Source organism: Streptomyces sp. NPDC000404 (assembly GCF_040300365.1).
Taxonomy (GTDB): Bacteria; Actinomycetota; Actinomycetes; order Streptomycetales; family Streptomycetaceae; genus Streptomyces; species Streptomyces ramulosus.
Window position 1 is genome coordinate 148,894 of the sequence record NZ_JBEPDN010000011.1, and the last position, 176,494, is coordinate 325,387.

At 72.9% G+C, this 176,494-nt stretch carries 145 protein-coding genes, 6 tRNA genes and 3 pseudogenes; 86 read left to right on the plus strand and 68 right to left on the minus strand.

Features of this window, described 5'->3' with window-relative positions:
* Positions 1-188: 188 nt before the first annotated feature.
* Complete coding sequence (locus ABT345_RS22120; RefSeq protein WP_345084678.1) at positions 189-911, plus strand: hypothetical protein; 723 nt, start codon at positions 189-191, stop codon at positions 909-911.
* Here ABT345_RS22120 and ABT345_RS22125 read toward each other — a convergent pair.
* From ABT345_RS22125 to ABT345_RS22150, 6 genes are all read right to left on the minus strand, one after another.
* Complete coding sequence (locus ABT345_RS22125; protein WP_345084675.1) at positions 845-1,375, minus strand: hypothetical protein; 531 nt, start codon at positions 1,373-1,375, stop codon at positions 845-847. The genes ABT345_RS22120 and ABT345_RS22125 overlap by 67 nt on opposite strands.
* A gap of 76 nt (positions 1,376-1,451) precedes the next feature.
* A complete protein-coding gene (locus ABT345_RS22130) occupies positions 1,452-1,682 on the minus strand; it encodes a DUF397 domain-containing protein (protein ID WP_345084672.1) in 231 nt (76 codons plus the stop codon).
* 256 nt (positions 1,683-1,938) lie between these two features.
* Positions 1,939-2,772 (minus strand): helix-turn-helix domain-containing protein, encoded by an 834-nt coding sequence (locus tag ABT345_RS22135; RefSeq protein ID WP_345084669.1) that lies wholly within the window; start codon positions 2,770-2,772, stop codon positions 1,939-1,941.
* Positions 2,762-3,286, minus strand: coding sequence for a DUF6879 family protein (locus tag ABT345_RS22140; protein ID WP_345084666.1), 525 nt, complete (start codon positions 3,284-3,286; stop codon positions 2,762-2,764). Before ABT345_RS22140 ends, ABT345_RS22135 begins: the two co-directional genes overlap by 11 nt.
* The gene (locus ABT345_RS22145; RefSeq protein ID WP_345084662.1) at positions 3,270-3,479 is read right to left on the minus strand and encodes a hypothetical protein; all 210 of its coding nucleotides are present in this window, start codon (positions 3,477-3,479) and stop codon (positions 3,270-3,272) included. Before ABT345_RS22145 ends, ABT345_RS22140 begins: the two co-directional genes overlap by 17 nt.
* A gap of 339 nt (positions 3,480-3,818) precedes the next feature.
* Positions 3,819-5,132 (minus strand): SGNH/GDSL hydrolase family protein, encoded by a 1,314-nt coding sequence (locus tag ABT345_RS22150; protein ID WP_345084660.1) that lies wholly within the window; start codon positions 5,130-5,132, stop codon positions 3,819-3,821.
* Between the two features lie 344 nt (positions 5,133-5,476).
* On the opposite strand from ABT345_RS22150, the gene ABT345_RS22155 reads away from it, so the two are divergent.
* The 8 genes from ABT345_RS22155 (at position 5,477) to ABT345_RS22190 (ending at position 14,289) form a co-directional block, all read left to right on the plus strand.
* Positions 5,477-6,790, plus strand: a complete 1,314-nt coding sequence (locus tag ABT345_RS22155) for a DUF445 domain-containing protein (protein ID WP_345084656.1) — start codon at positions 5,477-5,479, stop codon at positions 6,788-6,790.
* A 161-nt stretch (positions 6,791-6,951) separates the two neighbouring features.
* Positions 6,952-7,728 carry a class E sortase gene (locus tag ABT345_RS22160; RefSeq protein WP_345084653.1) on the plus strand — a complete coding sequence of 259 codons (777 nt, stop codon included), beginning with the start codon at positions 6,952-6,954 and terminating at the stop codon, positions 7,726-7,728.
* Positions 7,729-7,772: 44 nt separating this feature from the next.
* Positions 7,773-8,006, plus strand: a complete 234-nt coding sequence (locus tag ABT345_RS22165; RefSeq protein WP_345084650.1) for a DUF3311 domain-containing protein — start codon at positions 7,773-7,775, stop codon at positions 8,004-8,006.
* The gene (locus ABT345_RS22170) at positions 8,003-9,577 is read left to right on the plus strand and encodes a sodium:solute symporter family protein (protein WP_345084647.1); all 1,575 of its coding nucleotides are present in this window, start codon (positions 8,003-8,005) and stop codon (positions 9,575-9,577) included. The genes ABT345_RS22165 and ABT345_RS22170 overlap by 4 nt, the downstream gene beginning before the upstream one ends.
* Before the next feature lie 272 nt (positions 9,578-9,849).
* Complete coding sequence (locus tag ABT345_RS22175) at positions 9,850-10,164, plus strand: DUF6412 domain-containing protein (protein WP_345084644.1); 315 nt, start codon at positions 9,850-9,852, stop codon at positions 10,162-10,164.
* A gap of 290 nt (positions 10,165-10,454) precedes the next feature.
* Entirely contained in the window at positions 10,455-11,225 is a 771-nt protein-coding gene (locus tag ABT345_RS22180) for a YidC/Oxa1 family membrane protein insertase (RefSeq protein ID WP_345084641.1), read from the plus strand.
* 193 nt (positions 11,226-11,418) lie between these two features.
* Positions 11,419-12,276, plus strand: a complete 858-nt coding sequence (locus ABT345_RS22185; RefSeq protein ID WP_345084638.1) for a fumarylacetoacetate hydrolase family protein — start codon at positions 11,419-11,421, stop codon at positions 12,274-12,276.
* A 186-nt stretch (positions 12,277-12,462) separates the two neighbouring features.
* On the plus strand, positions 12,463-14,289 hold the full coding sequence (locus ABT345_RS22190) for a choice-of-anchor A family protein (protein WP_345084635.1): 1,827 nt from the start codon (positions 12,463-12,465) through the stop codon (positions 14,287-14,289).
* A 146-nt stretch (positions 14,290-14,435) separates the two neighbouring features.
* On the opposite strand, the gene ABT345_RS22195 is transcribed toward ABT345_RS22190, so the two are convergent.
* Positions 14,436-15,563: a Gfo/Idh/MocA family oxidoreductase gene (locus ABT345_RS22195; protein WP_345084632.1), complete on the minus strand. Its 1,128-nt coding sequence runs from the start codon at positions 15,561-15,563 to the stop codon at positions 14,436-14,438.
* A 479-nt stretch (positions 15,564-16,042) separates the two neighbouring features.
* On the opposite strand from ABT345_RS22195, the gene ABT345_RS22200 reads away from it, so the two are divergent.
* The 11 genes from ABT345_RS22200 (at position 16,043) to ABT345_RS22250 (ending at position 25,291) form a co-directional block, all read left to right on the plus strand.
* Positions 16,043-16,867 carry a hypothetical protein gene (locus ABT345_RS22200; RefSeq protein ID WP_345084629.1) on the plus strand — a complete coding sequence of 275 codons (825 nt, stop codon included), beginning with the start codon at positions 16,043-16,045 and terminating at the stop codon, positions 16,865-16,867.
* Between the two features lie 165 nt (positions 16,868-17,032).
* Positions 17,033-17,821, plus strand: coding sequence for a GntR family transcriptional regulator (locus ABT345_RS22205; protein WP_345084626.1), 789 nt, complete (start codon positions 17,033-17,035; stop codon positions 17,819-17,821).
* 139 nt (positions 17,822-17,960) lie between these two features.
* Entirely contained in the window at positions 17,961-19,082 is a 1,122-nt protein-coding gene (locus ABT345_RS22210) for a TIGR03364 family FAD-dependent oxidoreductase (protein ID WP_345084623.1), read from the plus strand.
* 5 nt (positions 19,083-19,087) lie between these two features.
* The gene (locus ABT345_RS22215; RefSeq protein ID WP_345084620.1) at positions 19,088-19,786 is read left to right on the plus strand and encodes a phosphonatase-like hydrolase; all 699 of its coding nucleotides are present in this window, start codon (positions 19,088-19,090) and stop codon (positions 19,784-19,786) included.
* Position 19,787: 1 nt separating this feature from the next.
* On the plus strand, positions 19,788-20,885 hold the full coding sequence (locus ABT345_RS22220) for an ABC transporter ATP-binding protein (RefSeq protein ID WP_345084617.1): 1,098 nt from the start codon (positions 19,788-19,790) through the stop codon (positions 20,883-20,885).
* Positions 20,878-21,807: a 2-aminoethylphosphonate ABC transporter permease subunit gene (locus ABT345_RS22225; RefSeq protein ID WP_345084614.1), complete on the plus strand. Its 930-nt coding sequence runs from the start codon at positions 20,878-20,880 to the stop codon at positions 21,805-21,807. Before ABT345_RS22220 ends, ABT345_RS22225 begins: the two co-directional genes overlap by 8 nt.
* Positions 21,794-22,591 carry an ABC transporter permease gene (locus ABT345_RS22230; RefSeq protein ID WP_345084611.1) on the plus strand — a complete coding sequence of 266 codons (798 nt, stop codon included), beginning with the start codon at positions 21,794-21,796 and terminating at the stop codon, positions 22,589-22,591. Before ABT345_RS22225 ends, ABT345_RS22230 begins: the two co-directional genes overlap by 14 nt.
* 36 nt (positions 22,592-22,627) lie before the next feature.
* Complete coding sequence (locus tag ABT345_RS22235; protein WP_345084608.1) at positions 22,628-23,692, plus strand: 2-aminoethylphosphonate ABC transporter substrate-binding protein; 1,065 nt, start codon at positions 22,628-22,630, stop codon at positions 23,690-23,692.
* A 116-nt stretch (positions 23,693-23,808) separates the two neighbouring features.
* Positions 23,809-24,588 (plus strand): HAD-IIA family hydrolase, encoded by a 780-nt coding sequence (locus tag ABT345_RS22240; RefSeq protein WP_345084605.1) that lies wholly within the window; start codon positions 23,809-23,811, stop codon positions 24,586-24,588.
* A 105-nt stretch (positions 24,589-24,693) separates the two neighbouring features.
* Positions 24,694-24,945, plus strand: coding sequence for a hypothetical protein (locus ABT345_RS22245; RefSeq protein ID WP_345084602.1), 252 nt, complete (start codon positions 24,694-24,696; stop codon positions 24,943-24,945).
* Complete coding sequence (locus ABT345_RS22250; RefSeq protein WP_345084599.1) at positions 24,935-25,291, plus strand: hypothetical protein; 357 nt, start codon at positions 24,935-24,937, stop codon at positions 25,289-25,291. Before ABT345_RS22245 ends, ABT345_RS22250 begins: the two co-directional genes overlap by 11 nt.
* Positions 25,292-25,352: 61 nt before the next feature.
* Here ABT345_RS22250 and ABT345_RS22255 read toward each other — a convergent pair.
* Positions 25,353-25,426 (minus strand) — tRNA-Lys (locus tag ABT345_RS22255).
* Between the two features lie 576 nt (positions 25,427-26,002).
* Here ABT345_RS22255 and ABT345_RS22260 point away from each other — a divergent pair.
* From ABT345_RS22260 to ABT345_RS22270, 3 genes are all read left to right on the plus strand, one after another.
* Positions 26,003-26,422 (plus strand): SsgA family sporulation/cell division regulator, encoded by a 420-nt coding sequence (locus ABT345_RS22260; RefSeq protein WP_345084596.1) that lies wholly within the window; start codon positions 26,003-26,005, stop codon positions 26,420-26,422.
* Between the two features lie 34 nt (positions 26,423-26,456).
* Positions 26,457-27,680 carry a hypothetical protein gene (locus tag ABT345_RS22265; protein ID WP_345084593.1) on the plus strand — a complete coding sequence of 408 codons (1,224 nt, stop codon included), beginning with the start codon at positions 26,457-26,459 and terminating at the stop codon, positions 27,678-27,680.
* 456 nt (positions 27,681-28,136) lie between these two features.
* Positions 28,137-28,730, plus strand: coding sequence for a lytic polysaccharide monooxygenase auxiliary activity family 9 protein (locus tag ABT345_RS22270; protein WP_345084590.1), 594 nt, complete (start codon positions 28,137-28,139; stop codon positions 28,728-28,730).
* Between the two features lie 341 nt (positions 28,731-29,071).
* On the opposite strand, the gene ABT345_RS22275 is transcribed toward ABT345_RS22270, so the two are convergent.
* From ABT345_RS22275 to ehuB, 6 genes are all read right to left on the minus strand, one after another.
* Positions 29,072-29,145 (minus strand) — tRNA-Lys (locus tag ABT345_RS22275).
* 84 nt (positions 29,146-29,229) lie between these two features.
* Positions 29,230-29,988 (minus strand): IclR family transcriptional regulator, encoded by a 759-nt coding sequence (locus tag ABT345_RS22280; protein WP_345084587.1) that lies wholly within the window; start codon positions 29,986-29,988, stop codon positions 29,230-29,232.
* Positions 29,989-30,272: 284 nt separating this feature from the next.
* Positions 30,273-31,085 (minus strand): ectoine/hydroxyectoine ABC transporter ATP-binding protein EhuA, encoded by an 813-nt coding sequence (gene ehuA / locus ABT345_RS22285; protein ID WP_345084584.1) that lies wholly within the window; start codon positions 31,083-31,085, stop codon positions 30,273-30,275.
* On the minus strand, positions 31,075-31,728 hold the full coding sequence (gene ehuD, locus ABT345_RS22290; RefSeq protein ID WP_345084581.1) for an ectoine/hydroxyectoine ABC transporter permease subunit EhuD: 654 nt from the start codon (positions 31,726-31,728) through the stop codon (positions 31,075-31,077). Before ehuD ends, ehuA begins: the two co-directional genes overlap by 11 nt.
* On the minus strand, positions 31,725-32,453 hold the full coding sequence (ehuC, locus tag ABT345_RS22295) for an ectoine/hydroxyectoine ABC transporter permease subunit EhuC (RefSeq protein WP_345084578.1): 729 nt from the start codon (positions 32,451-32,453) through the stop codon (positions 31,725-31,727). Before ehuC ends, ehuD begins: the two co-directional genes overlap by 4 nt.
* Complete coding sequence (gene ehuB / locus ABT345_RS22300; protein WP_345084575.1) at positions 32,450-33,334, minus strand: ectoine/hydroxyectoine ABC transporter substrate-binding protein EhuB; 885 nt, start codon at positions 33,332-33,334, stop codon at positions 32,450-32,452. The genes ehuC and ehuB overlap by 4 nt, the downstream gene beginning before the upstream one ends.
* A gap of 416 nt (positions 33,335-33,750) precedes the next feature.
* On the opposite strand from ehuB, the gene ABT345_RS22305 reads away from it, so the two are divergent.
* Positions 33,751-34,251 (plus strand): DUF3830 family protein, encoded by a 501-nt coding sequence (locus tag ABT345_RS22305; RefSeq protein ID WP_345084572.1) that lies wholly within the window; start codon positions 33,751-33,753, stop codon positions 34,249-34,251.
* A gap of 128 nt (positions 34,252-34,379) precedes the next feature.
* Here the strand turns inward: ABT345_RS22305 and ABT345_RS22310 are convergent, their stop codons facing one another.
* Complete coding sequence (locus tag ABT345_RS22310) at positions 34,380-35,792, minus strand: amidase (RefSeq protein ID WP_345084569.1); 1,413 nt, start codon at positions 35,790-35,792, stop codon at positions 34,380-34,382.
* Positions 35,793-35,898: 106 nt separating this feature from the next.
* Positions 35,899-36,864 (minus strand): D-2-hydroxyacid dehydrogenase, encoded by a 966-nt coding sequence (locus ABT345_RS22315; protein ID WP_345084566.1) that lies wholly within the window; start codon positions 36,862-36,864, stop codon positions 35,899-35,901.
* A gap of 294 nt (positions 36,865-37,158) precedes the next feature.
* Here ABT345_RS22315 and ABT345_RS22320 point away from each other — a divergent pair, with 294 nt between their 5' ends.
* The 3 genes from ABT345_RS22320 (at position 37,159) to ABT345_RS22330 (ending at position 40,312) form a co-directional block, all read left to right on the plus strand.
* Complete coding sequence (locus tag ABT345_RS22320; RefSeq protein WP_345084563.1) at positions 37,159-38,163, plus strand: maleate cis-trans isomerase family protein; 1,005 nt, start codon at positions 37,159-37,161, stop codon at positions 38,161-38,163.
* 107 nt (positions 38,164-38,270) lie between these two features.
* Complete coding sequence (locus ABT345_RS22325; protein WP_345084560.1) at positions 38,271-39,002, plus strand: maleate cis-trans isomerase family protein; 732 nt, start codon at positions 38,271-38,273, stop codon at positions 39,000-39,002.
* A gap of 200 nt (positions 39,003-39,202) precedes the next feature.
* Positions 39,203-40,312, plus strand: coding sequence for an LLM class flavin-dependent oxidoreductase (locus ABT345_RS22330; protein ID WP_351323136.1), 1,110 nt, complete (start codon positions 39,203-39,205; stop codon positions 40,310-40,312).
* 73 nt (positions 40,313-40,385) lie between these two features.
* On the opposite strand, the gene ABT345_RS22335 is transcribed toward ABT345_RS22330, so the two are convergent.
* Positions 40,386-42,281, minus strand: coding sequence for a putative bifunctional diguanylate cyclase/phosphodiesterase (locus ABT345_RS22335; protein ID WP_386460406.1), 1,896 nt, complete (start codon positions 42,279-42,281; stop codon positions 40,386-40,388).
* A 302-nt stretch (positions 42,282-42,583) separates the two neighbouring features.
* Here ABT345_RS22335 and ABT345_RS22340 point away from each other — a divergent pair, with 302 nt between their 5' ends.
* A complete protein-coding gene (locus ABT345_RS22340) occupies positions 42,584-43,825 on the plus strand; it encodes a M6 family metalloprotease domain-containing protein (RefSeq protein WP_345084551.1) in 1,242 nt (413 codons plus the stop codon).
* Positions 43,826-43,892: 67 nt separating this feature from the next.
* Here ABT345_RS22340 and ABT345_RS22345 read toward each other — a convergent pair.
* The 3 genes from ABT345_RS22345 to ABT345_RS22355 all read right to left on the minus strand — a co-directional run bounded on the left by ABT345_RS22345 (position 43,893) and on the right by ABT345_RS22355 (position 45,301).
* Positions 43,893-43,966: transfer RNA gene (locus ABT345_RS22345), tRNA-Lys, on the minus strand.
* Positions 43,967-44,035: 69 nt separating this feature from the next.
* Complete coding sequence (locus ABT345_RS22350) at positions 44,036-44,677, minus strand: bifunctional DNA primase/polymerase (protein WP_345084548.1); 642 nt, start codon at positions 44,675-44,677, stop codon at positions 44,036-44,038.
* Between the two features lie 246 nt (positions 44,678-44,923).
* The gene (locus ABT345_RS22355) at positions 44,924-45,301 is read right to left on the minus strand and encodes a DUF8844 domain-containing protein (protein ID WP_345084545.1); all 378 of its coding nucleotides are present in this window, start codon (positions 45,299-45,301) and stop codon (positions 44,924-44,926) included.
* 279 nt (positions 45,302-45,580) lie between these two features.
* On the opposite strand from ABT345_RS22355, the pseudogene ABT345_RS22360 reads away from it, so the two are divergent.
* Positions 45,581-45,949 (plus strand): annotated as a pseudogene (locus tag ABT345_RS22360) (recombinase family protein); the annotation flags it as partial.
* A 103-nt stretch (positions 45,950-46,052) separates the two neighbouring features.
* On the opposite strand, the pseudogene ABT345_RS22365 reads toward ABT345_RS22360, so the two are convergent.
* A pseudogene (locus tag ABT345_RS22365) lies at positions 46,053-46,304 on the minus strand (GNAT family N-acetyltransferase); the annotation flags it as partial.
* A gap of 1,211 nt (positions 46,305-47,515) precedes the next feature.
* Here ABT345_RS22365 and ABT345_RS22375 point away from each other — a divergent pair.
* Positions 47,516-47,914 (plus strand): hypothetical protein, encoded by a 399-nt coding sequence (locus ABT345_RS22375; RefSeq protein ID WP_345084542.1) that lies wholly within the window; start codon positions 47,516-47,518, stop codon positions 47,912-47,914.
* A gap of 99 nt (positions 47,915-48,013) precedes the next feature.
* Here the strand turns inward: ABT345_RS22375 and ABT345_RS22380 are convergent, their stop codons facing one another.
* The 4 genes from ABT345_RS22380 to ABT345_RS22395 are packed head-to-tail and all read right to left on the minus strand — an operon-like array spanning position 48,014 to position 53,100.
* A complete protein-coding gene (locus ABT345_RS22380) occupies positions 48,014-49,378 on the minus strand; it encodes an AAA domain-containing protein (protein WP_345084539.1) in 1,365 nt (454 codons plus the stop codon).
* Positions 49,375-50,919 carry a hypothetical protein gene (locus tag ABT345_RS22385; RefSeq protein ID WP_345084537.1) on the minus strand — a complete coding sequence of 515 codons (1,545 nt, stop codon included), beginning with the start codon at positions 50,917-50,919 and terminating at the stop codon, positions 49,375-49,377. The genes ABT345_RS22380 and ABT345_RS22385 overlap by 4 nt, the downstream gene beginning before the upstream one ends.
* Positions 50,910-52,205 carry a hypothetical protein gene (locus ABT345_RS22390; RefSeq protein ID WP_345084534.1) on the minus strand — a complete coding sequence of 432 codons (1,296 nt, stop codon included), beginning with the start codon at positions 52,203-52,205 and terminating at the stop codon, positions 50,910-50,912. Before ABT345_RS22390 ends, ABT345_RS22385 begins: the two co-directional genes overlap by 10 nt.
* Positions 52,114-53,100, minus strand: coding sequence for a phosphatase PAP2 family protein (locus ABT345_RS22395; RefSeq protein WP_345084530.1), 987 nt, complete (start codon positions 53,098-53,100; stop codon positions 52,114-52,116). The genes ABT345_RS22390 and ABT345_RS22395 overlap by 92 nt, the downstream gene beginning before the upstream one ends.
* A gap of 284 nt (positions 53,101-53,384) precedes the next feature.
* Here ABT345_RS22395 and ABT345_RS22400 point away from each other — a divergent pair, with 284 nt between their 5' ends.
* A complete protein-coding gene (locus ABT345_RS22400) occupies positions 53,385-53,978 on the plus strand; it encodes a histidine phosphatase family protein (protein WP_345084527.1) in 594 nt (197 codons plus the stop codon).
* A gap of 40 nt (positions 53,979-54,018) precedes the next feature.
* On the opposite strand, the gene ABT345_RS22405 is transcribed toward ABT345_RS22400, so the two are convergent.
* Entirely contained in the window at positions 54,019-55,416 is a 1,398-nt protein-coding gene (locus ABT345_RS22405) for an NsdA family TPR-like regulatory protein (RefSeq protein WP_345084524.1), read from the minus strand.
* A 243-nt stretch (positions 55,417-55,659) separates the two neighbouring features.
* Between ABT345_RS22405 and ABT345_RS22410 the strand changes: the two genes are divergently transcribed.
* Complete coding sequence (locus ABT345_RS22410) at positions 55,660-56,082, plus strand: hypothetical protein (RefSeq protein ID WP_386460414.1); 423 nt, start codon at positions 55,660-55,662, stop codon at positions 56,080-56,082.
* A 106-nt stretch (positions 56,083-56,188) separates the two neighbouring features.
* Here ABT345_RS22410 and ABT345_RS22415 read toward each other — a convergent pair whose 3' ends face one another.
* Both ABT345_RS22415 and ABT345_RS22420 read right to left on the minus strand, forming a co-directional pair.
* Positions 56,189-57,508, minus strand: a complete 1,320-nt coding sequence (locus ABT345_RS22415; RefSeq protein WP_345084521.1) for an NAD(P)-binding domain-containing protein — start codon at positions 57,506-57,508, stop codon at positions 56,189-56,191.
* Between the two features lie 85 nt (positions 57,509-57,593).
* The gene (locus ABT345_RS22420) at positions 57,594-58,772 is read right to left on the minus strand and encodes a glycosyltransferase (protein WP_345084518.1); all 1,179 of its coding nucleotides are present in this window, start codon (positions 58,770-58,772) and stop codon (positions 57,594-57,596) included.
* A gap of 658 nt (positions 58,773-59,430) precedes the next feature.
* On the opposite strand from ABT345_RS22420, the gene ABT345_RS22425 reads away from it, so the two are divergent.
* The gene (locus ABT345_RS22425; RefSeq protein WP_345084515.1) at positions 59,431-59,700 is read left to right on the plus strand and encodes a chaplin; all 270 of its coding nucleotides are present in this window, start codon (positions 59,431-59,433) and stop codon (positions 59,698-59,700) included.
* Between the two features lie 340 nt (positions 59,701-60,040).
* Positions 60,041-60,901 (plus strand): spermidine synthase, encoded by an 861-nt coding sequence (locus ABT345_RS22430; protein WP_345084511.1) that lies wholly within the window; start codon positions 60,041-60,043, stop codon positions 60,899-60,901.
* A 208-nt stretch (positions 60,902-61,109) separates the two neighbouring features.
* Here the strand turns inward: ABT345_RS22430 and ABT345_RS22435 are convergent, their stop codons facing one another.
* The gene (locus tag ABT345_RS22435) at positions 61,110-61,691 is read right to left on the minus strand and encodes a hypothetical protein (protein WP_345085137.1); all 582 of its coding nucleotides are present in this window, start codon (positions 61,689-61,691) and stop codon (positions 61,110-61,112) included.
* Between the two features lie 122 nt (positions 61,692-61,813).
* Between ABT345_RS22435 and ABT345_RS22440 the strand changes: the two genes are divergently transcribed.
* From ABT345_RS22440 to ABT345_RS22450, 3 genes are all read left to right on the plus strand, one after another.
* The gene (locus ABT345_RS22440) at positions 61,814-62,503 is read left to right on the plus strand and encodes a response regulator transcription factor (RefSeq protein WP_345084508.1); all 690 of its coding nucleotides are present in this window, start codon (positions 61,814-61,816) and stop codon (positions 62,501-62,503) included.
* The gene (locus tag ABT345_RS22445; protein WP_345084505.1) at positions 62,500-63,915 is read left to right on the plus strand and encodes an ATP-binding protein; all 1,416 of its coding nucleotides are present in this window, start codon (positions 62,500-62,502) and stop codon (positions 63,913-63,915) included. Before ABT345_RS22440 ends, ABT345_RS22445 begins: the two co-directional genes overlap by 4 nt.
* Positions 63,916-64,098: 183 nt before the next feature.
* Positions 64,099-65,304: a chitinase gene (locus tag ABT345_RS22450; RefSeq protein ID WP_345084502.1), complete on the plus strand. Its 1,206-nt coding sequence runs from the start codon at positions 64,099-64,101 to the stop codon at positions 65,302-65,304.
* 8 nt (positions 65,305-65,312) lie between these two features.
* On the opposite strand, the gene ABT345_RS22455 is transcribed toward ABT345_RS22450, so the two are convergent.
* Complete coding sequence (locus ABT345_RS22455) at positions 65,313-66,227, minus strand: helix-turn-helix domain-containing protein (RefSeq protein ID WP_345084499.1); 915 nt, start codon at positions 66,225-66,227, stop codon at positions 65,313-65,315.
* Between the two features lie 120 nt (positions 66,228-66,347).
* Here ABT345_RS22455 and ABT345_RS22460 point away from each other — a divergent pair, with 120 nt between their 5' ends.
* Positions 66,348-66,998: an NAD(P)-dependent oxidoreductase gene (locus tag ABT345_RS22460; RefSeq protein ID WP_345084496.1), complete on the plus strand. Its 651-nt coding sequence runs from the start codon at positions 66,348-66,350 to the stop codon at positions 66,996-66,998.
* Positions 66,999-67,060: 62 nt separating this feature from the next.
* Here ABT345_RS22460 and ABT345_RS22465 read toward each other — a convergent pair whose 3' ends face one another.
* The 4 genes from ABT345_RS22465 to ABT345_RS22480 form a co-directional block, all read right to left on the minus strand.
* Positions 67,061-68,419 carry an alkaline phosphatase gene (locus tag ABT345_RS22465; RefSeq protein WP_345084493.1) on the minus strand — a complete coding sequence of 453 codons (1,359 nt, stop codon included), beginning with the start codon at positions 68,417-68,419 and terminating at the stop codon, positions 67,061-67,063.
* Between the two features lie 246 nt (positions 68,420-68,665).
* Positions 68,666-68,741 (minus strand) — tRNA-His (locus tag ABT345_RS22470).
* 110 nt (positions 68,742-68,851) lie between these two features.
* Entirely contained in the window at positions 68,852-69,469 is a 618-nt protein-coding gene (gene orn, locus ABT345_RS22475; protein ID WP_345084491.1) for an oligoribonuclease, read from the minus strand.
* 5 nt (positions 69,470-69,474) lie between these two features.
* A complete protein-coding gene (locus tag ABT345_RS22480) occupies positions 69,475-70,716 on the minus strand; it encodes a GlxA family transcriptional regulator (RefSeq protein ID WP_351323147.1) in 1,242 nt (413 codons plus the stop codon).
* Between the two features lie 919 nt (positions 70,717-71,635).
* Between ABT345_RS22480 and ABT345_RS22485 the strand changes: the two genes are divergently transcribed.
* Positions 71,636-72,157 (plus strand): universal stress protein, encoded by a 522-nt coding sequence (locus tag ABT345_RS22485; RefSeq protein WP_345084485.1) that lies wholly within the window; start codon positions 71,636-71,638, stop codon positions 72,155-72,157.
* Between the two features lie 413 nt (positions 72,158-72,570).
* On the opposite strand, the gene glmS is transcribed toward ABT345_RS22485, so the two are convergent.
* Together glmS and ABT345_RS22495 are read right to left on the minus strand one after the other, a co-directional pair.
* Positions 72,571-74,400 (minus strand): glutamine--fructose-6-phosphate transaminase (isomerizing), encoded by a 1,830-nt coding sequence (glmS, locus tag ABT345_RS22490; RefSeq protein WP_345084482.1) that lies wholly within the window; start codon positions 74,398-74,400, stop codon positions 72,571-72,573.
* Positions 74,401-74,583: 183 nt separating this feature from the next.
* Entirely contained in the window at positions 74,584-74,883 is a 300-nt protein-coding gene (locus tag ABT345_RS22495; protein WP_345084479.1) for a hypothetical protein, read from the minus strand.
* Positions 74,884-75,074: 191 nt separating this feature from the next.
* Here ABT345_RS22495 and ABT345_RS22500 point away from each other — a divergent pair, with 191 nt between their 5' ends.
* Positions 75,075-76,670 carry a beta-N-acetylhexosaminidase gene (locus ABT345_RS22500; protein ID WP_345084476.1) on the plus strand — a complete coding sequence of 532 codons (1,596 nt, stop codon included), beginning with the start codon at positions 75,075-75,077 and terminating at the stop codon, positions 76,668-76,670.
* 68 nt (positions 76,671-76,738) lie between these two features.
* Here ABT345_RS22500 and ABT345_RS22505 read toward each other — a convergent pair whose 3' ends face one another.
* From ABT345_RS22505 to ABT345_RS22520, 4 genes are read right to left on the minus strand one after another with little or no spacing between them, the layout of a single operon-like run.
* Complete coding sequence (locus tag ABT345_RS22505) at positions 76,739-77,896, minus strand: acyl-CoA dehydrogenase family protein (protein WP_345084473.1); 1,158 nt, start codon at positions 77,894-77,896, stop codon at positions 76,739-76,741.
* A 5-nt stretch (positions 77,897-77,901) separates the two neighbouring features.
* Positions 77,902-78,843, minus strand: a complete 942-nt coding sequence (locus ABT345_RS22510; RefSeq protein WP_345084469.1) for a hydroxymethylglutaryl-CoA lyase — start codon at positions 78,841-78,843, stop codon at positions 77,902-77,904.
* On the minus strand, positions 78,840-80,849 hold the full coding sequence (locus ABT345_RS22515; RefSeq protein ID WP_345084466.1) for an ATP-binding protein: 2,010 nt from the start codon (positions 80,847-80,849) through the stop codon (positions 78,840-78,842). The genes ABT345_RS22510 and ABT345_RS22515 overlap by 4 nt, the downstream gene beginning before the upstream one ends.
* Before the next feature lie 35 nt (positions 80,850-80,884).
* Entirely contained in the window at positions 80,885-82,516 is a 1,632-nt protein-coding gene (locus ABT345_RS22520; RefSeq protein WP_345084464.1) for a carboxyl transferase domain-containing protein, read from the minus strand.
* Positions 82,517-82,639: 123 nt separating this feature from the next.
* Between ABT345_RS22520 and ABT345_RS22525 the strand changes: the two genes are divergently transcribed.
* The 3 genes from ABT345_RS22525 to ABT345_RS22535 all read left to right on the plus strand — a co-directional run bounded on the left by ABT345_RS22525 (position 82,640) and on the right by ABT345_RS22535 (position 85,602).
* Complete coding sequence (locus ABT345_RS22525; protein WP_345084462.1) at positions 82,640-83,326, plus strand: SACE_7040 family transcriptional regulator; 687 nt, start codon at positions 82,640-82,642, stop codon at positions 83,324-83,326.
* Between the two features lie 79 nt (positions 83,327-83,405).
* On the plus strand, positions 83,406-84,563 hold the full coding sequence (locus ABT345_RS22530; protein ID WP_345084460.1) for an acyl-CoA dehydrogenase family protein: 1,158 nt from the start codon (positions 83,406-83,408) through the stop codon (positions 84,561-84,563).
* 112 nt (positions 84,564-84,675) lie between these two features.
* Complete coding sequence (locus ABT345_RS22535; RefSeq protein WP_345084457.1) at positions 84,676-85,602, plus strand: acyl-CoA thioesterase; 927 nt, start codon at positions 84,676-84,678, stop codon at positions 85,600-85,602.
* 52 nt (positions 85,603-85,654) lie between these two features.
* On the opposite strand, the gene ABT345_RS22540 is transcribed toward ABT345_RS22535, so the two are convergent.
* Positions 85,655-86,452 carry a phosphatase gene (locus tag ABT345_RS22540; protein ID WP_345084455.1) on the minus strand — a complete coding sequence of 266 codons (798 nt, stop codon included), beginning with the start codon at positions 86,450-86,452 and terminating at the stop codon, positions 85,655-85,657.
* A gap of 480 nt (positions 86,453-86,932) precedes the next feature.
* Here ABT345_RS22540 and speB point away from each other — a divergent pair, with 480 nt between their 5' ends.
* Positions 86,933-87,919, plus strand: a complete 987-nt coding sequence (gene speB, locus ABT345_RS22545) for an agmatinase (protein ID WP_345084452.1) — start codon at positions 86,933-86,935, stop codon at positions 87,917-87,919.
* 237 nt (positions 87,920-88,156) lie between these two features.
* Here speB and ABT345_RS22550 read toward each other — a convergent pair whose 3' ends face one another.
* Genes ABT345_RS22550 through ABT345_RS22560 form a run of 3 tightly spaced genes read right to left on the minus strand, consistent with a single transcriptional unit; the run spans position 88,157 to position 91,996 of the window.
* Positions 88,157-88,927 carry a TetR/AcrR family transcriptional regulator gene (locus tag ABT345_RS22550; RefSeq protein WP_345084449.1) on the minus strand — a complete coding sequence of 257 codons (771 nt, stop codon included), beginning with the start codon at positions 88,925-88,927 and terminating at the stop codon, positions 88,157-88,159.
* Positions 88,924-91,209: a YhgE/Pip family protein gene (locus ABT345_RS22555; RefSeq protein ID WP_345084447.1), complete on the minus strand. Its 2,286-nt coding sequence runs from the start codon at positions 91,207-91,209 to the stop codon at positions 88,924-88,926. The genes ABT345_RS22550 and ABT345_RS22555 overlap by 4 nt, the downstream gene beginning before the upstream one ends.
* Positions 91,181-91,996 carry an ATP-binding cassette domain-containing protein gene (locus tag ABT345_RS22560; RefSeq protein ID WP_345084444.1) on the minus strand — a complete coding sequence of 272 codons (816 nt, stop codon included), beginning with the start codon at positions 91,994-91,996 and terminating at the stop codon, positions 91,181-91,183. Before ABT345_RS22560 ends, ABT345_RS22555 begins: the two co-directional genes overlap by 29 nt.
* A gap of 216 nt (positions 91,997-92,212) precedes the next feature.
* Here ABT345_RS22560 and ABT345_RS22565 point away from each other — a divergent pair, with 216 nt between their 5' ends.
* Entirely contained in the window at positions 92,213-95,035 is a 2,823-nt protein-coding gene (locus ABT345_RS22565) for a glycosyl hydrolase family 65 domain-containing protein (protein ID WP_345084441.1), read from the plus strand.
* Between the two features lie 73 nt (positions 95,036-95,108).
* On the opposite strand, the gene ABT345_RS22570 is transcribed toward ABT345_RS22565, so the two are convergent.
* Complete coding sequence (locus ABT345_RS22570; RefSeq protein ID WP_345084438.1) at positions 95,109-95,276, minus strand: hypothetical protein; 168 nt, start codon at positions 95,274-95,276, stop codon at positions 95,109-95,111.
* A gap of 196 nt (positions 95,277-95,472) precedes the next feature.
* Between ABT345_RS22570 and ABT345_RS22575 the strand changes: the two genes are divergently transcribed.
* Complete coding sequence (locus ABT345_RS22575; protein WP_345084435.1) at positions 95,473-99,369, plus strand: ABC transporter ATP-binding protein; 3,897 nt, start codon at positions 95,473-95,475, stop codon at positions 99,367-99,369.
* A 116-nt stretch (positions 99,370-99,485) separates the two neighbouring features.
* Complete coding sequence (locus tag ABT345_RS22580) at positions 99,486-100,889, plus strand: S28 family serine protease (RefSeq protein WP_345084432.1); 1,404 nt, start codon at positions 99,486-99,488, stop codon at positions 100,887-100,889.
* Between the two features lie 84 nt (positions 100,890-100,973).
* Here the strand turns inward: ABT345_RS22580 and ABT345_RS22585 are convergent, their stop codons facing one another.
* Positions 100,974-102,794, minus strand: coding sequence for a glycoside hydrolase family 3 protein (locus ABT345_RS22585; protein WP_345084429.1), 1,821 nt, complete (start codon positions 102,792-102,794; stop codon positions 100,974-100,976).
* A 239-nt stretch (positions 102,795-103,033) separates the two neighbouring features.
* Between ABT345_RS22585 and recD2 the strand changes: the two genes are divergently transcribed.
* Together recD2 and ABT345_RS22595 are read left to right on the plus strand one after the other, a co-directional pair.
* The gene (gene recD2 / locus ABT345_RS22590) at positions 103,034-105,271 is read left to right on the plus strand and encodes an SF1B family DNA helicase RecD2 (protein ID WP_345084426.1); all 2,238 of its coding nucleotides are present in this window, start codon (positions 103,034-103,036) and stop codon (positions 105,269-105,271) included.
* 157 nt (positions 105,272-105,428) lie between these two features.
* Entirely contained in the window at positions 105,429-106,718 is a 1,290-nt protein-coding gene (locus tag ABT345_RS22595; RefSeq protein ID WP_345084423.1) for a citrate synthase, read from the plus strand.
* A 577-nt stretch (positions 106,719-107,295) separates the two neighbouring features.
* Here the strand turns inward: ABT345_RS22595 and ABT345_RS22600 are convergent.
* Complete coding sequence (locus ABT345_RS22600) at positions 107,296-107,589, minus strand: heavy-metal-associated domain-containing protein (protein ID WP_345084420.1); 294 nt, start codon at positions 107,587-107,589, stop codon at positions 107,296-107,298.
* 254 nt (positions 107,590-107,843) lie between these two features.
* On the opposite strand from ABT345_RS22600, the gene ABT345_RS22605 reads away from it, so the two are divergent.
* Positions 107,844-108,569, plus strand: coding sequence for a DedA family protein (locus ABT345_RS22605; protein WP_345084417.1), 726 nt, complete (start codon positions 107,844-107,846; stop codon positions 108,567-108,569).
* A gap of 195 nt (positions 108,570-108,764) precedes the next feature.
* On the opposite strand, the gene ABT345_RS22610 is transcribed toward ABT345_RS22605, so the two are convergent.
* From ABT345_RS22610 to ABT345_RS22630, 5 genes are all read right to left on the minus strand, one after another.
* Entirely contained in the window at positions 108,765-109,688 is a 924-nt protein-coding gene (locus ABT345_RS22610) for a 2-dehydropantoate 2-reductase (RefSeq protein ID WP_345084414.1), read from the minus strand.
* Between the two features lie 126 nt (positions 109,689-109,814).
* On the minus strand, positions 109,815-110,009 hold the full coding sequence (locus ABT345_RS22615) for a helix-turn-helix transcriptional regulator (protein WP_345084412.1): 195 nt from the start codon (positions 110,007-110,009) through the stop codon (positions 109,815-109,817).
* A gap of 377 nt (positions 110,010-110,386) precedes the next feature.
* Positions 110,387-110,749, minus strand: a complete 363-nt coding sequence (locus ABT345_RS22620) for a peptidoglycan-binding domain-containing protein (RefSeq protein WP_345084411.1) — start codon at positions 110,747-110,749, stop codon at positions 110,387-110,389.
* A 304-nt stretch (positions 110,750-111,053) separates the two neighbouring features.
* Positions 111,054-112,067: a Gfo/Idh/MocA family protein gene (locus ABT345_RS22625; protein ID WP_345084408.1), complete on the minus strand. Its 1,014-nt coding sequence runs from the start codon at positions 112,065-112,067 to the stop codon at positions 111,054-111,056.
* A gap of 36 nt (positions 112,068-112,103) precedes the next feature.
* On the minus strand, positions 112,104-113,024 hold the full coding sequence (locus tag ABT345_RS22630) for a sugar phosphate isomerase/epimerase family protein (RefSeq protein WP_345084405.1): 921 nt from the start codon (positions 113,022-113,024) through the stop codon (positions 112,104-112,106).
* 359 nt (positions 113,025-113,383) lie between these two features.
* Between ABT345_RS22630 and iolC the strand changes: the two genes are divergently transcribed.
* The 14 genes from iolC to ABT345_RS22700 all read left to right on the plus strand — a co-directional run bounded on the left by iolC (position 113,384) and on the right by ABT345_RS22700 (position 133,116).
* Positions 113,384-114,376 (plus strand): 5-dehydro-2-deoxygluconokinase, encoded by a 993-nt coding sequence (iolC, locus tag ABT345_RS22635; protein ID WP_345084402.1) that lies wholly within the window; start codon positions 113,384-113,386, stop codon positions 114,374-114,376.
* Between the two features lie 166 nt (positions 114,377-114,542).
* Entirely contained in the window at positions 114,543-115,478 is a 936-nt protein-coding gene (iolB, locus tag ABT345_RS22640) for a 5-deoxy-glucuronate isomerase (RefSeq protein WP_345084399.1), read from the plus strand.
* Positions 115,475-117,349, plus strand: coding sequence for a 3D-(3,5/4)-trihydroxycyclohexane-1,2-dione acylhydrolase (decyclizing) (iolD, locus tag ABT345_RS22645; protein ID WP_345084396.1), 1,875 nt, complete (start codon positions 115,475-115,477; stop codon positions 117,347-117,349). Before iolB ends, iolD begins: the two co-directional genes overlap by 4 nt.
* 39 nt (positions 117,350-117,388) lie before the next feature.
* Positions 117,389-118,882, plus strand: coding sequence for a CoA-acylating methylmalonate-semialdehyde dehydrogenase (locus tag ABT345_RS22650; RefSeq protein ID WP_345084393.1), 1,494 nt, complete (start codon positions 117,389-117,391; stop codon positions 118,880-118,882).
* Positions 118,883-119,027: 145 nt separating this feature from the next.
* A complete protein-coding gene (locus ABT345_RS22655) occupies positions 119,028-120,266 on the plus strand; it encodes a hypothetical protein (protein WP_345084390.1) in 1,239 nt (412 codons plus the stop codon).
* A 140-nt stretch (positions 120,267-120,406) separates the two neighbouring features.
* Positions 120,407-123,109: an alpha/beta fold hydrolase gene (locus ABT345_RS22660; RefSeq protein WP_345084387.1), complete on the plus strand. Its 2,703-nt coding sequence runs from the start codon at positions 120,407-120,409 to the stop codon at positions 123,107-123,109.
* Positions 123,106-124,017, plus strand: a complete 912-nt coding sequence (locus tag ABT345_RS22665) for an ABC transporter permease (protein ID WP_345084384.1) — start codon at positions 123,106-123,108, stop codon at positions 124,015-124,017. The genes ABT345_RS22660 and ABT345_RS22665 overlap by 4 nt, the downstream gene beginning before the upstream one ends.
* A 330-nt stretch (positions 124,018-124,347) precedes the next feature.
* Complete coding sequence (locus tag ABT345_RS22670) at positions 124,348-126,459, plus strand: FUSC family protein (protein ID WP_345084381.1); 2,112 nt, start codon at positions 124,348-124,350, stop codon at positions 126,457-126,459.
* A gap of 284 nt (positions 126,460-126,743) precedes the next feature.
* Positions 126,744-127,823 carry a rod shape-determining protein gene (locus tag ABT345_RS22675; protein WP_345084377.1) on the plus strand — a complete coding sequence of 360 codons (1,080 nt, stop codon included), beginning with the start codon at positions 126,744-126,746 and terminating at the stop codon, positions 127,821-127,823.
* Between the two features lie 803 nt (positions 127,824-128,626).
* Positions 128,627-130,246, plus strand: a complete 1,620-nt coding sequence (locus ABT345_RS22680) for a sensor histidine kinase (protein WP_345085134.1) — start codon at positions 128,627-128,629, stop codon at positions 130,244-130,246.
* A 2-nt stretch (positions 130,247-130,248) separates the two neighbouring features.
* Positions 130,249-130,656, plus strand: a complete 408-nt coding sequence (locus ABT345_RS22685) for a roadblock/LC7 domain-containing protein (RefSeq protein ID WP_030284070.1) — start codon at positions 130,249-130,251, stop codon at positions 130,654-130,656.
* 64 nt (positions 130,657-130,720) lie between these two features.
* Positions 130,721-131,083: a DUF742 domain-containing protein gene (locus ABT345_RS22690; protein ID WP_345084374.1), complete on the plus strand. Its 363-nt coding sequence runs from the start codon at positions 130,721-130,723 to the stop codon at positions 131,081-131,083.
* On the plus strand, positions 131,064-131,687 hold the full coding sequence (locus ABT345_RS22695) for a GTP-binding protein (RefSeq protein ID WP_345084371.1): 624 nt from the start codon (positions 131,064-131,066) through the stop codon (positions 131,685-131,687). Before ABT345_RS22690 ends, ABT345_RS22695 begins: the two co-directional genes overlap by 20 nt.
* Before the next feature lie 25 nt (positions 131,688-131,712).
* The gene (locus tag ABT345_RS22700) at positions 131,713-133,116 is read left to right on the plus strand and encodes a cytochrome P450 (RefSeq protein ID WP_345084368.1); all 1,404 of its coding nucleotides are present in this window, start codon (positions 131,713-131,715) and stop codon (positions 133,114-133,116) included.
* Between the two features lie 127 nt (positions 133,117-133,243).
* Here ABT345_RS22700 and ABT345_RS22705 read toward each other — a convergent pair whose 3' ends face one another.
* Both ABT345_RS22705 and ABT345_RS22710 read right to left on the minus strand, forming a co-directional pair.
* A complete protein-coding gene (locus tag ABT345_RS22705) occupies positions 133,244-134,389 on the minus strand; it encodes a terpene synthase family protein (protein ID WP_345084365.1) in 1,146 nt (381 codons plus the stop codon).
* Between the two features lie 2 nt (positions 134,390-134,391).
* A complete protein-coding gene (locus ABT345_RS22710; protein ID WP_345084362.1) occupies positions 134,392-135,303 on the minus strand; it encodes an SAM-dependent methyltransferase in 912 nt (303 codons plus the stop codon).
* Positions 135,304-135,771: 468 nt separating this feature from the next.
* Between ABT345_RS22710 and ABT345_RS22715 the strand changes: the two genes are divergently transcribed.
* On the plus strand, positions 135,772-137,961 hold the full coding sequence (locus tag ABT345_RS22715; protein ID WP_345084359.1) for a tetratricopeptide repeat protein: 2,190 nt from the start codon (positions 135,772-135,774) through the stop codon (positions 137,959-137,961).
* Positions 137,962-138,031: 70 nt separating this feature from the next.
* Here ABT345_RS22715 and ABT345_RS22720 read toward each other — a convergent pair whose 3' ends face one another.
* Positions 138,032-139,369: a CDP-glycerol glycerophosphotransferase family protein gene (locus ABT345_RS22720; RefSeq protein ID WP_345084356.1), complete on the minus strand. Its 1,338-nt coding sequence runs from the start codon at positions 139,367-139,369 to the stop codon at positions 138,032-138,034.
* Between the two features lie 820 nt (positions 139,370-140,189).
* On the opposite strand from ABT345_RS22720, the gene ABT345_RS22725 reads away from it, so the two are divergent.
* Both ABT345_RS22725 and ABT345_RS22730 read left to right on the plus strand, forming a co-directional pair.
* Positions 140,190-140,912 carry a helix-turn-helix transcriptional regulator gene (locus ABT345_RS22725; protein ID WP_345084353.1) on the plus strand — a complete coding sequence of 241 codons (723 nt, stop codon included), beginning with the start codon at positions 140,190-140,192 and terminating at the stop codon, positions 140,910-140,912.
* A 342-nt stretch (positions 140,913-141,254) separates the two neighbouring features.
* Complete coding sequence (locus tag ABT345_RS22730) at positions 141,255-141,686, plus strand: DoxX family protein (protein WP_386460451.1); 432 nt, start codon at positions 141,255-141,257, stop codon at positions 141,684-141,686.
* Between the two features lie 146 nt (positions 141,687-141,832).
* Here the strand turns inward: ABT345_RS22730 and ABT345_RS22735 are convergent.
* Positions 141,833-141,932: transfer RNA gene (locus tag ABT345_RS22735), tRNA-Arg, on the minus strand.
* Between the two features lie 158 nt (positions 141,933-142,090).
* Here ABT345_RS22735 and ABT345_RS22740 point away from each other — a divergent pair.
* Entirely contained in the window at positions 142,091-143,233 is a 1,143-nt protein-coding gene (locus tag ABT345_RS22740; RefSeq protein ID WP_345084350.1) for a hypothetical protein, read from the plus strand.
* Between the two features lie 468 nt (positions 143,234-143,701).
* Here the strand turns inward: ABT345_RS22740 and ABT345_RS22745 are convergent, their stop codons facing one another.
* From ABT345_RS22745 to ABT345_RS22755, 3 genes are all read right to left on the minus strand, one after another.
* Entirely contained in the window at positions 143,702-145,378 is a 1,677-nt protein-coding gene (locus ABT345_RS22745) for a hypothetical protein (RefSeq protein ID WP_345084347.1), read from the minus strand.
* A gap of 265 nt (positions 145,379-145,643) precedes the next feature.
* Entirely contained in the window at positions 145,644-145,949 is a 306-nt protein-coding gene (locus tag ABT345_RS22750) for a hypothetical protein (RefSeq protein WP_345084344.1), read from the minus strand.
* A 94-nt stretch (positions 145,950-146,043) separates the two neighbouring features.
* Positions 146,044-146,613 (minus strand): hypothetical protein, encoded by a 570-nt coding sequence (locus ABT345_RS22755; RefSeq protein WP_345084341.1) that lies wholly within the window; start codon positions 146,611-146,613, stop codon positions 146,044-146,046.
* A gap of 349 nt (positions 146,614-146,962) precedes the next feature.
* Here ABT345_RS22755 and ABT345_RS22760 point away from each other — a divergent pair, with 349 nt between their 5' ends.
* Positions 146,963-147,880 carry a DUF317 domain-containing protein gene (locus ABT345_RS22760; protein WP_345084338.1) on the plus strand — a complete coding sequence of 306 codons (918 nt, stop codon included), beginning with the start codon at positions 146,963-146,965 and terminating at the stop codon, positions 147,878-147,880.
* Here the strand turns inward: ABT345_RS22760 and ABT345_RS22765 are convergent.
* The 3 genes and pseudogenes from ABT345_RS22765 to ABT345_RS22775 all read right to left on the minus strand — a co-directional run bounded on the left by ABT345_RS22765 (position 147,784) and on the right by ABT345_RS22775 (position 153,484).
* Positions 147,784-149,181, minus strand: coding sequence for a phospholipase D-like domain-containing protein (locus tag ABT345_RS22765; RefSeq protein WP_345084335.1), 1,398 nt, complete (start codon positions 149,179-149,181; stop codon positions 147,784-147,786). The genes ABT345_RS22760 and ABT345_RS22765 overlap by 97 nt on opposite strands.
* Positions 149,168-152,596 carry an AAA domain-containing protein gene (locus tag ABT345_RS22770; protein WP_345084332.1) on the minus strand — a complete coding sequence of 1,143 codons (3,429 nt, stop codon included), beginning with the start codon at positions 152,594-152,596 and terminating at the stop codon, positions 149,168-149,170. The genes ABT345_RS22765 and ABT345_RS22770 overlap by 14 nt, the downstream gene beginning before the upstream one ends.
* Positions 152,597-152,694: 98 nt before the next feature.
* Positions 152,695-153,484, minus strand: a pseudogene (locus ABT345_RS22775) (IS5 family transposase).
* A gap of 480 nt (positions 153,485-153,964) precedes the next feature.
* Here ABT345_RS22775 and ABT345_RS22780 point away from each other — a divergent pair.
* From ABT345_RS22780 to ABT345_RS22835, 12 genes are all read left to right on the plus strand, one after another.
* Positions 153,965-154,705: a TRADD-N-associated membrane domain-containing protein gene (locus ABT345_RS22780; RefSeq protein WP_345084329.1), complete on the plus strand. Its 741-nt coding sequence runs from the start codon at positions 153,965-153,967 to the stop codon at positions 154,703-154,705.
* 255 nt (positions 154,706-154,960) lie between these two features.
* On the plus strand, positions 154,961-155,614 hold the full coding sequence (locus tag ABT345_RS22785) for an HAD-IA family hydrolase (RefSeq protein WP_345084326.1): 654 nt from the start codon (positions 154,961-154,963) through the stop codon (positions 155,612-155,614).
* An 89-nt stretch (positions 155,615-155,703) separates the two neighbouring features.
* Positions 155,704-156,906 (plus strand): helix-turn-helix domain-containing protein, encoded by a 1,203-nt coding sequence (locus ABT345_RS22790; RefSeq protein WP_345084323.1) that lies wholly within the window; start codon positions 155,704-155,706, stop codon positions 156,904-156,906.
* Between the two features lie 194 nt (positions 156,907-157,100).
* Positions 157,101-157,226 (plus strand): hypothetical protein, encoded by a 126-nt coding sequence (locus tag ABT345_RS22795; protein ID WP_345084321.1) that lies wholly within the window; start codon positions 157,101-157,103, stop codon positions 157,224-157,226.
* 45 nt (positions 157,227-157,271) lie between these two features.
* Positions 157,272-157,547 carry a hypothetical protein gene (locus tag ABT345_RS22800; RefSeq protein WP_345084318.1) on the plus strand — a complete coding sequence of 92 codons (276 nt, stop codon included), beginning with the start codon at positions 157,272-157,274 and terminating at the stop codon, positions 157,545-157,547.
* Complete coding sequence (locus ABT345_RS22805) at positions 157,544-157,738, plus strand: hypothetical protein (protein WP_345084316.1); 195 nt, start codon at positions 157,544-157,546, stop codon at positions 157,736-157,738. Before ABT345_RS22800 ends, ABT345_RS22805 begins: the two co-directional genes overlap by 4 nt.
* A gap of 65 nt (positions 157,739-157,803) precedes the next feature.
* Positions 157,804-158,691, plus strand: a complete 888-nt coding sequence (locus tag ABT345_RS22810) for a glycosyltransferase family 8 protein (protein ID WP_345084313.1) — start codon at positions 157,804-157,806, stop codon at positions 158,689-158,691.
* The gene (locus tag ABT345_RS22815; RefSeq protein WP_345084310.1) at positions 158,688-159,566 is read left to right on the plus strand and encodes a phosphotransferase; all 879 of its coding nucleotides are present in this window, start codon (positions 158,688-158,690) and stop codon (positions 159,564-159,566) included. The genes ABT345_RS22810 and ABT345_RS22815 overlap by 4 nt, the downstream gene beginning before the upstream one ends.
* Positions 159,566-160,297, plus strand: coding sequence for a glycosyltransferase (locus ABT345_RS22820; RefSeq protein ID WP_345084307.1), 732 nt, complete (start codon positions 159,566-159,568; stop codon positions 160,295-160,297). The genes ABT345_RS22815 and ABT345_RS22820 overlap by 1 nt, the downstream gene beginning before the upstream one ends.
* A complete protein-coding gene (locus ABT345_RS22825) occupies positions 160,294-161,208 on the plus strand; it encodes a PIG-L deacetylase family protein (RefSeq protein WP_345084304.1) in 915 nt (304 codons plus the stop codon). Before ABT345_RS22820 ends, ABT345_RS22825 begins: the two co-directional genes overlap by 4 nt.
* Positions 161,202-161,816, plus strand: coding sequence for a hypothetical protein (locus ABT345_RS22830; RefSeq protein ID WP_345084301.1), 615 nt, complete (start codon positions 161,202-161,204; stop codon positions 161,814-161,816). The genes ABT345_RS22825 and ABT345_RS22830 overlap by 7 nt, the downstream gene beginning before the upstream one ends.
* Positions 161,817-161,822: 6 nt before the next feature.
* Positions 161,823-162,854, plus strand: a complete 1,032-nt coding sequence (locus ABT345_RS22835) for a glycosyltransferase (protein ID WP_345084298.1) — start codon at positions 161,823-161,825, stop codon at positions 162,852-162,854.
* On the opposite strand, the gene ABT345_RS22840 is transcribed toward ABT345_RS22835, so the two are convergent.
* The 5 genes from ABT345_RS22840 to ABT345_RS22860 form a co-directional block, all read right to left on the minus strand.
* Positions 162,851-163,936 (minus strand): phosphotransferase, encoded by a 1,086-nt coding sequence (locus tag ABT345_RS22840; protein ID WP_345084295.1) that lies wholly within the window; start codon positions 163,934-163,936, stop codon positions 162,851-162,853. The genes ABT345_RS22835 and ABT345_RS22840 overlap by 4 nt on opposite strands.
* Positions 163,937-164,031: 95 nt before the next feature.
* Complete coding sequence (locus ABT345_RS22845) at positions 164,032-165,741, minus strand: relaxase family protein (RefSeq protein WP_345084292.1); 1,710 nt, start codon at positions 165,739-165,741, stop codon at positions 164,032-164,034.
* A gap of 4 nt (positions 165,742-165,745) precedes the next feature.
* The gene (locus ABT345_RS22850; RefSeq protein WP_386460472.1) at positions 165,746-166,117 is read right to left on the minus strand and encodes a plasmid mobilization protein; all 372 of its coding nucleotides are present in this window, start codon (positions 166,115-166,117) and stop codon (positions 165,746-165,748) included.
* Between the two features lie 770 nt (positions 166,118-166,887).
* Positions 166,888-167,586 (minus strand): ATP-binding protein, encoded by a 699-nt coding sequence (locus tag ABT345_RS22855; protein WP_345084286.1) that lies wholly within the window; start codon positions 167,584-167,586, stop codon positions 166,888-166,890.
* Positions 167,583-168,476: a hypothetical protein gene (locus tag ABT345_RS22860; RefSeq protein WP_345085131.1), complete on the minus strand. Its 894-nt coding sequence runs from the start codon at positions 168,474-168,476 to the stop codon at positions 167,583-167,585. The genes ABT345_RS22855 and ABT345_RS22860 overlap by 4 nt, the downstream gene beginning before the upstream one ends.
* A 609-nt stretch (positions 168,477-169,085) precedes the next feature.
* Between ABT345_RS22860 and ABT345_RS22865 the strand changes: the two genes are divergently transcribed.
* A complete protein-coding gene (locus ABT345_RS22865) occupies positions 169,086-169,283 on the plus strand; it encodes a helix-turn-helix transcriptional regulator (protein ID WP_345085128.1) in 198 nt (65 codons plus the stop codon).
* Positions 169,280-170,689 (plus strand): tyrosine-type recombinase/integrase, encoded by a 1,410-nt coding sequence (locus tag ABT345_RS22870; RefSeq protein WP_345084282.1) that lies wholly within the window; start codon positions 169,280-169,282, stop codon positions 170,687-170,689. Before ABT345_RS22865 ends, ABT345_RS22870 begins: the two co-directional genes overlap by 4 nt.
* A 281-nt stretch (positions 170,690-170,970) precedes the next feature.
* Here the strand turns inward: ABT345_RS22870 and ABT345_RS22875 are convergent.
* Positions 170,971-171,043, minus strand: a tRNA-Arg gene (locus tag ABT345_RS22875).
* A 302-nt stretch (positions 171,044-171,345) separates the two neighbouring features.
* On the opposite strand from ABT345_RS22875, the gene ABT345_RS22880 reads away from it, so the two are divergent.
* From ABT345_RS22880 to ABT345_RS22890, 3 genes are all read left to right on the plus strand, one after another.
* On the plus strand, positions 171,346-173,112 hold the full coding sequence (locus tag ABT345_RS22880; RefSeq protein WP_345084279.1) for a dynamin family protein: 1,767 nt from the start codon (positions 171,346-171,348) through the stop codon (positions 173,110-173,112).
* The gene (locus tag ABT345_RS22885; RefSeq protein ID WP_345084276.1) at positions 173,109-175,250 is read left to right on the plus strand and encodes a GTPase; all 2,142 of its coding nucleotides are present in this window, start codon (positions 173,109-173,111) and stop codon (positions 175,248-175,250) included. The genes ABT345_RS22880 and ABT345_RS22885 overlap by 4 nt, the downstream gene beginning before the upstream one ends.
* A 372-nt stretch (positions 175,251-175,622) precedes the next feature.
* Complete coding sequence (locus ABT345_RS22890) at positions 175,623-176,273, plus strand: single-stranded DNA-binding protein (RefSeq protein WP_345084273.1); 651 nt, start codon at positions 175,623-175,625, stop codon at positions 176,271-176,273.
* Positions 176,274-176,494 lie beyond the last annotated feature (221 nt).

Below are 176,494 nucleotides of genomic sequence, written 5' to 3' on the forward strand. Positions count from 1 at the left end.
GTGTCGGCCGGACGGTGTCGGCCGGACGGTGTCGGCCGGACGGTGTCGGCCGGACGGTGTCGGCCGGACGGTGTCGGCCGGACGGTGTCGGCCGGACGGTGTCGGCCGGGCGTGCGCGGCCGCCGGGAGGCCGTGCTGTAACCTGCGCTCTTCGCCGGTAGCCCGGACGGAGTACCGGCAGGCCGCACATGTCTTCTCACCGGCAGCACCTCATGACCGCGCTCGACGCGCTGGACCGCGCGTTCGCCCGTGAAGAGCCCTTCCCCGTCGAGGGGTGCACGTACTGCTACGGCGAGCGGGAACTCGCCGAACTCGCCGGACCGCTGCACCTGATATCCGACGACATGGTCTCCTCCGTCGCCCAGGAGGTGCCCAGCCACTGGGACGACTTCCCCCGCCTCTACCGCCGGCTGACCCCGCGCATCATCCGCCCCGCCGTCACCGGCGCGTTCCACGTGGACGAGAACCTCATCGCCACCCGCCTGCGGGAGGCGTCCTGGACCACATGGGACAAGCCCCTGGCCGATGCCCTCCGTGACGTCTGGTCGGCCTGGTGGCGGGCGACCTTGCACACCCACCCCAGCCCCGTCCGCATCAGGGAGACCCTCAGCCTCGTCACCGTCGCCACCGGCGCCTTGCGCCCCTGGCTGGACGAGTGGACCGCCACCCGCACCCCGGCAGCCGACGCCCACCTCGCCGACCTCCTCGACGACGTGATGTTCGAGTACGAGATCACCGACCTGCACCTGGGCTTCTACAACGAGTACCACGCGACCCCGGAGCTGCTGGACTGGCTCCTCACCGACGCACGGGGCCGCGTCGACGACGCCCGCCTGGACCACCCCTACCTGCGGGAACTCCACCGGGAGGTGAGCCGGCGCCCCGATTCCCCCGCCCCGGACGGCCCGTGACCCAGCGGGCAGTCCAGCTCCGGCAGCGCGCGGTTCGGGGAGCAGCACACCAGCGCCAGGGAGAGGAACGCCGGGCGTTCGAGGTAGAAGCCGTGGGAGACGTCGCCGCCCCACCCGAGCCGCGCGGCGGCGCAGCGGGCCAGCGCCGCCGGCCGCCCGCGGTCGCGATCCGGCTCCGCGGCGAACCGGGACGCGTACGCGGCGACCCGTTCCCCGAGCCAGCCGGCCGCCTGAGCCGGATCGTCCCAGGTGCCGCGCACCAGCGCGCCCGGCTTGATCAGCCAGCGGGCCGTCTCCAGCGGGGGAAGATCCGCGACGGGGAACTCCGCCGCGACCTCCCGGTAGCGCTGGATCAGCTCCGGCCTGCCGTCCGCCGGCGGCGGCTCGGGGTGCGGCGGCCGCCGCAGCGCCTCTTCGTCGAAGCGCCGCTTGGCGCCGGTCCATGCGTAGCCGTGGAAGTGCAACGGTCCGTCCTGCCAGGAGAGTTGGCGGCGGCTCCGGTCCGCGGGGACGGGGCCGCCGGCGGGCGATGGCGGCCGGTCAGCCCGAGACCGTGAAGCGCGCCGGATCGATACCGGCCGCGGTCAACTCGGCGGTCGTGAACCGCAACGGCTCCGCCCCGGGCCGCTTGCTGTCACCCAGCGCCCATGCGCCGGGCCCGATCTCCGCGAGCGTGGCGCAGGACTCGCCGTCGGGGTGGGTGTTGCCGCCGCATGCCTTGTGGAAAGTGACTCCGTCGAGGGGGAGGCCGTACAGATCGGTTTCGGGCATGGGAGTGCCTTTCTTTCCAGGGGATCCGCCTGGGGATCCGCGTGGGACGGTCCGACCGCTTGTTGCCGGCGCGGGGGAAATGGAACGGCCCCTCGAATTCCCGTCGTCCGGCAGATTCGGGATTTCTTCGGTCGGTCGGTCCGGTCGGTACGCGTATATCCTCGGGTCGGTAGGCCAGGGAATCCAGGGTTATTCGCGTTGCCGGGTAGAAGAGCGCGGAGGCGGGGGCGGCGGGGCGCCGATGTGTGCTCGGCGGTCACGAGCGGTAGTGGTCGGCCCATTCTCCGAGCGTTGCCCTGCACGCATCGCCGGTCAGTGCGTGATCCTCGTACCAGGCGAAGACCTCCAGGTGTTCTGCGATATCCCGGGCGTCCTGGAAGGCGATACGTCCCGTGAAAGTCTCGACGGTGGCCAGGCGCCGGTCGTAAACCGTGAAGGTGTTCAGCGGGCCGCGTCCGATGACCGTCCCCAGGGGGATGACGCCCATGCGCACGTGGGGGAGACGGGATATCGAGATCAGGTGGTCGATCTGTACGGCCATCGCCGCGTGCGGGACCACGGCCCATCGCACGGCCTGTTCGGTCAGCAGGAAGGTGAAGCGCTTCGTGCTGTCGTGGAGGACTGCTTGCCGTTCCAACTTCCTGGTCACCGTCTTGGACGGGTCCACCGGCGAGTGGCCGAGGCTGGCCCTGATGTACTCAGGTGTGGCCAGGAGGCCCGTCACCATCGCGGGAAGGAAATAGCGGAGCGTCGTGGCCTCGGCCTCCAGCCCGGCCAGCTCCGCTTGGCGTTTCTCCAGGCCCCTGCGCCACGATGCGCGCTTCCCCTGCCATTCCGTGTTGGCGAGCCGCGCGAGAGACACCACTTCCGCCACGAACTCCGGTGGCGCGTCCAGGGCCCTGAGAATCAACTCGACATCGACAAGGCCCGGTATGGCCCGGCCGGTTTCGATATTGCTGAGCTTGGTCTGGGACATGTTGCAGCGCCGAGCGAGCCAGACCTGGGTGCGTCCGGCTCGCTTGCGCAGGATACGGAGTTGTTCCGCCAGGTCAGCTTTTGACCGGCCCAGCTGCCCGGGATCAAACGTCAAGGCCCTTCACGTACTCCTCGAAGGGCACGGCATGCTCCAGAGCGATGCGCTTCTGATCCAGGTATGGGGTGAGGTCGCCCTCATAGGATTCGCGGTTGATCTGGGTGCCGTCGGGGCGGAAATTCAGGTGGGCGATGCGTTTTTCGTCGAACATCCACCAGTCACGCCCGGAGAGGGAAAGACCGTATTCCTCCCGTGTCACGTCCAGGATGCGGATGTCCTCGCCCGCCGCGATGTTGCCGGGGATGCCCCACGCGAATTGATACCGCTGATAGTCGGTGAGTGGCCGTCGCACGATACGGACGCGGCCGATCCGCCTGCCGCGTGCGAGGTGTCCGCGCACCCGCTCGTGCCAGCGGGCGTTGTGGCCGGCGGGCTTCTCCTCGCCCCGCAGGAAGCGGGCGACGTTCTCCTGCTCCCTGGGCATGGTGTACGTGGGCTGCGCCTCGAACCGCCATGCTTCGTGCTCGAAGGCGTCGAAGAACTGACGCCAGTCCTCACCATCCAAGAGCACGGACGGCCTCCCTCAGCACGGGCTCGGGGATCTCCACCAGGCCTTCGCCCGCGGGAGGGGCGAAGGCGGTGGACACGTTCCCCTGGATGACGAAGGAGCCGTTCCTCGTCCGGTAGACGTTCGGGCAGTCGTCGTCGTCACAGTTGGGCCCGCCGACGGCGCCGGTAAGGCGGGTCAGTTCCTCACGCGTCATGGTTCCCCTCCACGCCAGCAGGGCCGTTCCCCACTGCCACGAGGACGGTAGGACGTCAGCAGGTTCCTGGTCCACGGCATCTCGCCGATATTCGCGTTGTCGGGTAGAAGCGCGCGGAGAGGCCGCCGGAACGGTGCCGGACACCGGCACTCGTCCGGCCGTGCCCGCACGGAGCAGGCCCCTCACGTCACCAGGAAATACACCCGCGTCGACAGGTTGGAATCCCAGTCCACCTCGCCCCGGACGTGCACGATGCCGTTGTCGGGGGCGACGTTGTGGACGGCCGTGGTGGCGTCGCCGATGAACGGGAGACGGGTTCCGCCGTGCCCGGCGGGCCGCTCACAGCGAAGCCGGCGCCGCCCGTCGCAGATGTTCCAGGTTGATCGCGTCGGCCATCGCGCGGTAGCCCTCGTCGCTGGGGTGGAGGTGGTCGCCGGAGTCGTACGCGGGGCGCAGGCGTTCGGGGGACCAGGGGTCGCGGAGGGCCTTGTCGAAGTCGACGACCTCGTCGAAGACGGCGCCGGAGCGGATGGTCGCGTTGACCTTGCGGCGGACCTCGTCGAGCTTGGTGGTGTAGCCGCGGTGGCCGCTGAACGGGGACACCGTGCCGCCGGTCACCCGCAGCCCGCGGGCGTGCGCGTCGCGGACGATCTGCCGCATACCGGCGAGGATCTTCTCCGGGTCGTACTGGCGCGGCGTCTTGAGCAGGTCGTTGATGCCGATCTCGACCACCACCGCCTTCACGCCGGTGCGCGAGAGCGCGTCGCGGTCGAGGCGGGACAGCAGGCTGGGGCCGTTGTTGGGGGAGAAGCGGGAGCCGTTGACCAGCAGGCGGTTGCCGCTGATGCCCTGGTTGAGGACGCCGTAGCGGGGCGCGCCCGGTTCGGTGCGCAGCCGGGCGGCGAGGAAGTCCGTCCAGCGGTGGTTGGCGCCCGCGGTGGAGGTGATGCCGTCGGTGATCGAGTCGCCGATGACCACCACCGCGCCGTGCGCCTCGGTGCTCCACACGTCGACGCCGGTCAGATACCGCCAGTACGGGCTCTGCTCGGTGTACGCGGCGCCCGTCGTGTCCTCCGTACGGTCGCCGCGCGCCAGGTACGACGTCTGGCGGGCGTAGGGGTGGTACGTGGCGGGGCCGGACGGCGACGGGGAGTACGTGGTGACCAGCAGGTCCGCGTCCTGCGGGACGGCCAGCCGGACCGGGTCGCTGGTGACCGCGCCGCCCGCCGGGATGGTCACCGCCGAGCGGCCGCCGAAGGCGAGGCGGCGCATGGTGCCGGGCGCCGCCGTCGGGTCGCTGGGCGCCGCGGCGAGCGCGAGCGAGGCGTGGCTGACCGGGAGCGGGCGGGTGCCGTAGAGGTTGGACAGCTGGATACGGGCGCTGGAGCCGCCGACGCTGGTGTGCACGACGTTGCGGATCGACATGCCCGCGTAGCCGTCCAGGGTGCCCGGCTCGGCCGCCGCTGCCGCCGCCGACCACGTACCGACCCACTGGCCGGAGACGGCGGGCGCCGCCGGGTTGCGGGGCTGGCGCGTGGTGTTGCCGCCCCAGGACCCGCCGGTGGAGCCGAAGCCGACGAAGATCGCGGTCGAGACGAGCACCACCACGGCAGCCAGACCGGCGAGCAGGGCGTAGCCCACACTTTTGTTCATGCGGGGCGGATCTCCTGGGACGGCGGAGCCGCGGGCTCCGGGCGGGCAGGGGCGGCCGGTCGCCTAGGCTGCCGCCGCCTCCACCGGGCGGAGGACGGCGGACCCGGGCGTCCGGCGATCAGCGGCACCGTTGCGGTCCGATCGGTCCCGCCATGATCCCACGGCGGAATCGGGGGGCGCCCGGCGCCCTTTGCGCGCCCCCTCCTGGTCCGGACGCGCGGCACTCGTGGTTCGTTCCACGGGTGGGTCACAGTTGACGCATGCGGCCCGCCGCGGCCGGAACCCGGCGCGGCGCGGCCGGTCCGTGGTGCGCCGCACCGCGGGATTCGGGAACGGTGGAGTGGATGGAACGCACGCAGACGACGTCGGCGCCGCACGCGGCCCTGCCGGGCGGCACCGGCCCGCAGGCCGCCGCCGACCGGGACAGACGCCGGGCCGTACGGCGGATGAAGACGCTCGCGACCGGCCTGCTGCTGGCGGTCGCGCTGATCTACGTCCTGGCGAAGTGGGCCGGGACGGCCGGCGCCGGGGGCTGGGCCGGATATGTCGCCGCGGCCGCCGAGGCGGGCATGGTGGGCGCGCTGGCCGACTGGTTCGCGGTCACCGCGCTGTTCAAGCGGCCCATGGGGCTGCCCATCCCGCACACCGCCATCATCCCCACCAAGAAGGACCAACTGGGGCAGAGTCTCGGCGAGTTCGTCGGCGAGAACTTCCTCTCCGACGAGGTGGTGCGCCGGCGGCTGCGCTCCGTCGGCATCGGCCGGCGCCTCGGCGGCTGGCTGGCGGAGCCCCGTAACGCCGACCGGGTGACCGCCGAGCTGTCCACGGCGCTGCGCGGCGCGCTGACCGTGCTGCGGGACGCCGATGTCCAGGCGGTTGTGGGGGAGGCGATCACCCGCCGGGCCGATGCGCAGGAGATCGCGCCGGGGCTCGGCGCGATGCTGGGCAAGGTCGTCGCGGACGGCGGCCACCGGCGGGTGGTGGATCTGATCTGTGCCCGCGCCCACGACTGGCTGGTCACCCACGGCGACTCGGTGATGGGCGCGGTCTCCGGCGGCGCGCCCGGCTGGACGCCGCGGTTCGTCGACCGGAAGGTGGGCGACCGGGTCTACAAGGAGCTGCTGCGCTTCGTCACCGAGATGCGGGACATGCCCGAGCACCCGGCGCGCGGCGCGCTGGACCGCTTCCTCACCGACTTCGCCACCGATCTGCGCACCGACCCGGACACCCGGGCCCGGGTCGAGCGCCTCAAGTCCGAGGTGCTGGGCCGCGGTGAGGTGCAGGACCTCATCGCGTCCGCCTGGGGCTCGGTCCGCGCGATGATCGTCGCGGCGGCGGAGGACGAACGCAGCGAACTGCGGCAGCGGGCCCGCGCCGCCCTGCTCTCCCTGGGGCAGCGCCTCGCGCGCGACGAACGGCTCCAGGGCAAGGTCGACGGCTGGCTGGAGGGCGCCGCGGTCTATGTCGTGACGACGTATCAGCACGAGATCACCGCCCTGATCACCGACACCGTCGCCTCCTGGGACGCCGAACAGACCTCCCGGAAGATCGAGGCGCACATCGGCCGTGACCTGCAGTTCATCCGGATCAACGGAACCGTCGTCGGCGCGCTGGCCGGGCTGTGCATCTACGCGGTGTCGCAGGTGTTCGCGGGGTGAGGGGGCCGGGCGGGGCCCGGTGACCGGGGTGCCCGGCCCGCGCCGGTACGCCTGGCTCGTGGCTGACGCCCGCGCCGTGCCCGTCCGCCCGCCCCGCACGGCCTCTGCCCGGTCCCGTCCGATCTCTGGTGACCTGTGCCCCCGCGGTCTACCGTGCCCGCGTGCAGGGGTCCTGGGAGCGGGCGGTTGCGGTGCGCGGGCGGCGGGCGCCGGTGCGGGCGGTGCGGGTGCTCGCCGAGGCGGTGCTCACGTGCGGGGCGCTCCTGCTGCTGCTCGTCGTCCACCAGCTGTGGTGGACCAACCGCCAGGCCCACGACGCCGCACAGGACCGCGTCGGGCAGCTGGAACGCGAATGGGCCCGCCCGGAGAGCCCGCCCGCCGTGCCGCCCGCGCCGCCCGCGCAGACCCCCGGCGCCTCGCCGACGACGGGTCCGGCCCCGCGCCCCCGCGCCCCGGCCGCCCGGCCCGCCCCGCCGCCGCGGCCGGACGCCGCCGGGTACGCCGTCCTCCGCATCCCCCGCCTCGGTCTCGCCGTGCCGGTCGCCGAGGGCACCGGCCGTGCCGCCGTTCTCGACAAGGGGTACGTGGGGCACTACCCGGGCACCGCGCAGCCCGGCGGCGCCGGCAACGCCGCGCTGGCCGGGCACCGCAACACCCACGGTGAGCCGTTCCGCCACCTCGACCGGGTGCGGGCGGGCGACACCGTCCGCATCGACACCGCCGACGCCGTCCACACCTACGTCGTCCGCGGCGTGCTGCCCCGCACCACCCCGGGCGACACCGGCGTCCTCGCGCCCGTCCCGCGCAGCACCGTCCACCCCGCGTACGGCTTCACCGCCCCGGGCGCCTACCTGACGCTGACGACCTGCACGCCGGAGTTCACCTCCACGTACCGGCTGATCGTCTGGGCGGAGCTGAGCGGTTCCCGGGCGCGTTGAGGGGCCTGCCGCTTCGGGCGGGGGAGCGCTTAAGCTCTCGCCCCGTGCGAAATCAGACACCCGGCGGCGCGCCCCCGGGCTCCCGCAAGCGCCCGGCGCTGCTGTGGCTGCTGCTGCCCTACGTCCTCTTCCTGGCGGTGTTGCCGCTGGTCAACCGGCTCACGCCGACCGTGTTCGGGCTGCCGTTCCTCTTCTTCTGGATGCTGCTGGCGACCGTGGCGACACCGGGCGCGGTGTGGCTGGCGCGCCGCGGTGATCTGCGGCGGGGGCACCGATGAAGGCCACCGTCGCCACCTCCGTCTTCGCCGCCTTCATGGTGCTGACCCTGGCGCTCGGCCTGCTGGCGGTCCGCGCCCGGCGCGGCGGACGCCGTGAGCGCGGGCTCGCCGAGTGGTCGGTCGGCGGCCGCAGCCTGGGCACCGTCTTCATCTGGGTGCTGATGGCCGGCGAGAGCTACACCAGCTTCAGCTACCTCGGCGCCGCCGGCTGGGGCTACCGCTTCGGCGCCCCGGTCCTCTACGTCATCGCCTACATGTCCTGCGGCTACGCCCTGGGCTACGTCGTCGGCCCGATGCTCTGGGCGTACGCGCGCCGCCACGGGCTGGTCGGCATCACCGACATCGTCGCGCACCGCTACGGCCGCCCCTGGCTGGGCACCGCCGTCGCCCTCTTCGCCACCGTCTGCCTGCTGCCGTACATCCAGCTCCAGATCACCGGCATGGGCGTCGTCGTCTCGACGATCTCCTACGGCGCGATCAGCCTCAACTGGGCCTACTTCCTCGGCTTCGCCATCACCACCACCTTCGTCGTGGTCAGCGGGCTGCGCGGCAGCGCCTGGGTCTCCGTCCTCAAGGACGTCCTGGTCATCGCCACCCTCGGCTTCCTCGTCGTCTACGTGCCGCTGCACTACTTCGACGGCTACGGCGCCTTCCTCGACCGGGTGGTCGCCGAGAAGCCGCAGTGGCTGACGTTCCCCGGGCACGAGTCCGGCGGGCTGGGCCAGGGCTGGTTCCTCTCCACCACCCTCGTCAACTCCCTGACCGTGGTGATCTTCCCGACCACCGTCGCCGGCTACCTCGGCGCCCGCAGCGCCGACACCCTGCGCCGCAACGCCGTCTACCTGCCCGCGTACAACGTGCTGCTGTTCGTGCCGGTGGCGCTCGGCATGGCGGCGCTGTTCGTGGTGCCGGGGCTGACCGGCACCCAGTCGGACCTGGCGCTCTTCAAGCTCGTCACGGACTCGCTGCCGGCCTGGGCGGTCGGCGTGATCGGGGTCGCCGCGGCGCTCTCCTCGATCGTCCCGATGGCGGTGTTCATGCTGGTCATCGGCACGATGTGGGGCCGCAGCGTGTTCGGCGCACGGTCCGGCGGCCGCACGGGTCCCGAGGAGCCGGTGGACGGCTCGGCCGGGCAGCGGCAGAAGCGCTGGTCGCAGCTGGTCGTGGTCGCCGCCGGCACCCTCGCGCTGCTGCTGACCTACTTCGCCCCGCAGACCCTCGTCCGCCTCTCCCTGATCTCGTACGAGGGCATGGCCCAGCTGGTGCCGATGTTGCTGCTGGGCCTGGTGTGGCGACGGCTGACCTGGCAGGCGGCGGTCGCCGGGGCGGCGGCCGGGATCGCCCTCGTCTGCGCGGCGGTCTTCAGCGGCCACGACCCGCTCTGGGGCGTCAACGCGGGCCTGCTCGCGCTGGCGCTGAACGTCGCGGTCGCCCTGGCCGTCACCCGCTTCGGCCCGCGCGCACGGGACGGGCGGCCGGACGCGGAGGTACTGGCCGTGGACGACGAGTTCCCCCGGCTGCCGGAGCGCGACCGGGGCATCGCGGTGGGCGCGGCGGAGACGGGCAGCTGACGGGTCGGGTGGGCGGACGGGGCGGACGACGGGGCGGACGGGGACGACGGGGTGCCCGACGGGACGCCCGGCCGGGCCGGGCGCCGCGCCGGGCGGCCAGAGTTCCCGGGCCGGGCCGGCCCCGCCCCCGGCGTTCCCCCTTCCGCCCACCCGGCCCCCGAACGCCGCGCACCGCGGTTAACCTTGACGCCACGACAGCCACCGCGCCGCACCGGCGCGGGCCGCGCCCGGTCCGCCCGGTGCACCGACCGACCGCCGTGAGGAGGCGCCCGATGCACCGCATCGCCGAACTCTGGCGGCTCCACACCTCCGCGTTGGCCCTCCTCGTCATCGGCCTGCTGCTGGCGCAGAGCGGCCTGGCCACGGCGCTCACCGCCGCCGCGACCACCGGCGCCATCCTGCTGCTGTGCCGGGCGTTCCTGCTGTCGCTGCTGGCCGGGTGCGCCCGGCCGATGCCGCCGGGCCGGGTCCGCACCGCGATCCGGGACCGCGAGCGGCGCACCGCCTTCCTGCCGCAACGCGACCCGGACGCCGCGGGCCGCCCGCGCCCCCGGGCACCCGGCCGCGCCCTCCCGACGGCCGCGTAGACGCACCGCGGGCAGCCCGCCCGCACCGCCCGCCACCGGGCCCCCGCACCCGGGGAGCCCGCACCGGCGACGTACCCGGACCCGCCTTCGAGGCGAGCCCGCCCCGGCCCCGTGCAGGGAGCCCGGGCGTACGTCCCGCTCCGCACCCGCCGTGACCGCACCGCCCGGACCCGTACCCGCGGGCCCCCGGGCGGGCCGGTCCGGCGCCCCGGTCGAGGCATCCGCGTCCCGCACGGCCCGTCACGCCGCATCCTCATCCCGGCACGACGAGACCCGTGGAGGGCTCACCCATGTCCGTTTTCGGTCTGCTCGGCGATCTGCTGGCGCGTGGCGCGCAGGCGATCGAACCGTTCTTCGGCGCCTCGGCCACGGCCGCCGCCATCGTCCTGTGCACGCTGGCGGTCCGCGCCGCGCTGCACCCGCTGGCCCGCGCCGCCGCCCGCGGCGAGAAGGCCCGCGCCGCGCTCGCCCCGCAGCTCACCGCGCTTCAGCGCAAACACAAGCGCGACCCGGAGAAGCTGCGCCGGGCCACCACCGAGCTGTACGCCACCACCGGCGCCTCCCCGCTCGCCGGGTGCCTGCCCTCGCTGCTCCAGCTGCCCGTCTTCTTCGTGATGTACCACCTCTTCTCCACCGGCGGCTCCGGCCTGCTCGGCCACACCCTCCTCGGCGCGCCGCTCGGCGGGCACTGGACGCAGGCGCTGGCCGACGGCGGCCCGTTCGGCCCGCAGGGGCTGGTCTACCTGGGCCTGTTCGCGCTGGTCACGGCCGTCGCCACCTGGAACCTGCGGCGGGCGCGGGCCGCGGCGGCCCGGCGGCCGGCGGGGGAGAGCCCCGCGCTGCCGGGCGCCGCGGGCCTGACCAAGGCGCTGCCGCTGCTCTCGTACGCCACGCTGATCACCGTCGCCGTGGTCCCGCTCGCCGCCGCGCTGTACGTCGTCACCACCACGGCGTGGACCGCCGCCGAACGCGCCCTGATCCACCGCGAGCGGCCCGCCGTGGCGGCCGGGGCGGGCCCGGACGGCGGCGGACGGGCGGACGCGGTGCCGGCCCGGAGCTGAGCCGGACGGCCGGAAACCTCCGCACCGGGCCGCCGGAGCGGGGGTATTCGGCCCCGCGTCCCAGCCCGTGGACGGGGGTCTTGCGGAGCGGGCGGGGGTTCCTGGACGATCGCCCGACTGCCCGATGGCCGTCCCCATCGGCCGGCCCGGGAGGACCCTTCCGGGCCGACCTTCGACCACGGGAGTCGTACGTATGAAGCTGCTGCGTGTCGGAACCACGGGGGCGGAACGCCCGGCGCTGCTCGACGCGGACGGGACACTGCGGGACCTGACCGGCCTGGTGCCGGACATCGACGGGGCGCTGCTCGCCGACGGTGCGGCGCTGGCCCGCGTCCGCGCCGCCGCCGAGGCGGGCGAGCTGCCCGTCCTCGACGCGGCGGGGCTGCGCACCGGCCCGCCCGTCGCCCGGATCGGCAAGGTCGTGTGCATCGGGCTGAACTACCACGACCACGCCCGGGAGACCGGCGCGGCCGTCCCCGAGGAGCCGATCATCTTCCTGAAGGCGCCGGACACGGTCGTCGGGCCCGACGACACGGTGCTGGTGCCGCGGGGCGCGGAGAAGACCGACTGGGAGGTCGAACTCGCCGTCGTCATCGGCCGCACCGCCCGCTACCTTCCGGACGACGACGCGGCGCGCGCCGCCGTCGCCGGGTACGCCGTCGCCCACGACGTCTCCGAGCGCGCCTTCCAGATCGAGCGGGGCGGCCAGTGGGACAAGGGCAAGAACTGCGAGACCTTCAACCCGCTGGGCCCCTGGCTGGTCACCGCCGACGAGGTGCCCGACCCGCAGGCGCTGGGCCTGCGGCTGTGGGTCAACGGCGAGCTGAAGCAGCGCGGCACCACCGCCGAGCAGATCTTCCCGGTGGCCGAGGTGGTCCGGTACGTCAGCCACTTCATGACGCTGTACCCGGGCGACGTGATCAACACCGGCACCCCGGCGGGCGTGGCCATGGGGCAGCCGGAGCCCAAGCCGTATCTGCGCGCGGGCGATGTGGTGGAGCTGGAGATCGACGGTCTGGGCCGCCAGCGCCAGCAGCTCAAGGACGCCTGACCAGGCACGGCCCGACGCGGGATCGCCCGGGGGAACGGCGGCCGACGGGGTGACGCCCCGCGGGACGGCGCCCGGGCGCGTCGCTACGGCAGATGGCTCCCCGGTGGCCCATCTGCCGGTCGGTTTTCCGGCGACGCGCCCGGGTGCTCCCCGGCGTGCACCGGCGCCCTCCGCATAGTGCGCGGCATGCCAGGAAAGCAGAAGAGATGGTTGCGGGCGGCGCTGGCCGCCCTGGTCGGTACGGCGCTCGCCGCACTGCTGGGGCTCGGTGCCGCCGTGGTGTTCGCCGATCCCCTCCCGGGCGGGCTCGGACCCTGCCTGGGCAGCGACTGCCCCGGCTCCTACAACGACCCGAACAACGGCCCGATCGCGGGTCACGACGAGAACATCAACATCTATGTCGGCGGCAACTACCGCGTCGGCGGTTCGGCGGCCGAGGCCGAGGGCAAGATCGTCACCCTCGGCGACTTCTCCATGAACAAGACCGGCGGATCGGCCGTCTACAACGTCGGCGTGGTCGGCGTCGGTTCACGGGTCCCGCCGCCGAACGGCTCGGACTTCCTCACCGTCGGCAACAACGTCACCGTCGCCCCCGGCGAGCGTCTCCTCGCCGAGGAGGGCACCACCTCCGGCGTGGTCAAGTACGGCGGGACGCTCAGCGGCACCGTCCTGCCCACCAGCATCCACGACCCGGCGGCCGCCGACCCCTACCGCGGCCTGCGGGCCCAGCTGACCGAGTCCAGCTCCTGCTACGCCTACCTGAACGGGGCGTCACGGCCCGCGACCGGCACCGCCGTCAACCAGGGCTACCAGACCCTCTTCCGCGGCGACGGCACCTCGCAGCTCCAGGTCTTCAACGTCGACTTCGACATCGCGTCGGCGAGCGGCGGCGACCAGGGCATCGCCTTCGAGAACATCCCCGACGGCGCGACCGTGCTGGTCAACATGCTCGGCACCAGCCGCACCATCAGCACCTACATCGGCCACGACCTCCAGCCCACCGGGATCCGCGAGCGGCTGCTGTGGAACTTCCCGGACGCGACGACGATCAACTTCAAGGGCAGCGCGCAGTTCCAGGGCGCCGTCCTGGCCGGGCAGCCGTCGAGCCTGACGACGGTCACCGTGCCCGGTATGAACGGCCGCTTCTTCACCGCGGGTTCGCTGGACCACCTCGGCACCAGCGGCTCGGAGTTCCACAGCTACCCGTTCACCGGCGACCTGCCCAACTGCGCGCAGACCCCGTCGCCGACCCCGTCGCCCACGGAGCCGACGGTCACGCCCACGGAGCCGACCCCGTCGCCCACGGAGCCGACCCCGACCCCCACGGAGCCGACGGTCGCCCCGACGGTGCCGACGCCGACGCCGACCCTGCCCACGGTGACGCCTACGACGCCGACCGCGACGCCGACGGTGCCGAGCCCGACGCCTAGGGAGCCGTCGGCCACCCCGACGACACCGACCGCGACACCGACCGTGACGCCAACCGTGCCGACGGCCCGCCCCACGAGTCCGACGACCCGTCCGACGGAGCCCACGGAACGTCCGACCCAGCCGACGACCCGCCCCACGGAGCCGACCGGCCGTCCGACCCAGCCGACCGTGCGTCCCACCGAGCCGACCGGCCGTCCGACGTACCCCACCGGCCGTCCGACCGAGCCCACCGGACACCCGACCGAGCCGACGGAGTGGCCGACGTACCCCACCGGTCATCCGACCGAGCCCACCGGTCACGCCACCGAGCCCACCTGGCACACCAGCCACCACCCCACCGGACACCCGAGCGCCTCGTGGAGTGACGGGGGCTGGGGCGACGGCGGCTCCGGTGGCCACGGGCACGGCCACGGCGGTGGTGACGGCGGTCCCGGCGGCCACGGAGGCCACGGCCACGGTCATGACGACGAACTGGCCGCCAGCGGTGCGCTCAGCAACCCCTGGCTGATCAGCGCCACCATCGGCACGCTGATCATCGGCGCCGCGCTCGTCCTGTTCATCCGCAACCGCCGAACCGACTGATCCACCCGGCGGCCGGCCCCCTGACATCCGGCCGTCACCACCCGGGGCCCCGGTCACCGTCGTGACCGGGGCCCCGTCATGTCCGCGGGGAGGCCGCCCCTCTGCCCGGTCTCAGGTGTCCGGGCCCGGCCCGTACCCGCCCGGCCTCAGCCTTCCGGGGCCTCGATCCGGACCGTACGGCCCTCGGCCGCCGAGCGCTTCGCGGCCTCCAGGACCCGCAGCGCCGCCGCGGCCTCCGTCGCCGTCACCGGCGGCCGGCCGCCCTCGCGCAGGGCCCGCGCCACCGCCGCGTAGTACGCCGGGTAGTCACCGGGCAGCGTCGGCACCGGCGTCCCGCCGCCGGTCTGCGGGGACTCCCCGGCGCCCAGGCGGCCCCAGGCGGACTCCGGCTCCACGCCCCACGCCACGCCCTCCGCGCCGGGCCGCTCGCCCGCGCGCAGCGCCGCCTCCTGGGGGTCGAGCCCGTACTTCACATAACCGGCCGCGCTGCCCAGCACCCGGAAGCGCGGGCCCAGTTGGGCGGCTGCGGCGTTCGCCCACAGATGGGAGCGGACGCCGTTCGCGTGGGTGAGCGCGAAGAAGGTGTCGTCGTCGGCCTCCGCACCGGGCCGCCGCACGTCGGACTCGGCGTAGACGGAGGTGACCGGGCCGAAGAGGGTCAGCGCCTGGTCGACGAGGTGGCTGCCCAGGTCGTAGAGGAGGCCGCCGATCTCCGCCGGGTCGCCGGACTCGCGCCAGCCGCCCTTCGGCAGCGGCCGCCACCGCTCGAACCGCGACTCGAAGCGCCGGACCTCGCCGAACGCCCCCTCGTCCAGCAGCTTGCGGACGGTGCGGAAGTCGTTGTCCCAGCGGCGGTTCTGGAAGACGGAGAGCAGCAGACCACGGTCGGCGGCGAGCGCGGCGAGGCGGTCGGCCTCGGCCGCCGTCGCGGCGAGCGGCTTGTCGACGACCACCGGCAGCCCGGCCTCCAGCGCGGCGGAGGCCAGCGCCACATGGGTCTTGTTGGGCGTCGCCAGGACGATCAGATCGAGCGCGCCGGCGCGGGCCAGGACCTCCTCGGGGCCCGCGACCGTCCGCACCCCGGGGTGCTCCGCGCGGGCCTGCGCCTGCCGCTCGGGGTTGCGGGTCGCGACGGTGTCCAGCGACAGGCCCTCGGTCGCGGCGATCAGCGGCGCGTGGAACACCGAGCCCGCCAGGCCGTAACCGATCAGACCGACGCGAAGCGGCGCGCCGCCACGGGCCGGGGGTGCGGGGGTGCCGGGGAAGTTGCTCATGCCTCCACTTAAGCAACAGTGCGGGCACGGCGGGCGAGCGGGGGCCCGGCCGGGGGCGTCGGTTGTTGATCCCCTCCGGGGGCGGGGGCCGGTCTGTACGTGCCCGATGGCGGTTGCCCGGCGGGGTTGTTTCTCGCGTCCGTGCCCGGGCCGTTCGGCGTGCCCGGCGGGGGCCGCCCGGGGGGCGCCCGTACGCGCCCGATGGCGGCTGCCCGGCGCGGTCTGCCCGGGGCCTGCCCGTCCGTGCCCGGGCCATTCGGCGCGCCCGGCGGCTGCCCGGCGCGGCCCGTCCGTAAGCCCCTGGGCCCGCCCCGCAGAAAGTCATCTGATCAGGCGGTATTCCGAGCCCGGTCGGGTGCACGCCTGCCCGGCCTCCCGGTGGGGGCCGTCGGCCGTGGCAGGGTCCGGCATGTGCGGTGCGCGGTGGCCCGGGGGCCGTGTCGCCGTGCGCCCCGGCCGGCGAGCAGCAAAGGATTGCCATGGCGACGCACCCGTCCGAGCACCGGTCCACGGGGGCGGCCCGGCCTCCCGCACCCACCGCCGGTGCGGTCCGGCCGGCCGCGGCCCCGGCCGGGACGGCCCGCCGCGCCACCGCCGTGACCGGCCCGGCCGCTCCCGCCGGAAGCGCCGGCCCCGCCTTCGTCCCTGCCGCTCCCGCCGGAAGCGCCGCCCCCGTCCCGGCCGCTCCCGCCGTCGCCGCGGCCGGCCCCGCCGCGCTCACTGCCGCCGCGACCGCTCCCGCCGCGGCCCGGAGCCTCCTCGTAGGCGCCTCGTACCGGCCGGCCGGACCGGCGGCCGCCCCGCCCGGCGCCACCGCCGTTCCGGCCCCCGCCGTCCGCCGTCCCCGGAACGCCGGGCTGCCCGGAGCCGCCCGGTGGACCTCCGGTCCCACCTTCCGGGTGATCTTCGCCGGGGCCGTGCTGGCCGGTGCCGGGGTCCTCGCCCCGGGGCGCCCGGCACAGGCGGCCGAGGCGGCGCCCCGCGGCGTGCCGGCGCCCGCCGCCGCGGCCGTCCGCGCCCCGGCCACCGAGGGCCCCGGGGAGACGGCGCCGCAGGCCACGCCCGGCGCCGCCGGGCACCCGGTGCCTGCCGGTGCGCACGAGGCCGCCGGGCACCCGGTGCCCGCCGGTGCGCCCCGGCCCGCCGTTACGGCGCCGCCCGCGCCGCACCGCGTCCGGGCCGCCCGGCCGCAGGCGCTGGCCGCCGCCGGTCAGGGGGCGCTGCCCCTGCTCGCCACCGCCGCCGCGGTCCTCCTCCTGGGCGGAGCCGCCCTGCTGACCGCTGCCCGGCGGCTGCGCGGCTGAACCGGCCTCCGTACCGGCCGCGTTCGGGCCCGGCGGGACGGGCCTCGCGCCGCACCGCGGCCACGGGCCCCGCTCCGCACCGCGGCCACCGGCCCCGCCCCCCACCGCGGCCACCCGCCCCGGCGGGACGGGCGCCCCGCCGCCTCCCCGTGCGAGACTCACGCCGTGAACACCCCCCACGCCCCCCACACCCCTCCTGCCCAGCACCCCGGTGCGCCCGTCCGGTCCGGTATCCCCGAGCACGGACGCATACCGAAGTACTACGCGGCGAAGGTCGACATCGCGGCGCTGCTCGACACGCTGGGGGAGGGGCAGCCGCTGCCCGCCGAACGGGATCTGGCGCAGCGGTTCGAGGTGTCGCGGGAGACGCTGCGGCAGGCGCTGCGGGAGCTGATCCTGGAGGGCCGGCTGCGGCGGCTGGGGCGCGGCACCGTCGTCGCCGGGCCCAAGCTGGCGCAGCCGCTCTCGCTGGCCAGTTACACCGAGGGCGTACGCGATCAGGGGCGGCGCCCGGGGCGGCAGCTCATCGGGCTCGACCGCTTCCCGTGCCCGCCGGTGCTCGCCGTCGATCTCGGGCTGAGCGCCGGGGACCCGGTCTGGCACATGGAGCGGGTGCTGCTCGCCGACGACGAGCGGGTCGGGCTGGAGAGCACCTACGTGGCGGTCGAGCGCGTCCCGGACCTGGACACCGCGTTCGCGCCCGACTCGTCGTTCTACGCCTACCTCCACGAGGAGTTGGGCATCGGCTTCGGGGACGCCGACGAGCGGCTGGAGACGGTGCTGGCCACCCCGCGCGAGGCGCTGCTCATCGGGACGCCGGGCGCGCTGCCGATGCTGCTCATCCACCGCTTCTCACGGGACACCACGGGGCGCCCCCTGGAGCGGGTGCGCTCCCTCTACCGCGGCGACCGCTTCTCGTTCACCACGCATCTGGGCCCCCGCGCGGGCGGCTGACACCCGGCCGGACGGGGCGGTACCCCGCACCCTCAAGTCACGGAAAGATAACGGGTCTAGGCCAGGATTGCGGCCGCGTTCACGTAACCGTCGCCGGAGCGACCGCTGCGGGTCACCCGCCGCCGCGAGCGTCTGCGGCATGCGAGTCATAGTCGTCGGAGCCGGCGTGCTGGGAACCATGCACGCCTGGCACGCAGTCGAACGGGGCCACGAGGTCCTCCACATCGAGCGGGAGGCCGAGGCCCGCGGCGCCTCGGTCCGCAACTTCGGGCAGGTCTGGGTCAGCGGCCGGGCCGGAGGAGAGGAGCTGGACACCGCGCTGCGCGCCCGCGAGCTGTGGGAGGAGATCGGCGCCCGCGTCCCCGGCATCGGCTTCCGCGCCACCGGATCGCTCAGCGTCGTCATGAACGAGGCCGAGCGCGCCGTCGCCGAGGCCGCCACCCGCCGCCCGGACGCCGCCGCCCGCGGCTACGCCCTCCTCGACCCGGCCGCCGCCCGCGAGATCAACCCCGCCCTGCGCGGCGACTTCCTCGGCGCCCTGTGGTGCGAGCGCGACGCCGCCGTCGAGCCCCGCGTCGCCCAACGCGCCCTCAAGGACGCCCTGCTGGCCTCCGGCCGCTACACCTTCCTCGGCGGCCGCGAGGTCCGCGACGTCACCGACGGCGGCGCCGTCCGCGACGACCACGGCGACGTCCACCACGGCGACACCGTCATCCTCTGCACCGGCGCCTGGCTCGGCGGACTCGTCCGCGAACTCGCCCCCGAACTGCCGGTCCGCCGCGTCCGGCTGCAGATGATGCAGACCGACCCGCTCGGCGAGAAGCTGACCACCTCCGTCGCCGACGCCGACAGCTTCCGCTACTACCCCGCCTACCGGAGCGCGGAGCTGGACGCGCTCGCCGCCGTCCAGCGGCAGACGCCGACCGCCGCCGCGCACAAGATGCAGCTGCTGATGGTCCAGCGCGCCGACGGCGGACTGACCATCGGCGACACCCACGAGTACGAGACGCCGTTCGGCTTCGACGTCGTCGAGGACCCGTACACGCACCTCACCGGCGTCGTCGAGGCGATCCTCGGCCGCCCGCTGCCGACCGTCCGCCGCCGCTGGGCCGGGGTCTACGCCCAGTGCACCGACACCTCCCGCGTCGTCCACCGCCAGCAGGTGCGCGACGGCGTCTGGCTGGTGACCGGGCCGGGCGGACGCGGAATGACCTGCTCCCCGGCCATCGCCGAGCAGACCGCCAACGATCTGGACTGGTGATCACCATGACCTCTGCGCACACCCCGCACGCCGCCGAGCTGGTCGTCCTCGACATGGCCGGCACCACCGTCGCCGACGACGGTCTCGTCGAGCGCGCCTTCGACGCCGCCGCCCGCCACCTCGGCGTCGTCCCCGGCAGCGACGAGCACACCGCCATGCTCGACCACGTCCGCGCCACCATGGGCGAGTCCAAGATCTCCGTCTTCCGCCACCTCTTCGGCGACGAGGACGCCGCCCAGCGCGCCAACACCGCCTTCGAGGGCGCGTACGGCGAGCTGGTCGGCGAGGGCCTGATCGCGCCCGTGCCCGGCGCCCGCGAGGCCATCGAGGCGTTCACCGCCGCCGGGCTGACCACCGTCCTGACCACCGGTTTCGCCCGCGTCACCCAGGACGCCATCCTCGACGCCCTCGGCTGGCACGACCTCGCCGCCCTCACCCTCTGCCCGGCCGACGCCGGCCGCGGCCGCCCCTACCCGGACATGGTCCTCACCGCGCTGCTGCGCACCCGCGCCACCCACGACGTGGCCCGGATCGCGGTCGCCGGGGACACCTCGTACGACATGCTCAGCGGCCGCCGCGCCGGCGCCTCGGTCGTCGCCGGGGTGCTGACCGGCGCCCACGACGCGGCCCGGCTGACCGAAGCCGGCGCCACCCACGTCCTCGGCTCCGTCGCCGAACTGCCCGCGCTGCTCGGGGTGGTGTGACATGACGGCACCGCTGGCGGCGCCCCCGGCGGGGATCCGCTTCGACGGGGTGCGGGTCGCCTACGGCGACACCGTCGTCCTCGACGGGCTCGACCTGACCGTCGAGCCGGGTGAGTTCATGGCGCTGCTCGGGCCCTCCGGCTCCGGCAAGACCACCGCACTGCGCGCCGTCGGCGGTTTCGTCACCCCGCAGCGCGGCCGGATCCTGATCGGCGGCCGCGACGTCACCGACCTGCCGCCGTACAAGCGCGGCATCGGCACCGTCGTCCAGAACTACGCCCTCTTCCCGCACATGAAGGTCGCCGACAACGTCGCCTTCGGCCTCAAGGCGCAGAAGGCGCCGCGCGCTCAGATCGCGCCCCGGGTGCGCGAGGCGCTGGAGATGACCGGCATGGCCGGCTACGCCGACCGCCACCCCCGCGAACTCTCCGGCGGCCAGCAGCAGCGCGTCGCCCTCGCCCGCGCCCTCGCCATCCGCCCCGGCGTCCTCCTCCTCGACGAACCGCTCTCCGCCCTCGACGCCACGCTCCGCTCCGACATGATGGGCGAACTGGCCCGCCTCCACCGCGAGCTGCCCCACGTCACGATCCTCTACGTCACCCACGACCAGGTAGAGGCGCTGACGCTGGCCGACCGGATCGCCGTGATGGACGCCGCCCGGCTCCAGGACTGCGGCACCCCGCAGGAGCTGTACCGCCGCCCGCGCACCGAGTTCACCGCGTCGTTCGTCGGCACCGCCAACCTGCTGCCGGTCACCGTCGCCGACGACGGCGTCCACCTCGCCGGACAGCGGCTCACCGTCCCCACCGGCGACGCCGTCCCCGGTGCCACCGCCACCCTCTGCGTCCGCCCGCACCTCGTCGGCGTCGGCGCGGTGCCCGCGGCGGACGGCAACACCCTGCGCGGCACCCTCACCGGCATCCAGTGGCGCGGCGCCACCCACCGCCTCACCGCCGAGGTCGCCGGCCACCGCGTCCTCGCCGACGTCCGCGAACTGCGCGAACCCCCGGCCCTCGGCGACGGCATCGACCTGCACTTCGCACCCGGCGACGCGGTCCTCGTCCCGGCGCGGCTCGGCGGCGGAGGCACCGATGTCTAGCGCCACCACCACCCGCCCGGCCACGGCGCCGCACCCGGCATCCGATACGGCCGGTGCCCCCGGGAGGCGCCCGGCCCGCCGCCCCGGCGCCGCGCTCTGGGCGCTGCCGCCCGTCGCCGCCCTCGCGCTGGTCTTCCTCTATCCGCTGGCCCTGGTGGTGTGGCAGTCCTTCTCCCCGGAGGACGGCGGCCACTCCACCGCCCCGTACGCCCAGGTCCTGGCCGAGACGTCGTTCCGCGACGCGCTGGTGACGACGGTGGGGATCGCGGCGGGCGCCACCGCCGGCGCGGTCGTCCTCGGCTCGGTGCTCGCGCTGATCATCGCGTTCGTGCCGTTCCCCGGCGGCCGGGCCTTCGCCCGCTTCATCGACGTCTTCCTCTCCTTCCCCTCCTTCCTCATCACCCTCGCCCTCCTCTTCCTCTACGGCACCGTCGGCATCGCCAACGGCCTGTGGACGGACGCCACCGGCGCGGCGAGCGGCCCCTTCGACTTCCTGCACACCCCCTGGGGCGTGCTGCTCGCCGAGGTCACCTACTTCACGCCGTTCGTGATGCGCCCGCTGCTCGCCGCCTTCGCCCAGATGGAGACCGGCCAGCTGGAGGCGGCCGCCTCCCTCGGCGCCCGCCCGGCGCGGATCGTGCGGACGGTGATCCTCCCGGAGGCGCTGCCGCAGCTCGCCGCGGGCGGCGCGCTGGTCCTGGTGATGTGCCTCAACGAGTTCGGCATCGTCCTCTTCACCGGCGCCAAGGGCGTCGTCACCCTGCCGGTGCTCGTCTACACCAAGGCGATCCTCGACGGCGACTACACCGGCGCCTGCGTCGTCGCCGTCGTCAACATCGCCCTCTCCGTCGCCCTGTACGCCCTCTACCGGTACGTCATGGCGCGTACCGCAGCCGGAGGTCACCGCCGTGCTGCTGCATAGCAAGGCCGCCCGCCGCACGGCATGGGCCGTCTTCCTGCTGCTCTTCCTGCCGCTGTTCGCGCTGCCGCTGCTGGTCATCGTCGCCGCGTCGTTCGCCACCGGCTGGAGCGGCGCCCTGCCCTCCGGCCTCACCCTCGCCCACTACCGCGACGCGGTCCACGGCGACTCCCTGAGCGCGCTGCTGACCAGCGCCGCCACCGCGCTCGCCGCGAGCGTCCTCGCGCTGACCGCCGGCACCTGGGCCGCCCTCGCCGCCCAACGGCTGCCGCGCCGCGCCCGCCGGATCCTGGACGGCCTCTTCCTGCTGCCCCTCGCCGTCCCGTCCGTCGTCGTCGGACTCTCCCTGCTGGTCGCCTTCTCGCAGCCCCCGCTGCTCCTCAACGGCACTCCGCAGATCGTGATCATCGCCCACACGGTGCTGGTCACCGCCTTCGCCCACCAGTCCGTCGGCGCCGCCCTCACCCGCCTCGACCCGGCGTACGAACAGAGCGCCGCCGGTCTCGGCGCCCGCCCCGCGTACGTCCTGTGGCGGGTGAAGCTGCCGCTGCTGCTGCCCTCGCTGAGCGCCGCCGCCGGGCTGTGCATCGCCCTGTCCATGGGCGAGTTGAGCGCCACGATGATGCTCTACCCGCCCGACTGGATGCCGCTGCCGGTCCAGATCTTCGCCACCACCGACCGCGGCTCCCTCTTCGCCGGCGCCGCCCTCGCCGTCGTCCTGATGGCCGCCACCCTCCTGGCACTCCTCGCCGTCTCCCGCCTCCGCACCCGCGCCGCCTACCGCTGACCGGCCCGGACCCGTCCCCCTTCCTGGAGATCCGCCATGCGCCACCGCCTGCGCCGCGCCCCGCTCGCCGCCTGCGCCGCCGCCCTCGTCCTGCCCGCCGCCCTCACCGCCTGCGGCACCTCCGCCGACCCGAACGCCAAGGAGCTGACCGTCTACAGCGCCGACGGGCTCCGCGGCGAGAAGGGCGACGGCTTCTACGACAAGGTCTTCAAGGACTTCGAGAAGCAGACCGGCATCAAGGTCAACTACGTCGAGAGCGGCTCCGGCGCCGCCGTCCAGCGCCTCGCCCGCGAGCGCTCCCACACCCAGGCGGACGTCGTCGTCACCCTGCCGCCCTTCATCCAGCAGGCCGACGGCAAGGGCCTGCTCGCCACCTACCGCCCCAAGGGCTCCGACCGGGTCGCCGCCGGCGACAAGGACCCGGCCGGCCGCTGGACCGCCGTCGTCAACAACTACTTCTGCTTCATCCACAACACCAAGGAACTGCCGAAGCCCCCGAAGACCTGGCAGGACCTGCTCGACCCGAAGCTCAAGGGCAAGCTCCAGTACTCCACCCCGGGCGTCGCCGGAGACGGCACCGCCGTCCTCGTCAAGGCGCTGCACGACTTCGGCTCGACCGACGCGGCCATGAAGTACTTCGCCAAGCTCCAGGAGAACAACGTCGGCCCGTCCTCCTCCACCGGCCAGCTCGCGCCCAAGACCGACAAGGGCGAACTCCTCGTCGCCAACGGCGATGTGCAGATGAACTACGCCAACACCCGGTCCATGCCGCACCAGGGCATCTTCTTCCCGGCGGCGAAGCCCGGCGCCAAGCCCTCCACCTTCGCGCTGCCGTACGCCGCGGGCCTGGTCAAGAACGCCCCGCACACCGCCAACGCCAAGAAGTTCCTCGACTATCTGCTCTCCGAGCCGGTCCAGCGCGAGGTCTCCGCGGTCGGCGGCGGCTTCGCCGCCCGCCAGGACGTCAAGGCCACCGACGCGCGCGCCGAGGAACTGGCCGCCCTCATGAAGGGCGTCGACGTCTTCGAGCCCGACTGGAAGGACATCGACAAGAACCTCCCCGGCTATCTCGACGCCTGGCGCAAGGCCACCGGCAGCTGATCCACCGCCGGGACGGGGCGCCCGCCGCCCCGTCCCGCCCGCCCGTAGGCTGGTCGTACCGGCCCCGCCGCGGATACCGTCGGCGGCCCCTCAACACGTACGGCAGGAGTCCGGCAGTGGCAGAGCGCAAGCCGATCGAGTCATGGCTCACCGACATGGACGGCGTCCTGATGCACGAGGGCATCCCCGTCCCCGGTGCGGACGCCTTCATCAAGAAGCTGCGCGAATCCGATCGCCCCTTCCTGGTCCTCACCAACAACTCGATCTACACGGCCCGGGACCTGCACGCACGCCTGAACCGCATCGGCCTGGACGTGCCGGAGGCGAACATCTGGACGTCCGCCCTCGCCACCGCGAAGTTCCTCGACGACCAGCACCCCGGCGGCTCCGCCTACGTCATCGGCGAAGCCGGCCTGACGACCGCCCTGCACGAGGTCGGCTACGTCCTCACCGACCACGAACCCGATTTCGTGATCCTGGGGGAAACCCGGACCTATTCGTTCGAGGCCATGACGAAGGCGGTCCGGCTGATCAACAACGGCGCCCGCTTCATCGCCACCAATCCCGACGAGACGGGCCCGTCCGCAGAGGGGGCCCTTCCCGCCACCGGAGCCGTCGCCGCGCTGATCACCGCGGCCACCGGCAAGAAGCCGTACTTCATCGGCAAGCCGAATCCCCTGATGATGCGGACGGCCCTGAACACCATCGGCGCGCACTCGGAATCCAGCGCGATGATCGGCGACCGGATGGACACGGACATCCTCGCCGGTCTGGAGGCGGGCATGAAGACCTTCCTCGTCCTCACCGGCCTCACCCGCCCCGAAGACGTCGACCGCCATCCCTTCCGCCCCTCCCGCGTCGTCGACTCCATCGCGGACCTCGTCGACCTGATCTGACGGAGCGCGGCGCCGGCCCCGCTCACCTGAACGGGGCACCGGCGCCGCGCCCCGGATGCGGGCGCCCGCGCCCGGGCGGACCTTCGGGGTATGCGGAGGTTCACCATGCGCTCGCCACTGCTCACACTCTGCGCCCTGCTCGCGCTCTGCACGGCGGGCGGCGCCGTACTCGCCCCGCCCGCCCGCGCCACGGCGGCCCGTCCCGTCGCGAGCGGTGGCGCCGCCGAGATGAGCGGCCCCCAGGCGGTCGGCCTGGTCCTGGCCGGCGGCGCGATACTGATCATCGCCGGACAGCTGCTCCGGCTCCGCCTCCGCATCCGCCGCGAGCGCCAGGGCGGCGGCACCGATGAGGACTGAGCCGCACCCCGTCCGGCCCCTCACCCGCCCCGCAGACCCGCCCCCGCGCGCCGCGCCCCGCACGGAGCCCGAGCCCGGCCACGGCCGCCGGCTCACCGGCGCCGCCTGGGCGGTGCTGCTGCTCGGCCTCTGGCTCTGGGGCGGCGACGCCGCCGGCCGCGCGGACGCCGCCCGGTCCGCCACCACCGGCGACATCGCCGCCGTCGGCCGCCCGCCCGGCCCGGCGTCGCCCCGCGCCCGCCCGCCGCTACCCGCCACCGCCGCCCCGCGCCCCCTCACCGTCCCCGCCCTCGGAGTCGTCTCGGCCGTTCTGACCAGCCACGGAACCGGTGACGGCATGCGCTGAGGCGCCGGATACGGACATACGACGAAGGCCCCCACCGAAGTGAGGGCCTTTCGCCTGTCTGTGCGCCGCCAGGGACTCGAACCCCGGACCCGCTGATTAAGAGTCAGCTGCTCTAACCAACTGAGCTAGCGGCGCCTGCTGACCTGAAGAACTTTACACGACCTTCCCGGGCGCCTTTGACCACCCGGGGCCGTCCCGGGCCTTTTCATGCCTCCAGGGCCGGTGAGGTGCGTCACAGAGGTGCGTCGGCTCCGGAGGGCGGCCGGTCCCGGCCGGGCCAAAGTCCCGTGATCTTGGGACCTTCGGCAGGTGGGGCGCCCGCCACGGTCTGTGAGGATCGAAACCACGGCATTGCGCCATTGGCCGGACCGCCGACGTGCGGCCCGGGGCGCCCCTTGCGAGGCTGGGACGGGAGCGGGGCGAGGCGCGAGCGGAGGAGGCGAGTGCAGTGATGGGGTGTCAACGCGCGTTGCGGGCGGGCGGGATGAGGACGGCGCCGGCCGCCGCGGCCCGCCGCCGGGCCCGGGTGCCGCACCGCGCCGGCGCCCCCGGAGCGTCCGTACGGGCGGCCGCCACGAGGCGTTCGGCGCGATGGTCTCCGTCACTCGTTACCTGCCTTTTGCAACCTCTTCACGCCCCCTCACGTCTGCTAAGACGCGCACCCCACCCGGGTCCGCCGGGACCGTCCCTCCCTCGGAAAGGTTGATCGCCATGGTGTCGACAGCCAAGCGCACCCTCGACATGTCCCTGCTGCTCGGCCCGGACGACGAGGTGCCGGTGGCGGGCCGGTTCAGCTACCGCAGCGACCGGCCGTACGAGGTCGAGGTCGCCTTCATCAGCCGCGGTGTGACGGCCGCGACCTGGGTGTTCGCCCGGGAGCTGCTGCTGGGCGGGGTGCACGGCGAGGCGGGCGAGGGCGACGTACGGGTGTGGCCGCAGACCGCGGCGAACGGACGGCGCCGGGTCCACATCGAGCTGTTCAGCGACGACAGCGTCTGCGAACTGTCGGTGCGGGCCCCGGAACTGACCGCCTGGCTGGAGCAGACGGCGGCCATCGTGCCGCCCGGCGAAGAGGACCGGTACCTGGAGCTGGACACCCACCTGGCCCGGCTCCTGGCGGGGAAGTGCTGAGACGGCGATGACTGTGACGACGGTGAGGACGACGATGACGACCGGGACCACGACCGCCGAAGCCCCGGAGACGGCCACCCCCGCGCGGCGCCGCCCGGCCGCGCCGCCCGCGCAGCGCACCGGCCGGCCCACGACCGTCCCCCGGCAGGGCTCGGGGCCCGAGCTGCGGGCGGCCGCCGGAGCCGCGCCCGGCGACGCCGACACCCGCGGCGACGCGCGCACCCACGACCCGCGGGCACACGGCTTCCTGCCCGAACGGCCGCCGGTCCGCAGCATGATCGGGACCTGGACCCTGCTCGACGCGCTGGCGCGGACGGCGGCCCTCGCGCCGAGCGCCGCGGACGCCGTCGCCGCGGTCGAACGCTCCGGCCGCGCCGGGGAGCTGACCGCGCTGCGGCAGCGGGTCTCCCGGCTCTCCCCGCGCAACGCCGAGGCCGCCGCGATGCGGATCGCCGTGATCGCGGTCGCCTGCGGCTGGTCCGGGCTCGACCCGCAGGCCCCGGCCGCCCGCCGGTGCGCCGACGGCGGCTTCCTCGACCTGTGGTCCGCCATCGCCCACCGCATCGACCACGACCAGTTCGTCGCGCTGCCCGCGCTCTCGCTGCACAACTGGGCGCCGGAGCGCAAGCCCCGCCGCCATCTGCCGATCGACCAACTCGCCCGCACCGAACAGCTGGTGCCGATCGTGCGCTGGGCACCGGAGGGCGAACCGCTCTGCCGCCTCGACCGGTTGATGCTCGCCGTGACCCGCCTGGAGGCGCACGGCATCTGGCTCTTCCGCCTCGCCGAAACCCTCGCCGGCCGCGCGCCCGACGACTCCTCCACCCCGACGGCCCTGCGCCGCCTGGTCCGCATCCAGCACGCGCTGCGCGCCCAACTCTGCGAGGAGGCCGCCGAGTTGGCGGACGCCCCGGCCACCGCCCGGCAGTCCGAGGTGATCGGCACGCTCGCCGGTCAGGGCGCCCTGGAGCCGCCGGTGCTCCAGGCGGCCGACGCGGTCCTCGGCATCGGCGGACGCCGCATGGGGGAGGGCGGCCGCCAGCTGCTCCGCCGCCATCTGCCGGCCCACCACCGCGCCTGGCTCAGCGCCATGGACCGGCACTGCGCCCCGGTCCGCACCCTCGCCCACCGCGGCGGCCCCGACGCCGCCGTCTACCGCGAGGCCCAGGAGTCCCTGATCGCCCTGCGCCGCACCTACACCACCCTGGTCCAGGCCGCCGCCGGCCCGGCCCCCGCCTACGCCGCCGCGGCCGCCTGACCGCCCCCGGCACCTCGCCGCCCCGTCCGCCGCCCCCGCGGCCGTACGGCCCCCCCGGCCGCCCGCCCCGCTCCCGTAAGGGATCCCGCAGGGGCGGCGGCCTTTCCCGTGGGCCGCCCGCCGCCGTCGGTTGCTTGCCCGGCCCCCGCCGATTTCGGCCGTGTGCCGACGCCGCCCGCCTGCCCGGCCGCCCTCGCCCCGGCCGCACCGGATCATCCGGCCCGAGGCCGTCCGCCCTGGCCACGCCCGGTCCCGCCGCCTTCCTCCCGCCGCGCCGCCCGTCGCTGCCGCGCCGAGCCGATCCGGCCGTGTCCCGCCGCCTGGGAGACGGAACCCGGAATCCCGGTTGTTATTGGTCTGGACATGTCGAGCATCCGCTCGTAGCCTCGCGTTGGTCTAGACCGCATCGCACATTCCCCTGTCGTTGGAACTCCCCACGTTCTCCAGGAGCGAACTATGCGCAAGAGGTTCAGTGCCGCCCTGATCGGGCTCGGCGTCGTCGGCGCCTCCCTGCTGTCCACCAGCAGCGCCTCCAGCCACGGCTACAGCGACGCGCCGGTCAGCCGCCAGTCGCTCTGCGCCCAGGGCACCGTCAAGGACTGCGGCGCCATCCAGTACGAGCCGCAGAGTGTCGAGGGCCCCAAGGGCTTCCCGGCCGCCGGCCCCGCCGACGGCAAGATCTGCTCCGGCGGCAAGGACGGCTTCGCCCAGCTGGACGACCCGCGCGGCGGCGCCTGGCCCGCCACCAAGCTCACCGGCGGCCAGGGCTACACCTTCCAGTGGCGGCTGACCGCACGTCACGCCACCACGGACTTCCAGTACTTCATCACCAAGGACGGCTACGACCCGAGCAAGCCGCTCACCCGCGCCGACCTGGAGCCCGAGCCGTTCATGACCGTCCCGATGGGCGGCAAGCAGCCGGATGCCACCTGGCAGCAGCAGGGCACCGTACCCACCGGCAAGAAGGGCCACCACATCATCCTGGGTGTGTGGAACATCGCCGACACCGGCAACGCCTTCTACTCCTGCTCGGACGTCGACCTCTCCTGACCCGTGACCGCCGTACGGCGGGCCCGCCGACGCGGGCGCCCCCACCGGCGGATGCCCGGGCGCCGTCCGCCCCGGCCGTCCGTCCGCCGCCCCGTCCGGCCCCGCCGTGCGGCCCCCGGCCCGGCTCGCGCGTCCCCGACCCGTACGGGATCCCCTACGGGTGGCGGGCCGGGCACCTTCGCGGAGGCCGGACGTCCGGTCGGGATGACCCCGGCCATGCTCCCCGTACGCCCCCTGTACGCCGGGACGGAACCGGCCACCGCGCACGTGCAGGGGCGCACGCCGGTGCCGGAACGCCGAAAGGGGCGCCTCCGGAAAACCGGAGGCGCCCCTTTCACAGGTGCGCCGCCAGGGACTCGAACCCCGGACCCGCTGATTAAGAGTCAGCTGCTCTAACCAACTGAGCTAGCGGCGCGCGCTGACAAAAGAAATACTACCTGCTTCCCAGGGGTGCTCCTGACCACCCCGCCGGCCGCGCCCCGAGACGCCCCGCCGCAGGTCAGATCGCGAGCGACAGCAGGACCGGGGTGGCCCGACGGTTCAGCGCGTCGGCCGCCTGCCGCAGCCGGTGGGCGTTCTCCAGCGGCATCGACAGCGCCAGGCAGCCCACCGACGCACCCGCCGTGATCGGCACCGCGGCGCAGACCGTGCCCACGGCGTACTCCTGGATGTCGAGCACCGGGACCGTCGGCGGCTGGCTGTCGAGCTTGTGCAGCAGGATCTTCTCGTTGGTGATCGTCCGAGAGGTGAGCCGGGCGGTCTTGTGCCGGGCCAGATGGTCCTTGCGCCCGTCGTGGTCCAGCTGCGCCAGCAGGCACTTGCCGACCGCGCTGGCGTGCGCGGTGCGGCGGAACTCCGCCCACTCGTTGACCTTGGGGGCGAGCGGACCGTCCGCGTAGTGCAGGATCTTGACCTCGCCGTCGATGTACCGGCTGATGTAGACCGCCGCGCCCACCGAATCCCGCAGGTCGTCGAGGGTGATCTGGAGCTTGTCGCGGAGCGCCTGATCGCGGTCGCCGCCGGTGCCGAGCAGCAGGAGCGATTCCCCGACCACGTACGAGCCGTCCGGCAGCTGCTCGATGTACCCCTCGCGCCGCAGCATCGTCAGCATCTGCGCGAGATGGGTGGCGGGCAGGTTGGTGTGGCGCGCGATCTCCACATCGCTCACACCGCCGCTGTGCCGGGAGACCGCTTCGAGCACGCGCAGGGCGTGCTGCACCGAAGCGAACGGCGCGGTCGGATCGGGCTTCAGCGCCACGGTGGCCCCCTAGCAGGTCGGTACCGCTTGCGTCGTATCCGCCGCCGTCGGGCGCGAGCGGCGCGGGCCGCCGGCGGTTCCCGGACGGCGGGACTTCTATCACGATAGCGGCCAACGACCCCCGATGGAGAGGGGCTTGACCGAAAACCACGCTGCGCGCGGGGCTCGCACGGGCGTTCCGTGGGACGGCATATGCCATGGTCACGGGCGTGTGGCGGGCGCCGGACGGACCGGAGCCCGGCCGCCGGGACGGGGCCGGGCTCCGCTGAGCGGCGCAGTCGCCGTCACAGCACCGCGCCGAGGAACTCCCGGGTCCGCGCGTGCTCGGGGTCGGTGAAGATCTTCTCGGGCGGACCGGACTCGATGACCCGGCCGGCATCGAACATCAGCACGTCATCGGAGATGTCCCGCGCGAAGGACATCTCGTGGGTCACGCAGAGCATCGTGATGTCCGTGGTGCGGGCGATGTCCCGGAGGACGTCGAGCACTCCGGCCACCAGCTCCGGGTCGAGCGCCGAGGTCACCTCGTCCAGCAGCAGCACCTGCGGGCGCATCGCCAGCGCGCGGGCGATGGCCACCCGCTGCTGCTGACCACCGGAGAGCTGCGTCGGGTACTTGTCGAGGTGCGCGGTCAGCCCCACCAGGTCGAGCAGCCCGCGCGCCCGCTCCTCCGCCTCGTCCTTGCCGAGCCCCAGCACGTGCACCGGCGCCTCGGTGATGTTGCGCAGCACCTTCATGTTGGGGAAGAGGTTGAACTGCTGGAACACCATGCCGATGTTCTTGCGGACCTCACGGATGTGCTTCTCGCCGGCGGGTATCAGCCGCCCGCCCTTCTCCTCGTGGGTGAGATAGGCGTCGCCGACCTTGATGGTGCCCTCGTCCGGCGTCAGCAGCGTCATCAGCAGCCGCAGGATCGTCGTCTTGCCGGAGCCGGACGGGCCGATCAGCGTGACGTGCTTGCCCGCCGAGACGGTGAAGTCCAGCGCGTCCAGGACGGTGTGGGACCCGAACCGCTTGGTGACGCGGTCGAAGCGGATCAGCTCGGTGCCGCCGGCGGAGCGGGCGGCGTCCTTCGGAAGGTGCGTGTCAGCGGACAAGGCGGCGCTCCAGGGCTCGCAGGAGGAGGGAGGTCGGGTACGAGATCACGATGAACAGCACGCCGACGACGGTGATCGGCTCCATGTAGTCGAAGGTGGTCGCGCCGATGGTGTTCGCCTGGAAGAGCATGTCGCCCACGGTGATGGCGGCCAGCATCGGCGTGTCCTTGAACATCGCGATGACGTAGTTGCCGAGCGCGGGGACCACCCGGCGCAGCGCCTGCGGCAGGATCACCGCGGTCCAGGTGCGCCGGCGCGGCAGGTTCAGCGCGACGGCCGCCTCCCACTGCCCGGCGGGGACCCCGTCGATCCCGGCGCGGTAGACCTCGGCGGTGTACGTCGAGTAGTGCAGCCCGAGCCCGATGACGCCGGTGACCAGCGGGGAGAAGGTGAGTCCCCAGCTCGGCAGCACGAAGAAGAGGAAGAAGAGCTGCACCAGCAGCGGGGTGTTGCGGACGAATTCGACGACCGCGCCGACCGGCCAGGTCACCCAGCGGCTCGGCGAGCGCAGCGCCAGCGCCCAGACCAGGCCCAGCGCGAACGAGACCAGCGACCCCAGCAGCGTCGCCTCGACGGTGACGCCGAGGCCCTTGAGCAGGTCGGGCAGGATGTCGCCGACGTACCCCCATGACCAGGTGTTCACGGCTTGCCACCTCCGGCGGCCGGTGCGGCGGTGCCCGCGATCGCGGGGGTGCGGGTCAGCAGGCCGCCGGAGGTCTCCGGGGCCTTCCCGACGGACGCCTTGGCCCGCCGCTCCACCAGCCGCATGATCCGGGTCACCACGAACGCGATGACGAAGTAGAGGACGAGGATGATCCCGTAGACCTGGGCGCTCTCACCGGTGGAGAGCCGGGCGAGCTTCGCCTCGAAGGTCAGCTCGCCGATGGAGAGCAGCGACGCCAGCGCGGTGCCCTTGAGCAGTTCGACCAGCAGGTTGGTGAACGGCGGCATCATCTCGGGGAACGCCTGCGGCAGCAGCACCTTCCGCATCCGCTGCCAGGGCGTGAAGCTCAGCGCGACGGCCGCCTCCCGCTGGGCCGGCGCCACCGCCGCCAGCGCGCCGCGCACCACCTCGGAGCCGTACGCGCCGTAGGACAGGCCGAGGGCGAGGGTGCCGGCCCAGACCCCGGCCAACTGCCAGCCCAGCAGCGGCAGGGCGAAGAACAGCCAGAACATCAGGACCAGCGCCGAGGTGCCGCGGAAGATCTCCACGTACGCGCCCGACAGGAAGCGCACCGCGCGCAGGCGGGAGGTGCGGGCCATGCCGACGCCGAACGCGACGGCGGCGGCCAGCGCGGCGCTGTAGACCATCAACTGGACGGTGATCCACACGCCTTTGAAGAAGAGTTCCCACAGTGCTCCGGTCACCGTTTGCACAGCTCCTTCGTCGTGAGATCGGTCATGAAGTCCTCGGTGAATCCGAACGGCCTCACCAGGCGCAGGAGTTCACCGCTCCGCTTCATCGCGTGCAGCTCGCGGTTGAACGCGTCGCGCAGCCGCGTCTCGCCGATCCGGAAGCCGTAGCCGCCGCCGTCGCGCTGCGGCACGCCGGCCACCTCCGGGGTGAACGGTTCGGTCATCTCCACCCGCGGGTGACGGCCGGTCCGCAGCGCCTCGATCATCGCGAGTGCGGTGCCCGCGAAGCAGTCGATGCGGCCCGCCTCCAGCGCCTCCAACCCGGCGATCGTGTCGCCGTAGGTCTGGACGGTGCTCTTGTGCACGCCGTTGCCGACCGCGTAGTCCAGCTCCGCGTAGCCGACGCCGGTGCCCATCCGGAACCCGCCGCGGGCGATGTCCCGATAGGAGTGAATTTTCTTCGGATTGCCCTTCGGGACGAGAAATCCGTCCTTCGACTCGTAATCCGGATCGGAGAAGAGGACCGCCTGGCAGCGGGCCTTGTTGATGAACATTCCGGCCACGATCACGTCGAACTGGAAGGAATGCAGACCCGGGACCAGGGCGCCGAATTCGACCGGTACGGGCTCGAAATTCCGGACACCCAGTTTCTTGAAGACGGTCCGGGCGACGGCGGGTGCCTCGCCCGTCAGCTCGCCGTTCCTGTCGATGTACGCATAGGGCGCCTCACCGGCGATCCCCATGCGTACCGTGCCGCGCTCCCGCAGATCATCGAGGAGATGCCCCCCGTCCGTGGCGCCGGTGACATCGACCCGGGCGCACCCGGTCGCCGCCGTCAACGCGCCTGCCGCACCGAAAGCCGCCGCTCCCCTCAACAGCGAGCGGCGGCTCATTCCTCTGACACTGATGCCTGAATCTTTCCCCTGTGGTGGAGCCATGGGCGCGCGGCTACCCGAACTGTTCGAACGTATGCCGATTGTTTCCGGCCCTTGACGGAACTGCCGCCCGTGCGTGGCGTAATTCCCTTATCGGTGGCTACGGTGAGAGTGCCGGATACGCCGTATCGAGAACTGCATGGGTGATTGGCGGCCGTGTGCGGCGGTGTGGGCCGGTACGTCGCCGGGATGATCGGCGCGCGTTTTCCGGGTGCCGATCGGAATTCACCGATTCGCCCGGCGCCGCCCTCCCGGATCCCGGGCGGCGGGGCGGATAGGCAGGCGGTAGGGCTGGCCCGCAGGGCCCCGCCCGGGGAGCGCCCCGCGTCGCCCCGCGGACCGCGCCCGGCATCCCACGGACCGAAGGAGGGCCCATGGCCGACCGTTACCTCGACGTCTCGCTGGACAAGCGCGGCGTCCACTGCACCGCCCGGCTGCTCGACGACCGCGCCCCGCTCACCTGCGCCGCCGTCTGGGACGCGCTGCCGCTGGGCGGCGACGTCTACCACGCCAAGTACGCCCGCAACGAGATCTACACGCTCCTCGCGCCGTTCGCCGCGCAGGAACCGCCGCTGGAGAACCCCACGATCACCCCGATCCCCGGCGACCTGTGCTACTTCACCTTCAGCGGCACCGAGTTGGCCACCTCGTCCTACGGCTACGCCGACGGGTCGAAGGCCCACGGCGGGCCCACCGTCGTCGACCTCGCGCTCTTCTACGAACGCAACAACCTGCTGATCAACGGCGACGCGGGCTGGGTCCCCGGCATCGTCTGGGGCGCCGTCGTCGAGGGCCTCGACCGGATGGCCGACGCCTGCCAGGACCTGTGGCGGGCGGGCGCGGTGGGGGAGACCTTGAGCTTCCGGCGGGCGTAGGCGGCGGGCGCGGGCGTGCGGGGCGGGAGAGCGGGGCGCGCGGGCGCGGTCCGCACGACCGGGGCCCGGGCCCGGCGCTCGGGCCTGGGCCCGCCCCGCTCAGGCCCTCCGCCGCACGCCCCGCCCCCTCACCCCCAGGCCGCCGGAATCTTCGCCGCGCCCGCCTCGTACAGCGCGTGCGACGCGCGCAGGACCAGCGCGTCCTCGTGGCGGGCGGCGATCAGCTGGACGCCGATCGGCAGTCCGTCGCGGTCCAGCCCGCAGGGGACCGTCGCGGCGGGCTGCTGCGTCATGTTGAACGGGTAGGTGAACGGCGTCCACCCCGTCCAGCGCTCCAGCCCGGAGCCGGGCGGCACCTCGGCGTCCGCCGCGAACGCCGTGCCCGGCAGCGTCGGCGTCACCAGCAGGTCGTACGTGGTGTGGAAGCGGCCCATCGCGGTGCCGAGCGCCATCCGGGTGTCGACGGCGGCCAGATAGTCCAGCGCGCCGTACCGGGCGCCGAGGGCGCAGATCTCCGCGAGCCCCGGGTCCAGCAGCTCCCGCCCGGCCGGGTCCAGATGCTCCACCACCCGTGCCGCCCCGCTGAACCACAGCACATGGAACGCCTCCACCGGGTCCGCGATCGGCGGATCGGCCTCCTCGACGTGCGCGCCCAGCGCGGCCAGCGTCTCCACCGCCGAGCGCACCGCCGCCGCCACGTCCGGCGCGACCGGCACGTCCCAGCCCAGCGTCGGGCTGTACGCGATCCGCAGCCCGGCCACCGGCTCGGCCAGGGCCGCCTGGAACGAGCCGGTGGCGGGCCCCAGCTGCGACCAGTCGCGCGGATCGGGCGCGCTGATCACGTCCATCATCAGCGCCGCGTCCGCCACGTCCCGCGTCATCGGCCCGACGTGCGACAGCGTCCCGAACGGGCTCGCCGGGTACAGCGGCACCCGCCCGTACGTGCCCTTCAGCGCGAAGACGCCGCAGAACGACGCGGGGATGCGGACCGAGCCGCCGCCGTCGGTGCCCAGGCTCAGCGGCCCGGCGCCCAGCGCGAGCGCCGCCGCGCTGCCGCCGCTGGAGCCGCCCGCGGTGCGCGAGGGGTCGTACGGATTGCCCGTCACGCCGTTACGGGGGCTGTCGGTGACGCCCTTCCAGCCGAACTCCGGGGTGGTGGTCTTGCCGAGGAACACCGCGCCCGCCTCCCGCATCCGGGCCACCGACGGCGCGTCCTCGTCCCACGCCGCGCCGTCGGGGGAGAGCGTCAGCGAGCCGCGCAGGGTCGGCAGGCCTTGGGCCAGCAGCAGGTCCTTGACGCTCACCGGCACCCCGTCGACGGGCCCCGCCGGGCGCCCGGCGCGCCAGCGCTCCTCGGACGCGCGGGCCCCGGCGAGCGCCCCCTCGGCGTCGATCAAGGCGAACGCGTTGCTCCGCTCCTGCGCGGCCCCGGCCCGCTCCAGCGCGGCGGCGACCGCCTCCACGGGCGAGAACGCCCCGGCGGCGTACCCGTCGATGAGCTGCCGGGCCGAGAGCGTGGCGAGCCGGTTCGGTGCTGTCATGGGGCGTCCTCCGGTCGGGCGGCCGCCCCGGGGCGGGGGCGGGGGCGGATGGCGGCGGTCGGTCGGGCGGGGCCGGCGCCCGGGGCGGACGGGCACCGGGCCCGCCTCAGCGCACCGGGACGTAGCCGAGCCGTTTGTCGACGACGTTCTCCAGCGGTTCACCGGCCGCCCAGCGGTCGAAGTTGTCCACGAACTGCTCGGCCAGCGCCTCGCGCCAGCCCAGCGTGTCGCCGCTCATGTGCGGCGAGACGATCAGCCCCGGCGCGTCCCACAGCGGGCTGTCCGCCGGCAGCGGCTCCTGCTGGAAGACGTCGAGGGCGGCGCCGGCGAGATGCCCGGAGCGCAACGCGGCGACGAGGGCGTCCTCGTCGACGAGCGGCCCCCGGCCGACGTTGACGAAGTGGCCCCCGGGGCGCATCGCGGCGAACGTCTCCGGGCCGAACAGGCCGCGCGTCGCATCGGTCAGCGGCGCCGCGCAGACGACCCAGTCGGCGCCGCCCAGCAGCGGACGCAGCGCCCCGGACGCCCGGACCGTGCCGAACTGCGGATCGCCGGTGCGCTCCCGGCGGCCCACCAGATCGACGGTGACCCCGAGCGCCTTGAGGGTGGTGCCGACGGCCCGGCCGATGGGGCCCGAGCCGACCACCACGGCGTGCGTTCCGGCGAGCCGCCGGGTGTCGCGGTGCTGCCAGCGCCGCTGCCGCTGCAACTCCCAACTGCCGTGGAAATCCTTGGCCATGGCCAGGACGAGCCCGGCGACGTACTCCGCGATCGGCTGCTCGAAGACGCCGCGCGCGTTGGTCACCAGCGTGTCGTCGGCGACCAGCGCCGGGCACAGCAGCCGGTCCACCCCGGCGCTCGCGGTGTGCACCCAGCCGGGCCGCGGCCCGGCGACCGGCCAGGCCTGACGGATCGCATCGGAGGTGAAGTCCCAGGCCAGCAGCACATCGGCGGTGCGCAGCCGGTCGGCGAGCGTGGCCGCGTCGGCGTGCACCACCCGGGCCCGGCCGGTGAGCCGGTCCAGCTTCGGCGGCGGGTCGGAACCCAGGACGAGGACGGTGCTTTCGGGCATGGGCCAAAGCCGTTCTGAGACGTGGGCCGGGCGGGGACCGCGGGGCGACGGGCCCCACGGGCAGCGTACGGCGGCGGACGGAGGCGGGCCGGTCGGCGAGCGCGGGGGGACCGGGGGAGCGACGGGACGACAAGAGGCCGAGGAATGTCGGAGATGTGAGGATTGACCACGCTAAGAAGTCGTATCTACCGTGTCAACAACGGCACTGTCCCGACGTCCCGGCTCGTCACCGGCTGCTTCCTTCCTCTCTGGCCACCGTTTGGCCACTGCCCTTCGTATCTCCTAGGGGCTTACATGGACGTCTCCTTTCTCGGTGGCCCTCAGCCCCAGCTCGGCGTGGGCGTCGTCGCACCGTTCGACTTCGCCCTCGACCGCGAGCTGTGGCGCTGGGTACCGGACGACGTGTCCCTCCACCTCACCCGTACCCCGTTCGTCCCCGTCGAGGTGAGCCTCGACCTGGCCCGGATGGTCAGCGAACACGAAACGCTGCGCTCCGCCGTCGAGGCGCTGAGCGCGGTCTCCCCGCAGGTCATCGCCTATGCCTGTACGTCCGGAAGTTTCGTCGGCGGGCTCGCGGGCGAGCGGGCGATGACGGCGGCGATGGTCCAGGCGGGGGCGGTCCCCTCCCTCACCACCTCGGGCGCGCTCATCGAGGCGCTGCGGGAGCTGGACGCCTGGCACGTCGCCGTGGTCACGCCGTACACGCGGTCGGTCACCGACTCCCTGGAGGCGTTCCTCGGCGAGGCGGGCATCACGGTCACCGGGCGCGCCTACCTCGGCCTGACCCGGCACATCTGGCAGGTTCCCTACCGCGATGTCGTCGCCATGGCCCGCACCGCCGTGGGCGAGGGCACCGACGCGCTCTTCATCAGCTGCACCAACCTCCCCACGTACGACGCCATCCCGCAGCTGGAGGCGGAGCTGCGGATGCCGGTGGTCTCGGCCAACCAGGTCACGCTGTGGGCCGCGCTGCGGGCGATCGGCGTCCGCGCCGTCGGGTCGTACCAGGCGCTGCTCGACCCGGTGGCCCGCGCCGGGCCCGCCGGGATGACATCGGCACCGCCCGCCCCGTCCACCCCGGAGGTGCCCGGCAGCCGGCCGGACGCACCGCCGGACGACGTCCCGCAGGTCCCGCCCGAGGCCGACGCCGCCGCCCCGGCGGACACCCCGGCGGAATGGGACCCCGCAGCCCCGGCGGAGCCGGCCCCCGCCCCGCCCGGGGAACCGCAGACGGGCGCCGACCCCGCGGAGGGCCGCACGCGAAAAGCGCGCGCCCGACGGGGAGGCACCCGCCGCTGAACCCGGAGCAGTCCCCGGGCGCGCGGACCACGGCCCGCGCGCCGTCCGAACCCGCCGGTGCGCCGGCCCCGTCCCCCGACCCGAGCCCCCAGCCAAGGGAGAACCGCATGACCACGGTCGGCTTCCTCTACCCCGGCCACTCCGCCGAGGACGACTACCCGCGCCTCGCCGCCCTGCTCGGTGGCGGCATCGCCCTGCCCCTGGTCCACACCGACATCGGCGAGGACGCCCACCGGGTGGACGCGCTGCTGGAGATGGGCTCGGCGGCGCGGCTCGCCGCCGGCGTCGCCGCGCTGCGCGCCCTGGGCGCCGAGGCCGTCGTCTGGGCCTGTACGAGCGCCAGCTTCGTCTTCGGCTGGGAGGGCGCCCAGGAGCAGGCCAGGGAGCTGTCCGTCACCGCCGGGCTGCCCGCGTCCAGCACCTCCTTCGCCTTCACGAACGCGGTCCGGGCGCTCGGCCTGCGCCGCGTCGCGGTCGCCGCGACCTACCCCACCGACGTCGCCGAGCTGTTCCGGGCCTTCCTGAAGGCGTCCGGCACCGAGGTCGTCGCCACCCGGGGCAGCGGCATCGTCACCGCCGCCGAGGTCGGCACCTGGGGCCGCGACGACGTGCTGGCCATGGCCCGGGCGGGCGACCACCCCGCCGCCGAGGCGGTCCTGCTGCCGGACACCGCCCTGCACACCGCGGCGTATCTGCAGGACCTCGAAACGGAGCTGGGCAAGCCGGTACTCACCGCCAATCAGGTGACGGTCTGGGAGGGCCTGCGCCTGCTCGGCCGCACCGTCGAACGCCCCGCCCTGGGCACGCTCTTCACCACCGCCGCCCATCGGGAGGGCTGAGCGGACCGCCACCCACCGGGAGCGGCGCGCGGCCGCGTCACCCGGTACGCCTCCGGTGCCCCCGGCAGCCCAAGGGCCGGGGGCACCGCCACGCCGCCCGAGAGCGGATTCACGGGAACGGGTGAACCGGATCCGGGAATAACCGGAGCTGTTCTCCGGTTATCGTGTCCGCAGACCGGCGAAGCGAGGAGGCCCCGCCCGTGAGCGGCGACAACGACCAGCAGCAGTCCGACGAGATCCGCGGCACCGCCCTGGGTGACGCGCCCGTCCCCCTGTCCGTCCTCGACCTCGTGACGGTCGGCGCGGGCAGCTCCGCGACGGACGCCGTCCGCACCGCCGTCGACCTCGCCCGGACCGCCGAGCGCCGCGGCTTCCACCGCTACTGGGTCGCCGAGCACCACTCCATGCCCGGCGTCGCCTCGTCCTCCCCGGCGGTCCTCCTCGCCCATCTCGCCGCGCACACCGACCGCATCCGCCTCGGCTCCGGCGGCGTGATGCTGCCCAACCACGCGCCGCTGGTCATCGCCGAGCAGTTCGGCACCCTGGAGGCGATGGCCCCCGGCCGCGTCGACCTCGGCCTCGGCCGCGCCCCGGGCACCGACGGCGCCACCGCCGCGGCCCTGCGCCGCACGGAGCGGCTCCACGAGGGTGCGGATGAGTTTCCCCAGCAGCTCGCCGAGCTGACCCGCTTCCTGGACGACACCTTCCCCGACGGTCACCCGTACGCCCGCATCCACGCGGTCCCCGGGCCCGTCCAGGCGACCGCGCCCGGTGGCGTGCAGTCCGCGCACCGCCCGCCGCTCTGGCTCCTCGGCTCCTCCGGCTTCAGCGCCCGGCTGGCCGGGACCCTGGGCCTGCCGTTCGCCTTCGCCCACCACTTCTCGGCCGCCAACACCGTGCCCGCCCTCGACCTCTACCGCGCCTCCTTCCGCCCCTCCGAGGTGCTCGCCGAGCCGTACGCCCTGATCGGCGTCGCCGCGCTCGCCGCCGAGGACGAGCGGGAGGCCCGCCGCCAGGTGATGACCGGCGCGCTCTCCATGCTCCGGCTGCGCACCGGCGCCCCCGGCCTGGTGCCGAGCCCCGAGGAGGCCGCCGCGTATCCGTACAGCTCCCATGAGCGCGACTTCGTCGACGGCTGGCTCGCCAACATCGTCCACGGCACCCCCGACACAGTCCGCCAGGGCCTGGACGACCTCGCCAAGCGCACCGGCGCCGACGAGCTGATGCTCACCGCCAACGCCCACGGCGGCGCCACCCGGCTGCGCTCCTACGAGCTGATAGCCGACGCGTACGGCCTGCCGCGCGACTGAGGCGGCCCCGTACGGGCCGGGGCGCCGGCCCGGGCCGTCCGCGTCCCCGTGCCCGCCCGGCGCGGGGGCGCGGTCAGAAGTCGTCGGTGCGGCCGCCCGCGTCGAGCAGGGCGGTGATCCGCTCCGGGGCCAGCGGCCGGGCGTAGAGCCAGCCCTGGCCGGTGTCGCAGCCGATCCGCCGCAGCCGCGCCGCCTGCTCGGCGCTCTCCACGCACTCCGCGGTGACGGTCAGCCCGAGCCGGTGCGCCAGCGCGACCAGCGCCTCCACGATCGTTTCATCGGCCGGATTCGGATGCTCCTGTGACCGGAAACCGCTGACGAACGAGCCGTCGAGCTTCAGGACGGAGACCGGCAGCCGGCTGAGGTAGGCGAGGTTGGAGTAGCCGGTGCCGAAATCGTCGATGGCGATCTTGACGCCCATGTCGCTCAGCGCCTGCAGCGCCTGGAGCGGCCGGCCGGCCGAGCCCATCACCGCCGACTCGGTCAGCTCCAGCTGCAGCAGCTCCGGCGGCAGCTCGGTCGCCGCGAGGATCCCGGCCACGTCCGCGACGAGGTCGGAGTCCCAGACCTGACGCACGGCCACGTTGACGCTGACGAACAGCGGCCGGGCGGCGGGCCGCTCCAGCTGCCAGGCGCGGGCCTGCCGGCAGGCGGTCTCCAGCACCCAGCGGCCCAGTTCGACGATCGCGCCGTTCTCCTCGGCCAGCGCGATGAACCGATTCGGCGCCAGCGTGCCGAACTGCGGATGACGCCAGCGCACCAGCGCCTCCACGCCCTCGGCCCGCCCGTCGCCCAGCCCCACCAGCGGCTGGTACTCCAGCGTGAACTCGCCGCGGTCCACGGCCGGGCGCAGCGTGCTGGACAGCGCCTGGCGGGTCATCCGGTGCGCGTTGCGCTCGGGGTCGAAGAGCGTCCAGCGGGCCTTGCCGTCCTCCTTGGCCCAGTACAGCGTGGTGTCCGCCGCCTGCATCAGACCGGTGGCCGTCGTGCCCGCCGCGGTCCGCTCGACCACGCCGATGCTGGCCGACACCGAGAGCCGCTGCCCGGCCAGGTCGAACGGCTGCTGGAGGGCGTCCAGCGCGCACTGCGCCAGCTCCGCCACCTGGTCGGTGCCGGTGGAGTTCTCCACCAGCAGCGCGAACTCGTCACCGCCGAGCCGGGCCACCAGATGGCCGCGGGCGGAGCCGTCACCGCGGGCGCCGGTGCGCTCCGCACAGCGGCTCAGGCGCTGCGCCACCGCGCTCAGCAGCCGGTCGCCGACGCGGTGGCCGAGCGTGTCGTTGACGGCCTTGAAACCGTCGAGGTCGAGGTAGCACAGGCCGATGCGGCCGGTCCCCGACGGCTCGAACGACGCGGCCTCCAGCGCCGCCGACAGCCGCTCGAAGAAGAGCGCGCGGTTGGGCAGCCGGGTCACCGGGTCGTGCATCTGCAGATGCCGTACCCGGGCGAGCAGATCGTGCCGGTCGCTGCTGTCGGCGACGGTCAGCAGGAACCGTTCGCCGTCCGGCAGCGGTTCGACGCCGACCTCCACCCAGAGGGTCTGGCCCGCCGGGTGCTTGAGGCGGCGGGTGCAGCGCAGCCGGTCGCTGCGGCCGCACAGCACCTCGCGGTAGGCGGTCCACAGCCGGGGGTCGGAGCCGAGATCGGCGAGGTCCGCGGCGGCGGCCGAGGTGAGCCGCGCGGGGTCGGTGCCGAGCAGTTCGCCGAAGGCGGGGTTGGCCGCGATGATCAGGCCGTCGCCGTCCAGCAGCGCCATCGGCAGCCGGGCGGCGTGGAACGCGGCGCGGTAGTCGCCGAACGCCGTGGCCGGGCCCTCGTGGGCGAGCGCCGGGAGACGGCCCGCCTCGCGCCGCTCGGCCCGGACGCCGGATTCGTTGGTCGTACCCTTACGCTCCGTCACGGAGTCAAGCGTCACTCCGGGCGTGCGGCCCGGCCTGTCGGGGTGTCCGCTCACTGCTCGCTCCCGCATGGCGCTGGTCTCGTGACGGAGGGGGGAATCCGCGCTGGAAAGTGTGGCGATCATAGAGGCTGCCGCAGCGGGCGAGCCAGCGACAGCGCCGTGATCATCGGCACGGGTGACGGAAGTTCAGCCAATTCTGCCCGGCTGTGTTCGCCGGAGTACGCCGGAATCACCGTGAGGGACGCGTGTGACGTTCCGTGACGGCACGGCGGTGGGGCGCCGCTCACTCCGCTGGCCGCGGAAACAGGACGAACAGCTTTAAAGCATCACAGGGTGGGTGGGGTGTCCGAATCCCGTCCCCGGAGGTCGATGTGGTGCGCCCCCAGACGCCCGACAGGGCCGAACCCCGGCGGCTGCGGCGCGTCATGGCGGTCGCCACCTCGCTGACCGCGCTCATAGCGACCTCGATCGTCGCCGGACCCGCCACCGCCTCGGAGGCCACCCTCTCGTGCGCCCTCGGCCGCACCGACGCCCATCACTCCGAGGGCCTGGACACCTGGAACACCGCTTACCCGCGCCCGCGCGGCACGCTCGACGCGGTCATGATCTTCCTCTCGTTCCCCGACTCCACCCCCGTCGCCGGTGCCGGTGAACTCGCCCGGAACTACTTCCCGGCCACCTCCCGCTTCTTCGACCGCGCCTCGTACGGCAAGTTCCGCCTCCGGCCGCACCTCCACCGCAGGTGGGTACGGATGCCGCACCGCTCCACCGACTACGGGATACGGCGCGACTGGGCGGCCGGCAGCCGGGCGGCCTACCTCCGCGACGCGGTCGCCGCCGCCGACCCCACCATCGACTACAGCCGCTACGACATCGTCTACTTCGTCGCCGACCCGGACGCCCCTGGCGTCGACTCGGACGCCACCAAGGTCGTCAACCTCGACCAGCCGATGCGCGCCGACCACACCGACCTGCGGCGCTTCGTCACGGTCTTCGAGCAGAACCCGCCGGACCGCAACGTCCTCGCCCACGAGACCAGCCACGTCTTCGACCTGCCGGACCTCTACCACCGCCCCGAGCGCGGCAAGGGCGACTGGGACACCTACGTCGGCGACTGGGACCTCATGGGCAGCCAGTTCGGTCTGGCGCCCGACCCGTTCGGCTGGCACCGGTGGAAGCTCGGCTGGCTCACCGACAACCAGGTCGACTGCGCCGGACTCACCGGCACCGGCTGGCACACCCTGCGCCCGCTGTCCGCGCCCATGGAGCCCGGCGACGAACGCCGCTCCCGGCTCCTGGTCGTCCGCACCGGACGGGACACCGCCCTCGCCGTCGAGGCGCGCGACGCGAGCGGCAACGACCGTACGGTCTGCCGCGAGGGCGTCCTCGTCTACCGGGTCCGCTCCGCCACCGCCTCCGGCTCCGGCCCCGTCCAGGTCCTCGACGGCCACCCGGCCACCTCCGCCTGCAACGGCACCTCCGTCCACCCGCCGCTCGCCGACGCCCCGCTCGGCGTGGGCGAGAGCCTGCGCGCCGCCGCCGACGGAGTACGGGTGGAGGTCGAGGGGCGCACGCCCTCGGGCGACTGGACGGTCCGGATCACCCGCGCCTGAGCGCCGCGCCCGCCCGCCCCGCACGCACGACGAAGGCCCCCACCGAAGTGAGGGCCTTGTCTGTCTGTGCGCCGCCAGGGACTCGAACCCCGGACCCGCTGATTAAGAGTCAGCTGCTCTAACCAACTGAGCTAGCGGCGCCTGCTGACGTGGAAGACATTAGCACCCGGAAGGGGGAGGACGAAAATCGGATGCCCGGCGGCCGGAGGCTCAGTGGGAGGTCAGCGCGGTGGCGGCCCGCTCCGGGGCCCGTCCGGAGGCGGCCCGGACCGGGTGTTCCGGGAGCACGGCGTACCCGGAGACGGTCTCCGCGCGGGCGGCGCGCACACAGGCCCACAGCAGGACGTCGGGCCCCGGCAGCCACGGGGAGCGGACGTCGGGGGCGACCAGCCACCGGGTGGCGGACGGCGCGGCGCCGTCCGCCGTCCCGGCGCCCGGGTGCAGCGGCGGGACGGTCACCGCGTCCCCGCTGCCGTGGCACAGCAGCGGCGGCACGGCGGCCGCCCACTCCTCCCACTCCAGCAGCGCGGGCAGCCGCTGCGCCGTGCCGGGCGCGGTGAAGAGCAGGATCCGGCCCTGGTGGGCGGCGACGGGGCCGGAGCCGGGGCCGTCCGACCAGAGCCGGTCGACCATCCGGCGGCCGAAGAGCGCGGGCGCGTTGATCACGTCGAAGGCGGTGCCGCACGGCAGCACGCTCGGGGCGGCGGGCCGCTGCGCCCACAGGGAGCGCACGGCTCCCGGACGCGCGCTGGCGGAGGCCAGCCAGTCGGCGCCGGCCAGGGTGACGTACGAGGCGGTGGGGAAACCCGGGGACGCCGGGGCGGAGGAGGTGTCGGACTGCCAGTCGCTCATGGGGACAGGTCTACCGACGGGCCGGGGGCCTGTGCGGTGGAATTCCGAAACCGGGACACTACGGGTCGGTAGGGGGTATCTTCCCCGCGCGCATATGCCGTGGGCTCATGGAGGACGCCGTTCCACGGGCTCCCGGGGCGCTTCCGGAGGCGTACCGGCGGCCCGTACGAGGCGGTCCGCCCCGGAGCGCGCGCCGGGCCCGGCGCCGGGCCGCCCCGGTGGGCGCCCGGCCCGCGGCCGTGCCGGTCAGTCCCCGCCGTCGGGGCGGGCGGCGCCGTCGCGCATCAGGCTCCGGCCGAACTCGACCATCTTTTGTGCGTAGTCCTCCGTCCACTCCGCGCGCTCGGCGAGCGCCGCCGGCGACAGGCGGTCGAAGCGCTTGGGGTCGGCGAGCTGCGCGGCGGCCAGCGCCTGGAACTCCGTCGCCCGGTCGGCGGCGGCGCGGAAGGCGAGCGCCAGCTCCGTGGAGCGGCCCAGCAGCTCGTGCGGATCCGCTATCGACTCCAGGTCGAAGAAGTGCTCGGGGTCCGCCGTGGCCTCGGGCGGTTCGAAGAGCAGCGGCGCGGGCCGCATGCGCCGGGGCGCCGCGCCGCGCGGGTCGGGAGCCGGTCGCGGCTCGGACATGAAGGTACCTCCAGGGTTCGAGTGCCGCATTCCATTCTCCCGCGCCGCGCAAGGGGGCGGGCGCACCGGGCACGGGGCCGCCGGCGCGCGCCCGCATCCGCGCGCCCGCCCGCCGTCCGCGGCACCGTCACGGCCGCCACCCCACCCGGTGCTCGGCGAGCCGGGCGAGCACGGCGTGGTGGGTCTCCCAGCCCTGGGAAAACAAGATCACCCAAGTTGGTGCCCGGGGCGGAGGTGACGGAAAGTAGACGTATACCCCATGCGCGGCTCTTGCCTGGCATGCGCGTCCTCAAGGTTCGGCGTATCAGCCGCGACACCGAGGGCGGCTCGGCCCTTGCGCGGCAAGAGGGAGAGCTGGACCAGGCGGTAGCGGAGGGCCGCTGCCCCGTGGCCGGTGAGGTCGAAGACGTATGCGTCTCTGGCGCGGTCAACCTGGATGACCGGCCGAAGCTTGGCCGCTGGATGAAGGACCCGCTCTGGTACGAGTGGGACGCGATCATGGTGACTTCGCTGGATCGAGTCACCCGCGATCAGCACCACTGGGACAGGTTCGCGGAGCGCTGCCACAAGGGCGGCAAGGAAATCGTCTGCCAGGACGACCCGGGTCTCGACATCCACACGCCCACCGGCCGGATGATCGCCTACATCAGAGCCTGTAACGCGATCTTGAGGGCTCGTGCAGGCAAACTGCGGCCGGCGCCATCGCCCCGGTTTTGGGTGGAAGCGATACATCCGGGGAAGCGCGAGCTGGTCAGTCGGCCCGGCCGAGATCCTTGCCGTAGCAGATCTCGATATACGGACCCGTGCAGTACGCCGGGATCTCGTGGTAGCCGTGGCGGACGTACAGCGAGCGGGCCTCGACCAGGTCGAGGCGGGTGTGGAGGACCATCCGGGAGGCGCCGAGTAGGCGTGCCTCGTTCTCCAGCAGCTCCAGCAGGAGGCCGGCGCCCTTCTTGCCTCGGAAGGCGGGACGCAGGTAAAAGCGGGTGAGCTCGGCGTGCTCAGGCACGCGCGGAACCAGTCGAGTTCGCCCGCCGCGTTGAGTTCGGCGAGCGGAATGCGGTGAAGCCGGTCGAAGACCCCAGCCTGCTGCCAGCGACCCAGGCGCCGCCAGCAGGTCTGTCCCGAACGGTCGAATCGTCACATCGGTCACGCCCAACCAGGCCACTTCAACAAGATCGTGTTACGAGCTTTAAGGAATGAATTGACCAATCGGACGGGTTTGGCGAACTGGTTTCCGGCATCGAAACGGAGATGAACCAGGCGCTGATTGAGAAGCGAGGGGCTGCCGCAGTCGCCCTGGTTCGAATCGCTGGAATCGTCTACACGGAGGCGATAGGGGCTGGCGTCCCTCACGTTTTGGCGCAGGATATGGCTACCGACTATTGGACCAAGGAGATGCGTCCGGACACTGTTGCCGCCTCTGATGGCCCGGGTGAGGACAACTGAGACCTGTCCGATTTGGCGAGACAGGCGGGGCATCTGGTGCAGAGCAGGCTCGGCGACGGAGCCCATGTAACCCGTCAACTCATGACTCTGCGCGAGCGTAGGCTCTACCATCCTGGTGGATGAGAGTGTTGCGAAGTCGGTGACGCACTGGGGCGTGGGGACTTGATGGATGCTGAACTCGTCGGCCTGATTCAGGCGGCTGGGGCAACTGCCAGCTGCGCGGGGGACATGTGAGGTTGTGCCCGCACCGAGACGACGCCGTAGCGGTGTGGTGTTTATATCAGGCAGGCCGAGACCAGCGCGTCACAGGAAGGTGAGCCCGCGATGGAACGACCGCTGGAGGGCGGTTCCGGTCCGCATAACGAAGGCCATGCATCGGATCAGGGGAGGGTTTACCAGTCCGCGGGGGACCAACAGATCACGGAGAACCACTACCACTACCCGGTACGTCGTAAGAGGCTGCGGCGAGTCGCCCAGTGGAACATACCCCGGTCATGGCGGCCAGTTCTTCCTTTCGCAGCCCCGATTGTTGTCGTCCTCGGCGTTATTCTCGTGGTCAAGGGTTGGTCATTTGTTCACGGTTCGCCCGGTGACGGCGGAGGCATGGCAGCTAAACAGCCACATGGCGGACCGTCTTTATCTGCTCGGCCCACCGATAGTCCAGCCCCTTCGGAGCCTGCTCGTTCGTGGACCCCGAGTGCTTCGGCGCCCGCTCGTCCGTGGCCCCCGAGCCCTGTGCCGGCCGGTGCCCGGTGGTTCGGAGAATTGAAACTGACCACCGTCGACCTGGACAAGGTTCCGCCGAGGGTGATGGACAATGGCGATGAGCAGAACATCAGCTTCAGCGTTAACTATCAGCCTGTGCGCGATGGCGCGGGTGCTGAGATCGAGGGCCTGCGAATCCTTTGGGACACGAAGGATTCGGTCGCCCTCTGGGAAGATGCCGACGAGCCCACGCCAGAGCAATGCATGGACCGTATTGGCCAGCAGGGATCACATTCCCTTCCGCTTGCCGAGGGTGACCGCTTCTGCGTCAGCTCATGGGATGGACGAGTCGCCCTGGTTGACGTCGGAGCATATGACGAGACCCTTGAGGCGTACATGGGAAAGGTCATCGTGTGGCCGCCCTGCCGAAAACATTGCAGCAGCCTCCCTCATGGCTAGAGAACCGCCCCGGCCAAAAGGCCGGGGCGGTTTGCTGTGCGGCTGATTAACTCGGCTGCTGCCCCGCCTGTGGCATGGCTCGGCTGCGGCGGAGAGGTGTCATGGGCGCCAGAGCGCACGGTGCTCCTGCCAGTGGTCCCACGTGGCAAACATTGCCCCCCAGCCGTCCGGGAACTTCACCGTGACGCCCAGCTGCACCGGATCCGTCGACGGGTGGTCGTCCAGCAGCTCGGCCACGCCCGCGCGGCAGATCACGATGCAGGCGTGGCGGTGGCGGGAGGCGAGGACGCACAGGCGGCCCGTCTCCAGGTGGAAGGCGGTGGCGTCGGGGCGCCCGGAGAGCGGGTGGAGCACCACCGTGACGTCGTACTCGCGGCCCTGGAGGCGGTTGGCGGTGTCCACCACGACGCCGCGCACGCCCAGCTCGGCCAGGGCCGCGCGGACCGCGGCGGCCTGATCGCGGTGGGCGGTGCCGACCGCGATCCGGGCGGCCGTCACCGGCTCCGGATCCGGACCGCGCTCGCTGGTGGCCACGGCCTCGCGGTCCAGCAGCCGCCGCACCACCAGCGCCACCGCCCGGACCGCCTCCGGGTCCGTGCGCGGGGTGTGCCGGGCGGGCAGCTCCAGCAGGCCCCAGCCGGACGCGGCGGCCTCGTCCAGGACGCGGTCTACGCCCGAGCCGTCGCCCGCCGCCCGGAAAGCCAGGCTCCGGTCGCCCGGGCCGGTGCCGCTGCGGAAGCGGGTGAACGGGTAGAACGCGTCGGAGACCAGCGGCGCCGCCGACGCGGGCAGCCGCCAGGAGACCGGCAGCCGGTGCTGCGGCAGCTCCGGGTTGTGCGCCAGCAGCGTGGCGACGGCGCTGGACGACGGGTCGTACGTCAGCCCGGCCCACTGCTCGGCGCCGACCACGCTGAACGGGTCCAGCTGCCCCGGGTCGCCGACGAACAGCGCCCGCTCGAAGAGCCCGGCGACGGCCAGCAGCGCGTCCGAGCGCATCTGGTACGCCTCGTCGACGATCGCGTGCCGCCAGCCCTCCTCGACCTTGGTGTGGGCCCACTTCGCGGCGGTGGAGACGACGACGTCCAGCCCGGCGAGGTCGCCGATCTTCGCGGAGGTGCGGACCTCGGGCAGCGCGGCGAGCGCCGGGTCGACGGTGCCCGCCTCGCTGCCGTGCAGCCGCCCGACCGGCAGCTGCGGATCCTTCTCGGCCAGGCGCAGCACCAGGTCGTCCACCTGCGCGTTGGTCTGCGCGACGATCATCAGCGGGTGCCCGGCCGCGGCCAGCTCCCGGGCCGCGCGGACCACGAGGGTGGACTTGCCGGCGCCCGGCGGGGAGTCGACGACCACACCGGGACGGGTGCCGTGCAGGGTGTCGTGGAGGATCGCGTCCGTCGCGGCGGTGGCCGCCGCGCCCGGGTCGAACGGCTCGGCGGCCTGTCGCGTCGTCCACGGGGCGCCGGTCACAGGAAGTCCTCCGGGGTCATCGGGTCGGGGGCGTCACCCTCGGGTCCGGTGGCGGGCGGGCCGCCGTGCGTCCACGGGGTGTCCTCGGGCTCCGGCAGCTGCGGGCCGCCGCGCGGGGCGTGCTCGAAGAGCGTCCAGCACACCGTCTCACCGGGCTCGGGCACCGAACCGGGCGCGGGCACCTTGCCGCGCCCCATGCCCCCGGTGAGCCGCACCGTCAGGCTGCCCGCCGCCCCCTCCTCGTACGCCACGAACACCGCGCTCTGCGCCTTGCCGCCGGGCAGCGGGCGGTGCAGCCGGGCGCCGTCGGTGAGCAGCGGGGTGTCGGTGGTGCGCAGCGTCACCAGGGGGCGCGGCATCGGGCGCGGGCCGTCGGAGAACGCCTCCTCGACGGCGGTGACCTCCCCGGCGAACGCCTCCCCGGCCAGCCGCCGCCCCGCCATCACCAGCGGGTCGTCCAGCGCCTCCTGGGCGTCCAGCTGGGCCTGGGCGGTCTCCCGGGAGGCGAGCTTGCGGGCGGCGGTGACCGCGTCGTCCCGCTTGGGCTGCGGCGGCTCGCCCGCGCGCACCCGGTCGCGGTGGGCGGTGTACGACCAGCGGTCGCGCTTCCAGCGGTCGGCGACGTGCTCCCCGGTCGGCAGCGCGCGCAGCAGGTCCCAGCCGCGCCAGACCGCGTCCCAGGTGGGCTGGAGCTGGCCGCCGATCAGCTCGTGCAGCTCCTCGGCGGCGCCGTCCGCGCCCGCGTCGTACCGGGCCATCGCGGGCGCCAGCAGGGTGTTGTCGAACGCGGGGTCGGTGGCGGGGCCGGCGGGCGGGCAGTGCAGCAGGCCGTCCGCGCCGCGCGCCGACTCCGCGTGCTCGGCGGCGGCGCGGCCCGAGCGCCCCTCGGGCGGGTCGATCCAGGCGAGCAGGGCGCCCAGGTGCTGGTCCTCCAGGGCGCTCTGGCCCGTCGCCCAGTGGCGGGTCAGCAGCTCCGTCATGGACAGCAGCAGGCAGGAGCCCGGCACCCGGGCGCGCTCGCTGAGATGGGTCAGCCAGCGGCCCAGCAGCGGCACCCGGGGCGGTGCGGGATACGGCGCCTCGGGGTCCTGCTCGGCCGTCCGCCGAAACCGCGTCGAGCGGCCCAGCAGCCGAAGGTAGGCGATGCCGGCGGGGGAGGGCACGATCAGCTGCGGGGCGTCGGCGCACAGTTCGACCTGGACGGTGACCTTCTTGCCGGTCTCCGGGTCGGTCTCCTTGCGCTCCTCGTGGCCGACGGCGTCGGCGAAGCCGTCCAGATACGGCAGGACCGCATCGGCCAGCTCGGCGAGGAAGGCGAAGCGCAGATCGCGGTCGCGGGGCTGCGCCACCGTCAGCAGCAGCGGCCGTTCGCGGTCCGTGCCGACCAGCGCGCCCAGCGGCGCACCGGCCTCGCCCGCCGTGGTCAGCGGGACGCACACCAGGGGGCGGTCGGCGAGATGGCGGTGGCGGACGGTGGTGAGCGGTCGCGCCGCCCCGGCGGCCGCCGCCTCCATCCGGGCCAGCGTCTCGATCAGCGACATACCGGATCCTCCGCTCCGGAGGCGGTACGGGGGACGGGCACGGGCGGCGCGGCGGCGGCCAGTGCCTCGGCGCGCAACCGGGCGGCGCGGCGCAGCGCGGCGAGGGCCGGATCGGCGTCGTCGGTCCCCTCGCCCAGCGGCGCGGGCTCCGGTCCGGCGCCGCACCCGGGCGCGCCGGCCGCCGCCAGCACCTCCTCGACGGTGCGCAGCGACCCCAGCTCGCCGCGGACGCCGCGCCCCAGGGTCTCCACGGCGCCCTGCTCGCGGGAGCGGCCACGGCAGTGGAACGCCAGCTCGCAGGCGGCCAGGCACTCGGGCGCGTACGCCGCGTCGACCGTCTCGACGGCGGCGGCCAGCTCCTCCGCCGGGCGGGTCGCCGTCCGGCCGTCGTCGGCCAGGCGCAGATCGAAGGTGGTCTCCGGGGGCAGCGCGGCGGCGATCTCCTCGACGCGGGTGAGGCGGGCCAGCTGCCGCCGGGTGGTGGCGAGCTGCTTGCGGATGTCGACGGCGGCGGCCGTGGGGAGGTTGGAGAAGTCCTGCGGGCACACCAGCAGCACCCGCTCGCCGACCCGGGCCGGGCGCTCCCCATGGGCGGTGACCTGCGTGGCGACGGCCTCCAGCGCGTGGACGTAGACCGCCGCCTGCCGGGCCGCCGCGCCGACCTTGGCGGCGTCCGCCGCGCCGTCGATCATCGGGAAGGACTTGATCTCCACGACCGTCCAGACGCCGTCCGGGCGGACCACCACCGCGTCCGGCTCGACATAGGCGGGCGAACCGGCGACGTCGACCGCGAGCAGCGGGTGCTCCAGCAGCGTCCAGCCGCCGGACGCGGTGGCCTCGCGCAGTGCCAGCGCCGTACGGGCGGCCCGGCCCTCGGGCCCTGCGGCCGCCAGATCCGGCGCGGCGACCTCGCCCTCCTCGGGCGCGGGGGTGCCGGACGGCAGCCGGGCGTGCAGCAGCCGCAGCAGCTCGGCGCCGCCGTCCGCCGTGACGCGGGCCTCGAAGCTGTTGCCCCGGGCGAGGGCGAACCGGGACTGGCCGTGGCCGGCGGGGGAGCCGAGGGCCTGGGCGAGCGCGGCCTTGTCGACGCCCGCGCCGTCCAGCAGGGCGCGGCGGTGGCAGCCCGGGTTGGCGGCCAGCGCGGCGAGCGCCCGGGCGTCGAGCGCACGGGGGCGTATCCCCGGACCGCGCAGCTCAGTGAGGCGCTGCCGCAGGCTCGGGGGCGGCGTCGGCCGGGCGCTCGGGGCGCCGGCCGCCGCGGATCGGCTGTCGCGGAAAACGTTCACCCGGCGAAGTCTCGCATCCGGCACCGACAACGCCCCCGGCCGCACCGCGCCGCCCGGTGGCGGCCCGGCGGGCACGGCGCCACCGCGCCGCACCGGGAGAGCCGGATGCGTCCGGTGCGCCGCCCGGCCCCGTGCCACGGGCGCGCACCGCGTCGGCGAGCCGGAGCAGCGGGCCGGCGAGCCAGGCGCCCACGCCCATGACGGCCACGCCCGCCAGTACGTCCAGGAGGTAGTGGTTGGCGGTGCCCATCACCACCAGGGCGATGGCCACCGGGTAGGCCACGGCGAGCGCCCGCACCACCCGGGAGGAGGCCAGCCGCCACCCGACCGCACCGCACCACAGCGCCCAGCCGACGTGGAGGCTCGGCATCGCCGCGTACTGGTTCGTCAGCCCGCCCAGACCGCGCGGCGCGCTCGCCTCGGCGCCCCACCAGCCGTACCCGGCGTAGTGGGCCATGCCGTCCACGAAGCCCTGCCCCGCGTCGAGCAGCCGCGGCGGCGCGGTCGGGAAGAGGGTGAAACCGATCAGCCCTATGAGGGTGGCGGTCAGCAGCCGGCTGCGCGCCGCCCGGTAGTGCGCGGGCCGCCGCCGCCACAGCCACACCAGGACCGCCGGGGTGACGACGTAGTGCAGCGCCGCATAGGCGTACGCGGCGGGCACGCCGACCACCGGGACCTGGGTGAAGAGCCGGTTCAGCGCCGGTTCCGGGGTGAGGTGCAGGGCCCGCTCCACCCGGAGGAGGGCGGTGCCGTGCCCGGTGGCGGCGGCCACGTCGCCCCGGGCGAGCAGGCGGCCCGCGGTGTACGCGGCGTACACCGCCACGAGGAGGGGGAGTTCGGCCCACCACCGGGGGCGGCCGGGCGGGGCCGCCGTGCGGGGCGTTGCGCTCACCATCGCGCACCTTCTTCGTCGTGCTTCATCGGGTGCGGTGGCCACCGCACTGCCCCGCCGGTGGATCCGGCGACCGTCCACCATACGCTGTATGGCTGACTGCTCCGCACCGGTCCCGCCCGGGGCGGCCCGGCCCCGGACGAACCGGTGCGCGATGATGGAATTCCGCGGGGCGCGCGGGCCCGGCGCCGTGCCCGCGCCCGCGACGGCGCACCCCGCGGTGCCCTCCCGCACCACGTGCACCACCTGCAACGACAGCCGAGAGATCGGCGAGAGGTACGGCCCCCATGGCAGCGCGCATCCTCCTGGCCCGGCACGGACAGACCGAGTGGTCCCTTTCCGGCCGGCACACCGGCCGCACCGACATCCCGCTGCTGGCGGAGGGGCGCGCGGGCGCGAAGCTCCTGGGCGAGCGGCTGCACCGCGCGCCCTGGGACGGTCTGCCCGGCGTCGAGGTGCGCACCAGCCCGCTGCGGCGCGCCAAGGAGACCTGCGAACTCGCCGGATTCGGCGACCGCGCCGAGGAGTGGGACGCCCTCATGGAGGTCGACTACGGCGCGTACGAGGGCCTGACGCCCGCACAGATCAAGGAGCGGCAGCCCGGCTGGCTCCTGTGGCGCGACGGCGTCCCCGAGGGCGAGACGCTCGCCGAGGTCGCCGCCCGGGCCGACCACGTCATCGAGCGGGTGCGCGCGGCCGACCGCGATGTGCTGCTCTTCGCGCACGGCCACATCCTGCGCTCCCTGGGCGCCCGCTGGCTCGGCCTCGACCTCTCGTTCGCCGCCCGCATCCGCCTCGACCCGACGTCCCTGTCCGTCCTGGGCTGGGCCTACGGCGAGCCCGCCATCGAGCGCTGGAACGACACCGGGCACCTCGGCTGACGGCACCCGGGCGGGCCGCCCGGAGCCGCCCCCGGGCCGGTCAGATCCGGCGGGGCGCCGGGAGTGCCGCGTGCCGCTCCAGGAAGGCGGCGACTTCCTTGACGGAGCGGTGCGGCCGCAGCGTGCGGGCGGTGGAGTCGAGCATCGCGCGGATCCGGGACGACTTCACCTGCCCGAGCAGCCGCAGCGCCCGGCTCCCGGTGACGGCCGCCTCCTCGGGCGCGCCGTCGGCCGCCAGATCGCCCGCCAACTCCGTCGTGAACAGCGCGATGTTCCGGGTGAAGTGCGGCTTCTGGAGCGCCACCGCACGGCGCGCGTGCAACACCGCGCGCCCCCCGTCGCCCAGCGCCGCCCAGCACTGCGCCTCCAGGCCCTCCAGCTCGGCCTCGCCGTAGAAGCTCATCCACTCCGGGTCGTGGTCGGTGGGTCCGCTCCCGAAGAACCGCCGGGCCCGGGTGAGCGCGCGCTCGCAGCCGGACCGGTCGGCGAGCAGCGCCAGCCCGCCCGCCTCGCGCAGCGCCAGCAGCGACTGGAGCCGGGGCGAGGCGAGGCGGTGCGCGGCCCGCTGGGCGGCCTGCGCCGCGCGGACCGCCTCGCGCGGGCGCCCGGCGTCCCGGGCGAGGAAGGCGGTGTTGCAGAACGCGTGCGCCTCCAGCGCCGCGTCGCCGCAGACCCGGGCGGTGGCCAGCGCCTCGGCGTAGTGCGAGCGGGCGTCCTCGAAGCGGCCCGAGTCGTGCGCCAGCCAGCCGACGGACAGGGCCAGTTCCCCGGCGCCGCAGTGCAGCCGGTCGGCGACCGAACTGCGCTCCGCGCCCGCGTCCAGCAGCGCGTACGCGCAGTGCAGCGGCGTCGTCGCGCGGTGGTAGATGTCGTCCGCGCCGTGCCGGTCGTCGAGCAACCGGATCCGCCGGACGGCGTCTTCGAGGGCGGTGGCCTCGGCGGCGCCGGGGCGGCCGCCGGACGCCGGCCGGGGCGCGGGGACGGCGAAGGCGGGTGGGGCGGCGATGCCCAGGGCGGCCGCCGGGCCGCCGGTGATGAACGCGCGACGCAGCACGTCGCTCTCCTCAAAGCTCTGGATACAGGTATCGCGGTGGTCGGGTTCGGGTGCCAGGGGCGCGGCGCTGACCGCCGCCGTACGCGCCCCCCGTCCGCGTACCGCCTCGCGCGCCGCGAAGCCCATGTCGGACAGCGACAGCCCGGGGAACATGTGCCGGAACACGCGCTCGTACGCGTAGTTCGGGCAGCGGATCTCCCCGGACTCGACGCGGCCCACGTAGCGGGCGTCGCACGAGACCTGCTCGCCGATTTCACGGGCGGACCGCCGGACCGCCGCCGCGAACTCACCCGGTGACAGCTTGCCGCGCAGCTGCCGGAAGGCGGTGTTCGGACGGGCGGGGACGGTGCGGGACGACGCTGAACGCGCTGCTGGCGACGCCATGGCGGACCTCTTGGTGCCCTCTCCGTGTCATCTCTCCGGCGAGACCGCTTCCTGGCGGAGCGGCGGGACGACCGTACCGGCTGTGACGGCGGCGATACGGAGGGTATGGCTACAAAACGGATATCTCACCCACGATCCGCCATGAACTGCCATCCTTTGCGGCGGTCCGGTGCCGTAGCTGTTGACGGGGCACGCCGTTGGACACGGTGTCGATACGCAGCTGTGCAGAAGGAGGGGTTTTCCGTGCGGAAGTCCGGTGTGGTCGAGGGCGGCACGAGGTGCGCCGGGGCGGGGGAGCCCCCCGATCGCGACCCGTTCTGCGACCTCGTCACGGTGCCCGCCCGGCAGGGACTGGAGGCCGTCGACATCCTGCGGCTGCGCGACGGCGTCGGCCCGGTCCTGCACGACGGCCCCTGCCACACCCTCGGCTTCCTGGTGCCCGCAGGGACCGCCGAACGCTGGGACCTGCCCGGCAGCGCCTGCACCCGGACGTTCGGCCGCGGATCCGCCGTGGCCGGCCGCGACGCACCGGAGCCGCCGGTGACCGGGACCGGCTGGCTGGTGCCGCCCGAGGGCGCCTACGGCGACGCCACCGACCCCGTCGTGCTGCGCGCCGCCCTGGGCGAGGCGGCCCGCACCATCGAGGCCGTCGACCGCTGCCGCTGACACCGGGGCGAGGCGGCCGGCGCCCGGTCCGGACGTACGGAGCGCCCCGGTGCCGCGCCCGGCGTACGGGGATGGCACCGGGGCGCGCAGAATCGGTCGTGCGCCGTCAGCCCGCGGGCTGCGCCGCCTCGTCGGCGTACGCCGCACCGCACGGCGTCCGCTCCAGGGGCGCCGCGGCGGGCGCGGCGCGGCCCGGCGCCGGATGCGGGATGACGAGCCCGCCCGGCCCCCGGCCCAGCCGCCGCCGCACCCCGCGCAGCAGCCGCCCGGCGGTGAACGCCGTGCCGTAGACCGAGCGCATCGCCGGGCCGAACGACGCCGCGGCCAGCGGGCCCGCGAAGAACAGCCCCGGCCACGACGATTCGAAGAGCCCGCTCAGCTCGGGCGCCCGGCCGGGCCGTACGGTCCGCAGCCCCGTGCGCACCCGCGGATCGAGCAGCCGCAGCCGCCGCAGATCCGGGGCGAACCCGGTCGCCGCGATCACATGCTCGGTCTCCACCACGGTGGACCGGCCGTCGGCGGCGGCCAGTTCGAGCCGGATCGCGCCGTCCCCGGGCACCGCGGCGCGCACCCGGTGGCCGGTCAGCACCGGGACGGCGGTCTCGAACCGGTCCCGCAGCCACCACGCCCCGGCCGGCCGCGGCGGCTGCGCCGCACCCCGGCCCCGGGCCGCCGCCGGCAGCCACCGCACCGCCCAGGGCAGTTCGGCCCGCAGCCAGTGCGCCCACCCGGCGCCCAGCCCGCTGTGCGGGGTCCGCAGCACGGCCGGGAACGGGCGGGCCAGCCGCGGCGGCGCGCTCTCCCAGTGGATCTTCCCGGCCCGCGCCACGACCCGGGCCCGCGCGCCCAGTTCGGCCAGCAGCACCGCCGTCTCCAGCGCCGACTGACCGCACCCGACGACGGTCACGTCCCGCCCGGCGAACCCGGACAGATCGCGGTGGTCGCTGCTGTGCGAGGCGAGCGCGGCGGGCAGCCCGTACAGCGGCTCCGGGCGGCGCGCGAACGGCACCGCGCCCACCGCCAGCGCGACGGTACGGGCCCGGATCCGCTCCCCGTCCGCGGTCTCCACCAGGAAGCCGCCGCCGTCCGGCCGCACCGCCGTGACCGCCCGCTCCTCCACGTCCTGGGGCACCGCCCGCTCGCCGAACCACCGGCCGTACGCGGTGAACACCGTGCCCGGCAGCGGTACGCCCTCCCGCACCGGGATGCCCGCCTGCGCGCAGTACGCCGCCAGGGTGTACGAGCCCGCCGGGTCGGACAGGTCCGACGACCAGGGCGCGGAGGTGAGGTACATGCCGCCGGGCATGTGGTCCCGCCACGCGGCCATCGGCCGGCCCAGGACCCGCGGGCGCAGCCCGGCCGCCGCCGCGTGCGCGGCGATCGAGAGTCCGTAGGGGCCGGCGCCCACCACCACGAGGTCGTCCATGGCAGATCCTGCTCCTTCTCGTCGTGCGGTTCTCGTCGGTGCGGCGCCGGACGGGCCGCGGCGCCGGGGTGCGGCGCCCGGTGCGTCAGCCCGTCAGCGAAGGGTCCGACGCGGCCGTTTCCCGGGGCGCGGCGGGCTGCGGCACCCCGGCGCCCGCCGCCGGCGCCCGGTAGCCGGCGGCCCGCTCGTACAGCGCCGCCAGCTCCCGCGCGGCGCGGTCCGCCCCGTGGTCCAGCGCCACCGGCGGCGGGGGCAGCCGGCGCGGCGCCGCGAGCCGCTCCTCGCGCAACACGGCGGCCAGCAGATGCGACCGCGAGCCGGTGCGCCGGACGCCGGGCGGCGGCTCCCCGGGCAGCCCGTCGAGGGCCGGGCACCCGGTGTGCACCACCGGCAGTCCCGCGGCCAGCGCCTCCACCACGGCCGTCCCGAACGCCTGCGCGGGCGCGGGTGCGACGAGGACGTCGAGCGCCGAGAAGAGCGCGGGCAGCCCCGGGTCGCCCTTCGCGCCGCCGCCCGCGTGCCAGGCGCCCGGCAGCAGGACGCGGTTGCCCACCCCGAACTGATCGGCGGCCCGCCGCAGCGCCGCCCGCTCCGGCCCGTCCCCGGCCAGCACCAGCCGGGCGCCGGGCACCTGCGCCACCGCGCGGATCAGCACGTCGAACCGCTTGCCGGGCACCAGCCGCCCGGCGCCCCCGACCACGAACGCGTCGGCCGCGAGGCCCAGCCGGGCGCGGACCGCCGCCCGGGCGTCCGGGTCGTACCGGAAGGCGTCCGCGTCGATCCCCGGGGTGATCGTCTCGATGCGGTCCCCGGGGACGCCCAGGCGGCGCAGCCGGGCGGCGACGGGCTCCGAGACGGCCACCGTCGCCGTGCCCAGCCGCTCGGTGCGCCGGTAGCGCGCGCGGACGCGGCGGGTCAGCGGGTGGCCGTCGATCTCCGTCGCGCCCAGGGTGTGGGCGGTGGCGACGACGCCCCGCACGCCGGCCAGCCGGGCGGCGATCCGGCCCGTGACGCAGGCGCGGTAGCGGTGGGTGTGGACCACGTCGTAGCCGCCCCGCCGGATCAGCCGGACGAGCCGGGGCAGGCCGGGCGGCCCGTCCAGGGACACGACGGACCCGCCGTCGGCGCGGATGCCGTCGCCGACCGGCCCGTCGCCGCTCAGGCTGACGACGTCGCAGTGGTACGGCAGCCGGCGCAGCATCAGCCGCAGCTGCTGCTCGGCGCCGCCCACCTCCAGTCCGGTGACGAGGTGGAGGACTTTCACCGGTTGTCTCCTTACGGGCCCGGGGGCCTTAGGCGGGTCGGATGGGGCGGCGGGCGGTGACCACGTGCACCGTGCCGGTGCACCGGCCGGGGTTTGCTTTCCCCGTTCTTTCGCTTTCTTTCCCGTTCCCGTTTTTCCTCGCAGCGGAAGGAAGGGAATCCGGAGCCATTCGGCGGCGGATGGCGGACGGTGCCGCCGAATGGCTCCGGCCGTGCGCTTTCCGATGTGGCGGCAGCGGTGGAAAGCGCACCGTTCTCCGGGGAAACGGAAAGGGCGCGGGGTGCCGGACGTACCGGAGACGCATCCGGCGCCGCGGTGGGTCCGGCGAGCGGAATTCCGGGGAATCGCGGTGCATACGCCGCCGCGCGGTCTCCCCGGAGTTCCCGGGCCCCGCGGATCGCACTGCGGGGCATGACGTCCTCCTGACCGGCAGCTGCCGAACAGGAATGCACTCTGGCAGACAGTCCCCTGCCGGACCGGGCGGCACGCCGGACGGCGATCGGGGATACGGCACCGGGGCGATCCCGCAACCGCGGCGACGGTGCGCTGTCTTCCATAAGGATGAACGTTTCTCCCTGACGGCGGAACGCCCGCATCCCCGCGCGATCCCGGTCGTTGGACGCGATGTCCCATTCGTCAACAGGAAAGGAGACGGGCGATGAAGCGGATCGTCACGTCGGCCGTGCTGGCCACCGCCAGCTGCGCACTCGTGATCGGCGGCGCGGGGTTTTCCTTCGCCGGCGACGGCGGTCACGAAAGCGGCCACGGCGGCGCCAACGCGGTCGGCGTTGCCACGAACTCGCCGGGCCTGCTGAGCGGAAACAACATCCAGATTCCGGTCGACCTCGACCTCAATCTCTGCGGTAACAGCATCAACCTGGTGGGGCTGCTCAACCCGGCATTCGGAAACGTGTGCGCCACCAAGTGACCCGGCCACCGGCCGCGGTCTGCTCCCGGCCGGGGCCACGCGGGTGAGAGCGGGCCGTCGCGATCCAGGTCGCGGCGGCCCGCTCGCGCCACGGGGCGCCGCCCGCGGCGCGGCTGGCCCGTTCCGCGGGCCGTACGCCGGGGGCGCGCGCCCGCCTCCCCCGCGCCGGGCCGCCGCGCCCCGGCCGTACGCCGCAGCCGTACGCCGGGCGGCGCGCACGGGCCTCCCGCGCGCCGGGCGGGAACCGTCCCCGATGCCCGCCCCGCCCCGCCCTGACCTGCGCGGACGCCGTCGTCCCCGGCCGTCACGCCGCCGCGGACCGGCCGCCATACTGGGAGGCATGGCGAAGAGCAGACGCGGGCGCGGCGGCGCGGAATCCGTGGTGGAGACGGTGGACGGCGGCGTCGCCGAGCTGCGGCCCGACCGCGACCGGCCCCGGGCCCGGACCCTGCTGATCGACGGCGCCCCGCAGTCCTTCGTCGACCTCGACGCCCCGGACCACCTCGACTTCTCCTACCAGCGGCGCCTGGGCCACGCCGCCGACCTCGTGGCGCCCCCGGGCAAGCCGCTGCGCGCCGTCCACCTCGGCGGCGGCGCCCTCACGCTGGCCCGTTACGTCGCGGCGACCCGGCCCCGCTCCACCCAGCAGGTCGTGGAGATCGACGCGCCGCTGGTCCAACTGGTCCGCCGGGAGCTGCCGTTGGAGAGCGGCTGGCGCATCCGGGTGCGCGGCGGCGACGCCCGGGAACAACTGGCCAAGGTCCCGGACGGCTGGGCCGACCTGATCATCGCCGACGTCTTCCGCGGCGCCCGGACGCCCGCGCACCTGACCAGCGCCGAGTTCGTCACCGAGGTCCGCCGGGCGCTGGCGGACGGCGGCTGGTACGCGGCGAACATCGCCGACGGGCCGCCGCTCCGCTTCCTGCGCGGCCAGATCGCCACCGCCGGCGCCGTCTTCCCGGAGCTGGCGCTCACCGCCGACCCGGCCGTCCTGCGCGGCAAGCGGTTCGGCAACGCCGTCCTGCTCGCCGCCGCGCACCCGCTGCCGGTCGCCGAGCTGACCCGGCGCGCGGCGAGCGACCCGCAGACCGGCCGCGTCGAACACGGCCGCGCGCTGCGGGACTTCACCGGCGGCGCGGCCCCCGTCACCGACGCCACGGCCGTCGCCTCGCCGCAGCCGCCGCCGGACGCGTTTGCCTGAGGGCACGGGGCCGGGGAGCCGTACGAGGGCCGGGAGCCGTAGGGGCCGGTGCGCCGTACAGGGCCGGGAGCCGTACGGGGCCGGGCCTCGCGCCGCGCCAGGTGCCGGCTGCGGGCCGGGCCCGCACCCGGCTCCGCGCCGGGCCCGCACCCCGCCGCCCCGGTCCGAACCGGAGCCGGTCCCGTGCCGCCGCAGCCCCGGGCCGCCCTCACTCCACCCGGCTGCTGCTCCGCCGGCTGCTCTCGCTGATCTGCACCACCGGCGGATGGCCGTCCCAGGTGCACAGGACCGTGGCGTGACGGTCGCCGCCGCTGCCGGTGAACTCCACCCGGATCAGGCCGTCCTGCTTCCACACCTGCATCTCCCACCCCGCCTCCGGCGTCGCCGACACCAGCTGCGCCGAGTCGGGCCGCAGGTCCAGCACCACCCGGCCGCCGGACGTCGTGAAGCTCTTGACGGTGCCGCCGCTGTCCACCGGCACGGTCGTCCGCTGCGGGGAGGGCCGGTCACCGGGCGCCGCGCTCCCGGTGCGGGCGGGCGGCGCCGGGCGGGTCGGCGTCGGCGACGGCGAAGCGGTGGTCGCCGTGGGGGAGGGCTTGGGGCGGTGCGTGGAGGACGCCCGCGGTGCGGCCGTCTCCGTGGCGGGCGCCGCCGCCGCGGAGAGCGGGACCGCGCGCGGCGGGTCGTACGCCGAACCGGACAGCACCGCGTGCACCCCGAACCACGAGATGGCGACCGCGCCGCCGGTCGCCAGCGTCCACGCCCCCGTATGCATCAGCCCGCGCCGCATCCGGCTCATTGCCGCACCACCACCCGCCCCGCGCCCGCCCTCGTCCACCCGGTCCGCGGTGCCACCGGACGGACGTCAACACCGGGCCGGACGATACCCCCGGATGGCGTACGGTGCCGCCCATGGCAAGTGTGCTCGTCGTCGAGGACGACCCGTTCGTCCGCTCGGCCCTCATCCGGCATCTGACCGAGGCGTCCCACACCGTACGGAGCGTGGGCACCGCCCTGGAGGCGCTGCGGGAGGTGGCACACATCGGCTTCGACGTGGTCGTCCTCGACCTCGGACTGCCCGATCTGGACGGCGCCGAGGCCCTGAAGATGCTGCGCGGCGTCACCGACGTCCCCGTGATCATCGCCACCGCCCGGGACGACGAGGCCGAGATCGTCCGGCTGCTGAACGACGGCGCCGACGACTATCTGACGAAGCCCTTCTCGGTCGAGCACCTCTCCGCCCGGATGGCGGCCGTGCTGCGCCGCTCGCGCGCCGGCGGCACGGCGGAGGCGCCGACCCGTCAGGTGCGGGTCGGTGGCCTGTGCATCGACCCGCTGCGCCGCGAGGCCACGCTGGACGGCGCCGTACTCGACCTGACCCGCCGCGAGTTCGACCTGCTGGCCTTCCTCGCCGAACGCCCCGGCGTCGTCGTCGCGCGCAAGGAACTCCTCGCCGAGGTCTGGCAGCAGTCCTACGGCGACGACCAGACCATCGACGTCCATCTCTCCTGGCTGCGGCGGAAGCTGGGGGAGACCGCCGCCCGGCCCCGCTATCTGCACACGCTGCGCGGGGTGGGCGTGAAGCTGGAGCCGCCGCGGTGAGATGGGCCCTGGTCAAGGTGGCGCTGGCGGTCACCGCGATGGTGGTGGTCGCCTTCGCCGTGCCGCTGGGCCTCGTCGTCAAGGAGATGGCACGCGACCGGGCGTTCTCCAACGCCGAACGGCAGGCCGCCACCATCGGCCCCGTCCTCGCCATCACCACCGACCGCACCCAGCTCGAACGCGCCCTCGCCAGCGCCGAGACCGGACCGGGCGGCCGGATCGGCGTCCACGTCCCCGGCGACGGCAAGGGCGCCCGCCCGGCCGGCATCGGCTTCCGCCGCGCCTCGGACCGCGACGTCGCCTCCGTCGTCGCCCTCGGCCGCGCCTCCATCGCCCCGGTCCGCGGCGGCTCCTCGCTGCTCCAGCCGACGGCGGTGGCGACCGGCGTCGCCGTCGTCGAGGTGTACGTCCCGGACGCCGCGCTCGGCAACGGCGTCGCCACGTCCTGGCTGGTCCTCTCCGGCGTCGGCCTGGCGCTGATCATCGGCTCGGTCGCGGTCGCCGACCGGCTCGGCACCCGGATGGTGCGCGCCGCGAAACGGCTGGCCGGGGCCGCGCACCGGCTGGGCACCGGCGAACTCGGCGTCCGCGTACCGGAGGAGGGCCCCAAGGAGCTGCGGTCGGCCGCCACCGCCTTCAACTCCATGGCCGACCAGGTCGTCCAGCTCCTCGCCAACGAACGCGAACTGGCCGCCGACCTCTCGCACCGGCTGCGCACCCCGCTCACCGTCCTGCGGCTGAACGCCGCCTCGCTGGGCGACGGCCCGGCCGCCGAGCACACCCGGGCCGCCGTCGAGCAGCTGGAACGCGAGGTCGACCAGATCATCCGCACCGCCCGGGAGCAGAAGTCGCACTCCCAGAAGGCGGCGGCCACCGCCGGGTGCGACGCCGCCGAGGTGATCCGGGAGCGGATGGCGTTCTGGTCGGCGCTGGCCGAGGACGAGGGCCGCACCGTCCGGGTGGCGGGCGCCCACCGCCCGCTGCGCGTCCCGGTGGCCCGCCCCGATCTGGCCGCCGCGCTCGACGCGATGCTCGGCAACGTCTTCCGGCACACCCCCGAGGGCACCGCCTTCGCCGTCGACGTGCACCACGCGGGGACGGCCGGGAACGCCGTCATCGTGCTGGTCTCGGACGCCGGACCGGGCATCGACGACCCGGACGCCGCGCTGCGCCGCGGCCACTCCGGCGGCGGCGACGGCTCGACCGGCCTGGGCCTGGACATCGTCCGCCGGCTGGCCGAGTCGACCGGCGGCGACATCCGCATCGGCCGCTCCGTCCTGGGCGGCACCGAGATCCGCGTCTGGCTCGCCCTCGACGGCCACGGCCCACCCGGCGCCCCCCACCACACCGGCACCCACCGCCTCCGCCGCCGCCTCCCGCTCCGGGGCCGCCGCAAGGGGAAGAGGGGCTGACGGGGCGACGGACCCGGCCCACGGGCGGGACGCCCGGCGGGGCGAGCGGCCCGGCCCCTTGGGGGCGCATCGCCCGTGCGCCCCGGAGCGCGCGGGAAACCCGTCCGCGCCTCTCCTCGTCCGCCCCCTACCCCACCCGCAAACCCGGCATGACCCCCTCAACTCCCGTACCGTTCCCCTCGTTTGCCCACCCGCTCCGCCCCCGACGTTCCGCACCGCACCACCGTCCCCACCCGCGACGACAGGCAGGTGTACGCCATGAATCCCCGGGCCCCGCGCCGCCGTACGAGCCGGTCGGCCAAGCTCTTCTCGGCCGGTGCGGCCGTGGCGGCCACCGCCGGTGCCGCACTCGCCGCCGTCGTCCCCGCCCCGCCCGCGCACGCCCCGCGCCCCACCGCCCCCAGGACGACCGAGGCGCCGGCCCCGCCCGAGGCGACCGCCCGGCCCACCACGCCCGGGGCGACCGCCCCGCCCGCGCGACCCGCCCCCCGGACCACCATCGCCTTCTCCCCGTACGTCGACACCTCGCTCACCCCGGTCCCCGACCTCCTCGGCACCGCGCGGCGCACCGGCGTCGACCACTTCACCCTCGCCTTCCTCACCTCCGACGGCGGCTGCAACCCGGCCTGGGGCGGCGACGGCGATCTGGACGACGACCCCGTCGCCCGGCAGATCGACGGCCTGCGGGCGGCCGGCGGCGACGTCCGGGTCTCCTTCGGCGGCGCCGACGGCTCCGAACTCGCCCTGGCCTGCCACTCGTCCGACGCGCTCGCCGCCGCCTACGTCAAGGCCGTCGACCGCTACCGGCTCACCGCCGTCGACCTCGACATCGAAGGCGGCTCCCTGGACGACACCGCGGCGGGCACCCGCCGCGCCCGCGCCATCGCCCGCCTCCAGCGCAGCCACCCCGGACTGGACGTCTCCCTCACCCTGCCGGCCACGCCCGACGGCCTCACCGAGGACGGCGTGCGCCTCGTCACCGACGCCCGCCGCCACGGCGTCACCGTCTCCACCGTCAACGTCATGGCGATGGACTACGGCGCCTCCTACGACGGCGACATGGGCCGCTACGCGATCCGCGCGGCCACCGCCACCCAGGCCCAGCTGAAGGACGCCCTCGGGCTCGGTGACGCGGAGGCCTGGCGGGCCGTCGCCGTCACCCCGATGATCGGCGTCAACGACGTCCGGACCGAGACCTTCACCCCCGGCGACGCCGCCGAACTCGCGGCCTTCGCCCGCCGCCGCCACCTCGGCGGCCTGTCCATGTGGTCCGCCGGCCGCGACCGGCCCTGCCCCGGCGGCCCCCGCCGGTCCGCCTCGCCCACCTGCAGCTCCATCGACCAGCGCCCACTGGACTTCACCAGGGCGTTCACCACCCGGACCGGCTGACCGGGCCGCTACCCGATGACCGCGGCCCCGTCCCGTACCGCCTCCCGGAACGCGGTCGGGGTGGTCCCGGCGTGCCGCTGGAAGAACTTGGTGAAGTTGGCGGCGTCGGCGAAGCCCAGCCGGGCGGCGACGGCCGCGGCCGAGCCGTCCCCGTGCGCCAGCAGCCGCTTCGCCTCCAGCACCACCCGCCGGTCGATGAACTCCTTCGCCCCGATCCCGGCCGTCACCTCCGTCGCCCGCGACAGCGTCCGCGGCGCGTACCCGAGCGCCCGCGCGTAGTCCGCCACCCGGCGGCTGGACGCGAAGTCCCGCTCCACCGCGTCCCGGAACCGCAGGAACGTCGCCCCCGCCGCGCACCCCGCGTCCGCCGCGGGCACCTCCGGATGCGCCACCCGCAGCACGAGGACCGCCAGCAGATGCCGCAGCACGTCCAGATGGGCCGCCCACGGCAGCCCGGCCCGCTCCCCGAACTCCTCGTGCAGCTGGAGCAGCGCCGCCCGCGCCCGCTCGGCCGCCGCCCCCTCGGGATGCCGGACGGCCGGGCCGTACCAGTCCTCGATCCGGGCCGCGGCCGCCGTCGCCGCATCCAGGAACCCGGGCTCGAACAGCACCAGAAGCCCCTCAGCCCGCGACAGGTCCCCGAAGTGCTGCACCTGTCCGGGCCGCGACCACAGCCAGTCGCCGGGGCCGACGGAGTGCTCCCGGAAGTCGACGGTGTGGCGCAGCCGCCCCCGTTCGACGGTGAGCAGATGGTGGAAGCCGGGCCGGTGCGGGGTGGCCAGCCGGCAGGCGTCGGCCCGCTCGCGCAGCTCGGCGAGGGTCAGCACCTCGACGCCGGACGGCCGCCCGGCCGGCGCGGAGAACGCCACCTCGGGAATCTCCCGCCCGGCGACCGCCTCCCGATCCTGTCGCTTTTTCACCATCACGCGTCCCATGTCCACCGCAATTCCCGCACCTGACGGCTCTAGCGTAGAAGACATCGGCCCGGCCGATGACGGAAAACGTCAAGCCCGCCCCGGATGCGGCAGACCCCAGGAGAGACCATGTCCCAGCTCGCGATCTTCGGCGCCAACGGCACCATCGGCAGCCGCATCGTCCAGGAGGCGCTCCGCCGCGGCCACCAGGTCACCGCGGTCGTCCGCGACCCCGCGAAGCTCACCCTCAGCGACCCGAACCTGACCGTCACCACCGGCGACGTCCTCGACCCGGAGTCGGTCGCGAAGGCCGCCACCGGGCAGGACGCCGTGATCAGCGCGGTCGGCGGCGGCGACGGCCCCGGCCACATCGCCACGATCAAGCCCGCCGCCGAGGCGCTCGTCGCCGGACTGCGCACCCTCGGCGACCGCGCCCCGCGGCTGCTGACCGTCGGCGGCGCCGGCTCCCTCCGCAAGCCGGACGGCACCCTCGTCTGGGACGCCGAGGGCCTGCCCGAGTTCCTGCTCCAGATCATGCACGCCCACGGCGACGCGCTGGACTTCTACCGCACCGTCTCCGACGTCCGCTGGACCAACCTCAGCCCCGCCGCCCTTATCGAGCCCGGCGAGCGCACCGGCACCTACCGCACCGCCGTCGACGACCTCGTCGTCGCCGAGGACGGCAGCAGCCGCATCTCCGCCGAGGACTACGCGGTCGCCCTCCTCGACGAGGTCGAGCAGCCCCGCCACATCGGCGAGCGCTTCACCGTCGGCTACTGACCTCCGCACGCGCGGCGGGAGGGGGAGACCGGCGCCCGGTCTCCCCCTCCCGTCCGTGCAGGTCAGCGCAGGCCCATGGCCTCACGCAGGGTGCTGAACAGATCCGTCTGGTTGGTGACGCCCAGGACCCGGTACGCCTTCGGGCCCTGCGCCGCGATCCGCACCTGGGTGCCGGTGTGCTCCTGGGACTCACCCGGCGGGTTGGTGCCGTAGCTGACCTTCAGCTGCTGGCCCTCGTCGGTGACGAGCGTGGAGGTCAGCCCGGGCGGGGCCGCCTCCAGCGGGACGATCTGGCTGGAGTGGCCGTGGTCGGCGGTGGTCACCACGAGTGTGTCGGGGTGCTTGGCGGCGTAGTCGCGGGCGACCTTGACGGCACGGTCGAACGCGGCGGTCTCACCGATCTGCCCGCACGGGTCCGCCGCATGGTCCTGCTTGTCGATCGAGGCGCCCTCGATCTGCAGGAAGAAGCCCTTCTTGGCGTGCTTCTGCTTCGCCTCCAGGAGCTGGATCGCCTTCGTCGCGGAGTCGGCGAGGCTCGGCGTGGAGCCGGGGCGCTTCGGGTTGGACGTCACGCAGCGCTGCGGGTCGGTGCCGCCCGCGGCCGCCGGCTTGCCGGTCCACTCGGTGGGTACGTTGCCCGGCGCGAAGAGCCCGAGCACCGGCTTGCCCGGCTTGACCGCCTTCATCGCGGCGTCGTCCGTGACGACCTGGTAGCCCAGCTTCTGCGCCTGGCCGGTCACCGTCAGGCCCTTGTACCGCCCGTCGGTCACCTTCTGGTCGAACCGCTGCTTGCCGCCGCCGAAGAGGACGTCGACCTTGTGGTTCACCGACTGCTCGGCGACCGAACCGGGCCCGCCGCCCGCCACCGCGTCGGTCGGGCACTTGGCCATGTCGGCCGGTCCCTGGCAGGAGCGGTCGGTGACGTGCGAGGCGAGCACCGCGGGCGTGGCGTCGGTGAGTTCGGCGGTGGTGACGCTGCCCGTCGCGTAGCCGCCCTTCTGCGCCAGCTCCAAAATCGTCGGCACGGCCTTGTCGGTGTCCGGCGTCTTGGAGATCCGCCCGTTGACCGTCTTGTGCCCGGTCGCCCACCCCGAACCGCTCGCCGCCGAGTCGGTCACGTAGTCCGGCGTCCCGTCCTTGTGCACGGCGTACGTGGTGTACGCGCCGGTGAGCGGGAAGCGGTCCATGTTCAGCCGGCCGTCCGCGCCGACCGTGTAGTCACGGGCGAGCGTGATCTCCGAATCGCCCATCCCGTCGCCGATCAGCAGGATGACGTTCTTCGCCTTCCCGCCCTTGATGGCCTGCTGGGCCTGCTGCTTGGTGTCGGAGGCGCCGGCGGCGGTGGTGACGGCCACGGTGGCGGTGGTCGCGGCCACCAGGGCGGCACCGATCATGAGGTGGCGACGGGCGGGTCTGGGCATGGAACGGCTCCTCGAAAGCTTCCGTGGGGCGGGTGACGACGAGACGTACACCACCAGCCGTTGGTGAAGCGCCGGTGACGCTCCGGCGATCTCGCTGCATCCGGGACATGACACACGGATGCCGATACGAGGAGAACTTTTCCAGCGGCGCTCTTCGGGGCCGCGCCCTGCGAGGCCGGTGTTCCTCACACACACAAGAAGCGGCGAGGGCCCGATCCGCTTTCACGGACCGGGCCCTCGTCGTACTGGGGTGAGTAACGGGACTCGAACCCGCGACATCCTGGACCACAACCAGGTGCTCTACCAGCTGAGCTATACCCACCATGGCCGGTGCTTGTGTGGTTCCTTTTCCCCACCGGCTGAGAAAAAGTGTACAGGGTCCGAAGGAGTGCTCGCTCCCGGCTTTCGCCGTGCCGGGAGCGAGCTACGTCACTACGGCGTGGCCGGGGCCACCGGCGGCACCACGTGCTTGGCCGCGAGGGCCTTCGCGGTGTCGGAGTCCGGGCCGGGCTGCGGCACGAAGACCGCCTCCCGGTAGTAGCGCAACTCCGCGATGGATTCACGGATGTCCGCCAGCGCCCGGTGGTTGCCGCTCTTGTCCGGACTGTTGAAGTACGCCCGCGGATACCAGCGCCGGGCCAGCTCCTTCACCGACGACACATCGACGATCCGGTAGTGCAGATAGTTCTCCAGCGTCGGCATGTCGCGGTGCAGGAAGCCCCGGTCGGTGCCGACGGAGTTGCCGCACAGCGGCGCCTTGCCGGCCTCCGGCACGTGCTGACGGATGTACGCCAGCACCTGCTCCTGGGCGTCCTCCAGCGTCGTGCCGCCGTCCAGCTCGTCCAGCAGTCCGGAGGCGGTGTGCATCTCGCGCACCACCTCCGGCATGGTGGCCAGCGCCTCGGCGGGCGGCCGGATCACCACATCCACGCCGTCGCCGAGTACGTTCAGCTCCGAGTCGGTGACCAGGGCGGCCACCTCGATGAGCGCGTCGGTCGCCAGCGAGAGACCGGTCATCTCGCAGTCGATCCACACCATGCGATCGTTCATACGACTCACCCTACGGGGCGCTCACGCTGGCTGGGCAGCACGGGGCGTCCGGCACCCCGCCCGACCGGTGGCTCCGGAAGGCGGGCCGCATAGGCGTCCGACTGCGGCTTGCCGGCGTCCGGGTCGGCGGTGGCCAGCGCCGCGGCCGGATTGGCCAGCGCCGCGAACCGGTCGCCCACCGCGGCCGCCCGCTCGCCCCGCTCCGCCCGCAGCCCGCCCTCGGGCGCACCGCCCTGCGGACGCCGGGCCCGGTACGCCGCGGGCGAGGCACCCAGCTGCCGCCGGAAGTGGCCGCGCAGCGCGACCGGCGAACGGAAACCGCAGCGCCCCGCGACCTCGTCGACCGAGTAGTCGGAGGTCTCCAGCAGCCGCTGGGCCTGGAGGACCCGCTGCGTGATCAGCCACTGGAGAGGGGCGCTCCCGGTCAGGGAGCGGAACCGCCGGTCGAAGGTGCGGCGGCTCATGTAGGCGCGGGCCGCCAGCGTCTCCACGTCGAACTGCTCGTGGAGGTGCTCCAGCGCCCAGGCGACGACCTCGGCGAGCGGGTCCGCGCCGATCTCTTCAGGTAAAGACCTGTCCAGGTAGCGCTGGTGCCCGAGGTCGGCCGCGGTGCGCCGGGGCGGCACGACCAGCCTGCGGGCCAGTGCGTTCGCCGCGTCCGCGCCGTGGTCGCTGCGCACGATGTGCAGGCACAGGTCGATACCGGCCGCGGTCCCGGCGGAGGTGAGCACATCGCCGTCGTCGACGAAGAGTTCACGCGGGTCCACGTGGACGGACGGGTAACGCTTGGCGAGCGTCGGTGCGTACATCCAGTGGGTGGTGGCCGGGCGGCCGTCGAGCAGTCCGGCCGCGGCGAGGACGAACGCCCCCGTGCACAGCCCGACGATCCGGGCCCCCTCCTCGTGCGCGCGGCGCAGCGCGTCGAGCGCCGCGGGCGGCGGGGCCTGGGTGATGGAACGCCAGGCCGGTACGACGACCGTCCCGGCCCGGGCGATGGCTTCCAGCCCGTAGGGGGCGGACAGCTCCAGCCCCCCGGTGGTGCGCAAAGGCGCTTCTTCGCCCGCGCACACAAGCAATCGGTATCGGGGAACGCCCGCGTCCTGGCGGTCGATTCCGAAGACCGAGAGCGGTATGGAGCTCTCGAAAATGGGGCCGCCGCTGAAGAGGAGCACCGCGACTATTTCGCGGCGTCGTCGGGCAGCGAGCTTGCGTGCGGGATCTGGTACGGCAGCGGAGTCCTGGCTCATGGCACTTAAGCCCCCCTCGGTCGTCTCGCCCTCTCGGTACTGCACAGCTCCCCCGCCATAACTACCAAGATCGAATCTACTGTGTCCCGTGAGGATGGCGTGCCAAGTTCACCACCCGCTGGTATGTCGATATGGCAACTTGGCGCGAAGCATTCGATCACGAAGCGTTCCACTCGTCGGGCCTCCAGGGAAAGTGCGCGTCTCGGCTCTGCCCGTTCGCAGTAGGGCACAACCATGCCGAGCGGTCCTTTCCGCCCTGCTCACGCCGGGGTTGAGGGGTGGTCGGACCAAGGTGGTGATCCGGACCTGAAGTTGGCTGAAAACGGTTGGGTCGGGGGTTGTGCGCTCCCTTTTCGAGCCCTGCGTACATGTCGGAACACCCCCTGCTTCCACGCGCCCCCGTCCGCTTACGTCCTGCTCTGTCCTGATGTGCGGCGGCCGTCACGGCAGCCCCAGGGGTTACGGCCGGGGTGGGGTCCCGGTGCCGGTCGCGCCGCGTGGACCAGGGGCTGCCGCGGGGCGCCGGACGGTGACGGAGGGATCGGCTCCGCGCGGCGGTCCGGGGTGCCGCGGACGGTACGGATGGCCGGAGAACGCCACACGTGTCCCAGGAGGTACGTACGGGGGCAGGCCGGGGCATTGCCAACCGCGCCCGCCTCCGGCATGCTCCGGGGGACCGTTCGAGGGGCGAGCCCCGCCCCGTGCGGGCGCTCTGCCGCCGCCGCGGCCTTCTGGGCAGCGGAGGAGTGGCGCCGTACTCTTGGGGTAAAGCCTTGGGAAGATGATTCCCGGTCGTATCGTTCTTCGTTGAACTAAGACGTCGGCCCCCTCGATCGGGTCAGCTCAGTCAACTGCCGGATCAAGTCACAGCCGTCCCCCGTTCGCCCCTCCGCAAGAGGACGTCCTCGCCGAGACATCAATGGCCGGTCACGAATTTCCCGAACCCGCGCACCGCAAGCAGGTGGCCGACCCGCTGGCCGACCTCCGGGCGGCGGAAGAGGCACACCATCCCTGTGATCCCGCGTTCCGGCACGGTGTCGTCGTCGGCTTCGACGGATCCATGTCGAGCGAACGGGCGTTGGCGTATGCAATCGGTATGGCGCGGCGCCTCGGCTCGGGCCTGATCATCGTGCATGTCGCCAACAGACTGCCGACGACCGTCTGGGCGGGGTGCGAACCGCCCGTCTTCGTGGACGTCCCCGATCACCGCACCGAGGTGCTGGGCCTGGAGCTGGCCTGTGCCGATCATCTCTCCGAGGTGCCCTGGATCCTCATCGAGCGCGGCGGGGACATCTGCCACGAATTGGAGGAGGTCGGCCGGGAGTACGAGGCCGACGGCATCGTGGTGGGCTCCACCCACGGGATCGTGGGGCGGATCTTCGGCTCCGTCGCGGGCCGGCTGGCGCGCCGCGCACAGCGCCCGGTCATCGTCGTCCCCTGAGCTTCGCCCGCCGGACCCTCTCCCGTCTCCCCGTGCGCCCGTGCGGCGCCGTGGCGTGCCCCGGTGCCGCCCTCGTCCCGTCCGCGCCGGTCGGCGTCCGCGGGCGGCTTCCCGGTGCGCGTCCGGATCTCCCTGGAGTGTGCACAGTTGCGGGGGAGACATGGGGATTGCGGGCAGTCGTGAGATCAACTGCCGTACCGAGGTGGATTGTGACGGTGTGACGGGTAGATACCGGTCGGGCGCGACGGCCGTCCGGGCAGGTCCCGGGCGTGTCGCCAGCGTGCCGCCGACCGGGAGATGACGGTTACCGGCGCGGCGGCATCCGCCGGCGTATGGGCGACGCCGGCAGCAGGGGAGGCGGCGGCTCCGTGCGGCGTGGTGGCACGCACGGAGCCGTCGGCCGCCCCGTCGGACTACTCCACGGTCACGGACTTGGCGAGGTTGCGCGGCTTGTCGATGTCGCGGCCGAGCGCCAGCGCCGTGTGGTGGGCGAGGAGCTGGAGCGGGATGCCCATCAGGATCGGGTCCAGCTCCGGCTCGTTCTTCGGCACCACGATCGTGTGGTCGGCCTTCTCCTGCTCCTGGTGGGCGACGGCGAGGATGCGGCCGCTGCGGGCCTTGATCTCCTCCAGCGCGGCGCGGTTCTTCTCCAGCAGGTCGTCGTCCGGCACGATCGCGACCGTCGGCATCGCCGGCTCGATGAGCGCCAGCGGGCCGTGCTTCAGCTCCGAGGCCGGGTACGCCTCGGCGTGGATGTACGAGACCTCCTTCAGCTTCAGGGACGCCTCGCGGGCCACCGGGTAGCCGCGCACCCGGCCGATGAACATCATCGACTTGGCGTCGGCGTAGAGCGCCGAGAGCTTCTTGATGTCCTCCTCGCCCTTGAGGATCTCGTCGATCTGGCCGGGCAGCTTCCGCAGGCCCTCGATGATCCGCTTGCCGTCCGCGACTGACAGGTCCCGGATCCGGCCCAGGTGCAGGGCGAGCAGGGCGAAGGAGACCACCATGTTGGTGAAGCACTTGGTGGAGACCACGCAGACCTCGGGTCCCGCGTGCACGTAGATGCCGCCGTCGGTCTCCCGGGCGATCGCCGAGCCGACCACGTTGACCAGGCCCAGCACCCGGGCGCCCTTGCGCTTCAGCTCCTGGACGGCGGCCAGCACGTCGTAGGTCTCACCGGACTGGGAGACGGCGACGTAGAGGGTGTCGGGGTCCACGACCGGGTTGCGGTAGCGGAACTCGGAGGCCGGCTCGGCGTCCGAGGGGATGCGGGCCAGCTCCTCGATCATCTGCGCGCCGATCTGACCGGCGTGGTACGAGGTGCCGCAGCCCAGGATCTTCACCCGGCGCACCGCGCGCGCCTCGCGGGCGTCGAGGTTGAGGCCGCCGAGGTGGACGGTGGCGAAGCGGTCGTCGATCCGGCCGCGCAGCGCCCGGTCCACCGCCTCCGCCTGCTCGGAGATCTCCTTGTGCATGTACGTGTCGTGGCCGCCCAGGTCGTACGACTCGGCGGCGTACTCGACGGTCTCCGGCGTCGCCGTCGTGCGCGAGCCCTCGGTGGTGTACGTGCGGTAGTCGTCGGCCTTGAGGGTGGCCATCTCGCCGTCGTCGAGGGTGACGACCTGGCGGGTGTGCGAGACCAGCGCGGCGACGTCGGAGGAGACGAACATCTCGTGCTCGCCGATGCCGAGGACGACCGGGGAGCCGTTGCGGGCGACGACGATGCGGTCGGGGAAGTCGGCGTGCAGCACCGCGATGCCGTAGGTGCCCTCGATGTGCCGCAGCGCCTCGCGGACCTTCCCCTCCAGCGTCTCGGCGGTGGAGCGGCCGACGAGGTGGGCGAGGACCTCGGTGTCGGTCTCGGAGGCGAAGTCCACGCCGTCGGCGGTCAGCTTGGCGCGCAGGTCGGAGGCGTTGTCGATGATGCCGTTGTGGACGACCGCGACCGCGCCGGTGGCGTCCGTGTGCGGGTGCGCGTTCTCGTCGGTCGGCGCGCCGTGGGTGGCCCAGCGGGTGTGGGCGACGCCCGCGGTGCCCTGGAAGCGCTTGGGCAGGCGGGACTCCAGCTCCCGCACCCGGCCCTTGGCCTTGGCGGTCTTCAGGCCGCCGGCGGACTTGCCGGACGCCTTGGCGTGGATGGCGATGCCCGCCGAGTCGTAGCCGCGGTACTCCAGGCGCTGCAGCCCTTCCAGCAGCAGCGGCGCGACATCGCGCTTACCGATGTATCCGACGATTCCGCACATGGGGTGAGCCTCCTGGGTGACGTGGAAAGGGGCCGCGCGGCGCGCGCCGAGTGGCGGTGCCGGTGCGCGACGGCCGCGCGGGTGATGACGTAGGAGCGGACAAACGGAACGGAAAGGTGGTGGGGCATGGGCGGCGGGGTGGCGCCGGCGGGCCGGCGGATGTCTCCGGCGGGCGCGGCGCGGTCAGCCGTAGACCATGCGGCGGAGCTGGCGGGCCGTGAGATCCGGTGGGGTCACGGCGCGGTGCGGCAGTTCCTGCCGGATGCGCTCGAAGATCGCGTCGTTGCGCAACCCCTGGGACTGCAGCTCGCGGTGGCGGCGGCGGACGAACGTCTCCGTCGTCTCGTCGAAGTACGCGAGCACGTCCAGCACCACCCGGGTGGCCTCACCGCGCTGCAGCGGTGTGCTGCGCACCAGGTGGTCCACCAGGTCGTCGTGGGGGGCGGGACGGGTGTCCACGCCGCGGGCAGGGGGTTCGAGCACGGGTCGATACTGCGGGGGAGCGGAGAGTTTCGCAAGGAACCTGCCCGATATCGGGCAAGTTCGTGTCGGAAGCGCCGGAGATTGGCCCATACCTTGACCCGGAAGGGGGCTCGCGGTACGCATGGTGACCGTTCGGTCGCTCCATGCCATGTTCGACATGCCATGCACGATGCTCGCCGAAGGGATCGTCGATGAGACGACGCAGACTCCTGAGTGCCCTGCTGCTGGTGACGGCCGCCGGGTCGGTCACCGCAGCCGCCCCGCCACCGGCCACGGCGCCCGCCGCCACCTCGCTCGACCAGGTCATCCCCGCCCCCGCCGCGGTCCACCCCGGCGGGGATCCGTACACGCTCGGCGACCGGACGACGATCCGGGTGCCGGGCGGCGGCGCCGAGGCCCGGCAGGTCGCCGGATACCTCGCCGGGGTGCTCCGCCCCGCCACCGGCTTCGCGCTGCCCGTCACCACCCGCTCCGGGTCGGACGGCATCGTCCTGCGGCTCGGCGGGCGCGACACCGCGAAGCTCGGCGCCGAGGGGTACCGGCTGGAGTCCGGGCCCCGCTCCGTCACCGTCCGCGCGGCCCGTCCGGCCGGGCTCTTCCACGGCGTGCAGACGCTGCGTCAGCTGCTGCCGCCGTCCGTCGAGCGCCGCACCGAGCAGCCCGGCGCCTGGCGGATCGCCGGCGGCACCGTCACCGACACCCCGCGCTACGGCTACCGCGCCGCGATGCTCGACGTCTCCCGGCACTTCTTCGGCGTCCAGCAGGTCAAGCGGTACATCGACCAGCTCGCGCTCTACAAGATCAACACCCTGCATCTGCATCTCTCCGACGACCAGGGCTGGCGCATCGCGATCGACTCCTGGCCCAAGCTCACCACGCACGGCGGCAGCACCCAGGTCGGCGGCGGGCGCGGCGGCTTCTACACCAAGGCGGACTACCGCGAGATCGTGAAGTACGCCGCGAGCCGCTATCTGACCGTCGTCCCGGAGATCGACATGCCGGGCCACACCAACGCCGCGCTCTCCTCGTACGCCGAGCTGAACTGCGACGGCAAGGCGCCGCCCCTCTACACCGGCACCGACGTCGGCTTCAGCTCGTTCTGTGTGCCGAAGAAGGAGACGTACGACTTCGTCGACGACGTCGTGCGGGAGCTGGCCGCGATGACACCGGGCCGCTATCTCCACATCGGCGGCGACGAGGCGCACTCCACCAGCCACGACGACTACGTCGCCTTCATGGACAAGGTGCAGCCGGTCGTCGCCAAGTACGGCAAGACCGCCATCGGCTGGCACCAGCTGGCCGGCGCGCACCCGGCGAAGAGCGCCGTCGCGCAGTACTGGGGCTACGACGCGACCTCCGCCGACGAGCGGAAGGAGGTCACCGACGCCGCGGCGCACGGCACCCGGCTGATCGTCTCGCCCGCCGACCGCTCGTACCTCGACATGAAGTACGACAAGAACACCCCGCTGGGCCTGGCCTGGGCCGGTTACGTCAGCGTGCAGCGCTCCTACGACTGGGACCCGGCCACCTATCTGCCGGGCGTCCCCAAGGGCGGGGTGCTGGGCGTGGAGGCGCCGCTGTGGACGGAGACGCTGTCGACGCCGGCGCACCTGGAGTACATGGCCTTCCCCCGGCTGCCCGGCATCGCCGAGCTGGGCTGGTCCCCGGCCGCCAGCCACGACTGGGGGCGCTACCGCACCCGGCTCGCCGCCCAGGGCCCGCGCTGGGACGCCATGGGCATCGGCTACTACCGCTCACCGGAGGTGCCCTGGCCGGGTCGGTCGTGAGGTGAGCTGACGGACGTACGGAGGCGGGCGGGCCGGTGAACGGCCCGCCCGCCTCGCCGTGCGGGTGCTCAGCCGACGCCCAGCTCCCGGGCGATCAGCATCCGCTGCACCTCGCTGGTGCCCTCGCCGATCTCCAGGATCTTGGAGTCCCGCCACATCCGGGCGACCGGGTATTCGTTCATGAAGCCGTAGCCGCCGTGGATCTGGGTGGCCTCGCGGGCGTTGGTGACCGCGATCTCCGACGAGTACAGCTTCGCCAGCGCCGCCTCCTTCTTGAACCGCTCACCGCGCACCATCCGGGAGGCGGCGTCCCGCCACGCCAGTCGGGAGGTGTGCGCCCGCATCTCCATGTCGGCGAGCTTGAACTGGATCGCCTGGTTGCTGCCGATCGGCCTGCCGAACGCGTGCCGCTCGCGGGCGTACTTCACCGACTCGTCGACACAGCCCTGCGCCAGGCCCGTGGCGAGCGCCGCGATGGCGATCCGGCCCTCGTCGAGGATGCGCAGGAACTGCGCGTAGCCGCGGCCCTCCTCGCCGACCAGGTTGGCCAGCGGCACCCGGACGTCGGTGAAGGACAGCTCGCGGGTGTCCGAGGCGTTCCAGCCGACCTTGGAGTACGGGGCGGCGACCGTGAAGCCGGGGGTGCCCGACGGGACGATGATCGCGGAGATCTCCGGGCGGCCGTCCGGCTTGCGGCCGGTGACGGCGGTGACGGTGACCAGACCGGTGATGTCCGTACCGGAGTTGGTGATGAAGCACTTGGAGCCGTTGATCACCCAGGAGTCGCCGTCGCGGACCGCGGTGGTGCGGGTGCCGCCCGCGTCGGAGCCGCCGTCCGGCTCGGTCAGCCCGAACGCGCCGAGCATTTCACCGGTGCACAGCTTGGGCAGCCACTCCTGCTTCTGCTCCTCCGTACCGAAGAGGTACAGCGGCATCGCACCGAGCGACACCCCGGCCTCCAGGGTGATCGCCACCGAGGAGTCGACCCGCGCCAGCTCCTCCAGCGCGATGCCCAGCGCCAGGTAGTCGCCGCCCATCCCGCCGTACTCCTCGGGGAACGGCAGCCCGAACAGGCCCATCCGGCCCATCTCACGGACTATCGGGTAGGGGAAGGCGTGCTGCTCGTAGTACTCGCCGATCTGCGGGGCGACGACGTCGTGCGCGAACGCCTCGACCGTGCGCCGGAGTTCTTCCAGCTCGTCGGGGAGACGGTGGTCCAGGGACATGGGTGTCACTCCTTGTGGGAGAGGGCGCGGACGGTACGGGACGGGCTCGGCCGCCCGAGGGCTTCGGCCATCCACACGCTGGTGGCGGTGAGGGCGGCGAGGTCGACGCCGGTGTCGATGCCGAGGCCGTGCAGCATCCACACCAGGTCCTCGGTGGCGAGATTGCCGGTGGCGGACTTCGCGTACGGGCAGCCGCCGAGGCCGCCCGCGGAGGCGTCCACGGTGGTGACGCCGTGCTCCAGCGCCGCCAGGGTGTTGGCCAGCGCCTGTCCGTAGGTGTCGTGGAAGTGCACGCCGATCCGGTCGGTGGCCACGCCCGCGCCGTTCAGCGCGGTCAGCAGCGCCCGGACGTGGCCGGGGGTGGCGACGCCGATGGTGTCGCCCAGGCTGAGTTCGTCGCACCCCATGTCGAGCAGCGCCCGGCACACCCGCACAACCTGCGCGAGCTCCACCGGGCCCTCCCAGGGGTCGCCGAAGCACATCGACAGATAGCCGCGGACCCGCACCCCGGCCTCCTTCGAACGCGCGACGACCGGCGCGAACATCGCCAGCGCCTCGTCGACGGTGCGGTTGAGGTTGGCCTTGGCGAACGACTCGGTGGCGCTGGCGAAGACCGCGACCGACCGCGCCCCCAGCGCGAGCGCGCGGTCCAGCCCGCGGTCGTTGGGGACCAGCACCGGCAGCATCGCCGCGTCGAGGTCCCCGAGCCTGCCGAACAGCTCCTCGGCGTCGGCGAGTTGGGGCACCCAGCGGGGGTGGACGAAGCTGGTCGCCTCGACGACGGGCAGCCCGGCGGCGGCCAGCCGGTGCACGAACTCCGCCTTGACCTCGGTCGGCACGACCGTCTTCTCGTTCTGCAGGCCGTCGCGGGCGCCGACCTCGTGGATGCGTACGCGCGCGGGCAGCCCCTGCGCGGGCACCGTCATGGGCAGTTGGGATGCGGTCATGACGCCTGCTCCTCTTCGCTGTCGGGCGAGGGCTCCTCGTCGTGCGGGTCGACCACGGCCAGCACCTGGTCCATGGCGACGGTCGCGCCGGGCGTGACATCGAGGGCGGTGACGGTCCCGGCGTGCGGGGCGGCGATGACGTGCTCCATCTTCATCGCCTCCACCACCAGCAGGCCCTGCCCCGCCTGCACCTCCTCGCCCACGGCGACCTTGACGACGGTGACGGTGCCGGGCATCGGCGCGGTCAGCGCGTCGGCGCCGTGCCCGCCGGCCGCGCCCAGCAGCGCCGCCGCCACCGGATCGTGGTCGGCGACATGCCAGGAGTCGCCGTCGCGGCCCAGCCAGTCGCCCGCTCGGTGGAAGGTGTGCAGCACGCCGTCGACGGTGACCCGCACGGCGTCTTCCGTCACCTCGGCGCCGCCCGTGCCGGGCGCCACGTCGTGGGCGACCGGCTCCTGGCCGGGCAGCTTCAGCCAGTGCCGCACCGGCGCCGCCGCGCCGCCCAGCCGGAAGCCGCTCGGCACGCCGAACGGGTCGCTCCAGCCCCCGTCCGCCGAGGGCTCCAGCGCCGCCTGCCGGACCGCCGCGGCCGCCGCGTACACCTCGTCCGGCACACCCTCCGGCAGCAGCGCGGCGGCCTCCCGCTCGACCAGCCCGGTGTCCATCTCGCCGCTCACCACGTCCGGGTGGGCCAGCAGCCGGCGCAGGAACCCGGCGTTGGTGGTGACGCCGAGCGTGACCGTCTCCGCGAGCGCCGCCCGCAGGGTGCGCAGCGCCGTCGCCCGGTCCGGGCCGTACGCGATGACCTTGGAGAGCATCGGGTCGTACCGGCTGCCGACCTCCGCGTCCTGCAGGAGGCCGGAATCGGTGCGGACCGCGCCTCCCTGTGCCTCGCGCAGCAGGTGGACGGTGCCGCCGGTGGGCAGAAAGTCGCGGGCCGGGTCCTCGGCGCAGATCCGGGCCTCGACGGCGTGCCCGGTGAAGCCGATGTCGTCCTGGGCGAAGGGGAGTTCCTCGCCCGCGGCGATGCGCAGCTGCCACTCGACGAGGTCGAGGCCGCGCCGCCCGCCGATGCTCACGGCCAGCTCGGTGACCGGGTGCTCGACCTGGAGGCGGGTGTTCATCTCCATGAAGTAGTGGGCCGAGGGGTCCTTGCCCGGGACGATGAACTCGACGGTTCCGGCGCCGCGGTAGCCGCAGGAGCGGGCCGCGCGGACCGCCGCCTCGCCCATCGCGGCGCGGGTCGCCTCGTCCAGCAGCACCGACGGCGCCTCCTCGATCACCTTCTGGTGGCGCCGCTGGAGGGAGCACTCGCGCTCGCCGAGGTGGACGACGTTGCCGTGGCCGTCGGCGAGTACCTGGATCTCGATGTGCCGGGGCCGGTCGATCCACCGCTCGACCAGCAGCGTGTCGTCCCCGAAGGAGCCGCGGGCCTCGCGGCGGGCGGCGGCGATCTCCTCGCCGAGCAGCGCGGCGTCCCGCACCAGCCGCATGCCCTTGCCGCCGCCGCCCGCCGACGGCTTGAGCAGCACGGGCATGCCGATCTCGCGGGCGGCGGCGGCCAGTTCGGCGTCGCTCAGGCCGCTGCCGGAGGAGCCGGGGACGACCGGCACCCCGGCCGCGCGGACCGTCTCCTTGGCGCGGATCTTGTCGCCCATCAGCTCGATGGCGGCGGCGGGCGGGCCGAGGAAGACCAGCCCGGCGTCCGCGCAGGCGGCGGCGAACGCCGCGTTCTCGGCGAGGAAGCCGTAGCCGGGGTGGACGGCCTGCGCGCCGGTGCGGGCGGCCGCCGCCAGCAGCCGTTCGGCGGACAGATAGCTCTCGGCGGCGGGCGCGGGCCCGATCCGTACGGCGGTGTCGGCCTCCCGCACGTGCCGGGCGCCGGCGTCCGCGTCGCTGAAGACGGCGACGGAACGGATGCCGAGGGCGCGCAGGGTGCGGATGACGCGGACCGCGATCTCGCCGCGGTTGGCGACCAGCACGGTGTCGAACATGGTGGTGGGCATGGCCTTCGAAGTCCCTCTCGTGTGCGGCACGTCGCTCACATCCGGAAGACGCCGTAGCCGGGCGCCGCGGCGTCCCGGGCGGGCAGCGGGGCATTGGCGCAGGCGGTCAGCGCCAGGCCCAGCACCTGGCGGGTCTCCAGCGGGTCGATCACGCCGTCGTCCCACAGCCGGGCGCTCGCGTAGTAGGCGTTGCCCTGGGTCTCGTACTGCGCGCGGATCGGGTCCTTGAAGGCGTTCTCCTCGTCGGCGCTCCACTCCTCGCCGCGCGCCTCCATCTGGTCGCGCTTGACGGTCGCGAGGACGGACGCGGCCTGCTCGCCGCCCATCACCGAGATCTTGGCGTTCGGCCACATCCACAGGAAGCGCGGCGAGTACGCCCGGCCGCACATCGAGTAGTTCCCGGCGCCGTACGAGCCGCCGATGACGACGGTCAGCTTGGGCACCCGGGTGCAGGCGACGGCGGTGACCATCTTCGCGCCGTGCTTGGCGATGCCGCCGGCCTCGTACTGCCGCCCGACCATGAAGCCGGAGATGTTCTGCAGGAAGACCAGCGGGATGCCGCGCTGGTCGCACAGCTCGATGAAGTGGGCGCCCTTCTGGGCGGACTCGGAGAAGAGGATGCCGTTGTTGGCGACGATCCCGACCGGGTGCCCGTGCAGGTGGGCGAAGCCGGTGACCAGCGTCTGGCCGTACTCCGCCTTGAACTCCGAGAACCGCGAGCCGTCGACGAGCCGGGCGATGACCTCGCGGACGTCGTAGGGCGTCCGGGAGTCGGTGGGCACCATGCCGTACAGCCCGGCCGGATCGGCCTTCGGCTCCTCGACGGGCCGCACCGACCAGGGCAGCGGCGGGCGGTCGCCGAGCGTGCCGACGAGGGTGCGGACGATCCGCAGGGCGTGCGCGTCGTCCTCGGCGAGGTGGTCGGTGACGCCGGAGGTCTTCGCGTGCACCTCGCCGCCGCCCAGCTCCTCGGCGGTGACCACCTCGCCGGTGGCGGCCTTCACCAGCGGCGGGCCGCCGAGGAAGATCGTGCCCTGGTTCCGCACGATCACCGCCTCGTCGCTCATCGCCGGGACGTAGGCGCCGCCGGCGGTGCAGGAGCCGAGGACGGCGGCGATCTGCGGGATGCCGGCGCCGGACATCCGCGCCTGGTTGTAGAAGATCCGCCCGAAGTGCTCGCGGTCGGGGAAGACCTCGTCCTGCATCGGCAGGAACGCACCGCCGGAGTCGACGAGATACAGGCACGGCAGCCGGTTCTCCAGCGCGATCTCCTGCGCCCGCAGATGTTTCTTGACCGTCATCGGGTAGTACGTGCCGCCCTTGACGGTGGCGTCGTTGGCGACGATCAAGCTCTCGCGGCCGGAGACCCGGCCGATGCCGGCGATCACCCCGGCGGCCGGGGCGGCGCCGTCGTACATCCCGTCGGCGGCCAGCGGCGCGATCTCCAGGAACGGCGAGCCGGGATCGAGCAGGGCGTCCACCCGCTCCCGGGGCAGCAGCTTGCCGCGGGCGGTGTGCCGGGCCCGGGCGCGCTCGCCGCCACCCAGCCGGGCCGCCGCCAGCTTCTCCCGCAGCTCGGCGGTGAGCGCGCGGTGCGCGGCCTCGTTGGCCCGCCAGGAGTCGGACGCCGGGTCGGCGGCGCTCCCCAGCACCGGTGCCTGCTCCATCAGTACGCGCTCCCTTGTTCGGTCGCCGCGGTCCGCCCGCGCGGGCGGACGCACGGTTAATGGCCGTTAACGTCGCTCCGTTCAGGTTAACGACCACTAACCCGACTGTCTACAATTGCGCCCATGAGCAATGCGCCCGCCCCCGCCCCGACCAGCCGCCGTGAGCAGATCCTCAAGGAGGCGGCCCGGCTCTTCGCCGAGCGCGGCTTCCACGGCGTCGGCGTCGACGAGATAGGGGCCGCGGTCGGCATCTCCGGTCCCGGGCTCTACCGCCACTTCGCGGGCAAGGACGCGATGCTCGCCGAGCTGCTGGTCGGCATCAGCGAGCGGCTGCTGGACGGCGGCCGGATGCGGATCGCCGAGGGCGGCGAGAGCCCCGAGGCGGTGCTGGACGCGCTGATCGACGGGCACATCGACTTCGCGCTGGACGACCGCCCGCTGATCACCGTCCACGACCGGGAGCTGGACCGGCTGCGCGAGGCGGACCGCAAGCGGGTGCGGCGCCTGCAGCGCGAGTACGTCGAGCTGTGGGTGACGGTCGTCCGCGAGGTGCACCCGGACCCGTCCGAGGCGGAGGCGCGCGCCGCCGTGCACGCGGTCTTCGGCCTCCTCAACTCCACCCCGCACCTGGGCCGCCCCGGCGTGCCGGGCCGCACCGAGATGGCCGGATTGCTGCGGCGGCTGGCGCTCGGCGCGTTCGGGGCGATGGCGGACGGGGCGATGGCGGACGGGGCGATGGCGGACGGTACGGCGGCGGACGGCGCGGCGGCGGACGGCGCGGGCGCCGCCGGGGTCGCGTCCGCCGGGTGAGCGGTCCCTGGACAGGGTGTAGACCGGCCGGTAGCTTTCGCTGAGCAAGCGCTTAGGTAGACATCCGGAGGAGGCGGCCGTGCGTCGCACAGTGTTCAACGAGGACCACGAGGCGTTCCGCGAGACGATCCGCGCCTTCATCGAGGCCGAGGTCGTGCCGGTCTACGACCAGTGGATCGAGGCCGGAGCCGCCCCCCGCGACTTCTACCGCAAGCTGGGCGAGCTGGGCGTCTTCGGCATCGAGGTCCCCGAGGAGTACGGCGGCGCCGGCGAGAGCAGCTTCAAGTTCAACGCCGTGATCACCGAGGAGTGCGCCCGCGCCGGCGTCAGCTTCGGCGGCTCCAGCGTCCACACCGCGCTCTGCCTGCCCTACCTCCTCGCCTACGCCACCGAGGAGCAGAAGCAGCGCTGGCTGCCGCCGTTCGTCTCCGGCGACATGATGACCGCCATCGCCATGACCGAGCCCGGCACCGGCTCCGACCTGGCCGGCATGAAGACCACCGCCAAGCTCTCCGCCGACGGCAGCCACTACGTCCTCAACGGCGCCAAGACCTTCATCACCGGCGGCGTCCTCGCCGACCGCGTCATCGTCTGCGCCCGCACCGCGCCCCCGTCGCCCGAGGACCGCCGCGCCGGCATCACCCTGCTCGTCGTCGACACCACCTCCGAGGGCTACGCCGTCGGCCGCAAGCTCGACAAGCTCGGCCTGAAGACCTCCGACACCGCCGAACTCTCCTTCACCGACGTCAAGGTGCCCGTCGCCGACCGCCTCGGCGAGGAGGGCAAGGCCTTCTCCTACCTCGGCCAGAACCTCCCGCAGGAGCGCCTGGGCATCGCCGTCGGCGCCTACGCCCAGGCCGCGGCGGCGGTGCGGTTCGCCAAGGAGTACGTGCAGCAGCGCGAGGTCTTCGGCAAGTCCGTCGCCTCCTTCCAGAACACCAAGTTCGTCCTCGCCGACTGCAAGTCCGAGGTGGACGCGATGGAGGCGGTCGTCGACCGCGCGCTGGACGCGCACGACGCCGGGGAGCTGACCGCCGCCGACGCCGCCTCCGCCAAGCTCTTCACCACCGAGCGCGCCGCCGTCGTCATCGACAAGTGCCTCCAGCTGCACGGCGGCTACGGCTACATGCAGGAGTACCCGATCTCCCGCCTCTACGCCGACACCCGCGTCAGCCGCATCTACGGCGGCACCAGCGAGGTCATGCGCTCCATCATCGCCAAGTCGATGGGCCTGTGACCGCGGCCCCACCCCGGCAGCACCTCTGAGACGGCGTACGGACCCGGCACCTCCGCTTCACGCGGGCCCGGGTCCGTACGCCGTACCGCACCGACCGAAAGCGCCGCATGCCGTGAACGACGCCCTCAAGGACCTGCTCGTCCTGCTCGACCTGGAGCGGATCGAGCAGGACATCTTCCGCGGCGCCAGCCGGGATTCGCTGGTGCCCCGGGTCTTCGGCGGGCAGGTCGCGGCCCAGGCGCTGGTCGCGGCGGGCCGCACCGTCCCGGCCGACCGGCCGCCGCACTCCCTGCACGCCTACTTCCTGCGGCCCGGCGACCCCGGCGCGCCGATCGTCTACACGGTCGACCGGATCCGCGACGGCCGCTCCTTCACCACCCGCCGGGTCGTCGCCGTCCAGCACGGCCAGCCGATCTTCCATCTCTCGGCCTCCTTCCAGGCGCACGAGGAGGGCCTGGAGCACCAGGAGCCGATGCCGAAGGCGCCCGATCCGCACTCGCTGCCGACCGCCGCCGAGACGCTGCCCCGCTACGCCGGACACTTCGCCGACCCGGACGTCACCCGGCGGCTGCTGCGCGCCCGCGCCGCCATCGACCTGCGCTACGTCGACGCGCCCCCGTACGCGACACCGGGGGAGGCGCGCGAGCCGCGCTCGCAGGTGTGGTTCCGCACCAACGGCTCGCTGGCGGACCTGCCGGTCGCCGAGGGCTCCGGCGTACCCGCCGACGACGCACCGCCGGCCCGCCCGCTGCTCGACATCTGCCTGGTCACCTACGTCTCCGACATGACCCTGCTGGACTCGGTGCTGCTCGCGCACGGCCGCGGCGGCTGGGCGGTCGGCGACGTGGTCGGCGCCAGCCTGGATCACGCCATGTGGTTCCACCGCCCGCTGCGCGCCGACGACTGGCTGCTCTACGACCAGGAGTCCCCCACGGCCCAGGGCGGCCGAGGGCTGGGCCGGGGCCGGATCTTCACCGCCGACGGGCAGTTGGTGGTCTCCGTCATCCAGGAGGGCGTGATCCGGGCGCTCCGCGGCTGAGGGGCCCGGGCGGGCCGGGGGCGTCGGCCGGCCCGGCCCGTTCCGGCGCGGCTCAGAGCAGTCCGGCGGCCTTGAGGAGGTAGGCGGTCAGCGGGTCGTAGTGGCGCGGGCTGCGGACGTGGTCGTCCAGCGGGATCGTGACCCGCAGCGTGCCCTCGGCCTCGGCGAGGAAGAGCGCCGGGTCGTTGCAGTCGGCGAAGCCCACCGCGTCGATCCCGCGCTGTGCGGCGCATCCGGCCCAGCCGTGGTCGGCCATCACCAGATCGGGCAGCGGGCGGCCGGCCCGCTCCAGCCCGTCCAGGATCGCGGCCATCGGCGCGGGGGAGTGGGTGTGCCACAGCGTCGCCCCGCGCTCCAGCATCGCCACCTCGCCGAACTGGAACACCATGCCGTCGTCGGCCTGGAGCCCGTCCGGCACCACGACGATCTCGCAGCCCCGGGCCCGCAGCGCCTCCGCGGTCGCCCGGTGCACGTCCAGCAGCCCGCCCGGGTGCCCGGTGGCGAACAGCACCCGCTGCCGCCCCGCGGCCGCCTTGTGCAGCACGGCCGCCGCCCGGTCCAGCGCGTCCACCGTCAGCTCGGGGTCGATGGTGTCCTGCCCGCTGCGGTGGTGCGGGTCGTCGCTCACCCCGCACCGCTCCGCCATCACGGCCAGCACGTCCTGCTCATCCGTCCACCGGTCGCCCAGTTCGAGGCCGAACCAGTAGTGGCGGTCGCCGTTGGCGAGCCGGCGGTAGTGGGAGAGGTTGTTCTCCCGAGGTGTGGCGACGTCACCGGCGATCCGGGTCCGTACGAGATGGTCGACGAGTTCGGCACGGGTGGGGACGGCGTCCACGGTGGGTATCGGCATGGCGCCATTGTGCCCGCCGCGGCCGGCCAGGGGCCGGGAGTCCGGGGTTCCGGGGGTCTGCGGGGAGGCCCTCCGGGGCGGGGGCCGTGGTGCGCCGGTATTCGGTGCGGCAGGGGCAGGGGCAGGGGCAGGGGCAGGGGCAGGGGCAGGGGTAGAGGTGGAGGCAGCGGTGGGCGGCGTGTAGCACGAGTGGGGAGGAGGGCGTGGCTTGTGCCGGGCCGGGGCCGGGGCCGGTGGTGCGGGGCCGGGACCTGGGGGCCGGGGCGTCCGGGCGGCTGGGGTGTGGCCCGTGCCGCGGCTCGGTGGCGCGGGGTTGGGGTCGGGGTTGGGCCGTCCTGTGTGGGCGTTCCGGGGTGCCCGGGGCGCCGGTTCGGCTGCCCCGGGCGCGCGTCGGTGGCTGGCCGTTCCGTCGAATGGCCGGTGCCGGACTCACGCAAATGTCCATCCCCCGGGGCTCCGGGGCTCCCTACCCTCACCCTCATGACCTCCGCATCCTCCGCATCCGCCGCGTCGAACGGCCCCGTCGGCCCCACCGACTCCTCCCGTGTCCCGCGCTACGCCGGGCCCGCGACCTTCGCCCGTCTGCCCCGCCTCGACCAGGTGGGCACCGCCGATGTCGCGGTGGTCGGCGTGCCCTTCGACACCGGCGTCTCGTACCGGCCCGGCGCCCGCTTCGGCGGCAACGCCATCCGGGAGGCGTCGCGGCTGCTGCGCCCGTACAACCCGGCGCAGGACGCGTCCCCCTTCGCGCTGGCGCAGGTCGCGGACGCGGGCGACATCGCCGCCAATCCGTTCCACATCAACGAGGCGGTCGAGACGATCGAGGCGGGCGCCGACGATCTGCTCGCCACCGGAGCCCGTCTGATGACGCTCGGCGGCGACCACACCATCGCGCTGCCGCTGCTCCGCTCCGTCGCGAAGAAGCACGGCCCGGTCGCCCTGCTCCACTTCGACGCGCACCTCGACACCTGGGACACCTACTTCGGCGCCGAGTACACCCACGGCACGCCGTTCCGCCGCGCCGTCGAGGAGGGCATCCTCGACACCTCCGCCCTCTCCCACGTCGGCACCCGCGGCCCGCTCTACGGCAAGCAGGACCTCACCGACGACGAGAAGATGGGCTTCGGCATCGTCACCTCCGCCGACGTCATGCGGCGCGGTGTCGACGAGATCGCCGACCAGCTCCGTCAGCGCATCGGCGACCGCCCGCTCTACATCTCCATCGACATCGACGTGCTGGACCCGGCGCACGCCCCGGGCACCGGCACCCCCGAGGCCGGCGGCCTCACCAGCCGCGAACTCCTGGAGATCCTGCGCGGTCTGGCCTCCTGCCACCTGGTCTCCGCCGACCTGGTCGAGGTCGCCCCGGCGTACGACCACGCGGAGATCACGTCGGTGGCCGCCTCCCACACGGCGTACGAACTCACCACGATCATGGCGCGCCAGATCGCGGCGTCCCGCGGCTGACGCGACGGCAACGGGAGGGCGGGCGGTGGCTTGTGAAGCCGCCGCCCGCTCGCCGTAGGCCTTCGACCTTCAGCCTTCGGCCTTCTGTCTTCGGCGGCGAGCGTCACGTGTGGGTGTTCCGGCCCGTGCGGCTGCCGTCAGCCGTCAGCCGTCAGCCGTCAGCCGTCAGCCGTCAGCCGTCAGCCGCCGGGCCGCCGTGCGGCGCCGTTCGGCCCGGCGCCGCCTTTGCCCGCGTACTCACGCCGGGGCGGCGTGCCCGGGGGTACGCGGTGACCGTGGCCGGCGGGCCGGGCGGGATATATGAGGTGCGGGGGCCGGGGTAGCCGCGGCCGGGGCCGGGGCGGCCGTGCCGCCGATGCGGCCCTGGAGCAGCCGGGACAGCGAGGCGTGGACGTCCTCGACCGTGCGGTGGGGCTGGAAGGACTGCCAGTCGAGGGCGGCCACCAGGACCATGCCGATCAGGGCGGACGAGGTGAGCGGGACGTCGATCTCCTCGCTCAGCTCACCGGCGTCGACCGCGTCCCGCAGGACCGATTCGACGACGGCCATCGCGCGGCCGCGCACCGACCGCAAGGTGGCGCGCCAGCTGCGGTTGGTGCGCCACAGCTCGGCGACGTACAGCTGGGTGAGCGAAGGGGCGCCGGCGATGAACTCCAGCCCGGCGCGGATCATCGCGTCCACGGCGTCGATATGGGTGCCGCCGCGTGCCGTCACCTCGTCGGCGGCCCGGCGCAGGGAGGCGGCGAGCAGCTCGATGCCGTCCCGCAGCAACTCCTCGAAGAGGACGTTCTTGCTGGTGAAGTTGTAGTAGACGGTGCCCTTCGCGACACCGGCGCGCTCGGCGATCTCGTCCACCGTGGTGGCGGAGAAGCCCTGCTCGGCGATGAGCGTGACGGCGGCCTCGAAGAGCTTGCGGCGGGTGCTCTCCCGCCGGGCGGCGCGGGAACCCGCCGCGGGGGCGGTGCCGTCGCCGGCACCGCCCCTACGGCCTGTTGCTGTGTCGGTCACAGGCTGAGTTCCGGATGCAGGTCCTTCATCCGGACGACCTGCCGGCCCCGCGCGGTGAGCGCGGTCAGCGCCAGCGAGGCGACGGTGAAGACCGCCAGCACGATGCTGCCCTGCGTGACGACCGAGAGGTCGCCGCCGGTGATCAGACGGCGCAGACCGTCGACGACGTAGCTCATCGGCAGGAACGGGTGGATCGCCGCGAAGAAACCGGGGCTGGTCTGCACCGGGTAGGTACCGCCCGCCGAGGTCAGCTGGAGCATCAGGATGACCAGGGTGAGCACCCGCCCGGCCGGTCCGAAGACCGCGCTGAGCAGCTGGATCAGGGCGGTGAAGCACGCCGTCGCCAGCAGCAGGTAGCCGACCGTGGCGGTCGCCCGGGCCATCTCCAGGCCGAGGCCCCAGTGGAGCACGGCCATCAGGGCCAGCACCTGGACCACGCCGATGGCGAAGGCCGGGAGCCAGGAGCCGAGGGCTATTCGCCAGCCCGGCGCGCCCGCGGCGAGCGCCCGCTTGCTCAGCGGCTGGAGCAGCATGAAGGCGACCATCGCGCCGACCCACAGGGACAGCGGGATGAAGTACGGGGCGAGGCCCGTGCCGTAGTTGGGCGCCTTGTGCATCGACTTGGCGGCCAGCGCGACCGGGTCGGACATGACCTCGGTCCGTGCGTCGCGCTCGTTCTTGTCGTAGTCGGGGATCTTGGCGACGCCGCTGTTCAGGCCGTTGGCCAGCTGGTTGGAGCCGTCCTTCAGCTTGTAGAGGCCGCCGTTGAGCGAGATCGCGCCGTCCTTCAGCTTGCCCAGGCCGCCCGCCAGCTGGTCGGTGCCGGTCTTGGCGTCACCGATGCCGTTGTGGACCCGGCCCGCGCCGTCGGCGAGGTCGCCCGCGCCGTCCGCCAGCCGGCCGCTGCCGTCGGCGATCTTGGCGCTGCCGTCGGAGAGCGCGCCCAGTCCGGTGGCGAACCGGGCGGCACCGTCGGCCACCTTGTGCGCACCGGCGTTCAGCTGGTTGATCCGCGCGAGCTCGCCGTCGGCGTTCTTCGCGATGTCCGGCACCTGCTCGGCGACCATCACCGCGCCCTCGTGGATCTCACGCAGCTTGGCGCGCTGGGCGTCGAAGTCGAGGCGGAAGACGTCGCCCTTGACCTCCTTCGTCGATGCCAGCGAGTCGTTGGCCTTGGCGACGGCCTCCTTGAGGTCGGGGCAGGCGACGCCGGTGGACCCGGCCGTGCACTGCTTGCGGTAGGCCGCGGCCGCCTGATCGGCCGCTTCCTGCGCATCGCTCACGCTGGTCTCGGACTTGCCCGGCAGCCGGCCCAGGACGCGGTCGAGGGTCTCGGTGAGGTCGGCGACGAACTGCGCGCCCCTGGCGATCTCCTCGCTGTGCTTCTTGAGGTAGGGGAGGTCCTTCTTGGCGAGGCCGTTGAGCTTGGTGGCCAGCTCCTCGGTGCCGTCGGCGACCTGCCCGGCGCCCTGGCTCAGCTCCTTGGCCTTGGCCTGTGCCTGGCCGATGCCGGAGTGCAGGTCCGAGGCGCCCTTGCCGAGCTGCCCGGCCTTGTCGTGCAGGGTGTCCGCGCCGTCGCTGACCTTGCCCGCGCCGTCGTCGAGCTGGCCGAGGCCGCCCGACAGCTTGCCGGTGCTCTCCTCGGCGGTACCGAGCCCGTCGGCGAGCTTGCCCGCGCCTTCCTTCGCGTCGTGCAGACCGTCGTCCAGCTTTCCGGCGCCGTCGGCGGCCTTCTGCGTCTGGTCGTGGAGGTCGGAGAAGGAGACGAAGATCTTGTCGAGGAACTGCCGCGACGACTTCGCCGACGTCTTGGCCCGGATCTCCGAGAACACGGTCTTGGAGATCGAGCCGACGATGTAGTTGTTGGCGTCGTTCGTCCGGACCTGGAGCGCGCCGGTCTGCGGGGAGTCGCCGCCGCTGGAGGCGATGCGCTCGCTGAAGTTCGAGGGGATGGTCAGCGACAGGTAGTACCTGCCGTCCTCCAGGCCCTTCGCCGCCTCACCGGAGCCGACTTCCTGCCAGTCGAAGGTGTCGCTGTCGCGGACGCTCTTGACGAGCCGGGAGCCCGCGTCGAGGTGCTTGCCGTCGGCCGTGGCCCCCTTGTCGTCGTTGACGAGCGCGACCGGGATCTTGTCCAGGCGGCTGTAGGGGTCCCAGAAGGAACAGAGGTAGAGCGCTCCGTAGAGCAGGGGGATCAGCGTGAGGGCGATGATGCCGAGCCGGGGGAGCGTGCCCCGGCCGAAACGCCTCAGCTCAAGCGCGGCCAGTTTCGGCGAACGCATGCGCTGTTTCCTCCTCGTGGGTGTCGGCCGGGCCCTGCGGGCCGGCGGTGGTCGTGGCTTCGGTGGTGGCGCGCGGTGTGGCCGCGGCGCCGGAGTCCGTGCGGACGATCAGCGCGTCCTCGGGGGCGTCGCCGGCGACCGCCACGACGGTGGTGCCCGCCGCCGACAGCTCGCGCAACAGCCCCCAGATCTGCTCACGTTCGGCCGCGGAGAGCTTGAGGTCGACGTCGTCGACGGCGAGCAGATGCGGGGCGTGCAGCATGCCGAGCGCCAGGGACAGCCGCAGCGCCTCCAGACGTTCGAGGTCGCGGACGGCGGTGTTCAGCCCCTTCGGCAGGGTGTCGGGGTCGAGGCTCACTGCCGCCAGTGCGGCCTCGATCCGGGCCCGGCGCTCCTCCCGGTTCCGGCGGCCCCAGGACAGCCCGCTCAGCGGGGAGCCCTTCAGGCGGCGGACCAACAGGGCCTGCTCCTTGAGGTGTTCGCCGACGGTGAGGGCCGGCTCCAGGTCGGCGACGCCCGGTACGTGGGCGACCGCCGTCCGGCCGCGCACCGCGCCCATCCGCTTGGGCAGCGGGAAGCCCGCGACGGTGGCCTGGCCCTCGGCGAGCCGCATCCGGCCGGTGAGCGCGAGCAGGAGGCAGGTGCGGCCGGAGCCCGAGGGGCCCTGCAGCGCGATCAGTGCACCCGGCTCCGCGGAGATGTCGACACCTCTGAAGGCCCATCCGCGCGGTCCTTTGACGCCGATCCCCTTGGCGATGACCGCCGCCCCTTGACGGGTGGTGTCCACTGCCCCTCCTTTGATCTGACTGGTCAGTCTAAAAGTTTGCCGCATCGATCGCCGCTTGACCAATCGGCGCCTTGCTAAATGCCCGATTTCGGTGCGCTCGGCCGCGCGACGTGCTTAAGGTCACCCCTGACGTCGCAAGGACGCCGCGAATTCCCCCAGGAAGCGGCCCGCGCCGGGCAGTTGCGGAGACGGGCCGCACACGGACGACGGAGAGCGATGAATCAGACGGCACGGCATCCGGCGTATCCACCATCTCCCGAGCGCCACCGGACGGCCCACACGGCCGCCCGCCCCCGCAGGCTGCTCGCACCGCTCGTCGCGGCGGCCCTCCTCGCGGGCTCGGCCCCCGCCTCGGCCGCGGCGCGCCCCCTCGCGGCCCACCCCGGCGCCGCCTCGGAATCCGGCCCCGACCGGGGCGGACCCTGCGGCAACGGCCCAGGCTGGACGGCGACTTCGACCCGCATCGACCCGAAGGACAGCCACCACGCCTACGTCGGCAACGGCTACCTCGGCCAGCGCATCCCGCCCACCGGCACCGGATATGCCGCCCCCGGCGGCGCCACCGGCTGGCCGCTGAAGACCCCCGCCTACGACGGATCGTTCGTCTCCGGCCTCTACGCCAAGGGTCCCGCGAACGTCGAGGGACGGCAGGCCGTCGCGGCGATCCCCACCTGGACCACGCTCGATGTGACCACCGGCGGCCCGGCCGCCGAGACCTACTCCTCCGCCACCCCCGCCGCCCGCATCTCCCACTACAAGCAGACCCTCGACCTGCGCTGCGGTTTCGTCCGCACCTCCCTGACCTGGACCACCGCCGACGGCCGCGCCACCGACCTCGTCTACGACGTCCTGGCCGACCGGACCGACGCCCACATCGGCGCCGTCCGCCTGCGGATGACCCCGCACTGGAGCGGCGCGGCGACCGTCACCGATGTGCTCGACGGACGGGGCGCCCGCCGGGTGAAAGGCACCGGAGCCACCGCCGCCCGCGGCACCATGGACGTCGCCTTCCGGACCGACGGCACGGACACCGCCGGCGCCGTCGCCTCGACGCTGCGCCCCGGACCGCAGATCCACGCCCGCCCGGAACAGCGGCCCGCCCGTGCCTCCGGGCTGACCAACCGGCAGCGCGTCACCTTCCCCGTCCGCAGCGGCCGCGACTACGAACTGACCAAATACATCGGCGTCGACACCGCCCTGACCTCCCGCACGCCCCGCGCCACCGCCCGCAGCGCGTCGCTGCGGGCCGCGGAGCGCGGCTGGCCCTCGCTCTTCGCCCGGCACACCGCCGCCTGGCGCTCCCTGTGGCGCAGCGACATCGAGGTGGCCGGGCAGCCCGAGCTGCAGTCCTGGATCCGCTCGGCGCAGTACGGACTGCTCGCCGCCACCCGCGCCGGAAACCGCAACAGCATCGGCCCCACCGGCCTGACCAGCGACAACTACGCGGGCGAGGTCTTCTGGGACGCCGAGACCTGGATGTATCCGGGCCTGCTGGCGAGCCACCCCACGCTCGCCAGATCGATCGTCGACTACCGCTACCGGACCCGCGCAGGCGCCCGCGCCAACGCCCGCAAGCTCGGCTACGACGGGCTGTTCTACTCCTGGACCAGCGGCGCCAAGGGCGATCTGTGGACCGAATGCCACAGCTGGGACCCGCCGCACTGCCGCACCCAGAACCACCTCATGGGCGACATCTCCCTCGCCACCTGGCAGTACTACCTCGCCACCAAGGACACCGCCTGGCTGCGCTCGCGCGGCTGGCCCGTGCTCAAGGGCATCGCGGAGTTCTGGGCCTCCCGCGCCACCCGTAACGCCGACGGCAGCTACTCCGTCCGGAACGTCGCCGGGCCCGACGAGTACAGCAACGGCGTCGACGACGGCGTCTTCACCAACGCGGGCGCCGCCACCGCCCTGCGGCACGCCCTGCGCGTCGCCGCCGTCCTCGGCGAACCGGCCCCCGCCGCCTGGCGGACCGTCGCCGACAAACTGCGCATCCCCTACGACACGGAGAACAAGGTCTTCGCGCAGTACGCCGGATACCGGGGCACCACCATCAAGCAGGCCGACACCGTGCTGCTGATGTACCCCCTGGAATGGCCGATGACGACGCAGCAGGCGGCGGACACGCTCGACTACTACGCGGCCCGCACCGACCCGGACGGCCCGGCGATGACCGACTCCGTCCACGCCATCGATGCCGCAGCCCTCGGCGAACCCGGCTGCGCCTCCTACACCTATCTCCTGCGGTCCATCAAGCCGTTCGTCCGCGGGCCGTTCGCGCAGTTCTCCGAGGCGCGCGGCGACAAGGCGGGAGCTGAGGACCCGCACGCCGGACAGCCGGCCCAGGACTTCCTCACCGGCAAGGGCGGCTTCCTGCAGACCTTCACCCACGGCCTGACCGGTCTGCGGCTGCGCGAGAACGCCGTGCACCTCGACCCGACGCTGCCGCCGCAGCTCTCCCGCGGCGTCACCTTGCGCGGCCTGCGCTGGCAGGGCCGGAGCTACGACGTGGAGATCGGCGCGCACCGCACACGTGTCCGGCTGACCGCGGGTGCGCCCCTGCCGATCGAGACGCCGCAGGGCGTCAGGACGGCCCGCGCGGGGCGCCCCGTCGTCCTCCCGACCCGGCGCCCCGATCTCACCCCCACGGACAACGCCGCGCGCTGCACCCCGGCGAGGGCGACGTCCGAGGAGCCCGGGATGTACGCCGGCGCCGCCGTGGACGGCAACGCCACCACCGCGTGGGTGCCCGACGCCGCCGACGGCACGCTCACCGTCGACCTCGGCCGCACCGTGACCGTCGGACAGATCACCCCGCACTGGAACGCGACGAAGCCGGTCTCCTCCGTCGTGCAGGTCTCGCAGGACGGCAGCCACTGGACCGGCACCGGCTACGCGGGCCGCACCCCGGCGCGGTACGTCCGCGTCACGGTCCACGGCGATCCGCGGCCGAACGACGACGGCACGCCGAAGAAGCGCCCGGGCATCACCGAACTGACGGTGGACAGGGCCACCGGCACGGGCGGCCCCGGGAGCTGACCCGCACCGCCACCGACGCACCCCGCGGCGGCCGGGCCGCAGCCCCAGGCCCGGCCGCCGCACGCCGTCCCTCTCACGGTCGGCCGGATATCGCGCCCTCCGCGCCGCCGGCCGTGCCGCCGCCGCGCCCGTGCACACAGCGGAAGACGCCGAGGAGCAGTCCGAAGGGGGTGACTGCGCACCGCTCCGGCGGAGCGGACGAGGGGTTGGAGGGGCCGAGTACGCGAATCCGTGTTCTCATGTCACTCAGCGTGACGGTTGCCCGGCCCGGACGCCATCAGGGATCTCCCTGAGATCGTCCCTGACGTCCCTGACCCCCGTCTCCGGGGAAACCCGGATTCCCGGCCGATCTCCCGCGCGGAGTGTGTCGGCGGGATGAAATCCGCCGGTGGCGCTGTTGGCAAGTTCCGTCAAGGTCGAGGCGCGGGAGGCACCGGGTGGCGGGGACGGACACGGCAGGACAGAGCTGGGCGCGGAGGCTGGTCCGCGACTGTTGGCAGTACCGCACGGACGTACTGCTCTCGCTGGGCTCCTCGCTGGGCGGCATGGCGGTCATGGCGCTCGTACCGCTCATTCCGAAGCTGATCATCGACGACGTGATCGTCAGCCACGACCGCACGCTCGCCCCCTGGGCCACCCTCATGATCGTCGCCGCGGTCGTCGTCTACGCCCTCACCTATGTCCGCCGCTACTACGGCGGACGGCTCGCCCTCGACGTGCAGCACAACCTCCGCACCCGCATGTACGGCTCGATCGCCCGGCTCGACGGCCGGCGTCAGGACGAGCTGAGCACCGGCCAGGTCGTCGGCCGCGCCACCAGCGACCTCCAGCTCATCCAGAGCCTCCTCTTCATGACGCCCATGATGATCGGGAACGTCCTGCTCTTCCTGGTCTCGCTGGTCGTGATGCTGGTGCTCTCCCCGCTGCTCACGGTCATCGCGCTGGCCGTCGCCCCGGCCCTGTGGTTCGTCGCCAAGCGCAGCCGCGCGCGCCTCTACCCCGCCACCTGGTACGCCCAGAGCCAGGCCGCCGCGGTCGCGGGCGTCGTGGACGGCGCGGTCTCCGGCGTCCGGGTCGTCAAGGGCTTCGGGCAGGAGCAGCAGGAGACCGGAAAGCTCCGGGACGTGGGCCGCAAGCTGTTCGCCGGACGGCTGCGCACGGTGCGCCTCAACGCGATCTACAACCCCGCCCTCCAGGCCGTCCCGGCCCTCGGCCAGGTCGCGATGCTGGCCCTCGGCGGCTGGATGGCCACCCGCGGCGAGGTCACCCTCGGCACCTTCGTCGCCTTCTCCACCTACCTCGCCCAGCTCGTCGGCCCGGTCCGGATGCTGGCCGTCGTGCTGACCGTCGGCCAGCAGGCGCGGGCCGGCGTCGAGCGGGTCTACGAACTCATCGACACCGACCCGGTCGTCGAGGAGCGCCCCGACGCCCGTGAACTCCCCGCCGACGCCCCCGCCACCGTCGAGTTCGACGCCGTCACCTTCGGCTACGGCGAGGCGGCCGGGTCCGGGCACGACGCCGACGCCCCGGCCACCGACGCCACCGGCGACCCCGCCCCGGGCGCCGCCACCGCGTCCCGCCCCGTGCTGGACGGCTTCTCGCTGCGCATCGAGCCGGGCGAGACCGTCGCCGTCGTCGGCCGGTCCGGCAGCGGCAAGTCCACCGTCTCGCTGCTGCTGCCCCGCTTCTACGACGCCACCGCCGGCCGCGTCCTGATCGGCGGCCACGACGTCCGCGACCTCACCCTGGAGTCACTGCGCTCCGCCATCGGCCTGGTGCCCGAGAGCAGCTTCCTCTTCTCCGACTCGGTGCGCGACAACATCGCGTACGGCCACCCGGAGGCCACCGACGAGCAGATCCGTACGGCCGCCCGCATCGCACAGGCCGACGGCTTCATCGGCGAGCTGCCCGAGGGGTACGACACCGCGGTCGGCGAGCAGGGCCTGACGCTCTCCGGAGGGCAGCGGCAGCGCATAGCCCTGGCCCGTGCCATCCTCACCGACCCCCGGCTGCTGGTGCTGGACGATGCGACGTCCGCCGTCGACGCCCGGGTCGAGCACGAGATCCACGAGGCGCTGCGCGGGGTGATGGCCGGCCGGACGACGCTGCTCATCGCCCACCGCGCCTCCACCCTGGCCCTCGCCGACCGCATCGCCGTGCTCGACGGCGGCCGCCTCGTCGACATCGGCACCCAGGACGAACTCACCGCCCGCTGTCCCCTCTACCGCAGCCTGCTGACCGACCCCGACGAGCTGGGCGGCGTCCCGCACGACCCGGCCGGTGAGGTGGCGGGCGCCTTCGACGGCGAAGCCGCCGCGACCGGCCTGCTGGAACCGCTCCCCGCAGCCCCCGTGACGGCTCACCCCGACGGCGCCCGCCCGGACGGCGCCCGCCCCGACGGCACGCACCCCGCCACACCCCGCCCGGACGGCATCACCCCCGAGCTGTGGGTCCGCCGCGACACCGACGACGCCCCGGAAAGCGTCACCGGACCGGCCGCCACCCCCGAACTCCTCGCCCAGGTCGCCGCGCTCCCGCCGGCCACCGACACCCCGGACGTCGACGAGGAGCGGGCCGCCGCGGCCGAGGACTCGTACGGTCTGCGGCGGCTGCTGCGCGGCTTCGGCGGGCCGCTGCTGATCGCCCTCGGTCTGGTGGCCGTGGACGCCCTCGGCGGTCTCCTCGTCCCGATCCTCATCCGGCAGGGCATCGACGAAGGCGTCCGCCGCGGGCTGCTCGCCGGCGTCTGGACGGCCGCCCTCCTCGCCCTGGTGACGGTGCTCGTCCAGTGGGCCGCGCAGATCGGCGGCAACAGGATGACCGGCCGCACCGGCGAGCGCGTCCTGTACTCCCTCCGCGTCAAGATCTTCGCCCAGCTCCAGCGCCTCGGCCTCGACTACTACGAGCGCGAACTCACCGGCAAGATCATGACGCGGATGACCACGGACATCGACGCGCTGTCGACGTTCCTGCAGACCGGCCTGGTCACCGCTGTCGTCTCGGTGCTGACCTTCGGCGGCATACTCGTCGCCCTGCTCGTCATCGACGTCCAGCTGGCCCTGGTCGTCTTCGCCACCCTCCCGCCGCTGATCCTCGGCACGTACTTCTTCCGCAAGCAGAGCGTCAAGGCGTACGAGCTGGCCCGTGAGCGGATCAGCGTCGTCAACGGCGACCTCCAGGAGAGCGTCGCCGGGCTGCGGATCGTCCAGGCGTTCCGGCGCGAGGGCCTGGGCGCCGCGCGGTTCGCCGACCGCAGCCACGCCTACCGCCAGGCCCGGGTCCGCGGCCAGTTCCTGATATCCGTGTACTTCCCGTTCGTCCAGCTGCTGTCGTCGGTCGCCGCCGCGCTGGTGCTGATCGTCGGCGCCGGACGGGTCGGCGCGGGCACCCTGACGGCCGGTGCGCTCGTCGCCTACCTCCTCTACATCGACCTGTTCTTCGCCCCCGTCCAGCAGCTCTCCCAGGTCTTCGACGGCTACCAGCAGGCGTCCGTCTCGCTCGGCCGCATCCAGGAGCTGCTGCGCGAGCCGACCACCACCCCCGCCGCCGCACACCCGCGCCCGGTGCCGCAGCTGCACGGCGAGATCACCTTCGACGGGGTGGACTTCCACTACGGCGCGGAGCACGACAGCGCCGAGCAGGCGCTGTCCGGCATCGATCTGACGATCCCCGCCGGGCAGACCGTCGCGTTCGTCGGCGAGACCGGCGCCGGCAAGTCCACCCTCGTCAAGCTGGTCGCCCGGTTCTACGACCCGACCGGCGGCGCCGTCCGCGCCGACGGCATCGACCTGCGGGAGCTGGACCTCACCGGCTACCGCCACCGCCTCGGCATCGTCCCCCAGGAGTCGTACCTCTTCGCCGGCACGGTCCGCGACGCCATCGCCTACGGGCGGCCGGACGCCACCGACGCCGAGGTGGAGGCCGCAGCCCGCGCGGTCGGCGCCCACGCGATGATCGCCACCCTCGACGGCGGCTACCTCCACGAGGTCGCCGAGCGCGGCCGCAACCTCTCCGCGGGCCAGCGCCAGCTGCTGGCCCTGGCCCGCGCCGAACTGGTCGACCCCGACATCCTGCTGCTCGACGAGGCCACCGCCGCCCTCGACCTCGCCTCCGAAGCCGTCGTCAACCAGGCCACCGACCGGCTCGCCGGGCGCCGCACCACCCTCGTCGTCGCCCACCGGCTGACGACCGCGGCGCGCGCCGACCGGGTCGTGGTGATGGACCACGGCCGGGTCGCCGAGGACGGCACCCACGCCGAACTCCTCGCCCGCGACGGCCGCTACGCCGCCCTGTGGCGCGCGTTCGCCGGCGAGGAGGCGACGGCGCGGGTCTGACCGCGATCCGGCCGGGGCCATCCCCCCGGCCGGGCAGGCGTTACGCATCGGTGCTGGTAGGACCCGATTCCCCCGGGTAGGTTCGGCGCGAATTCCGCGACCCCTGGGGAGGGATCATGCGAAGAACGTTCCGCCGGCTGGTGCCGCTCGCCGTCCTGATCGGCACGGCGGGCGCCACCGCCGCTCCGGCCACCGCCGCGCCGCAGACGCAGGACATCAAGGACCGCCTGCTCGCGATACCCGGTATGCACCTGGTGGAGGAGAAGCCGGTCGACGGCTACCGCTACTTCGTCCTCACGTACACACAGCCGGTCGACCACCGCCACCCCGCCCGGGGCACGTTCGAGCAGCGGCTGACCGTGCTGCACAAGGCGGTCGACCGCCCGACCGTCTTCTACACCTCGGGCTACAACGTCAGCACCACCCCGTCCCGCAGCGAGCCGACGCAGATCATCGACGGCAACCAGGTCTCCCTGGAATACCGCTACTTCACGCCCTCCCGGCCGCAGCCCACCGACTGGAAGAAGCTGGACATCCGGCAGGCAGCCGACGACCAGCACCGCATCTACCAGGCGCTGCACCGCATCTACGGCAAGAACTGGATCGCCACCGGCGGCAGCAAGGGCGGCATGACGGCGACGTACTACCGCCGCTTCCACCCCGACGACATGAACGGCACCGTCGCCTACGTCGCGCCCAACGACGTCGTCAACGACGAGGACTCCGCGTACGACCGGTTCTTCGCCACCGTCGGCACCCCGGAGTGCCGCACGGCGCTTCACAAGATCACCCGCGAGGCGCTCAACCGCCGCGACGAGATGGACGAGCGGTTCGCCCGGTGGGCGGAGAAGGAGAAGAAGACCTTCCGCCTCTTCGGCTCCGTCGACCGCGCCTACGAAGTGCTGGTGACGGACCTGGAGTTCGGTTTCTGGCAGTACCAGCCCGCCGCCACCGCCTGCAAGGACGTGCCCTCCCCGGACGTGTCCACCGATGCGCTGTGGAACTGGATGGACGAGGTCGGCGGCTTCGAGAGCTACACCGACCAGGGCATGGAGAAGTACACGCCGTACTACTACCAGGCCGGCACCCAGCTCGGTGAGCCCGGATACGGCTACCCGCACCTCAAGGGCCTGCTGAAGTACCCCGGCATCAACAACTCGCGCACCTTCGTGCCGCGGGACATCCCGATGCAATTCGACAAGCGCGCCATGCCGGACGTGGACCGCTGGGTGCGCCACCACGCGCAGCGGATGATGTTCGTCAACGGCGAGTGGGACCCGTGGAGTTCGGAACACTTCGAGCTGGGCAAGGGCGCCCGGGACTCCTACGTCTACACCGTGTCCGGCGGCAACCACGGCTCCAACATCACCAAGCTCAAGGATGCCGACCGCACCAAGGCCACCGCCTCCCTCCTGAAGTGGGCCGGTGTCGACGCCCACGGCAAGGCCACCGCACAGGCCCCCTACGACCGGAAGCTGGACCGCCAGGAACTGCGCCGCACCCCGCCGCTGCGCCCCTGATCCCCGGCCCCCGCTCCGGCGACGGCTGACGGAACGTTACGGCGCGCCCCTCCACCCGGGAGGGGCGCGCCCCGTGCCGCCGCGTCAGTACGTCAGCCCGTGGCCGACCGGGTACAGCTCCTCCTCCGGCGCGTCGGCCCGCATCACCGGCACCGGCAGCCGCCCGCGCGGCGACCGCTGCCCGGCGATCACCCGCGCCGCCGCCCGCACCTCGACATCGGTCCACCCGTAACTCGCCAGCCCCGCCCGCACGCCGTCGAGCTGCGCGATGTCGTACGGATTGCGGACCGCGAGCTGCACCACCGGCTTCCCGGTGGCGAGCAGCGCCTCGACGAGCGCGCACTGCGCGGAGCCGGGCGTGATGTTGTACGTCGCGACGACCGCGGCGTCGTGGCCGGCCAGCACCGCCACCGCGTCGTCGATCACCGCCCGGTCCGGCGTCAGGCCCGTGGACAGCGCGGTCGCGGCGAAGCCGAGCCCGGTCAGCTCCCGGGCCAGCACCCCGGTGGGCGGCCCGCCCGTCCCGGACGGCGCGGCCGTGTCCACCCCCGCCACCAGCACCCGGTGCTCACGGCGGCGGGAGAGCGGCAGCACCCCGCCGGTGTTGCGCAGCAGCGTCGTCGTCCGGTCGGCGAGCGCGTCCGCCGCCTGAAGATGGCGGCGGATCCCCACCACCCGGTCGACCTCGGCCCGCGAGGTGTACGGGTCGGCGAACAGGCCGCGGCGCTCCTTGAGCAGCAGGATGCGCAGCAGCTTGGCGTCGATGTCGGCCTCGGACAGCTCGCCCTCCGTCAGGGCGCGGACGACGGCGGCGTGCGCGACGGCGAGGTCCGGCGGGTTGAGCAGCTGATCGACGCCGGCCTTGAGCGCCAGGACCGGCACCCGGTCGTCGCCGTACTTCTCACGGACGCCCTGCATGCCCAGCGAATCGGTGATCACCACGCCGTCGTAGCCGAGCCGCTCGCGCAGCAGCCCGGTGAGGATCGGGCGCGAGAGGGTCGCCGGGTCCCCGCCGGGGTCGAAGGCGGGGACGACGATGTGCGCCGACATGATCACATCGATGCCGGCGGCCACCGCGGCCCGGAACGGCGGCTCGTCCAGCCGCCGCCACTCCTCGGCGGTGTGGTGGATGGTCGGCAGCCCGACGTGGCTGTCGACATCGGTGTCGCCGTGCCCGGGGAAGTGCTTGGCGCAGGCGGCCACCCCCGCGTTCTGGTAACCGCGCACCTGGGCGGCGACCATCCGTGCCACGGCCCGCGGATCGGAGCCGAAGGAGCGGACGCCGATGATCGGGTTGGCGGGGTTGACGTTGACGTCGGCGTCCGGGGCGAAGTCCTGCCGGATGCCCATCGCGTACAGCTCGGCGCCGCTGATCCGGGCCGCGGTCGTGGCGTCGGCGCGCGAGCCCCCGGCGCCGAGCGCCATCGCGCCGGGCAGCAGGGTGGCGGGCACGCCGATCCGCGCGACGGCGCCGTGCTCCTGGTCGGTGGAGATCAGCAGCGGCACGGGCACCCGCTGGGCGGCGCCCGCCCGCTGGATGCCGTTGGACAGCTCCGCGATCTGGTGCGGATCGCGGGTGTTGTGCGCCCAGCTGAAGTAGATGATGCCGCCGACGTGGTACTTCGCGATGAGTTCGGCCGCGTTCGCGACGCCGATCTCCTTGCGGTTGGCGTCCACGTCGGCCTGGTCGGGGGCGGTGGCGGAGTGTCCGTAGACCCGCATCACGAAGAGCTGACCGGCCTTCTCCTCCGGTGTCATACGGGCGATGAGACGCCGCATCCGCTCCCGCACGGCGGCCGTGGGACGGGCGGCGGCAGGGCCGGCGGCGGCCGCGGGAGAGGCGCCCGCGGCGCAGGCGGCGGCGGCCGCGGCTGCGGTGGTCAGGACGGCACGTCTGGAGTGCATGTGCGCTCCTTCCGGCGGGCTTCCCCGGCGAAGTGAGGGACAGTCGGAGGATCACGGATAGCCGGAAAGCATCGCCCGGTCAATGACCGGTTGACCGGCGCCGCCCGGCGGTTGCGGACCGGACGCTGCCGTGCCGACGGCCGACGGCCCTGCGCAGGGCCCTGCCGGCGGCCTCCTCCCGGCGGCCGGCCGAAGCCGCCCGGGCCGCGTTGTCAGACCCCGGCGGTACCGTTCGGAGCATGGGCAACGCGGTCAACGCCTCGGTGGTCGAAGGGGTCCTGGAGCGGATCACCTACGCCAACGAGGAGAGCGGTTACACCGTCGCGCGCGTCGACACCGGCCGCGGCGCGGGCGATCTGCTGACGGTCGTCGGCGCGCTGCTGGGGGCGCAGCCCGGCGAATCCCTGCGGATGGAGGGCCGCTGGGGCTCCCATCCGCAGTACGGCAAGCAGTTCACCGTCGAGAACTACACCACCGTCCTGCCCGCCACCGTCCAGGGCATCCGCCGCTATCTCGGCTCCGGCCTGATCAAGGGCGTCGGCCCGCGCATCGCCGACCGCATCACCGAACACTTCGGCGTGGCCACGCTCGACGTCATCGAGGAGGATCCGGCGCGGCTGATCGAGGTGCCCGGCCTCGGCCCGAAGCGGATGAAGAAGATCGCCGCGGCCTGGGAGGAGCAGAAGGCCATCAAGGAGGTGATGATCTTCCTCCAGGGCGTCGGCGTCTCCACCTCCCTCGCCGTACGCATCTACAAGAAGTACGCGGACGACGCCGTCGCCGTGGTGCGCGAGCAGCCCTACCGCCTGGCGGCCGACGTCTGGGGCATCGGCTTCCTGACGGCCGACCGCATCGCGCAGGCCGTCGGCATCCCGCACGACAGCCCGGAGCGGGTCCGGGCCGGGATCCAGCACGCCCTGTCGCAATCGGCCGACCAGGGCCACTGCTTCCTGCCCGAGGAGCAGCTCCTGGCCGACTCCGTGAAGTTGCTCCAGGTGGACACCGGCCTGGTCATCGACTGCCTGGCCGAGCTGGCCGCGGACCCGGAGGGCGTGGTGCGCGAGAAGATCCCCCAGGGCGGCGGCGAGGAGCCCGTCACCGCCGTCTACCTGGTGCCCTTCCACCGCGCCGAGCTGTCCCTGACCGGCCGGCTGACGCGGCTGCTGCGCACCCCCGAGGACCGGCTGGCCGTCTTCGGCGGCGTCGACTGGGAGCGCGCGCTGGCCTGGCTGGCCCGGCGTACGGGCGCCGAGCTGGCACCGGAGCAGCGGGACGCGGTGCGCCTCGCGCTGACCCGCAAGGTGGCGGTGCTCACCGGCGGCCCGGGCTGCGGCAAATCCTTCACGGTCCGGTCGGTGGTCGAGCTGGCCCGCGCCAAGAAGGCCCGGGTGGTGCTGGCCGCGCCGACGGGGCGGGCCGCCAAGCGGCTGGCGGAGCTGACGGGCGCGGAGGCGTCGACCGTCCACCGGCTGCTGGAGCTGAAGCCGGGCGGGGACGCCGCGTACGACGCCGACCGGCCGCTGGAGGCCGATCTGGTGGTGGTCGACGAGGCGTCCATGCTCGATCTGCTGCTCGCCAACAAGCTGGTCAAGGCGGTCCCGCCGGGCGCGCATCTGCTGCTGGTGGGCGATGTCGACCAGCTGCCGTCGGTCGGCGCGGGGGAGGTGCTGCGGGATCTGCTCGCGGACGGCGGCCCGGTGCCGTGCGTCCGGCTGACCAGGATCTTCCGCCAGGCCCAGCAGTCCGGCGTGGTGACCAACGCGCACCGCGTCAACGCCGGAAAGCCGCCGCTGACCCAGGGCCTGCCGGACTTCTTCCTCTTCGCCGAGGAGGACACCGAGGAGGCCGGCCGGCTGACCGTCGACGTGGCGGCCCGCCGCATCCCCGCGACCTTCGGGCTGGACGCCCGGCGGGACGTCCAGGTGCTCGCCCCGATGCACCGCGGACCGGCCGGCGCGGGCGCGCTCAACGCCCTGCTCCAGCAGGCGGTCACCCCGGCGCGCCCGGAGGTGCCCGAGCGCCGCTTCGGCGGCCGGGTCTTCCGGGTGGGCGACAAGGTCACCCAGATCCGCAACAACTACGAGAAGGGCCGCAACGGCGTCTTCAACGGCACGGTCGGCGTGGTCACGGATATGAACACCGACGAGCAGCGGCTCATGGTGCGCACCGACGAGGACGAGGAGGTTCCGTACGACTTCGACGAGCTGGACGAGCTGGCGCACGCCTACGCGGTGACGATCCACCGGTCCCAGGGGAGCGAGTACCCGGCGGTGGTGATTCCGGTCACCACGGGCGCCTGGATGATGTTGCAGCGAAATCTGCTGTATACGGCGATAACCCGGGCAAAACGATTGGTGGTGCTGGTGGGGTCCCGGAGGGCTCTGGGGCAGGCCGTACGCACCGTGTCGGCCGGTCGGCGGTACACGGCGCTCGATCGCCGACTCGCCGGAGTGGTGGGCGCCGCTCAACTTCCCTAATCGGGTCGAAGGGGCGCAGGATGGTCAGGTAAACGGCACTCAGTGCCGCCCGAAGGCCGAATTGCCGACCCCGAGTGCACATCCCACGTCCAAATGGGGGAAGGTAGAGGCAGTCAGGGCACCTCGAAGAAGAGGCACAACGTCGGTGAGGGATGACGTGAGCGACAACTCTGTAGTACTGCGTTACGGGGACGGCGAATACAGCTACCCGGTCGTCGGCAGCAGCGTCGGCGATAAGGGCTTCGACATCTCGAAGCTGCGCGCCCAGACCGGTCTGGTGACCCTGGACTCCGGTTACGGCAACACCGCCGCGTATAAATCCGCGATCACCTATCTGGACGGTGAGCAGGGGATTCTGCGCTACCGCGGCTACCCGATCGAGCAGCTCGCGGAGCGCAGCACGTTCGTCGAGACCGCGTACCTGCTGATCAACGGCGAGCTGCCCACCGTCGACCAGCTGTCCAACTTCAAGCAGGACATCACGTACCACACCCTGCTGCACGAGGACGTCAAGCGCTTCTACGACGGCTTCCCCCGGGATGCCCACCCGATGGCGATGCTGTCGTCGGTCGTCAGCGCCCTGTCGACCTTCTACCAGGACAGCCACAACCCGTTCGACGAGCAGCAGCGGCACATCTCCACGATCCGCCTGCTGGCCAAGCTGCCGACGATCGCGGCGTACGCGTACAAGAAGTCGGTCGGCCACCCGGTCGTCTACCCGCGTAACGACCTCGGCTACGTCGAGAACTTCCTGCGCATGACGTTCTCGGTGCCGGCTGCCGAGTACGAGCTGGACCCGGTCGTGGTCAGCGCCCTCGACAAGCTGCTGATCCTGCACGCGGACCACGAGCAGAACTGCTCGACCTCCACCGTGCGCCTGGTCGGCTCCTCGCAGGCGAACCTCTTCGCCTCGATCTCCGCCGGTATCAACGCGCTCTGGGGCCCCCTGCACGGCGGTGCCAACCAGTCCGTGCTGGAGATGCTGGAAGGCATCCAGCGCGACGGCGGCGACGTCGACTCCTTCATCCGCAAGGTGAAGAACAAGGAAGACGGCGTGAAGCTCATGGGCTTCGGGCACCGCGTCTACAAGAACTTCGACCCCCGGGCGAAGATCATCAAGGCGGCGGCGCACGACGTCCTCTCGGCGCTCGGCAAGTCCGACGAGCTGCTGGACATCGCCCTGAAGCTGGAGGAGCACGCGCTCTCCGACGACTACTTCGTCGAGCGCAAGCTCTACCCGAACGTCGACTTCTACACCGGTCTGATCTACCGGGCCATGGGCTTCCCGACCGAGATGTTCACGGTCCTCTTCGCCCTCGGCCGCCTCCCGGGCTGGATCGCCCAGTGGCACGAGATGATCAAGGAGCCCGGTTCCCGGATCGGCCGCCCGCGGCAGATCTACACCGGCATCGTCGAGCGCGACTTCGTGCCCGTCGAGCAGCGCTGACCCGTCCGGGCGTCCACGCCCGGTACGGAGACGGCCCCCGCCCGTCCAGGGTGGGGGCCCGTTCGCTTTCCGTGCGGGGAAGGCGAACGGAATCGGCGGCACGGGAAACGAAAAGCGCCCCGCCTCCAGATCCCCCCACGGGTCCAGAGCGCGGGGCGCTTCCCTTGTCCCGGGTCGGATTCCCCCCACGGGATCCGTCCGGGCGTTCAGGGTGCACCGCGATCTGCCGGGACGCGCACGTTCGGGAGGGCCGCTCAAAGCTCCCCGGGCACGTCGCCCCGGCCACGCGTAGCCGGTCCGATCCCCCAAGACCGGCACGGCTGTTGCCGAGCAGACCCCGCCGGGGTGCCTGCTCACCTGGTTAGACTCTCGACCCCCCACGATGGTTACGTTCGGAACTCTGTGATCTGGGTCTCTTGCCATATGAGGGCGAAAACGGTCAAGGGCCGCGATCTGAATTTCGCGGCCCCGACGTATGGGTGTTGTGCCCATTGTGTGATTTTTGTGAACGTGTGGGCTGTGTGGGCCATGGAGCGGCCCCTGTGGTGAAAAGCCCTCCGGTCGGTACCGGGGAGGCTCAGGCCTGGCCCACCAGCTCGTAGCCGGCCTCGTCCACCGCCTCGCGCACCGCGGCCTCGTCGAGGGCGGCCCGCGAGACGACGGTGACCAGGCCGGTGGCGGCCTCCGCGTGCACCGAGACGACGCCGTCCAGCTCCGAGATCTCGGACTTGACCGCCCCCTCGCAGTGCCCGCAGGTCATGCCGGTCACCTTGTAGGTCGTGGTGATCTCGCCCGCCTGTGCCGCGCCCTCACCGGAGTGGCAGGAGCCTTCGGGGGTGCAGCAGGAGCCGTTGGTCGATGCGGCGGTCATGGGAATCTCCTCGTGGTGCCGATGGTCGGTGGATGTCGAGGTGTCGTACGGGTGCCGGGTTCGCCGGGGCGTGCGCCGCCGGCGGTGCGGCGGGGCGACCGGAGTCGCCGTCCGACGCTGCTCACTGTATACCCCTAGGGGGTATCAATCCAGCGCCGCCGCGCCACGCGTTGCCACCGCGTGCACCGCGCGTCAGCCTGGGAGGTACCGGCGCGGAGCGTTTCGCGCCGGGGCGATCGGAGGAGGCGCGCCGGATGGCCGTGCTCGCCCTCTACGGGCTGCTGGTGCTCACCACCCTGCCACCGCTGGTGCCCAACTCCGCGCTGCTCGTCTCCGCCGGCGTCCTCGCCGCGCACGGCGACCTCTTCCTCCCCTTCGTCCTGCTCGTCGTCGCCGGTAGCGCGACCCTCGGTGACCTGCTGATGTACCTCCTCGCCCGCCGCTTCGGCGGCCCGGTGCGCGGCTGGATGCGGCGGAGCGTCCGCCGCCGCGTCCTCCTGGAGTGGACGTCACGGCGGATCGAGCGCTACGGCCTGCCCTTCGTCCTCGGGGTGCGCTTCCTGCCCAACGGCCGGATCGTCGGCGCGCTCACCTCGGGCGTGCTGCGCTATCCGCTGCGCCGCTATCTGCTCGGCGCCGCCCTCGCCGAAGCGGTGTGGGCGAGCTACTCGATCGGCCTCGGCTACCTCGGCAGCGCCGCCGTGGGCAACCGCCTCTACGCCGCCGCCATCGGCATCGGCATCTCGTGCGCCGTCGCCACGCTGGGTGTGGTCGTGCCGTGGGTGGTGCGCCGTCGCGCCGTCCGCACACGGAAGGCGCGGGTGTGCCGGGTGACCGCCGCCGGGGTGGTGGTCCGGAGCGCCGGAACCGGTGGTGCGGCGCGGCGGGACGAGGGCGATGCCGCACAGGGCGGCGGACGCCGTGTCCCGGGCCCGGAGGTGCGCTCCCGGCCCGTTGTCAGTGGTCGCCCTTACCGTTGAGTCATGGCTTACGAACTCTGCGTAATCATCATGGTGTTGGCGTGTGCGGCGGCCCGGCCGTGGCGGGGCCTGTGCGTCCCGGGGCAGGCCTTCCCGGCTTTCGGGCGGCCGGGCCGGAGGAGTGGTCCGGGGTGTGGACGGCGCGGCTCGCCGGGGGCCGCCGGGTGCCGGGGCGGCCCGTCGAGGTGGGGCGGTTCAGGCGCCGCCCGTGGCCCGCAGATCGCGGTCGACGGCGCGCAGCAGGGTGAGCAGCATGCGGTTCAGGGGCGTCGGAAGGGAGTGCCGTTCGCCCGCCGCGACCACCGCTCCGGTGAGGTGCGCGTACTCCAGCGGCCGGCCCGCCTCGCGGTCGTAGAGCATCGACGAACCGGCGTCGGGCGGGGCCGCCGCATAGATCTCCAGCGTCCCGGTGATGTCGCCGTCACCGATGTCCGCCCCCTCCGCGCGGGCGACCTCCGCCGCCTCGGTGAGCAGGGCGCGGGCGAGCGCCGCCATCTCCGCCTCCCGGAAGATGCCCATCCGCTGCCCGAGCAGCGCCGTGAGCGGGTTGGCGGCGAGGTTGAAGAAAAGCTTGCGCCAGGTGGCGGTGGTGAAGTCCGGCATCTGTGTGACGTTCAGCCCGGTGCCGTCCAGCAGCGCGGCGAACGCCTCGGACGACGGGCCCTGCGGCACATGCAGTTCGCTCGCGAGGTGGTGGACGATCCGGCCCGGCGCGGTGCGCTCCGCCGAGAGATAGCAGATCACCGGCAGCGTCGCGGTCCCTTCCGGAACGTACGGGGCCACGCGCTCCGCGAGTCCGGTGCCGTTCTGGAGCACGGCGACCGTGGTGCCCGGTCCGCACAGGGCGCGCAGCCACGGCGCCGCGCCGGGGGTGTCCTGCGCCTTGGTGGTCAGCAGCACCCAGTCGACGGGCCCGACCTGCGCGGGATCGGTGGCGACGGGGACCGCGGCGTGCCGTTCGGCGCCGTCAAGGGTGACGGTCAGCCCGTCGACGGGCGTCCGTACGCACAGGGTGACGTCGAGTCCGGCCCAGTGCATCAGGGCGGCGGCGTAGCCACCGATCCCACCGGCGCCGATCACCGCCGACCGGGCGGAGGAGGAGCGAGATGTCGTGGACATGGAGTGATCGTAGGAGGGGCCGGCCCGGTGTGTCCGGCGGTGCGGGGATCCGCCCGTGCCCGGGGCCCGGGGCGGCGCCGGTCCGATGCGGTCCGCGCTCCGTGCGGTGCGCGCCGCGGGGTCAGGTCATGCCCGGCGGCTGTGGCCCGGTCTGCGGGTCACCCAGTCACGGACGGTGTCGGCGAACCAGTACGGTCTGCCGCCCTCGACGTGGTCCGGCTCGGGAAGCAGACCGTGCTTGCGGTAGGAGCGCACGGTGTCCGGCCGCACCCGGATGTGTGCGGCGATGTCCTTGTAGGACCAGAGCCTCCGGTCGGTCATCGCTGCCTCGCCTCCCTGGATCCGGGGCCCCGGCCGCGCGGCCTGCGTCAGGCGCGGACGGAGCGGGTGTTCCTGTGCCCTGCGCCGGGACAACGACACCGACCGCCGTACGGACAGGGGCTGTTGATCACCTGTGACGGAAGACCCGCGTAACCGTGACGGACGTGACGCAACGGGGACGGCCGTGACATGTGTGGAACGGAAGGCGACAGGAGGGGAGAGGTGCGGAATGCGGGCGGGGCGAGGCCTTGACCTCGCCGAATGGCGGCCGTCCCGGGTGTGAGCGGCGGTGTCCCCGGGCATGAGCGGCGGGCCGCCCCGCCCGGGACGGCCCGCCGTATGGAGAGGCGCCGCGCCGTCGGTGCGCGGCGGACGGGTCAGGCGTAGAGCGCCTTCCAGGTCTTCTTGCCGACCTTGCCGTCCGCGGGCAGATGCGCCGCCTTCTGGAACTTCTTGACGGCGGCGAGGGTCTTGTCGCCGAAGTAGCCGGTGAGGCTGCTCCAGGGCAGGTACTTGCGGTTGGCCAGCAGGCACTGGACCTGCTTGACCCGGTCGTTGCGCTGGCCGTACGTGGTGAGTGCGGTGCCGTTGTAGTAGGCGCAGGCGGCCTTGGGGTCCGGCCCGGTGGCGGCCTGCGCCCCGGGTGCCGCGCCGGTGAGCAGGGCGGCGGTGATCAGGCCGGTGGCGGCCGCCAGGGCGGCCGGGCGGCGGATGGAGCGATGCAGAGAGGTGATGCGCATGATGTCCTCTTTTCCCCCGTTGAGCGCCATGCATCCGTATGGTGCTCATCCGACCACCCCCAGGGGGTACGCGCGCCGGAGTGCTCCGCAGCGGGATGCCGTGCATCTACGGGCACGCGGCCCGCGCCCGCCGCGGTTGCCGGAGGCGGAGAGTCCGGTGCGTCAACTTTCCTACGTAAGAAAGGCGATGAGGGGGCATCGTCACGGACCGGTCGCTTTGCGGCGAACGTCCTGTGGGCCGGGGGACGCGGAGGGGCGGCCGTCGCCCTTGCGGTGGTGCCGGGCGGGCCGGGAGGGCAGCGGATCAGCGGTACAGCGCGGGCCGTTCGGGCAGGTCGACGGGGACGCGCTCGCCGGTGCGCTGCGCCTGGACGCCCGCCTGGCAGACCACCGCGGCGGCGTAGCCGTCCCAGCAGCCGGGGCCCTCCACGGCGCCGCGCCGGGTGGCGTCCACCCACCGCTGCACCTGGTGGTCGTACGCGCCCGCGAAGCGTTCCACGAAGTCCGGCGGGATGGTGCCGCCCCAGCGGCCCGCCGCGTTGACGAAGACGCCGCGGTCGTCGCCGATCCGCGCGGTGCCCCGCTCGCAGACCGCCTCGCAGGACACCTGGTAGCCGAAGCCGCAGTTGACGAAGAGTTCGGTGTCGACGAGATGATCGTCCGCGGTCTCGAAGACGATCAGCTGCGGATCGTGCAGCCCCTCGGGCGCACCGCCGGAGGGCGTCGGGCGCAGCACCCGTACGGCGGTGATCTCGGTGTCCAGCAGCCAGCGCGTCACATCGATCTCGTGCACCGCGGAGTCGTGCAGCGTCTGCGCATCGGTGCAGCCGGGCGGCGAATCGACGTTGCGGTGCGTGTGGTGCAGCATCAGCGGACGGCCCCACGCACCGCGCGTCAACTGCGCCTTGAGGGTGCGGTAGTCCGCGTCGTAGCGGCGCATGAAGCCCAGCTGGACCAGGCGGCGGCCGAGGCGCTGCTCGGCGGCGAGCACCCGCAGCGCGGACTCCGGATCCGGCGTCAGCGGCTTCTCGCACAGCACCGGCAGCCCGCGCTCGAACGCCGCCGCCAGCGCCGCCTCGTGGGCCGCTCCCGGCGAGGCGACGAGGAGTGCGTCCACCCCCGGAGCGTCCATGGCGGCCACCGGATCGGTGCGGGCCACGGCCCCTTCGATGGGGCCGGCCAGCGCCTCGGCGCGGGCCCCGTCCACATCGGCGACGACCGCCACCCGCGCCCCGCTGATCACCTCGTCGATCCGGCGTACGTGATCGGCGCCCATCCGCCCGGCGCCGATGACGGCCACCCCCAGAGTCCCGTGCATGTCGTCCTCCCGCTCGCGGTCCGTTCCGTCCGTCGCTCAGGCGCCGCAGGAGCGCAGAAAGCGGCGGGTGCGCCGGGCGATGGGCAGCGGCTGCTCCGGCGGACAGGGATACATGTCCTGCTCGACGATGGCGAAGAGCGGGGTGCCCAGCTCCTGCGCAGCCTCCAGGACGGGCGGCAACGCGGGGACGCCGCGCGGCGGTTCGCACATCACGCCCTGCCGGACGGCCGGGCCGAAGGCGGTGCCGTTGGCGCGGACGTCGGCGAGGATGCCGGGGTCGACCTGTTTCAGATGGAGATAGCCGATGCGCTCGCCGTAGGCGCGGATCAGCGCGACGCTGTCGCCGCCGCAGTAGGCGTAGTGGCCGGTGTCCAGGCAGAGGGAGACCAGGTCCGGGTCGGTGGCGTCGAGGAAGCGGGTGACGTGCTCCTCGGTGTCGAGATGGGTGTCGGCGTGCGGATGCACCACCAGCGTCAGGCCGAACTCCTCCCGGACCCGCCGGGCCAGCCGCTCCGTGCCCTCGGTGAGGTGCCGCCACTGCGCGGCGGTCAGCTCGGGCGGCTCCAGCTCCTCGGCGGTGCGGTCGTCGCGCCAGAAGGACGGGATGGCGACGAGGTGTCCGGCGCCCGTCGCCCGGGCGAGCGCGGCGACCCGGGAGACCTGCTCCCAGGTCGCGTCCCAGATCGCCGGGCCGTGGTGCAGCGAGGTGAAGACCGTCCCGGCCGAGACCCCGAGGCCGCGCCGGGCGGTCTCGTCGCGCAGCACCGCCGGGTCGGTGGGGAGATAGCCGTAGGGGCCCAGCTCGATCCAGTCGTAGCCCGCCTCGGTGACCTCGTCGAGGAAGCGCCGCCAAGGGACCTGCCGGGTGTCGTCGGGGAACCACACGCCCCAGGAATCCGGTGCGGACCCCACCCGGATGCGGTCCAGAACGGGCGCGTCGGCACGGGCTGCGGTCATGCGACGGCTCTCCTCTCGCCGGTCGGCGGTGACCGGGGGCGCGGGAGTGGTGGGCTCAGCCTCGCGGGCACCCCTGGGGGTGTCAAGATCCCCTCCCGCCATACGGGCCCCCGGCGCGCCGCCCCGGGGAGCACGCCGGGAAGCGGTGGTTCCGACGCGCCGCCGCTCCGGCGGATACCGGTACGCGCGGCGCCCGCGCCCGTGCGGCCACTCGCCCGTATCGCCGCCCCCGTACAGGTCAGCGCGGTGCGACGGGCCGTTGACAGGGTCCGGCGGCCCCACTAGACCTGTGCCCGCGACGGGGTGTGGGCGCGCCGCCCGGCCCCGCCGTGCCGCGTCGGGCGAAGCGAAGGGGACCCATGCCGGAACCGTTCGACCTCATCACCATGGGCCGCATCGGGGTGGACCTCTACCCCCTCCAATCGGGCGTGCCGCTCGACCGGGTGGAGACGTTCGGGAAGTTCCTCGGCGGCTCCGCCACCAACGTCGCGGTCGCCGCCGCGCGGCTGGGCCGCCGCACCGCCGTCATCAGCCGCACCGGACGCGACCCCTTCGGCGACTACCTCCACCGGGAGCTGCGGGAGTTCGGCGTCGACGACCGCTGGGTCACCGCCGTGGACGACCTGCCCACCCCGGTCACGTTCTGCGAGATCTTCCCGCCGGACCGCTTCCCGCTCTACTTCTACCGCCGCCCCACCGCCCCCGACCTCACCCTCCGCGCCGACGAGCTGGACCACGACGCGCTGCGGGCCGCCCGGATCCTCTGGGTCACCGGCACCGGACTGTGCGAGGAGCCCAGCCGCAGCGCCACCCTCGCCGCGCTCGCCGCCCGGGCCAGGCGCGGCCCCACCGTCCTCGACCTCGACTGGCGGCCGCTGTTCTGGGGCGGTGCGGGCGGCGCCTCCGGGGACGGCGGGGCGACCGGCGCCGCCGCCATGGCCGCCGCGCGCCCGCACTACGAAGCGGCGCTCGCCCACGCCACCGTCGCCGTCGGCAACATCGACGAGGCGGAGGTCGCCACCGGGCTGCGCGACCCGCGGGCCTGCGCCGAGGCGCTGCTGGCGCAGGGCCCCGAACTCGCCGTCGTCAAACAGGGCCCCAAGGGCGTCCTCGCCGTCCACCGGGACGGCCGCACCGCCGAGGTCCCGGCCTTCCCCGTCGAGGTCGTCAACGGCCTCGGCGCCGGTGACGCCTTCGGCGGCGCGCTCTGCCACGGCCTGCTGGAGGGCTGGGAGCCGACGCCGATGATGCGTTACGCCAACGCGGCCGGCGCCCTCGTCGCCACCCGTCTCGCCTGCTCACCCGCCATGCCGACGGCGGCGGAGGTCGACGCGTTCCTCGCCGCACGATGAACCGGCCGGGCCCGGACGCCGCGGCCCGGACGGCCTGCCGCCCTCGGCCCGGCTGCCCCCGGATCCCGGCTCCGGACGGCCGGGCCGGGCCGCGCGCAATCGGGTGGGCGCCGTCGCGGCGCCCGCATTTCCCTCACTGTCAGTGGTCGGGTGGAGACTTGTGGTCATGAACCCCGTATCCGCGTCATCCGCGTCCGCACCCGGCCCCGGCCGGGCCCTCGGCCTCCACATCCCGGCAGGTCACGGCGGCGCCGGGCGCTACGCCCTGGACATCACGCCGGAGCGGGCGGGCTGGGGCCACTCCTCGCTGCGCATCCTCGACCTGCCGCCCGGCGGCCACCACGCCTTCGACGCCGGGGACAGCGAATGGATCGTGCTGCCCCTCACCGGCGGCTGCACCGTCACCACCGATGGCACCCCGCACGAACTCACCGGCCGCGACAGCGTCTTCAGCGGCCTCACCGACTTCGCCTACGTGCCGCGCGATGCGCATGCGCGGCTCACCAGCCGGGCGGGCGGCCGGTTCGCCCTCGCCGGGGCCCGCTGCGCCCGCCGTCTGCCCGCCCGCCGCGGCGCCGCCGCCGACGTCCCCGTGGAGCTGCGCGGCGCCGGGGCCTGCTCCCGCCAGGTCAACAACTTCGCCGCCGCCGACGCCTTCCCCTGCGACAAGCTCATCGCCGTCGAAGTCCTCACCCCGGGCGGCAACTGGTCGTCCTACCCGCCGCACAAGCACGACACCGCCCGCCCCGGCGAGGAGTCCGAGCTGGAGGAGATCTACTACTTCGAGGTCGAGCCCGCCCACGGCACCCCGGGCGTCGGCTATCAGCGCGTCACCCCCTCCGGGCCCGGCCGCACCACCGACGTCCTCGCCGAGGTCCGCGGCGGCGACGCCGTCCTCATCCCCGACGGCTGGCACGGCCCGTCCATCGCCGCTCCCGGCCACACCCTCTACTACCTCAACGTCATGGCCGGGCCCGGCGCCACCCGCGAGTGGCTGATCCGCGACCACCCCGACCACGGCTGGATCCGCTCCACCTGGCCCGGACAGCCCACCGACCCCCGCCTGCCCCGCTACACCGCGCCCCCGGGAGACACCCGATGACCACCCTCCGCCTCACCGTCGCGCAGGCCCTGGTGCGGTTCCTCGCCCGCCAGTACACGGAGCGCGACGCCCACCGCCACCGCCTGGTGAACGCCTGCTGGGGCATCTTCGGTCACGGCAACGTCGCCGGGATCGGCCAGGCGCTGCGCGAGGACCCCCAGGCGCTGCCGTTCCTCCAGGGCCGCAACGAACAGGCCATGGTCCACGCCGCCACCGCCTACGCCCGCCAGAGCGACCGGCTCCGCGCGCAGGCCGTCACCACCTCCATCGGCCCCGGCGCCACCAACCTCGTCACCGGCGCCGCCCTCGCCACCGTCAACCACCTGCCGGTCCTGCTGCTGCCCGGCGACACCTTCGCCACCCGCCGCGCCGACCCCGTCCTCCAGCAGCTGGAGGTCCCGTACGCCGGTGATCTCTCCGTCAACGACGCCCTGCGCCCCGTCTCCCGCTACTTCGACCGCATCACCCGGCCCGAGGCGCTCATGCCGGCCGCCCTCCAGGCGATGCGGGTCCTCACCGACCCCGTCGACACCGGCGCCGTCACCCTCGCCCTGCCGCAGGACGTCCAGGCCGAGGCGTACGACTGGCCGGCGGAGTTCTTCACCTACCGGATCTGGCGCGTGCCCCGCCCCGCACCCGACCCGGACGCCCTCTCGGCGGCCGCCCGGGTGCTGCGCGCCGCCCGCCGCCCGCTGATCATCGCCGGCGGCGGCGTCCACCACAGCGAGGCGGAGGCGGCGCTGCGGACGTTCGCCGAGGCCACCGGCATCCCCGTCGCCGCCACCCAGGCGGGCAAGGGCGCGCTCCGCCACGACCACCCCGCCGACGTCGGCGGCATCGGCCACACCGGCACCGCCACCGCCGACGCGCTCGCCCGCGACGCCGACGTGGTCCTCGGCATCGGCACCCGCTACACCGACTTCACCACCGCCTCCGCCACCCTCTTCGCCGACCCCGCCGTCCGCTTCGTCAACCTCAACATCGCCGCCTTCGACGCCCACAAGCTCGCGGCGCTGCCGCTGGTCGCCGACGCCCGCGAAGGGCTCGTCGCGCTCACCCGCGCCCTGCACGGCCACCGCGTCGAGGCCGCGTACGAGGCGGGTTACGCCACCGCGAAGGCCGCCTGGGAGCGCCGCGTCGACGCCGCGTACGCCGCACCCGACCCGGACGCCCGGCCCACCCAGACCCAGGTGCTCGGCGCCCTCGACGCCGTCGTCGACGACAGCGACATCCTCGTCAACGCCGCCGGCTCCCTCCCCGGCGATCTGCACCGGCTCTGGCGCGCCCGCTCCCGCCGGCAGTACCACCTCGAATACGGCTACTCCTGCATGGGATACGAGATCCCCGCCGCCCTCGGCGTCGCCCTCGCCGCCCCCGGCCGCCCGGTGTGGGCCCTGGTCGGCGACGGCACCTATCTGATGAACCCCACCGAGATCGTCACGGCGGTCCAGGAGGGCGCCGCGTTCACGCTGGTGCTGCTCCAGAACCACGGCTTCGCCTCGATCGGCGGCCTCTCCGAGCAGACCGGCGGCGAGCGCTTCGGCACCGACTACCGCTTCCGCGCCGCGGACGGCACCTACACCGGCGATCCGCTGCCCGTCGATCTCGCCGCCAACGCCGCCTCCCTCGGCATGCGCGTGCTGCGCGCACCCACCGTCGGCGCGCTGCGCGACGCCCTCGCCGAGGCGCGTGGCGCGAACCGTCCCACATGTGTCTACGTCGAGACCGAAACGGCCGACACAGTGCCGGGCGCGCCGGGCGCCCAGTCCTGGTGGGATGTACCCGTTGCCGAGACCGCGACGCGTCCGGCGGCGGTCGCCGCGCGCCTGGCCTACGACCAGCACGCCGCCGACCGCCGCCGGCACCTGTGATCTCAGCCCGTAGTCGTCACCTCCGGAAAGGCCCCCCGCATGCAGACCATCAGCCACTGGATCGGCGGCAAGCCCGTCGAGGGTGTGTCGGGAAACTTCGGCCCGGTGTTCAACCCGGCCACCGGCGTCCAGGAGAAGCAGGTCGCCTTCGCCTCCGCCGAGGAGGTCGACGCCGCGGTCGCCGCCGCCAAGGAGGCGTTCGCCACCTGGGGCACCAGCTCCCTCGCCAAGCGCACCTCGGTGCTGTTCCGCTACCGCGAGCTGGTCGCCGCCCACCGCGAGGAGCTGGCCCGGCTGATCACCGCCGAGCACGGCAAGGTGCACTCCGACGCCCTCGGCGAGGTCGCGCGCGGTCTGGAGATCATCGAGCTGGCCTGCGGCATCCCCGAGAAGCTCAAGGGCGAGCTGTCCACGCAGGTCTCCACCCGGGTCGACGTCGCCGCGATCCGGCAGTCCCTCGGTGTGGTCGCCGGCATCACGCCGTTCAACTTCCCCGCCATGGTGCCGATGTGGATGTTCCCGCTCGCCGTGGCGTGCGGCAACACCTTCGTCCTCAAGCCGAGCGAGAAGGTGCCCAGCGCCGCCCTCAAGCTCGCCGAGCTGGCCGCCGAGGCGGGCCTGCCGGACGGCGTGCTGAACGTCGTCAACGGCGACAAGACCGCGGTCGACCGCATCCTGGAGCACCCGGACATCGCCGCGGTCTCCTTCGTCGGCTCCACCCCCATCGCCCGGTACATCCACACCACCGGCACCGCCAACGGCAAGCGGGTGCAGGCGCTGGGCGGCGCCAAGAACCACATGCTGGTGCTGCCGGACGCCGACCTCGACCTCGCCGCCGACTCCGCGATCAACGCCGCGTACGGCTCGGCCGGGGAGCGATGCATGGCGGTCTCCGTCGTCGTCGCCGTCGGGGAGACCGCCGACCCGCTGATCGAGAAGATCAAGGAGCGCGCCGCCGCCCTCCGCATCGGTCCCGGCGACGACCCGGCGTCCGAGATGGGCCCGCTGATCACCAAGGTCCACCGCGACAAGGTCGCCTCGTACGTCAAGGGCGCCGCCGCGCAGGGCGCCGACGTCGTCGTCGACGGCACCGGCTTCACCGTCGAGGGCTTCGAGGACGGCCACTGGATCGGGGTGTCGCTGCTCGACAACGTCACGCCCGAGATGGACGCCTACCGCGACGAGATCTTCGGCCCGGTGCTGTCGGTCGTCCGCGTCGCCACGTACGACGAGGCCATCGCGCTGATGAACGCCTCGCCGTGGGGCAACGGCACCGCCATCTTCACCCGCGACGGCGGCGCGGCCCGCCGCTTCCAGCTGGAGGTCGAGGCGGGGATGGTCGGCGTCAACGTCCCGATCCCGGTGCCGGTCGGCTACCACTCCTTCGGCGGCTGGAAGGACTCGCTCTTCGGCGACCACCACATCTACGGCAACGACGGCGTGCACTTCTACACCCGCGGCAAGGTCGTCACCACCCGCTGGCCCGACCCGTCCGACGGCGGCATCAACCTCGGCTTCCCCAGCAACCACTGACCGTCCGTCCGCTGCCCCGCCGGTCGCAGGCCGGCGGGGCAGCGGCGTCCGGTCCGCCGCGGGGCACGGCCTTCGGGGGCCGGTTGTCAGTGGGGGTTGCTACGGTGACCGTGCGTGTACACCACACCATCATCGGGGGAATGCGATGCCACGTAGTACGGCGCTGGCCAACGGCGCACGGATCACGGGCGGCATGTTCTGCCTGGTCTTCTTCCTCTACACCGGCTTCTGGATCTGCTACGACCTCGCGGAGTTCGGCCTCCCCGCGGTGTGGGACTTCTGGACGGGCGCCCGTCCCCCCGGCCGCAACCTCGTCAGCAACTCCACGCAGTTCTGCCTGGCCCTGGTGCAGTTGAGCGGGGCCGTCGCGGCGTTCACCGGGCGGCGGACGGCCGGCGGTCTGATGGCCGTGGCCACCGTCTTCACCTTCGCCACCGCCGCCCAGACCATGATCAGCGTCGGCTCCCACACCGGCGACGACCGCTGGTTCCGCAACGCACAGATGGACGCCGACCCCTTCGACGCGGTCTTCCTCGGCAGCCTGGCGCTCGCCCTGCTGACCTTCGTCGCCGCGATCGTGCTGCTGGCCGGGATGCGCTCCTGGCCACGCCCCGCCCCCAGCCTGCCGCCGATGCGCCCGGCCAGGGCCGCAGGCGTCATCGGCGGTCTCGTCCTCGGCGCGATGGCGCTGTTCTCGGTGATCTGGCAGCTCTACATGCTGGTCCAGAGCGGCGATGTGGCCGGCACCTTCCTCATCCTGTACCTGGGCCGGGGCATCCTGGCGTCCCTCACCTCGCTGTCGCCGGGCTGGGACGCGCTGGTCCTGATGGTGCTGGCGGGCATCGCCGCGCTCAACTGCCTGATCCGCGGCACCGCCGCCCGTGGCCTGGCCCTGGGCCTGGCCACGATGGCGCTGCCGAACGCCCTGCTGATGGTGATCGGCCCCGGGTTCTCCGGCCAGCTGTTCACGATCAGTGACGCGGCGCCGGGCCAGAGCATCCTCGGCATCGCCCAGGTGGTCCTGGACCTCCTCGGCTCGCTCGCCCTGTTCGCCCTGATGGCCAAGGGCGAGCCGGTTGCCCCCGGCTGGCAGCCGCCCGCGCCCGCACCGCAGTTCGGCGGCCCCGGCTTCGTCCCGCCCGGCCCGCAGCCGACCGGTTGGCAGCCGCCGGGCCCGCCGCCGGGCGGGCCGATGACCGGCGGCCCGATGCCCGGCCCGATGCCCGGCGGCCCGGTCCCCGCCGCCCCGGTGCCCCCGCAGGCGGGCCCGGTCCCGCCGATGCCGATGGCGGGCCCCGCCGCCCCGCCGATACCGCCCACCGCCCCGCCGGTCCCGCCCGGCAACCCGCCGGCCCCCGGCGGCTTCGGGCCCCCGCCGCTCTGACGGAGGCGGGGCCGTACCGCCCGCGGTGCGCATCCCGTACGCAGGGCCGCCGCCGGTACGGCCCGCACCGCCGCCTCCGCCCCACTCCCGACTCCCCACTCCCGACGTCCCCCATACGGCCCACTCCTTAGGATCCCCGTATGGATCTGCGATTGCGCGGACGACGGCTGTACGCGGCCGTCGGTGCTCTGGCCCTGCTCATGGGCGGCGGGGCGTGGAGCGCCGCCACCTCGGACGCCGCGCCGGCCGTGCACCGTACGGACCGGACGCTGACGATGCCCGAGAAGCCCGGCAGCGCGAAGACCGTACGGATCGACACCTCCTATTTCACCGCGGGGAGTTCCACCGCGCGCCGCCCCGCGGTCCTGCTCGCGCACGGCTTCGGCGGCAGCAAGAAAGAGGTCCGTCCGCAGGCGGAGCGGCTGGCCCGGGACGGATACGCCGTCCTGACCTGGTCGGCGCGCGGCTTCGGCAACTCCACCGGCGACATCGGGCTCAACGACCCCGGCCGCGAGGTAGCCGACGTCAGCCGCCTCGTGGACTGGCTGGCGAAGCGCCCCGAGGTACGGCTCGACGCGGCGGGCGACCCGCGCGTCGGCATCGCCGGCGCCTCGTACGGCGGCGCCGTCGCCCTCCTCGCCGCCGGCCACGACCGGCGGATCGACGCCCTCGCCCCGCAGATCACCTACTGGAACCTCGCCGACGCGCTCTTCCCGCACGGCGTGTTCAAGAAGCTGTGGGCCGGCATCTTCTTCACCACCGGCTCGGCGGGCACCCCCACCACGGCGCCCGGCCGCGCCCCCGGACCGGCCGGCGGCTGCGGCCGGTTCGCCGCGGACCTGTGCGCGATGTACGAACGGGTCGCGGTCGCCGGGAAGCCGGACGCGGCGGCCCGCGCCCTCCTGGAGAAGCGCAGCCCCTCCGCCGTCGGCGACCGCATCAAGGCGCCGACCCTGATCATGCAGGGCCGGACCGACTCGCTCTTCACCCTCGACCAGTCCGACGCGATGGCCCGGGCCCTGCGCCGCAACGGCGCCCCCGTCTCCGTCGACTGGATCGCCGGCGGCCACGACGGCGGCGACCGCGAGACGGAACGGCTCACCGACCGCACCCGCGCCTGGTTCGACCGCTACCTCAAGGGCGACAAGGGCGCCGGCACCGGGCCCGCGTTCCGGGTCAGCCGCAGCGGGGGAGTGGACTCCACCAACGGCGCCCTCCAACTGCGCGGCGCGAGCGGCCCGGCCTACCCCGGACTCGACCACGACCCGCGCCGCATCCAGCTCACCGGCCCCGAACAGCGCTTCACCAACCCGCCCGGCGCGAGCCCGCCCGCGATCTCCGCCGTCCCCGGCACCGGCGCGCTCGGCGCCCTCTCCGCCCTGGGCACCGGCGGCCTCGCGGTCGACTTCCCGGGCCAGTACGCCCGCTTCGACTCGGCGCCGCTCACCGCGCCCGTCCACCTCACCGGCGCCCCGCGCACCACCGTGACCGTCCGGTCCACCTCCCGCGACGCGGTGCTCTTCGCCAAGCTCTACGACGTCGCCCCGGACGGCACCAAGCAGGTGCTGCCCGCCCAGCTCGTCACGCCGTACCGCATCACCGGCGCCGACCGGGGCGTCCGCGTCGACCTGCGGCTGCCCGCCGTCGACCACGAGTTCGCCGCCGGGCACCGGATGCGCCTGGTCCTGGCCGCGACCGACCTCGGCTACGCCTCGCCCACCGAGCCCGCCACCTACACCGTGACACCGGCCGGCGGCGGCGCCCTGACCGTCCCCACCGACCCGCGGGTCAAGGCGGCCGCCGCCCCGCTCCCCGCCTGGACCTGGCAACTGCCGTCGGCCGCCGCCGTCCTCGCCGCAGCCCTGCTGCTCACCGCCCGCCGCCGCACCGCCGCCCCGGCCCCCGACCCGTCCCTCGCCGCCGTACCGCTGGTCATCGACGGGCTGAGCAAGAAGTACGCCGGGGCGCACGACCGGTACGCGGTGCGGGACCTGTCGTTCCGCGTGGAGGCGGGCCAGGTCCTGGGCCTGCTCGGGCCCAACGGCGCCGGCAAGACCACCACCCTGCGGATGCTGATGGGCCTGATCCGGCCGGACGAGGGCGAGATCCGGGTCTTCGGGCACGCCGTCCGGCCCGGCGCCCCGGTGCTCTCCCGGGTCGGCGCGTTCGTCGAGGGCGCGGGCTTCCTGCCGCATCTGTCGGGCCGTGCCAACCTCGACCTGTACTGGCGCGCCACCGGGCGGCCCGCCGCCGACGCGCACGCCGAGGAGGCGCTGGAGATCGCCGGGCTCGGCACCGCCCTGGACCGCGCGGTGCGCACCTACTCCCAGGGCATGCGGCAGCGCCTCGCCCTCGCCCAGGCCATGCTCGGCCTGCCCGACCTGCTGATCCTCGACGAGCCGACCAACGGCCTGGACCCGCCCCAGATCCGCGAGATGCGCGAGGTGATGATCCGTTACGCGGCCGCCGGACGCACCGTCATCGTCTCCAGCCATCTGCTGTCCGAGGTCGAACAGAGCTGTACGCATCTGGTCGTCATGGACCGCGGACGGCTGGTCAGGTCCGGGCCGGTCGCGGAGATCACCGGCGACCGGGACACCGTCCTGATCGGCGTCGCGGATCCCGGGGCGCTCACCGACGCGGCGTTGGAGAAGGTCCGCGCGCTCCCCGGCGTCGTCGCGGCGGTCCGCGCCGACGACGGTCTGCTGGTCCGCCTCGACGACCCCGCGGCCACCCCGCGCCTGCTCGCCGGACTCCTGCGGCTGGACCTGCCGGTGCAGCGCGTCGGGCCGCACCGCCGCCTGGAGGACGCGTTCCTCACCCTGATCGGAGGCGACCGATGACCGCCACCACCCCGGACCCGGCCCCGCGGCCGCACCCCGCACCGGTCGCCGGGCCCCCGGAGTCGGCCGCGGCTCCCGGCTACCGCGCCCACCGGACCCTGCCGCTGCGCGTCGAGGCGCTGCGGCAGCTGCGGCGCCGCCGCACCCTGGTGATCGGCGCCGGGCTGGCGCTGCTGCCGTTCGTGCTGGTCGTGGCCTTCGCCATCGGCGGCACCCCGGGCCGGCGGGCGAACGGCCGGATCACCTTGATGGAGACCGCGACGGCGTCCGGCGGCAACTTCACCGCCACCGTGCTGTTCGTCTCGGCGGGCTTTCTGCTCGTCGTGCCGGTGGCGCTGTTCTGCGGTGACACGGTGGCGTCCGAGGCGAGCTGGTCGTCGCTGCGCTATCTGCTCGCGGCGCCGGTGCCGCGCGCCCGGCTGCTGCTGAGCAAACTCACCGTGGGCCTGCTCTTCAGCGCCGCCGCGATGGTGCTGCTGCCCCTGGTCGCCCTGGGGGTGGGCACCGCCGCGTACGGCTGGGGCCCGCTCGCCCTGCCCACCGGCGGCGCGCTGCCGGCGGACGAGGCGGTGGGGCGGCTGGCGGTCGTGGTGGTGTACCTCTTCGTCAGTCAGCTGGTCACGGCGGCGCTGGCGTTCTGGCTGTCGACGGTCACCGACGCGCCCCTGGGCGCGGTCGGCGGCGCGGTCGGGCTGACCATCATCGGCAACGTCCTCGACCAGGTCACCGCCCTCGGTGGCTGGCGTGACGCGTTGCCCGCGCACTGGCAGTTCGCCTGGGCCGATGCGCTGCAGCCCACGATGGAGTGGTCCGGCATGCTCCAGGGCTCCGCCGTCTCGGTCGCCTACGCGCTGGTCCTCGTCGCCCTGGCGTTCCGCGGCTTCGCCCGTAAGGACGTGGTGTCCTGAGGGGTGCTCCGGCGCATCGTCCGGCCGTCCCCCGGGCCGCCCGGGCGTCCCGCGGGGGCCCGGCCGAGGGGCGCACCGGCTGAGCGGACGCGCCGGATGCGCACGCCGCCCCGCGGGCGCCACCGCACCGCACGGGAGAAACGGACCCGCGCCCCGGCCGGGCCCCGTCTGCCCCGCAAGCGCCCCGGCCGGGCCCCTACGAGGCGCCCGCGCCCGCCGACGGGCCTCCCGTACGACCTGATCGGCGCCTTCCCGTACGGGCCCGGCGCCACGCGGGATGCCGGTCCCCGCCGCCCCGAACCGCGGCATTTTGCCCCGTATTCTCTGGTTATGACCTGGTCGAGCGCGCTGAAGAAGACCGCCCGCTCCGGGCTGACCGTCGAGCGGGCCGAGCTCACCCCCCTCATCGCGGTGCGCGGCACCGTCGGCGTCGCCCTCGTCATCGGGTTCTGCCTGTGGCGCGGCGATCCGACCCTCGCCGTCTCCTCCGCCTTCGGCGCCTTCGCCGCGGGCACCGTCACCTTCCAGCGCAGCTGGCGCCCGCGCCCCGTCCTCGCGCTCGCCGTCGCCGGCGGCCTCGCCCTCTCCACCTTCCTCGGCTACCTCGCCGCCGCCCACCTCCTCGCCTTCCTGCTGCTGCTCGCCGGCTGGACCTTCCTCGCCGGGCTGGCCTGGGCGATCGGGCCGATCTCCGGTCTCGTCGGCACCCAGACCGTCTCGATCATGCTGGTCACCGTCACCCTGCCGACCTCCGTGCTCGGCGCCCTCGAACACGCCGCACTGATCGCCTTCGGCGGCCTCATCCAGGCCACGCTGATCATCGTCTTCCCGGTGCGCCCCTGGGGCGTCCAGCGCGACGCCCTCGCGGACGCGCTCGCCGCCGAGGCCGACTACGCCCGCCGGCTGCGCCACGACCCCGTCGCCCCGTTCGACCCGCAGCCCCTCATGGACGCCCGGCTCGCCTCCGCGGTGACGCCACGTCAGGCCAAGCGGCGCCCCGTCCAGCTCCACGGCCCCCGCGGCATCGCCGAACAGATCCGGCCGGTCCTCGCCTCCCTCGCGGACCCCGTGGTCGGCGCGCCCCTGGAAGGACCCGAACGCGACCGCACCCGCGACCTGCTGGGCGCCGCCGCCGCCGTCCTGGACGCCGTCGCCCACGCCATCCGCCACGACCGCCCCGTACGGCTGACCCCGGAGACGATGGCCACCTTGGAGGTCCCGCCGTCCGGACCGCTGCTCACGGGCGCCGCCCGCCGCTCCGCGTACCGCCTGATCGCCCTCCTCGCCGACGCCGTCGAGAGCAGCGACGAACCCGTGGAGTCCACCCGCCCCACCGCCGAGCCGGAACGCCATCTGCTGCGCCCCAGCGTGCCCCGGCTGATCCCGGGCGCGCTGCGCTCCGTCCACCGCGAACTGCGCCGCTCCTCCCGCATCCTGCGGCACGCCCTGCGGGTCAGCGCGGTCGCCTCGGCCGGCTACCTCCTGGGCACCGTGCTGCCGTTCGGCCACGGCTACTGGGTGCCGCTCGCCGCCGTCATGGTGATGCGCCCCGACTTCGGCCAGACCTACTCCCGCGGCGTCGCCCGGTTCTGCGGCACCCTCGTCGGCGTCACGATCGGCGGCGCCCTGATGGCGCTCTTCCACCCCGGCATCTACGTCGCCGCGGCGCTCGCCGTCTGCTGCGTCCTGCTGATGTACCTGCTCATGCACACCGGCCTCTCGGTCACCACCGCCTGCGTCGCCGCCTACGTCGTCTTCCTCCTCGGCATCGCGGGCGCCGGCTGGGAGCAGACCGTCCTCGAACGCGTCGTCCTCACCCTCGTCGGCGGCCTCCTCGCCATGGCCGCCTACGCCCTCTTCCCGACCTGGGAGACGCCCCGGCTCCGCCGCCGCCTCGCCGAATGGCTGGACGCCAACGGCCGCTACGCCCTCGCCGTCTTCGAACTGCACGCCCGCCCCGCCGAACGCCGCCCCCGCCAGGTCCGCGACGCCCTGCTGGACTCCCGCGCCGCCCGCGCCGCCTGGGAGGAGTCCGTGGAGCGCGCCGAGAAGGAACCGGTACGCCACCGGGGCCTGTCCCGCTCCTCGGCCACGGCGGCGACCACCGCCCTCACCACCATGGGCCGCGTCGCGATGATCCTGGAGGCCCACCTCCCCAAGAAGGACGCCGAACCATCGGTCGGCGCCACCGCGTTCGCCTACGAACTGCGCGAATCCCTGGAGCGCGCCACCCAGGCCGTGGTGGACCGCGAGGAGCTGGACTGGAGCGAACTGCGCGCCGTATGGGAGCGGTGGGACGCGGAGGACGAGAGCCAGGGCGTCGCCCTGCGCGGCGCCGACCTCCTCCTCGACGCGCTCGACGACCTCGCCCACGCCCTCTCCCGCGGCCCCGGCGGCCGCAACCGCGCCGCCCGGGGCAGGCTGGGCAGCAGCAGCCGGTGACGGGCGGGCCAGTTCCGTGCGGCTCCCCCGGGGGCGCCCGCGTGGAACCGGCCCGCCCGGGGAAGGGTGGAACCGGCCCGCCCCGGGCGCCGACCCCTCCGGAACCCGCCCGGCGGTCCGCCCGTTTCCCCACCGCAGGAACCAATCCGCGACCCCAGTACTCTTGATAATTGCCCGAAAATGACGCCATTGGTATGCCCTTGGTGCCGTCTGGGCCGCGATGCCCGAGGACCCCGCCCCGCCGGGTCCTGTCATCCAGTTGAGAAAGAGCGAACGAACTCCCCATGGCGCCCAGCACCTCGTCCGGTACGTACGACATAGGCATCGACCTCGGCACCGCCAACACCCTGGTCCACGCGCGCGGCAAGGGGGTCGTGCTCAACGAACCGTCGGTCGTCGCCGTCAACGCCGCGGGCGACGTCGTCGCCGTCGGCGCCGAGGCCAAGCGCACCATCGGCCGCACCCCGTCCGGCATCACCGCGCTGCGCCCCCTGCGCGAGGGCGTCATCGCCGACTTCCACGCCGCCGAACAGATGCTGCGCGCCCTGATGAAGAAGGCGCTGCCCACCCGCCGCTTCTCCAAGCCGCGCGTGGTCATCTGCGTCCCGTCCGGGATCACCGGGGTCGAGCGGCGCGCCGTCATCGACTCCGCACGCGGTGCGGGCGCGCGCGAGGTGCACCTCATCGAGGAGCCCATGGCCGCCGCGATCGGCGCCGGACTGCCGGTCGCCGAACCGGTCGGCTGCATGGTCGTCGACATCGGCGGCGGCACCACCGAGGTCGCGGTCCTCTCCCTGGGCGGCCTGGTCACCGCCCAGTCCGTACGCGTCGCCGGGGACGCGCTGGACGCCGCGATCATCGCCTACGTCAAGAAGAAGCACGCGCTGGCCATCGGGGAGCGCACCGCCGAGGACATCAAGATCGCGATCGGCTCGGCGGCCTGGACCCCGGTCGCCGACGACGAGGACGGCAACCCCGAGCGACCCACCACGTTCACCGTCCGCGGCCGCGACCACGTCGGCGGGCTGCCGCGCGTCCAGGAGGTCACCGAGGAGGAGATCCGCGAGGCGCTCGCCGAGCCGGTCGACGCGATCGTCCGCGCGGTCCACCGCACCCTGGACGAGTGCCCGCCCGAGCTCTCCGGCGACATCGTCGAACGCGGCATCGCCCTGACCGGCGGCGGCGCCCTGCTCCGCGGCCTCGACCAGCGGCTGCGCCAGGAGCTGGGGGTCCCGGTGACCGTCGCCGACCAGCCGCTGGACTGCGTCGTCAACGGCACCGCCAAGTGCGTCGACGAATTCGCCCACCTCAAGGGCCTGCTGTCCGACGCCAAGCAGCCGCCCCGCCGGGCGGTGCGCCTGTAGTACGCACCGCCACGACCGCCCGGGTGTCCGACGAAGGCACCCGGGCCACGCGGGCCGCCCCCGTCGGCGGCGGCCCGCAAACCCTCCGCTCCCACCTCCCGCCCGGGAACGCGCAGCCGGTAAGCCCGGAATGCCCACCCGTGGACGGAGCGGACGAGGCGGCCCCGCCCCGGCCGCGGATACGGCTTGTCGCCGCCGCGCGCGAAGCGGACGAAGAGCGCGCCGCCGCCGCGGCACCGGACGGCGGCCCGAGGCCGCCACCGCCCCCATGGGGTCCTACATCCTCGCGGGTGAACTCTCCGCCGCCCGAGGTGACCACCGTCTCTCCCCCGCCCGCTACGAACGGCGGATGCGGCCCTACGCCACCCGGTGTCGGGCGGGCGGACACCAGGTCGGAGAGTTCCTGGCACCCCGCACCCGGACGGTGATCGACGCCCGCCACGCTCCGTTGAACAAACCAGTGGCATGTGCCCGGGTGCCCGGTGGCGGGCGGAGGGTCTCCGAGGGGACCGCGCGGCCGGACCACTCCCGCCGGACTGCCGAAAGCCCGTCCGAGGGCGCGACTCACCCCGGATTCGGAAGGGAACTGACGGAGTGTCGAATATGAAGGGGAAGTTCGATTTCCGCTTGTTCAGGGCGTAGTGACCTGGCGTCAGCCTGCGATCAAACCCGGTTATGCTACTTCCGGTCCGCCGCCCCCCTGGAAGCGTTGCACGGTAACCACCGTGACGACGCTGTCCGTTGTGTCGCGGATCCGGCAAGTCGTCCCGATCTTTCAATGTTTGAGGGTTTTGAGGGTGCAGATGGTTCGAGAAGGATCGTCGCCCGGGGGGTCACGTCCCGTCTCGGTTCTCGCGTGGGCCGTGCCCGCCGCGGTGACGGCCGTGGCCGGGGTCATCGCCGCGGTGACGGTCCCCTCCCAGGCGAGTACGCCGGTCGCCTGGGTCGGGGTGATCGCCACCGTGGCGGTCGCACTGGTCACGGCCGAGCTGGCCCGACGGGCCAAGGTGATCGCCGGGCTGCGACAGCGCGACCGTGAGTACCGCACGGCCCTGTCCCGCCAGGAGTCGGAGACCATCCGCCTGGCCAAGGACCTGCTGCCCGAGATGGTCTCCCGGCTCAGCCGCGGCGAGTTCCCCGAAGACGTCTTCAACGCCATGGGGGAGCGGCTCGCCAAGCACGCCAAGGAGGCGGAGCTCACCCCGGAGTTCCACGGCGCCCACCAGGCCGTTCTGCGGTCCGTCATGGAAGCCGTCGTCGCGGAGGAAGACCTCCGTGACGCCGCCCAGCGCGCGTTCGTGAACATCGCCCGGCGCGTCCAGGCGATCGTCCACCAGCAGGCCCAGGAACTCCGCGAGATGGAGGACCGCCACGGCCATGTCCCCGAGGTCTTCGGCGACCTGCTCCAGCTGGACCACGGCACCGCCCTGATCGGCCGCCTCGCCGACTCCATCGCCGTGCTCGGTGGCGCCCGCCCCGGCCGTCAGTGGAGCCGCGCGGTCCCGCTCTACAGCGTGCTCCGCGGCGCGATGTCCCGGATCCTCGACTACCAGCGCGTCGAACTGCACTCGGTCTCCGAGGTCGCCGTCGTCGGCCCGGCCGTCGAACCGCTCATCCACGCCCTCGCCGAGCTGCTGGACAACGCCACCCGCTACTCCCCGCCCCAGACCCGGGTGCACCTGACCGCCGTCGAGGTGCAGTCCGGTATCGCGGTGGAGATCGAGGACGGCGGCGTCAGCATGAGCGAGGAGGCGCGCAAGCGCGCCGAGCGGATGCTGGAGCAGGCCCAGAAGGGCATCGACGTCAACGACCTCGGCGAGACCCCGCGCCTCGGCCTCGCCGTCGTCGGCCGCCTCGCGCAGGTCTACAACTTCCAGGTGTCGCTGCGTACCTCCGCCTACGGCGGTGTCCGAGCCGTGCTGATCGTCCCGCAGGACCTGATCACCACCGCCCCCGCCACCGGCCGGGCCCACGGCATCGGCGCCTCCTCGGGCCCGCTGGCCGCCCGCCCGGAGCGTCCCGCCGCGGCCGACCGCCCCGCCCCCGCTCCCGCCCCCGCCCCCGTGGCGGCGGCGCCCGCCGCCCCCGCACCGGTCAACGGCGGATACCCGGGCGACACCATGGACGACATCCCCGTGGTGACGGAGCGGACCGCCACCGGACTTCCGCAACGACGGCGCAAGGCCCGGGCAACCGCCCCCATGGCCCCGCCGGCCGCCCCCGCCCCCACCCCGGCGCCGGCCCCCGCTGTTCCCGCCCCCACCCCCGCTCCGGACAAGGCACCGCCGGTGCAGCCCGGTATGTGGCTGGCGGCATTCCAAAGTGGCCTGTCCGGCGAGAGCCAGACGCCCGCGCCCACCGGTGCCTCCGGTGAGGCCGGTGCAGCCCGTGAGAGTGACGAGTCGTCGGAAAAGAGTGAGTAGCCATGATTCAGCACCGGCCCAACATGGACTGGATGCTCAAGGACCTCGCGGAGAGCGTTCCGCAGACCCGTCACGTCATCGTGTTGTCGTCGGACGGCCTGCGGATGGCCCAGCACGGCACCGACACCGACACCGCGGACCGGCTGGCGGCCGCCTGCGCCGGACTGCAGAGCCTGGCCGGTGCGGTTTCCTCGGAGTTCCCCCGCAGCGACGGCCGGATGCGTATGGTCGTGATCGAACTGGACGGCGGGTTCTTCTACCTGATGGCAGCAGGTGCCGGAGCATACCTCGCGGTGCTGGCCGATGAGGACGTGGACGCCGGCTTGATCGGTGCGCGGATGCGGGACCTCGTGGCCCGTATCGGAGAGCACCTGAGCAGCCCGCCGCGCCACAACGGACAGGTCGTATGAGCGAGGTCGTCGAACGTGTTGAAGACATGCGGCGTCCCCGCCGAGGGGGAAGAGGGTCTCCGGAGTGAGCGATGCGGACGAGGGCTGGGAGGACGAGAACCCGGAGAGGCTTTATGTGATCACCGGCGGGCGCAGCGGATCCTCCGGCAAATCGGCCTCCCTCGACCTGGTCACGCTGATCGTGTCCAAGAACAGCCCCAAACCGGGCATGCAGCCCGAGCACGCCACGATCATGCGGCTGTGCCACTCCCCGCTGTCCGTGGCGGAACTCTCCGCCTACATGCGCCTGCCGGTCAGCGTGCTCACCGTTCTGCTCGGTGACCTGCTGGCGGACAGCCGCGTCGTGGCACGGGCACCCGTACCTCCCGCTCAACTTCCCGACCGTGCCCTTATTGAGGCGGTGATCCATGGACTTCAAAAGCTCTGAGACGCTTGTCGAGCACCCTGCCGAGGGCCCACGGACCGAGGACGAACTGCCGGACAGTGCGGCGGCCGCGGTCAAGGTCGTGATCGTCGGCGGGTTCGGTGTCGGCAAGACCACGCTCGTCGGATCCGTCAGCGAAATCCGTCCGCTGACGACCGAGGAGACGATGACCCAGGCCGGTGTCGGCGTCGACGACACCATCGGGGTGGAACGCAAGACCTCCACCACCGTGGCGATGGACTTCGGCCGGATCTCCCTCAACGACGAACTCGTCCTCTATCTCTTCGGCACCCCCGGACAGCAGCGCTTCTGGTTCCTGTGGAACGGCCTGTTCGACGGCGCCCTCGGCGCCGTCGTGCTGATCGACACCCGCCGGCTGGAGGTCAGCTTCGACGTCATCGGGCGGCTGGAGGAGCGCGGCGTCCCCTTCGTCGTCGCCATCAACTCCTTCCCGGACGCGCCGGCGCACCCGATCGAGGAGGTCCGCGCCGCCCTCGACCTGCCGGCCACCGTGCCGATAGTCGACTGCGACGCCCGGCTGCGCCCGTCAAGCCGCGACGTACTGATGACGTTGATGCGGTATCTGCATTCCCTCGCCGTGGCGTGAGCCGGCGAGGAGCCAAGGAGCCACTGTGAGCACTTCCCCCACCCCGCCCCCGGGCTGCCCGGCCCACGGCGTCGGCCCGGAGGGCCTGCGCCGGCTGTACGGCCCGGAGGCCGAGGCCGATCCGATGGGGCTGTACGAGAAGCTGCGCGCCGAACACGGACAGGTCGCGCCGGTTCTCCTGCAAGGCGATCTCCCGGCGTGGCTGGTGCTGGGGCACCGCGAGAACCTGGACGTGGCCCGTACCCCGTCCCGGTTCTCGCGGGACTCGCGCCGCTGGCGGGACATGCGGGAGGGCCGGGTCGGTCCGGAGCACCCGCTGACCCCGGTCGCCGCCTGGCAGCCGGTGTGCAACTTCGTCGACGGCGCCGACCACGAGCGGCTGCGGGCGGCGGTCACCGACTCCATCAACCGTTTCGACCGGCGCGGCATCCGCCGCTACGTCACCCGCTTCGCCAACCAGTTGATCGACGAGTTCGCCGGCGCCGGCCAGGCCGATCTGGTCAGCCGGTTCGCCGAGCACCTGCCGATGCTGGTGATGACGCAGCTGCTGGGCATGCCCGAGTCGTACGGCCCCCGGCTGGTCGAGGCCGCCCGCGACATGATCAAGGGCACCGAGACCGCCGTCGCCAGCAACGAGTTCGTCATGCAGACGCTGCAGCAGCTCGTGGAGCGCAAGCGGGCCACCCCCGGCCACGACTTCACCACCTGGCTGCTGGAGCACCGCTCCGCGCTCACCGACGACGAGGCGATACAGCACCTCCGCGTCGTGCTGATCGCGGCGTTCGAGACGACGGCCAACCTCATCGCCAACACCGTGCTGATGGTGGTCACCGACCGTCGGTTCCGCGCCAGCCTCTCCGGCGGTCACATGACCCTGCCGGACGCGCTGGAGCAGGTGCTGTGGGACGAGCCGCCGTTCACCACCATCCTCGGACGGTGGGCCACCGGCGACACGGAGCTGGGCGGTCAGCGCATCAAGGAGGGCGACATGCTGCTCCTGGGGCTGGCGGCGGGCAATGTCGACCCGGAGATCCGCCCCGACCTGACGCAGCCGGTGCACGGCAACCGCTCGCACCTCGCGTTCAGCGGCGGCCCGCACGAATGCCCAGGTCAGGACGTGGGCCGCGCCATCGCCGACACAGGTATCGACACCCTGCTGGCCCGGCTGCCCGACATCCAGCTGGCCGTCGCCGAGCCCGACATCCCCTACCGGTCGTCGCTGATGTCGCGTCACATGGTGGAGCTGCCGGTGCGGTTCACGCCGAAGCCGAGCATGCCGGCGCAGACCGCCAGTTCGGAGCTGCCCGCGCCGCGCCGTTCGGAGCCGCTGCCGGAGGCGGCCGGTCCGCGGCCCCCGGCCGCCGTACCCGCGGCGGAGGCGAAGCGCCGCTCCGGCACCTGGTGGCGGCGCTGGTTCAGCGGCCACTGAGCGGTACGCTCCCGGGCCCGCCGGCGTATGCACGCGTCGCGGGCAGGGGTGACGAGGACCGGCGGTACAAGTGTGCCGCCGGTTCCGCATGTGGTGAGGGTGTCCCGGTGGGGGCGGGACACCACGCTCAGGGAGCGTCGGGGGACGTCAGCTGGTCCCACCACCAGGCGATCGCCGGGAGCGCCGGTGCGTCCGTCGAGGGGTCGCTGGGCGTGTCCCGGTAGGTGATGCCGAACGACGAGCCCGGCACCGGCAGCGGATTGCGGTTGCGGGGGCTGGCGAAGCGCGGCGCGTTGTTCTGCCAGACGATGCAGCCGGCGATGTAGTCGCCGACCGTGTCCAGGTAGCGCAGCATCATCGGGTCGCCGCCGGCGGCGAGTTGGTCGCGCAGCCGGAGGTAGAGCGTCATCGTCCGGTCGCGCAGCGCGACCGCCTCGGGCAGCGCCTCGGCCGGGGTGCAGCCCCGCTCGTGGGCGATGACGTTGATGAGGTTCTGCTCGGGGATCTCCAGATGGTCCTCCTTGGCGTAGGAGAACAGGTCGTTGTCGGTGCCGACGAGGAAGCCCGCGGCGTCGGTGAGGGCCTGGACCGCCGGGGAACACTGCACGTCGGGCGGGAGATCGACGCCGTTCGCCACCTCGCCCCAGGTGAGCGAGAAGCGGGTGCCGTTGATCGAGACGGCCATGCCGGCGAAGTCGTTGAGGCTCGGCATGACGCCGCGTTCGGCGTTGGCGGTCTGCCAGGAGGAGGCGAACAGCCAGTCCCGGACCCCGTCGATGAACCGCCGCAGCTGCCAGGGGCTCAGGGCGGCGCGGGTCCGCCCCACCAGGTCGTGCAGCGCGTCGGTGTACGGGCTGGGCGGCATCATCGACGAACCGGGGTACTCCAGCGCGCGCAGCAGCCGGATGCTGGTGTCGACGACCTTGCCGGTCGCGGTGGCGTTGCTGCCGGAGTCGAGCCAGTCGTCGACCGCGTGGGCCCAGTAGTTCCACATCATGAAGACGAGCAGCGGTTCCGGCTCGCCGTGCGGAATGATCCGGCAGCTGAACTCCGCGCTGTGGGTGGCCAGTCCCCAGGCGCGTTCGGTCGCGTCGGGGTAGAGGCCGTAGCTGTCGATCCACTCCAGGGCGCGCCGCTCCAGCTCCGCGTGGCGGGGGTGGATGTCGCCGGTGAGCGTGATCGGGCAGTAGAACGGCGGGAGTTGCCAGCCGATGGGGGACGGGCGGGACCGGTCGCCGCCGGGGGCGGTGCGGACGTCCGAGGTGACGGTCATGGTCAGTTGCCTCCCAGGCGGAAGAGCAGCAGGCGGGTCTCGACCGCGTGGTCACGCCAGATGCGGTACAGCTTGCCGTGGGTGCGCTCCGACTCCAGCAGGCGGTCGCGGGCGATGGGCGAGGGCACGCCGGTGCGGTCCATCGTCTCCACCTCCGCGGTGCTCCACGCCATCGACTGCATCCAGAACTCCGCGACGCGGTCGGTGATGTCCTCGTCCTGCTCCAGCTCCATACCGGCGGCGTGCGCGGCGTTGATGTACTCGGTCAGGGTGCCCAGGCGGGTCTTGTAGTAGTCGTCGATGAACTCGGTCCACTCGGGGCGGCACAGGAAGTGCTCCTGGATGCCGAACCAGCCGCCGGGCTTGAGCGCCTTGGCCACGACGGAGAACAGCCGCTCGCGGTCCATGTAGCCGGAGCTCTCGATGGCCACGGCGCCGTCGTAGCGGTTCTCGTCGGTCAGGTCGTGGATGTCGCCGAGGACCGGGGTGATCCGGTCGGCGACCTCCGCCTGGCGGGCGAGGTCGGAGATGACCGGTATGTGTTCGCCGGTGACGGTGATGCCGGTGACCTGCGCACCGTACTTCTGCGCCCAGTAGATCGAACCGCCGCCGACGCCGCAGCCGATGTCGAGAAGGTGGCCGTGCGGATTGCGGGGTACGTCCCACAGCTCGGCGGCGTGATCGAGTACGGCTTCCTGCGATTCGACGATGCGCCGCCGCAGGACGCGCTGCGCGACCGTGGTGTTGGGGCGCGCCCCTTCGTCAAATATCCCCATATGGAAGTGAACACGCGGGCCGGGCCCGTATTTGTGCAGGATGTCTCTGGTCTTGCGCGTGTAATAGAGGGGGACTTGCTTCTCGTCGAACCCGGACTGGCCGGGGACCGCTGCGTCGATGACGAGGTTGTTGTCCATGTTTCAACTCCGTTGGGCAGACAGTCCGGTGCGCCGGTAGCATCCGGCGCCCCGGTCGGGGGGTGGGCCGGAACCAGACAGTCCGGGCCCACACGATCTGCCCGAGAGTGATCGTTCGCAATCCGGATCTGGACCTCACGTGACCAGAGTCATATGCAAACAAGCCAAAAATAAACACTTTTGGGCGCGGGGAATGCCGCCAACGCGCCGTTCGTCCAGCCGATGACACGTCAGGACGCCTGCGGAGCAAGCGAGTGGATGGCGCGTCAGAAGAGGCTCGGGTGAACAGCGGGACGCCTGGGGTGCGCTCTCGGCCGGAGGACGTTCCGGTTCCGCGCCCTGCCCGGCAGGATGGGCGGCAGGAGCACGGCGCCTGGAGGCCCACCACTACGGTGGACGGCGGGCGGCGAACGGATCGGCACGGCCGCCCGGCAGTGGTACGGGACGGCGTACAGGGGGAGTGACGGCATGCTGGATCCCACGTCGGTGGGGGCGATTTCGTCCCTGCTGTCCACCATGGCGATGTCCATGGCGACAGAAGCGGGCAAACGTGGCTGGGAATCGCTCGGTGCGCTCGCCCGCCGGATCACCGGACGCGAGGTCCCGGCGCCGGTCGGCGCCGATGACCGCGGCGAGTTGGCGGCCGCGCTGGCCGGTGCCGCCGCGCGCGACCCCGAATGCGCCCGCGCCCTCGGCGTCCTCTTCCGCACCGCCCCCGCCCCGGTGAGCGCCACGGCCGTGCCGCGCCGGCTCCCGCCCGGCACACGCTTCTTCACCGACCGCCGCGAGCCCCTCAAACAGCTCGACAAGGAAGCCGGCCGCAAGGCCGACGGCCTGCCCCGCGTCGCCGTCGTGTACGGGCCCGGCGGCATCGGCACCAGCGCCGTGCCCCTCCACTGGGGAGCCCGCAACGCCCACCGCTTCCCGGACGGCCAGCTCTACCTCGACCTGCGCGGCGGCCCCGCCGGCGCGCTCGACGCCCCCGCGGTGCTCCGCGACTTCCTGCGCAGACTGGGCGTCGCCGATACGGACGTACCGCCCGCGGCCGAGGACCGCATCGACCTCTACCGCACCCTCGTCGCGGACCGCAGGCTCCTCGTCGTCCTCGACCACGCCCGCTCCGCCGCGCAGGTCGGCCCCCTGCTGACCGGCGCCCCCGGCGTCTTCACCGTCGTCGTCGCGCGCCGCCCGCCGGCCGGGCTCGACGCCGTGCCCGTCCCGGTCGGACCGCTCGCCGCCAAGGACGCCCGGGCCCTCCTCGGGCAGCTCACCGGGCTGCGCCGGCGCGGCGACGACGAAGCCGTGCTCCAGGCCGTCCTCGACCGGTGCGGCGGCTCCCCCTACGCCCTGCGGACCGCCGCCACCTCCCTGGCCCTGCCGCAGGACCCCGCACCGCACGGGCTCACCCCGCCCGCCCGGGAGCCCGCCGCACCCGATCCCGACCCGGTCCGCGCCGCCGCCGACGACGCCTACCGCACGCTGCCCGCGGACGCCGCCCGGCTCCACCGCCTGCTCGCGCTGCACCCCTGGCCCGCCATCGGCCCAGCTCAAGCGGCGGCCACCGCGGAGATCAGCGAGGCCGAGGCCGCACACCTCCTGGGCGACCTGGCCGCACGCGGACTCCTGGAGACCCGGGACGGCGTGCGCCACCACCACCGCCCCCTCGTCCGGCAGCACGCCGAAGCGCTCGCCGCCCGGGAGGACCGGCCCGGCGGCTGCTCCGCCGCCGTCTCCCGCACCGTGAGCTGGGCGCTGCGCCTGGCGGTGCCCGCCGACCGCGCGGCCCTCCCCGAGCGCTGGCACCTCGGCCCGCTCTACGACCTGCTGCCGCCGGGCCCGTACGCCGAACCCCGGGAGGCGCTGGCGACGCTGGACCGCGAACTCCCGACGCTGGTGGCCGCCGTGCTGGCGGCGGAGGCCTACGGCGATCACCACGGCGTCTGGCAGCTGTGCGAGGCGCTGTGGTCGGTGCAGCTCAAGGCCGGGCGCCACGAGCAGGTCCTGCCGGCGCTGCGGGCGGGTGTCCGCGCCGCCCGCGCCCTGGCCCCCGAGGCCGGCGCGGACCAGGTACCCGAGGCGTCCGGCGTGCAGATCCGGGTGCGGGCCCGGATGCACACCCAACTCGCGCTGGCCCTGACGGAGCTGGGCGCCGACCACTTCGCCGAGGCCGAGGAGGAGCTGCGGCAGGCGGCCCGCGCGTCCCGGTCGGCCGGCCACCGCCTCGGGCAGGCCACCGCGGTGGAGACGCTGGGCCTGCTGCGTCTGCGGCAGTGGCGGTACGCCGAGGCGCTGGACCTCTTCGAGGAGGCCGACGCCGTCCTCGTCGCGATTCCCGACGGCGGCGCGGGCAGCGGCGACGTCCCCCGCGCCCGCGCCCTGCTGCGCCGCCACCGCGGCCGGGCGCTGCGGGGGCTGGGCCGCTGCGACGAGGCCACGCGGTGGCTGGAGCAGGCCCTGGAGTTCTTCCGCGCGCACGACGCGTACAACGCCGCCCGCACCCTCACCGATCTCGCGGAGACCCGCAGTGAGGCCGGGCACCCGCGGGAGGCGCTGGCCCACTTCGAGGAGGCCGCCGCGCTGCTGGCGGAGGGCGGCGCGGGATATCACCTGATCCGCCTGCGGGAGCTGCGCGAGACCGTCGAACGGGACGCGGAGTAGCCGCGGGTGCCCGGCCTCGCTGCGGGGCTTTGCGGACGGGCCCGCGGCCCGGACGGCCGCCCCGCCGCGGTCATCCGGCGCTGCCGCCGCCGTCCTTGGCCGGGGCGACCGTCACCCGGTGGCGGGCCCGGGCGGTCCGTACCGTCAGCCCGTGCGCGATCAGGCTGTGCGGCGCCGTGCCCGCGGACAGGCAGGCGAACAGCGCCGAGGCGAGCGCGGCGGGGTCGGCGGCCGAGGCGTCGGCGGTGAGCGTGAGCGTGACGCCGGTGCGGGTGCGGACGGTGCAGGCGCCGGGGGCGTCGACGTAGACGGCGAGGGCGCACTGCGGATGGCGGGTGAGCACCTCGGCGCACCAGGCCGCGGGTGGGCCCAGCCGCGGATCGTCCGCCGCGCCGTGCCGGAAGATCACATCCGCCGCGGCCACCGCCTCCCGGTCCGCGGTGTCCTCGTGCGCCGCCAGATGCGCCTGGACGGGCGCGCCGCCCTCGGGCTCGTCGGGCTCCTCCGGTTCGTACGACGGTTCCGCGTGGCGGCGCAGCGCCACCTCGTACGGGCCGAGGAGGCGGGTCAGGACGCGGAGCGAGGTGGTGTGGCGCGGCGGCGTGTGGTCGGGCAGCGGCAGCGGGTCGAGGAGGGCCGGGGCGTCGGGTTCGGGGATGCCGATGAGGCCGTGGAAGAGGGCGCGCAGCAAGGCGGCCGACTTGCCGGGGACGGAGGTGGTGAGTTCGGCGGGCCCGGGGTGCGGCCGGTGGTCGTCGACGGCGGAGTCCAGCTGCGGGCGCAGGGGCCGGATCGGGTCGAGGCGGGGCGCGGTGCGGACGAAGCCGGCGACGGGCGAGGCGGGGTCGAGCCCGTCGAGCGGGGCGGCGCCGAGGAGGACGGGCGTGCCGAGCGCGGCGGCGTAGTACGTCACCGAGCCGTGGTCGCCGATGACGAGGTCGGCGGCGAGCAGCGCCTGGCGCCACTCGGTCAGTGGGTCGAGCAGCGCCAGGCCGCCGCGGCGCGCCCGCTCCAGCCAGGCCCGCACCTGGCCCGGGCCGTGGCCGTGCCAGATGTTGGGGTGGAGGACGGCGGCGAGCCGGTAGTCGTCGGCGGGCAGCTCGCCGGTCAGCCGGGGGAGGAGCGAGGGCAGCAGGTCGTCGCCGCCGTCACCGAAGAGCGAGGCCGGGTTCCAGGTCGAGTTGAGGACGATCAGCCGCTGCCCGGCCCGCAGCCCGAGGGCCCGGCGGAAGCGGTCGCGGTAGGGGCGGGCGTCCAGCAGCCGGTCGAAGCAGGGGTCCCCGGCGAGGACCGCGGTGTGCGCGGCGGCCGGACACGCCTCCCGCAGCCGCGCGAGCTGCTCGGGGTGGGAGAGCACCATGGCATCCGCGATCGGCTCCCCGTCGGCGAGCAACCACGCATCCGACATCCCGAACACCGGGTCCGGCGTCCGGCGTCCGGCGTCCGGCGTCCGGCGTCCGGCGTCCGGCGTCCGGCGTCCGGCGTCCGGCGTCCGGCGTCGCCAGCGTTTTATTGTAGCCAACCCCGTGCGACAAAACGGCCAACTTGCCGCAAAGCTCATGGAGTTGGCCGCCGAAGCTGGCCGAGACGGCGAGGTCCACCCGCGTCCGCAGCGCCTGCGCCCACGGCAGTACGGGCACCCCGACCTCGGCCAGCAGCTCCGGCACCCCGGCCTGGAAGGGGGACGAGCCGGTGCAGGTGGCCAACAGCTGGATGCGCCAGTCACGGAGCAGCGGCAGAACGTCGAGCAGCCGGGTCGCCGAGGTCACGTTGTGCACCACGAGCAACACCCGCCGCACCGACCCCCGGGTGTCCCACCGGCCACCCTCGCCGCCCACGGGCACCCGTATCCACGCCCCGCCACTCCCGCCCACGGTTCCCCCTCCGTTGCCTCGCCCGCCCCTGACGCCCCGCCCGCGCCCCGGACCGGCGAGCCGCCGCCCGGGCGGTCCCGTACGCCGTGGCCGGCGCGCGGGGCCGGGGCTGCGTGAGGGGTCATGATCTCATCGGGGGCGTTCCGCCTCCGTGACGGCGCCGCTGCCGCCGGTCGCCACCGAACTGCCCGAGATCACGAACACCGCCCGAGATCGCGAACGCGGTCATTCCGCCAACAAATCTTGGTCCTGTGCGCGGAAGGCATCGGCAGGCCCCTGAATGCCCAGGTCCCACGCTCGGGCGCGCCGAGTTCCACCGGTTGCGCCCACCAGCGTGCGCGTTACGGTGAAGACGTGGCCTCTGACACCACGCCGCAGAATCCTGCCGGCGATGCCGCGATCGAGTCCGTCAGCGCCCTCGGCGAGGACTCCCGGCGACAGATGTACGCGTTCATCCGACGTCAGCGCCGCCCCGTGACGCGGGACGAGGCAGCCGCCAGCGTGGGCATCTCCCGCAAGCTCGCCGCCTTCCACCTCGACAAGCTCGTCGACGCCGGCCTGCTGCATGCCCGGTACGCCCCGCCCGGCGGGATCCGTAAGGTCGGCCGCCGGCCCAAGGTGTACGAACCCACGGACGGCCACATCCACGTCAGCATCCCCGACCGCCGTCACGAACTGCTGGCCGACCTCCTGCTGGAGGCCGTCCTGACCGAGGACGACGGTGAATCCGCGACCCACGCCGCCCTGCGCACCGCCCGCCGGCGCGGACGGGAACTGGGCGAGAGCGAGCGGGCGGCGGCCCGTTACGGCCGGCTCGGCGCGGAGCGCGGGCTGAGCGTCTGCGAGCGGATCCTCGACCGGCACGGCTTCGAACCGGTCCGTGAAACCCCCACCGAACTCCGGCTGCTCAACTGCCCGTTCCAACCTCTGGCGGCCAAGGCCCCCGAGCTGGTGTGCGGCATGAACCACGCCTTCATCGCCGGCTGTCTGCAGGGCCTGGAGGTCGGCGGAGTGGCGGCGAAGCTCGCCCCGTGCCCCGGGGAGTGCTGCGTCCGGCTGGGCCCTGACAAGGGGTGATGCGCAGCCCTCCTCACCGCAACGACGTCTTCGAGGCCTCGACCGAGGACGTCACCGACGCCGCCTGACGCCACCACCGAGCAGGTCAGCAGGGCCGGCACACGGGTGCGGCGCCGAGGCGGCGGACGGGCGGCGTCACGGAGGGGACCCGGCGTCCTCATACCGGAGCATTCCCATGATCACCAAACTCATGACCCACCACCGCCCCGCGGCCACGAAGCACTCCACGGCCACGGCGCGATCCACGGCCCCGGCGGGATCGACGGCGCACGGTCCGCTCGCTCCGGTGTCGTCCGCATCCGACTGGGGCTGCTGCTGATCAGGCTGACGTTCGGGCTGCTGATGGCCGGTCATGGCTCCGAGAAACTCTTCGGGATCCTCGGCGGCCCCGGCCTGACGGAGACCGGAAGGGGCTTCGCCGCCCTCGGCTACCAACCCGGAAAGCTCTTCGCCGTGATCGGCGGCCTGTCCGAATTCCTCGGCGGCCTCGGCCTGGCCCTCGGGCTGCTCACCCCGCTCGCCTCCGCCGCCCTCATCGGCGTCATGATCAACGCCATGGCGACCGTCACCGGAGCCAACGGCCTCTGGGCGACGAGCGGCGGCGTGGAATACAACGTGGCCATCGCCGTGGTCGCCCTGGGCATCGCCGCCATCGGCCCCGGCCGGCTGGCCGTGGACCACTTCTTCCGCTGGGGCAGGGGCGGCTGGCCACAGGCCGCCCTCGCCCTCGGTCTGGGAGGCATCGCCGCTGCGGTCACCCTGACACTTCTCTGAACTGACACTTCTCTGAACTGCGTCGCGCCTGCGCCCGACGCGGCGCCGAGGGGCCGCAGGGACCCCACTCCGAGAAGGCATCGATCCGCCGGAAAGCCACCTCTGACCAGCAAAAAGACCCTCCCGAAGGAGGGTCTTGCGCGGAGCGCCCCCGGCAGGACTCGAACCTGCGGCCAAGTGCTTAGAAGGCACCTGGTGGAGGTGAGAGCGGAAAGTCTCTGACCTGCACGTATGCACAGTCCTGGCGGCCCGGCGGGAAAAATTTCGACGTTTTCGGGCGACCGGCATCACCTTCCGCCGAGTTCACTGCGGCTGGCGCCGACTGCCGTGGGCCGAAGGCTTGTGGGGCCCAGGAAACGGGCATCTTCGTTCGCGCCCAGCACACCGTTACGCTCTGCGCGCTCATGCGTCGAACAGATGTGGATCCGATCTTCTCCTCCGCCGAGCTTCCGATCGCGGCTGAACGCGTCCTCAGCCTTCGCCCCCTGCGCTTCGGGCAGCTTGCCCGTAGGTGGGCCGTAGATGTCTCCGCGGCCGACCTCACCTCGGTGGCCGCTCCGGTTGATGCCGCACGCCGTCTCTGGGCCGGCCGCGGTTACCTCGGAGAGACAGGCGCGAACAGGAGGCTGGCCCAAATGCTGGAGGAACGGCCCGAGGATTTTGGTGCCGCGGGCCACATCGTGCTGGGCGCGGAGGCAGTTGAACTGCATCCGAGTTTCGGCCCGTTCGGTGATTCCCTGCACATCATCGGTCCAGAGTGCATCGACGGCCTCCAGCGTCTGAAGATCATCGCCGCCATGGAGGGCCGGCTGTCGCATGAGCACCTTCAGCGTTCCGTCATCCGCCTGGAGATCTGCTGCGGCCCTGAGAGGGATCGAGCTCGCCGTGCCCACGACGGTGCTGAAGAGTGCCTCAACCCGTCAACGGCCCAGGATCGCCTGATTCGGTGCCCCGACATCGTCCGCCTGATGGAACAGGACTGGGAGAAGGGAAGCTTCGACCCGCGTCGAGGTATGACGACAGGGCCCCATGAACCGCGATTCTCCATGGCCGATGTGACGTCCGCCCTGGCTTGCCTGTCGGTCGACCCGGATCCGATCGCGGCGCATCAGGCTGCCACCCCCGAAGGACGGGAAGCGCTCTGGTCCGACCGGTTCTCTCCGGTCTACCGCAGCCTCTTCCACGGGCGGATGTCACCGGTAGGCGTCATGCGTGCCGTGGAGGCATGGGAAGTCGCTCATTCAGCGCTGGCGGCGATGCCGAGGAAGGTTCGGCAGGGGTACGGCCACTTGATCGAGTACGCGCCCGAACTGATCTGCTGGAAGGCTTGCCGCTCAATCCCCCACCAGCTTCCCCTGCACTTGCTGCACCACGATTCCAAGTCGGCCTTTCCGTGGGAGCAGGTAATCGAGCGTGACCTCCCTGCCGTCACTGTGCGAACGGCCAAGTCGTTGGTCGCGCGTTACAGGGAGGTCCGTCCAGAGCGCAGGCGCTCGTACAAGGCGGAGGCGCCGGAACTCGACCTGTGGAGAGAGCTCGCCTGGTGAGGGGCGATGCGTAAGACCCCGAGGACGGCTCTCGCCCGGGTTCGTCAGCGACTGGTGACTCATTGGCGACAGAACTCTCGCCGTGGGGTACTTCGAGGAGAAGTAGGGCCCTGGACTCGGAAGCCATCGAGACCCCTGCCACTGTCGCTGAGTGCATTCGGGTCAGGGCTCGGGCAGCGCGGGATGGTGCCGATGTGATTCTGCGCGTATCTCCGCTGCGTTTCGCATCCGGAACCACCGCTTTGCAAGTGGGGTCGAATCCGTGATCGAGGATGTACGTGTCTGCCGGGTGGTGCTGTCCTTGCAGGACAGCACCACCCGGCAAGTTGCTTGATCCCGTCCGTGACGGCTGGTGCTCTGCCGTCCGCTCACGCATCGCGCACGCATTCCGGCCCTCTGATCGGCCGTCTTCTGGCAGCGCAGGCCCGCGTCATAGGGGTGTCCGCCTAATACGAGTTGTGTCGCCAGCTACTGGCTTTGGTTGTGCACTGCCCGGAGGATGACGAGTGCAGCCAGCAGCACGAGCGCGACGTGGTGGTGCTTCGGCGGCCCCTCCCGCAGATCGTGCAGCTCGACGTTGCGGAGGTTCAGCCCTTCCTTCGGGTCGGCTAGGAGGAGCCGGAATGTTGTCTGCCATCCGACTTCAAATCCGGCTCCCGGCATCTTGTCGATCAGGGTTCCCATCTGGTCGACCACGCCGGCTTTATCCCCCTTGGCAGGCTGGACGATCGGCACCCCCGCAGCCCTGAGATACCGGCGGAGCAAACCCTCGACGAGTGGCAGGGCGATCTTCGCAGCGGTCGGTTCCTGGTACCAGTACGACCGGAACGCAGTGGCAAGCTCGGCCATCTTCGCTGGCGGTGCCACCTCACCGCTGCAGGCGAAGATCCGTGCGAGGTCGGCGTCGCTCGGGTTGAAGCGGCGCCAGATGCAGTCGAGCTGGTGCGCGATGAGTAGGCCGACGAGTTCCATCCGGACGATGCGCAGGTCAGCGCCGGGTTCTTCCTCCACCGCCTTGAGGTGGGTCAGCACGGGACCGGCCAGGTTGAGCCTGTTCATCGGCAGTCTCACCAATCCAGCCGCCAGCTCCTGCTGGGTATCGGTGGCCGACTCATCATCCCCGACTGGCGCGTCCCAGGCCGCCACCCTCCAGAGCGCGTCCCGAAGGTCTGCCGCCTGGGCAATGTGTGCTTCGCACGCGTCGAATGGTTGGAGAGGTAATTCCACCTGTGTGGTGAGGGTCTCGAGCTTGAGGTCCTCGGCCGTGAGCTTCTGCAGGTCGCTGCGGACATCATCAAAGACGTCGGTGAGACCACTATCCCGGGCATGGATGGCTGCGTCGTTGAGCAGGTACAGCCTGGTCAGCCCGCTCTCGGCATCGGCTGCTCGGATGATGGCCTCGGCGACTGCACAATCAGCCTGCTCTTTCCCCGTGCTGTCGGCTTCCAGCGCGCGCAGGTCCTTGAGGAAGATCACCTGGGTGTGGACGTCGTCCTGGAACACAGTGATCGCCTTCTCCACCACCGGCCGGGCCACTTGCTTCCACGCCTTCCGCTCCAGCAGGGGGGCAATCAGTAGACCCACGAGGCCAGCCGCCGGATCCGGCCCGCTCAGCGACTCATCTGCCATGGCCAGCATGTCCTGGACCAGGATGTTCTGGAGGTCCTTCTGTCCGGCCGACACGGCCAGCGTGAAGCCGCGGACCAGGCACTCACCCGCCCGCCACAGACCGAGCACCACCGCGTGTGCAGCGGCGAACCAGAGGGCGGCTTCCTGATAGGCCATGACGGAGGACCGCACGTGCTGGTAGCGCTGGCCGTGGCCGGCAGCGGCCAGCAAATCGTGTAGGCGTGCACGAACACCAGGGTGCTCGGCCGTCTCGGCGTAGGTGGCCCAGACCTCCAGCGTCTTGGCCGGAACCTGCGTGATATCGCTCGGCCACGACTCTGGCGCCGCCCCTACGTATACGCCGACGAATGCCCCATCCCGCATCTGGTAGAGGGCAGCGGCCCGGATTGCCTCAAGCTCACACGCGTTGGTTGCCGCATCCTTCGCGATCGCTACACCGAGCCGATCGGCCAGCTGATCGAACGACACGAACCCTTCTGTCGCCTTGTCCAGCGCGCCCAGAACATGATCAGGCATCGGCCAACTCCCCTCGACCCGAACATCAAGGTGTGCAACGAGCTGGCCTGGCCTGACGTTCCGCGGAGCGCTTCACCGGAACTGCTGCGCTTGAGACCTCGGCGACAAAGCGTCGTTGTCCGCTGTCATCCGCCCCAGTCGTTTGACAGCGAACGCAGCCGTTTCGGCTGGCTGTGGTTGTGAACCCAATCGTGTGCGGTGAAAGTGCTGGTGGGCAGCCCAGCCCGAGGGCGTTCGCGGTCACACACTCCATGCTCTGGTCGTCCTACTGGTGGTCGAGGGGTTCGGCGGCATACGTGCCGTCGCCGAGCGGGGCATCGGTCAGTTCGAAGCGCTGGGACAGACTGCCGACCCGGCGGGTGACGACGCTGCCGGGGGCCCGGGTGGTCTCGTAGTACAGAGGGGTGCCGTCGGCGCCGGTGGTGCCCAGCAGACTGAAGCGGCGCAGCACGCGGGGAGGTGTCGGGGTGGTCCGGCGACGCCGGCAGAGCCGGTTGGCTGCGGCGGCGAGAACGGTGACGACCAGACCGACTGCAATCGGAATCAGGAACTTGTCGAAGAGGGCGGACACGGCGGTATCACTCCTGCGAGGCGGGTAAGGCCCGCCGCGGTGACGGGCCGCGCCGACTATGCGGCAGGCGGGGTTTAGCCGCGCAACCCCCCGTTCATCTGGTAGCTCCGTCCGGGAAGTTGGGAGCGGTCGGCGGATCTTCGTACAGCGCGCGCGGCACGTCGGCGTCGGCCGCCCAGCTCGGATGCACGGCGAACGCGGACGGCGCCTCCCCGTCCCAGGGGGGCCGGGGCGCGGCGTCGTAGTGGGCGAGGGCGTCGCGGAAGACGGGTAGATCCTCACCGGACATCTCGTAGGCCGATGCCTGCCGCCATCCGTCCTGCGGGCCGCCGCCGTAGATCACGGTGACCGGCGCCTCGGTACCTTCGGGCCACCAACCGTGCTTGACGCCGCGCTTGAGTGCGTAGGACAGGGCCACGGTGGGGCCGCGCAGTCCGCGCGGGAATGCCTCGCGCAGCACGGCGGCCTCCAGATGGCCGTCGGACTCTACGACCAGGCGCACAAACAGGCGGGCGTCCTCATTGAGTGTGTTCAGGAAGCCCATCGCCCTGTCGATGTCCCATGCGGTGTCGACGGAGACGGCCAGTTCGTCTCGATGCTCGGCGAGCAGGTCGAGCAGTTTGTGCTCGAACTCCTCGCTCGCGCCTTCAATGGTGATCCGCACAAGAACCTTCCCGCAGCACTCTACGTGTTCTCTATCGATCGCTATAGGTAGCGTTGCGGACTGGGGTCTGGGTTGTCTATAGCGACGACGTAGCAGTCTAGAGATCGCCAGCTCTTTGCAGGCGGGGGCATGCCGGATTCGGCAGGGCTCGGTTCGATGGCAAAACGACTGGGTTCGATGTCAACGGACAGTCGTTCGCCGGGGGCAGACAGGACAGATGCCGAAAGGACTAACACCCTGCCGGAAGAACCAGCCCGGCCCTACGGAGCCGCCTCTGCACGCGCACCATCCCATTGGTCCCTCCCGCCCTGATGCACAAGACCCGGTGCACCGGGTCACCCCTCGCCACTTGGCGGGTGACGACGGCGCGCTCGCCGAGCGGGTCGGCGACACTTTGGCCGGCCTCGGCTGGAGTATGTGGGCCACTGCCAGGAGCACGTTGTTGCATGTGAGCCCGGATGAGCTGTGCGGTGCAGAGTGGGTCCTCGCGGCCTACCCGTTCGAGCTGGGCGGCCTGCCTGTTGCCTGGCGGCTGAGCGCGCGTTCGCATCGCAACTCCGCGATGACGGAGCGGAACGCGTACTTCACTGCTGGCAGCCCGTATGAGGCGCTCGCCGATCTCCTCGTTGCGATCGACGCCTGCGCGGCCCGCGACGGCAGCTTCCCAGGGTCCGAGACGGTCCTCAAAGCGCTTACTGCCCAAGGCTGGATCCACGACATGAGTCGCCCCCGCACCACCGCCACGGCCCCTGGGTTCTTCACCAGTATTTCCCTGGAGGTGCTGCCGCCGCTCGTCGAGGACACCGACCCGCACCCTGACCTGGCGGGCTGGCAGGCGTGGGAGGAACTCGTGCTCGGCGCCCCGGAGCTGTGCCACAAGATGAGAGAGGAAGACTGCGTGTTCCGACGACGTGCTCGTGCTCACCGTGAGTTCCGTGAGGCCCAGCGAGAAGCGCTTGCGTTGCTGCAGATGCACTCACTAGAGCCGCCGCCGTTCGACACCGGCCAGGCCGAGCCACCGGCGTCGGCCGGATTGAACGCGGAGGCGACGGTATCCGACTCCCTGCCGTCCCACTTCAGCACACCGTCCCGCCAGGACGTCGCCGGGTTCATGATGCGCTGGCTGCAGCCGCTCGTCATCGACGGTGAAATCCACGCGTGCCCAGACGACTATCGGCGTTGCTCGTCGATCAACTCGAGGTATCGGGCGTACTGGGCGTCAGTGACCTGGCGGTTGCGGATGAGGCTTCCTTCTTCCATGCGGTAGGTGCGGTCGGGATCGCCCTTGAAGGACAGCCAGTTGAAGGAGGTGGTCACCCACACGTCGTCATAGACGAGGACCTTGGCGTGGGTACTCTTGAGCCGGGTAAAGGTGATTTTGTCCTGGTAGCGGGCGACGAGATTGTTGAGTTTCCGGACAGCGGCCAGGTCGGTCTTGGTGTCGTTGTCCTCGTAGCCGTAGGCGATGTCGATCTTCACGCCCCGGGCCAGGCGGGTTTCCAGACGGCTGAGGAACGTCGTGGTGATGATCGCGTTCTTGATCCACGGCGAGATGATCAGGAGACGCCGCCGGGCGTGGGTGAGGGCTTCGTCGAGGATCTCTGCGTGCTCGAAGACGCCGATGGCACGGATCTCGTCTGCCTGAGGTTGGGGTGCCGCAGGCGGGGCCGGCGCGGGGGCCTGGGAGCCGAGCTGGAAGGCAGCCTGTTCGGCGCGATGCTGGGTTACCTCTTGGAGAGGGACGCGGGCCTTTTCCAGGTCGGGTTCCAGGAGGGGGCGCTCAGGCGGCGGTTCGACGGTGATGCCGAGGGCCTTGGCGCCACCGTGACCGATCAGCTCAAGTTCGTGGGCCTGGCTGAGTTCGCCGTCCACGACGACGCCAAGCTGGATTTCGGTGCGGTCCTCGTCGGCGTACACGAGGAGCTTGACCGGGAGGACGCGGCGTGCCTTGGTCTGGCTGATGCTCTTGACCTGGAGCACCTCGCGGTTGGTGGTCCCGTTCTCCCGGAGCAGCGCGGTGATGTCGGCAGCCGTGATGTTGCTTTCATCTACGGGGCCGGACCTTGCAACAGGCAGCACGATCAGGCCGTCTTCTTCGGCCAGTCCGCGCGGCACGGTGGTGCGGCGGTCGTAGGGTGCCACCTTCCCCAACATCTGGTCGTACACGAGTGGCTGGTTGACCCGCACTGGGACGACGGCGGCTGCCTTCTGCGCCGTGGTGCGGCCCTTGTCGGTGAGCCGCAGACCTGGGGTGCGGGCATCGTCTTGTGGAGCAGGCGGTCCCCACCTGAGGTTGTCCGAGCGGAATAGCTCGGCGACGGTCTGGTCCACCATCCGCTCGGGCACGCCGAGCATGCCCGCGACGTCGCGCCCAGTGTTCACGTTGCGGTCGACCAGCCGCAGCACAAACTCGTCCATCAGCGGCAGGCCCTTGCTGTCTTGGGCGAGGACTTCGGCGGTGATCTGTGCGACGGGGAGTGCCGCGTCGACGATGGTGACCAGCTCGAGCCCGGGACGGGCGTGGTGGTAGCGAACAGCCAGGAGACTGTCGGGACTAAAGGTAGGCATCGCGAATCTCGCACTCTTCCGGGTGGCCGCTCATGTAGTCCAGGACGTCGCGCAGGGCCCCGGCCCGACTACGGCAGAATCCGGCGTCACCGATGATCATCAGACCGAAGCGAGCACGGCTGAGGGCAACGTTGATACGGCGCCAGTAAGGCCGGCCGAGGAAGCCGAGTTGACCGCGGTTGTTGCTGCGCGTCACGGAGAACACGGCGAGGTCGCATTCGCGGCCCTGCACCGCGTCGACGGACAACACCTCAGGGGTGATGTGCTTGAGCTTCAGGGCAGCTAGACCTCGCGTGAGTTCCTCTACCTGGCGGCCGTAGGGGGCGATGACCAGGACATCGAGGCGACGCTTGTCTTGAGGGACCTTGATCATCTTTTTGTCGATGGCCTGGTCGATGACCTCGAGGCGACGCATCGCCAGCTTGCTTTCGAGGGGGTTGGAGATGCTGGTCTCCGAGGAGGTCCGCTCGGATTCACGCCGACCGGGTAGGGCGCTGGTGTCCAGCCAGAGGACCGGCTTGTTGATCTGAACGTACCCCGGCAGTGTGTGGTCGTTGGGCGAGATCAGTTGTCCGTCGTAGAAGCAGGTACTGATCATGTTGCCGATCGCCGGCGTCATCCGGTACTGCTCGCGCAGAAGGTGCTTGACTGGTGTATCTGTGCAGTTGGCGAAGTACTGGAACAGTGTGGTCATCACCAGCTCGGGAATGAGCTGGTGATCGGACATGATCTTCTCGTCGCGCAGCAGATCCTCGTCGATGGGAGGCAGCTGGTTGGTGTCACCGACCAGCACCCACCGCTTAGCCCGGGCCAGCGGCACCAATGCCTCGGTTGCGGTCGCTTTGGACGCCTCGTCGAAAATGCACAGATCGAATTCGAGATCCCTCGCTGCGGGGTGACCAAGGAAGCCGAGAGCCGTGCCGCCGATGACGTGCCGAGTCCGCAGGAAGGCGCTGATCAGGTTCTGGTCGGTGCCGATGCGCTGCAGCCACTCACCCTGCAGGCGCAGCAGGTCCATGAGCTCGCGCCCGGGGCCGGACGGGCCAAGAAGGACTTCGACCGAGTCGCGGGCATCGATGGCGCTGAGGTCCTCGCGCAAGGTGAGTTCGCCGGTGAGCATGGATTGGACCTCGGCGAACAGCTCGGCACGCTGTTCGAGCAGCTGCTCTTGGCGGGCGCGAATGGTGACGACTTCCTCGCCGAGATCCCGGGCGGAGCTGGTGCGGTCAGGGGCCGGGCGGCTCGACAGTTCCTCGAGTTTGAACGATACGTGGGTCAGGTTGGCGGCTACGGAGGCGAGTTCCTCCAGTAGCAGGGCGGCTTTGAGGTGCCGGGCCTCCAGCCCGTTGTTGGCGGCCACCGTGTCCAGGTACTTCTCCGCCCGTGCACGAACCCCCTGGGTCCATTTCTTGATCTGCTTGTCGAGGAGCAGCGGCTGGGCGCTCTCGGCAACCCGCGGGTCGTCGACGCGGCCCAGGCGGACGAGGCCGCTGATGCCGGCATCCTCGATGCGCTTGAGCGCATTGTCGATGGCGATATGGGTTTGGCTGACGATGAGGATGCGGGCGTGGGGATCGCGCTTGAGCGTCTGCTCGACGATCTCGGCGATCACCGTCGTCTTGCCGGTGCCGGGCGGCCCCTCGACCAGCAGCAGATCCTGGGTTCCCAGGGCGTGGGCAACGACTTCGCGTTTGCTCTTATCGAGGTCGGCCCGGAACCACTGGGCGACCTCCGCGGGCGGACGTGAGGGAATGGCCGCGGGGTTGTCGATGAACTGCCGAAGGAGTGGGTTGGTCGTCTGTCCGGCAGCAACGGCGCTTAGGGCATCCCGCTGACGGTTGATGGCGCTCTGACTCGGCCCAAGGAATGGCAGCAGGACACCGCGAGAGGGAAGGACCGCCTTGGGGCGCGTCATCCGCAGCACGATGGTGTCGTCGGTCTGGTTGATCACTTCGCCGCGGTCGACGGGCCGGCTATAGGGGTACTCGGCCACGGACCACTCTTCACCGATCTCCACTGCGGTGCCTGGCGCGGCGAGGTGGAAGACGCGAGTGAGGCCGCCTCCCTCTATCCGTTCGTACTCGATGGGCTGCCGGCCGTTTGCCGCCGCCTCCTCGCGAGCCTCCAGGACCCGTCGCCAACCGTCGAACAAGTCGCCGAGCTGGTGGCGCATGCGGTCCTTGGCATGCTCTTCGCGTTCAGTCTGGTGCGCACTGAGGCCGTCCAGCAGCAGGTTGAGCCCGTGATAGGCCGGATCCTCGCCTGGATCGTCGAAGGTCCAGGTGAGGATGGGCCGGAGCTTGAGTGAGGACTCGCGGCGCCTGGCCATCCACTCTTCCGATCGCTCCTCCGCGGAAATGATGACGCACCTGTCGTCGTACTCTTCGTCGCTGACTAGGCGGAGGAATAGCGTGCGGCCGAACACCCGCACCGTGGTGTCGTCGATCTCCTTGGCCTGTGGGTTGTAGCCGTAGTCGACGTGAACGGTGCCGGAGATGTCCGCCAGGATGTCGGACTTCACCTGCACCCAGTCGATCTCTTCGCCGGCCGAGGTGCTGCTCAGTTTCTCGGCTGCCCGGCGGGTCAGTTTCATCCAGAGCGCGTTGCGATGGCGTGCCTCACGGCTGCTGCAGATCTGCTCTGCTTCCAGGAGTCGATGCTCCAGGACGCTGGCGTTCGCCGGGCGCTTCTGCGGGTCGTAGTCGATGCAGGACTTCAGGATGCTACGGATCTCTGGAGCCAGCTCCAGCTCATCGAGTACGGCCGCCAAGTCCGGGTAGTCGCGGGCCTGGTTGCGGGACAGGACCTGGATGGCGAGGACTGCGTAGGCGTAGACGTCACGGACGTACGGGATCGCGTCGCTCTGCTCCGGCGGTGCATACAGGGTCGAGCGGAAGTCGGCCACCGTCTCGTCCGTGGCGACGGCGGCCTTTGAAAGGAGTTTGGCAATCCCGAAGTCGGCGAGCTTGACCGTATCGTCATCGCTCAGCAGGACATTGCCCGGCTTCAGGTCGCGGTGCTCGATTTGGTGCTCGTGCGCGTACGCGAGGGCGGAAGCCAGGGGCCCGCCGATGCGGGAGAAGTAGGCTGGCCAATCCAGAGGACGACCGTCTGCCATCTCATCCTTGAGGCTGCGGTCGATCCACTCCAGTGCGATGAAGTAACGCTCACGCTCGGCGTCCCAGCCAGAGTCGAGCATGTGCACGATGTGGGGATGGTCCAGTGCCTTGAGCGCCGATGTCTCCCGCTCCAGGAAGATCTCGCTGATTGCGTCGTCGCGCTGCTTGAGCAGCTTGACAGCCACGTAGTCGCCGCCTTCGCTGGTGACATCTACGGCCTTGCGTACCTCGGACAGTCCGCCAGGGCGGGGCTCCTGAGGCAGCAGCAGAAACCGGCCGTTGATCGTCTTTCCCACCCACTGCTCCCTGCTGATTGCTGCTGGTACAGCTCCCCCCACTGCCATCTTGCCAGCGCGTGTCTCATCGGATCAGCAGTTTGCTCTAAGACGTCGTTTCACTTGGTGAGTCGGCGGTAGTTGATCAGGCTGGTGGCTATGGGGGTGAAGGCGAGGAAGTGCCCGGGCTTGCGCTCGTAGCTTTGGTGCGACCGGCGGCAGCCGGAGAACCAGGACATGGTGCGTTCGACCACCCAGCGGTGTTGCCCCAGTCGCTGCGAGGACTCTCTCCCGCAGCGGGCTATGCGAGGCGTTATGCCGCATGCTCGGAGCCATCGGCGTTGGTGCTTGTAGTCGTAGCCCTTGTCGCCGTGCAGCTTGTCCGGGCGTCTTTGGCGCGGTCCGCGGCGGCTGCGGACGAGCTGGATGGAGCGCACCAGCGGCTGCAGGGCCAAGCTGTCGTGGGTTTTGGCGTCGGAGATCCCGACTGCGAGGGGCAGGTCGTTGCGCTCGATGATGAGGTGGATTTCCGAGCCGTTCTTACCGCGATCGGTCGGATTCAGTCCCCTCAGGAGCCCTCTTTTGAGGGACGGGGCGCTGACGGAGTCGATGGCCTACCGTGACCAGTCCAGCTCACCGGCAGCTCCAAGCTAGTTGAGGACGACGCGGTGCAGACGGGCCCAGACACGGGTCTTGGACCACTGGGCGAAGCGGCGGTAGGCGGTGGGTCAGGTCGGCCCGAACACCGGCGGCAACTGCCGCCAGGAACAACCGGTAGTGGCAACGAAGGTGATCCCTGCCAGGCACTCACGGTCCCCAGCTCGCCGGCGCCCGCCGTCCTGCGGGCGTAATGATCGACTTCTCCGGCACCTCCCGTCGGAATAGCTCCCATAACTCCTCAGGCGCCATCCACTCAACAAGACTCGTCGTGCCCAGCACAACGACCCATAGCCCCAAAGGAAATGGCGTCTAAGCGGTAGTCGGGCGTAGCTCCCCTACCGGATGGATGGGTAATCGCAGGTGTTGGCGGGCGTCAGGAAACTGTAGGCTGGACGGTAGGGGAATTCGCGCCAGATCCTGCTCATGCAAAGTGGTGAGTGGACGGCACCTCACCTGCGTTGGGGTGTGGACGAGGTGCAGGATCTCCACATCTGCTGGACACACGAGTGTTCAGGGCTGCACGATCACCTCTCATGGACAGCCTGGCCGAGCCCGACAGTCGTGAGACCGCCTCTTCTCGAGCGCGCGGATGGCTTCTTGAGGGATCCGTCGCGCTGGGGTCCCTCGCTCTGTTATGGGGCACAGGATGGGTCGTGAGCAGCCAGGGCGCTGCCAGAGATGGTCCAAGGGATCGTCGGTCTCCTCGGTGTCGGGTTCAGCGTTACCGGCATGGGTTGGTTCGTTCGTCGCAGACTGGCCGCTGACGCGGACCGCTTCGCGGACGGACGTGAGCGCGTACGCGAAACGGAACAGGGACTCGAACGTGCGCTGCAGCCACACCTCGTCACCGATGGCCTGGTGGTGCAGGGCTCAGTGCACGGCGGCGTGATCATCCACTACCCAGGCACGGACGGCTCCGGCGAGACCTCGGAACCAGAGTCAGCCGGTCGAGGAGAAGGCGAGGCCGTCACTGGAGTGGCAAGCGCCCCCACTGCCGAAAGGAAGACGAGGCTCCCGCTTTCCGAACTCTGGGCCGTGACTCACCGGCGTCTCGACCATTATCACGAGATTGCCCTGCGCCAGGCTTCGCGTTCGTTCCGCAATGCCCAGATTGCCATGGGGCTCGGCTTCGTCCTTCTCTTTGCCTTCGTCTTCATGGCGCTGCGCGCCAGTACGACGGCGGGAAGTGTGGTAGCTGGCGGATTGGGAGCCGTTGCGGCCGCGCTGGCCGGGTACGTCAGTCGGACGTTCATCCGCTCCCAGGAAACCGCGGCGGGGCATTTGAGGGCATACTTCGATCAGCCCTTGGAGTTCTCTCGCTACCTCGCTGCAGAACGACTCATCGCTGAAGCTGAGTTGAGCGAGGTGCAGCGCGGCGAAATGCTGGCCACGCTAATCGAAGCAATGGTAATAGCGGGAGACCAGAAATCTGCGGCAAAAGATGCAGCCTCAGAGGCTCCCACCGCTTGAAGAAGCTCACAACGCCTAGTTTCAGGGCTGCAACCGTAGTGTGGAGGCTGGTGAGGCATTTGCCGTCTTCGCAGCATAGTTGGGCGAGGCGACGGGACAGCAGCCTCGGTAGGCCGGTAGGAAGGTCTCGGCGGTGCGGTCGAGGGTGATGCTGGAGGCGAGGATGGGCAGCTCGTGAGGTGCCAGATGAGGGTGGCGGTCTGGCCGGCGCGATAGCGTCGCCGAGAGACCCATCAGGGAAGGAACGATCACCGGATGCCGCACAGGACTGATGTTGCCGACAGGCGCGGCCTGATCCTCGACTTCGCAGGCGTGCTCACGGCCAGTCCTCTCGCCGTCCACCGCGAGTGGTGCGTGTCGGAAGGGCTTGCTCCGGGGGCCTGGCGTAGCACTCTCAACGATCATCCTGAGGGTCGGCGTCTGTACGACGCTCTGGAGATCGGGGAGATCGGGCAGGCCGAGTGGAACGAGGGAACGGCCTCGCTGTTGGGTGCGCATGTGGATCCGGTGAACCTGATGGGGCGGGCCTGGGCCGGGGTGCCTGTGGCCCGCCGGATGGTCGCGCTCGCGCGTGCCGCGCGGGCCGCCGGTCACCGTCTCGCCCTGCTGTCCAACAGCTTCGGCCTCGACCCGTTCAACCCGTACGAACACGTCGGAGTCTGGGACCTGTTCGACGTCCATGTCGTCTCTGAGCTGGTCGGTATGGCCAAGCCTGATCCGGCCATCTATGAGCTCGCCCTGGAACGGATCGGGCTGCCCGCCGAGCGGTGTGTGTTTGTGGACGATCACGCGGTGAACCTTCCGCCGGCGGCCGATCTGGGCATCACCACGGTCCACGTCACGGACGAGGTCGCGGCCGTGGCCGAGCTGGAGGCGCTCCTCGGTGTCACGGCGGCGCTCGCCGCGTGAGTCCAACTGCGTTCTGAGCAAAGGCCGTCGGGCCCGGCGCTCCTGCCAGTACTGTCCGTTTGGGGCCCATCACGCGGAGGTGCTGGAGCATGCAGTGGTCGGAGTACACCACCTCTGAGCGCTTGAAGGCGCTGCGCGGCGGCATGACACAGGAGCAGTTGGCGGAGGCGGCCGGAGTGTCCGTCGGCGTGGTCCGCAAGCTCGAACGTGGCGGAACGGCTTCCCTGCCGTCCCTGCTGTCGATTGCCGACGCGCTCGGTACGGACATCGCTGTGCTCCTCGGCCAGCAGGCTCCACGGCGTTCCATGGACCGCGATGAGCGGGCCGCGTTGCGCCTGGTCTCCGCAGCCACTCATGACGCGGCTATCGGCATCCCCGCCGAGGTCGAGCCGGGCACCGTCGAAGAGCTCCGCGCCGTCGTCCGTCGCGCGGACGCCGCGTACTGGGGAGGCCGGTACACCGAGCTCGGCACTCTCCTGGGGCGGCTCCTTCCGGAGGCGCGGGCCAGGTTCGACGTGGCCGGTCTCGATGAGCGGGAAGCCGCTGCCGGCGTCTTGACCGACACCTTTCAGACGGCGGGCATGGCCGCCAATGTGCTCGGATCACGAGATCTGGCGTATGCGGCGCTGACGTACGGCCGCCAGATTGCCGTGCAGGGCGGGGATGATCTCCGTGACGCGCACCTCGCCGCGACCACCGCGTGGGTCAATCTCCGCGACGGCCGTACGAAGCAGGGGTTCCTCCTCGCCGCGGCCCAGGCCGACCGGATCGAGCCCAAGATGAGCGAGCACGACCCGGACCGGCTCAGCGTCTATGGCCAGCTCGTCACGAACGCTGCTGTCGCCGCCTCCCGGGGCGGCGCGCCCGCCGACAACGCTCGCGAGTACCTCTCCCAGGCCCATGCCGTTGCTGCCCGGATCGGGGACGAGCACGCCCGCGGCTCGCACGCCCAGCCGTACGGGCCGATGTACGCCGCCACGCAGGCCATGAGCATCGCCGTGGCCCTTGGCGATACGGCCGGCGCGCTGCGGCTCATGGACACCGTCCGCCTGGACGACACGGTTCCCCTGGCCACACGGGCCCGTTACGGCCTGGACGTCGCCCTCACCCAGGTCGAATGCCGACGGTGGGACGCCGCCGCCGACACTCTCCAGGCCGTCTGCGAGATGGCTCCGGGATGGGTGCGCCACCAGATGCTTCCCGGCGTCATCATCAGCAGACTCGCCGGCGTGTCCGTCAACCGGCTGCGAGGACTGGCGAACTCCGCGGGTGTACCTCTCGGAGTGCGTTGACCTACGAGCCGAAGTACCACGGCCCGTAGTAGGTACGAGCACCCCATCAGCGCGATCGCTACGGGGCGTGGCACACCTCCGGGCGACCCTGCTTCCGCTGCCACGGGACGTGGCAGTCCGACCGGATACGGAGCCTCTCCACTGCGACGGGCCGTGCCTGGGCACGAACTCCGCAGCCCAGCAGCCTTGTGGGCATGCCGAACAACCCGCCTGGCGGACTCGGGCACGTACCCGTCGCCGTCTACTCCTGCGCCACCACCTCCACCGCCCTCGGCGAGAGCGAGGAGCGTGGTCGCTACTACGCCAACGCCCGGCACTGACATGTCGCCGGTGTCTGGTCCGACCCCGACCCGGCGCTGCCGCTCATGGAGCGGCCGGGTTGGCAGGCCGTCACGGCCGCCCTGTCCGCCGGGATGATCCGGGGCGTCGTCGTCAGCGGCCCGATGCATGTAGCTGCCGACGCCGCCCAGTTCGCGGCTCTCGGCGTTCTCCTCCGCGACCGGGGAGGGTTCCTCGCGGGCGCATCCCACTGCACACCGGCCCGTCGAACCCCTGGCCAGGCCAGGAGCCGTCGCGACCTCGTGGACGCGGCCTCCGGCTGGTTCACGCAGCCGGACACGCACGGGGAGGACGGCTCGTGAGCGCCCGGCGGGCCTGGGTCGGCGACCTCGTCCAGGACGACGACGGACAGCGAGCGATCGTCACCGACGTCCGCGCCAACGGCACCGTGTGGGTGCTGCGGCCACCGACCGAGGGCGGATGCCACTGGGAGACCGACGACCCCGACAGCCTCGAAATCCTCGCCCGCTCCGGAGCCCGGGACAGCCGGTGAGCGCCCGTGCCCACTGCCGAGCCCTCCGTCACGCCCGTGCACCACGCCCGAAAGGCGAAGTCTCCGTGTACGCGTTCGGCCTCTGTATCGACCAGCACTACCTCGTCCCCGGCCTCGCCGCCCTTGCTGGCCTGGCCGACAGCCTCACTCCGGCGGCCCGCCGCGACGCCGCCGTACGGGTGCTCACCATCGACCTCACCGGCGCGCATGCCCTCCTCCTCTCCGACTTCGCCAAGCGGGCCGGCTTCGGCTGTTTCGACCTGCGTCGTTGCTCGCCGCTGCGGTCCTCGCGGATGGCGGATGCTTCGTACATCACCGTCACCACCTACCTGCGGTTCGAGTTCACGTCGGGCTTTGTCCGCAGGCCCTACATGGTCTACGTGGATGCGGACGTCCTCGTCAGGGGCGACCTCACCGACCCGTTGGGGTACGTCGGGCCGGACGAGACCGGCGTCGTGCGGGACGAGTTCAACCCGGCCGTCGGCGAGTGCCCGGCACTGCCCGGAGCCGCCGAGCGCTGGCCTCATCTGCGCGGTCGCCCGTACTTCAACGCGGGCGTGCTCTGGACCCACACCGACCACATGCCCCGCATCCGACGAGGCGTCGAGCAGGCCCTGATCCACGCCCGGCGTCACATCCTCCACAACGACCAGGACGCCCTGAACCTGTGGCTTCTGCGATCCGGCCGAGTCCGCCCGGTGGCCGGTGGCTTCAACCGGTTCGAGGTCGGCCGATTCCTTGAGCGCGGGAACTGGGTACGCCGGGTCGTCACGCGCTCACTGAAGCCTGATCCGGCCGCCGCCCTCGTGCACTTCGTCGGTCCCCAGAAGCCGTGGCAGGCCGACTGCCCCGTCACGGAGGAAGTCGCCGAATACCGAAGGCACCTGGAAAGGACCATGCGTCACGTCCGGCGTCTGGGTGCCGTCGGCGTGGAACCGGCGGGTGTGCGGTGACCGCGGGGGTACCGCCCGCTGTCTCGCGCGCCGCCCTCGCGATGACCGGCGTACCGGCCCGCACCGCCCACCGCCTGTCCGTCCGTACGCGCACCGTCGTCTACCGGGTGGGCCTGGCCGACGGACGCGGTGTCGTGATCAAGCTGTACGCGGCGACCGCACGCCGCAACGCGATCACGGAGAGCGCGGCCATCCGGACCGTGGCCGACCACGTTCCCGTACCAGCCCTCATCGGGTACGGCCCCGTTCCGGGTCACGAGGCGACCGCCCTCGTCACCGCCGACCTCGGTCCGCTCACCCTCGGCAACGCCGTCCGCTCCGGCCGGATCTCCGACGAGCGAGCTTTGAAAGACCTGGCCGGCCTGCTCGGCCGTCTGCACCGGGCGCCCGTCCGGCCGTGGGCCCCGCGCCGGCCGCTCCACGAGCAGGTCACCTCACTGAGCCGCCGCTGCCCGCCCAGCAGTCTCGACCGCATCGCGCCCGCGCTGGCCGCCATCGCCGACGCCGCCCACACGGCGCCCGTGTGGTGCCATGGCGACCTGCACGGCGACAACGTCGTGATCTCCGGCCCCCGAGCCGTCCGTCACCTGGTCGACTTCACCGACGCCGCAGCCGGTCCCCGTGAATCCGACGTCGCCCAGACCCTGGTCATGACCGACGCCCTCTCGACCCTCAGGGCCCGCACGGTCACCGATGCCTATCCCCTTGCCCTCGATCACCGCCTGTTGGCGGCCTGGGCCGTCTTCCACACCCTCCGCTCCTGGGCGCATTCCTCCGCCGGCGACGACCGCGCCTTGTGGGCCCGCCGCCTGGACGACCTCAGCCGGCGGACTCCGCACCTCTTCCGTACGCGCCGCCCGGAAAGGACGCGCTGATGAGCAGCCCTGCCCTGTCGGTAGTGATCCCGGCTTTCAACGAGGCCGCCTACCTGCCCCGTTACCTGCCCTCTGTCCTGGCCTCCCTCGCCCGCTGGGAGGAGGTCACCGGCCGCACGGGCGAGGTGGTCGTCGTCGACAACGCGAGCACCGACGCCACCGCCGACATGGCCGCCTCCTTCGGCGTCCGCGTCGTCACCGAGGCCGTCCGCAGCATCGGTCGTGTCCGCAATACCGGAGCGAGCGCCGCCCGCAGCGGACGCCTGTTCTTCACCGACGCCGACGTGGCGCTGCCCCTGGAGGCGGTCACCGCCGCTGCTGCTGCCATGGACGCAGGGGCCGTCGGCGGCGCCATCCCTCCGCTCTACACGCCCGAGCGGCTGGGCGCCCGCCTGCTGTGCGCGTACTGGGACCACTACCGAACCCGCCGCGGCGGAGCCCAAGGCGTCAACCACTTCTGCACCGCCGACGCCTTCCACCACATCGGTGGGTACCGGGATGACCTGTTCATGAGCGAGGACGTCGAGTTCTTCGCCCGACTCACCGCCCACGGCCAGGCCACCGACCGGCCCGTGACCATCCTCGACGAACTGCGCGTACGCCCGTCGACCCGCCGCTACGACCAGTGGTCGAGCCTCCGGATGCTCTGGTGGCAGAACCCCATGACCGCCCGCCTGCGCCTCCGGTCACCCCGCATGTGGCGCCACTGGTACGAGACGACCGTGCGATGACGAAGGAGACCCCTGTGCAGCCCCAGCCCCTGGTCGACCTGCCGGTGCCGGACGGGCACGGCATCTACACCTTCCCCGACGACCTCCACCGCGCCCACAGGACGCACACCCAGCAGCTCGCCGCCCGCCACCGGATCCACGACCACCGCGTCCTGGAGGTGACCGCACCCCACACCCGCGCCCCGTACTACATCGAGGCCCGCACCCCCGTCGGCCGTCAGGTTCTCGTCATCGAGCCCCACCACGACGACTTCGCCCTCTCCGCCTCGGGCACCTTCCTCGCTCACCCCCGACCGCTGAACATCGCCACCGTCTTCACCCGCTCCCGGAGCGTGCACCCCGCCCTGGAGACCACGTACGCCGACGTCGACACCGTGTCCGAGCTCCGCGACCGCGAGGGTGCCGCCGCGCTCGCACCGTTCGCCGCCCGCCGGTACCTCCTCGGCCACAAGGACGCCGAGCCCCCGTACCGTCCCTACGATCCGGAACTGCTCGACCAGGTCACCGAGGAGCTTCGCCGGATCGCCGTAGCCCACCCCGGCGCCGAACTCCTCGCGCCCGCCGCCGTCACCCGCCACCCCGACCACCTCCTCGTTCACGAGGCGGCCGTCCGCCTCGGCTGCACCTGGTTCTGGGAGGATCTCGCCTTCTGGGCGACGTACGCGCTCGCCGGCTGCGACCAGCACCTGTTCCGTACGCGTACGGGGGCGACGATGCGGCCCGAGCTGGTCGACATCACCGACGTCGTGCTCGACAAGGTCACCATCCTGCGGATGCACGGCTCGCAGATGCACCCGGCCCGGAAGATGTACCGGCCGATCCGGCACGCCTTCACCACGGCGGCCGATCTCGTCGACGGAATCAGCCTCTACGCCGAGCGCTTCTACAGGACGGAGGCGCCGACGTGCTGATCATCGCCCTGGAGGGGCCTTCCTACGCCGGTAAGTCCACGGCCGTACGCCACCTCCGCCAGACCGCCCTCGGCTCGCGGGCGTACGTCTCCGACTGCTACGTCGAGCACATCGCCCACCGCGACGACATCCCTCCGGCCCTCACCGACTCGGCGGCCGCCCAACTCGCCGCCTTTGAGAGGTTCATGGAAATCGAGGCCATCCGCGTCGCCGAGGCCACCGCGAGCGGCAGGCAGCTCGTCATCCTCGACCGCTCCGTGGACACCCTCCTCGCTCACGCGTACGCCCTGGACGCCCTGTTCGGGCATGGCGTCCACCACCAGCTCCGCCACCGGCTCAAGACGCTCCCGTTCCTGCGCCCCGACCACACCCTCTACCTCGACGTACCGGCGGAGACACTCCACCTCCGCCGAAAGACCGTCGGCCACACCACCGCCGAGTCCGAGTACTTCCTCCACGAGGCAGGCTTCCTCCGCCACGCCCGCGATTACTTCGTCCACACACCCCGCCGACCTGTGACGCAAGAGCTCACGGTCTTGGCCGCCGACGCGGGACCGGACGAAGTCGCCCAGGCCGTGGAAGCCCTCGTCGGCTTCTGGGCGCGGTGACCGCCGATGCCCACCGCCCTCTTCACTTGGCGCCGCACCCCACCCCCGTTCCTCATCGGCGGCGCCGAGGTCACCCAGCAGCTCCTCGCCGAAGAACTCGCCGCCGCTGGCTGGCACGTCACCTACCTCGGCTCGCATGAGGCGCCCTGGGACAGAGCCACCCAGCTCCCCGACATGCGCGCCCACCTGGACAAGCACCGCGTCCCGTACGACGAAGAAGAGGGCGCCCTGCGCTACCGGTGGAGCGGGGTCGAGTGCGTGGCGTTGACGCAGGACAACGTGGAGCACGCACTCGACGGTCTCCTGCGCGACCGCCACCCCGACATCGTGTTCACCTCGCAGGAGGGCTCGGCGCAGCTTGCCGCGCAGGCCCGACCGATCGCGCTCGTCGCCGGCCTTCTGCACTCCGTCTCCGCCACCGGCTTGGGCGTCCTCGCCGGCCGACCCCACTACGGCCTCGCTGTGTCGGATTTCGTTCGGGCACGTGCACTCCACACGCCTGGGACCCGGCTGGCCGTGATGCACCCGCCGTTCGCGCTGCCCGGGAAGAGCTCGGGCGAGGCCCGCACCGCGTCCGTACTCATGATCAACCCCATCCCCGCCAAGGGATCCGGGCTACTGCACCAGATCGTCCGGCTCATGCCGGAACAGCACTTCACCCTGGTCGAAGGCTGGTGGGACGCCTCAGCCAACTTCGCGTCCTATCCGAACGTCACGTACGTGCCCCGCGTCTACGACATGGAGCCGTTGTACCGCGGTCACCGACTGTTGCTGGTCCCGTCCACCGTGGAAGACGCCTTCCCTCGTGTGATTGTCGAGGCCGCCCTCCATGGCGTCCCGACCATCGGAACCGACAAGGGCGGCATCCCCGAAGCCATCGGCGGCGCCGGGATCGTCCTGCCTGCCACCGCCGGCCCCGAGGCGTGGGTGCGAGCAATCCGAGACACCGACCACGAATCGCTGGGGGAGCAGGCTCGCACCGGAGCGGTACGGTTCACCCGCCTGTGCCTGCCGGAGCTCCGGGAACTGGGGATCTAGAAAGCGCCGCCGAACGCCCGCTCCACCTCGTCGAGCCGTTCCGTCCACCAGTGAAGGAGCGCCTCGTCGGCGATGAACAGGTCGTCGCAGGAGTGGTCGTCCCGGTCGTAGTGGAATTCGAGCTGCCAGAAGTCCGTCATCCGCTTCCACCACAGGCGGCGCGCGGAGTCGAGCAGCGCGGCCGGCTCCAATGGGACCACCGACCGGTAGCCGCTGACGAAAGCCGACACCCGCTCCAGGTCGAAGACGCCCTCCACCCCGAACTGCACCTGCGCGGTGCGGACGACCTCTTCCGCGTACGGGCGGACGCCCAGCCGGTCCCAGTCCAGGACGGCAACCAGTTCGCCGTCTGCCCAGAGGAGATTCCGGTACTGGAAGTCACCGTGCGTCCAGCCCTGTGGGCCCGCGGGGGTGTCTCCCTCGGGGCGCAGGTGGGCGTGCTTGTCGAGGAGGATCTTGCGTTCTTCGAGGGCAACGTCCGCAGCCGCGTCGAAGCTGTCGCCCGCCCCTCGGGCCGACACCACTCCGGCAAGCCGATCGGCTTTCTGGACGGCTCGGCCGGCCTCGGTCACCTCAGCGGTGACCGAGGCCAGCACGGCTGGCATCCCGGCTTCATCGACCACCTGGCCGAGTGCCGCATGGAGTCGCGCCAGGTGTGCACCGAGCTCGGACGTCTGGGCCAGCGACAGGTCGGTCCCGCGAACGTGCTCCCCGGCTGACCAGGGAAACAGGCAGTAGACACCACCGCGGATTTCGGCGATCACCTCACCGTTGACGGTGGAAACCGGGGCACATATGGGGACTCCGTACGAAGCAAGGACGGGAAGGACCGCGAGGTTGCGACGCAGTCGATCGAGCGGCACGTCCGTGACCCGCTTGAGGACGAACCTCCCGGCCCGGGTGTCCAGCCGCCAGTTCACGTTCATGAGGCCATCGGCCAGGTGCTGCCGATCCAGCACGCCGTCGATGTCGTACGCCCTGGTCAGCTCGGCAAGATCAGCTGCGGGGATGTGCGTCCTGTCCGCCCCACTCGTGTCGGTCACCCAAGCGACGATACGGGGGTCGGCCGCCCAGACGCACAAGGATCACTGGGCTGGGGGGCGGTGCGTCTCGTGTACGGGGTCTTGTTCATTCAGTGACGGCTGCGGCCTGTTCCGTTTCGGATCAGCTCAACTGATCAACGTCGTCGCACGTGCGGTGGCTGCTGCTGTGCGGCGGCCGGTGTGGCTGCTGGCGGGTGGGGCGTGGTGGTGGCGAGCCGTGTGGTGCTGCGGGCCATGGCTGCCTGGGCGCGGGGGCCGGGTGCGTGGCGTTGGCCGAGGCGGTGGATGCGCCAGGTCAGGGTGCGGGCGGGGTTGCGCGCGTCGTCGAGGCTGCGGTGGCCGAGGGCCCGGTCGAGGAGGTTGCCCAGGTTGTGGCCGGCTGCTTCCGCGTCGGCGAGGACGGTGGCGAGGGCGTCCCAGGCAGGGTCCTGCAGGATGCGTTCGGCGTGCTCGGGGACGGCCTGCTGGAGGTATCGGGCGTAGCGCTGCCTGGTCTGGATGCCGGGGGTGCGGTGGGCGAGGCCGTCCAGGACCGGAACTGCGATGTGTGCGTGGGCGGTCTGGAGGTGGACGAGGGTCTGCTGGGCTGCTGCTTCCTGCTGGGCGTGCTGGTGGGTGCGGTGCCAGTGCCTCGCGAACGCCACGGCGATGAGGGTGGCGTCCAGGAGCATCGCCAGTCCGGCGCCGTCTCGTGCGGCGGCGGGGGTGCGCAGGATTGTCTGGATGCTGCGGCGCAGGACTTGGGCGCTGTCGAGGTCGGCGGTGATACGGGAGCGGGTGGCGCGCTCGAAGACGGCGGCGGCACGTTCGAGTTCGACCCTCGCCGCAGCTGGTGCGGTGAGGGGCAGCAGATCAAGGGCTCCGCCGAGGGCGACGAGCTGGCCCTGGACGATGCGGTCGTCACCGTGTGTGACGTGGTCGGGGAAGCGTTCGGTGGCGGCGGTGGCCTGGTGCCAGGGGTTGGTCGGACGGACGGTTATGGGTTCGGGGCTGGTGGCGGTGAGGCGGTGGCGGATCTTGGGCAGGGAGAGATCGCCGGCGAGGGTGGAGCCGGAGAACCATACTCGCTTGCCCTCCTTGTTGAGGTCGCCGGGCAGGGCGACGCTGTAGCCGAGGATGTCGCCGGACGGGCCGGTCTTGGGGCGTACGTCGACGCCGGTCGCCTCCAGCAGCGCGAAGAACTCCGTCTCGCTGGAAGCGGCGGCCACCGCGCGGCGAACACGCCGGCGCAACATCTCGCGGGTCGTGATGTCCTGTCCTTGGCGCTTGGCCTTGAAGTGTTCCTTGCTGGTGGGGCGTTTGGCGGCGGTGCCGTCGCCGGGGTTGAGGCGGCGCAGGCCGAGGTCGGCTTCGATCTTTCGGGCTTCGCGTTGGACGGCGCGGATGTCGTGGTCGCGGCGGGGGCGGCGGCCGTCCTGACGTACGAGGGTGGCGGCGATGTGGATGTGGTCGTCGGCATGGCGGACCGCCACCCAACGGCAGGCTTCCTCGTCGCCTTCGGGGGCGATGCCGGCGGCGGCCACGATCCGCCGGGCGATGTCCGCCCACTGGGCGTCGGTGAGGATCGGGTCCTCGGGAGCGGCCCGGACGGGGCAGTGCCACACCGTGGTCGTCGGGGCCTTGTCTCCGAGCATCTTCACGGGCTGGTCGAGCTGCGCGGTGAGCTGACCCTCGACGTCCCTGGGGTTGCGGTGGGGGCTGCGGCCGGGGTCGGGGGCGAAGCCGTTCCAGGACGCCACGAGGTGCGGGTCGGTGTGCTCGTTGGCGCTCCCCGGGCCGTAGAGGTAGCCGATCAGACGGCGTGTGGCACGCTCGCCCTTGCCGAGGACGATCTTCGGGATCATGCGGTCACCGCCCCGAAGCCACTTGGGAGACGGCCACGTCCACGTCGCCGATCGACGCCTCGACCCGGTCCAGCAGCCGGGCCACGATGTCCGGTGCAGGCCACGCGCCGTCCTTGTTGAGGTGCCAGGCGAGCTGGTTGAGATTGCCACCGATCTTGGCGAGCTGCCTGTTCGCGGCCATCAGCGCCTTGACCATGGAGCGGTAGTCGGCGACCGCAGCCGAGGGGTCGTCGGAGCGGGCAGCGGCGAGCGAGGTCTCGGCGACGTAGCCGCCGACAGACATACGGCTGAGGTCGGCAGCTGTCGCGAGGAGGGCGAACTCGTCGTCGCTGTAGCGCGGGTGGACGCGCTTCTCACGCAGCGTGGGCTCACGCAGACGACGACGAGGCGCAAGTGGCTGCGTGGCCCCTCCCACGGTCGGCTCCCCCGGGCCGGCCGACTCCGGCGCCCCCTCGGCGCCGGACGCCTCCGCCTCCCCCGGGGCGGAGGCCGGGTAAGGACTCCTTACCCGACAACTTGCTCCGCCTGGGGCAGGGGTGGCGGTTTCCGCGCCGGGAGTGATGAGGGCTTCGTGGTGCGGCCGGTGCATGGGCTCTTTCTGGTGAGGTGGAGGTGGGGGAGGGCTCGGGTGAGCGCGCGGTGATGGTGCGCAGGAGGAGTTCTCGGGACCGTGGCCGGGCGTGGTCGTCGTAGTAGGGGACGGGCGATGCCGGGCATCGGGCCCGCGATTCACTGCGTTCGGGACCGCGTTCCTGTGGCTCGGTGTGGCTTCCTACGAGCGCGCGGCGATCGGTAGCGCCGGTACGGTCCCCGCCACCGGTGCGCCCTTTCAGTTCCGGTCCGGGAACTGAGGGTTGGTGTCCCAATGTGGGTTTGACCTGTGTCTTTGCGGGGACCGGTCCCCGAATTGTTGGGGACCGGTCCCCGTTTTCTGCCGGGACGGTCCCCGTTTTCTGCCGGGACGGTCCCCGGTTCTTGGCGGGACCGGTCCCCGACGGTGTGTCAGGGGGACCGTCCCCGGTGGGGACCGTGAGCGGGACGGTCCCCACTTGCCTGCACGCTCGGTCCCCCTGGGCGGTGCCGCACGGTCCCGACAGGCGAGGTCTCCCGGTCCCCTGCGCGAGGGAGACCGGTCCCCAGGGCGAGTCAGGCTTGGGTGCGGCGCCTGCGGTCGGGGCCGGTGAGAATGACGCGTTCCGTCATTTCGGCGAGGCGGGAGGCGATGCGGTCGCCGAGGGTGGTGCGGAGGGCGTCGGTGGGGAGGTTGGTGGTGATGAGGGTGGGGCGCAGGTGCTCGTACCGGTGGTTGATGAGCCGGTAGGTGAGTTCCTCGGTCCACTCGCTGGTCCTGGCCGCGCCGAGGTCGTCCAGGAGGAGCAACGGGCAGCGCGCGAGGCTCTGCAGGTCGCGTTCGGCGTCGTGGCCGGAGCGGGGGCGCAGGCGGGCGTAGAGGTCGGCGGCGGTGACGGCTTCCCAGCGCAGCCGCACTCCGGCGGCGAGCAGGGTGCGGATGGCGCCGTACGCCTGGTGGGTCTTGCCGGTGCCGGTGGGGCCGGCGATCAGGAGAGATGGGCCTTCTGCGATGCCCGGCGCGCTGCCGGGGCCGGGGGCTCCGGCGGCGGCGATTGCCTCGGCCCAGGCGGTGACCTGCGGGTGGTTACCCAGGGCCTTGCGGTATCGGGCGGGGATGCGGGCATCGGCCAGTTCCAGGGCGGTGACCGGTTCGCTCGGTGGCTCCTGTGTGCCGACTGCCGCGGGGCCGATGCCGCGTGCGGCGAGGATGGCGTCGAGCCGTCGGGGGATCGGGCCGCGGCGGTTCGGGGCATCGGTGAGAGTGGCGGTCACAGGTCACCGCCGTAGGCTGCGGTGACGTCGGCCGGGTTGGTCCATGACCGGTGGGTGGCGCCGGGGGCGGGTGAGGCGGCGTTCATCGCCTCGTGGACGAGGCTGGGCAGGGTCCGGGGGTGCAGACCCTTGGCCCGGTGTCGGTCGAGACCGGCACGCACGTGGTCCGGCTCGATGCCCTCAGCGAGGAGCTTTTTGACTTCGCCGCCGAGCTGGCCGAGCACGCTCGCGGGCGGTCGGTGGCTGCAGGCGGCGGTGTACTCGCCGATGAGGTCCTTGGCCGAGACCGTCTGGGGCGCGGAGGCGCTCGCGCCTCCCAACGGAGTAGATCCTAGATCCCTGTTCCTAGATCCTAGATCCGGATCGTGCGTCCTCACGGAGGGCTCCGTGAGGTCTCCCTGCGTCCGCGGTGAGGGCTCAGTGAACCGCCTCTGACCTGTGGATTCGCCGCTCACCTCGCCCTCCGCGAGTCCTCCGTGAGCCGGTGCGGAGGGCTCGGTGACGGGTGCGTGCTTCACCGGTGAGGGCTCACGCGGAACACCGTGATCGTGGTGGGGGCAGCCGGGGTGCCTGCTCCCGCTGGGCCGGTTGACCTTCTGGTGCTGGCCGAAGGTGACGATGTGCAGGTACTGCTTGCCGTTGGCGCCCTGATAACGGCAGATCAGCTCGGCGGCGTGGAGCTGGGCGAGGTCGTCCTCGACGCCCATCGGGCCGTGCCCGGGACGCAGGGACCAGAGCAGACCGGCGATGACGGCGGGTTGGTCGCGGAACCGGCCGTGGTCGTCGGCCTGGGTCAGCAGCCCGAAGAACGTCCGCTCGGCAGAGAGGGAAACCTCCGCGAGGGACTCCGAGTGGAACGCCTCGGGCTTGATGGTGCGGATACGGGCGATGTCGATCGACCACCTTCGTCGCAAATCGGGAGCAGAGAATCCGGACGGGCCGGGGGCGACAGACAGATAGCCACACCAGGGGCACAAAAGTCCAGAGTTGGTTCACAAACTCCCCAGAAGTTTTTGGATCGGTCGAAAAACGGTAGACCCGAGCCTCCGGCTGACCAAACAGCCCCTTCGGAGTATCCGATGCTCGGAGGGGCTCGCAGTGGAAGGGAAAGCGTGCCCGGCGTCGGAGAAAGCACGCTGGGACACATCCGTCCCGCCGATTCCCTCGAATCCGACCTGGCGGGCGGGAAGGTCGCGGCCGGGACTCTCGTACGCGTCCGTGTCTGCCCCCTGCTGACCAGGCCGGGGGCGTCCCCCGTCACTGCGCTCAGGACCCTCTTGCGCGCCCTTTCCCGGAAACGGAACCAGGCGGAGCGGGGCAACATAGCCGACGATCGCCGGTTGGGCAAAAAGCCGATTCTCCGGATCGTTGAATGCATACCCGGCGCCGATTCCTGTCGTTCGCGGTTAGCCCGTTCCAGCCATGCGAGGAAACACTTGCCCCGATCTCCGATATCCCCTTCCCGAAACTCCCTCCGCGTTGAGGAGGTGGGGCGCCCGATGAAGGGCGCCACCCGCTCGCGCGACAAACTGACCGTGGACGAAATCTGCGCCGAACTTCAGATCTCCCGGTCGACCTTCTACGACTGGCGCCAGAAAGGCCGGGCGCCCCGCTGTGTGAAACTCCCGAACGGCAGCCTTCGCATCCGCCGCAGTGACCTGGAGAACTGGCTCACCGACTGCGAGGGCGGCGCGTGACCAACCGGTACTACAACGTCCGGTTCCGCAAGACCGAGGTCTACAAGGGGAAGCGCGGTACCACCTACACCGTGCGCTGGTCGGTCAACGGCCAGCGGCACGGCGAGGCGTTCAAGGCGAGCGCGGCGGCCGAGTCCTTCCGCGCCATGCTCCTCGTCGCCGCCAACGACGGCGAGCCGTTCGATCAGAACACCGGCCGGCCGGTCTCCCACGGGGCGTCCGCGGCCGGGATCACCTGGTACGACTTCGCCCTGCAGTACGTCGACATGAAGTGGTCCCGGATCTCGGCGAACAACCGGGTCAGCACCGCGAAGGCGCTGACCAAGGCCACACTCGCGCTCCTGCGGACCGAGCCCGTGCAGTACGAGGGCGTCGACGTCCGCAAGGCGCTGCGCGAGTACGCCTCCAACAAGAAGCGGCGGGACGAAGCCCCGCCCGAGTACCGGGCGATCTTGGCGTGGGTCCGGCGCAATTCGCTGCCGATGAGCGCCTGGGAGGACACCAAGCACGTCGACGCCGTCCTGCAGGCGCTCGACACCGTGCTCGACGGCACGTCGGCCGCCGCCAGCTCGGCGAAGCGGTACCGCCGGATCCTGAATGTCGCCCTGGAGTACGCCGTCCGCCAGAAGGCCCTCCAGGTCAACCCCCTGCCCACGGGCAAGAGCGGGCGCCCCGCGCCGAAGACCTCAGGCGCCGTCGACAAGCGCTCCCTGCTCAATCCCCACCAAGTCGCCGCTCTGCTCAGCTGGACCGCGGCCCGCCCCCGAACCGGCCACCGGCTCACGGCGTTCTACGCCACGCTCTACTACGCCGGTCTGCGCCCCGAGGAAGCGGTCGCCCTGCGGATCGAGGACGCCGTCCTTCCCGCGACCGGCTGGGGCGAACTGCGCGTCCACACCGCCGAGCCGGAGGTCGGCGGTCACTGGACCGACGACGGCGAGGCCCACGAGACCCGCACCCTGAAGGGCCGCGCGTCGGGCGACACAAGGATCGTTCCCGTACACCCCGCCCTCGTGGCGACCCTCCGAGCCCTCATCGCCAGTGACCGGCTGAAGCCCGGCGGCCTCCTCTTCCCCGGCGAGAAGGGCGGTCTCCTGGCCGGTTCCGTCTACCGGCGCGCCTGGGCCAAGGCCCGCGAGGCCGTCCTGCCCGAGCATGAGTTCCGCTCGCCGGTCGGCAAGCGCGTCTACGACCTCCGGCACACCTGCCTGACCACCTGGCTCAACAACGGCATCCCACCCGCCCAGGTCGCCGAATGGGCCGGCAACAGCGTCCCCGTCCTGCTCTCCACGTACGCCCGCTGCGTCACCGGCCAGATCGCCGAGCTCCAGCGGCGTATCGAAGGGCCGCAGGCGCTCCCCGGCGCCCTGCCCCACTTGGGCGCGGCGAAGGGGCGAGGCCGCTGAGTGCAGCGCCGTTCCGGCGGTGGGCAGAAGAAGGGGCCTTCGGTGATCCCCTCGCCGAATCAGCGCCGAGCCACGCGTCTTCATGCCGGGAGCCAGGGCCGCAGTGGGCGGCCCGAACTTCGGGCCGTTTTCGGGCCGAACGGCCGCCGGAGGCCGCCTCCGACCGGCCTCAGCCGGACATTCCAAGGCGGCGGCGGGCCGGTCCCGGAAGGGGCTCACAACGCTGGCAGATAGCCCCCGACCAGCAAAAAGACCCTCCCGAAGGAGGGTCTTGCGTGGTGCGCCCCCGGCAGGACTCGAACCTGCGGCCAAGTGCTTAGAAGGCACCTGCTCTATCCGCTGAGCTACGGGGGCCGGTGGTGGACGTGGATCACGGACCGCGGACAAGGATAGGGGTCCGGGTGCCTCGTCCCGGTTGCTTCACCTCCGTGGCACGTTGTGGAGATTCCGTGAAGCGGTCCCGATAATCGCAGGCGGGTACGAATCCTGCATCGTTTTTGGCCGCTCCCGTGGCGGCTGTTGTGTAGTCGTTATGCCTGCGGGCCGCTCGCCTCGATCGTCTCACGCGCCACTCGTACCGTTATGCGGTGGTTTTTATGGCACGCACACAGGTGTATACGCTTCAAAAACCCAACCAAATTGGGCATTCTGCACATGTGGCGACCTTGGACGTACGACCCCGACTCATCGACGCCCTGTCCGTACTGCGCGACCGCGTCGACGCCGCACGCTTCCCGCTGCCCCTGAAAGGCGCGGCCCGCGCCCGCCGCAGCAGGGACGAGCTGCTCGCCCAGCTCGACGACTACGTCATGCCGCGGCTGCGCGCACCCCATGCCCCGCTCCTCGCCGTCATCGGCGGCTCCACCGGCGCCGGAAAATCGACCCTCGTCAACTCCCTCGTGGGACGGCGCGTCTCCGAAGCCGGCGTCCTGCGCCCCACCACCCGTACGCCCGTCCTCGTCTGCCACCCCGACGACCTGCACTGGTTCGCCGGACGCCGCGTCCTGCCCCACCTGGCCCGCCTCTGGGTGCCCGAACAGGACGGATCCGGGCCCACCGCCCGCGAACCCCGCCGCACCACGACGCGCACCACACCCCCGTACCCCACCTACGGGGCAAGCGGAACGTACGCCACCGGCGACAGCGCCCCGGACCACGACGCTCCACCCGCACGGCACGACCCGCCGCACACCGCCCGCGACGAGCCCGCCGTCCCCACCCTCCGCCTGGAGACCGACCCCGCCCTCCCCGCCGGACTCGCCCTCCTCGACGCGCCCGACATCGACTCCCTCGTCGCCCGCAACCGCGAACTCGCCGCCGAACTCATCTGCGCCGCCGACATCTGGGTCCTCGTCACCACCGCCGCCCGCTACGCCGACGCCGTCCCCTGGCACCTTCTGCGCACCGCCAAGGAGTACGACGTCACCCTCGTCACCGTCCTCGACCGGGTACCGCACCAGATCGCCACGGACATCTCCGCCCGCTACGCCGCCCTCCTCCAGCGTGCCGGACTCGGCCACGTCCCCCGCTTCACCATCCCCGAACTCCCCGAATCCGCGGGTGGCGGCAGCGGACTGCTGCCCGCCACCGCCGTCGCCGCCCTCCGCGACTGGCTCGCCCGCCACGCCCAGGACCCGCCCGCCCGCACCGCCGCCGCCGACCGCACCACCACCGGCGTCATCGCCTCCCTCCGCAGCCGCCTGCCCGCCCTCGCCGGCGCCGCCGCCGCCCAGCACGCCGCCGCGCTGCGCCTCGCCGCCCGCGTCGAGGAGGCGTACGGCGCCGCCGCCACCCGCGTACGACGCGAGATCACCGCCGGCGAGGTGCTGTCCGGCGACGCCCGCGCCCACTGGCGCGACCACGCCCTCGGCGGCCGCCCCGACGACCTCCTCGACGCCCTCACCCACGGCCTCACCGCCCTCCTCACCTGCGCCGTCGAACGCGCCGACGAACACACCGCCGACGCCTGGCGCCGCGACCCGGCCGCCGCCGACATCGCACCGACCGCCGCCGCCGGCGCCACCGGCACCCCCGACCGCCTCGGCGTCGCCGTCCGCCGCTGGCGCCGCTGCCTGGAAGAACTCGCCGAGGAGGAGATCCGCGAGGCCCGCGGCGGCCGTGCCGCCCAACGCCCCGGATCCGTCACCCCCGACGAACCCACCGCCCTGCTCGCCACCGCACTCCTCGGCGGCGACCGCGCCCGCACCGCCGCCGAACGCCTCGCCACCCTCCTCGGCGCCCGGAGCACCCTGCGCCTCCACGACCGCGGCACCCGCCTCCTCACCGCCCACCTGGACCGCGCCCTCACCGCCGAACGCCAACGCCGCCTCGCCCCCCTCGAACGGCTCGCCGTCCCACCCGACCAGCAGGCCGAACTCATCGCCGCACTGTCCGTACTGCAGAGGGAGAAGGTCACCGGATGAACGGCGCGAGCGGACCCGGTGACCTCCCCGGCGGACCGGGCCCGGCGGCCGCACCGCCCGACCCGTGCGGCGCATGCGGCCACACCGGCGACTGCCCCGCCTGCCGGGCCCGCGCCGGCCGGCCCCCGGCCCCCGCGGCGCCCTTGGAGCAGACCCCCGACGACCCCGAGGACCACGCGGCATGGGCGGCGGGCGCCGTGGTCTGCACCGACGGCCGCCTCGTCACCCGCGGCGCCGCCTGGGACGACGGCCTCATCGCCCGCCGCGCCCCCGCCGCCGCACCCGGCGACACCACCCGCCGCCCCGGCCGGAACCCCCGCCGACGCCGCCGGCTGCCCACCCCCTGGACCACCGGAACCGACCCCCGCACCCCGGAGGACACCGACCGGCCGCCGCCCCCCGAAGGCGGCCGCATCGGCCCGCAGTGGGACGGAGACCTCCCCGCCGAACCACCGGACGCGACCCCGGCGCCACCGAGCGGACCCGCACCCCGCGACGCCCACCACGACCCCCGGCTCGCCCCCTACGCGGACGCCGCCTACGGCTGGGCGCTCCCCGACGCCGGACGCCACGACCCCGGCGACGCCCTGCAGACCCGCCTGGACGCCCTGCGCCAGCTGATCGTGCTCTCCCGCAGCCGCCTGGACCGCACCATGCTCGACGCGGCCGGACAGGTCCTCGACGCCGCCGACGAACGCCGCCGGCTCTCCGCCCGGCACACCGTCGTCGCCATCGCCGGCGCCACCGGCAGCGGCAAATCCTCCCTCTTCAACGCCCTCGCCGGCGCACCCCGCTCCCGGGCCGGCGCCCAACGGCCCACCACCGGCGAACCCGTCGCCTGCGTCTGGAGCGGCGGTCACCCCGGCGCCGAGGGCCTCCTCCAGCGGCTCGGCGTCCCCCCGCACCGCCGCCACACCCCCGCCCGCGACGCCACCGGACTCGACGGACTCGTCCTCCTCGACCTGCCCGACCACGACTCCGCCCAGACCGGCCACCGCGCCCAGGTCGACCGGCTCCTCGCCCTCGTCGACGCTGTCATCTGGGTCGTCGACCCCGAGAAGTACGCCGACGCGGTCCTCCACGAGCACTACCTCCGCCCACACGCCGGATACGCCGAGGTCACCTTCGTCGTCCTCAACCAGATCGACCGGCTGCCCGGCGACGCCGCCGACCAGGTCGTCGACGACCTGCGACGACTGCTCGACGACGACGGCGTGGCACTCGGTGAACACGGCGAACCGGGCGCCACCGTCCTCGCCCTCTCCGCCGCCACCGGCACCGGCGTCGGCGAACTGCGCGACGCCCTCGCCCACTTCGTCGCCGACCGCGGCGCCGCCGACCGCCGCCTCGCCGCCGACGTCGACGCCGCCGCCACCCGCCTCCGCCCCGCCTACACCACACAGGGCCGCGTGACGCTCACCGCCCGCGCCCGGAGCGCCTTCGACGACCGGCTCGCCGAGGCCGTCGGCGCCGCCGCGACCGGCCGCACCGCCGAACACGACTGGCTCCGCCACGCCGAACGCGCCTGCGCCACCCCCTGGACCCGCCTCCACCACCGGCGCACCCGCCCCGCCGCCGACACCCCCCGCACCACCACCGACGACCGCGCCGCGGCCCGTCCCGTCGTCGAACAGGCGGTACGGAACCTCGTCGGCGAGGCGTCCCGCGGACTGCCCGCACCGTGGGCCCAAGCCGTACGCGACGCCGCCGGGCGGGGCGCCGGGGAGCTGCCCGCGGCGCTCGACGCGGTCGCCGCCGACGCCGAGACGGCGCTGCGGCCCGGCCCCGTCAGGCCGCGGTGGTGGACGGTGAGCGCGGCGCTCCAGGGGCTGATGTGCGTCCTGCAGATCCTCGGCACGGTGTGGTTGCTGGGGACGGTCACGGGGCCCGCGGACCTCACGGGGTGGCCGGCGGCGCTGGCCGTAACGGCCCTCGGCGTCCTGGGCGCACCCGCGCTGACCTGGGCATGCGCGGCGGCGGCGCGTGCTCCGGCGCGCCGCCACGGGCAGGAGACGGAGCGCCGCCTGCGCGAGGCGGCGGCCCACTGCGGCAGGGCCCACGTCCTCGAACCGGTCGCCGCGGAGCTGCTGCGGTACCAGGAGGTCAGGGAGCAGTACGCGGTGGCTTCGGGGGGTTGAGGGGCGGGAGTAACCCATGGGTGAGGGAGGTTGGTCGGGTCTGTGGGCTGTGGGCTGTGGGCTGTGGGTTTGTGGGTTTGCCGCGTGGGGGGTTGGCCGGTTCCGGTGTTCTTCGGGCTCTCCGGCTGGTGTGGCTGGGGCCCTGAATTCCCCCTTCGGGTGGCCGAGTTGTCCACAAGGCGAATTCCCCTCCACAGGCCCGAGCGGAGGTCGGCGGATGCGCGCAGCATGAGAGCCGTCCGCGGCAGGAGCGGCGGCCCGCAGCGTGCGGGCGCCGGACGTGCCGGCGGATGTGACGGACGGGGAAGCGAAGCCCGCGGACCAGGCGGGGGAGAGGGCGCCGTGTGACGGCGGCCGGATGAGGGGGATGCGATGAACGACACGATGGTCACGCTGGTGGGGAACGCCGCCACGGCGGTGGAGCACCGGACGACGCCAACGGGCGTACCGGTGGTGCGATTCCGGCTGGCCGCGACACCCCGGCGCTGGGACCGGGCGCGCGAGCGGTGGACGGACGGCGACACCAGTTTCTTCACCGTCAAGGCATGGCGCGCCCTCGCCGACCACGTCGCGGCGTCCGTGACGGTGGGCGAACCGCTGCTGGTGCAGGGGCGGTTGCGGGTACGGGAGGGCGAACAGCCCGCGGACCGTGGCGGGCAGCGGTGGATCGCGGCGGAGGTCGAGGCCGTCGCCATCGGCCATGACCTCACCCGGGGGACCGCGGCGTTCCGCCGGGCGTCACCCCGGCCCAGGGTCGAGCCACAGCCGGGCGAAGGCGTCGCGAGGGGGAGTGAGTTGGGCCCGGACTGGTCGACGGGGGGAGGGGTGGCGTGGGGGAAGGCGGAGTCGCCGCCGACGCCGACGCCGACGTCGATGTCGGAGACGTCCACGCCTGCGGCGGACGGGAGCGGAGGCGGAGGTGGCGGGGATGCGGCTGAAGCCGCTGCCAGGGCGGCGGATGGCGCGGTGGCGGGCGCGGTTGCGGCGGAGAAGGAGGAGTTGGAGGGGGTTGCGGTGGGGTGAGTGCGTAGGGCGGGTGTGGGTGGGTGGGCTCGGGGCGGGGCGAGCCCACCTGCGGGATCGAGCCCGCCTGGGGGTGGGGCGGGGTGAGGCGGGGCGGGTGGGGAGTGGGGGAGGGAGGGGGAGGGGGAGCCCCCCCCCCCCCCCCCCCCCCCCCCCCCGACCAAACCCCCCCCCCCCCCCCCCCGCCCCAAAGAAGTAGTGATTTGTATTAAATTTTATCA

Coding starts and splice junctions, on each gene's coding strand:
- ABT345_RS22350 (WP_345084548.1), bottom strand. CDS start 44,677: ATGAGCGACTGGCAGTCCGACACCTCCTCCGCCCCGGCGTCCCCGGGT.
- ABT345_RS22670 (WP_345084381.1), top strand. CDS start 124,348: ATGACCTGGTCGAGCGCGCTGAAGAAGACCGCCCGCTCCGGGCTGACC.
- ABT345_RS22825 (WP_345084304.1), top strand. CDS start 160,294: ATGACGAAGGAGACCCCTGTGCAGCCCCAGCCCCTGGTCGACCTGCCG.
- ABT345_RS22745 (WP_345084347.1), bottom strand. CDS start 145,378: ATGCCTGATCATGTTCTGGGCGCGCTGGACAAGGCGACAGAAGGGTTC.
- ABT345_RS22525 (WP_345084462.1), top strand. CDS start 82,640: ATGAGCAATGCGCCCGCCCCCGCCCCGACCAGCCGCCGTGAGCAGATC.
- ABT345_RS22260 (WP_345084596.1), top strand. CDS start 26,003: ATGGTGTCGACAGCCAAGCGCACCCTCGACATGTCCCTGCTGCTCGGC.
- ABT345_RS22820 (WP_345084307.1), top strand. CDS start 159,566: ATGAGCAGCCCTGCCCTGTCGGTAGTGATCCCGGCTTTCAACGAGGCC.
- ABT345_RS22265 (WP_345084593.1), top strand. CDS start 26,457: ATGACGACCGGGACCACGACCGCCGAAGCCCCGGAGACGGCCACCCCC.
- ABT345_RS22195 (WP_345084632.1), bottom strand. CDS start 15,563: ATGAGCAACTTCCCCGGCACCCCCGCACCCCCGGCCCGTGGCGGCGCG.
- ABT345_RS22155 (WP_345084656.1), top strand. CDS start 5,477: ATGGAACGCACGCAGACGACGTCGGCGCCGCACGCGGCCCTGCCGGGC.
- ABT345_RS22170 (WP_345084647.1), top strand. CDS start 8,003: ATGAAGGCCACCGTCGCCACCTCCGTCTTCGCCGCCTTCATGGTGCTG.
- ABT345_RS22710 (WP_345084362.1), bottom strand. CDS start 135,303: ATGGACAACAACCTCGTCATCGACGCAGCGGTCCCCGGCCAGTCCGGG.
- ABT345_RS22460 (WP_345084496.1), top strand. CDS start 66,348: ATGTCCCAGCTCGCGATCTTCGGCGCCAACGGCACCATCGGCAGCCGC.
- ABT345_RS22665 (WP_345084384.1), top strand. CDS start 123,106: ATGACCGCCACCACCCCGGACCCGGCCCCGCGGCCGCACCCCGCACCG.
- ABT345_RS22385 (WP_345084537.1), bottom strand. CDS start 50,919: ATGTCGCTGATCGAGACGCTGGCCCGGATGGAGGCGGCGGCCGCCGGG.
- ABT345_RS22130 (WP_345084672.1), bottom strand. CDS start 1,682: ATGCCCGAAACCGATCTGTACGGCCTCCCCCTCGACGGAGTCACTTTC.
- ABT345_RS22210 (WP_345084623.1), top strand. CDS start 17,961: ATGCGAGTCATAGTCGTCGGAGCCGGCGTGCTGGGAACCATGCACGCC.
- ehuB (WP_345084575.1), bottom strand. CDS start 33,334: ATGAGCCGCCGCTCGCTGTTGAGGGGAGCGGCGGCTTTCGGTGCGGCA.
- ABT345_RS22730 (WP_386460451.1), top strand. CDS start 141,255: ATGGCCGGTCATGGCTCCGAGAAACTCTTCGGGATCCTCGGCGGCCCC.
- ABT345_RS22395 (WP_345084530.1), bottom strand. CDS start 53,100: ATGGTGAGCGCAACGCCCCGCACGGCGGCCCCGCCCGGCCGCCCCCGG.
- ABT345_RS22740 (WP_345084350.1), top strand. CDS start 142,091: ATGCGTCGAACAGATGTGGATCCGATCTTCTCCTCCGCCGAGCTTCCG.
- ABT345_RS22630 (WP_345084405.1), bottom strand. CDS start 113,024: ATGACCGCAGCCCGTGCCGACGCGCCCGTTCTGGACCGCATCCGGGTG.
- ABT345_RS22315 (WP_345084566.1), bottom strand. CDS start 36,864: ATGCCCGAAAGCACCGTCCTCGTCCTGGGTTCCGACCCGCCGCCGAAG.
- ABT345_RS22800 (WP_345084318.1), top strand. CDS start 157,272: ATGGAGCGGCCGGGTTGGCAGGCCGTCACGGCCGCCCTGTCCGCCGGG.
- ABT345_RS22555 (WP_345084447.1), bottom strand. CDS start 91,209: ATGCGTTCGCCGAAACTGGCCGCGCTTGAGCTGAGGCGTTTCGGCCGG.
- ABT345_RS22845 (WP_345084292.1), bottom strand. CDS start 165,741: ATGATCCCGAAGATCGTCCTCGGCAAGGGCGAGCGTGCCACACGCCGT.
- ABT345_RS22325 (WP_345084560.1), top strand. CDS start 38,271: ATGACCACGGTCGGCTTCCTCTACCCCGGCCACTCCGCCGAGGACGAC.
- glmS (WP_345084482.1), bottom strand. CDS start 74,400: ATGTGCGGAATCGTCGGATACATCGGTAAGCGCGATGTCGCGCCGCTG.
- ABT345_RS22335 (WP_386460406.1), bottom strand. CDS start 42,281: ATGCGGGAGCGAGCAGTGAGCGGACACCCCGACAGGCCGGGCCGCACG.
- ABT345_RS22765 (WP_345084335.1), bottom strand. CDS start 149,181: ATGCCTACCTTTAGTCCCGACAGTCTCCTGGCTGTTCGCTACCACCAC.
- iolD (WP_345084396.1), top strand. CDS start 115,475: ATGACCACCCTCCGCCTCACCGTCGCGCAGGCCCTGGTGCGGTTCCTC.
- ABT345_RS22355 (WP_345084545.1), bottom strand. CDS start 45,301: ATGTCCGAGCCGCGACCGGCTCCCGACCCGCGCGGCGCGGCGCCCCGG.
- ABT345_RS22785 (WP_345084326.1), top strand. CDS start 154,961: ATGCCGCACAGGACTGATGTTGCCGACAGGCGCGGCCTGATCCTCGAC.
- speB (WP_345084452.1), top strand. CDS start 86,933: ATGACCTCCGCATCCTCCGCATCCGCCGCGTCGAACGGCCCCGTCGGC.
- ABT345_RS22585 (WP_345084429.1), bottom strand. CDS start 102,794: ATGCACTCCAGACGTGCCGTCCTGACCACCGCAGCCGCGGCCGCCGCC.
- ABT345_RS22305 (WP_345084572.1), top strand. CDS start 33,751: ATGGCCGACCGTTACCTCGACGTCTCGCTGGACAAGCGCGGCGTCCAC.
- ABT345_RS22400 (WP_345084527.1), top strand. CDS start 53,385: ATGGCAGCGCGCATCCTCCTGGCCCGGCACGGACAGACCGAGTGGTCC.
- ABT345_RS22580 (WP_345084432.1), top strand. CDS start 99,486: ATGCGAAGAACGTTCCGCCGGCTGGTGCCGCTCGCCGTCCTGATCGGC.
- ABT345_RS22225 (WP_345084614.1), top strand. CDS start 20,878: ATGTCTAGCGCCACCACCACCCGCCCGGCCACGGCGCCGCACCCGGCA.
- ABT345_RS22245 (WP_345084602.1), top strand. CDS start 24,694: ATGCGCTCGCCACTGCTCACACTCTGCGCCCTGCTCGCGCTCTGCACG.
- ABT345_RS22425 (WP_345084515.1), top strand. CDS start 59,431: ATGAAGCGGATCGTCACGTCGGCCGTGCTGGCCACCGCCAGCTGCGCA.
- ABT345_RS22510 (WP_345084469.1), bottom strand. CDS start 78,843: ATGACCGCATCCCAACTGCCCATGACGGTGCCCGCGCAGGGGCTGCCC.
- ABT345_RS22865 (WP_345085128.1), top strand. CDS start 169,086: ATGAAGGGCGCCACCCGCTCGCGCGACAAACTGACCGTGGACGAAATC.
- ABT345_RS22235 (WP_345084608.1), top strand. CDS start 22,628: ATGCGCCACCGCCTGCGCCGCGCCCCGCTCGCCGCCTGCGCCGCCGCC.
- ABT345_RS22625 (WP_345084408.1), bottom strand. CDS start 112,067: ATGCACGGGACTCTGGGGGTGGCCGTCATCGGCGCCGGGCGGATGGGC.
- ABT345_RS22180 (WP_345084641.1), top strand. CDS start 10,455: ATGTCCGTTTTCGGTCTGCTCGGCGATCTGCTGGCGCGTGGCGCGCAG.
- ABT345_RS22465 (WP_345084493.1), bottom strand. CDS start 68,419: ATGCCCAGACCCGCCCGTCGCCACCTCATGATCGGTGCCGCCCTGGTG.
- ABT345_RS22320 (WP_345084563.1), top strand. CDS start 37,159: ATGGACGTCTCCTTTCTCGGTGGCCCTCAGCCCCAGCTCGGCGTGGGC.
- ABT345_RS22250 (WP_345084599.1), top strand. CDS start 24,935: ATGAGGACTGAGCCGCACCCCGTCCGGCCCCTCACCCGCCCCGCAGAC.
- ABT345_RS22600 (WP_345084420.1), bottom strand. CDS start 107,589: ATGACCGCCGCATCGACCAACGGCTCCTGCTGCACCCCCGAAGGCTCC.
- ABT345_RS22790 (WP_345084323.1), top strand. CDS start 155,704: ATGCAGTGGTCGGAGTACACCACCTCTGAGCGCTTGAAGGCGCTGCGC.
- ABT345_RS22505 (WP_345084473.1), bottom strand. CDS start 77,896: ATGTCCCTGGACCACCGTCTCCCCGACGAGCTGGAAGAACTCCGGCGC.
- ABT345_RS22835 (WP_345084298.1), top strand. CDS start 161,823: ATGCCCACCGCCCTCTTCACTTGGCGCCGCACCCCACCCCCGTTCCTC.
- ABT345_RS22185 (WP_345084638.1), top strand. CDS start 11,419: ATGAAGCTGCTGCGTGTCGGAACCACGGGGGCGGAACGCCCGGCGCTG.
- ABT345_RS22405 (WP_345084524.1), bottom strand. CDS start 55,416: ATGGCGTCGCCAGCAGCGCGTTCAGCGTCGTCCCGCACCGTCCCCGCC.
- ABT345_RS22175 (WP_345084644.1), top strand. CDS start 9,850: ATGCACCGCATCGCCGAACTCTGGCGGCTCCACACCTCCGCGTTGGCC.
- ABT345_RS22705 (WP_345084365.1), bottom strand. CDS start 134,389: ATGACCGTCACCTCGGACGTCCGCACCGCCCCCGGCGGCGACCGGTCC.
- ABT345_RS22480 (WP_351323147.1), bottom strand. CDS start 70,716: ATGAGCCAGGACTCCGCTGCCGTACCAGATCCCGCACGCAAGCTCGCT.
- ABT345_RS22680 (WP_345085134.1), top strand. CDS start 128,627: ATGGTTCGAGAAGGATCGTCGCCCGGGGGGTCACGTCCCGTCTCGGTT.
- ABT345_RS22415 (WP_345084521.1), bottom strand. CDS start 57,508: ATGGACGACCTCGTGGTGGTGGGCGCCGGCCCCTACGGACTCTCGATC.
- ABT345_RS22145 (WP_345084662.1), bottom strand. CDS start 3,479: ATGACGCGTGAGGAACTGACCCGCCTTACCGGCGCCGTCGGCGGGCCC.
- ABT345_RS22720 (WP_345084356.1), bottom strand. CDS start 139,369: ATGTCGGATGCGTGGTTGCTCGCCGACGGGGAGCCGATCGCGGATGCC.
- iolB (WP_345084399.1), top strand. CDS start 114,543: ATGAACCCCGTATCCGCGTCATCCGCGTCCGCACCCGGCCCCGGCCGG.
- ABT345_RS22605 (WP_345084417.1), top strand. CDS start 107,844: ATGGCCGTGCTCGCCCTCTACGGGCTGCTGGTGCTCACCACCCTGCCA.
- ABT345_RS22310 (WP_345084569.1), bottom strand. CDS start 35,792: ATGACAGCACCGAACCGGCTCGCCACGCTCTCGGCCCGGCAGCTCATC.
- ABT345_RS22220 (WP_345084617.1), top strand. CDS start 19,788: ATGACGGCACCGCTGGCGGCGCCCCCGGCGGGGATCCGCTTCGACGGG.
- ABT345_RS22685 (WP_030284070.1), top strand. CDS start 130,249: ATGATTCAGCACCGGCCCAACATGGACTGGATGCTCAAGGACCTCGCG.
- ABT345_RS22650 (WP_345084393.1), top strand. CDS start 117,389: ATGCAGACCATCAGCCACTGGATCGGCGGCAAGCCCGTCGAGGGTGTG.
- ABT345_RS22615 (WP_345084412.1), bottom strand. CDS start 110,009: ATGACCGACCGGAGGCTCTGGTCCTACAAGGACATCGCCGCACACATC.
- ABT345_RS22515 (WP_345084466.1), bottom strand. CDS start 80,849: ATGCCCACCACCATGTTCGACACCGTGCTGGTCGCCAACCGCGGCGAG.
- ABT345_RS22715 (WP_345084359.1), top strand. CDS start 135,772: ATGCTGGATCCCACGTCGGTGGGGGCGATTTCGTCCCTGCTGTCCACC.
- ABT345_RS22200 (WP_345084629.1), top strand. CDS start 16,043: ATGGCGACGCACCCGTCCGAGCACCGGTCCACGGGGGCGGCCCGGCCT.
- ABT345_RS22675 (WP_345084377.1), top strand. CDS start 126,744: ATGGCGCCCAGCACCTCGTCCGGTACGTACGACATAGGCATCGACCTC.
- ABT345_RS22780 (WP_345084329.1), top strand. CDS start 153,965: ATGGGTTGGTTCGTTCGTCGCAGACTGGCCGCTGACGCGGACCGCTTC.
- ABT345_RS22620 (WP_345084411.1), bottom strand. CDS start 110,749: ATGCGCATCACCTCTCTGCATCGCTCCATCCGCCGCCCGGCCGCCCTG.
- ABT345_RS22430 (WP_345084511.1), top strand. CDS start 60,041: ATGGCGAAGAGCAGACGCGGGCGCGGCGGCGCGGAATCCGTGGTGGAG.
- ABT345_RS22215 (WP_345084620.1), top strand. CDS start 19,088: ATGACCTCTGCGCACACCCCGCACGCCGCCGAGCTGGTCGTCCTCGAC.
- ABT345_RS22565 (WP_345084441.1), top strand. CDS start 92,213: ATGAATCAGACGGCACGGCATCCGGCGTATCCACCATCTCCCGAGCGC.
- ABT345_RS22485 (WP_345084485.1), top strand. CDS start 71,636: ATGGCCGGTCACGAATTTCCCGAACCCGCGCACCGCAAGCAGGTGGCC.
- ABT345_RS22150 (WP_345084660.1), bottom strand. CDS start 5,132: ATGAACAAAAGTGTGGGCTACGCCCTGCTCGCCGGTCTGGCTGCCGTG.
- recD2 (WP_345084426.1), top strand. CDS start 103,034: ATGGGCAACGCGGTCAACGCCTCGGTGGTCGAAGGGGTCCTGGAGCGG.
- ABT345_RS22610 (WP_345084414.1), bottom strand. CDS start 109,688: ATGTCCACGACATCTCGCTCCTCCTCCGCCCGGTCGGCGGTGATCGGC.
- ABT345_RS22520 (WP_345084464.1), bottom strand. CDS start 82,516: ATGGAGCAGGCACCGGTGCTGGGGAGCGCCGCCGACCCGGCGTCCGAC.
- ABT345_RS22885 (WP_345084276.1), top strand. CDS start 173,109: ATGAACGGCGCGAGCGGACCCGGTGACCTCCCCGGCGGACCGGGCCCG.
- ABT345_RS22455 (WP_345084499.1), bottom strand. CDS start 66,227: ATGGTGAAAAAGCGACAGGATCGGGAGGCGGTCGCCGGGCGGGAGATT.
- ABT345_RS22270 (WP_345084590.1), top strand. CDS start 28,137: ATGCGCAAGAGGTTCAGTGCCGCCCTGATCGGGCTCGGCGTCGTCGGC.
- ABT345_RS22190 (WP_345084635.1), top strand. CDS start 12,463: ATGCCAGGAAAGCAGAAGAGATGGTTGCGGGCGGCGCTGGCCGCCCTG.
- ABT345_RS22440 (WP_345084508.1), top strand. CDS start 61,814: ATGGCAAGTGTGCTCGTCGTCGAGGACGACCCGTTCGTCCGCTCGGCC.
- ABT345_RS22655 (WP_345084390.1), top strand. CDS start 119,028: ATGCCACGTAGTACGGCGCTGGCCAACGGCGCACGGATCACGGGCGGC.
- ABT345_RS22120 (WP_345084678.1), top strand. CDS start 189: ATGTCTTCTCACCGGCAGCACCTCATGACCGCGCTCGACGCGCTGGAC.
- ABT345_RS22695 (WP_345084371.1), top strand. CDS start 131,064: ATGGACTTCAAAAGCTCTGAGACGCTTGTCGAGCACCCTGCCGAGGGC.
- ABT345_RS22500 (WP_345084476.1), top strand. CDS start 75,075: ATGAGACGACGCAGACTCCTGAGTGCCCTGCTGCTGGTGACGGCCGCC.
- ABT345_RS22570 (WP_345084438.1), bottom strand. CDS start 95,276: ATGAGAACACGGATTCGCGTACTCGGCCCCTCCAACCCCTCGTCCGCT.
- ABT345_RS22890 (WP_345084273.1), top strand. CDS start 175,623: ATGAACGACACGATGGTCACGCTGGTGGGGAACGCCGCCACGGCGGTG.
- orn (WP_345084491.1), bottom strand. CDS start 69,469: ATGAACGATCGCATGGTGTGGATCGACTGCGAGATGACCGGTCTCTCG.
- ABT345_RS22540 (WP_345084455.1), bottom strand. CDS start 86,452: ATGCCGATACCCACCGTGGACGCCGTCCCCACCCGTGCCGAACTCGTC.
- iolC (WP_345084402.1), top strand. CDS start 113,384: ATGCCGGAACCGTTCGACCTCATCACCATGGGCCGCATCGGGGTGGAC.
- ABT345_RS22660 (WP_345084387.1), top strand. CDS start 120,407: ATGGATCTGCGATTGCGCGGACGACGGCTGTACGCGGCCGTCGGTGCT.
- ABT345_RS22795 (WP_345084321.1), top strand. CDS start 157,101: ATGCCGAACAACCCGCCTGGCGGACTCGGGCACGTACCCGTCGCCGTC.
- ABT345_RS22435 (WP_345085137.1), bottom strand. CDS start 61,691: ATGCGGCGCGGGCTGATGCATACGGGGGCGTGGACGCTGGCGACCGGC.